This window comes from Tsukamurella pseudospumae (assembly GCF_001575195.1).
GTDB lineage: Bacteria > Actinomycetota > Actinomycetes > Mycobacteriales > Mycobacteriaceae > Tsukamurella > Tsukamurella pseudospumae.
This window is the reverse complement of record NZ_LSRF01000058.1, coordinates 510,163-729,763: the sequence shown is the minus strand read 5'-3', so window position 1 is coordinate 729,763 and position 219,601 is coordinate 510,163. Positions and strand designations below refer to the sequence as shown.

The following is a 219,601-nucleotide window of genomic DNA, read 5'->3' as shown; positions in this document are numbered from 1 at the left end:
GCTCACAGTACTCAACAAGATGAGAGGATTACTCCTCGATTCGATCACTGTGACCAGATGAACACGCCGAGACACAAGCTCGATTACATTGCAAACAACACCTCTCCCGCAAGCACTTCGCGCTCCGCAGGATCCGCGACCGATCCGGGCTTGGAATCCATCACCACGACCGGGCAGATCGCACTAAGGCCTCGATCGCGAATTCCCGACGGGGAGAACGAGATCAGCGGATCACCTGCGGCCACCTTCGACTTCTCCGCAGCCAGCAGCGTGAAGCCCTCACCGCCCAGATTCACGGTGTCGATTCCGACGTGCACGAGAACACCGACACCACCGTCGCCGAGCACGATCGCCGCATGCGGATGCAGCTTGAGCACCGTGCCCGCGACGGGCGAGACCACGACGGCGTCGGCACCGTCGGCGGGGACGGACGGCTCGATCGCGACACCCGAACCGACCATCTGGCCGGCGAAGACCTGATCGGGGACCGCGGAGAGCGGCACCAGTCGCCCGGCGACCGGCGCGAGGACGTCGGTCACAGGAGGTCCTGCACTTCCTCCGCGAGGGCGTCGGCGGTCGGCCCGACGACGACCTGGACCGCCGAGCCGGCCACCATCACGCCGTGCGAGAGCTTCTTGAGCGCGGCCTGGTCGACGAGACCCGCGTCCTTGACCTCGCAGCGCAGCCGGGTGATGCAGCCCTCGACCTCCTCGATGTTGTCGGCCCCGCCGAGTCCGTTCACGATGTCCTGAGCCTTCGACATGTCTGCCGCCCTTTCGGAGAGGTTCGGGGAAACCGGCTCACGCCGCCCCCAACTGGTTATAACCTGTCGTCACCCTAGTGGACTCGTCCCTCGACAGGAGCGAAAAATGAGTTCCTCATCCGGATCCGGTATATCAGCACGACGGCTCGATCTGAGCGGTCTCCAGAAACTCGGCCGCAGCCTCATGCTGCCCATCGCGGTCCTCCCGGCCGCCGGCCTGCTCCTGCGGCTCGGGCAGGACGACCTCCTCGGCCGTTGGTCGTCGATGAAGACGGTGGCCGCGGTCATCGGCGGCGCCGGGAACGCGCTGATCGGCAACCTCGCGATCCTGTTCGCCGTCGGCATCGCGATCGGCTGGGCGAAGAAGGCCGACGGCTCGACCGCACTCGCCGCGCTCGTCGGCTACCTGTCCTTCCAGGCCGTCGAGAAGGCGATGTCCCCCGTGGTGCTCGCCGGCAAGGTCGACAAGGCGGGCGACCCCGCGGTCGTCGACTACGGCGTGCTGGGCGGCATCGTCATCGGCATCATGTCGGCGATGCTGTGGCAGCGGTTCTACAAGACGAAGCTGCCCGATTACATCGGCTTCTTCTCCGGTCGGCGCCTCGTGCCGATCCTCACCGCCTCCGGCGCGATCGTCGTCGGCGTGATCATGGCGTTCATCTACCCCGCGTTCAACTGGGCGCTCACCGGCCTCGGCAACTGGGTCGCCGAGCACTCGGTCGTCGGTGGCGGCGTGTTCGGCACCGTCAACCGCCTGCTCCTCCCGCTCGGCCTGCACCACATCATCAACTCCGTGGTGTGGTTCGTGCTCGGCGACTACCGCACGGCCGGCGGCGACGTGGTGCACGGCGACATCGCCCGCTTCCTGCAGGGCGACCCCACCGCCGGAACGTTCATGACGGGCTTCTTCCCCATCATGATGTTCGGCCTGCCCGCCGCGGCGCTCGCGATCTACCGCTGCGCCAAGCCCGAGAACCGCAAGGTGGTCGGCGGCATCATGCTCTCGGTCGCACTCACCAGCTTCCTCACCGGCATCACCGAGCCGCTCGAGTTCTCCTTCATCTTCGTCGCATGGCCACTGCTGATCGTCCACGCACTGCTCACCGGCAGTTCCCTGCTCATCGCGAACTGGCTCGACATCCATCACGGCTTCACCTTCTCGGCGGGAGCGATCGACTACGTCCTCAACTTCGGCAAGGCGACCAATCCGCTGTGGCTCATCCCGATGGGCCTGGTGTACGCCGTGATCTACTACTTCACGTTCTCGTTCATCATCAAGCGCCGGAACCTCAAGACCCCCGGCCGCGAGGACGAGGACGAGGAAGCAGAGGTGACGGCGTGACCGAGTACCTGCGCGGCACCGTCGTCACGCCCTCCGGGGCGATCGACGACGGCGTCGTCGCGTACGGCGACGGACTCATCACGGAGGTCGGGCCGGCGTCCGCCTTCCCGCCCGCCGGTCTCCCGGCACCGTCGGACCGCGTGTACGTGCCCGGCATGATCGACGTGCACTGCCACGGCGGCGGCGGGTTCGGCTTCCCGGACTCCGACGCCGACGGTGCCCGCGCGGCCGCCGCGCACCACCTCGGCCGCGGTACGACGACGATGCTCGCCTCGCTCGTCTCGGCGTCCGCGGACAAGCTCCTCGAGCGCATCGCGACGCTCTCGCCCCTCGTCGACGACGGCACCGTCGCCGGCCTGCATCTGGAGGGCCCCTTCCTGGCCCAGGAGGTGTGCGGCGCGCAGGACCCGCGGTACATCGTCGACGGTGACCCCGCGCTGCTCGCGACGCTCCTCGACGCCGCGGGCGGACGGATCCGCTCGATGACGGTCGCCGCCGAGACGGCGCACTTCGACGTGTTGGCCCAGCAGTTGTCCGAGGCCGGCGCCGTCGTCTCGGTCGGGCACACCGCCGGCGACTACGACACCGTCGCGGCCGCGCTCGGCACGCCGTCCGGTCCGGTGAGCATCACGCACCTGTTCAACGGCATGCACCCGATGCACCACCGGCACCCCGGCGCGGTCGGCGCGTCGCTCAAGGTCGCGGGCGAGGGGCGCGCGGTCGCCGAGGTCATCGGCGACGGGGTGCACCTGGCCGCAGGCACCGTCGCGATGGTCTTCGCGACCGTCGGACCCGACCACGTCGCGCTCATCTCCGACGCGATGCAGGCCGCCGGCATGCCCGACGGCCAGTACTCGCTGGGGCCGCTGGAGGTCACCGTCGGGGGCGGCACGGCCCGCCTGACCACGTCCGACGGTACGCCGGGCGCGATCGCCGGGGGCACCTCCTCGGTGTTCGACGTGTTCTCTCGCGCCGTCCGGTACTCGGGCGTCGCCCTCGCCGACGCGGCCCGCGCGGGCGCGACGACGCCGGCCCGACTGCTGGGCCTCAAGGACCGGGGTGAGCTGTCCGCCGGCCTGCGCGCCGATGTCCTGGAGCTCTCCGCAGATCTGGACCTGCTGCGGGTGCTCCGCGGCGGAAATCAGGTGTGACGGCATCCCGCCGAGGGGCACACTCATCGTATGACCGCATCCCCTGATCGAGACGCGAACAGCACGGTCGACGACCCCGACGCCGCCGACATCGAACGGCGTCTCGCAGCAGCCCGAAGGCTCGCGGGGAGCGGCACCGGATGGTTCCCCGACGGCTACCTGGAGGCGCTCCGCTCCGAGTGGCCGGACTAGAGCTCAGTACAACTCGCGGCCGTAGCCCGGTCCGTAGTAGCGGTCCAGCTCCTCGAGCGAGTCGTCCGGGCGCTCCAGGGATTTCGCGATGACGGCGCGCCGGGGCACGCCGTGGTCGTCGTCGTTGGTCGGCCAGGTCGACGGCTCCCACGCCTCGGACCGCAGGAAGGCCTTGCTGCAGTGGAAGAAGACCTCGTCGATCGCGACCTCCACGATGAGCTGGGGCAGCTTTTCCCCCACCGCCATCATCGGCGCATAGGGCGCGTCGGCGAGCACGACGGCGGTTCCGTTGATCCGCAGCGTATCGCCGCGCCCGGGGATCACGAACTCGAGCGCGACGTGCGGGTCCTGCAGCAGGTTCCGCAGCCCGTCGACGCGGCGGTTGCCGGGCCGATCGGGCAGCGCGATCGTGCGGTCGTCGAGGATGAGCACGCCGCCCGCGGGGTCGCCCTTCGGGGAGACGTCGAGGTCGCCGGCCGCGCCGGAGGTCGCCACGAAGTACAGCCGCGCCGCGGCCAGGAACAGCCGGTGCACCTCGTGCAGCTCCGGTTTCGCCTTGTCACGGATCCGCGGGATCGGTTCGGGCACGACCGCGCGCAGTTCGGCCTCGGTGGTCACCGGTCTGCGTTCGTGCGCCATGCCATCGACCCTAGAGATCAGCAGGCCGTTCGCGCGACCCGTTTCCCGCTCACAGCGGCCGCAGGATGCGGTCGAGGAACTCGCGGGTGCGGTCCTGCTGCGGCTTCCCGATGACGTCCGCGGGGCGGCCGGCCTCGAGCACCACGCCGCGGTCGACGAACAGCACCTGATCGGCCACGTCCCGCGCGAAGGCCATCTCGTGCGTTACCACGACCATGGTCCGGCCCTCGTCCGCGAGATCGCGCATCACGGTGAGCACGTCGCCCACCAGCTCCGGATCGAGCGCCGAGGTCGGCTCGTCGAACAGCACGACCCGCGGCCGCAGCGCCAGCGCCCGCGCGATCCCGACGCGCTGCTGCTGGCCACCCGAGAGCTGGTGCGGGTACTTGTCCGCGTGCTCGGCCAGGCCGACCCGCGTGAGCAGGTCCCGCGCCTGCGACTCGACCTCCGCCGCGGGCCGTTTCTGCACGACGACGGGCCCCTCGGTCACGTTCCGCAGCGCCGTGAAATGCGGGAACAGGTTGTGCGACTGGAAGACCATCGCGCTCTGCGCACGATAGCGTTTCAGCTCCGCCTTGCCCGGCGGCCCCGCGCCGAAGTCCACCGTCGCCTCACCGACGGTGACCGTTCCACCGTCCGGCAGCTCGAGCGCGTTGAGGGAGCGGAGCACCGTCGTCTTGCCCGACCCGGAGGGTCCGATGACGACGGTGACCGTGCCCTCCGGCACGGCGAAGTCGATGCCGCGCAACACGTCCACGTCACCGAAGGACTTGGTGAGGCCGCGCACCGAGATCAGGTCGGTCATCGCGTCACGTACCTTTCGAATCGCGTCTCGAGCCTCGACTGGAACACGCTGAGGATCTGGCAGACCACCCAGTAGTAGCAGGCCGCGACCACGTACATGGTGAGGAAGTCGAAGGTGGGCGCCGCGGCGATCTGGGCCTGCCGGAACACCTCGGTCACGAGGATCGTGGACGCCAGCGAGGTGTCCTTGACCAAGGAGATCAGGGTGTTCGCGAGCGGCGGGGTGGCGGTGCGCGCGGCCTGCGGCAGGATGATCCGGCGCAGCGAGGTGCCGTAGTCCATGCCGATGGTGGCGGCAGCCTCCCACTGCCCCTGCGGGACCGCGCCGATCGCGGCGCGGATGATCTCCGCCGCGTAGCCGCCCACGTTGAGCGAGAACGCGATCGCCGCCGCGAAGAACGGATCGAAGACGAGCCCGATCGCGGGCAGTCCGTAGAAGATGATGACCAGCTGCACCAGCAGCGGTGTTCCGCGGATCACCGAGATGTACGCGGTCGCCAACGCCCGCAGCGGCCTCCGCGCCGACATCCGCGCGAGCGCGACGGCCAGCGCGATCACCAGACCGATCACGAAGCTGATCGCGGTGAGCGGCAGCGTCATGGTGACCATCGCCTTGAGCAGGGGAACCAGGCTGCGCCGCACCAGGTCCCAGGTGGTCGACTGCTTCGGCGCGGCACTGTCGGCGCCGAAGTACTTCTGCGAGATCCGCTCGGCGGTGCCGTCGGCGCGGATCTCGGCGAGGCCGCGGTTGATCGCGGGCATGAGGCCGGATCCCTTGCGCGCCGCGAACACCGACTCGGACTTGTCGGGGGTCTCCGCGGCGATCTTCACCGGCGCCGAGGGATTCACCGCGAGGTAGTTGCGGATCACGCCCGTGTCGTTGACCACCACGTCCACCCGGCCCTGCGCGAGCAGCGTCGCCGCCTCGGTGAACCCGGCGACCGGCTCGATCCGCGCGCCCGCCTTCTCGGCGACGCCGGACCAGCTGCTCGTCGAGCTCTGCGCGGCGAGCTCGCCGCGGATGTCGGCGAGCGACTTCACGGAATCGTCGCCCTTGCGGACCAGGATCGACCCGCTCGCCGTGCTGTACGGGTCCGACAGGTCGTACTTGGCCGCCCGCGCCGGATTCGCGGCGACCTGGTTCGCCACCAGGTCGAGCCGGTTCGACTCCAGCGCCGCGAACATCGAATCCCACGGCGTCTCCACGAACTCCACTCGCACGCCGATCTTCTCGGCGATCGCGGTGATCATCTCGACGTCGTACCCGGTCAGCTTCCCGGTGTCGTCGTGGTAGCTGTACACCGCGTACACGCCCTCGGTGCCCACCCGCAGCACGCCGCCGGCGGGCGGCACCGGGTCGGCGTTCGCCGGCAGCGGCGCCGCGACCAGCAGCATCACGAGCAGTGCGAGGACCGCCCGCCGCAACGCGGTCACCGCCGCTCGGGGAGGGTCCCGCCGGGCGAGGGCGTCGTCGGTGACCGCTGCTGTTCGCATGCGTCGTTCCTATCACCGACGGGGACGTCCGTCCCGGGGACAAGCGTATTCAACCAACAGGTTGACCACGTCGGGACAGGGGCGTACCGTCGTATTCAATCGATTGGTTGAACACGACGGAGGTGCACCACGGACGACAACGATGACCTGTCCCGCGCGTTCGCCGCACTGGCGGACCCCACGCGCCGCGACATCGTCGCCCGGCTCTCGGACGGCGACGCCACGCTCACGGAGATCGCGGAACACTACGACGTGAGCATCCAGGCCGTCTCGAAGCACCTCACCGTGCTCGAGAGCGCCGGCCTGATCAGCAGGACCCGACGGGCACAGGCTCGGCCGGCCCACCTCGAGGCGGAGGTCTTCGACCTCATGAACGGGTGGATCGAGCGGTACCGCCGCCGCGCCGAGCAGCGCTACCAGCGCCTCGACGCCGTGCTCGCCGACATGAACGCCGAAGAGAACCCCACCGACAGCACCGAGCAAGGAGCAGCATCATGACCATCGTCAACGCCGAGGCCGGCATCGAGGCCTCCACCACCCTCCCCACCGTGACCATCACGCGCGACTTCCGCGCCACCCCCGCCCAGCTCTTCCGCGCGCACACCGACCCGGAGATCTACACCCGCTGGGTGGGTCCGTCCGACATCGACACCGAGATCGTGCACTGGGACGCCCGCACCGGCGGCAGCTGGGCGTACGTGAGCCGCCGCGGCGACGAGCGGTACGCCTTCCACGGCAGCTTCCACGACGTCCGGGAGGACCGGATCGTGCAGACCTTCACCTACGACGACATGCCCGACGGGGTCTCGCTCGAGACCATGACCTTCGAGGACCTCGGCGACGGCCGCACCCGCCTGCGCGCCGTCTCGCTGCTGGACAGCTTCGAGAACCGCGACGGCATGCTGGCCAGTGGGATGGAGTCGGGCATCGTCGACGGATACGCGAAGCTCGACGAGCTCCTCGACGCGGGCGAGGTCTGACCCGAGGTCGGCGCGGGCCCGGTACGTTGTCGGCATGAGGTTGCCGCGGCTCCGCGCCGACTACGGGTCGGTCCTGCTGGGCTCCGCCGACGACAGCCCGCGGACCACCCGGGTGCGGATCCAGCTGGTGCTCACCACCGGCGTGCTCATCGCCAACGCCATCGGCGTGGGGCTCGCCATCGCGCTCGCGACGGTCGGCATCCCCAAACCCGCGATGCGGTGGGACGCCTGGTGGATGCCCTTCCTCGTGATGCCGGTCTACATCGGCATCGCGTTCCTCCTCGGGGTCGTGCTCGGCACGGTCCGGCTGGTCCGGTCCCTGCGCTGGTCGATCCGAGGGGACACCCCCACCGCACGGGAGGCGCGGGCGGCCATGACCGCGCCGTGGCGGCTCACCGTGATCCAGGCGCTGCTGTGGGCGGGCGGCACCGTCGTGGTCACGGTGGGCTACGGCCTCGTCGACCCTGAACTGATGCCGAAGGTCGCCCTGGTCACCGGTCTGAGCGGGGTCGTGGTCTGTGCCATCTCGTACCTGATCACCGAGTTCGCGCTGCGCCCGGCGGCCGCGCGGGCGCTCGAGGCCGGGTACCCGATCGCGCGCCGCAGCCGTCTCAAGGGGCGGGCGTTCACCGCGTGGGCGGTGGGCTCGGGCGTGCCGATCGTCGGGATCTTCCTCGTCGTCGTGTTCGCCACCTTCCGCGACGACACCTCCAAGATGGACATCTTCGTCGCCGTCACCGCGATCGCCGCGATCGCCCTGCTCACCGGCCCGCTGCTCACCCTGCTCAACGCCGACACCATCGTCGGGCCGCTGCGCGTGCTGCGGAACGCACTGCGGCGCGTCCGCGACGGCGAGCACGACGTCTCCATCACGGTGTTCGACGGATCCGACATGGGCGAGCTACAGGCCCGTTTCAACGAGATGACCACGGGCCTGGCCGAACGCGAGCGGCTGCGCGACCTGTTCGGCCGGCACGTCGGCCGCGAGGTCGCCGAGCAGGCCCTGGGCTGGGGCGTGCAACTGGGCGGCTCCGAGCAGGTGGTCGGGGTGCTCTTCGTCGACGTCGTCGGGTCCACGACGCTGGCCCGCGAGCGGCCGGCCACCGAGGTGGTGGAGCTGCTCAACCGGTTCTTCGAGGTGATCGTGACCGCCGTCGAGGAGAACGACGGCCTGGTCAACAAGTTCGAGGGCGACGCGGTGCTCGCCGTCTTCGGCGCCCCGCTCCCCCACCCGGATCCGGCCGGCGGCGCACTCCGCGCGTCCCGCATGATCGCGGACCGCCTGCCCTCCGCCGTGCCCGGCCTCGCCGCCGGGATCGGCGTGTCCTACGGCGTCGTCGTCGCGGGCAACGTGGGCGCGATCGAGCGGTACGAGTTCACCGTGATCGGCGACCCGGTCAACGAGTCCGCGCGCCTGTCCGAGGTGGCCAAGCGCGACACCTCGCTGCCGGTCGCCTCCGAGCCCGCGGTCATGGGCGCCCGCGAGGCGGAGTCGCAGCACTGGCGCTTCACCGATGAACAGGATCTGCGGGGCCGCAACGAGATCACCCGGCTCTACGCGCCGCGCGCCGCGCTCGCCGCCAGCACCAGCACGTCGTCGACGAAGGTCGTCCCGCCCACGGTGAACGTGCGCGTGCCCGCCACCACGAACCCCGATTTGGCGTAGAACCGCTTCGCGCGGGCGTTGTCGGCGTTCACGCCGAGCCACAGCGGCTCGCCGGCCGCACCCAGCACCGCCGCGTCCAGGAGCGTGCGCGCCACCCCGGAGCCGTGGTGGTCCGGGTCCACGTACAGCTTGGACAGGTAGGTCGACGGTGCGCCGCGCAGGCTCTCCGGCCCTTCATCGAAGTCGCCGTGCAGGACCAGCGCGTACCCGACGGGGCGCGCGGCACCGTCGGGTCCCGGCGCACCGTCGACGACGAGGACCCGGTGGCCGGGCTCGGCGATGTGCCCGGCGAATTCGGCCTCGCCGAGGTTCTGCGCGATGAAGGTCTGGACGTGCTCGCGCGGGAGCGAGGGTGGGCAGGCGAGCGGGAAGGTCCGCGCGGCGAGCGCCGCGACGGCGGCGGCGTCCTGCGCCTGCGCGATCCGGGCCGGTGACGGTGTCATGGTTCCACGGTAGATGCCGGACCGCGTCACTCCCGCCCGAGTAGCCGGTCGGTCTCCCGGCGCTCGCGCTTGGTGGGACGGCCCGCGCCGCGATCGCGGTGGGGCATGGACGCGGCGATCTCCCGTGGCGGGGGCGGTGGGCTGTGGTCGATGAAGCAGGTGGCGGCCACGGGCGCACCGACCCGCTTGGCGATCAGCGTGGCCACCTCGACGATCCGCTCGCGGCCGCCGAGCCGCAGCCGCACCTCGTCGCCCACGACGATGTGCTGCGCCGGCTTCGCAGCGGCGCCGTTGACCCGCACGTGCCCGGCACGACACGCGGTGGCGGCGGCGGACCGGGTCCTGGTCAGCCGCACCGACCACAGCCAGGCGTCGACCCGCACGGTTCAGCGCCGGCGCGTCAGCCGCGAGTACCCGACGGCGCCGAGCACGCCGAAGGCCACCAGCAGCAGGAACCCGAGGCCCGTGCTGATGAAGAAGCCCACCGCGACCACGACGACCGCCGGGGCGGCCATCGCGGCGACCATCCCCGGATGCTGCTTCACGACGTCCAGCGCGGCCTGCTTGCGCGCGGGATCGAGCTCTTTTCCAGCCATGTCACCAATGTACGCATTCCCGGCAGGGCAAGATCGAATCATGACGGTGCTGGCACTCATGCGACACGGCGAGGCCGGCATGTCGATCCCCGACGAGGTACGCCCGATCACCGAGAACGGTCGGTACCAGGCCCGACGGTCCGCGGAGTGGCTCGCCGAGCAGGGGCTCGAGCCCGACCACGCGCTCGTCTCGTTCGCGCGGCGCACCGTCGAGACCTTCCACGCGACGGGACTGCGGTGCCCGATGACCGCGACCGAGGAATTGTACGAGTGCCCCGGCCGTCGCGTGCTCGACGAGATCAACGGCGTCCCCGGCGACGTACCGGTCCTACTGGTGGTCGCGCACTTCCCCGGCCTGCCCGAGGCGGCGGCCGAGCTCGATCCGCGCGCCGAACTGCCGGGTTTCTCCCCCGGCACCGTCGTGCTGCTGGACCTCGACGACGGTCCGGCCACGCCCGGATCGGGGCGGCTGCGTGCGTGGTTCACCCCGTAGGATGTCCTTTTATGGACACCCTGATCCTGCTGCGGCACGGCAAGTCCGCGTACCCCGACAAGGTGAAGGATCACGACCGTCCGCTGGCGCAGCGCGGGATCCGGCAGGCGGGGTTGGCGGGCAAGGCGATCCGCCGCTACGGGCACGTCGTCGATCTGGTGCTGTGCTCCACCGCCGAGCGGGCCCGGGCGACGCTCGAACAGGCGGCCGTCGACGCGCCGGTGCGCTTCGTCCCGAAGCTGTACGGCGCCACGGGCGAACAGATCCTGAAGATCGTCGACGCGGAGCGGGGCGACGCGGCCACGGTGCTGGTGGTGGGCCACGATCCGGGGCTCGCCGAGGCGGCCCAGATCCTCGATCCCACCTTCACCTTCGCCAAGTTCCCGACCTCGGCCTTCGCCGTTGTCGAAGACGGGCACGCGGAGCTGCACATTCCTCGCTAACGTGGGGGCGTGACGGTACGCGCGCGTTTCGAGAACTCCGCCGGCTCCCTGTTCACCGACGGTCTGCGGGGCGTCCTCGCGGCCCATCCCGACGCCGCGTGGCACGACGCGGGCTTCGTCGCGCGGCGCACGCCGCGCGCCTCCGGCGTCGCCCTGGTCTCCGGCGGCGGCTCCGGACACGAGCCCATGCACGTGGGGATGATCGGCGCCGGCATGCTCGACGCCGCGTGCCCCGGGCTGATCTTCACCTCCCCCAACGCCGTTCAGATCGCCGCTGCCACCCGCGCGGTGGACACCGGCGCCGGCGTACTGCACATCGTGAAGAACTACACGGGCGATGTCATGAACTTCGCCGTCGCGCGGCGGCTGGTCGCGGTCGCCGACGGCGCGGCGTCCGCCGTACAGACGGAGGTCGTCCTCGTCGACGACGACGTGGCCACCGAGGACACGGCCGGCCCGGGCCGGCGCGGCACCGCCGCCACGGTCGTGGTGGAGAAGATCTGCGGCGCAGCAGCCGATCTCGGGGCGCCGCTGGCCGAGGTCGCCGCGCTGGGGCGGCGTACCGTCGCCCGTGCGCGTTCGATGGCGGTGTCGGTCTCCGCCTGCAACGTGCCCGGCGCGACCGAGCCCTCCTTCGACCTCGCCGACGGCGAGATGGCCTTCGGCGTCGGCATCCACGGCGAGCGCGCCCGGGTCGAGCGGCCGGTGGTCGCCGCCGAGGAGATCGTCACCGACCTGCTCGCGCGGATCCTGCCCGGCACCGGCCTGGAGTCCGGCGACCGCGCCCTGGTCGTGGTCGACAACCTCGGGGCCGTCACCGATCTCGAGCTCGGCGTGCTCTTCGCCGAGACGGTGAAACAGTTGGGCGAGCGCGGGATCGAGGTCGCCCGCTCGCTCGTCGGGCGCGTGATCACGGCCCTCGACATGGCCGGCGCCTCCGTGACCGTCGTCCCGCTCGACGACGAGCTGATCGCGCTCTGGGACGCACCGACCGCGGCACCGGGCTGGCCGAACACGGCCACCGCACCGTCGTACCTGGACCCGCTCGCGCAGGCGCTGCCGGACGACTCCGCGGACCGCGGCGAGCCGAACGTGTGGCTCTCGGACTTCGTGGGCCGGGTGCAGCGCTCGGTCGACGAGCTCACCGAACTCGACCGCAAGGCCGGCGACGGCGACTTCGGCACCAACATGGCCGCCGCGCTCGGCCACTTCCCTCTGCCCCTGCGCGGCCCGGATTCCGATGTCCTGGAGGCGATCGCCACCTCGTACCTGGTGCGCTCGGGCGGCACCTCGGGCGCCGTCTTCGGGACCTTCTTCACGGAGCTCGGGCGGGCCCTGCAGCCCGACGGTGCCGGCTTCGCCGCCGGCGTGCGGGCCGGTCTCGACGCCGTCGTCGAGCTCGGCGGGGCGCGGGTGGGCGACAAGACGGTGGTCGATGCGCTCTCCCCCGCCGCGGACGCCTTGTCCGCCGGCGGATCCATGGCGGACGCCGCCGAGGCGGCCGCCCGGGGCGTGGCGGCCACGGCCGACAGCGCCGCCTCTCGCGGCCGGGCGAGCTACCTCGGCGACGCAGTACGCGGCGTACCGGATCCCGGTGCGCTGGTCATGTCCTGGCTGTTCGAGGCCGCCGCATGAGCGAGGTCGACGCCGAGGATTTCGCCCAGATCCTGCACCAGGTCCGGGAGTGGGTGCGCACCCGCGTGGTCCCCCGCGAGCGGGAGATCGCCGACGCCGATGCGATCCCCGACGACCTGCGCCGGCAGGCGAAGGACATGGGGCTCTTCGGTTTCGCGATCCCGCAGGAATGGGGCGGCCTCGGCCTGGACCTCGCGCAGGACGTCGAACTCGCGATGGAGCTCGGCTACACCTCGCTGGCGGTGCGGTCGATGTTCGGTACCAACAACGGCATCGCCGGCCAGGTCCTGGTGAACTTCGGCACCGCCGAACAGAAGTCGACGTGGCTGGAGCGGATCGCCGCCGGCGAGGTCGTCGCGTCGTTCGCGCTGACCGAGCCCGGCGCGGGGTCGAACCCCGCAGGACTGCGCACCCGCGCCGCCCGGGACGGCGAGGGCGCGGACGCCGACTGGGTGCTCGACGGCGAGAAGTGCTTCATCACCAATGCGCAGTCGGCGGACCTGTTCGTGACCTTCGCCCGCACCCGGCCCGCGGAGGCCGGCACCGGCCCGGGCATCGCGGTGTTCCTGGTCCCCGCGGACACGCCGGGCCTGGAGGTGGCGCCGCACGACGAGAAGATGGGCCAGCAGGGCGCCTGGACCTCGAACGTCGCGTTCACCGGCGTGCGCGTCCCGGCATCCGCGCTGGTCGGCGGCGACGAGGAGGGCGGTTACCGCGCTGCGATGACCTCGCTGGCCCGCGGCCGCGTACACATCGCGGGCCTCGCGGTCGGCACTGCGCAACGGGCACTGGACGAGTCCCTGAGGCACGCGGCGGTCGCGACGCAGGGCGGCACGCCGATCGGCGACTTCCAGCTGGTCCAGGCGCATCTGGCGGACATGCAGACCGGCGTCATGGCGGGCCGGGCCCTCGCTCGGGACGCCGCCGCGAAGTGGGTCTCCGGCGAGGACCGGCGGATCGCACCGTCGGTCGCGAAGCTGTACTGCACCGAGATGGTCGGCGACGTGGCGGACCGCGCCGTGCAGATCCACGGCGGCTCGGGCTACATGCGCGAGACCACCGTGGAGCGGATCTACCGCGACGTCCGGCTGCTGCGCCTGTACGAGGGCACCTCGGAGATCCAGCGGCTCATCATCGGCGGCGGCCTGGTCCGCCGTGCTCAGCAGGAGCTCGGCTGACGCGCGTCATCGTGTTCGGCGCCACCGGGCTCCTCGGCCAGGGCGTGCTGGAGGCGTGCCTGCAGGCCCCGGACGTGACCGAGGTCCTGGTCGTCGCCCGCTCGACCACGGGCCGGGAACACCCGAAGCTGCGCGAGATCGAGCACCGCGACTTCACCGACTACTCCGCGGTCGCCGACCGGCTGGTCGGTTACGACGGCTGCTTCTTCTGCCTCGGCACCACCTCGGCGGGCAAGCAGGAGGCGCAGTACCGGATCGCCAACCGGGACATCCCGATCGCCGCGGCCCGGGCGGTGCTCGCGGCGAACCCCGAAGCGGCCTTCTGCTACGTGTCCGGCGCGGGCACCGACGCCGGGTCGCGGCTGATGTGGGCGCGGGTCAAGGGCGAGACCGAGAACGCCCTCCTCGCCCTCGGTACAGGCACGTACATGTTCCGGCCCGCGATCATCCTTCCGCTGCCCGGGGCGCGGCTCCGGTCGCGGCTGAATACGGCGCTGTACGCGGTCATCGTTCCCGCCGCGCCGCTGCTGCGCCGCATGATCCCCGACCGGATCACTTCCGCGGTGGAGGTCGGCCGGGCGATGATCCGCACCGCAGAGATCCGGCCGCCGGATCGGGTGCTCGAGAACGCCCGGATCGTCGCGCTCAGCGCCAGTTCGGCCCCGTGATCGCGGGGAATCGCCGGCACAGCAGCAGCGCGATCTCCACGTCCAGCCGACCGTCCTCGAGCGGCCGTCCGCGGCGTTCGATGGCCTTGCGCACCCGGTACTTCACCGTGTTGGTGTGCAGGTGCAGCAGCGGCGCGGCGGCGGTGAAGCTGGAGCCGGCCTCGAGGAACACCTGCAGCGAGTGCCGCAGGTGCGCATCCGATTCGGTGGGCTCGGCGAGCGGCCCGAGCACCTCGCGCACCCAGACGTCCGCCGTCGAGAGATCGCCGCCCAGCATCGCGGCGATGACGACGCCGACGTCGCCGCTGGCCACCGAGACCCGGTCCTCCCCCGGTGCGCGTACCGCGACCGCGCGGGCGTGTTCGGCCAGCTCGTGCGAGCGCACGAACCCCACCACCCCGCTGCGGGGCGCGCCGATCGCGAGCGACGGCGCCTGCCGGTCGGACGCTCCGAGGGCGCGCAGGATCTCCACGGCACCGTCGGCCGCCCTGGCGGACAGCGGGATCCAGCCCCAGGCCGTCTGCCGGTCGTGCGCGAGGAACAGCGGCTTGGAGGAGGCGCCGAGGTGCTTCGCCGCGAGGAACAGGAAGCGTTCCATACCGATCAGCTCACCGCGCTCGAGCTCCGGCTGCGGGTACCACATGATCACCGCAAGGCTGTGCTCGCGTAGCGGGTAGCGCAGCGCCGCGCTCATCTCGTCGACGCCGCGGGAATCCGCGGTACCGGAGAGGATCCTGCGGATCTGCTCGCCCTGGATCCGCTCGCGACTCTCCCGCCAACGGTCGAGCTCCTGCCGGTACACCTCGACGACCTGCTCGGAGATCCAGTCGATGTACTGCGAGGTCGCGGTGAACGTGGCCTCGAAGACCTCGAGCGCCGTATCGGCGTCGACACCGCCGGCCCGCACCTCCGCGAACACCAGGCGCAGCAGCTCCTGCTGGCCCAGGCGGTAGGCGCGGACCAGGGCGTTCGGCGTCACGTCGTGCTGCGCGAGCCGGCGCGCGTACTCGACGGCGGCGACCGGCGCGGTCACCCCCGCCACGTCGATGCCGTGCCGGATCGCCGCGAAGATCGTCGAGATGTTGCCCTCGACGCTGGCCCGCAGCAGCTCCACCAGCTGGGTATCACCCCGCAGCTCCGGGATCTGCGCGAGGATCACGTCCCGCACCGCGTCCGTCACCGCGGCGAGGCGGGGCTCCATCCGGGTGATCACCGCCGCTGCCGCCGAGACCGTTCCCTCGGAGGATCCGCTCGCGTCCGTCGCCGACATGAGCCCGAGCGTAGCGATCGCGGCGACGCGCGACGGGTGATCCGTGGATCTCGCGCTGTTGTTCGTCGAGGACAACGCCGGAGGAATCCTTGGCCTGCGCGGACGATGTGACGTCGGTCACGTGGATCTAGATTTCTCAGTGAGCCGGACCACACTCCACCCCTGAGAGGGCCTCCGATGCACTTCGCACTCCTCCCCGCACACCGGGCCGCCGCCGCGCCCTCGGCGCCGGCTGTCGCCGACGACGACCGGACCCTCGACAACGCCGCGTTCCACCAGGTCATCGAGGCCGCGGCCACGACCCTCGCCGAGCTTGGCGTGCGCCGCGGCGACGTGGTCGCGGTGCTCCTGCCCAACACGGCCGACCTCGTCGTGACGCTGTTCGCCGCGTGGCGCCTCGGCGCGGCGGTCACGCCGATCAACCCCGTCCTGACCACCGATGAGATCCGCTACCAGGCGACGGATGCGAGCTCGGTTGTGTTGGTCACCGACAACGCGCGGACCGACGATCTCGGCACGTCGGTGCTGCTCACCGCCGACCTCTACGCCGGAACCGAGGGCGCGCCCGCCGTCGACCCGCACGACGAGGATCGAGCCCTGCTGATCTACACCTCGGGCACCACGGGTCGCCCGAAGGGAGTTCGGCTCGACCACGCGAACCTGACGGCGCAGTGCCTCGCCCTCGTGGACGTCCTCGGGCTGACCGCCGACGATCACAGCCTGCTGATCCTGCCCCTGTTCCACGCGAACGGGATCGTGGCGGGCACGCTGTCGCCGCTGCTCGCCGGCGGCCGCACCACCGTGGCCGGCCGGTTCAAGGCCGCCACCTTCTTCGACCGGGTCGAGCAGGTCCGCCCCACCTACTTCTCCGCCGTCCCCACCATCTATCAGATGCTGGTCGACCTCCCGGCCGACGTCCGCCCCGACACCTCGTCGATCCGGTACGGGATCTGCGGTGCCGCGCCCGCCAGCGTCGAACTGCTCGCGAAAGTGGAGCAGCGCTACGGCTTCCCGCTCGTCGAGGGCTACGGCCTGTCCGAATGCACCTGCGTGGCAACGGTGAACCCGTACGACGGCGTCCGCAAGGCCGGCACCGTCGGACCCGCGATCCCCGGCGTGACCGTGCAGGTCCTGGGCCCCGACGGTGCCGTGCTGCCGGCCGGGGAGGCGGGCGACGTGGTGATCTCCGGCCCGAACGTCATGCGCGGCTACCTCAATCGTCCCGAGGACACGACCGAGACCCTCGTGGACGGCCGGCTTCGCACCGGCGACATCGGATTCCTCGACGAGGACGGCTACCTCACCCTCGTCGATCGCGCGAAGGACCTGATCATCCGCGGCGGGGAGAACATCTACCCCAAGGAGATCGAGTCCGTGATCTACCAACTGCCCCAGGTCGCCGAGGCGGCCGTCGTGGGCCGGCCGGACCCGAAGTTCGGCGAGGTGCCCGTCCTGTTCGTCGCACTCACCGACGGTGCGGTGCTCGATCGCGACGCGATCCTCACGCACGCGGCCGCCAAGCTGGCCGCCTACAAACTGCCCGCGGAGATCACGACTCTCCCGAGCCTCCCCAAGAACGCCGTCGGCAAGCTCGACAAGCCCACCCTGCGGAAGTTCGAAGCGCCCACCAGCGCCTGACAATCCACCCGACCCACCGAAGGAGCGATCATCATGGGTTTCAAGGACCCGACATTCCCCGCGGTCGACCCGCACGAATTCCTCGCACTGCCCCTCCGCGACCGGATCAAGACGTTGAGCACCCAGTGGGCCGGCTCCGGATTCGGCACCCCCTACATGGTGCACACCATCTACATCCTCAAACTGGTCGTGTTCTACGGCTTCCTCGGCGTGGTCATCGCGACCACGACCTCGGGCCTGTCTCCATTCACCGTGGTCGGCGACGGCGGCTGGTGGAACCAGCCCATCGTCTACCAGAAGCTGGTCATGTGGACGCTCCTGGTCGAGACCATCGGCATCGGCGGATCGTGGGGTCCGCTCGCCGGCAAGGCCAAGCCCATGACCGGCGGAATCCTGTTCTGGGCCAAGCGCAACACGATCCGGCTGCGTCCCTTCACCTGGGTGCCCGGCACCGCCGGCGACCGCCGCACGCCCCTCGACATCGGGCTCTACCTGCTGCTGCTCGCCTCCTACGTCCTGGTGATCGCCCTGCCCGGCGTGCAGAACGTCTCGAACTTCAGCACCGCGATGCAGTCCCTCGGGATCGACACCGCCGCGGGCCTGGTCCGTCCGGCACTGTTCTTCGTGCCCATCGTCCTGCTGATCCTGATGGGCCTGCGGGACAAGACGGTCTTCCTCGCCGCTCGCAGTGAGCAGTACATCCCCCCGATGCTCGCCTTCGCGATCCTGCCCCTGCTGTCCGCCGGTCACGGCTTCACGAACATGATCATCGCGCTCAAGCTGATCATCGGCATCGTCTGGATCGGGGCCGGCATCTCCAAGCTCAACGAGCACTTCGTCATGGTGATACCGCCGATGGTGAGCAACGCACCGTCGAACCCGTTCTCCGGGATCCGGAAGGCGATGTACCGCAACTACCCCGAGGATCTGCGCCCCTCCGGGCTCGCGCGGTTCATGGCGCACGGGCCGGGCACCGTCGTCGAGATCGTGGCCCCGCTGATCCTGCTGTTCTCCTCGAACCACACGGTCACACTCATCGCCGGCGTGTTCATGTGCCTCTACCACCTGTTCATCATCTCCACCTTCCCGCTGGCGGTGCCGCTGGAGTGGAACCTGATGTTCTCCCACACCACCCTGATCCTGTTCCTGGGCTTCCCCGCCGACCGCGGCTACGCCCTCTGGGACATGACCCCCGCGTGGCTCGCCCTGATCGTCGCGGCAGCACTGATGTTCTTCCCGATCCTGGGAAACCTTCGCCCCGACAAGATCTCGTTCCTCCCGTCGATGCGGCAGTACGGCGGCAACTGGGCCTCCGCGATCTGGGCCTTCGCGCCCGGCGCCGAGGAGAAGCTCAATCGGGTCACCCGCTCCGCCCCGAACCAGGTCGACCAGTTCATCGCCGCCGGCTACCCGCCCGAGTGGGCCGAGATCACGCTGCAGATGACCGCCGGCTGGCGCTCGCTGCACAGCCAGGGCCGCGGCCTGTTCTCCGTGCTGCACGCCGTGGCACCGGACATCGACCAGCGGTCGGTCCGCGAGGCGGAGTTCCTCTGCAATTCCCTGATCGGCTTCAACTTCGGTGAAGGCCACCTGCACAACGAGGATATGATCAAGGCCGTGCAGGACGAGGCCGGGTTCGAGCCCGGCGAGGTCCTCATCGTCTGGGTCGAGTCGCAGCCGATCCACAAGAACTACCAGTGCTACAAGGTGATCGACCCCGCGCTCGGCGTCGTCGAGGAGGGCACCTGGGTACTCTCCGACCTGGTCGACGAGCAGCCCTGGCTCCCGAACGGCCCCGCCAAGCACACCGTCACCTGGTCGAACCTGGCCTCCCGCAACAACCGCCGCCCCGCGGTCGAGAACAAGGAGAAGACGGCATGACCACCGCCACCGTCGTCGGCGCCGGCCCCAACGGCCTGGCCGCCGCGATCACCCTGGCCCGAGAGGGCGTGGACGTCACGCTCCTCGAGGCGGCCGACACCGTCGGCGGTGGCATCCGCTCCTTCGAGGCCCTGGCTCCCGGCCTGATCCACGACCACTGCGCCGCCATGCATCCGATGGCCGTCGGCTCACCCTTCCTGAACTCGCTCGACCTCGCCCGGCACGGACTGCGCTGGCTCGCGGCCGAGATCGACTGCGTGCAGCCGCTCGACGACGGCACGGCGGGGGTGCTGCGGCGCACCGTCGACGAGACGGCCGCCGGGATGGGACCCGACGGTGCGCTGTGGAAGGCCCTGTTCGACAGCACCGTCCGAAACATCGACAAGGTCGGCCCGGCGATCCTGTCGCCCCTGCTCCGTGTCCCGAAGCACCCGATCCACCTGGCGCGCTTCGGCGCCCCCGCGCCGCTCCCGGCCTCGCTGCTGGCCCGGGCCTTCCGCACGCCGCAGGCGCGGGCGCTGTGGGGCGGCGTCGCCGCACACACCTTCCGGCCCCTGCACCAGCCCATGACCTCCGCGATCGGCCTCGGCCTGCTCTCCGCGGGCCACGCCTACGGCTGGAAGGTCGCCGAGGGCGGGTCCGGCGCCATCGCCGCCGCGCTGACGGCCGAGCTGCTGGCGCTGGGCGGCACCGTCGAGACCGGGGTGCGGGTGACCTCGCTGCGCGAGGTGGAGTCCAGCGATCTCGTGCTCTTCGACCTGGACCCCGCGCAGGTGGCGGGCATCGTCGGCGATGTCCTGCCGGCGCGGGTCCGCCGGGCGTTCGAGGGGTTCCGACGGGGACCCGGCGCCTTCAAGGTCGATTTCGCCGTGCAGGGCGGCGTGCCCTGGACCAACCCCGACGCCCGCCGGTCGAGCACCGTCCACCTGGGCGGGGACTTCGCCGAGACGGCGGCGACCGAGCGCGACATCGCCGCCGGGCGGATGCCCGATCGTCCGTTCGTGCTGGTCGGCCAGCAGTACCTCGCGGACCCGTCGCGCAGCGCGGGCGACATCCATCCGGTCTGGTCGTACGCGCACGTCCCGGGCGGCTACACCGGCGACGCGACCGAAGCGATCATCGCTCAGATCGAGCGCTTCGCCCCGGGGTTCCGGGAACGGATCGTGGGTACCGCGGTCTGCTCGACGACCGAGATGTCGCGCTACAACGCCAACTTCGTCGGCGGCGACATCAACACCGGATCCAAGGACCCGCTCCAGCTGGTCTTCGGACCCCGGATCACCCTGCAGCCCTACGACCTCGGCGTCCCCGGCATGTACATCTGCTCCGCCGCCACCCCACCCGGCCCGGCCGCGCACGGGATGTGCGGGCACCACGCGGCGACCCGGGCGCTGCGGCAGTTGGGGCGTTAGGGGCGCTGGACCGGAGCCGCCGGCCGAGCGCCGGCCGGTCCGGCGAACACCGTCCGGCCCAGGGCCTGCCACACCAGCAGGACCGCGCCGAGGAAGACCGCGACCGCACCCGCAGGCACCGCCAGCGGCCAGTAGAAGACCGCCCCGACGGCGACCATCGCGACGCCGATGCCGACCGAGACCGGCAGGCTCTGCTGCGCCATCGGAATCATCTTCCGGCCGGTGGACCACAGGCTGATCGGGGTGCGGCGGAAGACCTCCGTCATCGCGACGGTGAAGAAGACCGTGACGACGAAGGTGCACACCGTGACGATCGGGGCGTACACGTCGAATCGGAAGCGCTGGATCGTGGGTGCCAGCTCCTGCAGCGCGAACGCGTGCACGAGGAAGATGCCGAACGAACGGTCCGAGGCGGTCTTGAGGAACCTGTCCCAGAACGAGCCGGCCGTGCGGTGATCGGCCCAGTACGTGCCCGCTGCGTAGAGGGCCAGGATGATCATGACGAACATGACGGCCGCATAGGGGTGGAAGACGTTCGCGGCGTCGGTCGGGAACATCCCGTCCATGCTGACCTTGGAGCCGTAGACGATCAGCGTCGCCATCACCACGCCGATCGCCAGCGTGATCACCCGTCCGCGATAGCGCACGACCACATCCCGGACACCCTCGATGTGCATCGCCGCGACGCAGCCCAGCAGCGTGAAGAACTGGTACGGGAAGACCGTGGCGGGGAGGTGATTCCACAGCTTGGCGAGCAGGCCGTAGTTGAACATCTCGGGGCGGGCGTTGGTCATGTAGTGCAGCAGGACCAGATGGAAGACGAAACTCGCGGCCAGGATGTACCGGTGGTAGCCCATGGTCCAGCGGAGGAACTTCAGCAGCAGCGGGAAGATCAGGTACACCTGCATCGTCACGAAGACGAAGTAGAGGTGGTACCACGCGTCGCCGGTGAGCAGGTCGTACCCGAGCACCTTGAGCGCCGCCTTCGTGGATTCCCAGGTCTCGAAGGTGCGCCAGACATTGGAGAACGCCGGCGGCCACATGACGTACATGTGGTACAGCCAGTAGAAGACGGACCAGGTCAGGAAGGGCAGGCCGACGGCCTTGTACCGGCGCCGCCAGAAGTCGACCGCGTCCAGCTTGCGGTCCCGGTACTGGTAGACCAGCACGAATCCGGTGAGCGCGAAGAACGCGTTGCGCGTGTAGTGGAAGATCGTCTGGACCGCGTTGGACGCCACACTGAACGGGAACGTGGTACCCGAGACGCAGTGATCGAAGATGACGCCCGCGAAGGTCACGATGCGCACGATGTCGAGCTCGTAGAGATGCCCGCCCTTGCGCTTCGGCTTCGCGGGGGCCGCGGGCTCCGCCGCCGGGGTGGGCTCAGTACCCGCCGGCTCGGTGCCGCGTTCGCTCATCGTCTGGTCCACACCCACTGATCAACAATCCCTCATACACCACGGCAATACCTGGTCACAGGCCGCTTCGTACGGTAACCGTTGGCACAGCGCCGATCCAACTCCGGCGCACACCTCCCAGGAGACTGCCAGGACGGCGCGCCACGACGTACGGTGCGCCCGATTCGCGGCGCCGCGCGGGCATGTGGTTGCTCCTGAAAGCCATGCGCGCCACGCATGGCTGGGTTCGCGCAGGTCAGGGGATGTTTCTGGCAGGAGGGCTATTCACTGCGCGAATACCCCTCCGTCTTCGGCCCGACGGTGCCCACCGTCCCGCTGCCTCCAACCGGCACGGGCCGATCGCCTGCGAGCGCGAACGCGGCGCGAGGGACGACGGCGCGGCGCGGGGGACGACGGCTCCCCCACCGAGCGCCCGGCGTTTCACCGGGGACCGAACGCCGGCTGGGGGGCACGGCGTCGCGCGGGGGACGACGGAGCGGGGACCTGACACGGCACTTCGGCACAGCACTGCGGCGCGAGGGAGCGCGGCGCAGGCGCACCGTCGAACGATGGGACGGGAGCCATGCGTCAAGTGCATGGCCCCGACCTCCGAAAACCATATTTGAGCTGGGAAAATATCAGCCATGCGCGGGGCGCACGGCTCGCCGGAACACCGTCCGCCTCCAGCCCCGGCTCCGGCCCGGTGACGAGCACCGTCGGGCACGGCTCAGTTCGCGGCCCAGCCGCCGTCCATGGTGTACGACGCCCCGGTGACCATCGCGGCCGCCGGCGAGCAGAGCCAGGAGACGAGACCGGCGACCTCGTCGGGCTCGATGAGGCGCTTGATCGCGGGGCGGGCGAGGAAGACCTCGTCGGTGACCTGCTGCTCGGTGATCCCGTGCGCGGCGGCCTGCTCCGCGATCTGCTTCGCAACCAGCGCCGTGCGCACGTAGCCGGGGTTCACGCAGTTGCTGGTGACGCCGTGCTCGCCGCCCTCGAGCGCCGTGACCTTGGACAGGCCCTCGACGCCGTGCTTGGCGGCGACATAGGCCGCCTTGTACTTCGACGCCCGCAGCCCGTGCACGGACGAGACGTGCACGATCCGGCCGGAGCCGCGCTCGTACATCGCCGGCAGCGCGGCGCGGGTCAGCAGGAAGGGCGCCTCGAGCATGAGCACCATGATGCGGTGGAACCACGCCGGATCGAACTCCTCGATCGGCGCGACGTGCTGCACGCCGGCGTTGTTGACGAGCACGTCCACGTCGAGGCGCAGGTCCGCGAGCGCGGCCGTGTCGGTCAGGTCGAGCTCGAGCGCGGACCCGCCGATCTCGGCGGCCACCCCGGCGGCCGCGGCACCGTCGCGATCGACGACGGTGACGTGGGCACCGTCGGCGGCCAGCCGGCGCGCGACGGCGGCCCCGATCCCCGCGGCCGCGCCGGTGACGAGAGCCTTCACGCCTTGACCTGGAGGTCGGCGGCTGCGCGGTCGAGCATCGCGCGGTCCTGCGCATCGACATCGGAGAGGCTGATGCCGCGGGTCTCCCGCACGAAGAACACGGCGATGAAGGTGATCAGGCACGCGCCGGCGAGGTAGAAGGCGATCGGCAGAGAGCTGTTGTAGGCCTTGAGCAGCTTCGTGGCGATGATCGGGGCGAGCGAGCCCGCCACGACCGCGGTGACCTGCGCGGCCAGGGAGACGCCCGAGTAGCGCATCCGGGTGGGGAAGGCCTCAGCCATGATCGCGGGCTGCGGCGCGTACATCATCGCGTGGAAGACCAGGCCGATGGTGATCGCGGTGACCACCATGGCGTTGTTGCCCGTGTCGAACATGGGGAAGGCGAAGAAGCCCCACGTCGCCGACAGCGCCGCGCCCACCCAGTACACGGGCTTGCGGCCGACGCGGTCGGTGAGCGCGCCGAACATCGGCATCACGACGAAGTGCACCGCGTGCGCGATGAGCAGCCAGGTGAGGATGTGCGTGGTGCTCATCTTCACCACGAGCTTGAGGTACGTGATCGAGAAGGTCACCAGCAGGTAGTAGAAGATGTTCTCGCCGAACCGCAGGCCCATCGCCGAGAGCACGCCGCGCGGGTAGCGCTTGAGCACCTCGAGCACGCCGTAGGACACCGCCTTCTCGGCCTCGATCTCCTTCTGCGCCTCCTGGAAGAGCGGAGACTCGTCGACCTGGGTCCGGATGTAATAGCCGACCAGCACGATCACGGCCGACAGCCAGAAGGCGATGCGCCAGCCCCACGCCAGGAAGTCGGACTCGGACAGCACGCTGGTCAGGATCAGCAGGACGACGGTGGCGACGATGTTGCCGCCCGGAACGCCGGCCTGCGGCCACGACGCCCAGAAACCGCGCGATCGGTTCGGGCTGTGCTCCCCGACGAGCAGCACGGCGCCGCCCCACTCACCGCCGACCGCGAAGCCCTGCAGGAAGCGCAGCAGCACCAGCAGAGTCGGCGCCAGATAGCCGACCTGATCGAAGGTCGGCAGGCAGCCCATGAGGAAGGTGGCGGCGCCGACCAGCACGATCGACACCTGCAGGAGCTTCTTGCGGCCGAACCGGTCGCCCAGATGTCCGAACACGATGCCGCCGACGGGCCGCGCCGCGAAACCCACCGCGTAGGTGATGAAGGCGGCGATGATCTGGTCGTAGGGGCTGCCGCCCTGCGGGAACATGATCTTGTTGAAGACCAGCGTCGCGGCCGTGCCGTAGAGGAAGAACTCGTACCACTCGACGACCGTTCCGGCCATCGATGCTCCGACGATCTTGCGCAGCCCCGTGGGCCGCTCCAGGTCGGACTGCGCCATACCTACTCCTTGTGTGATGAGTCATAGCCGGATCGGGATGTGATCCATGCCATGTTTCACGAAGTATGTATGGATAAAATCGCAGACACAATGCCCACGATCGCCGATCGGATCTGCATCCATGCACACGTCTGACCCCAGCGCCGACGGGCTGCTCACCCTGCTCGCCGTCGCCCGCACCGGCCGCTACACCGCGGCGGCCGATGTCCTGGGCATCAACCACACCACCGCGTCGCGCCGGGTCGCCGCGCTGGAACAGACGCTCGGCGGGCCGCTGCTGGCCCGCGCCGCCTCCGGCTGGGAGCTCACCGACCTCGGCCGGACCGCCGTCGGGGCCGCCGAGCGGATCGAGGCCGTGCTGCACGGACTGGACGCCGACACCGACCACGACCTGCACGGGAAGGTGCGGATCGCCGCCACCGACGGGTTCAGCGCGCGGGTCGTGGCGCCCGCGATCGCGACGCTGGGCCGGGCGCACCCGCGGCTGTCCGTCGACCTGCTGACCGTGACGCGCCGCGCACCGTCGACCCGCTCCGGCGTGGACATCGAGGTGGTGGTGGGGCGGCCCGAGACGTACCGGGTGGAGCCCGAACTCCTCGCGCCCTACCGGCTCGGCCTGTACGGCTCCCGGGGCTACCTCGAGGCCGACGGGACGCCGCAGCGACCCCGGGAGCTCACGGGCCGGCCGCTGGTCTACTTCATCGACTCGATGCTCACGGTCGACGACCTCGACCTCGCGCGCGTGCTCGTCCCCGGCATGGCGGACCGGCTGAGCTCGACGAACGTGCTCGTGCACGTCGAGGCCACCTGCGCCGGGGCCGGACTCGGACTGCTCCCCTGCTTCCTCGCCGACGGCCGCCCCGACCTCGTGCGGGTGCTGCCCGACGAGGTGTCCGTCCAGCTCGAGTACTGGATGGTGGTGCGGCCCGAGGCGGCGCAGCGCCGCGAGGTGGCCGCGGTGGTCACGGCGCTGCGCGCACAGGTCGGGTCGATGCGAGCGGCACTGCTCGGCGAGGGATGATCTTCGGGCTCAGCGCAATTCGTCGAGCCGGACGTGCCCGTCCTGCAGGAGGCGCGCGGCGAGGGCGGTCTTGGTGGTGGCGTGCCGACCCGCGGCGACGTACTTCGCGCGCACCCGCGCGACGTGCTCGGCCACGGTGCACTCGGCGATGTACAGCTCCCGCGCCGCGGACGCCTTGCTCTCCGTGCACAGCCACGCCCGCAGTACTTCGACCTCCCGCTCGGTCAGCCAGACGGGCTCGGGCTCGTCCATCGCTCTCGTCATCATCGCTGCGGTCATGACTCCACCCCTGCCTCGCCGGATCCGGCGGTTTCGCCACCGTCGACGCTAGCGACGGGACGCCGGCCCCGAAAGCGGGTCCGTCCCGCCGGGGAAGACCCCCTCACCGTTACCCAAGGACAACGAAACAGACGATCCGGCACGATCTTTCACTCGTCCCCGACGGCTCCGCGGCGGCGGCGTATGTTTCTCCCATGACCGAATCGGACGCGGTCGTCGAACAGCCGGCGAACCGTGCGACGCACACCGTGGGCATCGTCGAGGATCACGCGCTGATCGTGCTCGGCTTCGAGGCCAGCCTGGCCGCCGTCGACGACCTCGCGTTCGTCGGCCACGCGCCGAGCGTGGACGAGCTCCTCGCCCGCGGCCGACCCGACGTGGTGGTGCTCGACCTGCTCCTCGCCGACGGCACCGCGCCCGAGGCGAACATCGAGAAGCTGCACACCGCCGGGTCCCGGGTCCTGGTGTACACGGGCAGCTTCGACACCGATCCGTACCTCGCGCGCCAGGCCGCCCGGTGCGGCGTCTGGGGCATCGTGCCGAAGACGGTGAGCGGGGCGGAGCTCGTGCAGGCCGTGCGGGACACCGCCGACGAACGCCCCGTCGTGACCACCGAATGGGCCGCGGCGATCGACGGCGACCCGGACTTCTCCGACGTGGGGCTGAGCCCACAGCAGCGGGAGGTCCTCGCGTTGTACGCGTCGGGCGAGACCACCGCCCGCGTCGCCGAGCTGACCGCGCTCTCCCCCAAGACCGTCGAGAGCTACATCGACCGGATCCGCGCCAAGTACGCCGTGCAGGGCCGCCCGGCGGAGACCAAGCTGCACATGTACCAGCGGGCCGTCGAGGACGGCTTCCTGCAGGCGCCGCGCAGGCGGCGATGGTCGCGCTGACAGCGGGGACCCGCGGGGCCGTCCCGCCGACGGTGCCCGAGGGGCCGGCCGGCGCCGACGAGCGACTGACCAGGGTGTTCGCTCGATTCATCGCCGCGGGCTACCTGTTCGACCTCGTCACCACGTTCCCGTCCGTGCTCGACGCGTGGCGCGTCGCGCCGTGGCTCACGGCGGTCACCGCGCCGGCGGTCTTCGGCACCGGCGCCGCCCTGCTACCCGCGAGCTTCGCCCGCGCGCACCGTCGAGTCATCGGGCGGGCCGCGCTGGTGGCAGGCGTCGCGTACCTCGCCGCGGTGCTGCTGTGGCTCATCGCCGACGCGATCAGCCCCCTGCAGCTGCCGGGCGACCACTTCCTCTACTACATCCCCGCGCTCGCCGCGATGGCCGTCGCGATGCCCGTGGGTCCGGCGACGGCCACCGGATACGGCGTCGTCGTCGTGGTCGGCACGGTGCTGCTCAACCACCGGGTGGGCGCCTCCCACGATCCGTACGTCCCGGCGCTGCTGTTCTCGCTGGTCTTCACCGCGGTGTTCCTCTCCGCATCCATCGTCGCGTGGCGTGCCGGGCGCCGGCTCGACCTCGCGCAGGCCGAGGCCCTGGAGGCGACGGCCGCCGAGGCCTCGGCGCAGGCCCGCGGCGACGAGCAGCAGCGGTTCGCCGCCCTCGTCCACGACGACGTGATCGCGACACTGCTCGCCGCGACCCGCATCGACGACGCCCCGGCGATCGCGCAGCACGCCCGGACGGTGCTCACCGCCGTCGACGACTACGAGGGCCCGAGCGATCGGGCGGACGCGACCGCGGGCGCAGCGGCAGCCGCTCTCGGCGCCGCGGTCGGCCGCAGCGCGCCCCACGCGCAGTGGTCGGCGCAGGTCGATCCGGACGCCGGACGCGTACCGTCGGACGCACTGACGGGAGCGATCGCCGCGACCGCGGAAGCGCTGCGCAACGTGCAGCGGCACGCCGGGACGGGCGACCGTGCCTCGGTCGACGCCGTCTTCGAGGAATCGGGCTTCAGTGTGGTCGTCCGCGACGACGGCGTCGGATTCGACCCGCGCACCGTCGCGCCCGACCGGCTCGGCGTGGCGGGCAGCATCCTGGGCCGGATGCGGTCGATCCCCGGCGGTGCGGCCGCCGTCGAATCGGCGCCGGGCGCGGGCACCGTCGTGACGGTCCGGTGGGCGCGATGAGGAACGACCAGGACGTCCGAGACATCATCGGCATGCGGCACCGGGGCGCGACCGCGCTGGCCTGGGCGATCGTCGCGACCTTCGCCGTCCTCTCGTGGTACGCACGCGCCGACCTGGATCCGGCGTGGCCGCAGGTCATCGGCATCGTCGGTCTCCTGCTCGGCGCGATGGTGCTGGTCCGCGCCCCCGGCGATCCGTTGCCGTGGCGATGGACCCTCGTCGTCGCCGCGGGCGGCCCGGTCGCGGCGTTGAGCGTGTTCCCCTTCCTGCCCGCCGACTACGCCTTCGCCCTCACCACCTGGCCCATCGGCGCCGGCGCCGTCCTCACCTCCTACCTCGCGGTGCGCGGACGGGCGATCACGACCTGGGCGTCGGTCGCGCTGACGGGAGCCGTCGTGGTCTGGTGGGCCGTCACCCGCGGCCACGGGGCGCTCGACGGGGTGCTGCGCTGCCTGCCGAGCGCGACGGTGACCCTGACCGCCACGTTCTTCGCGCTGACGCTCCGGCCGGTGGCGCGGTGGACCTTCGTGATGCGGGCGCGGACCAGGGAGCGGCGCGCGGCGGAGGCCGCGGCCGAGACCGCCCGGGAGGTGCGCGGCCGGCAGCGCGACTTCCTCGACCGGGAGGCGCGCCCGATGCTCGAGCGGCTCGCGACCGGCGTCCCGCTGACGGCGGCGGAACGGCTGGAGTGCCGCATCGTCGAGGCGCGGCTGCGGGACTCCGTGCGCGCCCCGGGCCTGCTCTCGCCCCGCATCGCCGACGCGGCGGACCGGGCCCGGCGCCGGGGCGTCGACGTCGTACTCCTCGACGACGGCGGCCTGCGCGACCTGGCGACACCGGTCGCCGACGCCATCCGCGACCGGATCGCCGACGCCGTCGACTCGCTCCCCGTCGGATCGGTGACGGCGCGCGCCGTCCCGCCCGGACGCGCGTTGGCGGCCACCGTCCTCCTGCGGGCGCCCGACGGGGCGACGACGCGGATCGAGCTGCCCGTTTCCGCCTGAACTCTTGCGCCGTCCTGTGTTGAATAGCAAACTGTCATCAATGCGGGTCTCAGTTCGGTGATGCCGCGACGAGCAAGGGGATGCACGGATGACGACTCTCGCGGAGGCGACCGGGACGCGGACGATCGGACTGCTGGGGATCGGCTCGTACCGCCCCGAGCGCGTGGTCACCAACGACGAGATCTGCGAGAAGATCGACTCGTCCGACGAGTGGATCTACACCCGCACCGGGATCAGGTCGCGGCGGTTCGCGCGGCGCGACGAGTCGGTCGTCGAGATGGCCGTCGAAGCCGGGCGGCGCGCCGTGGCCAACGCCCTGCTCACGGGCGCGGACATCGACGCGGTCATCGTCGCCACCAACACCCACTACCTGCAGACGCCGGCCGCCGGCGTGAAGGTCGCCACCGAGCTCGGCGCGAACGGCGTGCCCGCCTTCGACGTCACCGTCGGCTGCGCCGGCTTCGGCTACGGCATGGCGATCGCGGCCGACATGGTGCGCGGCGGCAGCGCGCGCCGGGTGCTGGTGATCGGCGCCGAGCAGCTGTCCGTGAGCATGGACATGACCGACCGCGGCAACTGCTTCATCTTCGGCGACGGGGCGGGCGCGGTGATCGTCGGCCCGACCGAGGAGCAGCAGCTCGGGCCGGTCGTCTGGGGGAGCGACGGCACCCAGTTCAACGCGATCCGGCAGGACATCGACTGGATCACCTTCCTCGACGGTGACGACCACGCGAACCGCCCCTACCTGCGGCTCGAGGGCACCGCGGTGTTCCGCTGGGCAGCGTTCGAGATGGGTGGGGCGGCGCAGCGCGCGATGGACGCGGCGGGGGTCACCGCCGCCGACATCGAGGTCTTCGTCCCGCACCAGGCGAACTCGCGGATCAACGAGCTCCTCGCGCGCAGTCTGCACCTGCCCGAGCACACCGTGATCGCCGACGACATCGAGCGCACCGGCAACACCTCCGCCGCGTCCATCCCGCTGGCGATGGACGACCTGCTCTCCACCGGCCGGGCCAAGCCGGGCCAGACCGCGCTGCTGCTCGGCTACGGCGCCGGCCTGAGTTACGCCGCCCAGGTGGTGAAGCTCCCGCCCGTGCCCTTCGAGTGAGTTCTGCGGGCGTCCACCGCCGCGCGGTAGACTGTCCGCTTGACCATGAGCGCAGCGACTACCGGCGGAGGGCCCTCGTTCACCCCCGAGGACCTGATCGGATTCTTCGGGGGGCCGACCGTCCGGCGGGCGGGCGAGTACGTGGGCACCGGCCTCATCGGCGATCTCGAGTGGGACGACGAGAAGCACCTGGTGACCGGCGTCGTCGCCGGTTCCCGGGAGTACGACACCAAGGTCTGGATCGCGCCCGCCGGCGACCGCTGGCGACCCGTCCGCTCGCACTGCACCTGCCCCGTCGCGATGAACTGCAAGCACGGCGCGGCCCTGCTGCTCGAGCTCACCGCGGAGGACGTCGAGGACGGCGTCGTCGAGCAGCCCGACCCCTGGGAGCGGCAGCTCGAGGCCCTGCTCCCCCACACCCCGCGCACGAGCGCCGCCGTGCTGCCCGTCGCGCTGCAGTTCGACGTGGACGAACGCGGCGTCGTCTCCGGCCAGCGGCTGCAGGTGCGGCTCGCGACGCCCGGCATGCGCGACGGGTCCTGGGTCGCCGGCGACGTGCGGTGGCGCACCATCGCCACCGCGCCGCGGGTCTCCCCCGCCCAGCGCGACGCGCTGGCGCCGCTCGCGCAGCTCATCACGTGGTCGCTGTACGGCGTGGACGCCTGGGCCGACCTGGGGATGGTCGACACGCCGCTGCTCTGGGACCAGCTCCGCGCCGTCCGCGACGCGGGCGTCCCCTTGCTGCTGAAGAAGGCACGGGGCAGCGTGATCCTCGGCCCGCCGACGCGGCTCGGGCTGGTGGCGCGATCCTCGGACGGGAGCGTCGAGCTGGACCGGGAGGTCGACTTCGGCGACGGTCCGCGGCCCTTCACGGGCGGGCTGCTCGGCGCGCACCGCGCCCTCGGGGTGTTCCAGCAGGACGGCGACGTGCTGCGGCTCGCGCCGCTCGAGCCGCCGCTGTCCCCGAACCACACCGGCGCGCTGCGCCGCTTCACGCCCGTGGTCGTCCCGGCCGCGGCCGTCCCGCAGTTGCGCGAGAAGTACCTGCCGTACCTCGCGGCGGTCGCGCCCGTCCGCGACCCGGAGCAACTGGTCGGCGAGGTCGAGGTGCTCGGGCCCGAGTTGCTGTGCACCGCACGGTATTTCCCCGAGGCCGCCGAGCTCGAGGTCGACTGGAAGTGGCGGTACACTGTCGGCGGCGAGGTCCGGGACTACACGCTCGGGCGCGAGCCGGCGGGTCTGGCGGACGCGGTCGGGCAGCAGCGGATCACCCGCGCGATGGCGGTGTCGCTGCGCGAGGCCGCCGTGGGCGTCGACCACTCGCAGGGCTTCTACCGCGGCACCGAGGCCGCGGTCTGGCTGGCCGAGGTCGCGCCGGTGCTGCGGTCGGTGCCGGCGGTGATCGTCGAGGTCGTCGACGATCCCGGGTTCCGCTGGGCGGAGAGCTCGGCCTCGGTGTCCGTGCGGGTACGCGGCGACTCCGACAATCCGTCGACGGACTGGTTCGACCTCGAGGTGGCCGTCGAGGTCGACGGCGAGGAGGTCCCCTTCCGGGACGTCTTCACCGCCGTCGCCGCGGGCCACGACACCCTGGTCACGCCCGGCGGCGTACTCGCGCGGATCGACGGTGAGCGGTTCGATCGGCTCCGCGAGCTCATCGGTGAGGCGCGGGACCTGCCCGCCCGCGGCGCGCGGCGCGCGGGTCGGGCCGCCGGGTCCGGGCCGGGCGCGCCGGATCGGGACGGGCTGCGGATCAGCCGGTTCCAGGCGGGCCTCGTCGACGACCTCGCCGACCTCGCCGACGCCACGGAGTTCGACGGTGACTGGTCGCGCCGGGTCGGCGCCCTGACGGCGGGCGACCTCGCGCGGCAGGAGGCACCGTCGACCTTGAAGGCCGAGCTGCGGCCGTACCAGCGGGACGGCCTGGACTGGCTGGCGTTCCTGTACGACAACGACTTCGGCGGGATCCTGGCCGACGACATGGGTCTCGGTAAGACGGTCCAGACGCTGGCGCTGATCTGCCGGGCGCACGAAACCGCGGGCCCTGCGCGACCCGGGCCGTTCCTGGTGGTCGCGCCGACCTCCGTGGTGAGCAACTGGGCGGCGGAGTGCAAGCGGTTCGCGCCGCACCTGTCGGTGGCGGTGGTGTCCGAGACCTCGAGGAAGTCCGGGTCGTCGATCGCCGCGGTCGTGGCGGGCGCCGATGTCGTGCTGACCTCGTACACGCTGCTCCGGCTGGACGCCGAGGAGTACGCGGGCGTGCGGTGGGCCGGCGTGATCCTCGACGAGGCGCAGTTCGTGAAGAACCCGCGGTCGAAAGCGTTCGCCGCGGTGACGATGCTGGACCGGCCCTTCACCCTCGCCGTGACCGGTACCCCGATGGAGAACCATCTCGAGGAGCTGTGGGCCCTCACCGCACTCACCGTGCCGGGGTTGTTCCCAGGGCGGTCATGGTTCGCCGAGGAGTACCGGCGGCCCATCGAGCGGGGCGGCGACGACGACCGCCTCGCCCGGCTGCGGCGGCGCGTGCGGCCGTTCATGCTCCGCCGCACCAAGGACCTCGTCGCCAAGGACCTGCCGGCGAAGACGGAATCCGTGGTACAGGTGGAACTCTCGGAAGAGCACCGGCACACCTACGACCGGATCCTCGCCGATCAGCGGGCGAAGCTGCTGGGGTTGCTCGACGACTTCGAGGGCAACCGGTTCGAGATCCTGCGGTCGCTGACGATGCTGCGCCGGCTCGCGCTCGACCCGTCGCTGATCGACGAGGAGCTCGCGGTCGAGGACGTGGCCAAGCTCGATTTCCTGGTGGAGAAGCTGGACGAGCTGCTCGAGGAGAAGCACGCGGTGCTGGTGTTCAGCCAGTTCACCGGGTTCCTGCGCAAGGCGGCCGAGCGCCTCGACGAGGAGGGCGTGGAGTACGCGTACCTCGACGGATCGACGACCGACCGGCCCGCGGCGATCGAGAAGTTCACCTCCGGGGAGGTGCAGGTGTTCCTGATCTCCCTGAAGGCCGGCGGATTCGGGCTCAACCTCGTGCAGGCGGACTACTGCTTCCTCCTGGACCCGTGGTGGAACCCCGCCGCCGAGGCGCAGGCCATCGACCGCGCGCACCGCATCGGGCAGACCCGCAGCGTGATGGTCTACCGGCTGGTCTCCGCGGACACCATCGAGGACAAGGTGATGGCGCTCAAGGAGCGCAAGGCGGCACTGTTCGAGTCCGTGGTGGGCGGGGAGGGCGGCTTCGACGCCCGGCTCGCGGAGTCCGACATCCGGGCGCTGTTCGAGGACTGAGGTTCGGGGCCGGGGCCGGGGCCGGGGCCGGGGCCGGGGCGAGCATAGTCGCCGCGAACAGTCATGCACGCCGCGCATACCCCTATTTGCGCAGGTCAGAGGCTATCTTCTCATCAGAGGTTATGCGCGACATGCATAACCAGGTACAGCCGGTGGGGCAGCACTTCCGCGGGTGTTACGCGCAGTGCGTGTGGCGCAATCCCTCGCGTGGTCCATTCCGCCGAATCATCCCCGCGACCCCACCGAGTCCCGCCACCAGGAGCCGGCGGGCAGTCGTCCCCCGCGCGGCGCCGAGAGGCGGGGCTGGCGTTCGCTCCCTCGTCAGACGCCGCGCTTCTCATGGGGGCTCGGCTGGCCCCCGCGCGACGACGCCGTCCCCCAAGCCGCACCGTCGTCCCCCAAGCCACGCCGCCGTCCCCGCGCGTTCCCCGAGTGGCGGCTCAGACGGCGGTGAGGGCTTCGAGGGCGTGGCCGTCGGGCGAGGGGAAGTAGACGCCGCGGCCGCCGAAGCGGTGGTTGATCTCGCCGACGCCGGAACCGTCGGGGTGGGCGTGGAACGCGAGGCCGCGCTCGCGGATGCGGGCGAAGATCTCATCGAACTCAGGCTCCGAGACGAGGAAGGCGTAGTGCTGCGGGTGGATCGGCCCGGGCACCGTCATGACATCGAGGGCGACCTCGTTGGCCAGTCGGACCTGCTGGAAGTGCCCACCCTCGACGTCCACCGGCGCCTCGAGACCGAGTACTTCGGTGAGGAACCGCGCGGTCTCGAAGTTGTCGGAGGCGGCGACGATGGTGTGGTTCAGTGCGATGCTCATACCTGAAACGCTAGGACCTCAACCGGCGTTCATGTCAACGGCTAACGGCCGTCGGCGTCGGCCGCTCCCACGAACCGGAGCACCGCGTCCCAGAAGACCTCGGTGGAGGCACCGTCGAACTCGTCGGGCAGGGACGGATCGGTGAACAGGTGACCCGCCCCGGGGTACTGGATGAACTCGCCGATCGCGCCCGCCTCCCCCACGGAGCGCAGCACGGACTCGACGGAGCCGGGCTGCAGGAACGGATCGTCGACCGCGTAGTGCAGCTGCGCCGGCACGCCCTGCGGCCAGTGCGGCAGGCCGATCATGTCCAGCGGCAGCGCGCCGGAGCAGAGCACGGCGCGGCTCACCGGCCGGTTGCACGCGACGTAGGTGGACATGCCGCCGCCGTTGGAGAAGCCCATGACCACCAGGTCGTCCGGGAGCCCCTCGACAGCCGCCAGCGCCGACGCCATGAGCGCCGGGTAACCGATGCCCTCCGCGAACGCGGCGGCCTCGTCGTACGAGTCGAAGACGCGGCCGTCGTATTGATCGACCACGTGCACGGTGTGTCCCGCGGCGCGGAGGCGGTCCGCGGCGAGCCGCACGCCCTCGCGCACGCCGAGAACCGAGTGGAACAACGCGACAGTGCTCATGCGCCCCAACCTACTGCGCTGCGGCCGTTCCAGTTGGCCAGACGCTCGGTGGGGCCGGCACCGTCGCGCGACTCGACGACGGGGCCGAACGGGAACTCCGGCACCGCACGCAGTTCCGCCGGAATCGCGACCCGCGCCACCTCGAGGGCGGCCGCGGCGACGGCACCGTCGGGGATCTCGGCGGGCTGCCCGGTGGCCACGGCGATGTCCCACCCGTGCACCAGCGCCTCGTTGACGTAGGTCGCCAACGCCTCGGCGCCGGAGGCCGGCCCCCACGGCGCGGTCACCGTCCCGTCGAGCGACGCGCCCGCCCACGCGGTGAGCGACCGCGCCCGGGCGTCGGCGTATGTCGCGGCGTCGTGCTCCGCCACCGTGTTCGGCAGGCCGGCGACGGTGCCCGTCTCCGCGAGCGCGGTCAGCTGCAGGCAATGGGCGGTCAGGTGCCCCGCTAGCGCACGGACATCGAGGTCGCCACCGGACGGCGTGGGCCGGTCCAGCTGGTCGGCGGTGACGCCCTCCAGCAGGGACAGGACCCACGCCGTGGCGGCGGCGTAGTCGGGGCGGGGATCGGAAACGGACTCTGTCATGACATCGATCCAACAGGTCCCAGCGGTCAGTTCCCGACCTCAATGTGCTCCGGCGTCACGCCACCCAGCCGGCGGCGCTGCGGCCGTTCCAATTGGCGAGGCGCTCGGTGGGGCCCGCACCGTCGCGCGGCTCGACGACGGGGCCGAAGGGCACGCCCTCCATCCCGCGGATCTCGGCCGGAAGCGCCGCGTGGACAGCCGCGAGCGCACCCTCGACGACGGCCGGATCGCCGCCGAACTCGGCGGGCTGCCCCGTGGCGACGGCGAGGTCCCAGCCGTGGACGAGCGTCTCGTTGATGTACATGCCGAGCGCCGCGAAGCCGGGGACGACGCCCCACGGGACGGTGACCTCGCGGCCGAGCGGGGCGACGTCCCAGGCCTCGAGGGCGCGTTCCCGAGTGGCGCCGTAGGCCTCGGCGCTGTAGTCGTCGGCGAGGAAGGGCTGTCCCTCGACGGTGGCGACCTCGGCGAGCGCGACGGACCGCAGGCCGACGGCGCCGATGTGCTGGGCGAGTGCGCGGACGTCGAACTCGTCGCACGGCGTGGGCTTGTCGAACTGGTCCGCCGTGATGCCCGCGAGGAGGGACTGCATCCAGGCGGAAACGGCGGCGTAGGCGGGGCGGGGATCTATGGCTGTATTGGTCATGGAACAGATTCAACAGCCCTAACATGACACCTTCTGTCATGTTTTTCTGTCAGTCTTGAAGACATGCGCGCCGACCGCCTCCTCTCCGTCCTCATGCTGCTGCGCCACCGCGGCACCATGACGGCCGCACAGCTCGCCGTCGAGCTCGAGGTGTCCACCCGCACCGTCCTCCGCGACGTCGAGGCCCTCTCCACCGCCGGCGTGCCCGTCTACACGGACCGCGGCCGCGGCGGCGGGATCAGCCTGCTCCCCGGTTACCGCACAGACCTGACGGGACTCACCCTCGACGAGGCCAAGGCGCTACTCGCCGGGGCACCGTCGTCGGCGGCCTTCGCGAGCGCGATGCGGAAGGTGGCGGCGGCGGTGCCGGAGGCGCACCGTCGGGAAGCGGCCGCCGCCGCCCAACGGATCCACGTGCGCCCCGACGGTTTCGCCCGCGCGCCCGAGCCCGACCCGTTCCTCGGCGACCTGCAGCGCGCCGTGATCGACGGGCTGCGCGTGCGGGCCGATTACCGACCGCGCGGGGGCCGGGCGGCGGAACGCGTGCTGGACCCCGTCGGGCTGGTGCACGCGGGGCAGGCCTGGTACCTCATGGCCCTGCGCGACGGCGAGCGGCGCACCTATCGCACGTCGCGGTTCTCCTCCGTCACAGTCCTTTCCGAGCCCGCACAGCGGCCCGACGAGGTGGACCTCCCCGCCGAGTTCGAGGCCTCCCGCGCGTCGTTCCGGTCCGGGCACGCCGGGACGACGGTGACCGTGCGCGCCGACGAGTACGGCTGGGCGAAACTGAGCGCGTTCGGCACGGTCGTCACGCCGCCCGGTCCCGACGGTGCCGGGGCCCTGGAGTTCGGCGACGTCGGTCGGGCGATCTGGACGCTCTGGGGCGCACTGCCCTTCGTCACCGTGCTGGGACCACCCGAGATCCGGGCGGCCCTCGCCACACGGCTTGCGGAGGTGACCGAGGCGCTCAGCGCAGGGTGACCGTGACGGCCGTACCCTTCGGACCGGACGAGGCGACGGCGCGGCCCGATCGGTCACCGTCGGGGAAGTGGAGCGTGAGGTCGGCGCCCTCGCCGGAGAAGTTGCGCCACCACTGCTTCTGGTCCGGCATCGCGACGCCGATGACGACCTCGTCGCCGCGGCGCTGGTACGCGACCGGGAGCGAGAACTGCTTGCCGGACTTGCGGCCGGTGTAGCTGATGGTGACCATCGACTTCCCCAGCGCCGGCCCGACGACGGGAAGGGAGAGCAGGGGCGTGAAGGCGGTGTTGAACAGCTTGGCTCCGCGCTGGAAGAGGTTCATGCCACCACGGTAGCCGCGTCGGCATACTGGGGTGGTGAAGCTGATCCTCAACATCATCTGGCTGGTCCTGTGCGGGTTCTGGATGGCGCTGGGCTACGCGGTGGCCGGCGTCATCTGCTGCGTGCTCATCGTGACGATCCCGTTCGGACTGGCGTCCTTCCGGATCGCGAACTACGCGCTGTGGTCGTTCGGGCGCACCGTCGTCGACCGGCCGACCGCCGGCGCGGCGTCCCTGGTCGGCAACATCATCTGGTTGCTGGTGGCGGGGATCTGGCTGGCGATCGGGCACATCGTGACCGGGATCGCGTTGTGCCTGACCATCATCGGGATCCCGCTGGGCATCGCGAACTTCAAGATGATCCGGCTGTCACTACTGCCGCTCGGTTCGGAGATCGTGCCGACGGCGTAGGTGCGGGGTCAGGCCGCTGCCACGACGATCAGTAGCAACAGCATCAGCACCAACAGCGCGATCGGCACGGCCATGACCGCGACGAGGATGCCGACGCCGTTGTACTTCTGCTCCCCCTCCCCGAGCGAGCCGGCGCTGAAGGTCCACAGCGGCGCCTTGTACTGCAGCTCGGTGGTGCGGCCGGGCGCGACATCGACCACGAGGTCGGCGGGGCCCGTCCGCGACGGGAAGATGTACGGCACGTGCACGTGCACGTGGTGCCGGCCCGGCGCGACCGGGATCGGGTTCGGACCCCAGACGCCGCGGGATTCGTGGCCGTCGACGGCGATCGCCGGCTTGCAGAAGGCGAAGATCCACGACATCGGGAAGTACTTGGTGGTGATCACCAGGCCCGGCGCTCCCTGCTGCCCGTAGGCGGCCGGGGGCTGCTGGGGTCCGCCGTAGGGCGCTCGGCCCGCGGGCGGGTAGCCCGACGGTGCCGCCTGCTGAGGACCACCCGGCTGGTACGGGAATCCCTGTTGCTGGGGCGAGCGCGGCGCCGGCGGGAATCCCTGCTGCTGAGGCGGGCCCTGCTGCTGAGGCGGGCCCTGCTGCGGCGGCGGGCCCTGCTGCCGGCCCTGCTGTGGCGGCGGGCCCTGCTGCCGGCCCTGCTGAGGCGCGGGTCCGCCGGGGCCGCCACCGTAGGGACCGCGGGGCGGGACATCTGGGTTCATGCGGGAAGGATATGCGTCCGCCGACCGCCCCGTGCGCGCGCCCTACCGGCCGAGGATCGCGCGGCGCAGCTCGGGACGACGCAGGATCATGGCGACCCAGATGAGCACTCCCACGTACGCGCCCGACAGCACGAATCCGGCGATCGGTTGCTCGGCACGCAGGTTGATCGCGACGGCCCCGCCGAGGTAGCCGGTGAGGTAGATCGCACCGATCACCGCCGTGCGCGGAATCGTCCACAACACGACGCCGACCAGCAGCACCAGGCCGATCACCAGGATGTGCTTCTCCTGGAATCCGAGGTCCGTGGTCCCGTCGATGACGGCCTGTGGCTTCGTGATCTTGCCGACGACGTCGAACACCAGGAACGCCCAGATCAGGACGGTGAGCACCATCCCCGCGATCCACGATCGCGAGCGGCCCGTCCACGGCTTGGTGGCGGTGGCGTCGGTGGCGGTTGCTGTGGTCATGATCGGCTCCTCAAGTCGGTGTTCACGCCGTGAACATCAGCTAATGTTCACACCGTACACACAACCGATCGGTTGCGTCAATGGCTACGTCGGGCGACATCGCGTCCACGACGTGAGCCGCGGATGGGATTCCCAGCGGTTTCGGCGGGCGAATCGCAGGTCGGCGTCGCCGAAACCGCTGGGAATCGGTCGGCCGGGAACCGCGGACGGAGGTGATGCGTCCAATTGATGTGATCCGCCGAACGCGCGAACTGCTCCAGGCTCGGACCGCGCACGCCGTGCGCATCGAGTCCACATCGGTGGTGCACGGCTTACGGAAGGACGGCGTGGGGTCCACCAACGCCAGAGACGTCCGCGACGCGCTCGCCATCGCCTACCCCGCGGCCGTGTTCACCGGCTGGACGGCCGCCGCGCTCCACGGCGCGCTGTACACCGAGGGTCATCCGGCGGAGATCTGGCTGCCGCAGCAGCGCAGCCGCAAGGACATCATCATCCGCACCGGCCGGCTCGACGAGGCGGACATCGAGAGGGTCCTGCGGCGGCGCGCGACATCGGGGCCGCTCACCGCTGCCGACATCGCGCGCCACAGCACCGATGACGAGGGGATCGCGGGGTTCGACCAGTGTCTGCGCGTCGATGACTACGACAGGTCCGTCACCACGCAGGAGGCGGTCCTCGCCTACCTCGACGCCCATCCCGGCTTCTACGGCGGTAACCGGGTGCGCGCCGTCCTCGCCGAATCGAGCACGGGCGCCGATTCGCACTGGGAGACCTACTCCCGCCTCGCCGTGCACCGCGCGGGCCTGACCTTCTTCACGCCGCAGGCGCCGGTTCCCGGCACCGGGTACCACGTCGACCTGGGCGACGGTGAGCACAAGATCGCCATCGAATACGACGGCGGGTACCACCGCTCAATACGACAGCAGCGCAGAGACATCCGGCGGTGGAACGCCATCACCGGCCGCGAGTGGGCGATCATTCGCGTGACATCCGAGACGCTCACCGGCGACCTCGCGGCCTTCATCACGCGCATCGAATCCGAACTCCGACACCGCGGCTGGACGGGCCCACCGCCGACCGTGCCGCGCCTCATACTGCCGGCGAGCGCCACGGCGAAGCCGCCCACCGACGCCGCCGACCAAACGGTTGCTAGCGGAATCGGCGGGCGAATCGCAGGTCACGATCACCGAAACCACTAGCAACCTTGGGGAAGTCGGCTCACGTCGTGCTCACGACGACTCGATGGGGGCGCCGACCACTCGATCCACCGCAGACTACCGACAGTGCCGGCCAATTCAAGCAGCGCAGGGAGCCAACCGTTGGATGAGAGATGCGCTGAGGCAGCACCGCCACATATCAGCAGCGTCGCGAACCGACTGCCACACGAAGGACGCGCGGAGGCACCACCGCCGACTATCGCCAGCGTCGCAAGCCGACTGCCGGACGAGGGATGTGCGGAGGCATCGCCGACGAGCGCATCGGACGAGCCGAGCCGCTAGGCGAGGTGAGGAGGTCTAAGCGAGCGGCGATGCCTCCGCACAGCCCGGCCACAGCACCGTCGGGCACGGTACCGGCCGGCCAGAAGCACACCGTCGGACATGAGAACGGCCCCCGACCTGCTTGCGCAGGGCGGGGGCCGAATTCAGCTACTCAGCTCACCGGTAACCGTCGGAGAAGCCGTAGTCGTCGAGCGGCACCGCGGCGCCGGACGGGGCGCCGAACGCACCCTCCGGACCGTAGTACTGGTCGTCGAAGGTCGGCACCGAGTACGCGGCCGCGCGGGCCTCCTCGGTCGGCTGCACCTGGATGTTCCGGTACTTGTTGATGCCCGTACCGGCCGGGATGAGCTTACCGATGATGACGTTCTCCTTGAGGCCCACCAGCTTGTCGGAGCGGGTGTTGATCGCGGCGTCCGTGAGCACGCGGGTGGTCTCCTGGAAGGAGGCCGCCGACAGCCACGAGTCGGTCGCGAGCGAGGCCTTCGTGATGCCCATGAGCACCGGACGGCCGGCCGCGGGCTCGCCGCCCTCGGCCACGACGCGACGGTTCGCGGCCTCGAACTCGGCGCGCTCGGTGAGCGAGCCGGGCAGGAACTCCGTCGAACCCGAGTCGATGATCGTCACACGACGCAGCATCTGACGAACGATCGTCTCGATGTGCTTGTCGTGGATCGACACACCCTGCGACCGGTACACCTCCTGGACCTCGTTGACCAGGTGCACCTGCACCTGACGCGGGCCCATGACGCGCAGCACCTCGTGCGGATCGGCAGCGCCCTCGAGGAGCTGCTGGCCCACCTGCACGTGGTCACCGTCGGCCAGCAGACGCTCGCTGCCGTCCTCGTGCTTGAACACGCGGAGACGCTGACGCTTGCTGATCTTGTCGTACACGACCTCTTCGCCGCCGTCATCCGGCGTGATGGTGATCGTGTAGAACCGGTCGTCGTCCTCCAGGCGGATGCGGCCGGAGACCTCGGCGATCGGGGCCTTGCCCTTGGGGACACGGGCCTCGAACAGCTCGGTGACTCGCGGCAGACCGCCGGTGATGTCGTCACCGACGCCACCCTGGTGGAAGGTACGCATGGTCAGCTGCGTGCCGGGCTCACCGATCGACTGCGCGGCGACGATACCGACGGCCTCACCGATGTCGACGAGCTGGCCCGTCGCCATCGAGCGGCCGTAGCAGGTGGCGCAGACGCCGGTGCCGGTGGTGCAGGTGAGCACGGAGCGCACCTTCACCTCGGCGACGCCGGCGGCGAGCAGCGCCTCGATCTGCGGGTCGCCCAGGTCGTGGCCGCGCTCGACGACGACGTTGCCGCCGGCGTCCTTCGCGTCCTCGGCCAGGGTGCGGGCGTACGCCGAGGTCTCGACGTGCGCATCGCGGATGAGCGAACCGTCGGCCTGCACCTCCGCCAGCGGCACGACGATGCCACGGGTGGTGTTGCAGTCGGTCTCGCGGACGATGACGTCCTGCGAGACGTCCACCAGACGACGGGTCAGGTAACCCGAGTCGGCGGTACGGAGCGCGGTATCGGCCAGACCCTTACGAGCGCCGTGGGTGTTGATGAAGTACTCCAACACCGTCAGGCCCTCACGGAAGGACGACTTGATCGGGCGCGGGATGAACTCACCCTTCGGGTTCGTCACCAGGCCCTTCATGCCGGCCAGGTTCCGCACCTGGGTCATGTTGCCGGTGGCACCCGACTTCGGGATCATCGTGATCGGGTTGTCTTCGGGGTAGAAGTCGTCGATCGCCTTACCGACCTCGTCCGTCGCCTGCTTCCAGATCTCGACCAGCGCGTCGCGACGCTCACCCGAGGTGAGGGCACCGCGGGCGTACTTGCGCTCGATGCCGTCGGCACGCTCCTCGTAACGGTCGAGGATGTCCTTCTTGCTCGGCGGAACGAGCACGTCGGACATCGAGACCGTGACGCCCGAACGCGTGGCCCAGTAGAAGCCGGCGTCCTTGAGCTTGTCGACGGTCTGCGCGACCACGATCATCGGGTACCGCTCGGCCAGGTCGTTGATGATCACGGCCTGACGCTTCTTCGGCATCTGCTCGTCGATGAACGGGTAGTCCGCCGGGAGCAGCTCGTTGAACAGCACGCGGCCCAGGGTGGTCTCGGCCGTCCAGGCCTGACCGCGGGTCCACGCACCGTCGAACAGCTCCGCCTCGACCTCGGCCGCCGGGCGCTGCTGCGTGAGCCGCACCTTGATCGGCGCCTGGATCGACAGCTCGCCCAGGTCGACGGCCATGATGGCCTCGGCCGGGGACGAGTACACGCCGGTCTCCGGCTGGTCCTTGGCGGCGGCCACGAAGTGACCGATCGCCTCGGGCTTGAGCGTGGTCAGGTGGTACAGACCGGTCACCATGTCCAGACGGGGCATGGCGAGCGGGCGGCCCGACGCCGGCGACAGGATGTTGTTGCTCGAGAGCATCAGGATCCGGGCCTCGGCCTGCGCCTCCGCGGACAGCGGGAGGTGCACGGCCATCTGGTCACCGTCGAAGTCGGCGTTGAAGGCCTCACAGACGAGCGGGTGCAGCTGGATGGCCTTGCCCTCCACGAGCTGCGGCTCGAACGCCTGGATGCCCAGACGGTGCAGCGTGGGAGCACGGTTGAGCAGCACGGGGTGCTCGGCGATGACCTCTTCGAGGACGTCCCACACCTGCGGACGCTGCCGCTCGACCATGCGCTTGGCCGACTTGATGTTCTGCGCGTGGTTGAGATCCACCAGGCGCTTCATCACGAAGGGCTTGAACAGCTCGAGCGCCATCAGCTTCGGCAGACCGCACTGGTGCAGCTTGAGCTGCGGGCCCACGACGATCACCGAACGGCCCGAGTAGTCCACGCGCTTGCCGAGCAGGTTCTGGCGGAACCGGCCCTGCTTGCCCTTGAGCAGATCGGACAGCGACTTGAGCGGGCGGTTGCCCGGTCCGGTGACCGGACGGCCGCGGCGGCCGTTGTCGAACAGCGCGTCGACGGACTCCTGCAGCATCCGCTTCTCGTTGTTGACGATGATCTCGGGCGCGCCGAGGTCGATCAGTCGCTTGAGGCGGTTGTTGCGGTTGATCACGCGACGGTACAGGTCGTTCAGGTCGGACGTGGCGAAGCGGCCACCGTCGAGCTGGACCATCGGGCGCAGCTCCGGCGGGATGACCGGCACCGCGTCGAGGACCATGCCCAGCGGCGAGTTGCCCGACATCTGGAACGCCGCGACGACCTTGAGCCGCTTGAGGGCGCGGAGCTTCTTCTGCCCCTTGCCCGAGCGGATCGTCTCGCGCAGGATCTCGGCCTCGGCGTCGATGTCGAAGTTCTCGATGAGCTTCTTGATCGCCTCGGCACCCATGGCGCCCTTGAAGTACTCGCCGTACCGATCCTGCAGCTCACGGTAGAGCTTCTCGTCGACGATCATGTCCTTCGGAGCGAGCTTGACGAAGGTCGTCCAGATCTCGTCCAGCTCGTCGATGGCGCGGCCGGCGCGGTCGCGGATCTGCCGCATCTCGCGCTCGCCGCCGTCCTTGACCTTGCGGCGCTGGTCGGCCTTGGCGCCCTCGGCCTCGAGCACGGCGAGGTCGTCCTCGAGCTTCTTGGCGCGGTTCTCCAGATCCACGTCGCGCTGGTCGGCGAGGACCTTCTTCTCGGAGGTGATCTCGGCCTCGAGCGTGGACTGCTCGTTGTGGCGCTGCTCCTCGTCGACCTCCGTGATCACGTAGGCCGCGAAGTAGATGATCTTCTCGAGATCCTTGGGCGCCAGGTCCAGCAGGTAGCCCAAGCGCGACGGGACGCCCTTGAAGTACCAGATGTGGGTGACGGGCGCGGCGAGCTCGATGTGGCCCATCCGCTCACGACGCACCTTGGCGCGAGTGACCTCGACGCCGCATCGCTCGCAGATGATGCCCTTGAAGCGGACGCGCTTGTACTTGCCGCAGTAGCACTCCCAGTCGCGAGTCGGGCCGAAGATCTTCTCGCAGAAGAGTCCGTCCTTCTCGGGCTTGAGCGTGCGGTAGTTGATGGTCTCGGGCTTCTTGACCTCGCCGTAGCTCCAGTTACGGATGTCATCGGCGGTCGCCAGACCGATCTTCAGTTCGTCGAAGAAGTTAACGTCGAGCACTTCTCTCCTAATTCGTCCGGTTGGCGGGTACTAGTTGGCGAGGTCTTCGGCCGAGGCGTTCTCGTTGCGCGAGAGGTTGATGCCGAGGTTGGCAGCAGCGCGCTCGAGGTCCTCGTCGTCACCGTCGGCCATCTCGATGGCGGCACCGTCGGACGACAGGACCTCCACGTTCAGGCAGAGCGACTGGAGCTCCTTGAGGAGCACCTTGAACGACTCGGGGATGCCCGGCTCGGGGATGTTCTCGCCCTTGACGATCGCCTCGTACACCTTCACGCGGCCGACCACGTCGTCCGACTTGATGGTGAGCAGCTCCTGCAGGGTGTAGGCGGCGCCGTACGCCTGCATCGCCCAGCACTCCATCTCGCCGAAGCGCTGGCCACCGAACTGCGCCTTACCACCCAGCGGCTGCTGCGTGATCATCGAGTACGGGCCGGTGGAACGAGCGTGGATCTTCTCGTCGACCAGGTGGTGCAGCTTGAGGATGTACATGTAGCCGATGGCCACCGGGTACGGGAAGGGCTCACCCGAGCGGCCGTCGAACAGCGTCGCCTTGCCGTCGGCACCGACCATGACGTCACCGTCGCGGTTGGCCAGCGTCGAGCCCAGCAGGCCCGCGAGCTCCTCGTCCCGCGCACCGTCGAAGACGGGGGTCGCGGTGTTGGTGTCCTTGGGCTGGCTGTACATCTCCTCGGGCAGCGCCGACGCCCAGTCCGGGATGTTCCCGTTCTCGTCGCGCACGTCCCAGCCGGTCTTGGCGACCCACCCGAGGTGGGTCTCCAGGATCTGGCCGATGTTCATACGACGGGGCACGCCGTGCGTGTTGAGGATGATGTCGACCGGGGTGCCGTCGGGCAGGAAGGGCATGTCCTCGGCGGGCAGGATCTTGCCGATGACGCCCTTGTTGCCGTGGCGGCCGGCGAGCTTGTCGCCGTCCTGGACCTTGCGCTTCTGGGCCACGTACACGCGGACCAGCTCGTTCACGCCGGGGGCCAGCTCGTCGTCGTCGTCGCGCGAGAACACGCGGACGCCGATGACCTTGCCGGTCTCGCCGTGGGGCACCTTGAGCGAGGTGTCGCGGACCTCGCGCGCCTTCTCGCCGAAGATCGCGCGGAGCAGCCGCTCCTCCGGGGTCAGCTCGGTCTCGCCCTTCGGCGTGACCTTGCCGACCAGGATGTCGCCGTCGCGGACCTCGGCGCCGATGCGGATGATGCCGCGCTCGTCGAGATCGGCCAGCACCTCGTCGGAGACGTTCGGGATGTCCCGGGTGATCTCCTCGGCGCCCAGCTTCGTGTCGCGCGCATCGATCTCGTGCTCCTCGATGTGGATGGACGTCAGGACGTCCTCCTCCACCAGGCGCTGCGAGAGGATGATCGCGTCCTCGTAGTTGTGGCCCTCCCACGGCATGATCGCCACGAGCAGGTTCTTGCCGAGCGCCATCTCACCGTTGTCGGTGCAGGGGCCGTCGGCCAGGACCTGGCCACCCTCGACGCGCTGGCCGGCGTTCACGATCGGACGCTGGTTGGCGCAGGTGCCCTGGTTGCTGCGCGCGAACTTGCGCAGGCGGTGCGTCTTGCGCGAGCCGTCGTCGGCCATGATCGTGATGAAGTCGGCCGAGACCTCCTCCACGACGCCCGGCTTCTCCGTGATCACCACGTCGCCCGCGTCGACCGCGGCGCGCAGCTCCATACCGGTACCGACCAGCGGCGACTCGGAACGGACCAGCGGCACGGCCTGGCGCTGCATGTTCGCGCCCATGAGGGCACGGTTGGCGTCGTCGTGCTCGAGGAACGGGATCATCGCCGTCGCGACCGACACCATCTGGCGCGGCGAGATGTCCATGTACTCCACGGCCGAGACCGGGACGAACTCCACCTCGGAGCCGCGCTTACGCACGAGCACCTTGTCGTCGGTCAGGCGACCGGCGTCGTCGGTGGCCGCGTTGGCCTGCGCGATGTAGTACCGGTCCTCCTCGTCGGCCGTCATGTAGACGACCTCGTCGGTGGTGGCACCGTCGACGACCTTGCGGTACGGCGTCTCGATGAACCCGAACGGATTGACCCGCGCGTACACCGACAGCGAGCCGATCAGGCCGATGTTCGGGCCCTCAGGGGTCTCGATCGGGCACATGCGGCCGTAGTGCGACGGGTGGACGTCGCGGACCTCGAGGCCGGCGCGCTCACGCGACAGACCACCGGGGCCGAGCGCCGACAGGCGGCGCTTGTGGGTCAGGCCCGACAGCGGGTTGTTCTGATCCATGAACTGCGAGAGCTGCGAGGTGCCGAAGAACTCCTTGATCGCCGCCGAGACCGGACGGATGTTGATCAGGGTCTGCGGGGTGATCGCCTCGACGTCCTGCGTGGTCATGCGCTCGCGGACAACGCGCTCCATGCGGGACAGGCCCACGCGGAGCTGGTTCTGGATCAGCTCGCCGACGGTGCGCAGGCGACGGTTGCCGAAGTGGTCGATGTCGTCGACCTCGACGGGAACCTCGACGCCACCGTCCGGCACGGTCATGTACGTCAGCTGCTCCGACGGTGCCTCGTGCAGGCGCACGAGGTACTCGATCGTCGCGACGATGTCCTCCTCGGTGAGCACCAGCGGCTGCGTGCCGTCGGAGTTCGCCGGGAGACCGAGCTTCTTGTTCAGCTTGTACCGGCCGACGCGGGCCAGGTCGTAGCGCTTCTCCTTGAAGAACAGGTTCTCCAGCAGGGTCTGCGCCGACTCCTTCGTGGGCGGCTCGCCCGGGCGCAGCTTGCGGTAGATGTCGAGCAGCGCCTCGTCGGTGCCGGCCGTGTTGTCCTTCTCCAGGGTGGAGCGCATGATCTCCGAGAAGCCGAAGCGCTCGAGGATCTGCTCGGCGGACCAGCCGAGAGCCTTGAGCAGCACCGTCACCGGCTGGCGACGCTTGCGGTCGATGCGGACGCCGACGGTGTCGCGCTTGTCCACGTCGAACTCCAGCCACGCACCGCGGGCCGGGATGACCTTGACGCTGTGCAGCGGCTTCTCGGTCGACTTGTCGATGTTCTCGTCGAAGTAGACGCCGGGCGAACGGACCAGCTGCGAGACGACCACGCGCTCGGTGCCGTTGATGATGAACGTGCCCTTGTCCGTCATCATCGGGAAATCACCCATGAAGACGGTCTGCGACTTGATCTCGCCGGTGTTGTTGTTGATGAACTCGGCGGTGACGAACAGCGGAGCCGCGTACGTCATGTCCTTGTCCTTGCACTCCTCGATCGAGGCCTTGACCTCGTCGAAGCGCGGATCGGAGAAGGAGAGCGACATGGAGCCCGAGAAGTCCTCGATGGGCGAGAGCTCCGCGAGGATGTCCTCCAGACCACCGGTGGGCTGAGCCTCACCGCGCGCTGCGGCCTTCTCCCGCCATGCGGGGGTGCCGACGAGCCACTCGAACGAGTCGATCTGCAGGTCGAGCAGTCCCGGAACCGGGAGGGGCTCCTTGATCTTTGCGAACGAGACGCGCTTGGGGGCCCCAGGGACCACCGCGCTGTTCTGATCGTTCTGAGTCTGGCTGGAGACGGAGACTGCCAAGATGCGTCCTCTGCTGTGACTAGTAACGTTGCCTAATTGTGCTGACGGCAACCCGCAGAGATAACGACCTCAATCGCTGAGGCAATATTCAGATGGGCAGGAGGCAGCCAGCGCAACGTCCAACATTAACAGAGGAATGACCACCCCGCAAGAGGCAGTCCAGACTAAGCCCCGAGAGACTCCCGCGCAAGCACGACGCGCGCCGTTCTCTCGAACACCCGCACCACCGGTCGGACTCGCCGCCGCACCGGCCCCGGGCTGGCTACCTCTGCGGGCCGCGTGCACTCGATGATGCTCTCACGTGGACACGAGCACGTCGCGTCCTGCCGATAACTGTGACCCGTATCCGCACGCACGTCAAGCGAAACCGCCGATTTCCTTCGAATATCGCCCGCGCCCACGAGCTGAACGCGCGCTGCAGGAGGCCTGAACGACTCCTGAGACGACGGGACCGGCCCGGGGAGCTTCCCCGGGCCGGTCCGATGTCCGTGTTCGACGGTGCGCCGTGGTCGACCTAGCGGCCGTCGACCTTGGGCAGGTGGTCGGTCGGATTCTCGTCGATCTGGGTGGTCGGGTACGCGCCCGTGGGCGACTCGTCGCCCGAGTAGTCCTTCTGGATGGACACGGGAGCAGTCTCCGGGGCCTGCGCGGCGACCTGCGCCGGCACCGTGGTCGCGAACTCGGCGGGATCGTCGCCCAGGTCGCGGCGGATCGCGATCTGCGCCTTGTGCGGCAGCGTCGGCAGGATCTGCCGGACACGCGCCTTACGACGCAGCTCACCCTGCCGCTGCGGCATACCCGGCGTCGGCTGCATCTGCGGCGCGATCTCATCCGGAACGTCCACACCACCGTCGGAGTGACCGGCCGCCACGCGAGCGGCCTCCGCCTCCATCTGCGACGAGTCCTTCTCCTCCGACATACCGATCGGGCCGATCATCGAACCGGAGAGGAACTGCTTGACCACCGGCTCCTCCGAGGTGAGCAGCACCTCGCGGGGACCGAACATCACCAGGTGCTTGAGGAACAGCATGCCCATGTTGTCCGGCACCGTGCGGGCGATGTTGATGTTGTGCGAGACGATCAGCGTCGTGCAGTCGATCTGCGCGTTGATGTCCATCAGCAGCTGGCTGGTGTAGGTGGTACGCACCGGGTCCAGACCCGAGTCCGGCTCGTCGACGAGCATGATCTTCGGATCCATCACCAGCGCGCGAGCCAGGCCGGCACGCTTACGCATACCACCCGAGATCTCACCGGGAAGCTTGTCCTCCGCGCCGATCAGACCCACCATCTCGAGCTTCTCCATCGTGATCTGACGGATCTCGCTCTCCTTCTTCTTCGTGTGCTCACGAAGCGGGAAGGCCGTGTTGTCGTACAGGTTCATCGAGCCGAACAGCGCGCCGTCCTGGAACAGCACACCGAACATCTTCCGGATCTCGTACAGCTCCGAACTCGAACACGTCAGGATGTCCGTGCCGTCGATGATGATCTCGCCCTCCTCCGGGCGCAGCAGACCGATCAACGACTTCAGGAACACCGACTTACCGGTACCCGACGGGCCGAGCAGAACCGAGACCTCGCCCGCAGGCAGAGTCAACGAGACGTCGGACCAGATGTTCTGGGACCCGAACGACTTCGTCAGGTTCTTGGTAGTTACTTCGACACCCACTGTCGAGACCTTTCGTCGCTTCCAGGTGTGGCTCGCGCCACAGACCGCTGGGAGCACAGTACCCCAGTCACCGCTGGTCGCGGTACCGGACCTGTTCCAATCGGGCGCACCTCGCACCCGGAAACGAGAACCGCCCCGTCGCACTGGGCGACGGGGCGGTCAAAAGCACTGACGTGCGGCTCGGTTATTACTTCACCGAAACCGAAGCGCCGGCCTCCTCGAGCTTGGCCTTGGCGGCCTCGGCGGCCTCCTTGTCGACCTTCTCCAGGATCGCCTTGGGGGCGCTCTCGACGAGGTCCTTGGCCTCCTTCAGGCCGAGGCCCGAAACCAGCTCGCGGACGACCTTGATGACCTGGATCTTCTTGTCGCCGGCGGCCTCGATGACGACATCGAACTCGTCCTGCTCGGCGGCGGCGTCAGCGCCGCCGGCCGCGGGGGCGGCACCGGCAGCCGCGACGGCGACCGGAGCAGCAGCGGTGACCTCGAAGGTCTCCTCGAAAGCCTTCACGAACTCGCTGAGCTCGAGCAGGGTCAGCTCCTTGAAAGCATCAAGCAGCTCGTCGGTGGTGAGCTTCGCCATGGTGGCGTCCTTCCGTTCAGTCTTGCTCGCTGATCCGCGAGGCAAGGTGGTGATGGTTCCCACGAGCGGTGCCCGCGGGGGTTCGCTGGATCAGCGGTCTTACGCGGCGGCCTCGTCGGCTGCCTTCTTCTCCTGCAGCGCGGCGGCCAGGCGGGCCACCTGCGAAGCGGGAGCGTTGAACAGGCCAGCGGCCTTCGCCAAGTTGCCCTTCATGGCACCGGCGAGCTTGGCCAGGAGCACCTCGCGCGACTCGAGATCGGCGATACGCTCGACCTCGGCCACGGACAGCGCTTTGCCGTCCATGTAGCCGCCCTTGATGACCAGGGCCTTGTTGTCCTTGGCGAACTTCTTGATCGCCTTGGCGGCCTCGACCGGCTCACCCTCGATGAAGGCGATCGCGGTCGGACCCTCGAACAGCTCGTCCAGGCCCTCGACGCCGGCATCCTTCGCGGCGATCTTGACCAGGGTGTTCTTGGCGACGGAGTAGGTGGCACCAGCCCCGAGCGAACGACGCAGCTCGGTGATGGAACCGACCGACAGCCCGCGGTACTCGGTGACCACGGTGGCCGTGGACTTCGAGAACTTCTCGGCGATCTCAGCGACTGCTGTGACCTTCTCGGCGTTTGCCATACTTCGCCTCCTCTCTACGTGTCGTACCGACGGCCGAAGGTTCGGGCCAGAAACGACGAGAACCCCGGCGCAGGGCGCACGGGGTTCATGAAGAATCCTCGTCCTCCTGCGTGGGTCGCCGGCTCGGGGCCGGACCTTCGATCGGGCTGACGCCCGACGACCGACGGTCTTCGGTGGAACGATCCGGTTGACACCGGATTCCAAGGGTTCAGAGTACCGACGGTGCGCCGGTTCGCCAAATCGTCGCCCCGACGGTGCCCTGGTCCGGGCCGGTCGGGACGCCGGCCCCGCTTCGCCCCGTCGTCCCCCGCGCCGCGCCGAATCCCCCACTTCGCGGTCCGTCCCCTACCGGACGCCGTGCGTCTCGTGGGGGCTCAGCTGTCCCCCGCGCGGCGCCGAATCCCCCACCAAACGCCGGGTCTCCCCTGTGCAACGCCCGCTCAGCCGACCGCGACGCCGGACTCCGTGTAGACGATGCGCAACGCCAGTCCGGCCTCCGGACCCATGACCCGCGCCGCGAGCTCGATGAACGCCGCGGTGAACGACGGGCCGTGGGCGGCACCGTCGACGCCGGGACCGGCGGCCGCGAGGGCGACGTGGTGCGCGAGCTCGTGCAGGACGACGAGCTCCCGCAGGGCCCAGGCACCGTCGCGCCCGGCCGGGACCGCGACGACCGGCGTCCGGCCGTTCCCGCTCTCGTAGTGCGCGCCCGCGCTGCCTGCGCGGGCCCGGACACGGACCTCGCCGAGCCCGAGTACCCGGTCGGCGTAGCTCTGGACCGACTCCACGGACGCGAACCGGGCCTCCGGCGGCAGCGTCAGCGGCACGCCGAGCACGTCGACGGTCCGCCCCGCCCCGGCATGGGCGAACAGGCTGCGGACCATCTCCTCCGCCCGGTAGACCGCGGCGCGCTGTGCGTCCCTAGACGTCCTTGGCCACCTTCAGCGAATCGAGGATCGCCTTGCCCGTCGCCGCCATGTCGTCCCGCCCGATCGGGATCACGATCATGGCGTAGGTCTGCGGCGCGGACGCGATCACGACGACGGTGACGTCGTCACCGGGGACGGTGACGTTCGGCGCCGTGACCAGGATCTTGCCGGTGACCTTGGCCGCGGACACGCCGTCGACCGTGATCGTCTCGGGCGCGTTCTGTTCGACCCGACGGGACGTGGCGCTGTTGTACCCGGCGCCGTCGGCGATGCACTGGATCATCCGCGCCGCAGCGTCCTTCGGGTCCAGCTTGGATCCGAAGTTGGTCTGCCCGACCTCCGCGCCGGCCTGCCACGACTGGCCGTCGCCCGTGGACTTCTGCAGGCCCGCCGCGGCGATGCTCTGCGCGTACACGGTGTAACTCTCCTTCTCCCAGCCCGGAGCGGCCGAGACGGGGAAGGACAGCGGGCCGGAGGCGACCCGGTCGGTGATGTCGGAGGCCAGGCCCGTGCCCGGCATTCCGCAGCTCGCTCCGGTGGCGCCGCCGCTGGTGGTGGCGGCCGCGCTGGTGGTGGGCGCGGCGGTACCGCCGCCCTCCGAGCCGGAGTTCATCACCATGACGACAGCGGCGATGGCGACCGCGATCACCAGGACGACGGCCACGCCGATCGCGACGAACAGGCCGGTGCGCTTCGGCTTCTGCGGCGGCTGCCCCTGGGGCGCCTGGCCGGGGTACTGGTAGCCCTGCTGCTGATACCCCTGCTGATAGGGCTGCTGTGCGTACGGGTTCTGCTGCTGGCCGTAGCCGTACGGGTAGCCGCCCTGCGCATACGGGTCGGGCTGTGCGTACGGGTCGGGTTGCTGCCCGTACGGGTTGGGCTGCTGCCCGTACGGATCCTGCGGGTTGCTCATACGTCCCTCGCCACCTTGAGCTGCTCGAAGACCTGCTGGGCCACCGCCGCGAGGGCGGTATCCCCGATCGGGGTGTCCGACTCGAAGTATGCCTGGGGCGCCGAGTCGATCACCACAACAGTAACCACGTCTCCCGCCAGACTCAGCCCGGACTTGGAGACGAGTATCCGTGCCGTGACGCGGTGAGCGGGCACACCGTCGACGCGCACCGCCTCCGGTTCGGTGAGCGCCTCCAGGCGCGGCGAGTACCTGGCGTAGCCCGTACCCGCCGCCATGCACCCGATCACCCGACGCGATGCCTCCGCCGAGGAGAGTTTCGTCCCGAAGTGGGTGAGGCCGATCTCCACGTGCGCCTGCCACCCCTGCCCGGCGATCGACTGCTTGAGGCCCACGCCCAGCGCGCTCTCGGCGAAGATCACGTACCCGTTCTGCGTCCACCCGGGCGCCGCGGACCTCGGGAACGACAGGGGCCCGGCGACGACGCGCTCGGTGACGGGCGTGGTCGAGCTCTCCCCGGGGCTGCCGCAGTCCGCGGCCGCCCCGGACCGGGCGCTCGCGCCCGCGGAGGTCGACGGTGCCGCCCGCGTACCGTGCGACGCCGGGTTGCGCACCACGACCACGGCGGCGGTGACCATCACGGCCAGGACCAGGACCACCGCGACACCCACGGCCCACCACAGGGCGCGGTTCGGCGGCTTCGGCGCGGGCTCGCCGAAACCGGGACCGGGGCCTCCGTAGCCGCCCGGGCGGCCACCGGGCACGGGCGGATACGGTCCGGGACCCGACGGCCGGCTCATACGTCCCTCGCGACCTTGAGGTGGTCGAAGATGTTCTGCACCACGGCCGCGAGCGCCGCGTCTCCGATCGGGCTGTCGGACTGGAAGTAGGTCTGCGGGGCCGACGCGATCACCACGACCGTCAGCACGTCACCGGCGATGTCCAGGCCCGCGCGACTGACCAGGATCCGGCCGGTGACGCGCGCCGCGGGCACACCGTCGACCGTGATCGCCTCGGGCTCCGTGAGGCCCTCGAGCCGCGGACGGTACGAGTCGTACCGGCTGCTCGCGACGATGCACGGGATGATCCGGCGCGCGGCGTCCTGGGCCGACGCCTTGGGGGCGAAGGTGGTCTGCCCGATCTCGGCGTGCGCGTCCCATTGGTGGCCGGGCACCTTCTGCCGCAGGCCCGCGGTCTGCGCTCCCGGCGCGAACAGCTGGTACCGCTGCGCCGTCCACCCCGGCGCCGCCGAGACGGGGAAGGACAGCGGCCCGGAGACCACCCGCTCCGTGATCGGCACCGTCGAGCCCGGCCCGGGCATGCCGCATCCGCCGCTCCCCGTCCGCGAGGTCGACGGTGCCGCCACCGTCGACGGGGACGGACCGCGGCCCGACGACCGGACCAGGAGCACCGTGGCGACCACCCCGACCACGACGACGAGCGCGACCGCGCCCCCGATCACCCACCACAGCGCCAGCCCGCGCCGCGGTGGCGGCACGGGCGGGGGTGAGTACGGCGAGTAGGGCGCGCTCACGGGGCGCCCCGTTCCAGCGCGCGCCCACCGCCCAGCTCGGAATGGTCGCCGAGACGGGCCGACCGGCCGGCCTTGTCGCCCGCGCGGCGGGCACCGTCGGAGTAGCCGGCCGACGCCCTGGAGCCACGCCATTGGCCGCGCGCCGTGGACTCGCCGCGATAGAACGACGCGAGCTCGACCTCCTTGTCACGCAGCGCGACGGCGGTGCCGGGCTCGCCCCGCTCCACGACCTGCGCCGTCTCCGCAGCCCGCGCCTCCGCGAGCCGGGCGCCGATGCGCGCCGCGAACGCGGACTGGAAGTTGATCCGCGCCGTGACCCCCGAGACCGGTTTCGTCTCGACCCACCGCCGCCGCGTGCGGCGATCCTCGTAGAGCTGCTGCACCGTCTCGGACTTGTGCGCGCCCGAGCGCAGGTACGCGTCCGATGCGCGGACCATCTGGATGACCAGCGACGCGTACAGCGCCTCACACGCGTCGACATCCTCCGCGAAGCCGTAGGCGAAGACGAAGGTGGAATTGGACGCGACATCGCACCGCACGTCGTTGGACTGGGCGATCGCCACGAACAGCTCGACGAAGGTGCGCAGGCCCCGCCGGCCCGCCTCCCCGATCCGGACGGTGCGCTGCTCCGGCACTGCTCGCGCGCGCTCGGTGCCGCGCTGGTGTGCGCGGGCCACGGCCAGGTCGATCGACGCCGCGGTGGCGAGCCGCTGCGCCGCCTCGGTGAAGGTGGCCGCCTCGTGCTCGTTGTCGGTCCCCTCGGCCTGCCGCAGCAGCGCGCCGATCCGCGTCAACAGCCTGTCGTCGTCCATGGCGCGAGGATACCGACGTCGGGTGACAGGTTTTCGTGGTCGCACATCGACGGGGTCGCGACGTTCCAAGGCTCCTCCAAGTGATCCGCCAGCGGCTTTCGGTTACGCTTATCCGGACCTAAGCTTCGCATTACCAAGGGGAGAATTCACTATGTCGACGCCCAACGACCCGTACGGCCAGCAGCCGGACCCGAACCAGTACCCCGGCCAGCAGCAGCCGTACGGCCAGCAGCAGCCCTTCGCCGGTCAGCCGTACCCGGGCCAGCCGGCGCCCATCGGCCCGAACGGCGAGCAGCTCAACGATCCCGACAACACCCTGGGCATCGTCGGCCTCGTGCTGGTGTTCGTCTGCGGCGGCATCGTCGGCCTCATCGTCAGCTGGATCGCGCTGAACAAGTCCAAGCAGCGCGGCTACAAGAACACGCCGGCTCTCATCGGCGTGATCCTCGGCGCGATCTTCTCCGTGCTGTTCGTGCTGTGGCTGATCTTCGCCGTGGTCATCGGTATCGGCTCGGCGTCGAGCTCGTCCTACTTCCTCGTCTGACGCATGGGCTACCCCGAGAACCCGCAGGACCCGTTCACCAAGGATCCGTACGGTACGAACGACCCGAACGCGCAGTACGGCGCGGGCCAGTACGGCGCCGGGCAGTACGACCCGTACGGCCAGGCACCGTCGTACCCCGGCCAGGGCTACCCGGCGGCCCAGCCGTACCCGGGCGGCTACCCCGGCTACCCCGTGCCGAACGGCGAGATGCAGGACCCCGACAACGCCATGGGCATCGTCGGACTGGTCCTCAACTTCGTCTGCTGCGGCCCGATCGGCCTGATCGTCAGCTGGATCGCGCTGAACAAGTCGAAGGAGCGCGGCTACAAGAACACCGTCGCGCTGGTCGGCGCGATCCTCGGCGGGATCAGCAGCGCGATGCTGCTGGTCGTGGTCGTGATCTACGCGATCATCATCATCGCGGCCGTCGGCTCGAGCTCCAGCTCGTACGTGCTGTCCCTGCTCTGACCGCAGCGTCCCCGGACACGACGAAGCCCCCGACCTCCTCGCGGAGATCGGGGGCTTCGTGGATCAGGCCCTGATGAGGGGAAGGCTTACGCCTCCTCCTCCGCGAGGTTGCTCACTCGCGACGGGTCCACCTGGATGCCCGGTCCGGTGGTCGTCGAGACGGTGACCTTCTTCAGGTACCGGCCCTTGGCCGCCGACGGCTTCGCGCGCAGGACCTCGTCCAGCGCGGCGCCGTAGTTCTCCACCAGCTGCTTGGCGTCGAAGGACGCCTTGCCGATCACGAAGTGCAGGTTCGACGCCTTGTCGACGCGGAACGTGATCTTGCCGCCCTTGATGTCGCCCACGGCCTTGGTCACGTCGGGGGTGACGGTGCCGGTCTTCGGGTTCGGCATGAGGCCACGGGGGCCGAGCACGCGAGCGATGCGACCGACCTTGGCCATCTGGTCCGGGGTGGCGATCGCGGCGTCGAACTCGAGCCAGCCGCCCTGGATCTTCTCGATCAGGTCCTCGGCGCCGACCTCGTCCGCACCGGCGGCCTTGGCCTCCTCGGCCTTGTCGCCGACGGCGAACACGATCACGCGCGCCGTCTTACCCGTGCCGTTCGGCAGGTTGACGGTGCCGCGCACCATCTGGTCGGCCTTGCGGGGGTCGACACCGAGGCGCATGGCGACCTCGACGGTGGCGTCCTGCTTGGTGGAGGAGGTCTCCTTGGCGAGCGTGACGGCCTCGAGCGGGCTGTACAGCTTGTCCTTGTCGACCTTCTCGGCAGCGGCCTTGTAGGCCTTGCTGTTCTTGCTCATGTGGAACTCTTTCTTATCTTGCCCAGCGTGCGGGCAGTGAGTGGTTCTGCGGGCCGAGCCGGCCCTCCCACGGGAGGCACAGGCCTCCCGGCGACAACTCGACGGTGCGAGTTACTCGACGGTGATGCCCATCGAGCGAGCAGTGCCGGCGATGATCTTCGCGGCCTGATCGATGTCGTTCGCGTTCAGGTCTTCCTTCTTGGTCTCGGCGATCTCGCGCACCTGATCCCAGGTCACCTTGGCGACCTTGGTCTTGTGCGGCTCGCCCGAGCCCTTCTGCACGCCTGCGGCCTTGAGCAGCAGCTTCGCAGCAGGAGGAGTCTTCAGCTTGAAGTCGAACGAACGGTCCTCGTAGACCGTGATCTCGACCGGGATGACGTTGCCACGCTGCGACTCGGTCGCGGCGTTGTACGCCTTGCAGAACTCCATGATGTTGACGCCGTGCTGACCAAGCGCGGGACCCACGGGCGGAGCAGGGTTGGCCTGCCCGGCCTGGATCTGCAGCTTGATGAGCCCGGCGACCTTCTTCTTCTTCGGGGGCATCCTCAGTATCCTTTTTCATCACCCCGCGCCCGTGTACCGGCGCGGGAAGCATTGGTGTCTCGCTAGGAGATCTTCTCGACCTGGTTGAACGCGAGCTCGACGGGCGTCTCGCGACCGAAGATCGAGACGAGCACCTTGACCTTGCGCTGCTCGGCGTTGATCTCGCTGATCGACGCGGGCAGGGTGGCGAACGGGCCGTCCATGACGGTGACCGACTCGCCGACCTCGAAGTCCACCTCGACCGCGGGACCCTGCGACACGGCGCCACCGGACGTGGCCGCTCCGGATCCATCGGCACCGACTGCGCTCTTGTCCTTGGCGGGCTTGGTCCGGGCGCTCTCGGGGAGCAGGAACTTCACGACCTCGTTCATCGTGAGCGGCGAGGGCTTGCTGGTCAGGCCGACGAAGCCGGTGACGCCGGGGGTGTTGCGCACCGCGCCCCAGGACTCGTCGTTGAGGTCCATGCGCACCAGGATGTAGCCCGGCAGCACCTTGCGGTTGACCCGCTTCTGCTGGCCGTTCTTGATCTCGGTGACCTCCTCGGTGGGGACCTCCACCTGGAAGATGTAGTCGCCGACGTCGAGGTTCTGGACACGGGTCTCGAGGTTGGCCTTGACCTTGTTCTCGTAGCCCGCATAGGTGTGGATGACGTACCAGTCGCCGGGGGCGGTGCGCAGCTGCGCCTTCAGCTCCTCGACGGGGTCGATCTCGACCTCTTCCTCGGCCTCCTCCTCGACGAGCTCGGCGCCGTCACCGGCGGCCGCGTCCTCCTCGGGGGTGCCGAACACGTTCTCCTCGGCCTCGATCAGGGCCTCGTCCTCGGCCGACTCGACCTCGGTCGCCTCGGCGTCATCGACCAGCACGCCCTCAGGGGAGTCCTGCTCAGCCTCGTTGTGCTCCGGGGTGCTCACAGCGCCGAAGTTCCTTCCGTCTCGTCTTCTCGGGCGGTCCGGCTACTTGCCGAACGCCCACAACATCAGCTTCGCGAAGCCGAGGTCGAGGAGGCTGATCATCGCGGTGAGGATCACCACGAAGAGCAGCACGATGATCGTGTAGTTGACCATCTGGCTGCGGGTGGGCCAGATGACCTTGCGCAGCTCGGCGACGACCTGGCGGATGTACAGCCAGATGGCGGCGAACGGATTGCGCGAGGGCTTCGCGGCCGCGGTCTTCTTCGCAGTGCCGGACGCCGTCGTCGACTCACCGGGCTCGGGTGCCTCGGCCAGCGCCGTGCGGCCACGCCGGCCGCTGGAGCGCTTACCGGAGGGGCGGGCCTGCTGGGCGTCTTCGGCGGCGCTGTCCCCGGCGGTCTCGCCGGTGGTCGCGTCGTCCTGCTCGTCGCTCACGCACTTCCCTCCGCTGTTCCTCCGGCGACCCGCGGGCCGACCGATGTCAGAGCCGGGCGCCGGGGCCCGCCTGTGCAGGGGCGACAGGACTCGAACCTGCGACCTGCGGTTTTGGAGACCGCTGCTCTACCAACTGAGCTACACCCCTTTGCGGGACCTCGCGGTCCCGCACCCGCACCCTTCGATGGGCGCGCTTTCGCACGCCCGCCGTGTGGTGCGGACAGTTCAGTGTACGGCACATCGGTGCCGCACCTCAAAACGCCCCGTCAGAGGCCCGGCAGTCCACCACGGTCGGGCCCGCCCGACGGTGACCGTCGTCCGGCCCGGCGGGACCGCGCACCGTCGTGACTAGCCGAACTGGACGGTGGCGACCGGCTTGCCGAAGATCTTGCGGTCGCCCTGCTTGACGGTGAGGAAGACGACGCCCGTCTTGCTCTCCTCGTCGAGCGACTTGATCTTGCCCGAGTACAGCAGCTCCGCCTTCTGGTCGGCGGGAACGAACACCGGCGCGGTGAAGCGGACGCTGTACTCCTTCAGCGCACCCGGATCGCCCAGCCACTCGGTGATGTAGTTCGAGCCCAGGCTCATGGTGAGCATGCCCTGCGCGACGACGTCCTCCATGCCGGCCAGCTTCACGATGTGATCCGACCAGTGGATGGGGTTCGGGTCACCGGTGACGCCGGCGTAGTTGACGAGGTCGCCGCGGGTCAGCTCGAAGATCCGCTCGGGGAGCTCCTCGCCCACCGACACGTCCGCGAAGTTACGAAGTGCCATACATCATCACCTTTTCTGCGGCGCCCATGAAGTCGGGAGCGTCGGGGTCATCGGTCGAGCGACCTGCCAGCGTGGTCCAGGACGTGACGAGCGGGTTGCCGTCCTGATCGGAGATCTCGTTGCGCGTCACGATCAGATCGACGCCAGCGACCTGCCGGAACGCGTCGAAGTGCACGTGGGTGGTCAGCGTCATGCCGGCCAGGATCGGCGCATGGAACTGCACCTTCTGCTCCGTCTGCATCACCGGGCGACGCCCGTAGCCGACGATGGCCTCCTCGAACAACGGGCGATGCGCCACGATGCCGATCAGCGAGAACATGATGGGCGGCGCAACGATGTCGTCGTATCCGGCGGCACGCGCGGCCTCGGGATCGTGGTGGACGGGGTCGGTCAGCTGGCTGGCGTTGGCGAACTCCCGCACCTTCTCACGGCTGACGTAGTACTTGTCCTTGTACTCGTAGTTGTAACCGACCGCGGCGCGGGTACGCTCCGCGACCTCTTCCGGGCTGAGCTGCTCGGTGACCGGGCCACCCGGTACATCGATGTCGTTGCTCACGTGGGGAACCTACCTAACGTGAAATGGGCTGAAGAGCAGTATGCCAAAGGGGAGGGCATCCTTGGCGGATGCCCTCCCCTTCGTTCGAACGTTTCGCCTAGCGCGACTCGCGATGCGCCTGGTGCGAGCCACAGTTCGGGCAGAACTTCTTCAGCTCGAGGCGATCGGGGTCGTTGCGACGGTTCTTCTTGGTGATGTAGTTGCGGTGCTTGCACACCTCGCACGCCAAGGTGATCTTGGGGCGAACATCTGTCGATGAAGCCACGACGTTCCCTCTTTCGCAAATCTCTTGTCAGTTGTAGCGGTGGGGAGGCTCGATCTCCCGACCTCACGATTATGAGTCGTGCGCTCTAACCAGCTGAGCTACACCGCCCTGAGCTATCAGCACATTGCACTGGTCTAGCGAGCCCCCTAACGGAATCGAACCGTTGACCTTTTCCTTACCATGGAAACGCTCTACCGACTGAGCTAAGGGGGCGTGGTCCTGGGGGCGCCGTCTCCGGCACTCCAAGAGCCTCAACGAGATTACACACTGCGGCGGAGATCATCCAAATCCGCAGGTCAATCCGTTTTCGCAGCGACCCCCGGCGATCGAGATCACCGGGGGTCGAGGCGGGTGGCACGTGTAGGATTCGAACCTACGTAGGCTAAGCCGACGGATTTACAGTCCGCTCCCATTGGCCGCTCGGGCAACGTGCCGTTCACTGCCCGTGAAGGCAGCGGAGAGTAGACTACATCGCCCCCACCGGGGCCGCGCAAACCCGCAGGTCAACTGATTAGGAGTCCAGCCGAGATGGCCGATTCGTCGTTCGATGTCGTGAGCAAGATCGACCGCCAGGAGGTCGCCAACGCCCTCAATCAGGCGGCGAAGGAGCTCAGCCAGCGGTACGACTTCCGCGGCACCAACACCACGGTCGAGTTCTCCGGCGAGGACAAGGTGGTCCTCACCTCCGACGCCGAGGAGCGCGTCAAGGCCGGCCTCGAGGTGTTCCAGGAGAAGCTGATCAAGCGCGGGCTGTCCTTGAAGGCCTTCGACGCCGGTGACCCGGTCGCCTCCGGCAAGACCTACAAGATCACGGGCACTCTGGTCGAGGGCATCACCAGCGAGAACGCCAAGAAGATCAGCAAGCTCATCCGCGACGAGGGCCCCAAGTCCGTCAAGGCCCAGATCCAGGGTGAGGAGCTCCGCGTGACCAGCAAGTCCCGCGACGACCTCCAGTCCGTCCAGTCCCTGCTCAAGGGCGCGGACCTGGACATCGCGGTGCAGTTCGTCAACTACCGCTGAGGCCTTTCTGCCCGACGGTGTGCGGTTGTCCGGGCCGGTTGGGGTGACCGCACCCGTCCCTCGTTTCGTCGTCGAGTGCGGGGGTCAGCTGTGGGTTTTCTCACAGGAGAGGTTGGGCCGCGGGTTTCGGCGCGGCGGGAAGGTCGCCGCCCCCGGTGAGGCACTGTCGTCCCCCGCGCCGCGCCGCCAGGAGCACCAGGCGTTCCGTCCCCCACCGAACGCCCGGCGTTTCACGAGGGACGCGTTGTCCCCCGCGCCACGCCGCCGACCCCCACGCCGCGATGGCGTCCCCACGCCGCGATGGCGACTACGCGGCCAGCAGACCGTGACGGACCAAAGTCGGAGTGAGTTTGCGGCGTAAGCGCGCGTCGTCGACCAGATCCTTCCAGCCCCACCGCACGATCTCGAAGCCGTGCGCGGCGAACACCGCGTGCCGCTGCTTCTCCGCGGCGAGCGCAGCGGAGCGCTCGGAGTCGGTCGTGCCGTACTTGCCCTCACCGTCGAATTCACCGATCAGCGTTCCCCACCGGAAGTCGGCGAAGAGCAGGTGTCCATCGAGGTGGAACTCCGCCTGAAGCTGTGGAGTCGGCACACCCCACGCCAGCATCAACATCCGCGACCAGGACTCCCCCGCGGATTCACTGCAGTCCACTGACAGGTGCAAGGCGCGCCTGGCCACGGCTGATCCCCGCCGTCGACCGAGCCTGTCCAGAGTGGACTGCAGGCTCTCCAGTGGAACCGGCGCCGGAGTCGACGCGGTCGGGAATCGGGGGATGAAGCGCACCGCGTCGATCGCCGCGACGGCCCGCACGAGGTCGCCGGACATCGCCACGTCGATGGGAGTACGCACTCGCGAGGTGACACGCACCCCGTCGACCTCCACGACCTCGTCGTCCTCCAGCGGCCGGGGATGAACGTGGATCCCGGGGCGCCGTCCTCCACCATGCTCCCGATCGACGGTGAAGTGCACCGACTGCCGGTCCGGCTGCAGGAACGGAATGTCGTGCAGCACCGCGGCACTTTCGTGGCTCACCACGCCACCGCACGACATCGACGCCGCGAGGATCTTCATTCGGTACAGCGCCCGCGCGTCGTAGCCGCCGGCGTGCGCGTAGACCCCCATGGCCAGTCGGATCAGCTCGCCGCTGTCCACAGCCCTGCTGATGTCGCCGCTCGTCCACCCCGTCGCGAGCAGATACTCCCGAGTCAGAATCTCCCCCATGCGTTGAGTGAACCGCACCGCGACACCGCGAATCGCCGCCCAGCCGCGTTCATCCCCAGGCTACTGGAGGGTATCCACAACAAATTCGGCGCTGATCGTTCCCCCTACGACGGGCCCCGGCCCCAGCCCACCGTTCCCCCTGCGCCGCGCCGTCGTCCCCCGCGCCGCGCCGCCAGGAGCACCAGGCGTTCCGTCCCCCACCGAACGCCCGGCGTTTCGCGAGGGACGCGTTGTCCCCCACGCCACGCCGCCGACCCCCACGCCGCGCCCCAACCCCGCGCCAACCGCCGCGCACCTGCCGCACCGGCGGCACCGTCGAGCCGGGCTACGCGGTCAGCGCCTCCAGCCGCTCCACGCGCCTCTCCAGCGGCGGCTGGGTGCGGAAGACGCGGCCGAGGCGGTCGCTGTCGCGGAAGGGGTACACGAGCATCGTGTCGGCGTGCACGGCGAGGTCGGGTTCGGGGGGCAGGGGAGCGCGGGCGGCACCGTCGGACACGGTGCGCAAGGCGCGGACCAGAGCCGACGGGGCACCCGTGAGCAGTGCCGCGGAATGGTCGGCGCGGTAGTCGACGGTCCGCGAGACACCGAGCCGGATCAGCGCGCCGGCGATCGGCGCGAGCACCGACAGCATCGCGTCGACGACCCGGCTGCGGCGCGATCCGCCGTCCCCGAAACCCAACAGGTACCCGAACCCGGCGAACCCGCAGATCACGGCGCCGAGCGCGCCGGCCACGGACGCGGTCAGAGTGTCCCGCGCCCCGATCCGCGCGAGCTGGTGCGCGAGCACCGCGCGCAGCTCGTCCTCCGGCAGCAGCTCGAGCAGCCCGACGGTGACGCACACCGCCGCGTGCGACGGCCCGTGTCCGGCGGCGAGGACGTTGGGCGCCGCGGTCGGTGAGACGTACACCGCGGGCATCGGCAGCCGCGCAGAGGTCGACAGCTCGCGCACCAGCCGGAACAGCGCGGGTTGTTGCAGCTCGGACACGCGCCGGGCGTGCATCGCGCGCAGCGGCAACGACGGTCCGCTGACGTACAGGTAGGCGCAGACACCGGCGGCGAGGACGATGGACAGCAGGAAGGTGGTGCGTCCGAAGATCGCGCCGCTGGCCATCACGAAACCCGCGACCAGCGCCAGCAGCAGCGCGGTGCGGATCAGATTCCCGGTCCGGCTCCGGGGGCCCAGCACGCGCAGACCTCAGCCCAGGCGGGCGACCGTGAAGGTGACGAGGGATTCGAGCGAGGCGCGCGGCTCGGACTCGGGCAGCGCGGCGAGCTCGGCGCGGGCCTCGTCGGCGTACCGCGCGAGCACCGCCTCGGCCTCCTTCATGCCGGCGGAGCGACCGAGGAGCTCGATGGCCTCGTCGACCAGTGCATCGTCGGTGACGGGGCCGACGAGGATCTCCCGGAGCCGGTCGGCCTCCGGCCCGGAGTCGCGCAGGGCGTAGTGCACCGGCAGGGTGAACACGCCCTCGCGGAGGTCCGTGCCGGGCGTCTTGCCGGACTCCGTGGCGATCGAGCTGATGTCGATGATGTCGTCGCTGATCTGGAAGGCCATGCCGATCGCGGCGCCGATGCGGTACATCCGCTGCGCCGTCTCCTCGTCGGCGCCGCCATGCAGCGCGCCGAGCAGGCCGCAGGTGGCGATGAGGCTGCCGGTCTTGCCCCAGATGGTGTCGAGGTAGTGCTGCACGGGATCGCCGTCGCCGGCCCCCTTGAGCTCGAGCATCTGCCCGGTGACCAGTTCCCCGAAGCATTGCGCGATCACGCCGACGGCGCGGGGGCCGAGGTCGGCGCCGTACTTCGAGGCGCGCGCGAACAGGTAGTCGCCCGCGAGGATCGCGATCGAGTTGCCCCACTTCGCGTTGGCCGACGGTGCGCCGCGGCGCGTGTCGGCCTCGTCCATCACGTCGTCGTGGTACAGCGTCGCGAGGTGGGTGAGCTCCATCGCGGCCGCGGCGGTGATCACCTCCTCCGACGGCGAACCACCGATCCGGCCGGAGAGGACCGTGAACATGGGCCGGAACCGCTTGCCGCCGGCCTGGAACAGGTGCAGCGCCTCCTCGATCACGCACCCGTCGGCCTCGGCGATGCCGTCGGCGATGACCTGCTCCACGCGGGCCAGATCCGCGCGGACCCCGGCCGCGAACTCGTCGGACCCCAGCGAGACCCCGGCTACCGTCTTCTCCACGGGTTCAGCCTAGCGGGCGGGTCGCGGTGTGCAGTGCGACGATGCCGCCGGTCAGGTTCGTCCAGCTCACGCCACCCCAACCGGCCTCGCGCACGAGCTCCGCGAGGTCGGCCTGCGCGGGCCAGTTCCGGATCGACTCGGCGAGGTAGGTGTAGGCCTCCGGATTCGACGATCCCTTCGCCACCACCTGGATGGCCTCCAGCGCGACCTTCTCGTACAGCGTGCGGAAGGCGCCGTTGGTCGGGGTGGAGAACTCGCACACCACGAGCCGCCCGCCGGGCCGCACCACGCGGGCCATCTCGCGCAGGCCGGCGACGGTGTCCTGCACGTTGCGGAGCCCGAAGGAGATGGTCGCCGCGTCGAAGGAGTCGTCCGCCAACGGCAGCGCCATCGCGTCACCCGCGACCATCGGCACGCGCCGGAAGGCACCCGCCTGGAGCATCCCCGTCGAGAAGTCGCAGGCGGCGACCCACGCGCCGGACCGGGCGAGGTCCACCGTCGAGACGCCCGTCCCGGCGGCGAGGTCGAGGACGCGGTCCCCCGGCTTGAGGTCGAGCGCGCGCCGGGTGCGGGCGCGCCAGTACCGATCCAGCCCGCCCGTCATGAGCGTGTTGGTCCGGTCGTAGCGGCGCGCGACACCGTCGAACATCGACGCGACGTCGCCGGGTTTCTTGTCCAGGGAGGCCCTTGCCATGACCCGAAAGTTACACGACCGCGCGCACGCCACGATTCGTCGCAGGTCCGGCGATCACGCTCTCGTAGTGCGCGAACAGCTGGTCGCACAGCGCGGGCCAGGTGCGAGCGAGGACCGACTTGCGGGCGGCCTCGCCGAACCGGGCGCGCAGCGCCGGGTCGGCCAGGGTGTCGATGACGCCGGGAAGCAGGTCGGCGAACTCGGCGACGGGCAGCAGGTAGCCGTTGCGGCAGTGCGCGACCAGGTCGCGCGGCCCGCCCTGGTCCGGCGCGATCGACGGTACGCCCGACGCGAGCGCCTCCTGGACGGCCTGGCAGAAGGTCTCGTGCTCGCCGGCGTGCACGAAGACGTCGAGGGAGGCGTAGGCCGCGCCGAGCTCCGCGCCGCCCAGCTGCCCGGTGAACACCGCTCCGGGCAGCAGTGATTCGAGCCGCGCGCGCTCCGGCCCGTCGCCCACGATGACCAGCTGCACGTCATCGCGCCCCGCGAGCCCGACGAGCCGCTCGACGTGCTTCTCCGCCGCGAGCCGCCCGACGAACCCGACGACCATCCGGTCCGGCCGGTCCCCCAACCAGGCGGCGCGCAGCGAGGCGCTGCGGTGCGACGGCGCGAACCGCTCGCCGTCGACGCCGCGGGCCCAGGTCTTCACGCGGGGGATGCGGTGCGCCTCGAGATCGGCCACGGACGCACTCGAGGGTGCCAGGGTCAGGTCGCACTGCTTGTGCATCTGCCGGGTCCACCACCACGCTGCGCGCTCGAGCGGCCCGAGCCCGTAGGAGCCCGCGAAGCCGGCGACATCGGTCTGGAAGATCGCGACCGTCGGGATGCCCAGGCGCTTGGCCGCGGCCAGGCCACCCGCGCCCAGGAAGTAGGGCGAAGCGAGGTGCACCACGTCGGGCTCGAACTCGCGGAGCACGTCGAGGATCCGCATGTTCGGCTGCCCGATGGGCAGCGACGAGATCCGCGGCAGCATCCGCGCCGGCACCCGGTACACGGGGAACCCGAGGTGCTCCAGCGGGGCGGGCTCCTCACCCGCGACCGAATCGGGCGCGATCACGATCGCGTCCGCACCGGTACGGCGACAGTGCTCCAGTACCCGGAGCACCGAGTTGGTGACCCCGTTGACGTTCGGCAGGAAGGACTCGGCCACGATCGCGATACGCACGTGCCGAGTGTGTCGTGCGGGAGGGCCGTGCGGGAGCCTAAGGGTCGACGGTGTGCGGAACGTCAGGTGAACTCTCGGGCCGGGACCCGTCGCCCCGGTGGTAGCCGACGGCGAGGAGCACCATGATCGCCCCGATCACCAGCCACGTCCCGGCGGCGACGGACGCCGCCGGCACCACCGCGACCACGGCGGACCGTCCGGCCACCCGGACCAGCTCCGGGTCCGACCGGCTGTACTCCACCTGGATCCGGTCGCCCACCGACAGCTCACTGGGGTACAGGACGCCGAGCGGAGGATTGTGGTTGACGCCGTCGGTCGTGTAGAAGCTGATCGTCGAGCGGCGGGGCCCCGCGGAGAGCACTTCCGCGGTCGCCGTGCCGCGGTCGGCGTCGATGGTCACGTCGTCGCGCCAGGCCGCCGCGACGAGGACCGCGCACAGCCCGGTGATGAGGATCGCCGCCGACAGCAGCACCAACTGCACCCGGCGCAGCGCCGTGCGGCTCACGCGTGCCCGCCCGAGATCCGTGCGCGCATGCCCGCGTGCAGGGCCCGGAGCCCGGCCCGCTCGGTCCGGACCTCGACGACCCGCAGCCCGTCCGGCTCCCATCCCAGGTCGTCCAGGCCGGCACGCGCGTACTCGACGCCGTACGCGGCGCAGAGCGCGCTGATGTCCGTCCCGTGCGGCGTGCCGAACACCCGGGCGGCGGCACCGTCGTACTCCGCGCCGGAGTAGCGCTCCTCGCCCTGTTCGAGCAGGTTGAAGATGCCTCCCCCGTTGTCGTTGGCGACCACGATCGTGAGGTTGTCGGGCCGGGGTTCCTCGGGGCCGATGAGCAGCCCGGACGCGTCGTGGACGAAGGTCAGGTCGCCCATGAGCGCGACGGTGCGCCGGTCCGGATGTGCGAGTGCGGCACCGATCGCGGTGCTGACGGTGCCGTCGATCCCGGCGACGCCCCGGTTGGACAGCACGCGCACCCCGTCGGGCACGTGCCCGGCGAGCGCGACATCGCGGACGGGGTTCGACGCGCCGACCACCAGCTGGTCGCCGGGCCGCAGTGCCGCGCACACGGCCCGCGCGACGTGCAGGCCCGTCACCGGGCCGTCCTCCAGGCCCAGCGCGACGGCCTCGCGGGCGGCGGCGTCCGCCCCGGCACAGGTCGCGAGCCAGTCCGGCGAGGGCTCCCCGACGGGCACGACGCGCGTGCCCGTCGCCGCGACATTGCCCGACACGTCAGGCCAGCGCGGCCCGGTGGTCACGGCGTACACGGTGACCTCCGGGTCGGCGAGCAGGGCGCTGACCTCGCGGTGCAGGGTCGGGCGGCCGCAGATGATGGCCTGCTTGGGCTGCAGCGCCGACAGCGCCCAGGGATGCAACGCGTTCGTCGCCTGCGGCGCGGTCGGCTCGGCGACGGTCGGCAGGCCCGCGAGGGCCGGGTTCTCCCCCGCCCCGTGCCCGGAGATGACGACGGTGTCCGGGCTCAGGTCGATCGGGAGCGGGACGTCGAGGGTGGCGACGGGCGCGACGGTCCACGGCCCACCGTCGGGCCTGCCCTGCGCGAGCGCGGGCGACGGGTCGTCGGGCACGAGGGGTTCGCGGAGCGGGATGTCGAACTGGACGGGGCCCGCGTTGCCGGTGCGGGCGCCGCGGGCGGCGGCGAGCGCGCGGCAGACGGCGCTGCGCCACTGCGAGTTGCGGTCGAGGCCCGGCTCGGAGAGGCCCAGGCTGAGAGCGGCGCGGACCTGGGTGCCGAAGATGCCGAACTGCTCGACGGTCTGGTTGGCACCGGATCCGAGCAGCTCGTAGGGGCGGTTCGCGCTGATCACGAGCAGCGGGACCCGGGCGTAGTTGGCCTCGAACACCGCCGGCGACAGGTTCGCGACGGCGGTGCCGGAGGTCATGATGATCGGCACCGGGCGCCGGCTCGCGGCGGCCAGGCCGACGGCGAGGAAGCCCGCGGTCCGCTCGTCGATCCGCACGTGCAGCCGCAGCTCTCCGCGCTTGTCGGCGGCGTGGACCGCGAAGGCGAGCGGCGCGTTGCGCGAGCCGGGACACAGCACCACGTCGGTCACGCCCCCGCGCACCAGCTCGTCCACGATCACCCGCGCCTGCAGCGTGGACGGGTTCGGCGGCTTCTGCATGCGCACCACCTTACGACCGCATTCGCGCTCGCCCGGCTCCCGGCACCTGACGTACGGTCGTTGCGGGATGCCGCGAGGAGGGAGCAGAAGATGACCGCGATCACCGTCGCCGACCTTGCGGGCGTCGTGTACTCCTCCGGCAAGGTCTTCGACGGGCTGTCGACCGGACGGCTCGACACGGAGAACTTCCTCCGTTCCGGCAGCGTCGAGGGGATCACCTCGCGCGCGGACCTGGCACTCCTCGAGGACCTGCGCGATGCCGCGGGATTCATCCTCGACGGTGCCGCGCGCCCGACCGACGCCGCGCTCGTCCGAGACATCAACGCGCGGATCACTCGCAGCGGCGCACTGCATCCCGGCGAGCTGCGCACCGCGGAGCAGCGGATCGGCGTGCGCACCCGGTACGGCCGGCATTCTCCGGAGGCCCTCACCAACGAGGGCCTGCAGGACCTCGTCGAGACCCTCACGGCCGGAACGGATCCGATTGAGGCCGCGCTGTCGTTGTTCGTGGGCGTCGCGCGGGCCCAGCCCTTCGAGGACGGCAACAAGCGCACGGCGCTGTTCGCCGCGAATCACCTCCTGCTGAGCGCCGCAGCCGGAAAGCTCCTGACCGTCCCCGTCTCCGACACCGACCCCGCAGTCGCGGACACCTTCAACGACCTGCTCGCCCGCGCCTACCTGCTCGGCGAGGACGACGGCGTGAAGAACCTGCTGCGCCGGGACGGGATCGTGCCGATCGGCGCGTAGCCCACTAACCGCCGGCCAGCTTCGCCAGCACGGGACCGGCGAGCAGGAGCACGTCGCGTTCGAGCGGGGTGAGCCGCTCGGCCATGGCGGCCTCGAGCCACGCGTTGCGGGTCGCGCGGTCCTCCTCGATGACGGTGCGCCCCTCGGCGGTGAGCTCGACGTACTGCCGCCGACGGTCCGCCTCGTCCCGGCGCCGCCCCACGAGGCCCGCGTCCGTGAGGGCGTTCAGCGCGGGGGTGAGGGTCTGCGAGCGGACGTGCAGGGCCTCTCCGAGGTCGGCCGGTGTCGCCGGGCCGCCGCGGTCGAGACTGCCGAGGATGAGGTACTGGGTCTCGGTGAACGGGCCCGGCCGACGGTGCGCGCGGATCTCCCGGCTCAGGGAGTGCACGCCGTACCGGAGCTCGCTGACATCAGACATAGCAAGATTTTACTTCATACTTTTGCGTCTTTTGCGAGTTGATTCGCGTGTTTATCACGTAGATACTTGTTGTCATGCGCAGCGAACTGACGAGGTGGGCCGGTCTGATCGTCGCCTCCTGCGCGCTCTCCGCGGCGCTCCTCGCCGCCGGCGTGCCCAGTGCCCCGCTGTTCGCAGCGCTGGTGTGCGCGGTGGCCGCGGCGCTGTTCGGACGGGCTCCGGGGCCGATACCGCGGCCGGCGCAGCTCGCGGCGCAGGGCGTGCTCGGCGCCTACATCGGCACGCTCATGCAGGCGCACACGGTCGCGGCGCTCGGATCGCGGTGGCCGGCGGCGCTGCTGGTCGGATTCGCCACCCTTCTCCTCTCCGTGGGCGCCGGGGCACTGCTCGGCCGACACCGGGACACGGACTCGATCACGGGCTCGCTCGCGCTGGTCGCGGGCGGCGCGTCGGGGCTGGTCGCGATCGCCCGGGAACTGGGCGGCGACGAGAAGACGGTCGCCGTGGTCCAGTACCTGCGCGTGGGCCTGGTCACCGTCTCGCTGCCGCTCGTGGCGGCGCTGTACCCGCACGTCCCCGGTACGTCGGTCGCGGAGTCCGGCCCGAACCGACCGTGGTGGTTCGATCTCGGTTTCACCGCGATCTGCGTGGGCGGCGGACTCGCCATCGGGTTGGCGACCCGCCTCCCCGCGGGCGGGCTCCTCGGCCCGCTCGTCGCCTCCGCCGCGCTGTCATTGTCGGGCGTCGCCGCGGGGGCGACGGTGCCGTGGCTCCTCGTCGCGGCCGGGTACCTGGTGATCGGCTGGCAGGCCGGCGTCGGCTTCACCCGGGAGTCGCTGAAGTCGATGGCGCGCCTGTTGCCCTGGGCGATCCTGCTCATCGTCGGGGTCGGGATCGGCTGCGCCGGCCTCGGTTTCGCCCTGTCCGCGATGACCGGCGTCTCCACCCTCGACGGCTACCTCGCGACCACGCCGGGCGGCATCTACGCCGTGCTCGCGGTCGCCGCGTCGTCGAACGTCGACATCACCTTCGTCGTCGCCGCGCAGCTGATCCGCGTGCTGCTGATGCTCTTCCTCGCGCCTGCGGCGGCGCGGGGCTTCCAGCGTCGGCGTGCCCACCGCCGCGAGGAACCCCCTGTCACCACCGGCGTGTGACCCGTCACACGCGCGCCGCCGCGAACACTGCTAACATCGAGCCCATGACTGCGGGCACCAGGGAATTCGACATCATCGTCTTCGGCGCGACGGGCTTCGTCGGCGAGCTGACGGCGCGCCACCTCGTGGGCCACGCGCCGGACGGCGTGCGCATCGGCCTCGCGGGCCGCACGCAGGCCAAGCTGGAGAAGCTGCGCGCGGGCCTGGGCGGGAAGGCGAAGGACTGGGGCATCGTCGTCGCTGACGTCGACAAGCCCTCCACCCTCGACGAAATGGTCGCGCGCACCACGGTCCTGTGCAGCACCGTCGGCCCCTACGCCCTGTACGGGGAGACGGTGGTGGGCGCGTGCGTCAACGCCGGCACGCACTACACGGACCTCACGGGCGAGGTGCTGTTCGCGCGCCGCTCGATCGACAAGTTCCATGAGCAGGCCGTCGCGAACGGCACGAAGATCGTGCACTCGTGCGGATTCGACTCGATCCCTTCGGATCTGGGCACCTTCCTCGTCTACGAGCGCGCGAAGGCCGACGGTGCCGGCACGCTCGGTTCCACGACGCTCGTCATGCGCGACCTGCGCGGCGGCGCGAGCGGCGGCACCATCGCCTCCGCGATCGGCCTCGCCGACGAGGTGAGCGTCGACCGCGAGGCCCGGCGCATCGCCGGCCGAGCGCATTCGCTGACGGTCGACGACACCCGCGAGACGCCGAAGCAGCCGGGCGACCTCTCCGTGGTGGACGCGAGGTCGGTGGATCCGTCCCTGTCCGGCACGCTCGCGCCGTTCTTCATGGGTAGCTACAACACCCGTGTCGTGCGTCGCAGCAACGGCCTGCTCGACTTCGGCTACGGCCCCGACTTCACCTACCGGGAGACGATGGCCGTCGGCTCCAACCCCATCGTTTCGACGGTGGCCTCCCGCGCCGTGCAGGGCGCCCTCGCCGTGGGCATGGCGGCCCTGGCGATCAAGCCGCTCCGCCCCGTCCTCGACCGGATCCTCCCGGCGCCCGGCGAGGGGCCGAGCGAGGCCTCGCAGGCCAAGGGCCGCTTCCGCGGCGAGGTGTACACCCGCACCACCAGCGGCCGGCGCTACCGCTCGACCATCGGCGCACAGCTCGACCCGGGCTACAGCGGTACCGCCGTCATGCTCGGCGAGTCCAGCCTGGCCCTGGCCCTCGACGGCGACACCGCCCGCGGCGGCGCTCCCCTGCCCACGTACGCCGGCGTCCTCACCCCCGCCGTCGCGATCGGCGACGTACTGGCCGATCGCCTGCGCTCCCAGGCCTTCACCGTCACCGTCGACGAACTGACGTAACTCCGCACACCGCCCCGCAGGAGGGCCGGAACCTCACGCCGACCTGGTGCGTCCAATTGATGAGCGCATCGGGTCGGATCGTGAGCGGAGGCCACCATGAATGTTATCGGTTCTGATAACATTGCTTCGGACTTGCCGGACATTCCACTCACGTGGGTGGGATCAACCCGGTCTGACATGCAAGCGCAGCCGAAGGAAGCGCAACGGTTGATGGGACAGCAGCTACGACGCGCGCAGAGGCGACTCGAGCCCGACGACTGGAAGCCGATGCCCACAGTCGGGCGCGGCGTCCGTGAGATCCGCGTCCGCGACTCGGACGGGACCTATCGCACGATGTACGTGACGTCAGGACGACCGCCAAGGATCTACGTGCTGGCCGTCTTCACGAAGAAGACGGCGAAGACGCCGCAACGAACCATCGACCTTGCGCGGAAGCGGTACAAGGCAGTCACTGAACTGATCCGGACGGGAGAATGATCGTGAAGCAGGATCCGATCGACGACGACTTCACGATGGTCACGACGGCCGACCCGTGGGAGGTGATCGCGGATACTCCAGAAGAGGCCGAGAACCTCCGGCTCCGAAGTGACCTGATGATCGCCATCGAGCAAGCGATCCGATCCCACGGATGGTCTCAGAAACAAGCGGCCAAGCACTTGAGCATCACCGCGCCCCGGATGAACGATCTCCTGCGCGGCAAGATCGACAAGTTCTCGCTGGACGCCCTCGTGAATCTCGGCGCGAAACTCGACCTTCACCTGCGGATCACGCACGTCGCCTGACAGGCCGTCACGCCAACGACAGGAACAGCTTCTCCAGCTTCTTCTGGTCCACGTTCTCGGGGCCCTCGGTCGCGATGCAGTGCTGCAGGCCGGTGGCCACGAGGGCGTAGCCGCTGCGCCCGAGCGCCTTGTTGACCGCGGCGAGCTGGGTGAGCACGTCCTCACACTCCTCCCCCTCCTCGAGCATGCGGATCACCGTGGCCAGGTGGCCGTGCGCACGCTTGAGGCGCGTCACGATCGGCTTGGCGTCCTCGTCCGGGATCTTCATGCCGCCAGCCCTTCCAGCATGCGGCCGAGCCGCTCACGCGCGTCCGCCGCGACACCGGACAGCGCTGCGGTGCCGGTGAATTCGGGCATGACGTTCGGGTCCATGACCTCCACCAGCGACTGCGCGTCACCCGCTGCCGACACCACCACGTTGCACGGCAGCAGCGCGGCCACGCGCGGGTCGATCCCGAGGGCCTCGTGCGCCAGTTGCGGACGGCACGCGCCCAGGATCACCTTCGGCGGCACGTCCACATCCAGCTTCGCCTTGAGCGTCGCCTTCAGGTCGATCTCCGTGAGCACGCCGAACCCGACCTCCGCCAGCGCCGCGCGAACCCGCGCCACCGCATCGCCGTAGGGCGCGTCGATCGTCGCGCTCATCGTGAACTCCGCCATGTCCCGTCCTTCCGTCGTCGACGGCACCGTCGACCCGTCGTGACGACCATTCTGGCACATCCCCCCGGGGGGATGCTAGGTTCAGGACGAACATCCCCCTAGGGGGTTAACGGAAGGACCGATCATGAGCACCCACGACACCGACGGCGCCGCGACCCTGCGCGCCCTGCAGCCGCAGCACCGCGACCTGCGCAAGGCCATCCCCGAGGTCTACGCCGGCTTCGGAGCCCTGAGCGCAGCCGCCTTCGCCGACGGCGCACTCGACCGGAAGACCAAGGAGCTCATCGCCTTCGCGATCGGTGTCGTCGAGGGATGCGACGGCTGCATCGCCTCGCACGGACAGGCCGCTGCCCGGGCCGGCGCCACCGAACAGGAGGCCGCGGAGGCGATCGGCGTCACCTTCCTCATGCACGGCGGGCCCGCCACGATCCACGGCGCGCGGGCCTTCGAGACCTTCCGCGGCTTCGCCACCGCCGAGAGCGCGTAAGGTCCGGCCCATGTGCAGTGCGATCACCTGCCGCGTGTGCGGCAAGACCACCTGGACCGGCTGCGGCTCCCACGTCGACGCGGTCCGCGCCACCGTCGCCCCCGAGGACTGGTGCCCGGGGCACCCGGCCCAGCCGCCGGCCGCGGAGCAGCCCGCCAAGCGGGGCTGGTTCCGACGTTGACCTCGACCGGCTATCGGTCGATCCGCGCGAACGGGCGCAGTTCCTCCACCTCGTAGGCGAGCTCGAGCAGCGCGGACTCCATGCCCGCCGGTCCGGCGAACTGGGCACCCAACGGCATTCCGGCACCGTCGAACCCGCACGGCACGGAGATCGCGGGCCCGCCCGAGACGTTGTTGAGCGGCGTGATCCCGACCATCGAGATGGTCCGGTCCATGAACTCGCCGAAGGGCAGCGACGGGTCGAGGAAGCCGATCCGCGGGGTGGTCCGCGTCATCGTGGGCGAGAGCATCGCGTCCACGCCCTGCTCGACGAACATCCGCTCGTAGTTCCCGGTCACCGCGCGCAGGCGCCGGATCGCCCCGGGCATCGACGGTGCGCTGCGCCGCGCGCCGCGCAACAGGCTGCGGGTGACGGGGTCGAGCTCGGCGGGGGTGAACCCGCGGCCCGATGCCGCCGCCGCGGCCCCGACCTCGGCGGCCGTCAGAAAACCCCAGTAGTGCAAGAAGTCCCGCACGAAGCCACCGTCCAGCCGCAGGTCAGCCATGGACAGCTCGACGATCTCGTGCCCGCTCGCGGCGAGCTCCTCGGCGAGAGTGCGGACCGGCGCGAGGCACTCCTCGGCGATGCCGAAGTCGGTGACCGACTCGGTGATCAGGCCGATCCGGCGGCGCCGCCCCGGCCCGCGCACGTGCCCGACGGGTGGAAGCGCAAGGTTGCGGACCGCCCGCTCGGCCTCCGCGACGTAGTGCGCGCTGTCGCGGACGGTGCGCGTGAGCACGCCCTCGCACACCACGTTGATCGGCAGCAGGCGCAGCTCCGGCATCCCCGCCATCCGCCCGCGCGTACTCTTCAGTCCCACAAGGCCGTTCAGGGCGGCGGGGATGCGAATCGAGCCGCCACCGTCGTTACCGTGGGCGATCGGCAGGGCGCCCGACGCGACCAGCGCCGCGGCCCCCGACGACGAGCCGCCCACCGAGTAGTCCGTGTTCCAGGGGTTGCGCGCGGGCTCGCGCGCGGCGAACTCGGCGCTCGCAGTGAGGCCGAACTCGGGCATCACCGTCGACGCGAGAACGTTCACCCCGGTCGCCGCGAACTGCTCCGCGACCGGCCCCGACTTCCCGGCGACCTTGTCCGACAGGGCGATCGAGCCCATCGTGGTGGGCAGCCCCGCGAACGAGGTGTTCTCCTTGATCGCCGACGGTACGCCGTACAACGCCACATCCCGATCCGCCTGCGGCCCGGCGCCGCCCGGGCTCGCCCACCAGCGCACCGCCCGCGTCGCGGGGTCGACGGTGCGCATCCGCGCCGTCGCGGCGCCCGCGGCCTCCGCGACACCGATCTCGCCCGAGCGGATCGCCGCGGCGACGCCGGTGGCGTCGAGCGTGCCGAGCGCATCGTCTGTGAAGGCACTGACGCGCGTGGACTCGTGCGTGAACTCGATGGTCATGACCTGGCCCCTCCCGGCGCTGCGCCGAGTCTGTACAAACTTACAGAGTCCGACCCTAGCGCTAGTCTGTAACTTTGTACAGACTTCTGATTCGTCCTAGACTGCGGGGCGTGGAGGAGCGCAAACACCGTCGGAGCACCCTCGAGCGCAGGCGTGCGCTCCTGGAGGCGACCGTCGAGATGGTGGGCGAGTCCGGGTACGCGTCGGTGACCCATCGCGCCGTGACCGCCCGTGCCGGGCTGCCCACCACGTCGATCGGCTACTTCTTCGCCTCGATCGACGATCTGACACACGAGGCCATGCGCGTCTTCGTCGCGGAGGAGTTCGAGCGGCTGGACCAGCTGGCGGGCTTCCTCGGCGACACCGCCGCCCCACCGGAGCAGGTGATCACCGCGTTCGGCGAGGTCACCGATGCTCGAGGAGCCGAGTCGCTCGCCCTCATCGAGGCCTACCTGCGCGCGGCGCGCGACCCGGCCGCCCGCGTGGTGATCGAGGAGTATCTGCGCGCTGCGGACTCCTTGGCGCAGGGCGCTGCCGCGCTCGCGGGCGTGGAGATCACCCCGGTGACCGCACGCGGCGTGATCGCGCTGATCAACGGCTTCACCGTGATCGACTCCGCGCTCCCCGACCAGGCCGACATCGAGGTCAAGAAGGCGGCGCTGCGCACCATGCTCATCGGCGCGCTGTTCGAGCAGGGCCAGGACGACGCCGCCCGCGCCCTGCGCGATCGGCGGCCCGGCTGACCGGACGATGGGCCCGAGCCTCCGGAACGGCGAGGACGCCGCACACCGGTCCACCGCGGGATCCTCGCGCCGCAGCTGTCAGGCCACCTGCACGCGCTGGTCACCGAACACGAACTCGATCGCGAGGCCGCCGCCGACCGCTTCGAGGTAGTTCCGAATCGTGCCGATCTTCGCGTTGTCGAGATCCCCGCGCTCGATCTTCGACACCTGACGCTGCCCCACGCCGATCCGCGCAGCGAGCTGTGCCTGTGTCAGCCCTGCCTGCTCGCGCAGTTCACGGAGACGGAACGCACGAACCTCGCCCGCCATCCGGGCCTTGTGCGCCTCCACACGGTCTCGATCGACGGGGTTGTCAGCGAGAAACTCCTCCAGCGACATCGCCATGCCCATCACGCTCCTTCAGCGACTCCAGATGATCGTCGAACATTCGGTCCGCAAGCGGAATATTCTTGCGGTACCAGCTCTTCCATTGCCCTGATTTATCCCCCGCGACGAGCATGATCGCCCACCGCTGCGGGTCGAACGCGAACAGGATCCGCAGCTCCGAGCGACCTGACGATCCGGGCCTCAGTTCCTTCATGTTCTTATGCCGCGAACCAGTGACCGTATCCACAAGCGGCCGCCCCAGAGATGGTCCGTGCTCGGCCAGCAACTGATCGCAGCAACGACCTGCTCTCTCGACGACCGGTCCAGTGCGACCAGCCAATCGGAGATCAGCTCGACATCGACGTTCCACATCAACTCCCCCTCACTCTAGACCCCCCAAGGTCTACTCACAACGACGAGTCCAACACCGCCCGCCCGCGCGCTGTGCAACCGTCGCGCTCAGGAGCCACCGGACGGGCTCAGCTGCCCCGTTCGATCCCCCGCGGCGATCCGGGTAGCCAGCCGATCCTGCGCCTCCCGGATACCGGAGGCGTACGACGGGTCGAGCGCGCTGTCCAGCGCGAAATCGAATTCCCGGCTGGTCTGCAGCCTGTCGGACGCCTCGGCGAACCGGCCCTGGCGGCGGTAGCCCTCGGCCAGGTTGAGGTGCAGCGAGGGCATGAAGCCGGCGACGGACAACGACGCGTGGACCGCCTGGAGGTCGGCGTCCGAGACGTGGGCGGACTCGGCGAGCGCAACCTCGTCCCACTCGACCTCAGCGTCCAATTCGCCCTGGACATCGGCGATGTAGTGCGCGGCTATGCACCGGGACGCGTGAGCCGAGGACTCGATCCGCACCCACAGCGCCTCGAGCTTCTGCTTGCGCTCCGACCGGTCACCGGTCATCGCGGCGCCGAGCTCCGTCATCAGGTTCTCCATGCCACGCACCCTAGACCGACCCACCGACAGGAAACTCCCAGCGGATTCCGACCTCGAACTGCAGGCGGCACCGCATCAGTAGGACTACAAAGGAATGATGAGACGATCACTGACGACCCTCCCGACCGTGATCGCGATCGCAGCGGTGGGGGCCCCGGCCGCCAACGCCGCGAGGCCCGAGGCCGCCATCGCGCGCGGCATGACGCTCGTGGGCACCGACGCCTACGGCGAGTACGGCTGCGAGGACTTCGTCGACTTCGCGTACGGCCGCACCGTCAGCAACGGCATTCCGCACGACTCCGCGCGATCGTTCTACGAGAACCTCGCCGCCAAGGGACTCGGCCACTCCGCACTGCCCGCGCCGCGCGGCGCGCTCGTGTTCTCCCAGAGCGACTACGGCTATCACGTGGACATCTCACTCGGGAACGGCACGTACCTCAGCGGCGGCGTCCAGGGGCTCGATCGCGGATTCGGCGACGGCTCGCAGATCCAGATCATCCCGAAACCCGACATCGCGCCGAACTCGACGCTACTGGGTTGGGCCTACGCGCCCTGGAAGTAGCGCCCGCGAGGTCCCGATTGCGGCTTCAAATCCGCTCAAGCCCCGCCGAATGCGCGCGTCCCGTCATACGGCTGTCGGGTTCACGAACGCCACAGGAGGGCCCATGAACCGACGCTTCTTCCTCACCGGCGCAACGGCGCTCGGGCTCGCTGCCGCAACGACGGCCGCGTGCACCACGACCGAGGATCGCGCCGGCGCCCCGACGTCCGCCACACCCGCGGCGGGCTCGACCTCGTTCGACAGGATCGTCCTGCAGAGCGCCGACGGCACCGCGTTCGCGCTGCACAGCACCGGCTCGGGCGACCTCGTCGTGATCCATCCGAGTCTCGCTCGCGGCGCGGCGGACTTCGACGTCGTGGCCGGCCTCATCGCCCAGCAGGGGTTCCGCGTCATCTCCTTCGACCCGCGGGGCTGCGGCGCCACCCGCAACGGCCGCCCGGACGCGAAGCTCACCCTCGACGACCTCGCCGCGGACGTCCGGCTCATCATCGACACGTTCGGCGGCGGTCGCGCACACCTGATCGGACACGACTTCGGCAACCGGGTGATGCGGCGCCTCGCCGTCCTCACTCCGGGCGCAGCACGCTCGATCACCCTGTGGGGTGCGGGATCCGGCGAGCCCAGCAAGGACGCCGTCGCCGTGCTGACCTCCGTGATCGGTGCACGCACCCCGGTGCCCGCCTTCGAGGAGGCCGTCACGCGCGGATTCTTCGCTCCCGGAAACGATCCGAGCGTCTGGTACACCGGCTGGTACGAGGCCGGGGGGTGCTCGAGAGCGCGGCCTCGCGGGCGACCCCGGCGGAGACCTACGCGGGCGGCGGCACCGCGCCGCTGCTCATCGTGCAAGGCGGACAGGACTTCATCGCGCCGCCCGAGAAGTCCGAGACTCTTGCGCGGGAGTTGGGCGACCGCGCCACCCGGGTCGTGATCGATCGTGCGGGCCACGCGCTGATCCCGGAGCAGCCCGCGGCGGTGGCCACGGCGACGGTCGCCTTCCTCCGCAAGCACTGACGCGCAGGCGGGTCAGAGCAGAGCGGCGCACCGTCGCAGGCGGGCGAGCCACCAGTCCCGTTGCTCCCCCACCACTTCCAGGGCCGCGACCTGCTGCGCCGCAGGTTCGACGGTGCGCACCCGTAGCGCGCCGTCGACCAGCGGGTGCTCACCCAGGTCCGCGGTGAAGAAGCCCCCGGTCCCCAGGCCCGCGGCGTTGCCGTCGGGGATGCACGCCGCCGCGACGATCCCGGCAGACATCCCGACCGCCGTGTCCAGTGCGGAGGACACCGTGACCCGCACGCCCGCAGCTGCTTTCAGCGCCTGTGCCACCTCCAGCACGGCGCGCACCCCGCCGAGCGGGGCCACTTTGACCACCGCGACGTCGGCGGCGCCCAGCTCCGCGACGCGCATCGGATCGCCCGCGCGGCGGATGGATTCGTCCGCGGCGATGTCGCAGGCACCGTCGAGCCTGCGGCGCAGCTCGGCGAGCTCCTCCACGGTGGCGCAGGGCTGTTCGGCGTAGTCGAGCGGACCTCCCTCGAGGAGCCTGGTGATCGCTCGCTCCGCCTGGTCGAGCGTCCATCCGCCGTTGGCGTCGACGCGCACGGCACCGTCGGGCCCGAGGGCGTCGCGGACGGCCGCCACGCGCGCCAGGTCCTGGGCCAGGGTCTGACCCGGCTCCGCCACCTTGACCTTGGCGACCCGGCAGCCCGGGAACCGCGCGAGCACCTCCGCGACCCTGCTCGGCGCGACGGCGGGCACCGTCGCGTTCACGGGCACGACGGTGCGCAGCGGCTCCGGCCAGCCCTCGTACGCGGCCTCGATCCCCGCGCGCAACCACTGCGCGGCCTCGGCGTCGTCGTACTCGGGGAACGCCCCGAACTCGCCCCACCCCGCCGGCCCCTGGAACACCACGGCCTCGCGCGCGGTGATCCCGCGGAACCGCACCCGCATCGGCAGCCGCACCACGCGGGCCGCGGCCACCAGTTCGTCGACGTCCACCACGCCCCCAACAGTAGAGTCGATCCCGTGACTTTCAACCCCGAGCTGTGGCAGCCGGTCCCCGGATTCGAGGACCTCACCGACATCACGTACCACCGGCACATCACGCAGGGCACCGTCCGCGTGGCCTTCGACCGCCCGGAGGTGCGCAACGCCTTCCGGCCGCACACCGTCGACGAGCTGTACCGCGCGCTGGACCACGCCCGACGGTCCGCCGACGTCGGCGCGGTGCTGCTCACCGGCAACGGGCCGGCACCGAAGGACGGCGTGTGGTCGTTCTGCTCGGGCGGCGACCAGCGCATCCGTGGGCGCAGCGGCTACCAGTACGCCACGAGCCACGACTCGGACGTCGAGGCCGCGACCGCGGACGGCGTCGACGAGATCCGCACCAAGGCCGAGGGCGGCCGGCTGCACATCCTCGAGGTGCAGCGGCTCATCCGGTTCATGCCGAAGGTCGTGATCGCGCTGGTCAACGGCTGGGCCGCGGGCGGTGGGCACTCGCTGCACGTGACGTGCGACCTCACGCTCGCGAGCCGTCAGCACGCCAAGTTCAAGCAGACCGACGCCGACGTGGGCAGCTTCGACGCCGGCTACGGCAGCGCCTATCTCGCGAAGCAGGTGGGCAACAAGTTCGCGCGCGAGATCTTCTTCCTGGGTGAGACCTACAGCGCCGAGGAGATGCACCACATGGGTGCGGTGAACCGCGTCGTCGACCACGACGAGCTCGAGAACGTCGCGCTGGAGTGGACGGCGAAGATCCTCGGCAAGAGCCCGCAGGCGCAGCGAATGCTGAAGTACGCCTTCAACCTTCCCGACGACGGGCTCGTCGGGCAGCAGCTCTTCGCCGGCGAGGCCACCCGCCTGGCGTACATGACCGACGAGGCCGTCGAGGGGCGCGACTCCTTCCTGCAGAAGCGCGATCCCGACTGGTCGCCCTACCCGTACTACTACTAGGGGCACAGGTCAGGCGGGGTAAATCAGCCCCCAGTCCGCAGCTGGTCCGCAGTAGTCTTCAGAGCTGCCCGCGCAAGCTCGCCAGCAGCGGCGCGGGTCCGATCCTCTGCGGTCGGCCATAAGTGCGAGTACGTGCTCAGCGTCGTCGCCGAGGAATGCCCGAGCGCCCGCTGAACCGTCACCACGTCGCAGCCCTGTGCGACCAAGCCGCTCGCGTAGTAGTGCCGCAGGCTGTGCAGCTTCGTGGTGAGACCGGCGGCCTTGCGGGTCTGCCGCCACCGGTACGTCACCTTGTTGTCAGTCCAGGCCGTGCCGTCGAGGTGGAACATCCAGCCATCATCCGCCGGCGGGTACGCGGCTACGTGTTGCGAGAGGATCGTTACCAGCTCGTCCCGCAGGTAGACGGTGCGCTCGGATCCCCACTTCGGTGGCGCCTCACGGGCATTCACTCCGTCGCGCCGGCGAAGGTCCTCGCGCACCGACGCGAGCAGCTCGCCCATGCCGACGTCGGACCTGGGTCCCATCGATCCTCAGATCTTCGCCGGCGAGCGAGGGTTCGTCAGCGCGAAGGACCTGATCGCCGCCATCGATGACGCCGAACAGAAGGTTGCTCGTACACCGGATGTTTCCCGATCCTCGCCGCAATGTTGGGAGGGATCGACGCCACGATGGTGCAGTTCGCGCGGTCGGCGCTCGATCGGACTGGGGACATCGCTCGACAGGCGATTGCGAGCAATCCGGACCGGTCCGGCGAGGAGATCGACGCCCTCTGCGAGTCCATCCACGGCCCCCTCATCGATACGCCCAAGATGCACGGCGCCCTGGTCGGCGCCACCGAAGCCGACGCCGCCGGCCTGAACGTCACGCAGCCCCCCGAATACCCCACACTGGGCCGCCATTTGGACACTGTGGACCCAGTACTTCGCTTTGGGCACAGTGGAGCCGGATGCGTGTCTACGAAGGCAGGATCGCCTCACAGGTCCAGAACCTCTGTCTGCCTGTCTGCCTGTCTGCCTGGGGAGCTTCGCATGAGCATGCTCGACGCATCGAGCACTGGGCGGTGGGCGTGCCCGAGCACACTCCCAGCGGCATCGCCGGCGCGATGTATGCCCGCATCGATTAGGCCGAAGACGAATCCGGGAGTCGCTGCACCCTCTGTAGCGCACCCTCATTAACCCCCGGGGGTCTCACTGCACTCGACACCCTGCGGGCGAGCTGTAGGTACGTCGCTCACGTGCGGTCCGGTTCTGCAGCCCTGTGGAGATCGAGGTTTGACCATGCTCCGGCCCGTGTAGCGCTACCGTGCTCGATGCGGCACCGGCCGCGTGTCGTCCGAGATAGATGGGGTCTTGTCGTGGTGTCCGAGATCGATCCGTCAGGATCCGAGCAGCTCGCGGTCGCGGGAGAGTTCTGGATGCAGGAGCACCCGGATCGTTTGTCCGCCGGTGTGCTCACCATCGAGCGAGGTGTGCGGCCGTCGATCACTCTCGACGCGCGGATCGATCCGGCTACTCCAAACCTGGTCCGCGACGAGGTTAGCGAACACGGCGGATTCAGGCGGCTAGTCCGATATCCGACTGTGGACGAATCAGTGGCTTCGTTCAGGCCCGTAACCCTGCACGGACGCATGAGTGACGGCACCGCCATCACCGGCTTGGAGTCGCAGAATCACGGTGGTACCGGCCCGTTTCCGCCGCAGTACCAGCCAAGGTTCGTTGTCCTCGGCGCCCACGTCAGCACCGACACCGACTATCAGCGGATGCGCTTCGCGATCGACGCGCAGTATCTCTTACCGCAGGTCTGGGCCCATACGGAGCGCGAGGCCTCGGTCAGCCGACCGGATGTAGCGGGCACGATCCGCCCGCTGTATGCCGAGGACCAGTGGTGGCTCGAGTACGAGGCCGCCGATCCACGTCCGCTGCGCGCGATGATCGACAGCATCGCGCACGCCACGACCGTCCTCATCAAGTTGGCGTTCAACTGGGCTGTAACCCTCACCGACGTCCGATTGCAGTTGCCCGACGACGAGGAGTGGCTCCAAGTGGTCAGTGCGCGGTCGTGGGAGTCGTCCCGCGATGGCCTACCAGGCGATACACCGATGGCTCTCGAATCCCTCACCCTCGGACGCCTGGGGACGTTCATCGACCTCCACGACAGGCTCGATGCCCTGTCCGATCCCGTCGCCAACGACGTGAACGGCCCGATCCAGGCAACGATGCTGACCAACGCATCTGTCGCCGAAGGGATCCATCGGAGGCTGTGGGATCACCGCAAGCGGTTCGAGCTGACGGAGGGTGTTTCGCTACGTCCGGTGCGCAGAGCTGCGATCGCGGCGGGAACGGCGAAGTTCGTCGAGCTTTCGATCACCGACGAGAAGACCGCCGGCCAGGCGTTGCAGGACGGGCTGCAGTTTCTCAATGAGATCTCCTTCAAGCACCGCGTACAGGACCTTGCCGCCGAAGCGGCATCGATCTGTCCCGAGATATTCGAGGCGGTCCCAGACTTCCCCGATAAGCTGACGAAGGCCCGCAACGAGCTCGCCCACCAGCTCCTCGACCCCGACGATCAGCCCGAGACGTTGAGCACGAAGGTCGACCGGTGGATCGTGCTCGAGCGCGTGACTCGGTGGATGCTCAAGATCGTGCTGCTCCACCGCACAGGGATCTCGAAGCTGGAGATCGCCCATGCTCTCAACGCTCACGCAGGTGCTCCGAATGGCTCGGGCTACCCTGAGTACTTGATGACCCGGGCGAACAATCGGGCCATCGCCACCGAACTCGGATGGTTCGGCGCCATCGAGGGTGGATCTGACGCGACGACACCAGTGTCGTGACGTGCCCTCGGGGTTCGAGATAGCGCAGCACCGTCGCGCCGCAGCCCGGCTTCACAGACCCACACAGGTTCAGATAACGATGAGCTGACGCTGCCATCGATACGCGCGTCGTTCCTGGTCAACGACCGTCTACAGGTGTGAGACCTACAGATAACCGATCCGGGCGCGCTGTCGCCGGGCCGGTACGACGTCGAGACCGACCCGGCCACCCAGGAGATACACGCGTCCGCGTCGTCCGCACCGTCTGACGGGCACAAACAGCATCGTCCGAAGAAGTCCGTAGCGCGAGGCGCCCGACAGGGCCAGGATGTGCACCGTGGGGAAGTACGAGAAGAGCCTGTTCGTCGCCGGCGTCACCGAGGCACAGCTGACCGCGGTCCTCGACGAACTGAACGAGGTGCCCGAGTTCGACGGCGACGACGTGTGGGCGCAGGGCGAGGCCTATGGCTCGACGGTCTTCGCGGAGTACCCCGTGAAGGTGCTGTCGTGGGGAGACGAGCAGCTCGTGAAGGCGTACCTCGACCGCACGACCACGATTCTGCGCGAGCAGTTCGCCGATGCCCGGTTGATGACGGACGACGAATTCAATTGGTACGCAATGGCTGACGAGTTCTCCCGCCAAGTACGCGAGCAGCGTGCGGGCGCGGTGACCGAGATGGCCACCAAGGACGACGTTGAGGTCACCCTGCTGGCACGTCTACCGGCATCCGAGGAGCAGCACGTCCAGACGGTCCTCGACCAGGTGGCCGCCGCCTCGCCGTGGTCCTGGGACACCGAGTACACCGTCGACGGCGACACGAACCACGGTTACGGCAAGGGCTTCGAGATCCACATGCTGCTCGACCTCGTCGACCCGCACCCGGCGACCGTCGGAGAGCTGAAAGGCATCATCCTCGCGCTATGCGGTGTGCTCACGAAGGAACTCGGCGCGCCGGTGATCGACTTCTACGACCTCGACGAGTTCCGGTAGATCGGGCTCGGGCGTTCGCTACAGAGGTGTACCACCCTCGGCGAATTCCCGCATCGGCAGGAACATGCGCTTGGTGCCCTCAAGCTCGACGAATCCGAACTGCAAGTAGAAGCCGCGGACCTCGTCGCGTGGATCAGTGACAAGATGGACGCCACCGATCAGCTGCACAGCCTCGTAGGCAGTGACGAACGCCTCGGCGAGGAGATCGTTTCCACGCCCCTGCCGACGCAGCGACTGGTCGAGCGCAAGCTTGCCGAGTAGCACTCCGCAGAGGTCACTGGTTCTCGGAAACCGCGCGGGTCGCAGTATCGACATGATTCCCGGGTCGGATTCGACGATCGTCGTAGGAAGGAGCGTGAAGTAGGCGACCACGCAGCCGCCAGCGTCGGCCCAGACGTGTGTGCAGCTGCGACCCTGGTCCTGCTCGTCCAAGGCGTGTGAGGCAAGCCAATCGTCCAGCGACTTGACTCCGCAGTCGAAGTAGCTGGTGTGGTGTTCCTCGGTGAGCCGCTCCAGCCTGAACTGGGCGGGCTCCGTCACCGGCTGCGGCGCTTATCGCTGGCGCGCGCGACGGCGGCCCTGGCCGACGACGACGGGGTCGGCCGGATCTGTGCGAGCTGCTGAATCTGCCCACGCCGAACGACGGTCACGTCCCGCCGTGCCTGCTGCCCGGAATCCTTCGCCGCGAACATCTCACCCTGTCCAAACGCTGATGCGGACACTCGCTCAGCCCGCCTGTACAGCCACAGTACCCGCGCGGGTGTCGCTGGTGACACCAATTCGAGCGTGCGCGGCCCAACTGTGACCAACGTCGTCAGCGAATACCAACGCAAGCGTCCAGTATGGGTACACCCTCACTGGACACCGGACGGTCCCGGTCACCACGTACAAATGAAATGTCGATCCGAATTGTTTGACAGATGTCCAGCGACTCCATAGAGTCCAACTCGACACCGCCAAGCGCCGCCCCCTCGGAGGACAGCATGACCGCGACCGCCACCGGCCAGCGCATCGCCTACGTCCGCGTCAGCACCGTCGACCAGAACACCGACCGGCAGCTCGACGGCATCGCGGTGGACCGCACCTTCGCCGACAAGGCCTCAGGCAAGACTGCCGACCGGCCCGCGCTCGCCGAGGCCCTGCGGTTCGTCCGTGACGGCGACACACTCGTCGTCCACTCCATGGATCGGCTCGCCCGCAACGTCGAGGACCTCCGCCGCATCGTCCGCGAGCTCACCGCGGCCGGCGTGCGCGTCGAGTTCGTCAAGGAATCGCTGACGTTCACCGGGGACGACTCCCCCATGAACAACCTGCTGCTCACCATGCTCGGGGCCGTCGCCGAGTTCGAGCGATCGCTGATCCTTGAGCGCCAGCGGGAGGGCATCGCGATCGCCAAGGCGGCCGGCCGGTACCGCGGCCGCAAGGCCAAGCTGACCGACGACCAGGCCACCGATCTGCGCACCCGCCTCACAGCCGGCGAATCCCCGACAGCCCTCGCCGCCGAGTACGGCATCAGCCGCGCCAGCGTCTACAACTACAAGATGACCGCGTAACGCACCCCCATTGCGATGCCACGCGCCGTCGTGTGGCTACGTTCACGAATCTGGGAGTCACTTTGGGCGGGGAGGGACTCGGAGTGAACACGAATGTGGATGTCACTCCGCAGGGACGCTGGCTCCGTCGGTGAGGCGGTTGCGGGTGTGAGCGAGGCGGCAGGAGTCGGTGTCCTCGACCGCAGTGACGAGTCGACCGTCGGGAAGATCAAGGTCCAGGCACTGCTCGGAGCGCTGCCGAAGGACGGGAAGGTCCGCGCCACCGAGATCATCGCCGAGCTGGAGATCGTGGAGAATCGGCGGGTGGCCAGCCTCGGTGAGCGGCAACGCACCGGCCTGCTGGAGTGGTTCGCGGCGTAGGCCAGCTGAGACTGCGACGGAGCAGGTCACCTTCGCGGCGAAGGTGACGGGCTCCGTCGCTGTTCGAGGACTGCCGCTCCGTGACTACGTCGCCGGCCACACCTGGACCTCCGCTGACTTCGCCTCGCTGGACCGTCACCACTGCGCCCAACGCGCAAGGATGATCGTTCAACCTTCGCGACAACGCCTAGCTTTTGCAATTACAGTCATTGTAAGCAGGATTGTTCCAGCGGCGAGTAATGCAACAACCCATGGCCAGTATGGAGCGACGGAGTCTTGCCGAACAGATGGGCACGCCCCACTCATCCACAGAGCGAACGGAACGACCGTTACCGCAGTCGTGACTATTGAACTCCATGTGTACGCGACAACTGCGAGAACAGTGCCAACCCGCCGTCTGAGAGACGCCGTAGCCAAGATTAGAATAGGCTCGAAAAGGGCAGACAGCAGTAGGGCTACGAATATTCTGACCAAGTACGCAAACCCGTATCCCGGGGTAGTTTCATCGCAGACATTCGGGTATCGAAACATGATCGCACAGAATGCGGTGGATACGATCAGAAACATGTAATGTCGCCCCTCATGCGGGCCTCACCTGGAAGATGTCACTGCCGCCAGCCTCCTGCGCGATCAGTGCGCGCGACACCTCGCCGGCCATTCGCAGTGTGTCATCAACCGATAGCATTGAGGGGTCGATATTTCCCCACTTGTATCCGATTCGAACCGCGAGGTCGTCGTTGGGGTCAGGATTGCCGGCCAGGTGTGATGCTGCGACAAGAACGTCTTCGGGGTACCCGATTTGGCGACCGATGTAACCGAAATGAATGTTCGTCCAAATATCGGCGGCGATCCGCCATTTAGGGTCCGCGGGATAGACGAGAAATGCGGTTACGGTGCGCGATCCTCCGAACATCGGGTTAAGCGCGTCCTTGTAGTCCCACTGCGCATGTGAGAGATTTAGTCGCGCAAAGCGCAGCGCCGAGGCGGCCATGGCGGCTGGGCTCGTGGAGTACATGGCAAGCTTCTGCAGGCGGACGTCGTTGCCCAGGGCGTTCTCCTTCATCTTCTGGGTGATGAACTCCGCCGCGCGGATCCAGTCCTTGTGCGGTGTATCGATAGGTATGCCACCTGCCGACGGTACAACTAGCGCGGCAGGGTCCGGCTGAGGGTCGGGGATACGTCCACCGCCGCCTGGTCCCGGCAGTTGCACTGGCTTGCTGACAACCGTGGTGCCCGAGTAGAGCGTCCGCGTCGCGTTCTCCGAGACGGCCTGCCCGTCGCGGACGGCGGTCTCGGTGTACTTCTTGCGTCGGTACGTTCCCGCAACGCTAGACAACCACGCGGCCTGGTAGGGGATGCCGGAGTTCTTGTCGCGGTCTTTCTCGTCGCGCTGGTCTTGCTGGTCGCGGTCGCGGGCCTTGCTGGAGGACGACGTAGTTGTGGTCTCCGGCGTCGGGGTCCGCAGCTTCGGTGTGGCGGTCGGTGCCTGCGGTGTGGTTGCGACGGTGTTCGGTGCGGTGGTGACCGGGTTCTGCTGCTGTCCGGTCTGCGGCGCTGTCGGCTGCCCGGTCTGCGGTGCTTGCTGGGGGGCTTGGGTGGGGCCGCAGTTGGCGATGCAGGCGTTGGGGTCGGTCTGGTCGGGGGTGGGCATCGGCATCGCGGTGCCTTGGAAGCCGCCGCCGTTGCCTTGTGTCGGTGCTGGGGTGTCCGGCGGGGTGTAGCCGGGAACGGTGGTGTTCGGCGCTTGCGGGGCGGTGGTGTTACCCCCGTTGCCTTGGGTGGGGCCGGGGTCCTGGGTGGGTGTCGTAGGCCCGCAGGTATTAGAACCGTCTGGACACGGCAACGCATTCGCCGGCGCCGTGTTCAGGCTTGTGGGGAGCAGGATCAGGGCGGACGCGACACCGACGGCGCCGACCGCGGCGGCGACCCGGGCGCCGGGCGAGGCGGGTCCGTCACCGGAGTGCAGGGTCGGGTTCGAGTCGCGGAGCTCACGGACGCCCTTCCAGAACACCAGCCCGATCAGCCCGGAGATGAGGAAGTAGCCGAGGAACACCACCGGCACCGGCGTCCAGTACCGGGCCGGCCCGAACGTGAGCAGCAGCCCGACGATCAGTAGCGCGGCCGCGGCGAGGGTGATCGCCCACCACCCGGCCCGGGAGGTGCCGGGCTCGTCGGTGTCTGCGGTGACGGCGTGCGCCGGCTTCCCGCTGGGTGGCTGGCTGTCGTCACGCGCGAGCGGAAATTGCGCGGTGTCGGGAGCCGGGACGGGCTGCCCGGTCTCGTCGGTTGGGGAGGGCATGGGTCCTCGATTCTGAAGAAGGGAACGGGGTGGAGTCGACCCGGTTTCGACAGCCGCACACAGCTGGATTTGGGATCGGCCGGGGACGCATTCACCAGAGCACGTCCTGGTCGTCCGGTTCAACGGTCCGGACGGGTCCGGACAACTCCGGACACCCATCTCTGCTGGCAGCGACGATTGCCGTTACCGAACTGTGATGTTTGTGGGCGGCATTCGGTGGTGTCCGGAGTGTCCAGTCCGGACGGTCCGGACGGCGTGTCGTCGGTTTCGTCGTCGGCGTGTCGCGGCCCTGCGGTGTCACATCGTGGCCCAGCTGAGCAGGTACGCCATCACCGCGAGGGCGGCGACGAGGACGACGATGACGCTCACCACGGCGATGGCGATGGGCTTGCGGTCAACCTCACGTACGGGTTCCGCAGCGTCGACGTCAGCCGCACCGTTCGCGTCGGCATGGGCGTCGGCGGAGAGGTCGACCGATTGCCGCCACACCTCGCGCCACCGCTCGGGTGTCCAGTCGCTCGTGCCGCTCGCCGTGTCATCTGCCTCCGCTGTGGTGAGGCCGCTCGCTGCGATGCGCAGGTAGGCGATGACGGGTTCGAGGTCCTCGAACCGGGCCGGTACGTGCCGGCCGGCGCGCCAGTCCGAGAGCCGCTGCTTCGACACACCCGGTGCCGCGTGCGCGACTGCGGCGAGGCTCGGGTTCCCCGCCTCGTCGAACGCGTGCCGCAGCGCGGAGGCGAGATCGCCCCCATCACCGCCGGGGATCGGCTCTGTCACTTCTGCACCAACGCGTAGAACTTCTGGAGATTGGACCAGAACAACCACCCGGCAACCACGGTGATGATCGCGAAGCCGCCCCACACCGGCCACGACCCGATCGCCTCAACCGCCCTCGGCAACCGAGGCAACGTGAACGCGCAGCACACCACGATCACCGCCCCCAGGATCAGCCCCACGGCGGCCTTCACGGCCTCGCCGCGCTCAGGCTCAGCCACGAGGACCCGCCGCGGCGGCCGCCGGCTTCGCCGGAGCGGACGACGCAGGTGCCGGAGACGGCTTCGGCGCAGTCACCTTCGTAGCGGGTGCCGGCTTCGCTGGCGCAGGCTTCGCGGGTACGGGCTTCGCGGCCGGTGCGGGTTTGACCTGCTCACTGACCCGTGCGGCGACAGCCGTGTTCGGGGTCGCGGCGAGTGCGGGTGGGTTCGGGTCCTGGCGGACCTTCGGCGGGTTCACCGGCGGATCGTTCGCGTCCCGCCGCAGGTACAGCGGAGTGGAGTACGCGGTGGTGGAAATGTCGCCGTGATCGGTGGAGAGGGTCGCAACCGCCCACATCACGATCTGCGCGGCCCAGCAGGCGTCCATCCGGACCATCGTCTCCCGCACGACGACGTAACCGGAGGTGCCGGTCAGGGACTTCTTCGCCAAGGCTTGTTCCTTCGAGCCACCTGCGGCGATGGTCCCCTGCACAGTGCCCGAAATCGTGGTCGTGCCGCCACCGGTAGCTGAGATCCCCTCCGTGATCGAGGCGTTCACCGATCCGCTGCCCTGACCACCGTTCGACCCACCCTGGCCGCCGCCGGTCACGCCCTGCTGCGACGACAGCGACGGCGTCAGCGAGTAGTTCCCCGCCTGCGACAGAGTCCCGCCGAGCTGGATCTGCTGCGGGGAAGCCCCACACGCGAGAGTCGTGCCGACGGTGATCGTCGCACTTCGCACCTTCACCTTCGGCGGCTTCTTCGGATCCTTGAGCTCGATCACCGCCCGACCGGCCATCGACAACGCCGCCTGATACGACTGCGGCGACCCACCCAACGGCACCAAGCTTCTGGCGTTCATCCCGAACAACTCCGCGCGCAGGATGAACCCGTCCGCGTCCTCCTGCGCCCGCGCCTTATCCGCGAAGATCCCCGACCGAACCGCACCCATCCGGGGCATCGGATCCGGCGCAACCGGCACCGCAGCCACCACACCACCCGCGACAGTGACACCAACGACGACCATCACCGCGCCGACCTTCCGCAGATCACCACGCCGCAACCGATCCCGCTGCCGCACCTCCAGGAATCCACGCCGCCGCGGCAGACGGTTCACACTGCCAGAGAACATGCCCGGCTCCTTCATCTCAGCTTCACATTAGCCACATCAGTAACTTGCGTAACACTAAAGCAGAGATCCAGACTCCTTGAACAGCGCCGTTATAGAACTGCAACCTAACTAGGCTGGGTCATTACCCGAGCTTCAAGGAGTGCGAGAAGGGACCAGACCTGGACGAGGTCGGTGCGCGTGGTCGGAAGCCCGTACCAGGAAGCCGGTACGGCCCGGTTCGCTGAACACCTCGGCACCAGCTAAGGCGCCGGCGCCACCGAGCAGCACCGGGCCCGCCGAGACATCCTCGTAGTGCTGGTCGACGCGCTCGACCATCACCGCGACGTCTACGAGATCCTGTTCGCGGCCGACGACATCGACACCGCAAGGACAACACTCATGGCCAAGTACGGCTGGTCCGAGCACGGCACGAACGCAGTTCTCGACATGCAACAGCGGCGCCTACCGAAGGCCGAGCGGGAGCGGATCACGGTCGCGCTCCGCGACCTAACCGCCGAGATCGCGCGCGTCGAGGCCGAGCAGCACAACCGCCGGGAGCTGTGACGATGCGCCCCACCGACGCAGGCGGCACGCTCGACGAGACGATCCGCCACCTGTACCATCGGATCCTCGCCGCGACCGGCGTCGTCGACCTGGTCACGGACGAGACGCTCATCGACGTCGGCGACCCCGCCGACGCGCTGTTCTGGCTCCTCGCCTCCGTCGACAAGGAGAGCCGCCGAGTCCCCGCCGATCTCGCGGACGAGGTCGTCGCGGTCGCCGAGGCGTTGATCGAGCGCGGCGGTCACCTCGACGCGAAGGACGGAGCTACCTTGCGCGACGCCGTCAACGGTCTCCGCGCCATGACCGACGAGGACCGCCTCGACGAGAACCGAGCGAAGATCGCCCCGCGCACCTGAGCCCGGCCGTACGGTCGATGTATGACGTTGCTCATTTCCATGCTGGCGCGAGACGAGATCGCCGTCGTGATGGACACGTTCGGGATGGGCGGCGAACCGGGCCGGCACTACACCAAGTGCTGGGCGCCCGACTCCGGACGCTTCATCGTCGCCGGCACAGGTCTCGCAGACGTCGTCAGCCCGTGGCTCGACCAGGTCGCCGCGATGCCCGCCGCATCCGAGCCCCACGACGTCGCCGAGATGACCCTCGACTTCCTCGCGATGCGATCTGCGGACCTACCCGCCGAGGCCGAGGGCCACCACTCGACGGCGTACATCTACTCGTTCTCGACGGATCGCCACTCCCCACTGCGACAATCGTTCTCCTCCCGCGACTCGTTCGAGCGCAGGGAGAAGGTCACCGAGGGATTCTGGATCGCTCCGCAGGTGCCCATCCCGCTACAGCTCGTCCACGACGGACTTGAGGGCACAGACCAGCACTTGCTCGCGCTCGCTCAGTACGTTGCGCTCGAGTGCGACCGGGGCGAGTCGGAGGTCCACATTGCGGGTGAGGCGAGGGTCATCCGTATCAACCCACGCGGACTGATGCAGCTGGGCACAATCGGGCGGATCCGCTAGCCAGCCCGCGCTCGCGCGCACCCGCAGATTTCCCAGAAGCAGCTGCCCAGCGCGGGCCGCTGAGGTGGAATTGCGCGCATGGACCTACCAGTCAACGAGCAAGATCGTCAGGCCCTCGACGCTACCGCTCAAACGATCGGCCACCAGGTGACGATCGAAGGAGATCTCTACTGGGCGCGACCGCGGGGCGCCATCGCGGGACACAGGTGCAGGTTTGCCACGTCCAGCCATGACGACATGCTTGTCTACCTGCAGAGTCGAGCTCGACGTGACAGCTGGAACCTGGACTTGCAGGATCCAGCCGTCGAGGTGGAGGCCGTCGGGCTAACAGCGATCGCAATCACCGAGCGCGCCACCGGCGATCGGGTGGAAGTGTCCGGCGGCCTGACAAGAGTGATCCCCGGCGAGCCTGTGGCGGACTTCTACACCAAGGAGCCCGCTCGGATCGGCCGCTGGTTCCGCTAGTCCGCAGCCAGTCCGCAGAAGAACGACCGCGCGCCGTTCAGCACCAACTACTACAACGCTCTAACCTGGCCATATGCCTCGTCGCCAACGACACCGATCCGCGCAAACGCCCAGTTCGCTGTCCCCGTACTACTACTGAAAATCCATGCCGGAGTGCGTGTTCTGCGCGATCGTCGCGGGTGACTCCCCCGCGGCGATCGTCGCCGAGACCGACGACCTGCTCGCCCTGCTCGACGTCCGCCCCGTCAGCACAGGCCACACCCTCGTGGTTCCGAAGGTGCACGCCGCGCGGCTCTCCGAGCTCGACGATGCCCTCGGCGCGCGCATGTTCGCGCTCGGGCACCGGCTGGCCCGGGCCGCGCAGGCCGGCCCGCTCCACGCAGACGGGACGAATCTCGTCGTCAACGACGGGCGCGCCGCATTTCAGACCGTCGATCACGTTCATCTGCACGTGATCCCGCGGTTCGCCGGTGACAAGCGGGCGTTGCTCGGCCGGCTCCTCCGCCGCCGGCCCCGCACGTCCGACGGTGCCGCCGCCCTCCTCCGGGAGGGCCTGGCGGACTGACTCCGGACCGCGTCGAGCGCCCGAGGTCCACTCACAGTTTTTCAGTGCGTGCGGTAACGAATAACACGCCCACCTCGATGCTCTTGGTGTCAGAGACGACGCACCTTCGACACCGAGGAGCACTGATCACATGACCAGCCGCACCGCCCGTATCGCCCTCGCCGCCGGCGCCTGCACCACGCTCGCACTGGGAGCCCTGCCCGCCACCGCCTCCGCCGACACCGTCGTCCGGTTCGACGGCTGGGTCACGACGCCCGGCTTCGCCGACCCCATGCCCTTCCCCTCCGTGCATTACACGGGTACCGTCGACGCCAAGGGCTGGATCACCGTCCGGCCCGACTGCATCAAGGGCGGGCTCGGCGGACCGTCGGCGCCGTGCGTCGACAACCCCGCGCTCCGCGCGACGATCGCGAATCGCACGCTGAGCTGGTGGAACGATGGCAAGCGGTACGGCGGCGAGGTCAAGGCACAGCCCGACGGATCCTTCACCACGCTGATCGGCGAGAAGCGGGTGACCTTCACTGTCGGCGGGCCCGGCACCGTCGGGAAGGCGATCGGCCACTACTCCGCCTGAATCGCACCCCTCCCGCAGCGGCCGCGACACGGGTAACTTCGGACATATGGCAACCATTTCCATTAACACTGAGCTTCCGCTGCCCGCCGCCCGCGCCCGGGCGATGGCCGCCGTCCCCGACGTGATGCTGTTCGTGCTGGCACCGGTGCTGGCCTTCGACATGGACGAGGCCCCGCCCGTGGGGGTCCCCGTCGAGCCGGGATTCTCCGCCCGCGGCCGCGTGCGCTGGTTCGGCGTCCTACCCGGCTGGGTTCACGAGATCACGGTCCGGCGCCTCGACGAGTTCGAGATCTCCACCAACGAGCACGGCGGCCCGGTGAAGGTCTGGAATCACCGTCTCACCTTCGAGCCACTGGGCCCCGACCGGTGTCGATACACCGACGCCATCGAGATCGAGGACGGTGCGCGAGGCCTGCTCACGGGCGTGTTCGTGCGCGCGATGTTCCGGCACCGGCACCGACGGTGGCGGATCCTTGCGGCCGCCGTCGCCGCGGCCGACGCCGCGTAGCACCGGCCCCGTCAGCCGTGAGCGCGCTGGTGCCGGGGCTGGTACAGCCCGATCACTCCGCCGCCCGGCAGCGTCAGCGAGGTCAGTAGGCCCCAGCCCTGATCGGTGATCGGCGTGGTCTCGACGCCCTTCGCCTCGAGCGCGGCGACCTCGGCGGCGACGTCGTCGCACATCAGGTAGAGCTCCTGTTTCGGCGGGCCGTCGGTCGGATGCACCGCGATCTCCGACGCCGGCAGCGGCAGGATCAGCCAGCCCTGCCCGGCGTCCACCCCCTCGACACCGAGGACGTCGCGCAGGAACGCGCGGTCGGCCTCCGCGTCGGCCGAGTAGTGGATGACGTGCGCCCCGTTGATCATCGCCTCACCGTAACCCCGACATCCTCGGTTCGTGTCGGCGACGACACGCCGAATCCCCACCGCAGAGGTGCACCCATGTCCGATTCGGCTGCCACGGTCACGATGACATGGCCCGCAGGACGAGCAGGCCACCTCCGCAGGCCACGTCAGCCCGACAACGAGTCTCGACCGCTGCCGTCGGTCGGCCAGGCATCGTCGATCGCCGACCTCCGCGCAATATCGACGGCCTCGAACCGAACGCCCAGCGCATCGGCGACGGAGTACGTGAATCTCCGTCCATCATCACGGCCGTCGTAGTCGATCCTGAGTCCGTCGCACGTCGCCCAGCGAGCGACGGTGTCGTCCAGGGATTCGGTCCAGAACCCGAGATGGTCGAAACGCGGCCCTGACTCGGACACGTCCCACGGACTTCCGACGGGCCCTTCGACCAATTCGATACGCGGCTCAGACGTGCTGAACACGATCCGGTACGTCCACTCCCGCAACGACGCCGTCTGCGGTTCGTGCCACTGCACCCCCACCGCCTCGGTGAACGTCGCCATCGCCGCGTCGAGGTCCGGGACCGCGAACGCCACGTGGTAGAACCCGACCGATTGCAAACCGCTACTCCTCGAGCACCCGGAACCGGAAGGTGGTGCGACCCAACGTGAGTTCGTCACCGTCCGACAGGGGCAGCTGGCCGGAGACGCGACGCTCCCCGACATAGGTCCCGTTGGAGGACTGCAGGTCGCGGACGGCGAAGCCGCTGACCGAGCCGGTGATCACGGCGTGCTCACGGGAGACCTTGGTGTCGTCGATGCTGATGTCGTTGTCGGGCAGGCGGCCGAGACGGACCTCACCGTGCACGAGGTACTCCGTGCCGTCGACGCCGGTGAGAGTGCCGCGCGGGCCGGCCGCGGCCACCGACACGTCGGTCTCCGTCTTTTCGAAGGCCCGTGGGTCACCGGGCACTGCCGCTGGACGAGCGGCGGCGAAGGCGAGCGGCTCCTGGCGCAGCACCTTGCCCTCGAGCTCGACCAGTGCGGGTGTCGGGTCCGCGCCCAGCTCATCGGCGAGGGTGCGGCGCAGATCGCGGGCCGCCTCGAGCGCATCGGCCTGCCGCCCGGTGACGTACAGCGCCGTGATGAGCTGCCCCCACAGCGGCTCCTGCAGCGGATGCTCGGAGACCAGCCGGCGCAGCTCGCCGATGACGGACGCCGCCCGGCCGGCCGCGATCTCCGCGTCGTACATCGCGGACTGCACGGCGGCCCGCTCCTCCGCCATGCCCACCGCGAAGTTGTCCGCGAACTGCAGGCCGCGCAGATCCGCCACCGCATCCCCGCGGAACTCGGACAGCGCGGAGGCGAACATCAACGACGCGTGGTCGTAGCGCCCCGCTGCGGCGAGTTCGGCGCCCCGTCTGCGCGCCGCGTCGAACCGGCCCACATCGGACTGCTCCGGCGCCAGATCCAGACGGTAGGTCGACCCGGAGGTGACCAGTTGCGCGTCGAGCCCGGACCCTGCGCCCGGGCCGCGCAACGCCTTGCGGAGGCCGCTGACGAACACCTGAAGGCTCGCGCGTGCCGACGCGGGCGGGTTGCCGTCCCACACCTGCTCGCTCAGGGAATCGACGGTGACCGCCCGCCCGCGGTTCATCACCAGCAGCGCGAGCACCGACCGGGGCTTCACACCGGAGACCTCGTTCGGCGCACCGTCGACGGACAGCGAGACCTGACCCAGCACCCGGATATCCAAAGACGCCATACGGCAAGAGTAGTCGCGGCGAGTCAACCGGCCGTCGAGGTACCTGCAAACCGCAGAAATCCGGCCGACCTAGGGGCATTCTGAGAGCGTGCTGAATGAACATCTGGTGAACGGTGATAGGCGGAACGAAAACCTGCAGGTCGGAAGGGTGTCAAGCGCGTCTCACCCGTTTGGTGGAATGCCCCCTTCGGCCGCACTATTTTCATCATGAACAGCGAACTCATCATCCTGCTGTTGGTGATCGTGACGGCGCTCGCCTTCGACTTCACCAACGGCTTCCACGACACGGGCAACGCGATGGCGACCTCCATCGCGACGGGCGCCCTGAAGCCGAAGACCGCGGTGAGCCTCTCGGCGATCCTGAACCTCGTCGGTGCCTTCCTGTCCGTCGAGGTCGCTCTTACCGTGACCAACGCGGTGATCAAGATCCAGAACAACAACAAGGCCGACGAGGCCAACTACGGCAAGCCCCTGGAGGCGCTCACCGCCGACCACGGCCGCGCGCTGCTCATCATCGTGCTCGCCGGCCTCATCGGCGGCATCGTCTGGAACCTGCTGACCTGGCTACTGGGCCTGCCCAGCTCCAGCTCGCACGCGCTGTTCGGCGGCCTCATCGGCGCCGCCCTCGCCTCCGGCGTCGGCGTCGTCTGGACGGGCCACGGCAAGCTCGACGGTGTCGTGGGCAAGGTGATCATGCCCGCGCTGTTCGCACCGATCGTCGCCGGTCTCGTCGCCGCCGTTGGCACCTTCCTGATCTTCAAGATCGTCGCCGGTGTCGCCGAGCGCTTCACCGAGGAGGGCTTTCGCTGGGGCCAGATCGGTACCGCCTCGCTGGTCTCGCTCGCGCACGGCACCAACGACGCGCAGAAGACGATGGGCGTCATCACTCTCGCGCTGATCGCCTACAGTGCCGGCACCCCGGACTCGACCGGCGTGTTCGCCTGGCACGACAACCACGGCGTCCCGTTCTGGGTCAAGGTGGCGTGCGCCGTCGCGATCGCGCTCGGCACCTTCCTCGGCGGCTGGCGCATCATCCGCACCCTCGGCAAGGGCCTGATCGAGATCAGCTCGCCGCAGGGCATGGCCGCTGAGGCATCGTCGGCCACCATCATCCTGGCCTCGAGCCACCTGGGCTTCGCCCTCTCCACCACCCACGTCGCCACCGGCTCGATCCTCGGATCGGGTGTCGGCAAGCCGGGTGCCAAGGTCCGCTGGAACGTCGCTGTTCGCATGGTCTCGGCCTGGTTCATCACCCTCCCCGCCGCGGCCGTCGTAGGCGCCGTCATGTGGTTCGTCGCCGCCAAGATCCCCACGCTCGCCGGCCCGCTGGTCGCCTTTGTCATCCTCGTCGCGCTGTCGGGCTACATGTACTGGCGCGCGCAGCAGCAGAAGGTCGACTCCAACAACGTCAACGCCGAGTGGGACGACGAGGCCAACACCGTCGCGCCCGCCGCCGAGAAGATTGCGAAGGTCTAAGACATGGAAACCCTCTCCCTCGCCCTTAGTGCGGTCTGGAAGGTCCTCCTGGTGGGCCTCATCCTCGGCGCCGGCCTGCCCGCCCTGTTCGCCGTCGGCGTCCGCGGCCTGGCCGTCGGCAACGGCCACGAGCGGGAGGACGGCACCGTCCACCAGCCGAATCCGCTCGGCAACGTGCTCGCCGCCATCGCCTTCGTCATCGTCATCGCCGCGGTCCTCCTCGGCATCGCGATGATCGTCGCGTCCGGCTTCAAGTACGAGCTCACCTTCGAGCACATCTACCCGTGGTTCGAGAAGAAGGCCTAGGAGAAGCCGAAATGACCACCGAGAACACCCAGGACGGCGTACTCACCCAGGTCCTCGCCTGGCTCCGCGCAGGTTACCCCGAGGGCGTCCCGCCGAAGGACTACTTCCCCCTCCTCGCCCTGCTCAAGAAGCAGCTCACCGAGGACGAGGTGAACTCTGTCATCGGCCGCATCCTCGCGAACCGCCCCGACGAGGTGCACCGCGAGGAGATCGAGGCCGCGATCACGAAGGTCACGCAGACCGAACCGAGCGACGCCGACCTCCGTCAGGTCGCGAGCAAGCTCGCCGCGGGCGGCTGGCCGCTCACCGGTTTCGCCCACTGAGAGAAGTTCGCTCAGCTGTCGACCACGACACCACGCGGACGGCCCCCTATGCTGGTCACAGGCATAGGGGGCCGTCCACGACAGTCCCCCCTGTGATATTGCAACACCCGGCGCCCGCGCGGCGCACTGCACCGGAGGTGAACCGCTCATGAGTTCGAGTTCGGGCTTTCTCGCCAAGATCGTGGACTGGCTGCGCGCCGGCTACCCCGACGGCGTGCCCAGCACGGATTACCAGCCGCTCCTCGCTCTGCTGGACCGCCAGCTGACCAAGGAGGAGGTCAAGCAGGTCGCGCGCGAGCTGATCGACGAGGCGCACCTGACCGAGGCCGGTCTCGACCCCATCACCCGCGTCGACGCCGGCGTCGCGATCAGCGGTCACACCCACGAGCTGCCGCTCGAGAAGGACATCGCCCGGGTCCGCGAGCGGCTCGAGCGCAAGGGCTGGCCCTTCGACAACTCCCCCCTCGACCCCGATTACCACCGCCGCGACTCGCAGTAGCCTGATCGGGTGATCCTCGAGCCCCTGCCGATCGACACCGTCGAATCCGCCCTGCCGCAGCTGGAGGCGCTCCTCACCGGCACGGCACCCGCGTGGCTGCCCGTTCCCGCGCAGGATCCGCGCGAGGCCGCCCGGCTCACCGGGGCGCTCGCTGCGGGCGAGTCCATCGACCAGCGGGTGGCCCTCGTGGTCGCAACGTCCGGCACCACCGGCACACCCAAGGGCGCGATGCTCACCCGCGCGAACCTCACCGCCAGCGCCGCGGGCACGCACGAACGCCTGGGCGGGCCCGGGCAGTGGCTGCTCGCGATGCCGCCGCACCACGTCGCGGGGGTGCAGGTGATGCTGCGCTCCCTGGCCGCCGGGCACGCGCCCGCTCAACTCGACGTCCGCGGCGGCTTCGCCCCCGCGTCCCTCGCCCTCGCGCACGCCGCGATGACGGCGGACCGTCGGTACGTCGCCCTGGTGCCCACCCAGCTCGTCAAGGTCCTCGCCGACCCCGCCGCCGCCGACGCCCTGGCCCGCTTCGACGGCGTCCTCATCGGCGGCGCCGCCTGCCCGGCCCCGGTCCGCGAGGCGGCGCTCGCAGCCGGCATCCGGATCGTCCGCACGTACGGCATGAGCGAGACGGCCGGGGGGTGCGTGTACGACGGTGCGCCCCTCCCGGGCGTCGAGATCCGCCTGGACGGCCCGGAATCCCGGGTCGTCCTGGGCGGCCCGACGGTGGCCCTCGGCTACCGGAACCTGCCCGATCATCCCGCGTTCGCGGAGCCGGGGTACTTCCGCACGGACGATGCGGGAACCCTGTCCGACGGTGTCCTCTCCGTCACGGGCCGGCTCGACGAGGCCATCTCGACCGGAGGCCTGACGGTGCTCCCCCAGGTCGTCGAGGCCGTCCTCGCGCGGGTGCCCGGCGTGGCCGAGGTCGCCGTCTTCGCCCAGCCCGATCCGCGGCTCGGCCAGCGCGTCGCCGCCGCCGTCGTCCGGACCCCCGGCACACCGGAGGGCGCGGTCACCGTCGAGGCCCTGCGGCGTGCGGTGGAGGCCGAACTGGACCGGACAGCGGCACCGCGCGCGGTGTATCTCGTCGACGAGCTGCCGCGGCGCGGGCCGGGAAAGATCGATCGACGGGCATTGGCGGCGCAGATCACAAATATTCACGGTTGAAGGAATCTGGTCTAAGCTTACTGCCGAGTAAGATCGCTCGGCAGTAGTCAGCCCCGGATCGGAGAACCGTGAAGCAGAACATCGCAGCGCAGACGCCGCTGCTCAACCCCCGCGACGTCGACTTCCTGCTCTACGAGTGGCTGAACGCCGAGGAGCTGACCAAACGCGAGCAGTTCGCCGACCACTCCAAGGAGACCTTCGACGCCGCGCTCGACCTGGCCGCCGACATCGCGGTGCAGAAGCTGTCGAACCACTACAAGGAGGCCGACGCCGCGGAGCCGACGATCCAGCCCGACGGCACCGCGAAGACGCTCCCCGAGACCAAGGCCGGCCTGGACGCGATCAACGAGGCCGGCTTCACCTTCGCCGAACTGCCGGCCGAGGAGGGCGGCATCGGCCTGCCGTCGCTGATCAGCAAGGCCGCGTTCGCGTGGATGCAGGCGGCGAACGTCTCGACCACGGTCTACTCGGGCCTGACGCTCGGCAACGGCAACGTCATCCGCTCCTTCGGCACCGACGAGCAGAAGCGCCTGTACCTCGAGCCGATGATCGAGGGCCGGTTCACCGGCACCATGTGCCTCTCGGAGCCCGACGCCGGCTCGGCGCTCGCCGACATCAGCGCGAAGGCCGAGCCCCGCGGCGACGGCAGCTACGCCATCACCGGCACCAAGATGTGGATCACCGGCGGCGACCACGAGATGACCGAGAACATCGTGCACCTCGTGCTGGCCAAGGTTCCGGGCGCGCCGGACGGGGTCAAGGGCATCTCGCTGTTCATCGTCCCGAAGTACCTGGTGAACGACGATCAGTCCGTCGGCGAGCGCAACGCCGTCAACCTGGTGAGCCTCAACCACAAGATGGGCAACAAGGGCACCACGAACTGCCTGCTCTCGCTCGACGGTGCCACCGGCTACCTCGTCGGCGCCGAGAACCGCGGCCTCGTGCAGATGTTCCAGATGATGAACGAGGCGCGCGTCGCGGTGGGCCTCGCATCGTCGGCGATCGGCTACACCGGCTACCTGCAGTCGCTGGAGTACGCGAAGACCCGCGTGCAGGGCCGTCCCGTCACCGCCCCGACGGGGCCGCAGGTCCCGATCATCGAGCACCCGGACGTGCGGCGGATGCTGCTGGCGCAGAAGAGTTATGTCGAGGGCGGGCTCGCGCTCTCGCTCTTCTCCGCGCGGCTGATCGACGACGCGCACACGGCACCGTCGGAAGAGGAGCGCGCGGCCGCCGGCCAGCTGCTCGACCTGCTGACCCCGATCATCAAGAGCTGGCCCAGCGAGTGGGCGACGCGCGCCAACGACCACGCCATCCAGATCCACGGCGGCTACGGCTACACCCGCGACTACAACGTCGAGCAGCTCTACCGGGACAACCGGCTCAACGCGATCCACGAGGGCGCCAAGGCGATTCACGGCCTGGACCTGCTGGGTCGCAAGGTGCCGCAGCAGGGCGGCGCCGCGTTCGGCGCGCTGCTCGGCCGGATCGAGGCGACCGCGGCCCGCGCCGCCGCCGTCGACGAGTTCGCCCCGTTCGCCGAGGCGCTGCGCGCCGCGAGCGCCCGCGCCGTCGAGGTGACGATGACGCTGGGCGGCTCCGGCGATCCGTCGCTCTCGCTCGCCAACGCCACGTCGTACCTGGACGGTCTCGGTCACGTCGTGGTGGCGTGGCTGTGGCTGGATCAGGCCCTGGCCACCTACGCCGAGGATGGGACGGCACGCGACGAGACCTTCTACCGCGGCAAGCGGGCGGCAACGCGGTACTTCTTCGTCTACGAGCTGCCCAAGGCGCACACCGAGTTCGACCTGCTCGCGAAGCTCGATCGGACCACGCTCGACCTGGACACGGCGGTCCTCTAGCGACTGCATAGGGTGGGTCGCATGGCAACCCCCGCGCAGTGGCTCGAAGGAGCCCGGCCCCGCACGCTCCCGAACGCGATCGCCCCGGTGATCGCGGGCACGGGGGCGGCGGGGTTCCTCGGCGGGGCCGTGTGGTGGAAGGCCCTGCTGGCGCTCGTGGTGTCGCTGGCGTTGATCATCGGCGTCAACTTCGCCAACGACTACTCCGACGGTGTCCGCGGTACCGACGACGACCGCGTCGGCCCGTTGCGGCTCGTCGGGTCGGGGCTCGCGTCCCCCGCCGCAGTCAAGCGCGCGGCGTTCCTCTGCTTCGGCGTGGGCGCGGTGGCCGGGATCGCCCTGTCGCTGGCGTCCGCGTGGTGGCTGATCCTCGTGGGCGCGGTGTGCGTCGCGGGCGCGTGGTTCTACACGGGTGGGTCGAGGCCCTACGGCTACCTCGGCTTCGGCGAGATCGCGGTGTTCGTGTTCTTCGGCCTGGTCGCGGTGCTCGGCACGCAGTTCGTGCAGGCCGGCAGGGTCGACGGTGCCGGCTGGCTCGCCGCCTGTGCTGTGGGCGCGTACAGCTCGGCGGTCCTCGTCGCCAACAACCTGCGCGACATCCCGACGGACCGCGAGTCGGGCAAGATCACTCTCGCGGTCCGACTCGGCGACTCCCGCACGCGCGTCCTGTTCGCCGTCCTGGTGGGCGCCCCGACGGTGCTGGGCCTGGTCCTGGCCCTCGTCTGCACGCCGTGGGCGCTACTGACCCTGCTGTCCGCGCCCCTCGCGGTGCGCGCCGCGCTCCCGGTGGTCCGCGGTGGCCAGGGCCGCGATCTGATCCCGGGCATCGCCCAGACCGGCCTGGCCATGCTGGTGTGGTCCGTGGCCGCCGCGGTCGGGCTGTTCCTGGGCGCGTGACGTAGGCGTCGTCCGCCGCACCGCACGTCCCGACTAGGACCGCTGGTACGCGCGACACCGGTAGGCACGATCCCCGTTCGGCGGCGGGTCCCGTGTCGTTCTGAAAACCCATGCGTGACACGCATGGCCGCATCGTCGCAGGTCACAGTACGTTCTTCCGAATCGAGCAATGCGCCCCGCGCATGGCTCACGCTGTCGACGACTAGACGCGCAGCAGGAATTCGGCCAGCTCCGCGGGCGGATCGGGCAGATTCACCAGCTCGACCCGGGAGGTGCGCATCGCCTTGACCACGTGGGTCTCCAGATCCTCGATGCCCGGACCACTGCGGAGCACCATCGCGATCTCGACCTCGCCGGCGAGCAGAGCCGCGATCGGATCATCGAGGATCACCTCCTCGGCGTGGGGCGTGTGCTCCCGGTTCCACCGGATCATCGTGCTCTCGAGGTGCGCGGGCAGTTGCACATCAGCGCGATGGGCCAGGCGGAACGCCGCCGGTCGCTCGCCACCGAGGGTGCGGAGCTCGTCGAAGCCGCCCACGATCCGCTCGATGAGCGTGATCGCCGAGCGCGCCCCCGTGGCCAGCTGCGCTCCCTCGACCCCGCGCCGGAAGAGAGGGAACCCCACCAGCTTCTCGGCGGCCGCGACCGACCGCGTGACGGTGGACTGGGCGACGCCGTGTACCCGCGCCGCCTCACTGATGCTGTGCGTGTGCGCGACTGTGGCCACCACCCGTAATCGTTCTATGTCCGACATGTCGGGACGGTACCGCCGGTCACTGACGAGTTTTCGCTTCCGCCCGGGCGGGTTCGGCGCTGCGGTCGGTCGCGGCGCCCAAGCCATGCGCCCGGCGCATGGTTCGCGTCACGGAAACATAGCGTGACCAGTAATTTCACCCGCCATGCGTCCCACGCATGGCTTTCCGAACGAGACACGCACCTCGGCCTGCAGGCCGGCCGCAGAACCCCGTCGGACCTACTCCCGCCAGGAACCGTCCGTCAGGAACCGTTCGACGGTGAGCGTCGGCGGGATCAGGTCGAAGCCCTTGGACGCGACCCAGGCGTCGTCGAAGTAGGTGTCGAGGTAGCGGTCGCCGTCGTCGGCGAGGAGCGTGACGACACTCCCGGACCGGCCCGCGTCCACCATCTCGGCGATCACGCCGAACGCGCCCCACAGGTTCGTGCCCGTGGATCCGCCGACGCGGCGTCCGAGCATCGCGGACGCGATGCGCGCCGCGGCGATCGAGCCCGCGTCGGGCACGCCGACCATCCGGTCCACGATCTCGGGGATGAAGGAGGGCTCCACGCGCGGCCGGCCGATGCCCTCGATCCGCGAGGACTGCCCCGTCTCCACCGAGCAGTCCCCCGCCTCGAAGCCGGGCAGGAAGCTGGAGTTCTCCGGGTCGACGACGCACAGGCGCGTGGCGTGCCGGCGGTAGCGGATGTACCGGCCGATCGTCGCGGACGTGCCGCCGGTGCCCGCGCCGACCACGATCCACGCCGGCTCCGGATGCTCCTCGAGCGAGAGCTGCGAGAAGATAGACTCGGCGATGTTGTTGTTCCCGCGCCAGTCGGTCGCCCGCTCGGCGTGCGTGAACTGATCCATGTAGTGCCCGCCCAGGTCCCGGGCGAGGCGCGCGGCCTCGGTGTACACCTCGTCGGCGCGATCGACGAAGTGGCACGTGCCGCCCTCCCGCTCGATGAGCGCGACCTTCGCGGGCGACGTGGTCCGCGTCATCACTGCCACGAAGGGCAGGCCGAGCAGCTTGGCGAAGTACGCCTCGGACACCGCGGTGGAGCCCGACGACGCCTCGATCACCGTGGTCCCCTCCCGCACCCACCCGTTGCAGAGGGAGTAGAGGAACAGGGACCGGGCCAGGCGGTGCTTGAGGCTGCCCGTGATGTGGGTGGTCTCGTCCTTGAGGTACAGCTGGACGCCACCGCCGTCCCCCTGCGCCCAGGACCCCAGCGGGAAGCGCAACAGGTGCGTGTCGGCACTGCGGCGCGCATCGGCCTCGATGAGCCGCACTGCGTTGTCCACCCAGGCGCGGTCCCCGGACCGATCGCAGACGACCGTCATTCGTCCACGCCCTGCAGCCGCCGACGGAAGTCGTCGCGCTTCTCCTTGCGGGCGGCGTCGATCACCGAGGCGCTGCGGTTGACGCGATCCCGCAATCCCTTGCCGACGACCATCGACAACGGAAGGGCGACGACGAGAGCAAACAGGAAGACGATCACGAGTGGGACGTCGTCCGTGAACAGCCGACCGATTCCGTAGAACACCGCCGCGATCACGGCGACAAGCGCCAGGCGGAACAGCGTATACAAAACAATGTCGCGCGCCAGCGTCCGCTTGGCGGCTCCCGTATCGGTCATGCCGATCAGCCTACTCCCCGTCCGAAATCCGACTTTACCAATACTTGACAGTCCGATAGAGGTTCGAGTACTCGGGCAAATCGCTGCATACTGGGCATCATGACCACGGCACACCCGAACCTCGCCCAGCGCACCGTCGACCCGCGCGCCGCGGCGCCCCGTCAGCCCGAGCGCCTCATGACCCCAGGCCAGGTGGCTGCTCTGTTCAACGTGAACCCGAAAACGGTCACCCGGTGGGCGGGTGCGGGCCTGCTCGGCTCGGTCCGGACCCCGGGCGGGCACCGTCGCTTCCGCGCATCGGAGGTCTTCGCTCTACTGAACCAGAACACCACGGCGTAGCCGGTCCGCAGGCCGGAAAAGGGGCGCCGCTCCGTCGTTGATGACGGAGCGGCGCCCCTTTTCCGTACGCGGATTTCCGGCGCGGATATCAGCCCGCGTAGGAATGCAGACCGGTCACCACGTAATTGATGAAGAACAGATTGAACACCATCGCGGCGAATCCCAGGATGTTCAGATAGGGCGCTGCCTTGCGCCACACGGAGGTCGCCCGCGCATGCAGGTACGCCGCGTAGATCACCCACGCGATGAACGACACCGTCTCCTTCGGGTCCCAGCCCCACGGCCGGCCCCACGCCGCCTCGGCCCAGATCGCACCGCAGATCACGCCGGCGCTGAACAGCGGGAACGCCACGATCACGGTGCCGTAGGCCACGCGATCGAGCACCTGCGCGGAGGGCAGGGCCTCGACCAGCCGGCCCGGGAAGCCCGACGATGCCTCCACAGTCCCGTCCGGCCGCTCGTAGCGGCGCCGGAACAGGTACAGCAGGCTGGCCACACCGGAGACGAGGAAGATGCCCGAGCCGATCGACACGATCGACACGTGGATCGCGAGCCAGTAGGACTTCAGCGCGGGCACCACGGGGCCCGCGGTGGTGTACAGCACGCCCTCGGCGACGAACATCAGCGCCAGCACCGGGAGCAGCACGAACACGAGGATCGGCCGGGTCTCGGACTTGCGGAGCATGATCAGTGCGGCGAGCACCGCACCCGCGCAGGTGATGGTCACGAACTCGTACATGTTGCCCCAGGGCATGCGACCGGTGGCGATACCGCGGGAGACGATCGACGCGACGTGCAGTAGCAGGCCCGCCACGACCACCGCGTAGCCCATCCGGCCGATCCGCTCCGACCGGGAGCGACGCGGACCGTCGTCCACGACGACGCCGGGCGTGCCGGCCGTGGCGATGGGCGCCCCGCCCGCGGCGACGAGCTCCCGGCTGCGGTCGCGGGCCGCGGTCGCGGTGACCCGGGTGGTCGCGAGTTCGATCACCAGCAGCACCAGGGCGACCGCGTAGATCGCGGTGGCGCTGAGGAACATCGTCTCGGCGTACCCCGCGAGGGTCGTGTTGGTCGTCGGTCCCATGGTCAAGCCACCTTCTCACCGTTGCGGCCGACGAGGCGGTCGGCCAGTGCATCGAAGTCTTCGTTCCATCCGGCCTGGTCGGTGCGGGCCAGTCCGGCGATCTCCATCACGGTACCGCCGCCCTCGCGCGGGGTCAGCCGCACGAACACCCGTCGCCGTTTCACCGTCAGCGAGACGATCAGCCCGCCGAGCATCCCGATCGCGAAGAGCAGCGTCCAGTTCTGCGCGGGATTGTGGCTGACCTGCAGCGCGGCGAAGTTGGTCACGCCGTCGAAGCGCACCTGCGTGCCGTCCTCGAGCGTCGTCGACTGGCCGACGTCCAGGTTCACGCGGGCCTTCTTCTCGAGCCGTCCGGAGTCGATCTGGTCCCGGCTGAGCGAGAAGATGTTCTGCGGCTTGCCCGAGTCGAGACCGGTATCACCCTCGTAGACGTCGATCGCGACGGCCGGGTCGTTCGGCGCCGGGAACCGCGAGGTCAGGAGGGACCCGTTGAGCTGCTTCGTGGGGGCGAGCAGGCCCTCGATCCCGATCTGCTTGGTGCGGCGCTCGTCCTCGGTCTTGTACAGCTCGGCCGGCGGGTCGAAGCGCAGCGCGCCGGAGCTGAGGAAGTAGACCTTGTCCTGCGGCGCGAACTGCATGGTCTGGGTACGGGTCTGCCCGCCCGGGTAGGTCACGGTGAACGTGCCGGCGTAGCCGTGGCCGAGCATGTAGACGCGCACGCCCTCCATGCGCAGGGGCTTGTTCACCTCGATCGTGAACTTCTTCCACGTGCCGTCGCGCAGGCCGTCGCGGTCCTGGTAGGAGGCGTTCGTGGAGAACATGTCGGGCTGCGCGTTCGGCAGGAAGGTGGCGTTGACGGCGTCCGCCTTGATGCAGAAGGGGGCGAGCCCGGTGCCGTCGACGAGGTTGCCCGCGCGGAAGTTGTCGTAGTTCGACGAGGTGTTGCAGAAGCCCTCGTCGCCGGCGATCACGATGCGCGAGCCCTCGTAGCCGAACTGCTGTCCGACGCCGATCGCCACGAGGATGCCCAGCAACGACGCGTGGAAGAGCAGGTTGCCCGCCTCGCGGAGGTAGCCCTTCTCGGCGGAGACGGTGACGGTGGCGCCGCCATTGGTGCCGGCCTCGGCCGCCGTTTCCACCCGGGAGATCTTGCGCCAGCCGCGAAGTCCGGCGAGCACCGTCCGCGCCGCGGTCTCCGGGTCCTCGTCGCTCTCGCGGATGGTGTGCCGAGGCAGGCGGGACAGGTTGCGGGGAGTGTTGACGGGGGCCGTGCGCAGCGCGCGGACGTGCTCGAACAGCCGCGGCAGGATGCAGCCGACGAGTGAGACGAACAGCAGCGCGTACACGGCGGTGAACCACACCGACTTGAACACGTCGAAGAGCTGCAGCTTGTCCATGATCTCGCCGACCGTGCCGTGGTCGGCGATGTACTTGGCGGTCGCGGCGCCGTCGATGTCGCGCTGCGGCAGCAGCGCGCCGGGCATGGCCGCCACGGCGAGCAGGAACAGTAGGACCAGCGCCGTCTTCATCGAGGTCAGTGAGCGCCAGGTGTTGCGGACCGTGGCGATCGCGCGGCGCAGCGGCGACTGCCGCTGCGGGCTCGACGGCGGGACCGGCGGGTTCGGGTGTTTCGTCAAGGTACTCATATGGGCATCACCGTGTCGGAGACGAAGAGGCGGCGCACCAGGTCGATGAACTCGGCCCAATAGCCGGTGACCAGCGCGACGCCCACCGCGATCATCAGCACGCCGCCGAGGATCTGGATGCGGCGCGAGTTGCGGCGCAACCACCCGACCGCGCGGACCGCCACCGTCGACCCGAGGGCCAGGATGATGAAGGGCAGACCGAGCCCCGCGCAGTAGGCGACGATGAGGACCGCACCGCGGGCGGGTTCGGCGTCCGTGCCGACGACGATCGACAGGATCCCCGCCAGCGTCGGGCCGATGCACGGGGTCCAACCGAGCGCGAACACTCCGCCCAGCAGGGGCGCGCCCGCGAGGGTCGTCCACTGCCGCGGCGCGAACCGGACGTCGCGCTCGAGCATCGGGACGAGGCCGATGAACGCCAGGCCCATGACGATGGTGATCACGCCCCCGATGCGCATGAGCGTGTCGGCGTTGAGGGCGATCGACGTGGCCAGCCCGAAGACGGACATGGTCATGAGCAGGAAGACCGCGGTGAACCCGGCGACGAACAGCACCGCCGCGCCCATGACGCGCCACCGTCCGGCACGCACGCCCGCGCGGGCCTCGTCGACGGTGGCGGCCGGCGCCTCCGCCCCGACGAGCCCGGCCAGGTACGATAGGTAGCCCGGCACGAGCGGGACGATGCACGGCGAGGCGAAGGAGACGAGCCCCGCGAGCAGGCACGCGCCGAGCGCGAGCAACAGCGGGCCCGAGACGGCCGCGGTGGCGAAGGCCTCTCCCATCAGCCCTCCCCCAGTACCTTCTCGACGGTGCCGAGCAGTTCCTTCTCGCCGACCGTCGTGAGGTACGACGCCGCCACCCGGTGCTTGCGGTCGAGGACGAAGGTCATCGGCACGACGGTCGTCGGGTACTGCTCGCCGATGGCCAGCAGCGCGCGGCCGGGCGGGTCGTAGATCGACGGGTAGGTCAGGCCCTGGGAGCCGATGAAGTCGCGGGCGGCGTCGTCACCGGCGGTCTCGCGGACGTTGATGCCGAGGAACTGCACTCCGCGGTCCTTGGTGGCGAGGTAGGTCCGTTCCAGCTCGGACGACTCGAGGCGGCACGGCGCACACCAGCTGCCCCACACGTTGATGACGACGACCTTGCCGTCGTAGTCGGAGAGCTTGAGTGTGGTCTTCTCGTCCATCACGCTGCGCCCGGACAGGTTCTCGACGGTGCTGCGCTTGTCGGGCTCGTAGAACTGCCGGACCTTGCCGCCGGGTGCGATGACGCCGCCCTTGGCCGCCTGGTCGGAGTACTGGACGCAGCCGGACGCGCCGAGGGCGACAGCGCCGAGGACCACGAGGGCGGCGGCGCGGCGGGCGAGCCTCACGCGCCCGTGATCCGCGGGTCGGACGCTCCCGCGGGTTCGGAGTACACGAGGTCGACGAGGGCGTCGCCGTCGTAGACGAGGCTGGTCAACGACGCCAGGGAGCACTGCCGCTTGCGCGGATCGTGCCAGAGCCGCTTGCCCTCGAGGTAGCGCCGCAGGGTCACGACCGGCAGCTGGTGGCTGACCAGCACCGCCTCGTGGCCGCGGGCCCGCTCGCGGGCGATGTCGACGACGCCGAGCATGCGGTGCGCGATCTGGAGGTAGGGCTCGCCCCACGACGGGGTGAACGGATCGCGCAGCTTGGCCCAGTGCTTGGGCTCGCGCAGCGCACCGTCGCCGACGGACACCTTGAGCCCCTCGAACTGGTTCCCCGCCTCGATGAGCTCCTCATCGGTGATGATCGCCAGGCCGTGGGCGGCGGCGATCGGCGTCGCGGTCTCCTGTGCGCGCTGCAACGGCGACGCGAACACGGCGGTGATGTCGTGGTCGGCCAGCGCGTCCGCAACCTTGCGCGCCTGGGCGCGGCCGGTGTCGGACAGGCGGAAACCGGGGAGGCGGCCGTAGAGGATGCCGTCGGGGTTGTGCACCTCGCCGTGCCGCATCACGTGCACGATCGTCTGCGTCATCTTGTGTTCTCTCCTACCGGGGCTCACTGCTTCGCCGCGGCGGCGGCGCGGGCGGCGGCGGGCAGGGCCGCCTCGATGGACTCGAAATCGGTGTCGGTGAGCGCCGCGGAGACGAACCACGCCTCGAAGGCGCTCGGCGGCGGGTAGACGCCCTGCTCGAGCAGCGCGTGGAAGAAGGGCGCGAACCGGAAGGTCTCGGCGGCCTTCGCCTGGCCGTAGTTCACGACCGGGCCGTCCGTGAAGAACACGGAGACCAGGTTGCCCGCGTACTGGACGTGGTGCCGCACGCCCTCGGCGGTGAGCGCGTCGCCGATCAGTCCGCCGAGCCGGATCGAGTTGGCGTTGAGCTTGGCGTACACCTCGTCGGTGGCGTTCCGGAGCGTCGCGAGACCCGCGGCCACGGCGACGGGGTTCCCGGAGAGCGTTCCGGCCTGGTAGACGGGGCCGAGCGGGGCGAGCCGGTTCATCACCTCGGCGCGGCCGCCGAAGGCCGCCGCGGGAAGGCCGCCGGACATGACCTTGCCGAAGGTGAACAGGTCGGCGTCGACGGGCTCGAGCCCGTACCAACCGGCCTTGCTGACGCGGAAGCCGGTCATGACCTCGTCGAGGATGAGCAGCGCACCGTCGGCCTCGGTGATGTCGCGCAGGCCCTGGTTGAACCCGGCCTGCGGGGGCACGGCGCCCATGTTGCCGGCGGCGGCCTCGGTGATCACGGCGGCGATCTGGCCCGGGTACCGCGCGAAGGCCTCGCGCACCGCGTCCAGGTCGTTGTAGGGCAGGACGACGGTGTCCTGCGCCTGCGCTCCCGTCACGCCGGGGCTGGTGGGCAGGCCGAGGGTGGCGACGCCGGAGCCCGCGTCGGCCAGCAACGCGTCGACGTGGCCGTGATAGCAGCCCGAGAACTTGATGATCTTGGCGCGGCCGGTGACGCCGCGGGCCAGGCGCACGGCGCTCATGGTGGCCTCGGTGCCGGAGTTGACCAGGCGGATCCGCTCGACGGGGGCGACCCGCGCGATGAGCTCCTCGGCGAGCTCGACCTCGGCCTCGGTGGGGGCGCCGAAGCTCAGCCCGGTCGTGGCGGCGCGCTGCACGGCCTCGACGACGGCGGGGTGCGCGTGGCCGAGGATCATGGGGCCCCAGCTGGAGACGAGGTCGACGTAGGTGTTGCCGTCGGCGTCCGTGAGCTGCGAGCCCGTCGCGCTGGTGATGAACCGCGGGGTGCCGCCGACGGCGGAGAACGCGCGAACCGGCGAGTTCACACCGCCGGGAATCGAGCGGGCCGCGCGGTCGAACAGTGCGGCGCTGGCCTGGGTCTGGGGAGAACTCACGACCTCCAGTGTCCCAGGCCGAAGCAAATCGTCAACTACAGGGTGTAGGAGAAGTCGCCGAGTGCGGGCATTTCGGGTGCGGGAAACCATCCGCACCCGGAAAGCGCGAGCGCACCCGGCGTGCCGGGTGCGACCGGGTGATCTGGGTGCGGGAGGCCATCCGCACCCGAAATGCGCGGCCGCCATCGACAAGATCTCTCTCGCGACGGCGCATCGCGATCGGTAGTATCGACCGTATGAGCAGCGAGATCACCAACCGCAGGTCGGCGTCGGGACAGCCGCGCCGAGCCGCAGCGGCCGGGGATCCGAGCCGGTCCGAGGAGTACTCCGAGGCGGCGTACCGCTCCGCCGTGCTCGAGGCTGCCGAGTTCGTGGCCGACCGATCGCGCGAGCTCAACCGCCGACTGGCATGACCTCGGTCTTCCTGACCCCGGAAGCCGTGCTTCTGGTGGGCGGCGTCGCCACGGGATTCCCACTCAACATCCGTGACCAGGGCAATTTCGATTCCGCTGTACTGCGGCCCCGCACGACGATCTTCGGCGCTGACGCCTACCCGACGCTGTACGCCAAGGCTGCCGCGCTGATGCAGTCGATCGCCCGGAACCACCCGTTCGTAGACGGAAACAAACGCACCGCGTGGGCGTCCGCGTGGGCCTTCCTCCGACTCAACGGCGTGAACCTCGCCGCGGACTACGACGTGGACGACGCAGAGCGATTCGTCCTCGACGTGGCCGTCGGCGCGATCGAGGACATCGAGGCGATCGCAGGACGGTTCGCGGAGTTCGCAGAATCAGCTTCCACCTGATCCCAGCCACCGACCACCTATAGTGGAACAGGTTCCACATACCGGGGCCGCACATCATCGCCGATGCACTGGGGGCACGACCAATGGAACGACTCAGCGGACTGGACGCGTCCTTCCTGTACCTGGAATCGCGCTCCCAACTGATGCACGTGTCCGGGCTGCTCGAACTCGACCCTGGCACCGTCGAGGGCGGCTACCGCTTCGAGGACCTGCGGTCCGAGCTGGCGCGGCGCATCACGGGCATGCCCGCGTTCCGCCGCAAGCTGCACGACTCGGTGGTCAACCTCGACCACCCCGTGTGGGTCGAGGACGAGTCCTTCGACATCGAGGCGCACGTGCACCGCATCGCGGTCCCGGCGCCGGGCGGGCAGCAGGAGCTCGCCGATCTGTGCGCGCACATCGCCGGCCAGGCCCTCGACCGCAGCAAGCCGCTGTGGGAGATGTGGGTCATCGAGGGGCTCGCGGATGGGAAGATCGCCGTGATGCTGCGCATGCATCACGCGGGCGTCGACGGGGTGACGGGCGCCGGCCTGATGGCCCAGCTCTGCTCGCTGACCCCGGAGCCGCCCGCCCTCGACCCCGATCAGGTGGCGCGCACCACCGGCGGCGCGCCCCTGCTCGCCCTCGCCGCCGACGGCGCGAAGAACGTGCTGCTGCGCCCGCTGTCGCTGGTCTCGCTGCTCCCCCGCACGCTGCCGGTCCCGGTCAAGTGGTGGACCCGCGCGCGCCGCGGCGCCGCGATGCCCGCCCCGTTCAGCGCGCCCCGCACGTCGCTGAACAGCGCGATCACGGGCCACCGCTCGATCGCCTTCGCCTCCGTGCCGCTCAGCGACGTGAAGCGGGTCAAGGACCACTTCGGCGTGAAGATCAACGACGTGGTCCTCGCCGCCTGCTCGGGCGCGATGCGCGAGTTCCTGCACGACCGCGGCGAGCTGCCCGAGCAGCCGCTGGTCGCGATGATCCCGGTGTCGGTGCACGAGGCGGAGATCGGCGCGACGCTGGTCGAGGGCTCGAACAAGGTGACCGGCATGTTCACCCGCATGACCACCGACGTGGACACCCCCGTCGAACGCCTCGAGGCGATCCGCGAGCGCGTGGCGACGAGCAAGGAGCACCACGGCGAGCTCGACGACAACCTGCTGCGCTCCTGGGCGCAGTTCGCGCCGGCGTCGATCATGTCGCTGGGCGCGAAGCTGTACGGCGAGAACAACCTGCCCGAGCTGCACCCGGTGATCTACAACCTGGTGATCTCCAACGTGCCGGGCCCGGACTTCCCGCTGTACTTCCTCGGCGCGCGGATCCACTCGATGTACCCGCTCGGCCCGGTGTTCCACGGCGCGGGCCTCAACGTGACGGTGTTCTCGCAGGAGGGCACACTGAACATCGGCGTGATCGCCTGCAAGAAGCAGGTACCCGACCCGTGGCCCATCGTCCGTGCCTTCGAGCGCGACATCGCGGCCCTGGTCGCCGCAGTCGACGAGGGGACGGAACCATGACCGACGGTCCGCGCGTACGGATCGATGCCGGCGAGCTCTCGGGGCTCGACCAGGGCACGGTGCACGCCTTCCGCGGCATCCCCTACGCGCGGCCGCCCGTCGGTGCGCTGCGCTACCGGGCACCGCAGCCGGTCGAGCCGTGGGACGGGGCCCGCGATGCCACCGCGTTCAGCGCGGCCGCGCCGCAGAACAAGAGGTACACACTCGTCGGCTTCCGCGAGTACCAGCCCACCAGCGAGGACTGCCTCACGCTGAACGTGGTCACGCCCGCGCGGCCGGCCACCGCGCCGCGCCCGGTGATGGTGTTCCTGCACGGCGGCGCCTATCTCATGGGCAGCTCCGCGACGCCGCTCTACTACGGCAACTCGCTCGTCGAGCGCGGCGACGTGGTGTTCGTCTCGATCAACTACCGCCTCGGCGCGCTCGGCTACCTGGACCTCACGGAGTTCTCGACGGACGAACGCCCGATCGACGGCAACCTGGGCCTGCGCGATCAGGTCGCCGCACTGCAGTGGGTCCAGCGCAACATCGCGGCCTTCGGCGGAGACCCCGGCAATGTCACGATCTTCGGCGAGAGTGCCGGCGGCAACGCCGTCACCACGATGCTCGCGGTGCCCGCCGCCCGCGGCCTGTTCCACCGCGCGATCGCGCAGAGCTCCGCGCCCGAGCTCACGGTCGACGCCGTCACCGCCCGCGGCTGGGGCAAGCGCTTCGTCGAGCTGATCGGCGGTCCGGAGAAGATCGACACCTGCAGCTCCGAGGAGCTGGGTCGGGCCGGGAACCACCTGATGGGCGAGCTCAACCGGGAACAGCTCGGGGTCATCCCGTACGGCCCCACGGTCGACGGTGACGTCCTCCCGGAGGATCCGGAGCTCGCGATCGCGGCCGGGCGGGCCGCCGACGTGCCGCTGATCATCGGCACCAACCGCTCCGAGGCCACGCTGTTCACCAAGATGCCCGGCATGGGCAAGCCGACGGCGGAGCGCGCCGCGCACACCCTCGGCGCCGAGCCGCACCGGTTCGACCCGCTGGCCGCGGCGTACCCGGGTTTCCCGGGCATCCCCACGATCAACCGGATCATCGGCGACTACATGTTCTGGGCACCGTCGTTGCGCATCGCGCAGGCGCACGCGCGGCACGCGCCCACGTACTTCTACCGTTACGACTTCTCCCCGAAGACGCTCGATCTGTTGGGCTACGGCGCCACGCACGCGACGGAGCTGATGGCGGTGTTCGGCGTGTACCACGGCACGACGGGCTGGGTCCTCGGCGCGCTCGGCGACCGGCGCATCGCCATGCGCGTGTCCGACGGAATGCAGCGCGACTGGATCACCTTCGCCCGCACCGGCCGGCCCGCGAGCGAGTGGCCCACCTACAACGGCACCTCCCGCGCGACTCTGGTGATCGACGACCGGAACCGGATCGTCTACGACCCGTCCCCCGAGATCCGGCGGGCCTGGGAGAGCTTCACGGGGTAGCTGGCCCGCCCCACGGGGCGACGGCGCGGGCATACTCGGGATGTGAACGTTGTCGTGGAGACCGAGTCGGGAGCCGTGCGCGGCGTGGCACGGGGCGCGGTGTTGACGTGGCGCGGCATCCCCTTCGCGGCGCCGCCCGTGGGCGAGCTGCGCTGGCGGGCGCCGCAGCCGGCACCGTCGTGGTCCGGGGTCCGGGACGCGGACGACTTCCGCAACGCCGCGGTGCAGCACCCGGAGAGCACCCCCGTGGGGTTCCGGAAGTACCAGCCGGTCGACGAGGACGCCCTGACGCTCAACGTGGTCACCCCGGCGGACCCTCCCGCCGCGCCCCGTCCGGTGATGGTGTTCATCCACGGCGGCGCCTATCTCATGGGCAGCTCGGGAACGCCTCTCTACTACGGACATTCGCTCGTCGAGCGCGGCGACGTGGTGTTCGTGTCGGTCAACTACCGGCTCGGCGCGCTCGGCTACCTCGATGTCACGGAGTTCTCCACCGAGCGCCGCCCGATCGACGGGAACCTGGGCCTGCGCGATCAGGTCGCGGCACTGGAATGGGTGCGGCGCAACATCGCGGCCTTCGGCGGCGACCCCGGCAACGTCACGGTGTTCGGCGAGAGCGCCGGCGGCAACGCGGTCACCACCTTGCTGGCGACCCCGGCGGCGCACGGGCTGTTCCACCGCGCCATCGCGGAGAGCTCCGCCCCCGCACTGACCACCGACCTCGCGACCGCCCGGTCCCGCGGCCGCCTCTTCGTCGAACTACTCGGCGGTGCAGCGCAACTGGGGACCGATGCGATGCTCGTCTCCCGCGCCGGCCACCGCACGATGCGCAGGCTGGAGAACGAGCAGCCGGGCATGGTCCCGTACGGCCCCGTCGTCGACGGTGACTTCCTCCCGGAGGACCCGACGCTCGCCATCGCCGCCGGACGGGGTGCCCGGGTGCCGTTGATCATCGGCACCAATCGCGACGAGGGCACGATGTTCACGCGCTCCGGGAAACTCGCCGAGCCCTCGGTGGACGTGATGGCCCGCGCGCTGAACGCCGCGCCCGACCAGGTCGCGGCGATCGGTACGGCCTACCCGGGGTTCCCCGGCAAAGCCGCGTGGCAGCGACTGTTCGGCGATCACGAGTTCTGGGCACCGTCGGTCCCCATCGCCGAGGGGCACAGCGCCCACGCCCCCACGTACATGTACCGCTACGACTACACCCCGACCGCCTTCCGCGCCGCGGGCCTGGGCGCCACCCACGCGAGCGAGTTGCTCGCGGTGTTCGGCGTCCTCACGGGCAAGGGCAGGGTCCTCGCGCTCGGCGATCGCCGCACCGCCGCACGCGTGACCACCGAGGTGCAGCGGGACTGGATCGCGTTCGCCCGCACCGGACGGCCCTTCTCCGACTGGCCGCAGTACGACGGTGCCGCTCGCCGCACGCGCATCATCGCCGCGCAGTCCCGGGTGGAGGAGGATCCGGACGCGACGCAGCGTCGTGCCTGGGCCGCGTCCGGCCTGCCCGGGACCGCGCTCCCGATCGGCGACCGCACCGACCCGGCCGCTTGAGACCTCGCCAGCACCGTTACCGGCCGGTAGGGTCGGAATCATGACGAATCCGGCACCGTCGACCGAACTGACCGCAGCGCTGCGCGCCATCTTGGACGGCAGGTGGGCCGCGACGAGGGACACCGTGCGCGCCCAGATCCAGGACGGGAACGTGGTTCCCAAGACCGGCCTGAGCCTGGACGAGTACCGCGAGCTGATGCTCGGGCAGATGAAGGACATGGTGCCGCTGGGGTTCCCGGCGGACGGCTTCCGCGTCGAACACGGCGGCACCGGCGACGTGGGCGCGGCCGTCACGGCGATCGAGACGCTCGGCTACGGCGATCTCTCGCTGATGGTCAAGGCGGGCGTGCAGTGGGGCCTGTTCGGCGGCGCCGTCGAGAATCTCGGCACCCGGTACCACCACGACACGTACGTCAAGGGGCTGATCGACCTCGACGTACTCGGCTGCTTCGCCATGACGGAGACGGGCCACGGCTCCAACGTCCAGGAGCTGGAGACCACCGCCACCTACCTGCCGGAGACCGACGAGTTCGAGATCCACTCCCCCACCTCCAGCGCGCGCAAGGACTACATCGGCGGCGCCGGCGAGCACGCCCGGTGGGCCGCGGTGTTCGCGCAACTCATCACCGGCGGGCCCGGCGAGGAGCCGAAGGGCCGCGGCGTGCACTGCTTCGTGGTGCCGATCCGCGACGAGAACGGCGACGACCTGCCGGGCGTCACCACCTCGGACTGCGGCTACAAGGGCGGCCTGCCCGGTGTGGACAACGGCCGCATCGTCTTCGACCGCGTGCGCATCCCTCGGCGCGAGCTGCTGAACCGCTACGCGGACGTCGCCGAGGACGGGACGTATTCCAGCCCCATCGAATCCGATAGCAAGCGCTTCTTCACGATGCTCGGCACGCTGATCCGCGGCCGCGTCACCGTCGGCGCCGCGGCGGGCGCCGCGGGGCGCCTGGGCATCACGCTGGCCACCAAGTACGCGCTGGTGCGCCGCCAGTTCGACGCGCCGGGCGGCGACAACGAGTTGCTGCTCCTCGACTACCGCACGCACCAGCGTCGTCTGCTCCCGCTCGTGGCCCGTGCCTACGCCTTCGCCATCGCCCAGAACGAACTCACCGCGGAACTGCACGAGCTGCAGTCCGGCGATCCGGAGGCGGTGGACCCGGCGTACGCCCGCGAGATCGAGGGCAAGGCGGCGGGGATCAAGGCCGGCCACACGCGCCTGGCGTCCGACGCGATCAGCGCCGCGCGCGAGGCCTGCGGCGGCGCCGGCTACCTGTCGGAGAACCGGCTTCCCCTGCTGCGCGGCGACATCGACGTGTTCACCACCTTCGAGGGCGACAACCTGGTGCTCACGCAGCTGGTGGCGAAGGAGCAGCTCACCGCCTACGCCTCCGACGTCCAGGGCCTCGACGCCGTGGGCTGGGTGCGGTTCGTGGCGAACATGGCCAAGGACGTGGTGCTGGAGAAGACCGCCGCCCGCCAGGTCGTGCAGACCCTGCTCGACGATTCGGACGAGGACACCGAGGAGAGCGAGCTCACCCACCCGGGCACGCAGCTGCGCCTGCTCCGCAACCGCGAGAACCACCTCCTGCGCACCGCCGCCGACCGCATGCGCCGCGCCAAGGACCCCGACGAGGACCCGCTCGAGGTGTTCACCGAGACGCAGGACCACCTGATCAAGGTGGGCGAGGCACACATCGAACGGATCGTGCTCGAGTCCTTCGTCGACGCGATCACCGACGTCGAGGACCGGCAGACCCGCGACGCGCTCAAGCTGATGCGCAACCTGTACGTCTACTCGCTGCTGGAGCGCGACCTCGGCTGGTACCTCATGCACCGCCACGTGTCGGTGGAGCGCGCCAAGGCGATCCGCCGCGGCGTCAACGAGCTGTGCGGCAAGGCCCGTCCGATCGCCGAGTCCCTCGTGGACGCGTTCGGCGTTCCGGCTGCGGCCCTGGACGTCCCGATGCTCGATCCCGCCAACAGCGTCTCCGTGCGTTAGCGGGGTCCGACGGTGCCGCCCACGCCCGAGTGGCGCGACGCGCACGCCCGCCTCGGGCGCGAACTGCGCCGCGCCACGCGGGATCCGTGGTGGCGGCGGACCCGGCCGCCGATCGCGTCGGTGTCCGATCTGCCCAGGACCGACGCGGACTATCCCGAAGCCGTTCCGGTGCTGCTCGATTGGCTGGAGCGCACGGCTGAGCACACCGGCATCGACGACGTCCGCGAGGTCCAGATCTTCCGTACCGGCCTCTGCCACGCGCTGACGATGCGCTGCGCCGTCGGCACCCGGGCTGTGCCGCTGATGATCTCGGCGCTGTACACCGACACCTCACTGCATCCGTCGATTCTCGCGAGCTACACCCAGGCGGCTCAACAGATCGCGGAACCGTCGGACTACACGAGGTTCCGCGAGATCGCCCTCGACCGGTCAATCGGCTACGGCCGCGCCCCGATCCTGGAGTGGCTCTTCGAGATCGATGTCGACGACGCCCTCGTCGTGAACATCGGCGAGCTCGACGACCCGACGGTCCGCGCTTACATCCTCCGGTCCTTCCGGCACGGCAAGAACTCCCGTCGCCCGGCCCGGCTCCACGCCGTCGTCGCGCCGTACGTCACCGATCCCGAGCCCGAGGTCCGCACGCAGGCCAAGGCCCTCCTCAAGCGCTTCTGACCTCACACCACCCGCACGATCGGACCCGCGACCGCCCCGGTGTAGATCCCCGATCCGACTGACGTCACCTGCACACCGCTACCGAGCTCGCGACTGGACCAGCCGTCGTGACCCTCTGCCTGAATCTGCGGGCCGTAGTCCGACAGCACGAGGAGCCGCTTCCCGTCCGTACCGAAGAGCGTGAGTTTGATGTTCTCGTACTTCGCGGTGAGCACCGACTCCGCGGTGAACAGATCGAGCGCCTGGAAGGGCCCGTTCTCCGGACCGACCACGATCTGCCGGCCCAGCGCGGTGTATCGGGTCGGCTGGTTCGTTCGTACGACGGAACCGTCCAGATCTCTGGTCCAGAGCACGGTTCCGGTGTCGGGATTCACCACAGCGACCCGGCCGCTGTTCGCAACATTGAACGCGGGCAGTGAGGGCGGCGCGTTCCCCGGCTTGATCGGCCAGATGCCGTTGGCATTCTCGAACGTTCCGCGGCGCCTGCCGTCGAGATCGTAGAACTCCGCCGACCACTTCTGTGAGCCGCCCGCACCCCTGGACGTCGTGACCAGGGAGAAGCCGCCTTGGAACGGCCCCCACGCCGTGTCGCCCGGCGCCTCCGCGAGAACCTTCCCATCGGTCAGTCGCAGGATGCGGAGCGTCGAAGTGTCCTTGACGAGCGGATCGGTCGACTTCGCCGTCGTGGTCACCGCCACCACTCCCGCGCTGGCACCTCCTTCAACCGACGTCGCATCCGCGGGCACCGTCCACGCGACCGATCCATCCGCCCGGAGCACTCGATCTCCCACCTTGGGGGGCCGCGGCCGAGCACCGTCGTGGCCGCCCCATCCGCCGACGAAGACTCCGTTCGCCGCGACGGGCGACTCGATCGACCTCGCGATCGGGATGGCCTTGCGAGCGACCAGATCGACCGCCAGGAGACCCGAGTCACTTCCACTCCCCGTGGCACACAGCGCAGCCCGCCCCGTCACTGCGCACTGTTGGGCGGGCTCACCGTTCCCCGGCATCGGAACCGTGAACAGCGACTTCCCCGAGGCCGCATCGAGTACGTCGATCACTGTGCCCGGATAGTAGGTCACGAGAGCGCGCTCATCGTCCGCTCCCAGCAGTCGACTCCATCCGCCTGCAGGGCCCTGGAAGGTCCATCGTGACGTCGTGGGTGCGCCGTTCAGCGAGGGCATCAGCGGTGTCGCGAGAATCGGCGTGAGCTTCGCAGCCTCACTCGACACGGCGTCGTCACCGCTGCCCTTCCCGCGGTTCCCGATCACGACCGCCACACCCACGATCAGGGCGATCACTGCGACGATCGCGACCCCGGCGATGACCGGGCCGCGCCGACGCGACCGAGCGGGCTCCGCTGTCCGCCCGTGCGCGCGTGGCACCACCGTCGGCGCACCGGCCGGGTACTCCCCGCGCGCCACCGTGCGGTCGGTGTCCGCACTCACGGGTCCGACCGCCGGCGCGGATTCGCCGGCATGTGACAGCGCTTCGGCGAGGTCGGCCGCGAACGCACCGGACGACGGATACCGGTCCGCCGGCGACTTCGCGGTGGCCCGTGCCAGAGCCGCGTCGACCGCCGCCGGGAGGCCCGGTCGCAGCGTCCGCACCGACGGCAACGGTTCGCCCAGGTGGCCCGCCATCACGGTGGCGGCATTGGTACTCGCGTACGGCGCACTCCCGGTCAGAAGCTGAAATGCTGTGCAGCCGAGCGAGTACTGGTCCGATCGGCCGTCGAGCGGAAGCCCCCTGAGTTGTTCCGGGGACGCGTAGTTCAGAGTTCCGACGGTGACGCCCGTCCCGGTCAGGTCGGACGACTCGGCGCCCATCCGGGCGATCCCGAAGTCGCTGAGGAGCACCCGCCCCGTGGTGCTCATCAGAATGTTGGCGGGCTTCACGTCGCGGTGGACGAGCCCGGTCGAGTTCGCCGCGTCCAGCGCTGCGGCGGCCTCCGTCACCACCCGCGCGGTCCGCGCCGCGTCCAATGGGCCGTGGGACCGCACCAGGTGTGCGAGGTCCTCGCCGTCCACGAGTTCCATCGCGATCCACAGGTGGCCGTCGAACTCGCCCCGGTCGTACACGCGGACGATCGCCGGGTGCACGAGCCCAGCAGCGAGATCGGCCTCCCGCTCGAACCGTGCCCGGAACGCCGGATCCGCCGCGAACTGCGGCAACAGCACCTTCAACGCATCCGACCGCGGTAGTCGCGGATGACGAGCGACGTAGACCTCGCCCATCCCACCTGCACCGAGCAAACGCTCGATCACGTATCCCGCGAACTCCGCCCCCGGCTCCAGCGCCACCGCAGCTCCTCCTGTGCACAGCAACGACCACGGTTGGCCATCGCGAAGACCATATCGTTCACCGCTTGACGTCGTCTTGGATCTGAGTTGCGTACGCGGCGAACGTTCCGTCCACCGCGACCTGAGGATGAGGCCCCGAGAATCGATCATGAATTCGTCGGTCTGGGACCGTGGCGTCGTACTGTGACGCCATGGCATCGCAGTCCTACGTCGACCTGCGGCGAGCGCTCGACGACCCGCGCACCGACCCGCAGCTGCTCTTCCATCAGGCCTGCGAGTTGTCGGGGGCGTTCGTTCGCAACGAGCACCTGATCGGCCTGCTCCCGCCGGACGCGCCGCACGTGATGATCGCGGGCTTCGAGCGGGCGGGTGGAGCGGGTGTCGCCGACGCCTACGTCGAGCTCGCGGCGCTGTACGTGACGGGCGGGACGTGGCAGTCGCCGCTGCTGCCCCTCGACGACGCCCGCGCGATCGATCTGTATCGCAGGGCGATCGCCGCCGGCTCCGACGAGGCCCCGTACCTGCTCTCGCGCGCGATCTACCGCGCGGACCGCACCGATGTCGCGCACGAGGCCTGGCGGAAGGCCAAGGCGTTCCAGGTCACCCACCCCGACCGCCTCGATGCCCTGGTCCACGCGGGCTACCTCCTGCAGGCCGGGTTCGGCGTCCCCGAGAATCAGGAGGCTGCCGGGGACTTCTTCACCGAGGCCGCCGGTCGGGGCAGCGCCGACGGTGCCTTCGAGGTCTCGGTCCGCTCGCTGAACGGTGTGGGTGCGGCTCAGGACGACCAGGAAGCGCTGCGCTGGTCGCGGCGCGCGGCCGAGCTGGGCAGCTCCCGCGCCGCCTACAACCTCGGCGCCGCCTACGCCACCGGGCGGTACGGCCTCGTCCGCGACCCCGAGGAATCGCTGCGCTGGTACCTGCGCGCGGCGGAACAGAATCACGGGATGGCGGCCTTCACCGCGGGGGTCATGCTGCTCACCGGCGACGGTGCCCTCCGGCCCGATCCGCCGCGCGCAGCGCGCCTGCTCAGTGACGCCGACTACCTGCTCGGGGAGGGCACCGTCGACCTGCGTCTTGGCGCGATGGGCCTCGAGCGTCCGCTCGGGTGATCCTTCGGGATCGTCGCGGACGGCCCCGGCCCACCGGGCGCGCGACGGCTACCATCGGCCTATGACCGAGTTCAGGACCGCGGGCGGTTGGCTCCTCCTGACGGACGGCGCCGTCGAGATCCACCGCGGCGGCAGGACGGTGACGGTGCCGCTCGGGGACGTCGAGGACATCCGCATCACGGCGGGGTTCGTGCACGTCCAGCGCGTAGGAGCTCCCGCGACCTCCGCTGCGGACCTGTCCGGCGATCCCACCATGATCTCGATCGCACCCGAGCAGTGGCCAGCGGCCGTCGCATTCCGGGACGCGGCCTTCAAGGCCCGTCGCGCCCCGCAGGGGGACCCGTCGCCCGTGCTCCGGCCACCGTCGACCGCCGTGGACGACACGCTGACCAGGCCCGCCGCAGCGCGCCCGAACTACGGTGCCGCGAGCCGCGAACGCCCGGACATCAAGGCCGCCATGTACTGGTTCCGACAACTCGATCCGCTACCGTCCGCGGATCAGTGGTTGGTCGATGCAGTCGGCGACGACGAACTGGTGCTCGGCGCCTTCGAGGTGTGGCGGGTGAAGGACGAGGGGTGGCAGCCGCTGCTCGTCACGGATCGACGGTTGCTCTACGCGACAGCCACACCGACCCCGACGATCCTCGAACTTCCCCTTTCCGTGCTCATCCGGATCACGCAGGGGGAGTCGAACGACGCGGGGCACGTTCAGGTGAACCTCGTCGATCGCACGGGGCAGTACAAGGTGTGGCTGCGGTCGAACTCCGCGTACCACCGCTTCTACCTGACCACGAACAATGCGCGCAGCTTCTCCATCTACGCCGTCGCGCCCGCACCGGAACCGTTGCGCGGCAACGAGGTCGCCGAATAGTACCGGGCCTACTCGGCGTTGATGACCCAGATCGACGCCGGCACGGTGCCCGAAGCGGAGGTCGGGGCGCGGGTCGCGGCGATCTTCGGCGTCGCACCTCCCGAGCAGTCCCCGCGGCGCGACTGGGAATGAATTGCGACGGAGAGCACCATCAGGGCTGCAGCGAGACCCGCCGCCACGGGCTGGTGTCGGCCTCGAGCAGGTAGTGGAGTTCAGCCGCGACGCGGGTGTCCTCGGCCTCGACCTCGGTGACATCGCTCATGGCCAGCCAGAACGCGCGACCGGTGAGCAGGCCGTCGGCGAAGGTCTCCCAGTCCGGGTACTCGGCCTGCGCGCTCCGCAGCGCCGCTCCCATCAGCTGCCACGCCTCGCCCTCGTCGATGAGGCCGGCGGTGAATCCCATGCGCGCCACCACCGGGACCCGCGCGAGATCCCACGCGCGCACGTGCGGGGGCAACGACACCGCACCCAGCCGTCCGAGCAGCTTCATCGCGATGAGCCGATAGATCGCCTCGTGCGCCTCGATCGCCCGCCCGGGATCCTCGCCCACGAGCCGGGCACGCACCGCGATGAACCGACGGTGCTCCTCGAGCGTCAGCGGCGAATCCATGGCCTTGCCATCGCGTTTGGCGATACCCAGTGGCTCCGCGAGCGGGAAGACCACCTCGTAGAGCGGGGAGTGCATCCCGTCGAGCAGCCGACCCACCGTCCGCCGCAGCTCCACCGCGTCCTCGACGCTCCACGACTTCCGCAGGTCCGCCGCGGCCTGCTGCGCGGTGGTGCCCTCACCCCCGTGGCGGGTGCACTCCCGCCACACCGTGTCCACGGCGTGGCTGCAGGTGCGTCCGACGTACGCGCCGAGCGAGAGCGCGCGCAGCTGATTGTCGGTGATCGACGCCCCGGTCCAGTGGAAATCGGACTTGCGGTCACCATTGGGCCACAGCGTGACCTCGGGTCGAGCGGTCATGTCCATAGGTTAGTCACTCGATCGGGGGCCGGAGCGGTACGTCACGCCCGCCCACCGATCCGACCGCGCAGGAACTCCACGGCGCCCGGCGGCACCAGCTCGGAGAAGGTGCTGACGCGCCCGGCGGTGCGCATCGTGATCGTGACGAACGGGCCACGAGCGCGGACGTCGGTCATGTCGGAGTAGTTGAGCGTCGAAATCCCGGCCGGCGAGACGATGGTCATCGTCGCCGGCCCGAAGGTCGAGGTCCAGGGCGCGCCGGACGCGAAGCTGCGCCGCAGCGACCGCCGCGTGACCACGTAGGTGAGGGCCGGTAGCAGCAGGGGAAGCACGAGGATCACGATGTACGGAGTCGCACCGTCGCCGAGCGCGATCAGCGCGGCGCCCAGGGCCAGGCACAGCACCGTCGTCACGATCCACGTCGCCCGGCGCACGACCAGGAGGGCCGACGCACGCGCGATCCGCTCCGCGTCGTGCACTCCCGGCTCCCACACGTGGTGGGGCGCACCGTCGACCTGCATGCCTACTCCTTCGCCGTGCCGTCCGTTCCAGTGTGGACCTCCGGGCTTGGGATGCGCTTGCACCGCGGTTCAATCCCCGCGCAGATCGCGCACCAACTGGAGGGCCTCGGCACCGTCGGGCGGCTCGGTCATCCCGGCGGTGAGGGCCAGCCCCAGGCAGGCACCGCTGATCACGGCGTCGGCGTACTCGAACTCGTCCCCGAAGGGCAGGAAGGGTTTCGCCACCATCAGGGACGCCACGCCGTGCACGATCGTCAGCATGCGCAGCGCGATCGGGCGCGGGTCGCCCGGCGGGTAGAAGCCCACGTCCTGGAGGCGGCGCACCGTCTCCTCCAGGTGGCTGAACGCGGCGTTGTTCAGCACGACGTCCACGTCGGAGGCGGAGTCCGACGGGTCCATCATCGCCAGCCGGTACTGCTCGGGGTTCTCCACCGCGAAGCGCACGAACTCGAGTCCCTGCGCGCGCGCCGCTTCGAGCGGCGTGACGGCGCCTGCGTCGGCCGCGCGGAGGGCATCGTCGAGCTGCTCCAAGTACCGCCCGACGACGGCGTCCAGGAGCGCGCCCTTGTCCGCGTAGTGCAGGTAGATCGACGGTGGCGTGACCCCGACCCGTTGCGCCACCGCGCGAATGGAGACCGCCTCGGCGCTGCCGGTCTCGACGAGCAGTTCCGTGGCGGCGTCGAGGATGTCGGCACCGAGACGGTCACCGTCCCCGCGTTTGCTGCGCCGCCGTCGCTCCTCTGCCATGGCCTACGATTCTCGCAGACCGACGCGGTCGTACAGGCGCTTCAGCGGGGCGGCCGCCCACCAGTTCCACGTACCCGCCACCCGCATGAACGCGGGCACCAGCAGCATGCGGATCAGGGTGGCGTCCAACAGGACCGCGATCATCATGCCCACGCCGAACATCTTCATGAACGACACACCCGCGAATCCGATGGCCGCGAACACGATCGCCATCAGCAGCGCCGCAGCAGTGATCACGCGGCCGGTGCGGGCGATGCCCATCGCGACGGCCTCGTCGTTGGCGGCGCGGTCGTGCGTCGGCGAGTGGTCCCAGAACTCCTTGATCCGGGACAGCAGGAACACCTCGTAGTCCATCGACAGTCCGAACGCGATGCAGAACATCAGCACCGGCATGTTGGCGATGATCGCGCCGGTCACCGTGGTGTCGAGCCCGCCGAGCCAGCCCCACTGGAAGATCGCGACCAGGGCGCCGAACACCGCGGACAGTGAGATCACGTTCATCACCAGTGCCTTCAGCGGCAGTACGAGGCTGCCGGTGAGCAGGAACAGCAGGATGAAGGTGGTCACCGCGATCACGATCAGCACGGTGGGCAGGGTGTCGAGGATCGACTGGACCGAGTCGCGGTTGAGCTGCGCGGACCCGCCGAACGACGCCGGAGCGGGCGCGCGCACCTCGCGCAGCCGATCGAGCTGGTCCGACGCGGCATTGGTCAGCGGGTCGAGCTTCGACGAGACCGTCACCAGGACGGTGCCGTTCGACGCCCGGGAGGTCGGGTCACCGTCGGCGATCCGATGCCCGCCGAGGTACGTGCCGGTCGAGGAGACGACGGTGCCCGTCGACTCGACGGTCGAGAGGCGCGTCGCGTAGTCGGCCACGGCACCGTCGTCGACCTTCTCCGTGAGGACCACGCTGACCTGGCCCGAGGCGTCCTCCGCGAAGTCCGTGCGGATGGTGTCGCCCACCTGGTGCGAGGACGCCGAGGCCGGGAGCACGCGGTCGTCGGGGAAACCGAAATGGATGCTGAGGAAGGGGCTTCCGAGCACCAGCAGGAGCGCGATGAGGGCCAGGCCGACCGGAACGGCGCGCCGCAGCACGCCGCGGGTGAAGCGGTAGAAGAGGCTGTCGTGCGGGTCGGGTTCGGGCCCGCGCCGGCCGATCTTCAGGGCGTCCACCCGGTCGCCGAGGACGGTGAGGATCGCGGGCGTGAGGACGAGCGTGGCGAGCGCCGCGAAGACCACCACCGCCACACCCGCGTACGCGAACGAGCGCAGGAAGTACATCGGGAAGATCGCCATCGCGGCCAGTGAGAGACCGACGATCACGGCGGAGAAGATCACCGTGCGGCCGGCGGTGTTCATGGTGCGGCGCAGCGCTTCCGGCCTGTCACCGCCTGCGGCCACCTCCTCGCGGTAGCGACTGAGGACGAGCAGCGTGTAGTCGATCGCGAGCGCCAGGCCCATCGCGGTGGTGAGGTTGAGCGCGAAGATCGAGACATCGGTGATGGCCGTGAAGGCACGCAGGATGCCGGTGGTCGCGATGATCGCGGCGATGCCGATGAGGACCGGGATGGCCGCCGCCACAAGCCCGCCGAACACCCACACCAGCACGAGGAAGGTGATCGGGATGGCGACCGCCTCGGCGACGAGCAGGTCCTTCGACGACTGGTCGTTGATCTGCGCGTAGCTGTAGGCCTGGCCGCCGGGCGTCATCGTGACGGGCGACGGCGCCCCGGGGAGGTTCTCGACGATGGCCTTCGCGTTGAGCGGCGCCTGCGACTCGCCACCGGCGATGGAGGCGACGATGAGCACGGTGCGCTTGTTCTCGCTGAGCAGCATCGGGGTCGGCGCGGAGAAGCCGTCGACCACGCTCTCGACCCGCCCGTCGCCCTTGAGCCGGTCGACCAGGTCACGGCCGTAGGCGGACGCCGGGCCCTCCTGCCCCTCGGGCACGGACACCGCGAGCACGAGCGGGAGGCCGCCGCGGTGGAAGTCGTCGGCCATGTGGTTGTAGGTCTGCATGGCCTCGGCCTGCGGGTCGACGTAGCCGCCGGCCTGCAACTTGTCGGCGACACCCGCGCCTGCGAGGCCGAGCCCCGCCAGCAGGATCACCGCGAGCAGCAGCACCGCCTTGGCGCGCCGCGCGACCAGTCGCGTGAGTGCGTCGATCATCGTCCGACCTCCGGGAGAGTTGTGATAACGCCGTTAAGTTAACAGCGTTATTACAGGCCCCGTCAACCGCCCGAGGTAGGAAATGGAGCGTGACGTCGGCTACACCCGCGTCAGATGACCCGTCCGTTTCCGACGTACGCGCCGCCGCCGGCGGCACGAGCCGTCCCATCCAGACTCAACGACCAGAAGTCCGGTGGCTTGTTTGCCACGGCGGGGAAGAGGCGCCTGCTTCGATCCGTAATGAGCACCCGCTGACCGTCGGTGCCGATGACGTCACCGAATGCCAACAGGGCTCCTCCGTCCGCTGTGAACGCATCCCACAACTCGGTCGGGTTTGCTCCCGACGAGTCCGACGACAACTGGTAGTACGTAGCGAGCACCTTGGTCCCCACACCCGTGACCCGGACATACCAGTTGCCTGGACGTCCCTTCGCCCGATCGGCAAACATACTGCGAGCCCACAGCAGGTTCCCTGTCGCGGGATTGACCGTGCCGACGACGATCTGGCCACCGACCTCCTGGTACACGACTGGAAGGGGCGATACCGGTGCGTCGCAGTTGCAGTCGTCGCTCGCAGCCTTCCAACCCGCCGCCACGTCCTTCACCGCACCGTTGCGATCCACCACCTGCAGTGCTCCCGACGCGGTCGTCAGAAGCACCCCGGTGGCGGATCCGCTGATCGTGGGGTTCTCGTTCTTGGCGAGATCGCGCTGAAAGATCACCCGTCCGTCCGCGGCGAGGACACGGAGCTGTCCCTTCGCGAACGGGTCCGAGCCAGCCGGACTGGTGACTGTGACAGCCAATCCTGCGGTCGGGTAGACCTTCACCGAGGTGCCGGCGAGCCGCGACATCACGGTTCCGTCCGGGCGGTAAAGGGTGGCTTCCTTGCCGGCAGCGCCGACTACCACGACACCGTCGCCCAAGAATGCAATCCCGGGCCCTGGGACTTCACCGAGTCGAGTCAGCGCGCCGGTTTCGACGTCGAGGACCGTGCCCCGCCAGGCGGACGATCCCATCGGAGAATCCGCGCAGGCGAGCTTAGAAGCGCGGAGCGCGCACTTGTAGTCCGCACCGTCGTACGGGATCGGCTCACGCCGGATCTTGCCGGTCGCCGGGTCGACGACAATGATCAGTGGTTGGTCGTAGGTTCCGCCCTTGAAGACCGCGGTCTTCTCGTCGGCGGCCAAAAACGTCGGCGTCGTTGGCCCCGTAGTGACTCTCCAACGCCAGCCCTCGGGCTTGTTCTCTAATGACGGCAGCAACGGAGAGACCGAGGTCCGCGGCATAGCGGCCGCCTCGGCCGTCGGGGCCTGCGTAAGCCCACTCGTCGGGTCGTCCGACTGAACCCATCGATATCCGGCGTATCCACCGGCAACCACCACCAGCAGCACCACGACCGCGGCCGCCGCGAGAGCGTTCCGCTTTCGTCGGCCACGGGGTCGCGAATCCGCTGGAGCGGCGAGAGGCTGTTGCTCGCCCCGAAGGAGCGTGCGATCAGGGTCATCGTCGGCCGGACGCGGCTGCGCGACAGGCGGAACGGCGGGCGATACCGTCGGCGGAGCCGCTATCGCGGTCTCGCGGAGCCCCGCATCAAGCGCGGCGGCGAAGTCCGCCGACGAATCGAAGCGATCAGCCGGAGACTTCGACAGTGCCCTCCGCAGTGCGTCGTCGACATCCGGCGACAGCTCGGGCCGCAGCGCAACCGCGGACGGCGGCGGGGAGGTCAGGTGCGAGCCGATCACGATGGCGGCGTTGCTGTTCTGGAATGGAGCCTCCCCTACCAGGAGCTGGTACGCGGTACACGCCAGCGAGTACTGGTCGGACCGACCGTCCAACTGCTCGCCCCGGAGCTGTTCGGGTGACGCGTAACTCAGCGTTCCGACGGTGACGCCGGTCCCCGTCAGCTCTGAAGTCTCCGACCCCATCCGCGCGATGCCGAAGTCCGTGAGCATGACGTGCCCGTCGGTACTCAGCAGGATGTTGGCGGGCTTCACATCCCGGTGCACGAGACCACGGTCGGCGGCGTAATCCAGGGCGCCCGCCACGGCACCGATGCTGTCAGCGACCTCTTTCGGCGCGAGTCGACCCTGCTCGCGCAGCCGCCGCGACAGGTCCAGCCCGTCGACGAGCTCCATCGCGATCCACAGCCGCCCCTCGAACTCGCCCCGGTCGAAGACCTTGACGATCGCGGGATGCGACAGCGACGAGGCGAGATCCGCCTCCCGCTCGAACCGCGCGCGGAACTGCGGATCGGAGGCGAACTGCGGCGGCAGCACCTTGAGCGCGTCGGACCGCGGCAATCGCGGGTGCCGCGCGACGTAGACCTCTCCCATGCCTCCCGCACCGAGCAGTCGCTCGATCCGGTATCCGGCGAAGTCATCACCCGTTTGCAACATCACCCCTCCTCACGGAGGTCATGCTGCCACGGACCGGTTGGCGACGGCTTGGCAATCCCTGACTCGCGCGTCAGACCCCGCCGAGGCGGTTCTCACCGAGGGAGTGCACGAACCGCGGCCCGAGCAGCGCGAGCTCGCGGGTGTAGGCGTCGGCCCAGCCGCCGAAGGGCACGTGGGCGAGGTACTCGTTGCGGAATCGATCGTCCTCGGACACCTCGGTGGCACAGAAATCCGGGATCGCGAGATCGACGACGGGGCCGCCGCGCTCCACCTCCGCCATGACGAGCGGCGCGTTGGCACCGAGGAAGTCATCGATGATCCAGCCGTCCTCGCCGAGCCACATCGAGTAGCGCACCTTGGCCACGACGTGCTCTGCGCGGCGGACGATCTGGCCCGCCACCAGCGCATCGAGCTCGCGCTCGGCCTCGTAGCGGGTGCCGCTCACGGCCGGCCCCTTGGCCGCCATCGTGCCGGTGGTCGCGTCCGCCAGGGCGTCGATGAGCGCACCGGGATCGTCGGTCGGTTCCGACGGTGCCGGCCCTTGCACGCGCACCCGGACCGCGTACCCGTCGGCGGCGAACAGGTACGCCTGCACGATGAGCGTGGGCGCCGGGTCGAGCGCAGCGGCTTCGGGGACCTCGCGCACGAAGAACTTGCGCTCGAACTCGAAATCCCCGAAACCCTGCTCAGACATGTCTCAACCGTAACCGGTCGAGGTCACACCAGCGTGTAACCGGCTTCCTTCACGGCGGCCTCGACGGCGTCGCGGGTCAGCTCGGCGTCGCTGGCGACGGTAACCGCGCCGGTCTCGACGTTCACGTCCACGTTCGTGACGCCGCCGATCTCCGAGATCTCCTCCCGGACCGACGCCGCGCAGTGCCCGCAGGTCATCCCGGTCACGGTGTAGGTGCTCTCCACTGCCATCTTCCACTCCTCATCTCGGACGGGCCTGTGACCTCTCATGATCCGGCGCACCGTCGACCCCACCATACCCCCTAGGGGTATTTGCGCGCCAGCGGGTCCCACCCGGCCGCGGCCGTCAGGAAGCGCCCGATGGCACCGAACTCGGACGGCCCGGTCAGCTGCAGCTGCCCGAGCCACACCGCCACCCGCCCCATGTCGGGGTAGAAGTACAGGGCCGTCCCCGATCCGCCGACCCAGCCGTACCGGCCGGGGACGCTCCACGGATGAGCCCGGTCCACGTCGACCGACCCGCCGTAGCCCCACGCCGCGCCGTCGAGGAAGACATCGCCCGGCTGCGGTGGGACCTGCACGGCCGTCATCGCCGCCACGGACTCGGCGCGGAGCACACGAGCACCGTCGGATTCGCCCCCGCCGCGGAGCATCCGGCCGAACCGGAGCAGATCGTCGAGCGTCGACAGCAGGCCGCCGGCGCCCGATTCGAAGACCGACGGCGGGACGAAGGCACCGTCGGCCGGGTCGACGACCTCGAGCCCGTCGGGACCGTTCCTCACGGCATCGCCGAGCCTCGGGCGCATCGCATCGGTGGCCCGGAAGGCGGTGTCGGACATACCGAGCGGCGCGAGCACGGCATCGTCGAGCACCTCGCCGAGCGTGCCGCCGGCGGCGCGCGCGAGCAGGACGCCCAGAAGGTCCGCGCCGGTGTTGTAGGTCCAGCCCTCCCCAGGCTGGTGCGCGAGCGGGATCCGCGCGGCGCGGACGAGCCACTCGTCGGGCGGCGGGGTGCCGAGCGGGTCCGCCGGCCCCTGGTGCAGGTCGCCGAACAGGGCCGCCATCAGCGGCGCGCCGAAGTCGGAGATCATGCCCAGCCCGCCGGTGAACGACAGCAGGTGCCGCATCGTGATCGGCCGGACGGCGGGCACGGTCTCGTCCAGCGGGCCGCTCGGGTCGCGCAGGACGCGGGGCTCGGCCAGCTCCGGGAGCCACCGGGACACCGGGTCGTCGAGGCCGACGGTGCCCCGCTCGACGTGCACGAGCGCGGTAGCGGCGAGGATCGGCTTGCCGATCGAGGCGATGCGGAAGACGGTGTCCCGGGTCATCGCGACGCCCGGCGCCCGCTCACCCGCCACGACCACCTCGAGTCCCGCCTGATCGTCCAACGCGGCCACGGCGCCCGGAAGCGGCCCCAGCGCCACCTCGCGCTCAAGAAGCTCCTGCAGCACGGCACCCCTCCCGATCGGATCGTTACGTACGCTGACAAGCATGCCCATTCCCGAGTACGTCCGCAGCATCCGCGAGAAGATCGGCACCGATCTGCTGTGGTTGCCGGGCGTCGCGGCGGTGGTCGTCAACGAGGCCGGCGAGGTCCTGCTCGGTCGGCGTGCCGACACCGGCGAGTGGGCGTCGATCGCCGGCATCCTCGAGCCGGGAGAGCAACCCGCGGAGGCGATCGTCCGGGAGATCCGGGAAGAGGCGGGCGTCGAGGCGGAGGTGCTCGACCTGCTCGCGCTGCGCACCGACGAGCCGGTACGCTACCCGAACGGCGATGCGGCGCAGTACCTCACGATCCTGTTCCTGTGCCGGTACGTCTCCGGCGAGGCGCACGTCGCCGACGACGAATCAGTGGAGATCGCCTGGTTCTCGCCGACCACGCTCCCGCCGATGTCCGTCCGGCAGACCGAGCGCGTGCACCGCGGCCTCGCCGCGCTCCGCGGCGACACCCACCCCGCCTGGCTGCCGTAGCCGCTAACCGATGACCTGCTCACCCCGCCGGATCTCGACGATCGGCAGGCGCAGGGCACCGGGCGCGTTCGCGGGCACGACGGGCCGCCGCGGCTCGACGGGCGCGATACGGCGGTAGGGCTCGCCCTGCGGCGCACGGGTGTCCACCTCACCCTTGTTGGGCCACAGCGCCGCCGCCCGCTCGGCCTGCGCGGTGATGGTCAGCGACGGGTTCACTCCGAGGTTCGCGGACACGGCGGAGCCGTCGACCACGCTGAGCGTCGGGTAGCCGTACACGCGGTGGTAGGGATCGATCACGCCGCGCGACGCGTCCTCACCGATCGCGCATCCGCCGAGGAAGTGCGCGGTCATGGGGATGTTGAAGACCTCGCCCCAGGTGCCGGCGGCGGCACCGTCGATCTTGTCGGCGATCCGGCGGGTCGCCTCGTTGCCCAACGGGATCCACGTGGGATTCGGCTCCCCGTGCCCCTGGCGCGAGGACATCTTCCGGCCGAACAGCCCGCGCTTGGTGAAGGTCGTGATCGAGTTGTCGAGGTTCTGCATGACGAGCGCGATGATCGTCCGCTCGCTCCACCCGTTCACGAGCAGCACGCGCAGGAACGCGAGCGGGTGCCGCACGACGGTGCCGAGGAACTTCAGCCAGCGCGGCACGCGGCCGCCGCCGTCGGTCATCAGCGTCTGCAGCATGCCCATCGCGTTCGAGCCCTTGCCGTAGCGCACCGGCTCGACGTGGGTGTCGCTGCTCGGATGGAAGGAGCTGGTGATCGCCACGCCGCGCGTGAGGTCCAGCTCCTTGTCCACCGTCATGCGGACCGCGGAGAGGATGGACTCGGAGTTCGTGCGCGTGAGCACGCCGACCTGATCCGAGAGCTCGGGCAGCGCGCCGGTGTCGCGCAGCCGGTGCAGCAGCTGCTGCGTGCCCCAGGTGCCGGCCGCGAAGACGACGTGCTGCGCCGTGTAGGTGCGCCGACGCTTGCGGACCTTCGCGCCGGAGCGCACCGTCGACACCGCCCAGGTGCCGTCGACGAGCTGCGTCACGTCGGTCACCGTCGTGAGTGGGTGCACCTGCGCGCCCGCCCGCTCGGCGAGCCCGAGGTAGTTCTTGACCAGCGTGTTCTTGGCGCCCCACCGGCAGCCGGTCATGCACTCGCCGCACTCGATGCAGCCGGTGCGATCGGGGCCGGCGCCGCCGAAGAAGGGATCCGGAACGGTCTTTCCGGGCTCTCCGAAGTACACACCCACGGGGGTCTGGATGAAGGTGTCGCCCGCACCCATGTCGTCGGCGACCTGCTTGACGATCTCGTCGGCGGGCGTCATGTGCGGATTCTGGACGACGCCGAGCATCCGGCGGCCCTGGTCGTAGAAGGGCGAGAGCTCGTCGAACCAGTTCGTGATCCCGGCCCATTGATCGTCCTCGAAGAACGAGGCCGGGGGCTTGTACAGCGTGTTGGCGTAGTTCAGCGATCCGCCGCCCACGCCGGCCCCGGCCAGGATCAGGCAGTCGCGCAGCATGTGGATCCGCTGGATGCCGTACAGGCCCAGCGCCGGCATCCAGACGAACTTGCGCAGGTCCCAGCTGGTCTTGGCGAAGTCCTCGTCCGCGAACCGCCTGCCCGCCTCGAGCACGCCGACGCGATAGCCCTTCTCCGTGAGACGCAGGGCGGTGACGGACCCGCCGAAGCCGGATCCGATGACGAGCACGTCGTAGTCGGTCGTTTCGGCGGGGGCGGGGGCGGCTGAGCTGGACATGGTGGTCTCCTTCGGTCCTCCACGGCGGGGCGGTCGCCGGGTGACATGAATCACTGTCGTGTTCCATTTGATTACACATCAGGCTGATCTGTCAACCATGCGCACAGACTTCGACTAGATGTACGCTGGCGACATGAGTGCCCCCGCGAGCTTCCAGACCGAGGTCAAGCAGCTGCTACGCGACCGCGCGCTGGACGCCACCCGCGATCTGGTCCACGACGAGGGCTGGGGCGCGGTGAACATGTCGCTCATCGCCAAGCGGGTGGGGGTCAGCCGCACGGCGCTCTACAAGGCCGTCGGCGCCCGCGACGAGGTGGCCCGCGCGCTCATCGCCCGGGAGACGGACGGCTACCTCGCCGGCGTCGTCGCGCGGCTCGGTGAGCACCCCCGCGACCTCCCCGCCGGATTCGCGGCCGCCGCGACCTTCGCACTCGAGTACGGTGCGGACAACGCGCTGCTCAAGTCCATCCTGGCCGGCGACCGCGGCGACGCCGACCTGCTCCCCCTGCTCACCACGGACCCGTCGGCCGTGCTCGACCGGGCCATCGCCGCGGTCGCGCAGGCACTCCCCGCCCGGGTGCCCGACGGTGCCGTCGAGGTCTTCGTCCGCCTGACCGTCAGCCACCTACTGGGGCCGCGCGGCCCCGTCGACCGGGCGGCCGATCAGATCAGCCGGGCCGCCGGCGGGCTCATCCCGCCTTCGTGAGCAGGGGCTCGAGGGACGCACGCAGCGCGTAGTCGTTGCGGGCCCAGGCCTGCACCGTCGAACCGTCCGTGAGCTGCAGCCCCACGCCGTACCTGCGGCGCGGAATCTGACTGAGGCGGCCCATCGGCCGGGCCGAGGTCCACGCGGGAAAATCCTCCGGCGCGGCCCTCTTCGGGTGGTCCGGAGCCTTCCCGGGGAGGATCCGCCCGATCTCGGTGACGGGGACGCTCTCCTCGCCGCACCGCAGCTCGTGTTCCGTCAGCTCGACGGACACGTGGGTGCGGCCGGCGGTGACCTGCATCCAGACGAACCCCTGCGTGGCCAGGCCCAACAGCAGCCAGATCCACCACTCCGAGGTGCGACCGGCGAGCAGCCACTGGGTCACGATCATCGCGACCGTCGCCAGCGGGACCAGGAGCAGCCAGACACGGGAGAGGCCGCGCTCGGCGTACCGGGGGACGGAGTCGCTCACCGGCGTGCCCCCGCGATCGTGCCCGGATTGAAGTACTCCAGCGCGTCCCGGCTGTTCGCCGTGATCATCGCGCCGACCACCGCGATCGCCGCCAGGATCGCCGGCACCGCGATCTCCGCCTCGCCGGAGAAGAACCCCAGCACGCCCTGCACCAGTACGAACGCCGCGACGAACTGCAGTACCACGCGGGACCACCCCTGGCCCCGCCACAGGAAGAACACCAGCAGCCCGACCACGATCACGCCGAAGGCCACTGCCACGAGCGCGAACAGGAACACGCTGTTGTCGAACTGCTCGAAGGTCTTGTACTGCTCGCGGTTGATCTTCGCGAAGGTGCCGTCGCCCTTCTGCATCGCCGCGAACTCCTCGCGCACCGCGTCGGAGCCGCGGCCGATGACCGCCTTCGCCACCTGGGACACCACCGACGCGAGGACCACGAAGATCCACAGCTGCACGGACAGCTTCACGTCGTCGGGCCGGGGACCGCGCGGCGGCGCGGGTGCGGGCGGCGGCGCGGGCCACGTGGGCGGCTGCGGCCCGGGACCGGGCCAGACGGGACCCTGGTGCTGCATGTTCACCACTGCGCTCCCTCTGCCCGACCAGGTGCCGGAGCGCCGTGCAGGCGGCTCACGGTCACCACGTTCCCCTCGCGATCCACCCCGCGGCCTCGGTGGCCCAGTAGGTCAGGACGATGTCCGCGCCCGCGCGGCGGATCGACAGCAGCGACTCGCGGATCGCGGCGTCACGGTCGATCCAGCCGTTCTGCGCGGCCGCCGTGATCATCGAGTACTCCCCCGAGATCTGGTACGCCGCAACGGGAACCGGGGAAGCGGCGGCGACGTCGGCCAGCACGTCCAGGTAGCTCATCGCGGGCTTGACCATGACCAGGTCGGCACCCTCGGCGAGGTCGAGTTCCAACTCGCGCAACGACTCCCGCCGGTTCGCCGCGTCCTGCTGGTACGTCCGACGGTCCCCCACCAGCGACGAGCCGACCGCCTCGCGGAACGGACCGTAGAACGGGGAGGCGTACTTCGCGGTGTACGCGAGGATCGAGACGTCCTGGTGGCCCACGGAATCCAGCGCGGACCGGATCACGCCGATCTGGCCGTCCATCATCCCCGACGGCCCCAGCATGTGCGCCCCGGCGTCGGCCTGCGCCACCGCCATCAGCGCGTAGCGCTCCAGGGTGGCGTCGTTGTCCACCCGCCCGGCACCGTCGAGCACCCCGCAGTGACCGTGCGCGGTGAACTCGTCCAGGCACGTGTCGGCCATGATCACCGTCGCGTCGCCGAGATCCTCGCGCAGGGCGCGCAGGCCCCGGTTCAGCACCCCGTCGGGCTGCCACGCGACGCTGCCCTCGGCGTCCTTGTCGGCATCGTCGGGGACCCCGAACAGCATGATCCCGCCGACCCCGGCCCGGACCGCCTCCTCGGCCGCGGCACGCAGCGAGTCGACGGTGTGCTGGACGACGCCCGGCATCGACGAGATCGGCGCCGGAGCGTCGATCCCGTCGCGCACGAACATCGGCAGCACGAGCTGCCGGGGCTCCACCGAGACCTCGGCGACGAGCCGCCGGACGGCGGGCGTGGTGCGCAGCCGGCGCGGCCGCACGTGGGGGAACGTCATGTCTCCCAGCCTACTTGACGGTCAGGAGCGCGAGCGGCGCGGCTTCTTCCGCGGCGGGGGCAGGGCACCCTCGGCGCGGAGCCGGGACGCGTGTGCGGCCAGCGCCTCGACCAGGTCCTCGACCGACGCGGTCTCGGGCTGCACGTCCACCCGCAGACCGAACTCGATCGCGGTCTCGGCCGTCTTCGGGCCGATGCACGCGACGATGGTGCGGGCGTGCGGCTTGCCGGCGATGCCGACCAGGTTCCGCACCGTCGAGCTCGAGGTGAAGCAGACCGCGTCGAAGTCGCCGGTCTTGATCATCTCGCGGGTCGAGGCCGGGGGCGGCGCGGCCCGCACCGTGCGGTACGCGGTCACGTCGTCGATCTCCCAGCCGCGGTCGCGCAGGCCCTCGGCGAGGGTCTCGGTGGCGATGTCGGCGCGGGGCAGCAGGACCCGGTTGACCGGGTCGAAGACGTCGTCGAAGGGCGGGAAGACCTCGAGCATGCCCAGGCTGGACTGCTCACCGGTGGGGATCAGCTCGGGCTCGATGCCGAAGGCGCGGACCTTCGCGGCGGTCTGCTCGCCGACACAGGCGATCTTCACGCCGGAGAAGGCACGGGCGTCCAGACCGAACTCGATGAACTTCTCCCACACGGCGCGCACGGCGTTCGTGGAGGTGAAGACCACCCACTGGTAGCGACCGTCGACGAGGCCCTTGACCGCGCGCTCCATCTGGGCGGGGCTGCGGGGCGGCTCGACCGCGATGGTCGGGACCTCCATCGGGATCGACCCGTGGCTGCGCAGCCGGTTCGACATCTCGGCGGCCTGGTCCTTGGTGCGGGGCACGAGCACGGTCCAGCCGTACAGCGCGCGCGACTCCCACCAGGAGAGCTTGCTCCGCTGGCCCACGACCTTGCCGACGGTGACCACGAGCGGGCCCGGTAGTCCGGCGCCGGCCTCGTTGAGCGTCGCGAGAGTCGCCTCGACGGTCTTCTGCTTGCAGGTCGAGCCGTGCGCCGTCACGGCCACCGGGGTCTGCGGCGCGAGGCCGTTCTCGACCAGCGCGGAGGCGGTGTCGGCCAGGTGCTCGGCGGTCGCGCTCAGGACCAGGGGCGACGGTGCCGCGGCCAGCGCCGCCCAGTCGACCTCGCCGCGCACGTCGGCCTCGGTGTGCGCCGAGCCCAGCGCCATTCCGGCGTAGGTGGGGACGGCGGTCGCGGGTGCGAGGCCCGGGACGATCTCGAAGGCGATCTGCGTCCGGGCGACGGCGTTGACCTCGGCCAGCACCGCGTCCGAGGACAGCGGGTCGCCCGCGACCAGACGCACGACGTCGTGCCCGTGACGGGCCTGCGCGAGCAGCGTCTTGGCCACCTCGGCCGGCTCGCCGAGCGCGGGCGCGACGGAGGCGGGGTTGCGGAACGCGGGCTCGCTCTTGCGGCCCTTCGCCGCGGAGGCGGAGGCCGTGTCGGCGCCGTCCTCCTCGGTGTCGATCGGCTCGACGGGCAGGGCGGACCCCACGATGTCGAGGACGGTCTGCGGAACGTCGGGGTCGGTGAAGACCGTCCGGGCGCCCGCGATAGTCTGCTCTGCACGCAGGGTGAGCAGACCCGGATCGCCCGGGCCGGAACCCACGAAGGTGATGCGCCCCGGCACCGTCGCGCGGCCCCGGGCCGGCTTGTTCGCCTTCGCGGCGGCGCGGGTGGACACCGCGTCGGTGTCGGCTGCCGTGTCGGCCTTCGCGGTCTGTGCAATGCGGCTCATGTATCGGCTCCCAGTAGTTGCGGGTGCTACGCGAGCAGGTCGCGTGCGCCCAGGTCGAGCAGCTCCCGTGCCAACGCGATGCCCAACGCGTCGGCGTCGCCCACCGGACCGACCACGGAGGCCCGGACCGAGTCGGAGCCGTCCGCCGCGAGGGCGACGCCCCGCAATGACAGCTCCTCGAAGATCCGACCGTCGTCGTCGAGGGACTCGACGACCTCCGCGATCGCACCGACAGGCGCGGTACACCCGGCTTCCAGCTCGGCGAGGAGGGCACGCTCGGCGGAGACCGCCGCGCGCGTGACCGGATCGTCCAGGCCGGAGAGCACGGAATGCAGTTCCGCATCGTCGCGTCGGCACTCCACTGCGAGTGCGCCCTGAGCGGGCGCGGGCAGCATCTGCACCGGGTCGAGCGCTTCCGTCACCTCGTTGTGGCGACCGATCCGCTTGAGTCCGGCGAGGGCGACCACGATCGCGTCGAGTTCACCGTCCGCTACTTTGCGTAACCGAGAGTCAAGGTTGCCTCGTAGGGGGCGGATTTCCAAACCCAGACCCAGTGCAGTAAGCTGTGTGGCTCGCCGCGGGCTCGAGGTGCCCACCACGGAGCCCGCCGGCAGCTCCCCCAGGACGAGTCCGTCGCGCGCCACGAGGGCGTCCCGGGAGTCCTCCCGAGTCGGCACGGCGGCCAGCGAGAGCCGATCGTCGGGCGCGGTGGGCAGGTCCTTGTACGAGTGCACGGCCACGTCCACCTCGCCGGCGGCCAGGGCGTCACGCAGCGCGGAGGTGAACACGCCGACGCCGATCTTCTCGACCGGATCGGAGCTCAGATCGCCGGGCGTGGCCACGATGACCAGCTCGGCGGGGTGCCCCTGCGCGATCAGGGCGTCGCGCACCGTGCCGGCCTGCGTGGTCGCGAGCAGCGAGCCTCGGGTGCCGATGCGGATAGGGCCGGGCGGGGTGGCGGGAGTGGAATCAGGGACGGATTGCGTGGCCGGTTCAGACACTTCGGTCTTCGGATCCTTCGGTTGCTGAGACGACGCCCGTGGCGCCCGGCTTGAGTTCGAAGAGCTCGCGCAGCGCCTGCGCGTAGGAGTCGCCGCCCGGCGTCGCCGCGAGCTGTTTGACGCGCACCGTCGGGGCGTGCAGGAGCTTGTCGACGACGCGGCGCACCGTCTGCGCCACCTCGTCCCGATCCGTGCCCTCCAGGCCCGGCAGCCGTGAGTCGAGGCGCAGCAGCTCGGCCTCCACGACCTCGGCGGCGCGGCGACGCAGCGCCGTGACGGTCGGAGTGACCTCGGCGGACCGCTGGGCCGAGAGGTACTCGGCCAGCTCGTCGGAGACGATCCCACGCGCCTTCTCGGCGTCCTCGGCGGCCGCCTGCGTGCCGGGCTCGCGGGAGAGCGCGTCGATGTCGATGACGGTGACGCCCGGCAGCCCGACGACGGCGGGGTCCACGTCGCGCGGCAGGCCGAGATCACAGACCACCAGATCACTGTCGACGGTGCGCTGCGCGAGGGCGGAGTGCACGTCCGCGAGACTGACCACGCTGCCGACCGCGCCGGTGCAGGCGATGAGGACGTCGGCGTCGGCGAGCGCCTCGACGATGCCCTCCATCGGGACGGACCGCGCACCGTCGACCCCGGCGTCGAGAGCGGCCTGCGCGAGGCGGCCCGCCTTCTCCTCCGTGCGGTTGGCGACGGTGACATCGGCGACGCCCGCCCGCGCCAGATGCGCGACGGCGAGGCCGCCCATTGCGCCGGCGCCGACCACGACGGCGCGCCGCAGCGAGCCGCCCTGTGCGCCGAGGACCGACTGCGCACGGTCGAGCGCGACGGAGACGACGGAGGCGCCGGCCTTGTCGATACCGGTATCGGTGTGCACGCGCTTGCCGACGTGCAGCGCGCGCTGTGCGAGGTCGTGCACGACCCGGCCCGCGACCTGGTTCTCGTCGGACGCGGCGTACGCGCCACGGATCTGGCCGAGGATCTGCTGCTCGCCCACGACCATCGAGTCGAGGCCACTGGCCACCGAGAACAGGTGCTGGACCGCGGCCTCGGAGTAGCGGACGAAGGCGTGCTTGCTGAGCTCGTTGATGGAGAGGCCGGAGCGGGCGGAGAGCACGTCCGACACCGCTTCGAGCGCGGGGTGGAAGGCCTCGACGACGGCGTAGATCTCGATCCGGTTGCAGGTGGTGACCACCATGACCTCGTCGATGTGGGGCGACTCCATGAGCTGCGCCAACACCTTGGGACGATCGGTCTCGGTGATGGCCAGTTTCTCCAGCACCGACACCGGCGCGCTGCGGTGCGACGCGCCGAACAGCAGAACCGACACCCTCGCTGCTCCTTCGAAGATCATCTGCGGGCAACTACAGTCGGTAGTTTCCCGTACAGGCACGGTACCCCGCATCCCCTGAAATGGGAAAACGCGCCCAGCCCGACCTCACCCGTGCAGGTGACGAGGGGTCGCCCGCGAGGGTCGTTCAGCCCAGGATATCGGCTCTCAGGTGCGCGACGTCCACTTCGAACAGCCGCGGACCACTCAGGTGGCCAGATCCGCGCGCAGCCTGCGGACGTCCACCTCCCAATAGCTGTGCGTGGAACCATCGAGCAGTACCACCGGCAGCATGTCGCCGTACTCACCGCGCAGCTCCGTGTTGCCCGGCGCGTCGACGTCCACCTGCTCGTAGTCGAAGGGCACCTCGGCGCGGAGCGCGGTGAGCTCGTCGTGCGCGCGGGCGCACATGCCGCAGCCCTCACGGGTGAGGAGTGTGATGACAGCCATGTGCTCAGTGTGCCGGGTGCGGAGCGCGGTGGCACCGATGCGGGCCGCCTTCCCGGGCCTGCCCGCACCCCAGGCCCGCGGGATATAAGGTTGGACGAGACCACGCAACGCGGGAGGTGCCCTTGTCCGACCAGGCCAGCGCTGACGAACGTCGGCAGAGTGCGGCGGGCGAAGCGAGCGCCGATGCCGCACACTCGCTGCTGCTCGAGAAGGAGGGCCGCGAGGACGGTACGGTGCCGCCGGATCTGACGGCCGCCGCCTTCTTCGACGTCGACAACACGATGGTTCAGGGCGCGTCGATCGTGCACTTCGCCCGTGGCCTGGCCGCGCGCAACTACTTCAGCTACTCCGACCTCGCGTCGGCCGTGTGGGCGCAGGCCAAGTTCCGGCTCACCGGCAAGGAGAACAGCGAGGACGTGGCCGCGGGGCGCGAGAAGGCGCTGTCCTTCATCGCCGGCCGGTCCACGGAGGAGCTCAAGGCCGTCGGCGAGGAGATCTACGACGAGATCATCGCCGACAAGATCTGGCCCGGTACCCGCGCGCTGGCGCAGATGCACCTCGACGCCGGCCAGCAGGTCTGGCTCGTCACCGCCACCCCGGTCGAGCTGGCGCAGACGATCGCGGACCGGCTCGGCCTCACCGGCGCGCTCGGTACCGTGGCGGAGTCGCAGGACGGGATCTTCACCGGCAAGCTCGTGGGCGACATCCTGCACGGCCTCGGCAAGGCCCACGCAGTCCGCTCGCTGGCGATCCGCGAGGGCCTGAACCTCAAGCGCTGCACCGCCTACAGCGATTCCCACAACGACGTGCCGATGCTCTCCCTGGTCGGCACCGCCGTCGCCATCAATCCGGATTCCGACCTGCGCGATGTCGCGCGGGTGCGGGGCTGGGAGATCCGCGACTACCGCACCGGCCGCAAGGCCGCCAAGATCGGCGTCCCGACCGCCATCGGCGTCGGCGTCGCCATCGGCGGCGCAGCCGCGCTGATCAAGCACTTCAGCGACGACTAGCGACGTCCGGGTCGACGGTGCCGCCCGGCCTGGGCGGCCGTCTTGCGGGGCGGACCGCGGTCCACCGATCAGTTCTGATTCTTCATAACGCTGCAGCGTTATGCAGAATCAAGACCGATAGCGGGAAGATCCGTCGAGGAGCAGGTCGAAGGGCTCGAGAGCGTCGCGCAGCTTGTTCCGGAGGCGGTCGGGTTCCTCGCAGTCGTCCCAGTCCCAGTGCGTCGGGTACAGCTTCCGCCCCATGAGCAGGCTGTCGCGTTGGATCCGCTGCTCCGAGGTGAACCCCTTCCCCTGCTTCCCCTTGCCGTCGAACTCGCCGACCACGCGCTCGGCCCACAGGAAGTCGACCCGCGCCTCGAGCGCACCCGCTTCGTTGAAGAACTCCCGCTGCAACTCCGGGCGCGGGATCTCGGGCCATTTGAGCATCAGCGCCCGGCTGCGGGACTCGCCGACGGACTCCGACAGCGGCGACGCCTCGGCCAGTGCGGCAAGCAGATTGGCGATCCCCCGCCGCCGACCGAGCCTGCCGATCGCCGCCTCCAGCTCCTCCCGCGAGACGCCCAACCGCAACGCCGCATCCAGCGCACAGACGGCCGCGACGAAATCACCGGCCAGCGCGAGGTCGAGCGCCGTTCGCGCGATCGACGTGACCGTCACCCCGTCGACCACGACGACGTCCTCCGCGTCCAGTCGTCGGACGTGCAGCCTGCGGCGCCCCCGCTTCGTTCCACCGCGGACGCCGTCCGCCGTGAAATCGACGGTGCGCCAATCGGAGTTCAGTGTCCCCATCCCGTGCACCGCGGCCGCCGCCTCATGGCTGAGCACCGTCGCGTCGCTCGATCTCTGCGCGGCGGCGATCGCGCTGAGCCGCAATTCCTCCCACGGCAGCAGCCTCCCACCGAGGTGGTAGACACCGCGCCACACCCGCGTCATCTTCTGCTCGCGTTGCCATACCCGGATCTGGCGATCCGTCGCACCGACTGCCAACAGTTCCTTCCGATGGCGGTGTTGTGCGGACGTGTCCTCCGACATGCTCATCCCCCTGACCGACGCCCCCACGCCGTCCGCTGCATTGTCGCGTACGCGCGCGAATCCGGGTGCGGTTCCCCTGTTCCCGGATCTGCCGCTATCGGTCTTGACTCTTCATAGCGTTGCAGCGTTATGCAGAGTCAAGACCGATCGGTGGACCGCGGTCCGCCGCGGAAGTCGGGCGCCGGAGCGGAGAAGGCACCGTCGGGGCCGCGCAGCGGCGGCCTCCCGGCACCCCTAGAAGTCCTGGAAGATGTTCTTCCGGCGCGCGAGGATGCGGTACAGCGACTGCTGGATGGTCTCGCGCACGTTGTCGGTGAGCTCGAAGACCACCATGGGGTCGTCCGCGTCGGCTTCGGTGAAGCGGTCCGTCGCGATCGGCTCACCGAACTCGATGTGCCACTTCGACGGTAGCGGGACCATGCCGAGCGGACCGAGCCACGGGAACAGCGGCGTGATCGGCGCGTAGGGCAGGCCAAGCAGACGCGCGACGGGCTTCACGTCCGCCAGCATCGGGTAGATCTCCTCGGCGCCCACGATCGACACGGGGATGATCGGGACCTGCGCGCGGATCGCGGCCGTCACGAAGCCGCCGCGCCCGAAGCGCTGCAGTTTGTACCGGTCGCGGTAGAGCTTGCCGATGCCCTTGAACCCTTCGGGCCACACCGCCACGAGCTCGCCCCGGGTGAGCAGTGCCTCCGCGTCGGCGTTGCAGGCGACGGTGGCGCCCATCTTGCGCGCGACCTCGCCGATGAACGGGTACTCGAAGGCCAGGTCCGCCGCCAACAGGCGTAGGTGACGCTGGTCCGGATGGTTGTCGTGCACCGCGACGGCCGACATCAGCCCGTCCAGCGGGATCACGCCGGAATGGTTCGCCACCAGCAGCGCGCCGCCCTCACGGGGCAGGTTCTCGGCACCCGTGGTGTCCACGCGGAACCACTTGTCGTACATCGGACGCAGCGCCGGCAGGAACACCGCGTCGGTGAGGTGCGGATCGAAACCGAAAGGATCGATGTCGTAGTCGCCGGTGAGACGCTCGCGGACGAAGGCGGCACCGTCGACCACCGATTCCACGGCGCGCTCGCGCCAGCCCGGACCGGGCTCGGCGGGCTGTGCCGCGGCCAGGTAGTCGGGGTTGAGGGCGTGCACCGTGGCCTCGCGGCGCGGGGCCGACGGTGCCGGGGTGCCGGTGAGCGCGGACGGGTGCCGCTGCTGCGCCCGCTCGCGCCCTTCGGAGCGAGCGGCGGTGTCGATGGACACGGGCAACTGCAGCACCTTCGCGTGCTGTGAGCCTGATGGGTTGGTCATAGATCTACCGTCCAGCCGTGCCGTCCTGAAGAGCCGATTCCCGCGAACCGTCGAGCGAGGGCCGCGACCCGTTGCTCGACACCCACGATCGACTCCACACCGATTGTAGGTTCTGCCGGGCCGTGGCGGGCGACGTCCTCCATGACCTGGCGCGTGGTGAACCGCGGCGCGAAGCCGAGGTCCTGCCGCATGCGCGTGGTGTCGAAGGCGTTGCCGAAGCTGAGGTAGGCGAGCTGCACCTTGTCCGTGGGGGTGCGGCCCCTGCCGCGGATCACGGCGACAGCGGGCCCGAAGGCGGGTTTGATCACCGGCAGCGGCATCCGGCCCGACAGGCGGATGGCCTGCGACATGGAGATGGCACCGTCGCCGGCGATGTTGAACGTGCCCGCCCTACCCGCGACCACGGCGTGCTCCAGCGCGCCCAGCGCGTCGTCCTGGTGCAGCAGCTGCAGCCTGGCGTCGCGGCCGATGATCGAGGGCACCACGGGCCGCTCGAACAGTGAGCCGAGCAGGGTCTCGATGTTGGGGCCGAGGATGGGGGCGAGCCGCAGCACCGTCAGGTCGATGTCGGTACGACGGCGGGCCATGCTGCGGGCGTAGGTCTCCGCGTCGAGCAGGTCACGCGGGTGACCGCTCGCCGCGGCCCCGCCGACCAGATCCTCGGTGACCAGCGCCGGGTTGCGCGACCGGGAGCCGTACACCTGGGTCGAGGAACGCATGACGACCCGCTTGACCGTCTCCGACTTCTGGCAGGCCGCGAACACCCGCATCGAGCCGAACACGATCGCGTCCTTCGTGGACGCCGACGGGAAGTGGTTGTCGGTGACCGAGGTGGAGCAGTGGACCACCGTGTCCACCTCGTTGGTCGCCATGATCTTGCCGAAGATGTGGCTGCGGTAGTCGACGCGGATGAACTCCGCGGGCTCCATCCGCCGGTGCAGCGCCTTGGTCGGCGGCACCGCGTCGACCCCGATCACGCGCTCGATGTCCGGCCGCTGGGCGAGCCGGCGCACGAGATAGCCGCCCACGAACGTGGACGCGCCCGTCACCATGACGACGCGCGGCGCATTGACGGCCGACTCACTCATTACTGAAGGGTAACCGGAAACACGAAAGCCCGCCCAGATCCTGGGCGAGCTCTCATGAAAGTGTGACCAGAAGGCCTACTTGCCGAGTTTCCTACGCTGCACCCGGGTGCGGCGGAGCAGCTTGCGGTGCTTCTTCTTCGACATGCGCTTGCGGCGCTTCTTGATCACTGAACCCATGGGTTCCTCACGTCTCTCTATCGAATTGCCATGATCGTGCGCGGCGGCCGGGTACGGAAAGAGCCCCCGCGTCCACGCAGCAGGCTTCTACTTTACCCGGCGCAGTGGCCCACGCGAAATCCACCCGGGCCACGTTCACCGCTGACGCCCTTCGGCGGAGCCTAGCCCGCGTCGAAGAACGAGGTCTGCAGGTAGTCGTGCACGGCCTTCTCGTGCACACGGAAGGACCTACCCACGCGCACCGCGGGGAGCTCCCCGTTGTGCACCAGGCGGTAGACCGTCATCTTCGACACCCGCATGAGGGTGGCGACCTCCGCCACCGTCAGGAACGACGAGCCGGCTGCCTGGGGAGCCTGAGCTCCGGCACCGATCTCGGCGGGCTTGCTGTTCTTGTTTGCAGACGCCATGAATTCCCTAACCTCCGGCACGTGTCGCGCCGCCGGCTTCCCCTCCGGCGGACCTGACACGCACGTGCTTCGAGCAGCTTAGCGGTACCAATGGGAATAATGCGACGGGAGTGAGCTAACCAAAGCTTCTACCCGAGGCGCCCGAGCTCGGCCGATCGCTCGGCACAGGCCCGAGTCGCCGCGTAAAACGCAGGTCGAAGGCCATTTTTCTCCAGCTCGCGGATCGCCGCCGCCGTCGTACCGCCCGGGGAAGTCACCGCCGCCCGGAGCTCGGTGGGTGACGGAGAAGTCTCAACCATTAGTGCACCTGCGCCCGCGATGGTGTGCGTGGCGAGGGTCGTGGCCTGGTCCCGGGTCAGCCCCAGATCCACTCCCGCGTCGATCATCGCCTCGGCGACGAGGAAGGCGTACGCGGGTCCGGAGCCCGACAGAGCGGTGAGCGCGTCCAGCTTCGATTCCGGCACCACCAGCACCTCGCCGACGGCCTCCATCACCGACCGGACCAGCGACACGTGCGTCTCCGTCGCATCCCGCCCGCCGGAGACACCGCTCATCGACTTGCCGACGAGCATCGCCGTGTTCGGCATGATCCGCACGACGGGGGTCCCCGCCGGCAGGACCGCTTCATAGGCCGCGGTGGGCACGCCGGCGGCCACGGAGGCCACGACGGCGCCGTCCCGCAACCCGGCCGCGACGTCGGGCAGGATCGCCGACACCACATCGGGCTTGACGGCGATCACAACGAGCCCGGCACCGTCGACCGCCTCCCCGATGGTGCCGACTGCACGGACCCCGTACCGCTCGGACAGCTCGCCGGCGCGGCCCGCGTGGGGCTCGGCCACCGTCAGCGATCCGGGCTCGTGCCCCGCGGCGACGAGGCCGCCCAGCAGCGCCTCCCCGATCCGCCCGCCGCCGATCAGCGCGATGTTCTCATTCATGTCGTTCCTCCAGGAGTCGTAGTGGTCGGTCAGCGGTTCGAGACCGGCATCATCGCCAGCTGCCGGGAGGTCGCGACGACCTGCCCGGACTCGTCGACCAGCAGGTGGTCCTCCTCGAACCAGCGCTGCCCGACGACGGGCGCGGACGCCCGGAAGCGCAGCCAGCCCTGGGCCGGCTCGCGACGCACCGACGCCGTCAGCGTGAGCGTGGGCGCCCACCCGACGCCGCCGAGGTTCGCCACGACGGGCAGCGAGATGTCGGTGGCGAGCAGGGCGAACAGGCCCGACAGCGGCTCCTCGCGCAGGCGCACCCAGCCGCGGGTCTCAGCGGGGCCGGTGCGGCCCTCGATCACCGGCAGCGTCGACGCGACGTAGCGGACCTCCGCGACCCGTCCGACCTTGAAGACCTTGGCCGCGGGGTGCTCGGGATCCCAGTCGAGGGCGTCGTCGGACGGAGTCGCGGGCATGTCGTCGAGGGGGTTCGGCTCGCGGTAGCGCTCCTCGCCCTCGTCGCGCTGCGCCAGCGTGACCGCGGCCTGGACGTACACGCGGTCGCCCTGCACGGCCTCGACGTTCACGACGGAGGTGGTGCGGCCCCGCTTGCTCACCCGGGTGCGCAGTTCGACGGTGCCCGGGTCGGGCGCGCCGAGGTACTCGGCCGAGATGACCACGGGCGCGACAGCGGGGTCGGCATCGTCGTCGCCGTCGCGGTAGGCGGCCTGCGCCGCCGACGCGAGCACCGCGAGCAGCGCGCCCCCGTGCACCTTCTTGCCCACCGACCAGGTGGGGTCGATCTCGGCGGTGTAACCGCCCGGGGCCGCCGTGACCGACACGAGGTCCGCGAACAAAGCCATCCTGCGCTCCTTACCGGGACGCCCCGGAGGATCCGGGGAGTCAGGCGGCCGGGGCGACGCGCAGATGCTCCCGCGCGAATTCCAGCGCCTCCGTGAGCATCGCACGTCGCTCCCCGGGCGTCTTCGCCGAGCCGGTCGCGATCTCGAGGATCACGTGGCCGTCGAAGCCGGACGCGGCGAGCCGGCGGCACACCTCGGCGGCCGGCTGGGTGCCGTGACCGGGCACGAGGTGCTCGTCGACGGCGGCGCCGAGCCCGTCGGTGAGATGCAGGTGACGCAGGCCGTCGCCCATGCGGTCCATGAGCGCGAGCGCATCGACGCCCGCGGTCGCGGTGTGCGAGAGGTCCAGGGTGTAGTTCGTGTAGCCCACGTCGGTCGGGTCGATCGACGGCGCGAAGGCCGAGACCGCCGTGCCCGGGTTACCGCGCCGCTTGAGCCGCTCGACGGACTCGCCGCGACGGAGGACGTCGAACCGGAGCGGGAACATGTTCTCCACGGCGACGGCCACGTCGCTGCCGTCCTCGAGCTCGCTCACCAGGTCGACGAAGTTCTCCGCGTAGCGCCGCTGCCACCGGAACGGCGGGTGCACGACGACGGTGTCCGCCCCGAGGTCCTCCGCGGCCGTGACGGCCCTGCCGAGCTTGGCCAGGGGATCCGATCCCCACACCCGCTGGCTGATGAGCAGACAGGGGGCGTGGACGGACAGCACCGGCACGTCGTAGCGCATGGACAGCCCCGCCACGTTCGCGATGTCCTGGCTGGCCGTCTCGTGCCAGATCATGAGCTCGACGCCGTCGTAGCCGACCTCGGCGGCGTACCGGAACGCGTCCTCGAGCTTCTCGGGGTAGACCGAGGCGGTCGACAGGCCGACCGCGATACCGCTCACGTGGCCGAGGGTACTCAGTTCGCGCCGAGCGCCATCAGCAGCGGGCCGAACGTGATCACCAGGCCCACGAGGAGGGCCAGACCCAGCGTCAGGTAGTCGGTGGTCTTCCGCAGGAAGTGCGTGAAGGTCACGATGCCGATGATCACGATGAAGGCCAGCACGACCGTCAGCGCGATGGTCGGCATGCCGCCGCCCCAGTTCCACAGCTTGAAGAAGCCGAAGAACAGGCCGGCGCCGGCGGCGATGCCGAGCACGACCTCCGCCGCGAGTACGAGCCAACCGCGACCCGCCCCGGTCGATGTCGCCTTCTCGGCGTCGTCCTCGTGGTCCGTGGACTTCGCGAGGAAGTCCGAGGTCCCCTCGGCGCCGAGCGCGGCGCGGGCCTCATCGATCTGCTCGACGCTCATCCGTCCGGTGTCCGGGACCGACGGTGCCGCACCCTCGCCGTCCGCGGACTCCGGGACGTCCGTCACGGGGGCCACGTCGACGGTGTCGTCCGTCTCGATCTCCGCGAACCGGGCCTGCCGCTCACGGACCTGGGCGGTGTTGAAATCGGCGGTCGCCATGATCGGGGCCTCGGCCTGATCCCAGCGCGACCACGCGAAGTTCTCCTCGGCATGCCCCTCGTCGGTGTGGTGCACGACGTCGACGCCCTCGACCCCGTCCGCGAGGTCCTGCGCCGCGGGCTCCGCCGGCGCCTCCTCGGCACGGGCCTCGCCGACGGCGGCCGCCAGGAACGACGACGTGATCGGCTCGTCCTCGCTCTGCGCGGCCTCAGCCGCGGGCTCGGGCTCGGGCTCGGCGGGCTCCTCGACGACCTGCGCCGGGGCGGCGTGGACCTCCTCGACGACCTGCGCATCGACGGCGTGCGACTCGGCGTCCTGCGGCGCACCGTCGGACTGCACAGCCTGTGGGGTCTCAGCGGCCTGCGGGGCGGGCTCGTCGTCGCGGACGACGGGGATCTCCCCCGTCAGCTCGGCGACGGTGACGGAGTTCTCCCCGCCGCGGTGGCGCCGACGGCGACCACCCGACGCCGCCGGGGCGCCGCCTTCCCTGGCGAGCAGCTCCGCCAGCGAAATCCTTCGCTCCTCGCTCATGCACGTCACCGTCCTGTGGTTCGTCGGCCCCGTGGGCCGCGCGTACGCCGGTGTTGTCACAACCGCCACACACGCCAATCTGGTCTGTCGCAGATCCTACTTCTTCACCGCACCGCGACCACGACGGCGCGCGCGGCGATCTACCATCTTACTCACAGCATTTACTGGACTTTACCGCCGTGTTCCGGTGTGAAACCCGCCTGCGTATCCAGATAACGGAGGATCACGCCCTCGCGCAACGCCCACGGGCAGATGTCGAGCGCCTCGACGTTCAGCGAGCGCATCGCCGCCTCGGCCACCAGTGCCCCGGCCACGATCTGCCCCGCGCGATCGGAGCTGAGCCCTTCGAGCTCCTTCCGGTCGGCGGCCGTCATCCGGCTGATGAACCCGATGAGCTGGCGCAGGCTGCTCGCGGTGAGCGTGCGCTTGACCCGAGGTCCGGCGGACGAGGGTGCGGCCCCCGTCAGGCGCGCGAGCGTCCGCATCGTCTTCGACGTGCCCGCGACCATGTCCGGGGTGCCGGCCGCGAGCAGGCGCTCCGCACCGGGGGCGATCTCGGCGTCGAGCCAGTCGCGCAGCATGCTCACGCGGCGACGGCCGGGCGGGTCCTCCGGCAGCCACTCGCGGGTGACGCGCCCCGCGCCCAGGGGCAGCGACAGCGCGACATCGGGCTCCTCGTCGACACCGTTGCTCATCTCCAGCGAGCCGCCGCCGATGTCGATGTTGAGCACGCGGCCGACGCTCCAGCCGTACCAGCGGCGCACCGCGAGGGCGGTGAGGCGGGACTCGTCGGCGCCCGAGAGCACCTCGACGTCGACGCCGCTCTCGGCCTTGACGTGGGCGAGGACGCTGTCGGTGTTGCTGGCGTCGCGCACCGCGGAGGTGGCGAAGGCCATCACCTGCGCGCAGCCCGAGCTCGTGGCGATGTTGGTGAACTCGGAGACGGACGAGACCAGCGCGTCCTCGCCCGCCTGGCTGAGGCGGCCGCTCGGCTCGATCTTCTCGGCCAGCCGCAGCGTGGCCTTGGTCGAGCTCATCGGAGTCGGATGTGCACCCCAGTGGGCGTCGACCACCAACAGGTGCACCGTATTGGACCCGATGTCGAGTACTCCCAATCTCACGATGCCAATCTAGACCCGACTACCGTGGGCACCGTGACCGACCTTCCCATGCCCGGCCTGCGGCGGCCCGTTCCGGAAGTACCGCTGGACTTCCCGCGCGAGTGGCTCGAGTTCCCCGATCCCGCCGATCCGAACCACCTCATCGCGGCGGACCTCACGTGGCTGCTCTCGCACTGGACGTGCATGTTCGGCACCGACTCGTGCCACGGCATCGAGCCGGGCCGGGAGACCGACGGCTGCTGCAGCCACGGCGCGTTCCTGTCCGACTCCGGCGACCGGAAGCGGCTCAAGAAGGCCGTCGCGAAGCTCACGGACGCCGACTGGCAGTTCCGGTCGAAGGGCCTGGGCAAGAAGGGATACCTCGAGGAGGACGACCTCGACGACGAGCCCGCGATCCGGACGCGCAGGTACGACGGCGCCTGCATCTTCCTCAACCGCCCCGGGTTCGCGGGCGGGCAGGGCTGCGCCTTGCACGCGATGGCGCTGCGCACCGGGGTGGAACCGCTCACCGTCAAACCCGATGTCTGCTGGCAGCTTCCGGTCCGGCGCACGCAGGAGTGGGTCGAGCGGCCGGACGGCGAGCAGATCCTGCGCACCACGATCGGCGAGTACGACCGGCGGGGTTGGGGCGCAGGCGGACTCGACCTGCAGTGGTACTGCACCGGCTCGCCCGAAGCGCACGTCGGGGCGCAGCAGGTGTGGCAGAGCTACGCACCGGAGCTGACCGAGCTGCTCGGCGAGCAGGCCTATGCGGCGCTGGCGCGGGAGTGCGCGGCGCGCAAGGACTCCCTCGTCGCCGTGCACCCGGCCACCGCGGCCGCGACGGAGCGGCAGAGCTACGACATGAAGTACGTGGAGCTCTAAGCGAGCCCGTCCAGGCCGTGCAGGTTCTTGGCCGTCGGACTCGTCTCGACGGTGGCGGGGTCCGGGTAGGTCCCCAGCACCCGGTCGGACGTGCCCGACGTGGTGACGGAGAACCAGTAGTGCTCGTTCTTGAAGTGGTGCAGGCGATGGCTGCGCCAGACGGCCTTGTAGGCGCGGCTCCGCGGCTTGTAGTCGGTGTGGACGAGGTAGTGCGTCCACTCGTAGCCGAGCAGGAAGACAGCCTCGACCAGCATGAAGGTGAGGGTCGCGTGCAGCGGCGCGCCGATCAGCGCGCCCACGCCCAGCGGCGCGGCGAGGCCGAGGCCCGCTATCACCCAGGGCAGCGCCCGAGTGGGGATGAACACCAGATCGACATCGCGGGGAGCGGCGTGGTGCCGGCGGTGATCGCGCGCGAGCAGGGTGTCGATCGTGAGCGGCCCGACGGTGCGCGGCCGCCAGTGCAGCACGAAGACGTGGATCACCCACTCCAGGAACGGGAACAGCGCGGCGAAGACCAGCGGGGCCCACAGGTCCGACAGCCCTCCCTCGCCGACGAGCACCCGGGCTGCGAGGGTTCCGGCGAGGAACACCAGGATCATCCAGGGCGTCGGATGGCGCAGGAATTCGCGGGCGGCGGAGCCGAGGGTGACGCCGCGGCGGGCCGCGCGATCGGTGGTGGTCATGACTGCTCCATCTCATCGAGGAATCCGCCGAGGACGTCCGTCGCGCCGCCGAGAACGGCCCGCGCGGCCGCGCGGGCGGCGGTGGCGTCGCCGTCGAGCACGGCGGCGCTGAGCGCGCGGTACCGGTCCGCGGGTTCGGCCGCGGCGACGGCGTCGGCGACGACGCCGAGCATCGGCTCGTAGACGCGTCGCATGCCGTTGAAGATGAGCGACATCGCGATCGAATCGGCGCCGCGGACGAGGTGGTCCCAGTAGACGAGGGCCGCGGCCTGCTGCGCCGGTCCGTTCGGGGCGGCCTCGATCGCCGCCAGCGCTGTCGTGAGCGGCTCCGCCAGGGCGTCCGCGGCGCGGGCCGCCGCCTTCTCCGCGATCCACGGCCCGAGGTACTCGCGCACCTCGAGCACGCTGCGCACCACGGACGGATCGACGACGGCACCGTCGGGCGCGGCGACGAGCAGGTGCGGCAGCAGGTCGAGCCCGCCCGTGCGGGTCACGTCATTGACGATCGCCCCGTCGCCCTGCCGGACCTCGACGTGCCCGGACGTCGCGAGGCGCGCGATCGCCTCCCGAACGACGGGCCGCGAGACGCCGAGCGCCTCCGCCAGCTTGCGCTCGCTGGGCAGCCGCGAGCCGACGGGCGCCGACCCGCTGACCAGCTGGTTCAGCAGCTGATCGTGCACCTCGTCGGCGGCCGACCGCCGGGTTACCGCACTCAGTTCCATGCCGGAACAGTAACGTCAACACGGTCCGGTGGTCAAGTGGTCAGACCAATATACTTCAGGCCCGACGCCGAAACGCCGGGCTGTGAAGCTCAGGGCTCGAGCTTGTAGCCCAGCCCGCGGACGGTGACCAGGTGCTTGGGGTTGGCCGGATCCGCCTCGATCTTGCTGCGCAGGCGCTTGACGTGCACGTCGAGGGTCTTGGTGTCGCCCACGTAGTCGGCGCCCCAGACCCGGTCGATGAGCTGCCCGCGGGTGAGCACGCGGCCGCTGTTGCGCAGCAGGTACTCGAGCAGGTCGAACTCCTTGAGCGGCAGGGTCACCGCCTCTCCCCCGACGGTGACCACGTGCCGCTCGACATCCATCCGGACGGGGCCGCCCTCGAGGACGCCGTCGTCCAGGCCGTCGGCGGCCGCGGTGTCGGCGCCGCGGCGCAGCACGGCGCGGATGCGGGCGATGAGCTCGCGGGCGGAGTAGGGCTTGGTGACGTAGTCGTCGGCGCCCAGCTCGAGCCCCACGACCTTGTCGATCTCGCTGTCCCGTGCGGTCACCATGATGACGGGCACGGACGAGCGGGCGCGCAACTGCTTGCACACGTCGGTGCCGCTCATGCCGGGCAGCATGAGGTCGAGCAGCACGATGTCCGCGCCGGTGGCGTCGAAGTGCCGCAGGGCCTCGGCCCCGTCGCCCACGACGGTGGTCTCGAACCCCTCCTTGCGGAGCAGGAACGCGAGCGGGTCGGCCAGCGACTCCTCGTCCTCGACGATCAGTACGTGTGTCACCGCAGTACATCCTCACTGTGGTCATCGCGCTCCGCAGGTTCCGGGTCCGGGTCGCCCAGCGCCGGCAGTACCAGCGTGAAGGTCGAGCCCATGCCCGGTTTGCTCCAGAGCCTAATGGTGCCGCCGTGGTTCGCGGCGACGTGTTTGACGATGGCGAGACCGAGCCCGGTCCCGCCCGTCATCCGGGACCGCGCCTTGTCGACGCGGAAGAAGCGCTCGAAGACGCGCTCCTGGTCTTCGGGGGCGATGCCGATGCCCCTGTCGGTGACGGCGATCTCCACCGCGGCGGCACCGCCGGGACCGGCGGCGGGGCGCAGGCGCCGGCTGATCGAGACCTGGGTGTTCTGCGGCGAGTAGGCGATCGCGTTGGAGATGAGGTTCGACAGCGCGGTGAGCAGCAGCGTGTCGTCGCCGCGGATCTCCAGGCCGGAGGGTTCGTCGACGATGAGCGAGATGTTGCTGGCCTCCGCGGTCACCTGGGCGCGGGCGACGGCCTCGCCGACCACGTCGTCGACCTCGACGCCGCCGAGGTCGGGCAGCTTCTCGGCGCCCTGCAGCCGCGAGAGCGCGATCAGTTCGTTGACCATGTTGCCCATGCGGGTCGACTCGACGAGGACGCGGGAGCCGAAGTGCTGCACCGCCTCCGGATCGTCGACGGACTCCAGCAGCGCCTCCGCCAGCAGGCCGATCGCACCGACCGGCGTCTTGAGCTCGTGCGAGACGTTCGCCACGAAGTCGCGGCGGGTGGCCTCCATGCGCTGGTTCTCGGTGTCGTCGTCGGCGTAGAGCACCGCGTACTGCTCGTCGGGCTGCCCGCCGTGGATCAGATCCACGCGGCAGCGCAGGGCGATGCTCGCGCGATCGGATCGGCGCGAGATCGTCAGTTCGACGGTGCGCGGCGCCCCGGTCTCGAGGACCTGGGACGCGGCCGCCCACACGCGGTCGTCGAGGAGCTGCTCCCGGACGAGGGAGAACTCCTCGGCGCGGGCGTTGCACAGGATCACGTCGCGGAACCCGTCCACGACCACCAGCGCGGTGGGCGAGTCCCGGATCACGGCGCGGTGCAACTCGGCCACCGTCATCCGGGTGGGGCCCGTCTCCGCGGGGGCTGCGACGCGCTGCCGGACCCGGCGCGCGAGCCATCCGATGAGTGCGCCCGCCAGGGCGGACACCACGCACAGGACCACAGTCACGCGGTCAGTGTACCCAGGTTCTCGACCGATCTTTCACATCGGGAACGACTGGTGAACAACCGGTTACCGGTCGGCGGCCACCTCGACAACATCGGCGTACTCGGGGTGCTTCTCGGCGTACTTCGCCACGTACGAGCACACGGCGCGCGCCCTCTTCCCCGAGTCCCGGACGTCGTCGAGCGCCGCCTTGGTGAGGACAGCCGCGTAGCCGTTCCCGGCGTGCGTCTCGTGCACCACGGTGTGGGTGAGCAGCCGGACGTCGACCTCGTCCACGTAGTCGAGGTAGCCCGCCTGCTCGCCGTCCACGGTGAGTACGTAGCGCTCCCGCTCCGGGGAGTGAGTCACAGTCACGTCAGCCATGTGAGCCACGTTATCCCGTCGTCCGTAGACCCGCCTGAGGAGAACTTAAGGGGCGGTACCGAAAATCCGGCTACTTGCCACCCTGGTTGGCGACCGCGGCCGCGCCCGCGGCCGCGGCCTCGGGATCGAGGTAGGTGCCGCCCGGATTGGCGACCGAGCCGTCCTCGTTGAACGAGTAGGTCAGCGGGATGCCGGTGGGGATGTTCAACGCGGCGATGTCGGCGTCGGAGATGCCGTCGAGGTGCTTGACCAGCGCGCGCAGCGAGTTGCCGTGCGCGGCGACGAGCACCGTCTCGCCCTGGGCGACGCGCGGCTCGATGACGGCCTGGTAGTACGGGATGAAGCGCTTGACCACGTCGAGCAGGCACTCGGTGAGCGGCACCTGCGGCAGGAGCGCGTACCGGGGGTCCTCGGTCTGGCTGTATTCGTTCGCCGGGTCGATCGCGGGGGGCGGGGTGTCGTAGCTGCGGCGCCAGAGCATGAACTGCTCGTTGCCGTACTTGTCCTTGGTCTCGGCCTTGTTCAGCCCCTGCAGTGCGCCGTAATGACGCTCGTTGAGGCGCCAGTCGCGGACCACGGGGATCCAGTGCCGGTCCGCGGCGTCCAGTGCGAGGTTCGCGGTCGTGATCGCGCGGCGCAGCAGCGAGGTGTAGACGACGTCGGGCAGCAGGCCGTTCTCCTTGAGCAGCTCGCCGCCGCGGGCGGCCTCGCCGCGCCCCTTCTCCGTGAGGGCCACGTCGACCCAGCCGGTGAACTGGTTGGACGCGTTCCACTCGCTCTCGCCGTGACGGAGCAGGATCAGGGTGCCGTAAGTCATGGGGCGCAGTCTATCGCCCGGCGGATCGGTCCACGCAGGTCCGCGAGGCTCTCCTCGTCCGATCTCGGCGCCGCGAGCGATCGGGCGCCGTACAGCCGATCGAACAGCAGTCCCTCGAGCAGGCTGATCAGGTCCCGCGCAGCGGATACGGGGTCCGTCGCGCCGCGTCCGCGGAACAGTTCCGTCGCGAGCGGGACGGAGAACAGACAGGTCGCCAGGGGTTCCGCGAGCCCCTCGGCCGCGGCGTCGGGCGCAAGGGCGTACCGCGCGAGCGCGTCGCGCCGGCGAACCGTGAGCAGGAGGTGCAGTTGGTGCGTCATCACGTCCGTCGCGTCATCGGGTTCGACGGTGCGCGGCACCACCTTCTCGAACTCGGCGCGCGACCGCTCCCGGAGGTGCTCGATCGCGGCCGTGAGGAGCGCGGCGCGGGTGCGGTAGTAGTACGACGCCGACCCCTTCGGCAGCTCGAGCCGCCGGTCGACGGCGCCGTGCGAGATCGCCCGGTTACCGCCGGCGGCCGCGAGGTCGAGCACCGCCTCGCAGATCGCCGCGCGTCGCTCATCCACGACGTACTCCTTTCGATTCCCGGCGGTTTCGGCGGCGAACCCCCAGGTCGCGGTCGCCGAAACCACGACCAATTGCGGCACACGCCCCGATCCTCTACAACTATAGAGACTCTACGTTCATAGAGGATCAGGAGCACGCCATGGATGATGACGTACGGACCGTCGACGACACTGCGCGCTGGGTCGCGCACCACCGGGCGGTCGAATCGGCCCGGACGGACGCGCTGTTCCGCGACCCGTTCGCGGCCCGCCTCGCCGGAGCATCGGGTGCGGCGATCGCCGCGTCCGCATCGGCCGCACCGGCCTCCGTCGGCGGAGACGGCTGGTACCTCACCGCCCGGACCGTGCTCATCGACCGCGCGGTGACCACCGCGATCGCCGAGGGCTGCGGCACCGTCGTCAACCTGGGCGCAGGTCTCGACGCCCGGCCGTACCGGCTCGACCTGCCCGCGGATCTCGAGTGGATCGAGGTCGACCTACCCGCGATCCTCGACCACAAGGCCTCGATCCTCGCGGACGAGTCGCCGCGGTGCCGCCTGCGGCGAGTGCCACTCGACCTGACGGACGTCGACGCCCTCTCGGCGTTGCTCGCCTCTGTGAATCCGCGACGCAGCGAGCACACGAGGCCGGATCAGGCCTCGTACGGCCGCAGATCCGTGGATTCACAGCGCCGGACCGCCGTCCTCTCGGAGGGGCTGATCATGTACCTCTCCCCCGACGAGGCCGACGCCCTCGCGGACACGCTGCTCGCCGCGCGCATCGATCGGTGGTGCCTCGACCTCAGCGCCGCGGGCGTGGGAAAACTGATGGCACAGCGGAATCAGGGGATCCTCCGGCGCGCGCCGTGGCGGTTCCTGCCTGCCGACGGCGTGGCCCACTTCGAGCGGCGCGGCTGGGTCGCCGACACCGTCGAACCGCTGTTCCCGGCCGCGGTGGCGATGGGCCGATTCGACGGGGCCGAGGCGCACCGTCTGGCTGCTGCACCGCAGCCCGACCCGCGCAATCCGGGCGGCGCCCCGTAGAGCGGGGTCGTGACCTACAGGGCGCGGACGTGATCGAGTAGCCGCGCGGGCGGGCGGCCGTCCTCGACGACGGACCATCCCTCGGCATCCGGGTAGGCGCCGAACGCCACGACGACGGCACCGTCGCGCTCCGGGCCGGGAACCACGGCGCCCCTCGAGACCTGCTGCCCACCGGCCGATCCCGGCATCAGCGCCGCGGACGGGGCAGTGATCACCGTGCTCCCCGCCGCTCGCAGTTCTCCGGCGGCCGCCCGACACTGCGCGTAACTCTCGACGCCACCGACGAGGACCGACTCGGGGAGGTCGACCCGCACCGGCTCGCCGAGATCGATGTCGATGCACCACAGCGCACGACTGACACCGGCGAGATCCTCGACCTCGGTGATCTCCTCGTGGCGGAGGAATTCGGCCCAGGCGCCGTCGGGCGTGTCCGCGAGGTACTGCACAGGACCCTCACCGGTGCCGTGCCACCGGCCCGGCGGTTGTTCGCCGCTCTCCCCGAGGAACGGGTAGCGCCGATCGGCGTTGCGGAACAGCCTCATACGCCCATCCCGGCGATGAGGGCCTCGGCGAGGTCCCGCACGGCGCGGACGTCCGGGCCGTCCGCGTTCCACTCTCCGGCCAGGATGTCCGACGGTGCGCGACCGCCGAGCGCCGTGCGGGTGCGCCGGAACCATCGACGGATCCCGTAGTCGTTGTACGAGCCCGCGAGGTCGGCGACGATCTGCGTCAGCACGTGCAGGCGCTCCGCGACGACATCGGGCGTGGCCCGTGAACCGTTGCGGTAGCGCGCCATCGACGACGGCGACACCCCGACGAGCAGCGCGAGCTCGTCGCCGAGGATGGCCGCCATCGGTTCCCACTCCGCCTCGGGGATCGGGCTCTCCACGATCGCGTCCAGCATCCGCTGTGCGGACTGCACCGCGAGGCGGCCCACGCCGAGGCCCTGCAGGACGGTGACCGCACCATCGTACGACTCGACGTCACCGGTGGCGCGATGCAACAGCCCCGCGAAACTCACGACCCGCCGCGGCGCATCAGCGAAGGCGAGATCGATCGGTGGACGAATTTCGGAGGTATTCACATCTCCGAATCTACGCCGTTCACGGTCCGGCCGCTACTGCGAATCCCGCCAGCGCAGCAGGGCCTCGATCACGGTGTAGTCGAAGGCCGGCGCGGAGAGCTCGGCGGTAAACTCCGTCGCACCCTCGGCCACGAGCTGGTCGGCGAAGGCGATCGCCTCGTCGACGCCGACGCCGCGCGGGATGGCGACGTTGTGCGCGATGGACCGCGGGTCGCGGCCGATCTTCTCGCACGCCTGCGCGAGCACCGCCGACTTGTGCCGGTAGGTCTCGAGGTCAAGGAAGTAGTGCCACACCGAGGCGTACTGCGCGACCAGCGGCAGGGTCTTCTTCTCGCCGCCACCGCCGATGAGGATCGGGATGTCGCGCGTGGGAGCGGGATTGAGCTTGGCCCACCGCTCCGTGATGCGCGGCAGCGCGGTCCCGAGATCGTCGAGGCGGCTGCCCGCGGTGCCGAAGTCGTAGCCGTACTCGTCGTAGTCGCGCTGGAACCAGCCCGAGCCGATGCCGAGGATCAGCCGGCCCTTGGAGATGTGGTCGACGGTGCGCGCCATGTCGGCGAGCAGGTCCGGGTTGCGGTAGCTGTTGCAGGTCACCAGCGCGCCGATCTCGATACGCGAGGTCTGCTCCGCCCACGCGGCGAGCATGGTCCAGCACTCGAGATGGGTGCCGTCCGGATCGCCCGACAGCGGGAAGAAGTGGTCCCAGTTGTAGACGATGTCGACGCCGAGGTCCTCGAGCTTGGCGACGGCGTCGCGGAGCTGCTGGTAGTCGGTGAAGTGCTGGGGCTGAAGTTGAACTCCGATGCGCATGGCGTCGACGCTACTCAGCGCTCCGCGGACGCGCCCGCCGAACCGGGAAGCACCGTCGCCGCCAGCGCGAACGCCGCGAGCACGGCGACCCCGACGGCCGCCGCAATACCGGTCCAGCCGGCGGCGGCGAAGGCGATGCCCGCTGCGGCGCCCACCACGGACGAACCGGCGTAGTAGCAGAACAGGTAGCCCGACGAGGCCTCGGCGCGGTGCTCCGTCGCGAGGACGCCCACCCACCCGCTCGCGACGCTGTGCGCCGCGAAGAAGCCGGCGGTGAAGACGACCATCCCGGCGAGGACGGCGGGCGTCGCATCGGGGAGGGTGAGCAGCAGTCCGGAGCCCATGGTCGCGATCGCGGCGAGGAGGACGCGCCGTCGGCCGATCCTGTCCGCGAGCCGGCCCGCCGCGCCGGACGAGAAGGTCCCCGCGAGGTAGATCAGGAAGACCAGCCCGACGATCCCCGGCGCGAACCGGAAAGGTGCAGCCAGCAACCGGAATCCGAGGAAGTTGTAGACACTGACGAAGCCGCCCATGAGCAGGAAGGCGAGCACGAACAGTACGGCGAGTGCCGGACGACGCAGATGCGCCGCCATCGCGCGCACGGTGGTCGACACCGAGACCGGTTTCGGCACATGAAACTTCGATGCGGGCAGGGCCCGGATCATCACCACGGTGAGCGCCGCGGCGGCCACGGCGAACACCTCCATGGCACCGCGCCACGGCATCAGGTCCAGCCCGGCCGCGGTCACCACCCGGCCGAGCAGCCCGCCGATCGTGGTCCCCGCGACGTAGCGCCCCATCGCGCCGCCGAGGTCGCGCCCGTCGACCTCCTCGGCGAGGTAGGCCATCGCGACCGCGGGCACGCCCGCGAGCGCGATCCCCTGCAGCGCGCGGAGGATCAGCAGCACGGGCAGCGTGGGGGCCAGCGGGATCACCAGGCCCAGTCCGACCGCGGCGACGGCGGACGCCGTCATCACGCGGGTCCGGCCGAAGCGTTCGGACAGCGCGCTGACGGGGATGATCGCCAGCGCGAGCAGGCCGGTGGTGACGGACACCGCGAGCGCGGAGACCGCCGGCGCGGCTCCGAAGACCCGAGTCAGCTCGGGGAGCACGGCCTGCGTCGAGTACATGGATCCGAAGGTGGTCAGTCCTGCCACGAACAGCGCGAGGGTGGTCCGACGGTACGCGGGCGTCCCGGCGCGCAGTGGCGCGGTCCTCGAGGGTTCGACGGTGGCGGTCACACTCACGACGATGCTCCGAAAACACCGATGTGTGAAATGCATGAATCAACAAAACTTGATAGAAACAGCGTATGACCGCAGTTGGTAGGCCGGGTCCAAGCACCTCGGACGACCTCGTCCGGTTCATCACACTGGCCGAGACCGAGCACATGACCGATGCCGCGGCGGCCTTGCGGATCACTCAGCCGACCCTGTCACGCACGCTCGCCCGGCTGGAGTCGGACCTCGGGGCACCACTCTTCGACCGGCGGCACGGACGGCTCCTGCTCAACGCCAGCGGCGAGATCTACCTCGACCACGCCCGCCGCGCGCACGCCGAACTGGAAGCCGCGCGGGCACAGATCGCGGACCTCCGCAGTCCGTCACAGGGCACGATCCGGCTGTCCTTCCTGCATTCCTTCGGCGTCGCGATGGTGCCGCGGCTCGTCTCCGGGTTCCGCGCGCGGGAGCCGCGCGTGGGGTTCGAGCTGTCCCAATTCGCCGCCGGCACCGTCACCGAGCGGGTCCTCGCCGACGAGGCGGACCTCGCCATCGTCTCGCCGCGCCCCGCCACGGGCGCGGTGGCATTCGGTCTGCTCGCGGTCCAGCGGCTCGCGCTCGCCGTACCCGCCGAGCATCCCCTCGCCGGACGCGCCTCCGTGCATCTGTCGGAAGCGGCCGACGCGGACTTCATCACGATGCATCCCGAGTTCGGCCTGCGTCGGATACTCGAGGAGCGGTGTGCGGCAGCGGGCTTCCGGCCGCGGATCGCGTTCGAGTCGTCGGAATCGTTCACCGTCGCGGGTCTCGTCGCAGCCGGGCTGGGGGTGGCGCTGCTCCCGGTCGACCAGGATCCGCTGTGGCCGCCGGGGCTCGTCCTGGTTCCCATGTCCGGCCCCGCACCGACCCGCGAGGTGGGGCTCATCTGGCGTCCCGATGTCGCGCTCCCCCGCGCCGTCCGAGCCTTCCGGGACTACGCCCTCGATCAGGCGGCGTGAACGGTCACCGTCGGACGGCGACGGCGAAGATCCGGCGGAACGGGAGCACCGTCCCGAAATCCCGTGGCGGGTAGGCGATGTTGAGTTCCGCCTTGTAGCGCGAGACGAAGGCGTCGCGCTCGGCACCGTCGAGTCCGGCCAGTACGGGCCGCGCTCCGGTGCCGGAGATCCACTCGAAGACGGCGTCGGGCCCCTGGAGTACGTGGAGGTAGGTGGTCTCCCAGACGTCCACGTCCCAGCCCGGGCGCTGCAGCGCAGCAAGGTATTCGGCAGGGTCACGGACATCGACCCGGCGGAAGTCGGTCACTCCGAACTCCGCGGCCACGGCCGCGAGGAGCACGTGCGAGGGTGCGTCCTGGTTGCCCGGGACCTGGAAGGCGAAGGCGCGCGCAGCACCGTCCGCGGCGATGGGCAGGAGATCGATGTGACGGTCGATCCACTGGTACATGGCGTTCGAGACGATCACGTCGGGCTGCTCGCCCGACGGACGCCAGGTCGCGGCGTCGCCGGACGCGAACATGGCGTTCGGGTCGGTGACATCGGCGCGGGCCCGCGCGATCATCTCCTCGCTCGAGTCGACACCGTGTATCGCGGCCTCCGGCCAGCGCGCGCGGAGGGGCGGGACGTCGTTGCCAGGGCCGCAGCCCAGATCGACGACGGTGCGCGCGTCCCCGGGGACCCGGGCGAGCAGGTCGAGGAAGGGGCGGGTGCGTTCGTCGCCGTAGCGGAGGTACTGGGATGGATCCCACCGATGCAAAGTCATACAATCATCCAATCAATTGATTGAGTGGAGAGGTGGACCGTGACCGCAACAACCGACGACCCGCACGTGCTGAGCATCGCCCACGTCGATCTGGTCCGCAACGGCCGAGCCCTCCTCGACGATGTGTCCCTCACGGTACGCCGGGGCGAGCACTGGGTCCTGCTCGGCGCGAACGGCGCCGGCAAGTCGACGCTGCTCGGGCTGTGCGGCGCGGTCACCCACCCCACGCGCGGCACCGTCGACGTGCTCGGCAAGCGGCTCGGGCGGGTCGACATGCGCGAGCTGCGAACGCACATCGGACACGTGAATCCCCGCCACCGACTGGATGTTCCGCTGTCGGTGCGAGATGTCGTGCTCACCGGCCTGACGAACACGCCGGAGTTCCCTCCCCGCTGGGTCCCGACCGACGCGCAGCGGGGACGCGCCGATGAGCTCGTCGACTCCCTCGGCATGACCCGGCACGCGGAGTCCGTGTGGCCGACGCTGTCCCAGGGCGAGCGCGGCCGGGCGCTGATCGCGCGCGCACTCATGGGCTCGCCGGCACTCCTGTTGCTCGACGAGCCGGCGACGGGCCTCGACCTCGCCGCGCGCGAGATCCTCCTGACCGCCGTCGACGGTGCGCGGCGCGCCCACCCCGAGCTCGCCTCGATACTGGTGACGCATCACCTCGAAGAGATCCCCGTGACCACCACCCACGCCGTGCTCATCCGGGACGGACGCATCACCGCCGCCGGCGTGGTCAACGAGGTGCTGACCACCGAGGCCATCAGCCACGCCTTCGACCACCCGATCAACATCTCCCGGCAATACGGGCGGTGGACGGCGCAGTCCCGCTGATCGCCCGAGAATGTGTGGTCGTTCGTACTCATGATCGTTGAGACGGATGACCGCACATTTCTGTCGGTGGGACGGTGTTGACTGAGCAGTCCCCGACGCAAGGAGCCCGACATGCCCTTCCTCGCACCTCCCGCCGATACCGAACGCGCGGGCCTGCGCGGCTTCCTCCGCCAGCAGCTCGATGCGCTCCGCCACACCACCTTCGGACTGACGGAGGCGCAGATCCGAGCGTCGCCCGCCCGGAGCACACTCACGCTGGGTGGGCTGATCAGCCATGTCGCCTTCGTGGTCGACGCGTGGGCGCTTCGCGCCGAGTGCGCGCCCGACCGTCCGGCGGTCGATCCCGAATTCGACGGCGACATGACCGACAAGGGCTTCGACCTCGACACCGAGGACACACTCGAGTCGCTGCTCGCCGCGCTCGACGAGGCCTCCGCACGCATTCTCGCGGTGGCGGAGGCGGCTGACCTCGACACCGTGGCACCCGTTCCCGACGCGCCGTACTTCCCCGACGACCTGCACGGTTGGACCGTCCGGTGGATCCTCCTGCACGTGATCGAGGAGGTCGCCCGACATACCGGCCACGCGGACATCCTCCGCGAGCAGGTCGACGGGGCCACGGCGTACGAACTCGTCGCCGCCGCGGAGGACATGGGCGACCTGGGCTTCGTCCGACCGTGGAGCCCGTCGTCAGCGCAGTAGGTCGCGCCCGATCACGCCCGGCGAGACGGCGCCGCACCACCCGGCACGAGCGATCTCCGGCGCCCGCGATGTATTCCTGTTGACTTAGAGCGCACTCGAAGGCTTAGCGTTGCTCACGTGGTCGCATACACGGAGGAACTCGCCGCCATCGTCGGTTCGCGCGGGCCGCTGCCCAACACCGCGGCGATCCTCGCCGGGCCGGCGCAGGAGGGGCCGCTCACCGTCGCCGAACTGGCGGAACTGGTGGGCGTCTCGGCACACACGCTGCGGTACTACGAGCGGATCGGGCTGGTCACCGTCGACAGGGACGGCGCCGGGCACCGCCGGTACGGCCCGGAGGCCATCGCGCGGGTGATCTTCCTGACGCGACTGCGCCTGTCCGGGATGCCGATCGCGGACATCACCGAATACGTGCACCTCGTCGACGGCGGCGACGCGACCGTGCCCGCCCGCCTGGCCCTGCTCACGGCGCACCGCGCTCGCACCGTCGCGCAGATCGAGGAGCTGCAGTACTCGCTCGCGGTCATCGACTACAAGATCGCCACGTACGGCGGCGGCCTCGGAACCTGCGTCGCCGAGGCCGCCGATGCCTTCGAACCCCAAGACTCCCAGGAGGATTGACATGCTCCCCACTCGCACCCTCGGCACCCTGCAGGTCTCGGCCCTCGGCCTCGGCTGCATGGGCATGAGTCACGCCTACGGCTCGGCCGACCCGGCCGAGTCCCTCGCCACCCTGCACGCGGCCGCCGACGCCGGGGTCGCGCTCTTCGACACGGCCGACATGTACGGCAACGGCGCCAACGAGGAGTTCCTCGCCCCGTTCCTCGCGGAGCGCCGCGACGAGGTCGTGCTCGCCACCAAGTTCGGCTTCGTCAATGACGAGAACGCCAGGCCGATCGGCCTCGACGGCCGCCCGGAGCGCGTCGCGGGATGCGTGGACGATTCGCTGCGCCGCCTCGGCATCGACGTCATCGACCTCTACTACCTGCACCGCGTCGACCCGCAGGTACCGGTGGAGGAGACCGTGGGCGCGATGGCCGAGCAGGTCGCGGCCGGGAAGGTCCGCGCGCTGGGCCTGTCGGAGGCCTCCGCCGAGGACATCCGCAAGGCCGCCGCGGTGCACCCGATCGCCGCGCTCCAGTCCGAGTACTCGATCTTCACCCGGGACGTGGAGGACGGTCCGCTGCAAGCCGCCCGCGAGGTGGGCGCCGGACTGGTGCCCTTCAGCCCACTCGGCCGCGGACTCCTCACCGCCGACCGCGCCGCGGTCGCGAAGGCGCTGAGCGGGAACGACTTCCGACACTCCATCCCGCGCTGGCAGGGTGAGAACCTCGAGGCGAATCTCCGGCTCGTCGACCGGATCGACGCCATCGCCGCGGAGCTCGGGTCCGACGGGGCGCCGGTGACCGCCGCGCAGGTCGCGCTCGCCTGGGTGCTGGCGCAGGGCGACGACATCGTGCCGATCCCCGGCACGACCCGCCGCAAGCACCTCGGGGACAACCTCGGCGCCGCCGCGGTGGCGCTGACCGACCCCCAGGTCGCGGAGCTCACCGCGCTCTCCGCGGTGGGCGAGCGCTACCCGCAGCGCACGCTCTTCCGACGCTGACTGGTTGACCCGGTTGACCGATCCTCCGAGCCGTCGTATGGCGACCGCAGCCGCCGGGCAAGGGGATCCCAAGGAGTCGCTCCGATCATGGACTCATGCATCCACATGCAATGCCGACGCAGCGCGCGACAGGACAGATCCAGCTCCACTGCCGGCGCGGGCGCCGCGGGTTCTGGGTCAAGCTGAGCCTCTTCGAGTGGATCACGAACCTGCTCTGGACCCGGGATCCACTCGACCTCGTCCCCGATCCGACATGGACGAGCGTGAGCTACGCCGTCGGCGGTGTCATCAGCAGGCACCCGATGCTCCCCACATGGGGGACGAACATCATCACCGTGGAGGCCGGCGATCACATGCTCAACGTCTGGTGCGAGACCGGCCTCAACCCGGAACCTCTGCATCTGCCCATCCGAGTGGTTCCCGGTCAGACGGTGAACGTCTACTACAACGCACCACAGGCGAAGAGCCGCCCCGCCACTCTCGGGTTCACGCCGTCCTGACGGGCTCGGGACTCGCCCACCGTGCAACCGCGGCCAGGACCGCCGCGGCCACGAGCACGCCACCCGCGGTGAGGAAGGCCGCGTCGTAGCCGTCGCCGAGCATCGGCGCGACCACCAGCGGCCCCACGATCTGGCCGATCCCGTACCCGGCGGTGAGGACGGCGGCGGAGCGTGGGATGCCGATCCGGGCTCCCGCCTCCATCGACAGCATCACGGCGCCGATGAACGTGCCGCCGAACAGCACCGCCGAGACCGCGGCCGCGGCGGGCCCGCGGACCAGGGCGGGCAGCACAGCGGAGACCACCTGCAGCAGGAGCGCGATCACCAGCAGCGTCTCCGCCGAACGGTAGCGCCGCAGCCGCGCCCAGATCAGCGGCGACACCGCGGCCGCGAGGCCGACGATCACCCACGCGGCCGGGCCCTCCCACCGCTCTCCACCGACCGCGACCGCGGCCACGAGGAAGGTGCCCAGCACGATGTACCCGAGGCCCTCGAGGAAGTAGCTGATCCCGAGCGCCCAGCCGGCGAGGCCGGGCCGGGGCGGGGAGGCACCGTCGGGCCGCCCGACGGTGCCCCGCCCTCCAGGCGGAAGCCGCCACGCGAACAGTCCGAACAGGGCCGTGGCCACTGCGGACACCCACCACAGCGCCTGCCAGCCGACCACCTCGCCCAGCCCGACGACGAGCAACCCGGATACCGCGATCCCCACGCCCACACCGCAGAACGCGGCGGCGGTCCCGGCGACGGCACCCGCGCAGTAGACGAAGACGACCGCGCTGGCGAGCCCGGCGATGAGCCGTACGGCGGACCAGAGCGGCACGTTCACGGCGAGCACCATCGCGACCTCGCTCGCGACGAGGGCGACCAGCGAGACGCGCAGCAGCATCGGACTCCGGGCCGACCGCGGCCAGATGGCCAGCGCCAGCGCCCCGAGGAAGTAGCCGAGGTAGTTGAACGTGGCGACCACCGCCGTGGAGCTGGGCGACATGCCGGTCTGCTCCTGCATGAGCGGGAGGATCGGCGTGTAGACGAATCGTCCCAGCCCCATCGCCGCCGCGAGTCCGGCGAGTGCCCCGAAACCGAGTTGCCGTGTATTCACTACGCCATTCTAACGAGCGGCGTTCTTCTGCTCGCCGGGGAGGAGCAGCGCGAGGACGAGGGCGGCAGCGACGAGGCCCGCGCTGACCAGCAGGGCACCGCGGTACCCCGGGAGGACGGAGGCACCGTCGTTCAGCGCGGCCGCGACCGTCACGAGGATCGCGAGGCCGAGCGCACCACCGACCTGCCGGAAGGTGTTGAGCGCGCCGGACACCATGCCCGCGGCCGACGGGGCGACGGCCGCGGTCGCGACGTTCGGCAGGGGAAGGAAGACCATGCCGATTCCCACCGAGGTCACCAGCGACGGGACGAGCACCGCGCGGACGAAACCGCCGTCGGCGGGGAGCGGTGCGAACAGCAGGAAGCCGACCGTCGCGAGCGCCGCGCCGATCAGCACGACGCGACGGGCGCCGATCTTCGGCATGAGCCGGGTCGCGACCTGCACTGCCACCACGATGCCGAAACAGAAGGGCAGGAACATCAGTCCGGTCCTGGTCGCCGAATAGCCCAGTCCCATCTGGAGATACAGCGAGACGAAGTAGAAGGCTCCGAACTGTCCGGCGACGACGAACGCGAGCACCAGACACGGGACCAGGACCTCGCGTCGCCCGAGGACGCGGAAGTCGACCAGCGGCACCGTCGTTCGACGCTCGACCGCGACGAAGGCGCTGAGGAGGACCAGCGCGACGGCGAACCAGCCCACCGTGCGAACGCTTGCCCATCCGTTGTCGGTAGCCGCGACGATCCCGTACGCCAGCACCGTCAGGCCCGCGGTCGCGAGCACTCCTCCGGCCCAGTCCGTTCGACGGTCGGCCCCCTCCACCGGCCCCGGCGCGGCGTAGGTGAACACGAAACCGACCGCGGCGACCCCTGCACCGCAGGCGATGACGGTGCGCCATCCGAAGGCGTCGGTGAGCACGCCGGAGAGGACCACACCGACCGCACCGCCGACGGCGGCACCGATCGCGATCGCGGCGAATCCCCTGGCGCGCTGCGCCGGTTCGCGGAAGGTCAGCGCCACCGACGTGATCGCGGCGGGCGCGATCGCGGCGGCGCCCACGCCCTGGAACACGCGCACCGCGATCACCTGCCACGGCTCGTGGCACAGATACGTGCCCAGGGAGGCGATGGTGAACAGCGCGAAGCCGAAGCGCAGCAGCGTTCGCGGGCCGAACCGGTCGGACAGCCGTCCGGCCAGGAGGAGCAGGCCGCCGAAGACGACGGCGTAGGCGTTGACGACCCACGAGAGCCCCTGGGGGCTGAAGTGCACGTCATCGCGGATGGCCCGCAACGCGACATTGGTGACAGAGGCATCGAAGGCGACGAGGAACTGCGACAACCCGGCGAGGAGCAGCGCCGCCCGCACGGAGACTTTTTGTGTATCGAGTAACATAATTAGCAAGGGTAGCCTCATACAGGATCGACCACAAGACCGCTCCGTCAGAATGGGCTGCATGCGTCAGATCACTCCACGCCGCGGCCGACCCCCCAGCATCACGCGCGACCAGATCGTCGAGCGGGCACTCGTGCTGCTCGACGACGTCGGCGCGGACGGGCTGACCATGAAGTCCCTCGCGGCCGACCTGGGTGTGACCACCATGGCGCTCTACCGGCACGTGGACGACAAGGAGAACCTCCTCGTCCTCTCGCTCGACGCGGTCGCCGAGCCCCTCGGAGCGATCGACTTCCCCGACGACCCGCGCGATCGCATCACGACGGCCATGACCGAGCTCTACCGCACGCTCACCGCGCATCCATGGGTCCCCGAGGCACTGATCCGGCCGCAGCGCGCCGGCCGCGGCGCGCTCCTGCTCGTCGACGCGGTGCTCGGCGCCGCCCACGACCTGACGGGCGACCACCGGACCGCCCTCGCGGCGTACCGGGCGCTGTGGAGCCTGACGCTCGGCAGCGTGCTCTCGCACCTGCGCCAACGCGCCGAGGGAACACCGCTGACCACCGAGCGCATGGACGACCTCGTGGCCACCCTGCCCCCCGGAGCCGTGCCGAACCTGCGCGCGTGCGCCGAACTGGACGGGACACCGTCGACCGTCGACGATTTCGCCGCCGGCCTGGCGGCGATGATGACGGGCCTCTTCGGGCCCGCGGAATCGTAGGTCAGAAGGGCTGGTCGGCCGGCTTGTTGGCGAGGACGTGCACGTAGTAGTCCTTGAGTCGCAGCTTCGACGCGGCGGCCTCGTCGATGACGACGGTGACGTGCGGGTGGAACTGCAGGACCGAGGCCGGATTGATCGCGGCGACGGGCCCCTCGACGGTGGCGGCGATCGCCTCGGCCTTGCCCTCGCCCGTGGCGAGGAGCAGCAGGTGCTCGGCCTCCGAGATGGTGCCCAAGCCCTGCGTGAGCACGTGGATCGGCACCTCGTCGATCGAGGAGAAGAACCGGGCGTTGTCCTCGCGGGTCTGCGTGGTCAGCGTCTTGATGCGGGTGCGGGACGCGAGTGAGGAGACGGGCTCGTTGAAGCCGATGTGCCCGTCGGTGCCGATGCCCAGCAGCTGCACGTCGACGCCGCCGGCGGCCTTGATCGCATCCTCGTAGCGCTTCGCCTCGGCCGCGATGTCCGCAGCGGTGCCGTCCGGCCCCTCGACCTTGGCGTCCGGGATGTCGACGTGCGAGGTGAACTCCTTGCGGATCACCTCGCGGTAGCTCTCCGGGTGCCCCTTCGGCAGGCCGACGTACTCGTCGAGGTTGAAGGACACGCAGCCGGAGAAGCTGAGCCCCCCGGCCTGGTGGCGACGGATGAGCTCCTGGTACGTGGCGAGCGGCGTGGAACCGGTGGCCAGCCCCAGCACGGCCGGACCACGCTGCACGTGATCGGCCACGATGTCGGCGGCGGTGACGGCAACGTCGGCAGGGGTCGGGCGGATCACGATTTCCATGCGCCCATCCTAGAGCCCGATCACGCTCCGTACCCGCAGTTCAGCCAAACTGGTCATAACCAAAATCACGGAACCCGACGGCGCCCCGCGAGGCCGGTGACGAGCAGCACCACAGCGGGCACGCCGGCCAGCAGCGCGAAGCCGAAGGCGCCGAAGATCCCGCCGAGCAGACGCGGCATGTCCGGCCGCTCGCCGAGCACCACCTCGGTGTAGCCGGGTGCGGGCGCGCACGTCGCGGTGATGCGACCGCCGCCGGTGTCGAAGGTGCGCAGCACCATCCGGTTCTCGACGGTCACGGCGCCGGACACCTCCCGCAGGGGGACCGGAGCACCGTCGGGCCCGGTCAACAGGCACGACGGCGCACCCTCCTTCACCCGCGTCACGGCGAGGACCGCGTACTCGGCGCCGGACGGGAGCTCGACGGTGTGCGGCGCACCGTCGAGCGGGACCACGTGCGCGTCGAGGCGGAACTGCGGCAGCGTGAGCGTGAGGATCAGGACGATCGGCACCACGATCGCCGCGAGGAGCAGACCGAGGCCGAGCCGGATCCGCGTGGCCGGCCTCACCGGCGCGAGCGGCGCACGACGGTGACGATGATCAGCACGATCCCCGCGACGCCGAGCACACCCGCCGCCCCGATCGCGCCGAAGATGCCGCCGACGGCCTTCCCGATCTCGGGGTACTTCCCGACCCGCAGGGTGGTGTCGGACGACCGCGCTGTGCACGTCACGTCGACCTTGCCCGATCCCGTGTCGAAAGTCCCGAACACCCGCCAGCCGTTCAGCGACACCTCCCCCGACGGTCGCCGGACCGTGATCGGTCGACCGCCCGTCGCGGCGACGACGCACGAGGGCACGTCGTGCAGGAATCCGTCGCCGGAGCTCGGCACGAACAGGGCGTACTTCTCGCCGGCAGGGAGGCTCAGCGAGTGCCGCGCACCGTCCGCGGAGAACTCGTCGCGATCACCACCGAACGCGGGGACGATCAAGGTCACGACGAGGACGATCGGCACCACCACGGCCGCGATGAGCAGGCCGATCCCCACCCAGACGCCCGTCCGGCCCGGCCGCGGCTTCGACGGCACGGCTGCCTGCGGCACGACATAGGGCTGGTACGGCTGGGGCGATTCGCCCGGATCCGGATAGTTCACGATTCCACGTTAGTGCAGATCACACCCACCCGGGTGGACGTGACGCTCGCCGCATCCGGTTGCTCGAGTTGTATTCTGCAACTACCGTCGTGCGGCATGACAGACATGCTCCGCAGGACCCGTACCGGGGCCCCGTCGGACGGCATCCTCATCGCCGTCCTGTGCCTCGGCGGCCTCCTCGCCTCCCTCATGCAGTCGCTGGTGGTGCCGCTCGTCGGCCGGCTGCCGCACCTGCTGAACACGACCTCGGACAACGCGTCGTGGGTGATCACGTCCACGCTGCTCGCCTCCTCGGTGGCGATGCCGATCGCCGGTCGTCTCGGCGACATGTACGGCAAGCGCCTGATCCTGCTCACCAGCCTGTTCAGCCTGATCGCCGGCTCGCTGATCTGCGCGCTCTCGCACACCCTGCTGCTCACCGTCGTGGGTCGCTCGTTCCAGGGCTTCGCCATGGGCCTGGTCCCCGTGGGCATCTCCCTCATGCGCGACGAGCTGCACGCCCGCAAGATCCCCGGCGCGGTCGCCCTCATGTCGGCGATGCTCGGAGTGGGCGGCGCGATCGGAATCCCGTTCGGCGCCTACATCTCCGAGCACTTCGACTACCACACGCTGTTCTGGTTCTCGCTCGCGCTCGGCGTGATCACCCTGGGCCTCGTCTACGTCGTGGTCCCGGAATCGCCGAACCTGCACCCCGGGAAGTTCGACGTCGTGGGCTCGCTCGGCCTCAGCGCGGGCCTGGTCTCGGTGCTGCTGTCGATCACCAAGGGGCAGAGCTGGGGCTGGACCTCGGCGGCGACGATCGGCTGCGCGGTCTTCGGCGTCCTCGTGCTGCTGGCGTGGGGATGGTGGGAGCTGCGCACCCGCGAATCCCTGGTGGACCTGCGGATCTCGGCGCGGCGCCCGATCCTGCTGACCAACCTCGCCTCGATCATGGTGGGTTTCGCGATGTTCTCCCTCATGCTCACCATGCCGCAGCTGCTCCAGATCCCCGGCGCCGCCGGTTACGGTCTGGGCCTGACGATGCTCAACGCGGGTCTGTGGATGGTGCCCGGCGGCCTGGTGATGATGGCACTCTCCCCCGTGTCCGCACTGCTCACGCAGCGGATCGGCGCGCGACTGACGCTCGCGCTCGGCGCCGCGATGTCGGCGGCCGGGTACTTCGCACTCCTCGGGCTGACCGACGCGACGTGGAAACTCTCACTCGGCTCGATGATCGTGTTCGGCGGTGTGGGCGTGGCCTATTCGGCGATGCCTGCGCTGATCATGGGCAACGTCCCCGAGACCGAGTCCGCCGCCGCGAACGGCCTGAACTCGCTGATGCGCTCGATGGGCACCGCTGTGGCGTCCGCCGTGATGGCGACCGTGCTCACGCGCGAGGTGATCGTGCTGGGCGCGGGCACCCCGCACGCCGTCGAGTTGCCCGCCGAGTCGGCGTTCACCAGCACGTTCGTCATCGCCGGCGTCGTGGCCGCCGTCGCCGCGGTGGTCGCAATGGCGATCCCGCGGACCGCTACGCCCGCTTCTTCCGAGGCTTCCGCTCCGGCAACGGATTCGGCTCGAACTCAGGAAAACCTGGAAGCATGTGCTCGAAGGGCTTGAGGTTCCACAGCGGTTCGCCGCGCGACATCCGCCAGTCGAACTCGCGGCGGATCGCTGTGGAGAAGCCCAGCTCGAGCAGGGTGTTGAAGTCGCCGTCGGCGGCCTCGAGGACCTGACCGAGGACACGGTCGAGCTCGTCCTCGGTGACCTCGGCGAACCGGCCGGTCAGGTAGATGTCGCCCGCGTTGTCGAGCGTGTACGAGACGCCGTACAGCCGCCGGTTCCGTTGCAGCAGATAGCGGTACACGCCCTCGAAGTTCTCATCGACGTGCCGGCACACGAAGGCCTCCACCCGCGCGCCGTGCTTCCCGAGCGTGAGCAGCGTCGTGGTCTTGAGCTTCTTGACACCGGGCAGCTCGATCACGAAATGCGCCAGATCGCTGCCGGACGCCTCGCGGCGGGCGAAGTCGAGTTCGCGGTCGTCGAGCGCCGTCTCGACCTGCTCCGGCGTCATCGTCATACCCGCACTCCTGCCCTGCGCCGCCTGCGGCGCACCGTCTGCGTCGCAGCGCGCCGCGCATCGATCGCCTTGGCGTAACTCTCCAGCAGTCCGTCGGCCGTGCGGGCCCACGAGAACTGCCGGGCGTGGGCGGCAGCACCGTCGGAAAGCCTGTGCCGCAGTGCGGGATCCGCGGTGAGCTCGTCAAGGACGGCCGTCCAGGACCCGGGCTCGTGTCCGTCCACGAGGCGACCCGAGACACCGTCGGCGACGGCGACCGGGAGCCCGCCCACCCGCGCGGCCACGACGGGCGTTCCGCACGCCTGCGCCTCGACGGCGACGAGCCCGAAGGACTCGGAGTAGCTGGGGACGACGACCACGTCGGACGCGCGGTAGACCTCGGCCAGCCCGGCGGGCGGGCGCGGCGGGCCGAAGGTCACGGAGTCCTCGATCCCGAGCTCCCGGGCGAGGGCGATCAGCGCGTCGGGCCGCTCGAGCCCCGTGCCCGACGGTCCGCCGACCACCAGGACACGGATCCGGCGCTCCGGATGCGCGTGGATCAGCGGGGCGGCGGCACGGAGCAGCAGGTCGGGGGCCTTGTGCGGCTGGATGCGGCCGACGAAGGTGAGCACGATCTCGTCGTCGGCGATGCCGAGCTCGCGGCGGGCCGCGGTGCCGTCGCCTGGCGTGTAGGTGTTCAGGTCGGCGCCGGGGTAGACCACGTCGATGCGGCTCTGCGGGACGTCGTGGATCGCGGCGAGCTGGCCCGCCTCGACCTCGGTGTTGACGATCAGCCGGTCGGCCTCGTCGGAGACCTGCTGCTCACCGATGATGCGGGCCTGCGGCTCGGCGGTATCCCCGATCGCGAGGGCGTTGTTCTTCACCGCCGCCAGGGTGTGGGCGGTGTGCACCAGCGGCACGCCCCAGCGGTCGCGGGCCAACCAGCCAACCTGGCCGGAGAGCCAGTAGTGCGAGTGGATGAGGTCGAAGTAGCCGGGCTCCTCGCGGGCCTCGGCGCGCTGCACGCCCGCGGCGAAGGCGCACAGCTGCGCGGGCAGGTCCGTCTTGTCCAGGCCCTCGAAGGGCCCGGCGACGATGTTGCGCACTCGGATGCCGGGCGCGGCCTCGACGATCGGCTGGTCCGCCGACGCCGTGGCACGCGTGAAGATCTCCACCTCGATGCCGCGTTTCGCGAGCTCCAGGGAGGTCTGCCAGATGTAGACGTTCATCCCGCCGGCGTCACCCGTGCCGGGCTGGGCCAGCGGCGACGTGTGCACCGACAACACCGCGATCCGGCGCGGCGTGACGGCGGCCGCGGACTTACCAGTAGGCACGCCGTCCAGCTTAACCCCGCCCGATCAGCGCGCCAGTCCGAGGAGCTCGCGGGCACTGCGGGCCGGGTCCACCACGAACGGGGCGTGTCCGCCGCCGTCCCACCAGGACAGGGTCGCGTTCGGCAGGACCTTCGCGTGGTGCTCCGCGGTCGACGGTGCCACCACCTCGTCATCCTTTCCGTGCTGGATCAGGACGGGGAAGGTCCAGGACGCCAGGTCCGCATCGTGGTCGACGGTGCGCCGGAACAGCCCGCCGCGCACGGCCGGGGGCGTGGCCAGGGCGATGCCGAACTGCTGCTGGGCGACGGGGCCGAGGACGTCCTGGTCGAAGCCGTGCGGCAGCATCCTCAGCTTCGCGAGCGCGGTGATGGCCTTGCCCGCGTGCGCGGACAGGGCGGCCGGGAGTGCGGCGTTCATGGAGTCGCCGGTGACGCCGCCCGGGAACGGCCCGGTCTCCTTCGCGCCGCCGATGGAAGTGATGGCGCCGATCAGACCGACGGCCTTCACTCCGTCGGTGCCGTGGGTCGCGAGATGGTCCGCGATGATCAGGCCGCCGTAGGACCAGCCGACGGGGATGACCTGCTCCAGGCCGAGGTCGCGGCGGACCACGGCGAGGTCGTCGGCGAAGCGTTCGGTGGAGTAAGGATGATCGGAATCGGGCACCGAGCTGCGGCCGTGGCCGCGGTTGTCCACCGCGACCACGCGATGTCCGGCGGCGGTCAGCTCGCCGATGAATGCCGCGCCCCACGAGTCCGAGCTGGCCGACCAGCCGTGGACCAGCAGGAACGCCGGCTTCGCCGGTTCCGCACCCTCCGCGTAGTCGGTGTAGTAGATCTCCGTGCCGTCGTACGAGACGGCCAATCCCACAGAACGAGTCACGGGATCGAGGCTATCGCCGCGGCTCCGATCGGGCCCGCAGGGCCCGGAACATCGCATCGACGGGGTGCCACTTCTCGCGGACACTCGGATTCTGTCCAAACCGGACGCGCTGTCCATGTCGGCCATAATCCGAGTGCGCGCGGATCAGACATGTCAGCGGTCGGCGTCCGGGCGCAGACGCTTCACCCATCGCACCCAGAGCCAAATCTCTGCCGCCAGCAGTCCCACCGTGGCCACGACCCAAACAGCAACAAGCACCACGTCAGGGGCGCCCATTGCCATGAACGGCAGCGGGATGATCCTTCCGACAATGAAGGTCAGCGCCAGCATGAGCGCACAGAAGAGCGGATAGGCGAGGACCAGTGCGATCACGGCGAAGGCGTCGCCACCTTCTTCTCGCTCGCGGATCTGCTTGCGTGCGACATGTGCCATCGGCACCGTGACGAACGGCAGAATCGGCAGCACCAAGGAGAGGACGAAGGCGACGACTGCCAGAACGTTCGTCGTGCGGGGCGGAGCGACGGGGACCCACTGGTACTGACCGGGAGGGCCCGGCTGCGTGGGCGGGAAAGGCTGAGGCGGCCGGTTGTCCCCGTGCGGCGATACGGATTCGGTCACACCACGCAGTGTCAATCGTCGCGCACGGATTGTCTGTCCCCCGATCGGACTACAGCGCCCATCTGACGCGGATCAGGCTAATCCCCGAACCGCTACGCGGGTTCCTGCTCCAACACGATGCTCTCGCCATCGCCGAGTTCGACGGAGACCCGTAGCTCCCCGCCGAGGGCGGCGACGTACGCCTGCAGGGTGCCGAGTTCGGTGCGGCCTAGGTCACCGCGCTCGATCTTCGAGACGCGGGCCTGCGACACGCCCATGACCTCGGCGATCTCGACCTGCCTGAGCATGCCGAGTTCCTTGCGCAGCTCGGCGAGTTTGTGGACCGCCTGGGCCCGCTCGACGTGGCGGCGCGCCGCTGCCACGCGAACCTCGTCGACCTTGCCCGACTGCACGGCCTCCGCGCGAATGTCCTGCCAACTACGAGCCATCACGCACCTCTCGTCGCGCCGTTCCAGCATCGCGGAATCAATCGGACCACGGTCCGGTTAATGGTAGTGTCAGCTTCACCAGCCAGTCCCGAGGAGGACGTCATGCCCGCCGTCACCGCAGACACCCTGACCCTGCCGCGCATCGCCGCGGCGGCACCGTCGGACACCGAACGCCCCGTCCGGAAGATCACGACCGGGCCCCGCGGCCACGAGGGCGAGGGATTCCCCGTGGTCCGCGCCTTCGCGGGAGTCCACCCGCGCGATCTCGACCCGTTCATCCACATGGATCAGATGGGTGAGGTCGAGTACGAGCCCGGCGAGCCCAAGGGCACCAATTGGCACCCGCACCGCGGCTTCGAGACCGTCACCTACATGATCGACGGCCTGTTCCAGCACCAGGACAGCCACGGCGGCGGCGGACTGATCCAGGACGGCGCCACCCAGTGGATGACCGCCGGCTCCGGCATCCTGCACATCGAGACCCCGCCCGCCGAGCTCGTCGAATCCGGCGGCACCTTCCACGGCATCCAGCTGTGGGTGAACCTGCCCGCCGAGGAGAAGTTCACGACGCCCGCCTACCAGAACCTCGAGGGCGGCCAGACCACGCTCGTGACCACCCCGGACGGCGGCGCGCTGATCCGCATCGTCGCGGGCGAGGTCGACGGGAACGCCGGCCCCGGCTCCACCCGCACCCCGATCAACTTCGTGCACGCGACCATCGCGCCCGGCGCGGAGGCCTCGCTGCCGTGGAACCGCGACTACAACGCGCTGGTCTACGTACTGAGCGGGCGCGGCACCGTCGGGCCCGTGGGGCACCCGATCCACCAGGGTCAGCTCGCGCAGCTCGGCCCCGGCGACCGGATCACCGTGGCGGCGGACGAGTCGCAGGACTCGAACCGTCCGGCGATGGAGGTGTTGATCCTCGGCGGTCGGCCGATCCGCGAGCCCGTCGCGCAGTACGGCCCGTTCGTGATGAACACCAAGGCCGAGCTGATGCAGGCGCTCGAGGACTACAACGCCGGCAAGTTCGGCATCATCCCGCCCGACGCACTGATGCCGCACGTCGTGCGGTAGTAGCCTCGCGCCATGCAGGAGTTCCGCGACGCGGTCGAGGCCAAGGACGACGAGGCCGTCGAACGCACACTGGCCGAGAACGTGGTGTTCCACAGCCCCATCGCGATCACGCCGTACGAGGGCAAGCCGACGGTGGCCGCGATCCTGCGCGCCGCGCGTCGCGTGATGGGCCCGGACTTCCGCTACGAGCGCGTCATCAGCAGCGCGGACGGACGCGACCACACTCTCGTCTTCACCACCACGATGAAGGGGAAGGCGGTGCAGGGCTGCGACATCCTGCACCTCGACGACGACGGCCGGATCGACGACTTCACCGTCATGGTCCGGCCGCTGTCCGGCGTGCAGGCGCTCAACGAGGCGATGGGCGCGCAGTTCGGGCGGATCGTCAAGGAGGCCGAGGAGGCCGGCCGCTAGCCTCGCGCCTCCAGCACCGGCAGCGCCAGCTCGGCCCAATCGATGTTCTCCCGCTCGAAGCTCAGCCCCCTCAACAGCGTGAGGTACGGCCCGCCGAGATGCCGGTCGGCGAGCAACTCCTCGCGACGGCGTTCGCCCAGCCAGGTGCGCTCGAGCCGCTCGTAGTACGCGAGCTTCGCGGACGCGGCGTCCCGGAAGGCGCGCACGGCATCGCACACCGCAGCCGGATCCCCGACCTCGACCGCCTGCACCATGACCATCAGCTCGTCCCGGATCGCCACCGCACGCGGGGCGGTCCGGGTGAACGCCGAGAGCTCCGCGCACCCGTCGTCGGTGAGCCGGAAGACCCGCTTGTTCGGCCGCTTCTCCTGCTCGACGGTCCGCGCGACGATCACCCCGTCGGCCTCCATCCGATCGAGCTCGCGGTAGAGCTGCTGCGGCGTGGCCACCCAGAAGGTGGCGCGGGCACCGTCGAACTCCTTGGACAGGTCGTACCCCGAGGCCTCGCCCATCACGAGGAGCGTGGATTCGATCGCATGCCGCAGCGCCATGTCTTCCATTCTAGTCAACTAGTTGACTATGCTGGCGATACCTACTCAACTAGTTCACTAAGGAGTCAGCATGCGAGAGTTCCGCGCCGCCGTCGAGGCCCGCAACGGCGAGGCCTTCGACGGCCTGCTCGCCGACGACGTGACCTTCACCAGCCCCGTCGCCTTCAAGCCCTACAAGGGCCGGCACATCACCGCCGCGATCCTGCGCGGCGTGCTCCGTGTCTTCGAGGACTTCCACTACCTGCGCGAGATCAACGACGGTGACGATCACGCCCTGATCTTCGAGGCGATGGTCGACGGCAAGAAGATCACGGGCTGCGACTTCATCCACGTCAACGACGCGGGCAAGATCGACGACTTCATGGTGATGGTCCGGCCGCTGTCCGCCGCCCAGGCCCTCTCCGCCGCGATGGGCGCGCAGTTCGGCACCATCTCCGAGGAGGCCGTCGCCGCCGCGCAGGCCGAGGCCGTCGCAGCCGGCTCCGAGGCCTGACGGTGCGTCCGCTCACCCTGGTCCGGCAGGCGCTACGGGTCAAGCGGGACACGCCCCGCCTCCCCGAGGCCGCGGGGCGCACGGGCACGGTCACGGGGTCGGGCACCGTCGGGCGGCCCGACGGTGCGCGGATCGTCGCGCTCGGCGACAGCGTGCTCGCCGGGGTGGGCGTCGAGGACCACCGGGACACCCTGTCCGGGCGGCTCGCCGCGGTTCTCGCCGGCGACGGCGGTGCCGAGTGGGACGTGCGTGCGCGGTCCGGCGCGACCGCGGGCGACGTGCCGACACAGGTCGCCGACCTGGGCGATCCCGACGTGGTGCTCATCTCGCTCGGCGTGAACGACGTGAAGAACCTGCACCGCCGGGCGCGCTGGCGACGAGAGCTCGCGGCCGCCCTCGACGCTGCGCTCGCCGCCGCGCCGCGCGCGCAGGTCCTCCTGCTGGGAATGCCGCCGCTCACCGAGTTCCCCGCACTGCCACCGGAACTGGCCGCCGCCCTCGCCGGCCGCGCCCACGGCTTCGACGCCGACGCCCAGCAGCTCGCCGCCGAACGGCCGCGCGTCGCCCACGTCCCCTGCGCGATCCCCGACGCGGCGGGGATGTTCGGGGCCGACGGCTTCCACCCGTCCGCCCTCGCCCACGCGGCGTTCGCCGAGCAGTGCGCGGCCGTGCTGATCAGCCGCTCGGGGAGCCTGCCGACGGCCCAGCCGGGCTGATCCATGCGGGTTCGACTATTCGACAGCGCAACAGGCCCGCGGCTAATCTAACGACAACGATTCCCATTGTTGTCGTCAGGAGTTCCCCCGTGCGCATCCGCCATCGTCTCGCCCAGGTCGTCGGCGCCACCGCCGTCGCCGCGCTGGCGCTCACCGCGTGCGGAACCGCAGCGTCGGAGTCCGGCGACGGCAAGCCGGCGATCGTCGCGTCCACGGACGTCTACGGAGCCGTCGCCAAGGCCGTCGCGGGCGACGACGCGTCGGTGACGTCGCTGTTCACCAACCCGACCGGGGACCCGCACGAGTTCGAGCCCTCCGCGCAGGACACGCTCAAGGTCAAGAAGGCGGCGGTACTCGTCTACAACGGCGGCCACTACGACGCGTACATGGAGAAGGCCGCCGAGGGTGCGTCCGCGGCGAAGGTCGACGCCGTCGCGCTCCACGCCCCCAAGGGCGATAACGAGCACGTCTTCTACGACCTGCCGACCATGCAGAAGGTCGCCGGCGCCGTCGCGAAAGCGCTGTCCGACAAGGACTCCGCGCACCGCGAGGGCTACGAGAGCCGCGCCAAGGCCTTCTCGACCAAGCTGGACGCCGTGATCGCGCAGGCCCGCGCGATCGGCCACGCCAACCCGGGCGCGAAGATCGCCGCGACCGAGCCCGTGGCCGGCTATCTGCTCACGCTCTCCGGCCTCACCGACGTGGCCCCCGCCCGCTACACAGCGGCCATCGAGTCCGGCACCGACCCCGCGCCCGCCGACATCGCCGCCGCGAACGCGCTGGTCACCGGCAAGCAGGTGCGCGCCGTGGTCCTCAACGCGCAGACCGAGAGCCCCGTCACCACCGCCCTGGCGAAGGCCGCCGAGACCGCGGGCGTGCCCGTCGTCAAGGTCACCGAGTCGCTGCCGGTAGGCGTCGACGACTACGTCGCATGGCAGGCGGCCAACGTCAAGAGCCTGTCCGACGCGCTCGCGCCGCGCCCGTGAGCGCACCGTCGGGCACCCGGTCCGAGGGCGGCGCACCGTCGGGCAAGGGCCCCGTCATCAGCCTGCGCGACGCAGCCCTGCGCTACCCGGACCGCGTCCTGTGGGACGGACTGGACCTCGACATCGAGCCCGGCGAGTTCATCGCCGTACTCGGCCCGAACGGCGCCGGGAAGACCTCGCTGCTGCGCATCCTGCTCGGGCAGACCCACCTGTCGTCCGGGACAGTGCAGGTCAACGGGCGGATCGGGTACATCCCCCAGCAACGCGCCCTCGACGCGTCCGTGCCCCTGCGCGGGCGCGACCTGGTCGGCCTCGGCTTCGACGGTGCCGCCTGGGGCCTCGGCCTGCGGAACCGTAAGGCCCGACGGTCCGCCGTCGACGCCGCCCTCGAGCAGGTCGACGCGGCGGCCTTCGCCGAGGCCCCGCTGGGCTCGCTGTCCGGCGGCGAGCAGCAGCGACTGCGGGTCGCGCAGGCACTGGCCTCGGATCCGACGATCCTGCTCTGCGACGAGCCGCTGCTCTCGCTGGACCCGGGCAACCAGCAGCTCGCCGTCTCGCTCATCGAGCGCCGCCGGCGCGAGCACGACACCGCGGTGCTGTTCGTGACCCACGAGATCAATCCCGTGCTCCCCTACTGCGACCGCGTGCTCTACCTGGTGGACGGCCGGTTCGAGGTGGGGCCGACCGCCGAGGTGATGACCTCCGAGCGGCTCTCGCGGCTCTACCGCACGCCCGTCGACGTGCTGCACGTGCGTGACCGGCTGGTCGTGGTGGGAGGGGAACACTGATGGACCACCTCCGCGAATTCGGGAACCTGTCCCTGACCTGGGAACTGCTGCAGCAGCCCTTCGTGCTGTGGGCGCTGCTCGCGGCAGCGCTGCTGGGCGTGTTGGCCGGCGTGCTCGGTCCGCTCATCGTGTCGCGGCAGATGGCCTTCAGCGTGCACGGCACGTCCGAGCTGTCGCTGACCGGCGCGGCGTTCGCCCTGCTCATGGGGTGGAGCGTGGGCGCGGGCGCGCTGCTCGGCTCGCTGGTGGCGGGGCTGCTGTTCGGGCTGCTCGGGGTGTACGCGCGCGAGCGCGACTCGGTGATCGGCGTGATCATGGCCTTCGGGCTGGGCCTGTCCGTACTGTTCCTGGCCCTGCACGACGGTCGGCAGGGCACGGCGTTCGCGCTGCTCACCGGCCAGGTCGTGGCGGTCGGGCTCTCCGGGGTCACGCTCATGGCGATCACCACGGTCGTGGTGCTCGTGATCCTCGCGGTGATCTACCGGCCGCTGCTGTTCATGTCGACCGACCCCGACGTGGCCGCCGCGCACGGCGTTCCGGTGAAGACGCTGTCGGTGGTGTTCGCGATGCTCGTGGGCGCAGCGGCCGCGCAGGGCGTGCAGATCGTGGGCGCGCTGCTCGTGATGAGCCTCCTCATCACGCCCGCCGCGGCCGCCGCGCGGGTCACCAGCTCGCCCGGCAAGGCGACGGTGCTCTCGCTGATCTTCGCGCTGGTCTCCGCCGTGGGCGGCATCATCCTCTCCCTCGCCCCCGCGCTGCCGGTGTCGGTGTTCGTCACCACCATCTCGTTCCTCATCTACATGGTCTGCCGGCTGCTCGGGCAGCGCGGGCGACGCGGCACCGTCGCGCCGGTCGAGGAGTCGCACGACTGCCGGCACGCGCTACCGTCGAAGGTGTGAAGATCGACCTCAACGCCGACTGCGGCGAGTCCTACGGCGCGTGGACGCTCGGCGACGACTCCGCCCTGCTGGAGGTCGCGACCTCGGCCAACGTCGCCTGCGGGTTTCACGCCGGCGACCCGACGATCCTCCGTGAGACCTGCTCGCTCGCCGTCGAGCACGGCGTCGCGATCGGCGCGCAGGTCGGGTACGCGGACCTGCGCGGCTTCGGCCGCCGGTCCGTCGATGTTCCCGGCGCGGACCTCACCGCCGACGTGATCTACCAGATCGGCGCCCTGCAGGCGATCGCGCGGAGCGTGGGCGGCACCGTCCGATACGTGAAACCGCATGGTGCGCTGTACAACCGGATCGTCACGGACGAGGCGCAGGCCGCGGCCGTCGTCGAGGGCGTGCTCGCGGCCGCCCCCGACCTCCCGGTGCTCGGCCTCCCCGGCTCGGCGTTCCTCCGCCGCGCGGAGGCGGCCGGGCTACGCACGGTGCGCGAGGCCTTCGCCGACCGCGCCTACCTGCCCGACGGTGCGCTCGTCCCCCGCTCCCGCGAGGGCTCCGTCCTGCACGACCCCGACGAGATCGCCGCGCGCGTACTGCGGATGGTCGCCGACGGCACCGTCGAAGCGATCGACGGCACCGAGGTCGAGGTCGCACCCGACTCCGTGTGCGTGCACGGCGACAACCCGTCCGCGGTCGCCGTCGCGCGCCGCCTGCGGACCGTGCTCGACGGTGCCGGCGTGGCGGTCGCGCCGTTCACGCGCTGACGCTCAGCCGATGAACCGCGTCGGGGCGGTGGCGACGAGGCGGACGCAGTGCGCGACCAATTGCTCGCGCGTGACGTCGAGCCGCCCGGACAGGTACTCGGTGAACAACGAGGTCAGCGCGCCGACGAGCCCGATCGACACGAGTCGCCGGGTGGTCTCGTCGACGTGACTCGGCATCGCGCCGGCCACCACCGCGAAGAAGTCCGGCATGCGACCGAGCCCCCGCTCGGACAACGCGGCCTCGCGGTAGGGCGCGAGCAGGAGCACCCGGCCCGCGTCTGGGTTGTCGATGACCAGCTCGACGAACGCGGCGACGGCCGCCGTCGACATCTCAGCAGGGTTCGCCGCGCCGCGCACCGCGCCCACCAGCGCCTCCTGCGCGCGGTCGCTGACATCGTCGAACACCGCCTGCGCGAAGCCGTCCCGGGTGCCGAAGGCCTCGTAGAAGTAGCGCTCCGTGATGCCCGTCGCCCGACACACGGCACGCACCCCCAGCGCTCCCGCCCCCGCACCGCCGAGCAGCGCGATGCCCTCGTCCAGCATCGCCCGGCGACGGTTCTCCTGCCGTTCCTCGAGCGACGTCATCCGTGCAGACTAGCGCAGACGACCGTGCGTCATAGCAAAACTGTCAGGTCAACGCAGCGAACAACGGATCACTGATTGCGGCGCTGCCGCGCGAACTCCGCGAGCACCACACCGGCGGCGACGGACGCGTTCAGCGACTCCACCGACGAGGCGATGGGGATCGACAGGATCGAGTCGCAGTTCTCGCGCACCAGCCGCGACAGGCCCTTGCCCTCGGATCCGACCACCACGACCACGCCGGTGTCGGCCCGGTAGTCGTCGAGGTCCACGTCGCCACCCGCGTCCAGGCCGACGACCTGCAGGCCGGCCGCCGCGTAATCCGCCAGCGTGCGATTGAGATTCGGAGCCTGCGCCACCGGCAGCCGCGCCGCGGCGCCCGCGGACGTGCGCCAGGTGACGGCGGTGACCGCGGCGGACCGTCGGCCCGGGATGACCACGCCGTGCCCACCGAACGCGGCCGCCGACCGGATCACGGCGCCCAGGTTGCGGGGGTCGGTGATGTTGTCCAGGGCGACGATGAGCGGCGCCTCGCCGCGGTCCTGCGCACGGGCCAGCAGGTCGTCCGGGTGCGCGTAGACGTACGGCGGCACCTGGAGGGCGATGCCCTGGTGCAGGCCGTTCTCACTCATCCGGTCGAGCTCGCCGCGCTGCACCTCGAGGATCGCGATGCCCTTGTCGGCCGCGATCTGCACCGACTCGGTGAGCCGCTCGTCGTTCTGCGCACCGATCGCCACGTACAGCGCCGTCGCGGGGACGTCCGCGCGCAGGCACTCGACGACGGGGTTGCGGCCGAGGACGTACTCGGGCCCGTCGTCGGCGGCGCGACCCGCGACCTTGGGCCGTCGCTGCGGCGTGGTCGCGGCCTTCGCCGCGGCCCGCGCCTTCTTGTGCGCGGGATGGTACGGACGGTCCTTCGCGGCGGGGGTCGCCCCACGCCCCTCGAGCCCGCGGCGCCGAACGCCGCCCGACCCCTGGACCTGCCCCTTCTTGGTGCCCGCCTTGCGGACCGCGCCGCGGCGCTGCGAGTTGCCTGCCATCAGTTGCCCGCCTTCTTCGTGAGTGTCCATGCCGAGCCGTCGGCACCGTCGGTGACCTCGATGCCCGCGGCGTGCAGCCGATCGCGCGACGCGTCGGCCTCGGCCCAGTTCTTGTCCGCCCGGGCGGTCGCGCGCCGCTCGAGCTCGGCCTGGACGAGCACGCCGAGGGCGTCCATCGCCTGACCGTCGCCGCCGTTCTCCGTGACCCAGTGCGGATCCAGCGGGTCGACGCCGAGGATCGAGGTCATCGCCCGCACCGAACCGGCGATCCGCCGCGCCTCGTCGAGGTCCCCCGACTCGAGCGCCGCGTTCCCGGCACGCACGGCGCCGTGCACCTCCGCCAGCGCCGACGGTACGCCGAGATCGTCGTCCAGCGCGGCCGCGAAACCGGCGGTCCACACCCCGAGCCCGACCTCCCCAGCCCGCTCGACGGTGCGCTGCACGAACGACTCGATCCGCCCGTACGCCGTGACGGCCTCCTGCAACGCGCCGGCGGAGTACTCCTGCATCGAGCGGTAGTGCGCCTGACCGAGGTAGTAGCGCAGCTCGACCGCCCGGACCTGCGTGAGCAGGTTCGGGATCGACACCACGTTGCCGAGACTCTTGCTCATCTTCTCGCCGGACATGGTGACCCAGCCGTTGTGCAGCCAGTAGTTCGCGAACGGATCCCCAGCGCCGTGGGCCTGCGCGATCTCGTTCTCGTGGTGCGGGAAGATCAGGTCGATACCGCCGCAGTGGATGTCGAACTGCGCGCCCAGGTAGCTCGTGGCCATCGCCGAGCACTCCAGGTGCCAGCCCGGGCGGCCGTCGCCCCACGGGGACGGCCAGCTCGGCTCTCCCGGCTTCGCGGCCTTCCACAGCGTGAAGTCCAGGGGATCGCGCTTGCCGGTGGCCGCGGACTCGCCCTGGTGCACGTCGTCGACCTTCTGGCGGCTGAGCTCGCCGTAGGTCGTCAGGCTGCGCACGCTGAAGTACACGTCGCCCTCGGACGCGTACGCGTGGCCGCGCTCGATCATCCGCTCCATGTAGGTGACCATCTGGGTGATGAAGCCCGTGGCCCGCGGCTCCGCGGACGGGGGCAGCACCCCCAGCGCGTCGTAGGCGTTCGTGAACTCGCGCTCGTGCGTCGCGGCCCACTCCCACCAGGGGCGACCCGCCTCGGCGGCCTTGCGCAGGATCTTGTCATCGATGTCGGTCACGTTGCGCACGAAGGAGACGTCCGTGCCGTTGGCGAGCAGCCAGCGACGCAGCACGTCGAAGGCCACGCCGCTGCGGATGTGGCCGATGTGCGGGACGCCCTGCACCGTCGCGCCGCAGAGATAGATGCCCGCCTTGCCCTCGATGAGGGGCACGAAGTCACGGACCTCGCGGGTCAGGGAGTCGTAAAGGCGCAGCGTCACGACCGTTGATTCTACGGGTCGGTCCCGAACACCCTCCGCAGGTCAGTCACTTCGTCGTTGCGCCACCTAATAGGTAGGATGTCTCGGTGCCCGATCGTCGTTCGTCCGAGGTCAGCCGCGGAACCGCCATGGGCATCGCGGCCTACCTGCTGTGGGGCCTGTTCCCGCTCTACTTCGACGCGCTGCGGCCCACCGGCGCGTGGGAGATCCTCGCCCATCGCATCCTGTGGAGCCTGCTGCTCTGCGTGATCGTCCTCGCCGTGATCCGGGACTTCGGCTGGATCCGCGGACTCCGCGGGCAGTACCGGCTGATCGCCGGTGTGGGGATCGCGGCGCTGCTCATCGCGACCAACTGGGTCGTCTACATCGCCGCGGTCACCTCGGGTCACACGTCCGACGCCGCTCTCGGCTACTTCCTGAACCCGCTGGTCACCGTCGCACTCGGCGTCGTCGTGCTCGGCGAACGGCTGCGGCCGCTGCAGTGGGCCGCGGTCGGAATCGGGGTGCTCGCGGGCGTCTTCCTGGCGGTCGCGGGCGGGCGCTTCCCGTGGACCTCGCTGGCGCTGGCCTTCTCGTTCGGGATGTACGGGCTGCTCAAGAACAAGGTCGGCGCACACCTGAGTGCGCTGCACGGGCTCACGCTCGAAACCGCGATCCTGGCGCCGCTCGCCGCGATCGCGCTGGCTGTCATCGCGACCTGGGGCGGCGGGCTCGACTTCGGTAGACATGGCGGCGTGCACACCACGCTGCTGGTCCTGTCGGGCGTGGCGACCGCGGTCCCGCTCCTCCTGTTCGCGGCGGCCGCGCGCCGGATTCCGCTGGTGACCGTCGGCCTGATCCAGTTCGCGACGCCCGTCATGCAGTTGCTGTGCGCGGTGCTGTTCCTCGGCGAGCACGTCTCGACCGCGCGGTGGATCGGATTCGGCATCGTCTGGATCGCCCTGATCCTGCTCACGGCCGACACCGTGGTGACGCTGCGTCGCGCTCGGGCCGGCCGGCTCTCGGAGTAGCTTCCGGGGTCAGCCCGCGGCGTAGACCAGGGCCGTCGCCATCGCGGCGACTCCCTCGCCGCGGCCGGTGAGGCCGAGGCCGTCGGTCGTGGTGGCGGACACGGAGACCGGCGCGCCGAGCAGGCCGCTCAGGACCTCCTGCGCCTCCGCCCGCCGCGGACCGACCTTGGGCCGGTTCCCGATCAGCTGCACCGCGGCGTTCCCGACCGTGAAGCCCGCATCGGTGAGCAGCGAACGCACGTGTGTGAGCATCGACGCACCCGTGATCCCGACGTTGTCCGACCGCCCCACCCCGAAGACGGTGCCCAGGTCACCGAGGCCGCCCGCCGAGAGCAGCGCATCGCACAGCGCGTGCACCGCGACGTCGCCGTCGGAGTGACCCGAGCAACCGTCACCGTCGAACCGCAGCCCGAGCATCCAGCACGGACGGCCCGCCTCGAACGGATGGACGTCGGTCCCGATCCCGACCCGCGGCACGATCATGCGAACTCCTCGATGGCCAGGGCCTGCGCGATCCGCAGGTCGAAGGCGGTGGTGATCTTCATCGCCAGGGGATCCCCGGCGACGGTGACGACGCTGCCGCCCGCCCGCTCGACGAGACCCGCGTCGTCGGTGGCCAGTGCACCGGGCGCGGCTTCGTAGGCCGCGAGCAGCGCGGCGGCGGCGAAACCCTGGGGCGTCTGCACGGCGCGCAGGTCCGCCCGGTCGACGGTGCCGAGCACGGCCCCGTCGGCATCGACCCGTTTGACGGTGTCCACGACCGGCAGCACGGGAATGACGGCGGAGGCGCCGGCGCGCACCGCGTCGACCACCCGCACGATCATCGCGGGCGGCGTCAGCGGCCGGGCCGCGTCGTGCACCAGGACCGTGTCGGCCGCGCCCGCGACGGCCAGGCCGGCCCGCACCGAATCGGTGCGCTCCGCGCCGCCCACGACGACCCGCGCCCGCGGGACGAGGGACCGCGCACCGTCGACCATGTCCTGCGGGACCATGACGACGACCTCGTCGACCGTCCCGGACGCGAAAAGGCCGTCCACCGCCCAGGTGAGCAGTGAACGGCCTTGAAGCTCCACGAACGCCTTGGGGATGTTCAGCCCCAGGCGCGTCCCCTGCCCAGCGGCGGGGACCAGTGCAACGACGGTCAGGACGCGGCCGCCAGCACCTCGTCCAGCAGCAGGGCTGCCTTCTCGTCGTTGGTGGACTCCGCGAGCGCGAGCTCGCCCACCAGGATCTGGCGGGCCTTGGTCAGCATGCGCTTCTCGCCGGCCGACAGCCCGCGATCCTGCTCACGACGCCACAGGTCGCGGACGACCTCGGCCACCTTGTTCACATCGCCCGATGCCAGCTTCTCGAGGTTCGCCTTGTACCGGCGCGACCAGTTCGTGGGCTCCTCGGTGTGGGGCGCGCGCAGGACCTGGAAGACCTTGTCCAGACCCTCCTGACCGACCACGTCACGAACACCGACGACCTCGGCGTTCTCCGCGGGAACCTTGACCGTCAGATCACCCTGTGCGACCTTGAGCACGAGGTACTCGCGCTCACGTCCACCGACAGTCTTGATCTCGATAGCTTCGATCAGTGCGGCACCGTGATGGGGGTAGACAACGGTGTCTCCGACCTTGAAAATCATCTGATCCTTGCCCCTTTCGATATGACCAGGATAACACGGGGCCGAATGGGGCTGCTCGGCAACGTCGCAGGTCAGGACTCATACCGGGCTTGACAAGGGAACCCTGGGCTGATCAACGGGGTGATCGCCAACCCTGGACCACGCCCGCCGACGCGGCCGGATGCGCCTTCTACTACGCTGCGTGGTGACATACTCAGCATCGTCCGCACGCGGGTGTCGCCGCGCACGGGGATGGAAACTGGAGGAACCGTGTCCGCACGCACCGTCTCGACCCGCCGCACCGCCACCGCCGTCGCCGGCGCCCTGCTCGCCACCGGCGCCCTGCTCTCGGTGTCCGCGTGCGGTGCCGGCCAGATCTCGCAGACCGCCAACCAGGTCGCCGCGATCAACGGCGCCAACCAGACCTTCGTGGACCAGAAGATCACGCTCACCGACGTGCACGTGCTGTACCCGGTGTCGGGCAGCCAGGGCAAGCTCGCCTTCGTCCTGACGAACCTGAACCCGCAGCAGGGCGACAAGCTCAAGAGCATCACCGACGAGAAGGGCCGCGCCGCGACCATCAGTGGTGACACCACCCTCACCGCCGGCGGCTCGCTCTACGGCACCGCGCCCGCGGGCAGCAACAGCAAGGCCGCGGGCATCACGCGCCTCACCGTCACCGTCCCGGTCGACAGCACCTGGCGCCCCGGCCTGACCAGCAAGCTCTGGTTCCACCTCGAGAAGGCCGGCTCCCTGCCGATCGACGTCCCGATCGACGCGGGCGCCGCGTCGGCCAGCGCCGCGGGCATCACCGTCACCGGCGGAGAGCACGGCGGCGAGCACGGCTCGGGCGAGGGCTCCGGCCACTAGGCCGTCCATGGCAAAAGCCAAGGTGCAGTACACCTGCACCGAGTGCGGCCACACTGTGGCCAAATGGGTCGGTCGCTGCCCGTCGTGCGGCGCCTGGTCCACGATGGAGGAGGGCGCGGTCACCCGCGCCGCCGGCTCCGGACCCGCGGCCAACATCGGGCTGACGCTCCCCACGACGCGCGCGGTCCCGATCACGAAGATCGACCCTCATTCGACCCGTGCGCTGCCGGTGGGCATCGGCGAGCTCGACCGCGTGCTCGGCGGCGGCATCGTCCCCGGTTCGGTGATCCTGTTGGCCGGCGAGCCCGGCGTCGGCAAGTCCACCCTGCTGCTCGAGGTCGTGCACCGCTGGGCCACGACGGGCCGCGGGAAGTCTCTGTACGTCACGGGCGAGGAGTCCGCGGGACAGGTCCGGCTGCGCGCGGAACGCACTGGGGCGCTGGACGATCGGCTGTACCTCGCGGCGGAGTCCGATCTCGGGACGGTGCTCGGCCACGTCGAGCAGATCTCCCCCACCCTCATGGTGGTCGACTCCGTGCAGACCCTCTCCGCCTCGGGCGTCGACGGCGTCCACGGCGGCGTCACGCAGGTCCGCGCGATCACGGCCACGCTGACCTCGCTCGCCAAGGCCTCCGGGATCGCGGTGATCCTCGTCGGCCACGTCACCAAGGACGGCGCCGTCGCCGGCCCGCGCTCGCTGGAGCACCTCGTGGACGTCGTGCTCAGCTTCGAGGGCGACAAACACTCCACGCTGCGCATGGTCCGCGGTATCAAGAACCGGTTCGGCGCCTCCGACGAGGTGGGCTGCTTCGAGCAGCGCGAGTCGGGCATCGTCGAGGTCACGGACCCGTCGGGCCTGTTCCTGCACCACCGCGACCAGGCCGCCGCCGGCACCGCGGTCACCGTCGGGCTCGACGGCAAGCGGCCCATGCTCGGCGAGCTCCAGGCGCTCGTGACGCCCACCCCCCTGCCCGCGCCGCGGCGCGCGGTCTCCGGGCTCGACGGTGCCCGCGTCGCCATGATCCTCGCCGTCCTGGCCCGGCACGGCGGCATCGAGAACCTGCCGCAGAAGGACGTCTACGCGGCGACCGTCGGCGGGATGAAGATCACCGAGCCGGGCGCCGACCTGGCGCTGGCCCTCGCCGTGGCGTCCGCCGCCGTGGAGAAGGCCCTGCGCCCGAACACCGTCGTCCTCGGCGAGGTGGGCCTCGCGGGCGAGGTGCGCCGGGTCACCGGCCTCGAGCGCCGGCTCGCGGAGGCGGCCCGCCTGGGCTTCACCCACGCCATCGTCCCGCCCTCGCCCGACGGACAGAAGCTGAAGGTCGACGGGATCCACATCGGCGAGGCGGCCACCGTCGGCGACGCCCTGCGGCTGGGCTCGCTGACCGAGGGCAAGCGCGGGCGTTAGCCTTACGGCATGGACCACACCAATCTCGGCGGCGACGCGTTCGCCGGGAACGCGCCGCTGCGCGACACCGTGATCCGGATGGCGCCCGGAACCCCGCTCCGCGACGGCCTCGAGCGGATCCTCCGAGGCCGCACGGGCGCCCTCATCGTGCTGGGCCACGACGACGCCGTGGAGAAGATCTGCGACGGCGGCTTCCACCTCGACGTCGAGTTCGCGCCGACCCGCCTCCGCGAGCTCGCGAAGATGGACGGCGCCGTGGTGCTGTCCACCGACGGCGCCCGCATCGTCCGCGCCAATGTCCAGCTCATGCCTGATCCGGCGATCCCCACCCAGGAGTCCGGCACGCGGCACCGCTCGGCCGAGCGCGCCGCTATCCAGACGGGCTACCCCGTGATCTCGGTGAGCGCGTCGATGTCGATCGTGCACGCCTACGTGGGCGGCGTCCGGCACCTCGTCGACGACGCCGCGCCCATCCTCTCCCGCGCCAACCTCGCGATCGCGACCCTCGAGCGGTACGCGCACCGCCTCGACGAGGTCCTGGCGCAGCTCTCGCGCGCCGAGATCGAGGACGTCGTGACGGTGCGCGAGGTCTCGCACGTGGTGCAGCGCCTGGAGCTGGTGCGGCGCTTGGCGATCGAGATCGAGCAGCACGTGCTGGAGCTGGGCACCTCGGGCCGGCAGATCGTGCTGCAGCTGGAGGACCTGCTCGGCGACGCGCTGTCCTTGCGCGAGCCCGTGCTGCGCGACTACCTGCCCGGCGGCGACGCGGCCGTCGACGACGCCGTTGCACGCGTGGACGGCCTCACCGATGCCGACCTGCTGGACCTGCCGACGATCGCTGCGGCCCTGGGCTTCTCGGGCACGGTCGAGGCCCAGGACGCACCCGTGTCACCGCGCGGCTTCCGCCTGCTCGGCTCGGTGCCGCGGCTGCGCGCCGCGCAGGTCGAGTCGCTGGTCGGCACCTTCGGCTCCCTGCAGACGCTGCTCGCCGCCTCCGCTGCGGACCTGCAGGCCGTCCCCGGCATCGGGTCCGACGGTGCGCGGCAGGCCCGCGAGGGCCTCTCCCGCCTCGCCGAGGCCTCGGTCGAGCGGTTCTAGGGGCCGTCAGTTCCCGCCGGTACCCGTCGCAGGCGCCGGGGCGGCACGGACGACGTTGAAGGTCACCGGGGCGCTGCGCTTGGCGCCGAGCTGAGCGACCACCTGGTAGGCACCCGGGGCCACCGGGACGCGCTGCGCCTGGCAACCCGGCGCCGACGTGGTGCCCGCCCACTGCAGCTTGTAACGCAGCTGCTGGCCGGGCTGCAGGACCTCGTTCTTGATCTCCGGCTGGAAGGTGCAGTCGAAGTTCGACCACAGCTGCTTGCTGCCGTCGAGGGTGAGCACGATCAGCTGCTGCTGGCCGGTGCCGATGTCGCGCGAGCACGGCACCGAGCCCGCGTTGGTCACCGTCGCCTCGAAGGTCGGCTGCTCGCCGAGCGTGTACGTCGCCTTGTCCGCGCCCACGACGACGGAGATGTTGGCGTCGGGGCACGGCGCTCCGGCCACGACCGCACCCGGCGTCGGTACGCCCCCACCCGACGGGTTCGCGGCGGACGACGCCGATCCGGACGCGCTCGCGCCGCCCGACGCGCCACCGGCCGCACCGCCGCCGCCTCCGCCGTTGTTCGCGGCGGACGGGTCGGCACCGTCGGGCGCCTGGGACGGGGGCAGACCGCCGGTGGTGACCGGCGCGGACGACGAGGCGGACGCTGCGTTCTGCGACGAATCCTTGCCGCCGCCGACGAACACGATCAGCAGCACCACCACGACCACGGCGAACAGCGCCAGGACGGCGGCCAGCACGCGACGACGCCAGTAGATCTCGGGCGGCAGGGGTCCGTTGGGTTCAAGCACGGTTCAACGGTAGCGTTTCCCCGGCCTCATGCCGCTGACCTGCGGCGGCGTGTCACGAATCGGACGCGGATCAGGCCGGACGGACCGCCTGGAAGGGCGACGTCGCAGCCTCGCCGATGTCGCCGACGGAGCCGCGCAGGTGCACCTTGCCCTCGGCGAGCTCATAGGTGAGGCCGACGATGGCCACGCGGCCCTCCTCGACGCCCTTCGCGATGATCCGCGAGCGCTCCATGAGCAGCCACCCCGTCTCCATGACGTGCTGCGCGGTGATGTCGTTGACGTCCGACAGACCCTCGCGACGGCCCGCCAGCACCGACGGCGTCAGCCGCTCGACGATGTCGCGGATGTAACCGGGCGGCATGGTGCCGGTGTCGATCGAATTCACGGTCGCCGCGACGGCGCCGCAGCTGTCGTGGCCGAGAATCGCGATGAGCGGCACCTTGAGGATCTCGATGGCGTACTCGATGGACCCGATCACCGCGGCGTCGAGGATGTGGCCCGCCGTGCGCACCACGAACATGTCGCCGAGGCCCTGATCGAAGATCACCTCGGCCGCGACGCGCGAGTCGCCGCAGCCGAACAGCACCGCCGTCGGCTGCTGGCCGTGCGCCAGCTCCGCCACGCGACTCGCCCCCTGGTTCGGGTGCTCGGACACACCCTCCACGAACCGTCGATTACCGTCACGAAGTGCGCGCCACGCGCCGGGGGGAGTCGAAGTGGGCATGGGTCCATAATGCACCTCGTGACTCCCCTTCGAGACAGCGGGCGAGATTCTGTCCCGTATTTCACACGGGTACTCGCGTGGTTCGACACCGCCGAACGCGATCTGCCGTGGCGCCGGGCCGGGACGAGCCCGTGGGCGATCCTCGTCAGCGAGATGATGCTGCAGCAAACGCCCGTGGTGCGGGTCGAGCCGGTGTGGCACGCGTGGATGCGACGCTGGCCCACGCCCGCCGACCTGGCCGCCGCCACCGGTGCCGACGCGGTCCGCGCGTGGGGCAAGCTCGGCTACCCGCGCCGGGCCATGCGGTTGCACGCCTGCGCGCAGGCCCTCGTCGAGCGGTTCGACGGCGCCGTGCCGCGCACCGTCGACGAGCTGCTGTCGTTGCCCGGCGTGGGCGACTACACCGCGCGAGCCGTGGCCTGCTTCGCCTTCGGCCAGGACGTCCCGGTCGTCGACATCAACGTCCGACGGGTCCTCGCCCGGGCGGTCGACGGGGAGTCCGACGCCGCGGCGCCGTCGGCCAAGCGCGATCTTCCGGCCGCGGAGGCCGTCCTCGCGACCGTCCCGCCCGGGCGGCGGCCGCGACTGTCCGCCGCACTGATGGAACTCGGCGCGCTCGTCTGCACCGCGCGGTCGCCGCGCTGCGCCGACTGCCCGATCAGCGCGGATTGCGCCTGGCTGGGGGCGGGCGCACCGTCGGGCACCGTGGCTCCGCGGAAGGTCCAGAAGTACGAGGGCACGGACCGGCAGGCCCGCGGACGGCTGCTCGACGTCCTTCGGGGCGCCGACGGTGCCGTCCCCCGCGCGCGGCTCGACCTGGCGTGGGAGCGCGACCCCGCGCAGCGCGACCGGGCGCTGGACTCGCTGCTGGTCGACGGCCTGATCGAGCAGACCACGGACGGTCGGTTCGCGCTGGCGGGTGAGGCGTGAGTTTTTATTCACATGTGTAGGAATTGGTGATAGATTGCGGACATGAAACTCTCAGACGGCCCGCTGCGCGTCACCGACCAGGGGTTCTTCGGCCCGGACTCGCCCACGTGGAAGATCTGGGCGGCACCCACCGCCCTCATCGGTTTCCAGCGCTCGGTGGTGCTCGAGCACTTCGACCCGAACCTGACCGCCGCGGTCGCGGACTCGGCGGGCATCTACGCCGATCCCTTCGGCCGCCTCGACCGGACGCTCGCCTACTTCCTGCTGGTGGCGACCGCGGACTCGAAGACCGCGATCGAGGCGTCCGAGCACCTCATGGACGTGCACCGCAAGGCCACCGGCATCGAGCCGATCACCGGTAAGCGGTACAGCGCCAACAACCCGGCGTCGCAGCTGTGGATCCACGTGACCGGGTGGCATTCCGTGCTCAAGTGCTACGAGATGTTCGGGCCCGGCCCGCTCTCGGCCGCCGAGGAGGCGCAGTACTGGCGCGACTGCGTCGTCGCCGCCGAGCTGCAGACCTGCGATCCGGCGGACGTCCCCACCTCGCGGGACGAGGTGCGCGAGTACTTCGCGCGCGTCCGGCCGACGCTCGCCCTCACCGAGCGTGCCCGCACCGGCATGCACTACCTGCTGCGCACCCGTGATCGGGGCGCGAAGCTCCGGGTCGGGAGCTCGCTCATCGCGCCCGCCACCGTCGCCACCCTGCCGGCGTGGATGCGCACGATGGGCGGCTTCGACCAGCCCGGACTGCTGGACGCGGCGTATCCCGTGGCCGTCCGGCTCGCGGTGCGCGCGGCGTCGGCGCAGCACGCGGCCGGCACGGTACGGCTCGGTCGGCTCGTCGCGCCGATGACCGGCGACATCCTGCGCCGTCACTTCGCGCAGCTCGCCGCCCCGGAGACCGCGCCCGAGGGCACCGTCGATCCCGGCGAGGCGCGGCGACGGTACGGCCGGGCGGCGCACGCCGCCCCGGCCTCGTAGGCTGGCCCGCATGACCACCTACATCGTCACCGGGGCCAACGGCGGGCTCGGCGAGGTCGTGACCCGCCGCCTCGCGGCGGACGGCCGCGTCGTGATGGCCTGCCGCGACGTCGAGGGCGCCCGCAAGATCGCCGACCGGATCGACGGCGACGTCACCGTCGAGGCCCTGGACCTGGCCGACCTGGACTCCGTACGCGCGTTCGCGGACCGCACCGGCGAGTTCGACGTGCTCGTCAACAACGCCGGCCTGATGAACATCCCGCTGCGCCGCACGAAACAGGGCTTCGAGATGCAGTTCGGCGTGAACCACCTCGGCCACTTCGCCCTGACCGGCCTGCTCCTGGACCGGATGCGGGACCGCGTGGTCGCGGTCTCGTCGGTGGCGCACCGGCAGAACTACCGCTGGCGCATGGACGACCCGAACTACGAGAACCGCAAGTACCTGCGCACCGAGGCGTACGGGCAGAGCAAGCTCGCGAACATGATGTTCGCGCGCGAGCTGCAGCGCCGGTTCGAGGTCGCCGGTTCGGACAAGCGGGCGTACTACGTGCACCCGGGTGTGTCGCCCACCGGCCTGTTCGCGCGCACCGATACACTGCTGGACCTGGTGATGAAACCGGCCGTGGCGCTGCTCAACAACCCGCCGGAGCGGGCCGCGCAGTCGCTGATCCTCGCCGCGACCGACCGCGACCTCGACCCACACCCGTGGTGGGGTCCGACGGAGCTGTTCCAGTCGCGCGGCAAGGTGGGCAAGTGCTCCACCACCGCCGTGTCCAAGGACAAGGCCAAGTGGGCCGAGCTGTGGGACGTCTCGGAGAAGCTCACGGGCGTGACCTACTCCGTCTGAGCCCTCGACGGGCGACGGAATAGCACAGAGCCGGTGCATGTTGCAACTGCCATGCGCGTAGACATCTGGACCGACATCAACTGCCCCTTCTGCTACATCGGTAAGGCCCGCTTCGAGCAGGCCCTGGAGGGCTTCCCGCACGCCTCCGACGTGGAGATCGTGCACCGCTCCTTCGAGCTGGACCCCACCTCGAAGCCTGGCTCCTCGGCGCCCGTCGTCCCGATGCTGGCGAAGAAGTACGGCATCTCCGAGGCGCAGGCCGCGGCCAACGAGCGCGGCCTCGGCGCTCAGGCGCAGGAGCTGGGTCTGGCCTACCAGGTCGAGGGCCGCGACGCCGGCAACAGCTTCGACATGCACCGCCTGCTCCACTGGGCCCTCGACCTCGGCCGCCAGGAGGCGTTGCTGGACGCGCTGTACAGGGCCAATTTCGCCGAGTCCGAGCCCGCGTTCGGCAGCCGCGACCGGCTGGTCGAGATCGCCGAGTCCGCCGGGTTCGACGGTGCCGCGGCCCGCGCCGTGCTCGAGGACGAGACCGCCTACGCCGACGCGGTGCGCGCCGACGAAGAGGCCGCATCGCGGATCGGCATCGGCGGCGTTCCGTTCTTCGTCTTCGACGGCAAGTACGCCGTGTCCGGCGCGCAGCCGCCGGCCGTGTTCACCGACGCCCTCGACAAGGTGTGGGGCGACCGCCCCGAGCCGCTCACAGTGATCGGGGGCGACGATGACGCGGCCTGCGGCCCCGACGGCTGCGAGCTCCCGCAGCGCGGCTGATCCGAAGCCTACGGCGCGGTGAGTTTCGCCACCGCGGCGGCGAGGGCATCGTCGTCGACCGCCTCAGCGACGGCGCTCCCGCCGGTGAGCAGGTCGCCGTGGATCAGCGACAGGACCTCGATGAGCAGCACCGTCGCGGGCGTCGCGGCGGTCACCTTCCCCGCGTTCTGCGCGGCCTGCAGCGCGGCGATCTTCGTGGCGTTCGAGCCGGACGTGAACTCCAGTTCCAGCAGCTCGCCCGGGCATTCGAGGGTGTGCCACAGCACGAGCCGCAGCAGCTCGGGGTGAGCACGATTGAACGCGCGCAGGCGCACCGCGTACCCCGGCAGGTCCTCCGCGGTGAACGGCACCGTCTCCAGCAGATCCGCGACCCGGAACTCGATGACGGCGTCGAAGAGACTGCGCTTGTTACCGAAGTAGGCGTAGATCAGCTGCTTGTTCGCCTCGGCGCCCGCCGCGATGCGGTCGACGCGGGCGCCCGCGAGGCCGTGCTCCGCGAACTCGACGGTGGCCGCGTCGAGCAGGCGGGCCCTCGTCGCATCCGCGTCGCGGGCCCTAGGCGCCGGGGCGGGCATCGAGCGGGAGATCGGTTCCGGTCACCTCCGCAGCGTACTTCCAGAGCCTGGCGGCGACGGCGGCGTCCCGCATGCGCGCGTTCTTCTTCGTCACGCCCGGCGCCCCGACGAGGCCGAACCGGCCCTGTGGGCCGTAGTACTCGCCGTTGCGGGCGCCGGGATCGCTCGCCGCGAACAGCAGCGGCTCGGCGCCCTGTTCCGATTCCTGCGAGGGCAGCACACGCCCCGCGAACCGGGTGATGATCGATTCACGAACCCCGTCCGAGCCCAGGCTCGCGCCGGCGGTCTGCAGGTTGGTCTGCGTGTAGCCCGGGTGGGCCGCGTCGCTGAGCAGGTCCCACCCACGCCGCGCGCTCTCGGCCGCGAGGTGATTCGCCAGCAACAGGTCGGCCAGCTTGGACTGGCCGTACGCGCGGGCCGGCGAGTAGCGGCGCACGGACTGCGGATCGTCGAAGTCGATCCGGCCGAAGTTCGCGACGCCCGAGCTCATCGTGGTCACGCGGGGGCGGTCACCGTCGAGCAGCAGCGGCAGTAGCAGATTGGTGAGCGCGAACGGCCCGAGGAAGTTCGAGCCCCACTGCAGCTCGAAGCCGTCAGCGGTCTCGTTGCGCTGGGGCGGGGTCATCACGCCCGCGTTGTTGACCAGCACATCGATCCGCCGGCCGTCGGCGCTGAGAGCCTCGGCGAACGCGTGTACCGAGGACAGGTCGGCGAGGTCGAGCCGCCGCACCTCCAACTTCGCGCCGGGCAGCTGCGCGAGGATCTCCGCCCGCGCCGCCTCACCCTTCTCCGGCGTGCGGACGGCCATGATCACGTCCGCACCCGCCGCCGCGAGTCGCTTCGCTGCCTCCTTGCCCGTCCCACTGTTCGATCCCGTGACCACGAAGATCCGTCCGGTCTGATCCGCCACCTGGTACATGCCCGCTCCCTCGATTCAACTAACTGGTTAGTTGAAACTCTAGAGTCGCGTCGAGCGGCTGTCAACCAACCAGTTAGTTAGACGTGTGCGACACGGCCCGCACCGTCCCCCGACGCATCGCGCCGTCGACGGTGATTCCGGGACAGGCCATGCACGCGACGCATGGCCTGTGTCCTGAAAACCTCCCCCGACCTGCAGAGTCACGGCCATGCGCGGCACGCATGACACGCAGAAACGGCACGCGTCCCGTCGACGCCTCCGCCGCCGCCCGAGAACATGACCGCTACCGCGCCAACCTCCCGAGCAACGCGGACGCCACCGCGATCGCGACCCCCGCGGCCCCGGCGAGCACGCCGAGGTCGAGCCAGAGATTCGTCGGCGTCCCCAGCAGCAGGCCCCGGAGCGCGGAGACCTCGTAGCTCAGCGGATTGACCACGGCGATGGCGCGCACCCATCCGGGCATGACGTCCACGGGGTACAGCGCGTTCGAACCGAAGAACAACGGCATCGTGATCGCCTGGCCGATGCCCATCAGCCGGTCCCGCTTGAGCACGAGCCCCGCGATGATCACCGACAGGCACGCGAAGAAGGCCGCGGCCAGCACGACCACCACGATCACGCCCAGCCAGCGCAGCGGATTCGGGATGATCGAGACACCCATCAGCACCGCGACCACCGTCACCACGACGGCCTGCACCGAGGCCCGCACCCCCGCGGCGAAGGCCTTACCCGTGACCAACGCGGCGCGCGGCGTCGGCGTGACCAGCAGCTTCGCCAGCACGCCGGCGTCGCGCTCCCAGATGATCTGGATGCCGTAGAAGATCGCGACGAACAGGGCCGACTGCGCGATGATCCCGGGTGCGAGGAAGTCGAGGTAGGGCACGCCGCCCGACGGGATCGCGCGGATCCGGCTGAACGTGGTGCCGAAGATCAGCAGCCACAGCACCGGCTGGATCGACCGCGTGAGCAACTCGGACCGGTCGTGCCGCAGCTTCTCCAGCTCGACCAGGCACAACGTCCCCACCCGCGAGAGCAGGGTCATCGGGCGCGAGCGGCGCGGCTCAGCCCAGACGTCGAGCGGTGCGACGGATGTTGGCGACATTGCGCAGCCCTCCCTTCGATTCGTCCTCCAACTGCGCGCCGGTGACGGCGCGGAACACGTCCTCGAGCGACGCGCCCTCCCCCTGCGCAGCCCGGAGCTCCGCCGGCGTGCCGGTCGCGGCGAGCTCCCCGTGGTGCATCAGGGCGACGGTGTCGCACAGCGCGTCCGCCTCCTCCATGTAGTGCGTGGTGAGCAGCACCGTCATCCCGTACTGCTCCTGCATCCGCACCACTCGCTCCCACACCGAGTCGCGCGCGACGGGGTCCAGCCCGACGGTCGGCTCGTCGAGGATGAGCAGCGCGGGCCGGTTGACCAGCGCCTGCGCGAGCTCGAGCCGCCGGACCATGCCGCCGGAGAAGGTCGACGCCAGCCTGTCCGCCGCGTCCTCCAGATCGACCAGGGCCAGCGCCTCCTCCACGCGGCCGCGACGCTCGCGACGCGGTACGTCGTAGAGCCGCGCGAACCAGTCGACGTTCTCGCGCGCGGTCAGCGCGCCCTCGACGGACAGCTGCTGCGGCACGTACCCGAGCGCGCGGCGCACCGTCATCGCGTGTGTGCGCACGTCGAGCCCGAAGATCTCGACGGTGCCCTCGTCGGGCGGGATGAGGGTGGTGAGCATGCGCAGCGTGGTGGTCTTGCCGGCGCCGTTGGGCCCGAGCAGGCCGAAGCACGCGCCGCGCGGGACCTGCAGGCTGAGCGCGTCGACGGCGACGTGGTCGCCGAAGCGCTTGGTGACCGACCACAGTTCGACGGCGTTCACGCGTCCCCCTCCAGCGCCGCGGCCACGGCCTCCAGGAGGTCGACGGTGCCATCGACCTGCGCTCGCAGGGCCGGGTCCATCGCGGCGAGCGCGCCCACGACCGCCGCGTGCCGACGATCGCGCCAGTCGCGCAGCGCCGCATCGGTGTCGTCCGTGAGCCGCAGGCGTGCGGTGCGCGCATCGTCCGGGTCGGGCTCGCGGACCACGTGCCCCTGGTCGACGAGCTGCCGGACCAGCGTCGACACGGTGTTGCCGGCAAGCGCGAGGCGACGCGCCGCCTCCCCCACGCTGATCCCGGGCTCGCGGCGCAGCAACCGTACGAGTTCCGCCTGGGCGCCGGTGAGGCCCTGCCGCAGCGGTCCACCGCCGACCGCTCTGGTGCCGCGGCGCACGGCGCGGACCGCCGCGAGGAGCCGTTCGGCGTCGTCGTCATCGTTCATACCGACGACTATATCTCTGTTTCAGAGATATTATTCCTGTGTGTTTCCTGCCGGCTGCGGCTGACACCGCGGACACCACTGGATCGACCGCTCGGGATCTCCTGCGCCACCGAGGCTCCCAACGCGGATCGCCGACCCGCAGCGGAGGCAGGGCCGCCGCGCGCGGTCGTAGACGAAGTGCCGCATCCCGTTCCGATCGACACCCGTGGTCACCCGCCGCGACCGCCCGAGGTTCGCCCGCAGCAGTCGTGCGGCCTCCTCGACCCACGCCGTCATGTCGCCGCACTCCCCCACCGGAATCGCCGGATGCACGCCGCGTAGAAAACACAGCTCGTTGCGATAGACGTTGCCCACACCGGCCAGGTTCCGTTGGTCCAGCAGCGCCAGTCCGACGGGGCGCCCCGGTTCCGCCGCGAGGTTCGTCGCGGCGACGGCCGGGTCCCAGTCCGGGCCGAGCGGATCGGGCCCGAGGTGGGCCAGGGCACCGTCGGCCTCGGCGGGCGTGAGGATCTCGAGGATGCCGAGCGAGAACCCGACGACCTGCGCGCCGTCGACGGCGAGGACCGCCCGCGCAGTGTGCGCGGGGCGGCGCCACCGCTCGCCGGTCCGGTGCACCTGCCAGTCGCCCTCCATCTTCAGGTGGCTGTGGATCACAGCACCGCCGACGGCGAACAGAAGATGCTTCCCGCGCGCGGTCACGGTGTCGACGGTGCGGCCCGTCAGGTCGACGGCGGCGAACCGTGGCACCCGGATGTCGCACGCGGTGAGGACGCGGCCCACCAGCACCGGCCGCAGGTGCGCGGCCAGGTTGTGAACGGTGTCGCCCTCGGGCACGGCTAGCCGTGCTCCGGGCGGTCGTCCAGGCCGGAGAGGAACGCCTCGACGGCGCCCCGGTACACGATCGGCGCGTCGTCGTGGACGAGGTGGCCGGCACCGTCGACCTTGAAATACCGCAGGTCGGGGCCGGTGTACTCGCCCACCATGCGCGTGCCGATGCCCGGCGGGACGACGGTGAACTCGGCCTCGAGGAGCAGCGTGGGGGCCTGCACGGCGCGCCACTGCGCCCAGTGATCGCGCGGGCCCCAGTGGTCGGCGATGCGGCGGAAGGTGTCGAGGTCGCCGTGCAGGGCACCGTCGTCGAAGGCCTCGTAGAAGTAGCGCCCGGCGACCGGCCCGAACAGTTCCTCGCACGCGGCCTGCGAGCCGAATCGCGCCGGCCAGCTCGCGAACCACGGCGACCAGGTATCGGTGGACTGGCCGGTGAACTCCGGCGACATGTCCTCCACCACGATCGCCCGGACGAGTTCGGGGTACTCGGCGGCGGTGCACCAGGCGTGGAGGCCGCCCATGGAGTGGCCGATGAGCGTCGCGGGCCCCTGGTCCAGGTGGACGAGGATCTCGGCGACATCGGCGACGAACCGCTCGGTGGCGATGTCCTCCTCCGGGACCGGCACGGGAAAGCCTGGGCCGCGGTGGAATTCGGCGTCGAAGGTGAAGACCCGTCCGTAGCGGCGCAGCCACGGGATCTGCCGGCGCCACGTCCGACCGCGACCCATCAGCCCGTGCAGCAGAACGATCGGCCCGGCCTCCTCGCGGCCGCCCCAATCCCGCAGTCCCACACACCCGTCCACGCGGCCCAACCTACCCTGAGCGGCACCGGTATCGTCGGGTCATGTCGGTAGTGAAGATCAACGCCATCCACATCCCCGAGGGCGCGGGCCCGGAGCTCGAGAAGCGCTTCGCGCACCGCGCGCACGCGGTCGAGAACTCCCCCGGTTTCCTGGGCTTCCAGCTGCTCCGCCCGGTCAAGGGCGACGACCGCTACTTCGTGGTCACGCAGTGGGAGTCCGAGGAGGCGTTCGCGGCCTGGCGCGACGGTCCCGCCCGGGAGGCCCACGCCGGCGAGCGCAGCCCCGGCGGCGGCGAGGGCCGTCAGCCCGTCGCCACGGGCGCCGACCTGCTGGAGTTCGAGGTCGTCCTCGACGTCACCGGGAAGGCCGCGCAGTAACTCTCAGAGCCAGGCGCCCGCGTCCCACGTGAGGAACGAGTCCAGGCTCGGGGCCGGGTGCTGCTGCGGATGGTTCGTGGACAGGTAGGCGCCGCGGTAGAACAGCAGCGGCTTCGCGTCGTCCACATCGCCGAGGTGATGGACCCGCCCGATCGCGATGTGATGGTCGCCGCCGTCCAGAACGTTCTCGAGCGTGCAGTCCATCCACGTCAGGGATCCGTCGATCGTCGGGTTGCCGAGCGGCGAGGGCGTCCACCGCAGGCCTTCGAACTTGTCGTCCACCGACCGTCCGAACGCCGCGCTCACCGACTCCTGCTCCTGCCCCAGCACCGACACGGCGAACCGCCCGGAGGCCTCGATGTGCTTCCACGTGCGCGAGGTCTTCATCGGGCAGAACAGTACGAGCGGCGGGTCCAGCGACAGCGCCGCGAAGGACTGGCAGGCGAAGCCGACGGGACGCTCCTCCACGTCCGATGTCGCGACGATCGTGACGCCGGTACAGAACTGCCCCATCACATGTCGGAACGTGCGCTGGTCGAATCCCGCCTCGGTCATGCTGCCAACCTACTCCGGCGGGTTCGACGGTCCGCGCCCCACCAGCCGGGCGCACGGCGCACCGTCGGACATGCCGAGGTACGCGTGCGGACCGGGCCCCGCGAGGATCCGATCGTCGTGATCGTTACCCCCGGCAGCCGAGGGCGATGGCCCGGGCGACCGGCGTCAGCTCGTCGTCCGGGCGGTCCAGGTCCACCGGCGGACCCGGCAGCGCGGGCTGCGCGAGGAACCGCGCGCCCCGTCCGGGCCCCGGCAACAGTGGTTGCGCCGCGTGCACGAGGAACGAGTGACAGAGGTACACATCCCCGGCCGACCCGGTGGCGGCGGTCTCGGGCAGGCCCGCCGTGGACTCGAACTCCGGGATCAACGCACCCATCGCGGCACCGTCGTCCCCGTAGGGCCGTAGCAGCGCGGCCATCCGGCGATGCGACCCGACCCGCAGGCGGGTCGGCGCGTCCCCGTCGCCGATGTCCGAGAAGAGGAACAGCATGAGCAGGGCGCGCCCCTTGCTCCGAAGGTTCACGCGCCAGTGCATGAACGCGTCCGGGATGTCGCCGGGGAAGCTCGCGTCGATGTGCCAGCCGTCGTCGCCGGGTCCGTCCTCGCTGGGGAAGCGCACGGGGAAGGTGTCCAGGGAGACGCGCGGGGCCCACCGTCCGCGCCCGGCCAGACGGTCCGCCGCCTCCGAGACGAGCGGCGACGTCGCGGCCTCGCGAAAGGGCTCCTCGCCGTGCTCGCCGAGGCGGACCACCGGGCGGTCCCAGGTCGACGGGGCGTCCCGGTCGATTCCCATGGTCGCGAGCTCCGCCCACAGCACGTCCCGGCACGCCGCGGCCGTCGCGCTGCTGAACGCCCCGCGGATCGCGACGTACCCGTCGCGGACGAAGTCCTCCACCTGCTCGTCGGTCAGCACGCCCCGACCCTGCCACCCGTCCGGCGCCGGCACCAGCGATTTTCCGGCGCGAGTCGCGACGCGCGGCGTAGATTGCGCCGGTGACGCGCAGGCAGCTCTGGGAACGCCGGACGAATCCACTGATGATCGCACTGGCGCTGGCCTTCCTCGCCGTCTACGCGGTGCAGGTGCTCGACGTGGCGCCCACGCCGCTCGTGCACCGGCTGGTGGACGGTGGCGACATCCTGATCTGGGCGTGTTTCGTCCTCGACTACGCGGTCCGGCTGGGACTGTCGACCGACCGCTGGCGGTTCGTGCGGACCCACCCGATCGACCTCATCGCGATCCTGCTGCCACCGTTCCGTCCGCTCCGGGCACTGCGCGCCGCGCCGCTGCTCATCGGCGGGCTGCACCGGTCCCGGCTCACCCGTGCCCGCCTGGCGGTCTTCGTGGGCACCACGTCCGTGCTGGTGATGTTCCTGTGCAGCCTCGCCTTCCTCGACGCGGAGCGGGGCGCCCCCGGCACGAAGATCAGCGGCTACGGCGACGCGCTGTGGTGGGCGGCGGTCACCGTCACCACCGTGGGCTACGGCGACATCTATCCGGTCACCGGCGAGGGGCGCGCCGTCGCCCTGCTCCTCATGGTCTTCGGCATCGGCCTGATCAGCTTCGCGATCGGCACCGCGACCAGCTGGGTCGTCGATCAGCTCAAGTCCGTCGACGCGAGCGCCCGCCGTACCGACCGGGAGGTCGACGAGCTCACCACCGAGGTCCGCGCCCTGCGCGAGGAGATCGCCAGACTCGGACGGGAGGGCCCGGCGGACTGACGCCCCGGGACCGACACCCGGAAACGCGAAGAGCCGCCACCCGCAGGGTGACGGCTCTTCGAGCGGATCGGTGGAGCGTCAGGCGCTCTCGCCCGGGGTCGTCGCGGACGAGGCGTCGGCCACCAGGGCCGGCACGCCGTCGTCGGACTTCTCCAGGTCGATCGCGGGCTTGGGCTTGCCGGCGAAGGTGAACTTCGCGTCTTCGCCCTTGCCCTCGCCGTCCCAGCCCTCGACGTCGACCTCGACGATCTGGCCCGCGGCGATCTCACCGAACAGGATCTTCTCGGACAGTGCGTCCTCGATCTCCCGCTGGATGGTGCGGCGCAGGGGCCGGGCACCGAGGACCGGGTCGAAACCGCGCTTGGCCAGCAGGCTCTTGGCGCGATCGCTGACCTCGAGCTCCATGTCCTTGTTCTTCAGCGCGACGCCCACGCGGCCGAGCATCAGGTCGACCATCTGGATGATCTGGTCCTGGGTCAGCTGGTGGAACACGACGATGTCGTCGATGCGGTTGAGGAACTCGGGCCGGAAGTGCTTCTTGAGCTCGTCGTTGACCTTGAGCTTCATGCGCTCGTAGTTCGACCCGTCGGAGTCGCCCTGGGTGAAGCCCAGGCCGACGGCCTTCGAGATGTCCGAGGTACCGAGGTTCGACGTGAAGATCAGCACGGTGTTCTTGAAGTCGACCGTGCGACCCTGACCGTCGGTCAGGCGGCCGTCCTCGAGCACCTGCAGCAGCGTGTTGTAGATCTCGCTGTGCGCCTTCTCGATCTCGTCGAAGAGGACCACGGAGAAGGGCTTGCGGCGCACCTTCTCGGTGAGCTGGCCGCCCTCCTCGTAGCCCACGTACCCGGGAGGGGCACCGAACAGGCGCGAGGCGGTGAAACGGTCGTGGAACTCGCCCATGTCGATCTGGATGAGCGCGTCGTCCTCGCCGAACAGGAAGTTCGCCAGCGCCTTCGACAGCTCCGTCTTACCCACACCGGACGGGCCGGCGAAGATGAAAGAGCCCGACGGGCGCTTGGGGTCCTTCAGGCCGGCGCGCGTGCGGCGGATCGCCTTCGAGACCGCCTTGACGGCGTCCTCCTGGCCGATGATCCGCTTGTGCAGCTCGTCCTCCATGCGGAGCAGACGGGTGGTCTCCTCCTCGGTGAGCTTGAAGACGGGAATGCCGGTCCAGTTACCGAGGACCTCGGCGATCTGCTCCTCGTCGACCTCGGCGACGACATCGAGATCACCCGCGCGCCACTGCTTCTCACGCTCGGCGCGCTCGCCGATGAGCTGCTTCTCCTTGTCGCGCAGCGACGCGGCCTTCTCGAAGTCCTGCTCGTCGATCGCCGATTCCTTCTCCCGGCGGGCGTCGGCGATCTTGTCGTCGAAGGCGCGCAGGTCCGGCGGCGCGGTCATCCGGCGGATGCGCATGCGCGCGCCCGCCTCGTCGATGAGGTCGATCGCCTTGTCCGGCAGGAAGCGGTCGTTGATGTACCGGTCCGCCAGGGTGGCGGCGGCGACCAGCGCACTGTCCGTGATGGAGATGCGGTGGTGCGCCTCGTACCGGTCGCGCAGGCCCTTGAGGATCTCGATGGCGTGCTCGACGCTCGGCTCGCCCACCTGGACGGGCTGGAAGCGACGCTCCAGGGCGGCGTCCTTCTCGATGTACTTGCGGTACTCGTCGAGGGTGGTCGCGCCGATGGTCTGCAGCTCGCCACGGGCCAGCTTCGGCTTGAGGATCGACGCGGCGTCGATCGCGCCCTCGGCGGCACCCGCGCCGACGAGCGTGTGCAGCTCGTCGATGAACAGGATGATGTCGCCGCGGGTGTCGATCTCCTTGAGCACCTTGCGCAGGCGCTCCTCGAAGTCACCGCGGTAGCGGCTGCCGGCGACCAGGGAGCCCAGGTCCAGCGTGTAGAGCTGCTTGTCCTTGAGCGTCTCTGGCACGTTGCCGTTGACGATGGCCTGCGCCAGGCCCTCGACCACGGCGGTCTTGCCGACGCCGGGCTCGCCGATCAGCACCGGGTTGTTCTTGGTGCGCCGCGAGAGCACCTGCATGATGCGCTCGATCTCCTTGGACCGGCCGATGACCGGGTCCAGCTTGCCCTGCGCCGCGGCAGCGGTCAGGTTTCTGCCGAACTGGTCCAGGACCAGGGAGGTCGACGGGGTGCCCGCCTCGCCACCCGAGGTCCGGGCACCGGCGCCGGCGGGCTCGCCGCCACCGCCCTCCTTGCCCTGGTAACCGGAGAGCAGCTGGATGACCTGCTGGCGCACCCGGTTGAGATCGGCGCCCAGCTTCACCAGGACCTGGGCTGCGACGCCCTCGCCCTCGCGGATCAGGCCGAGCAGGATGTGCTCGGTGCCGATGTAGTTGTGGCCGAGCTGCAGCGCCTCGCGCAGCGACAGCTCGAGGACCTTCTTGGCACGCGGCGTGAAGGGGATGTGACCCGACGGGGCCTGCTGGCCCTGCCCGATGATCTCCTCGACCTGGCTGCGCACACCCTCCAGGGAGATGCCCAGCGACTCGAGGGCCTTGGCGGCCACACCCTCACCCTCGTGGATCAGGCCCAGGAGGATGTGCTCGGTGCCGATGTAGTTGTGATTGAGCATCCTGGCTTCTTCTTGCGCCAGGACGACGACGCGACGAGCGCGGTCGGTGAACCTCTCGAACATGGCCATTTTCCTCACATCCCGGTTACTTCGGGGACCGGACGGGGCCGGACCCGCAGATAGCCGTCTGCAATCAACGTCTTCTCACTGTAGTTCGGACCGGTCAGCGGTGGTGTCGGCAGTGCCCCGCCCGCGGTGCCCGCAGGCCCATCGGGCCGCCTCTCCGGTCCTGATACACCAGGTCAAACGCACTGTCGCCGGGTTTTGATTCCCGTTCCGCCGTGAGCGAAACGGTCCTGGATACGACTCACCCCGGTGCGCGCCGCGCACCGGGGTGAGAAGAGTCGTGGATCAGTTCGCCTCGTTGTAGGCGTCGATGACGTCCTGGCTGATGCGACCGCGGTCGTTGACCTTCAGGCCGGACTTGCGCGCCCAATCGCGGATCGCGGCACTCTGCGAGCGATCGATCGGCGTGCGCCCCCGGGGCGCGGCGATGGCGCGCGCACCGCGCTTGCGGCCGCCCGCACGACGGGCGTTCGCGACCCATTCCTCGAGGGAATCACGCAGCTTCGCGGCGTTCTTCGACGACAGATCGATCTCGTAGGTGACACCGTCCAGGCCGAATTCCACGGTCTCGTCAGCGGTCTGCGTATCGTCCACGTCGTCGACCAGCGTAACGGTGACCTTGCGCGCCATAGTACGGCCCCTTCTCGATGTTTTCGCGTTCCGTTGATGTCGTTCAATGCGAGTCTATACACACGAATACGCGATTCACGATTCAAACGCCACGAATAGGGTCGCGATCAGGTAACGATTCGGATCGCACACACGTCGACAACGGACGAATGACGCGAATGACGCCCAATTCGTCGAATTGCGACTACTACGGATGCAGCAGGGAACGCACTCGGTCGGAGCCGATGGCCAGCAGCAACGTGGGCAGACGAGGGCCTGTGTCACTGGTCACGAGGAGCCGATAGAGCAACACGAAGAATGCGCGCTGCGCCGCGGCGAGTTCCTTATCGCCCTTGACGATCTGATCCGCACCGAGACCGCGCTGCACCTTGGCGACGCCGTACACCTGGTGCGTGATCCCGGCGAGCGACCAGTCGTCCTCGAGCCGTCCCAGGCCCGCCGGTGCCGGCGTTCCCGAGCCCTCCAGCAGCAGGCGCAGGCCCGCGCGCTGCTCGTCGGTCAGTGACTCGAGCAGCGCGGTGTCGGGCTCGGTCCGGACGACGGTGCGCTCCTGTTGCGGCATCTGCTCGGCCACCCAGGCGCTCGCCCGGTCCAGCCGCGGGCGCAACGGATCGAGGCTCGTCAGCGTGGTGTCCGGTTCGAGCGCAGCCAGGATGCGCAGGGTCTGCTCGTCGTCACCGGTGGTGATGTCGACGATGGAGGCCAGCGTCTTGTACGCCATCGGCCGCGGGGTGAGCGGCAGCTCGCGCACCGCTCCCGACGCCGGGTCCAGCACGGACGCCGCGCGGGCGTACGCCGCGATGTCGCCGGGCTGAGCCTTCTCCCCCGCCGTCTTGCGGACCAGGGCGTCCCATTCGTCGTACGTGCGCGGCAGCTCACCGTCGAGCGCGACGTCGAAGGACTGGTTCGGCTTCTTCCGGCCGTACAGCCACCGCAGCAGCGGCGGCTCCAGGTAGCGCAGGGCGATCGCGGCCGTGGGCACGCCGCCCTTGGACGAGGACATCTTCGCCATTCCGCGAATACCGACGAACGCGTACATCGGGCCGAGCGGACGCTTCCACCCGAAGATCGGAGCCACGTCCTTGCCGACCGCGAACGACGATCCCGGCGATTGATGGTCCACACCGGAGGGCTCGAAGGTCACCTTCTCGTACGCCCAGCGCATCGGCCAATCGACCTTCCACACCAGCTTTCCATCGGTGTGTTCCCGCAGTGCCACGGTCTCGGTATGGCCGCATCGGCACTCATAGGTGAGTGCGGTCGATTCGTCGTCGTACGCCGTTACCGTGGTGAAATCAGTGCCGCAGACGGAGCAGTAGGGCTTGTACGGGTAGTAGCCGGAATCGCCCGATCCATCCGCGTCCTCCGCCGCTCCCGACATGGCATCCGCGTCCGTTTCCTCCGCATTCTCCGTCGCCGGCGAGGAATCGCCGCGATCGAGCGTGCGATAACGCTCGAGGATGGAATCAATACGACCGCGCTGCGCCATGGCGTGCAGAACCTGGTCGATATACGCACCAGAGGTGTACATCTGCGATTGGCTGATTCCGCGGTACTCGACCCCGAGATCTTCGAGCGCACTCTGCAATTCACGACGGAAATGCTCAGCCCAGTTCGCCGCGTCGGAGCCGTGCGGGGCCGGAACGCGCGTCAGTGGTTTACCGATGTGCTGCTCCCAGGACGAATCCACACCGGGAACGTTCGGCACCTTCCGGAAACGGTCGAAATCGTCCCAGGAGATGATGTGCTCGACGGTCCGGCCGCGGCGGCGCAATTCATCGGCCACCAGGTGCGGCACCATCACCTCGCGCAGATTGCCGAGGTGGATCGGTCCCGACGGGGAGATGCCCGACGCCACCTTCACCGGGGTCTCGTTCCGCTCGGCGAAGGCCACGGCCTCATCGGCGAGTCGCGAGACCCAGTCGTCCAGGGGAGCGTTCAGTTCGGTCACGGACCGTCATCTTACCGACGGGGCCGCGCGCGCCTCACGCCTCGTGCGCCGCGAACTGGGCCAGGGCCCGACGGTACGCATCCGACTCGCCGGCGCGGCCCGCTCCGGGCGTGATGCCCAGTGCCAACGCGCGGAAGCCACCGTCGACCGAGGAGGCCTTCACGCCGCGGTCCCGCAGGCGCGTGGCGATCGCGGCGGCGGTGGCGCCGTTGCCGCTGACCAGCAGCCATTCGGCGTCGGAGCCGGCGGCCGCGAGGCTGGTGGACAGGCCCGGGACGAGCCGCGCCGCGACGGCGGCCGCGTCGAGAGCGACGGCGCCGGGAAGAATGCCGTCGCGGTTGCGCTCGGACTGGTCGCGGACGTCCACGACGATCTGGCCTGCGGCGGGGGTGAAGTGCACGGGGTGCATCGAGATCTCCAGGAGGGAGGCGGAGCGCGCTCGCGAGTGCGGCGGCGTCCGGGCAGCGGAAGGGGGCCGGGTTCCTAACGGACCCGACAACACTCCATGCAGCTGCGCACCTGGCTCATGACAGCGAAGTTAGCACCCCGCCCGGGCGAGCGGCAAGGGTTCGAATCATCCGTGACGCGAATCCCGCGCGCGCTTCTCGCGCTGCGCCCGGTTGGCGCTCTCGCGCAGGTGGACGGCCCGCAGGCCCTGCAGGGTGAGGTCGGCGCGGTGATCGGTCACGGTCGAGCACTCGGCGGCGACCGCGGAAACCTGCCCACCCGGCCCGCCCGCGTCGAAGCCGCCCGTCGCCACCACACGGGCGCCGGGGACGACCTCGAGGGCCCGGCCCACGAGCGCGTCGACCATGCCCGCGAAGCCGTAGATGATCCCGGACTGCAGCGCCTCGACGGTGTTCTTCCCGACCACCGACCGCGGCGGCACCAGCTCGACCCGGCGCAGCGCGACGGTGCGCTCGGCGAGCGCGTCCAGCGCGCTCCCGACGCCCGCGGCGATCGCTCCGCCCAGGAACTCGCCGCGAGCGCTCACCACGTCGACCCGCGTCGACGTGCCGAAGTCCACGACGACGCACGGCGTACCGTCGGGCCTGCCGATCAGCTCGAAGGCACCGGCGGCGTTGGCGACACGGTCGGTGCCCACCTCGCGAGGATTGTCGACGAGCAGCGGCACGCCGGTCTTCACGCCGGGCTCGAGGATCACGTGCTGCGCGTCCGGGTAGTAGCGGGGCATCACGGCGCGCAGCGAGCGCAGCAGCTCGGGCACCGTCGAGAGCACGCTGACGCCGGTGACGGCCGCGGGGTCGAAGCCCCCGCCCGTGAGGAAGCCGTTCAGGATGAGCGCCAGCTCGTCCGAGGTCATCCGCGGGTCGCTGCGCAACCGCCAGGTGCCGAGCAGTTCCTCGCCCGCGGCGGACGCGAACAGGCCGACGGTGACCGAGGTGTTGCCGGCGTCGATCGCCAGCAGCACTAGATGCGCCCCGTCACCAGGCCGTAGCCGTCCGGCACGTGCGCGGCGTCGGCGGTGAGCTCGACGGGCCTGTTGTCGCCGTCGACGAAGACGACGCTCGGCGCGTAGGTCGTCAGCTCGGCCTCGTTCAGCTGGCCGTAGGCGATGAGGATGACGATGTCGCCCGGGTTCACGAGATGCGCTGCCGCGCCGTTGATCCCGATCACGCCGCTGCCCCGCTCACCGGCGATGGTGTAGGTCTCGAGGCGGGCGCCGTTGGTCACGTCGACGATGGCCACCTGCTCGCCCTCGAGCAGGTTCGCGGCGTCCAGCAGGTCCTGGTCGACGGTGACCGACCCCACGTAGTGCAGGTTCGCCTCGGTCACGGTGGCGCGGTGGATCTTGCTGGTCATCATGGTGCGCAGCACTATTCGGCCTCCTCGAGGAATCCGGTGCCGATGGCGACGCCCACGTTGTCGAGCAGGCGGGTGGTGCCGAGCTTCGCGGCGACCAGCAGCCGGCCGTCGCCCTTGTCCGGCGCGACCCCCAGGTCGGGTGCGCGCAGTTCCAGGTACTGCACCGCGATCTCGGGGCGCGAGGCGAGGACCTCGTTCGCGGCGGCGAGGATGGCGGACTCGCCGCCCTGCGCGGCGTAGGCGCCGGCGAGCAGCGCCGCGGAGAGGGCCGTCGCGGCCTCGCGCTCGTCCTCGGAGAGGTAGACGTTGCGCGAGCTCATCGCTAGGCCGTCGGCCTCGCGGACCGTCGGGACGCCGACGATCTTGACGTCCATGTTGAGGTCGGTGACCATCTGCCGCACCAGCACCAGCTGCTGGTAGTCCTTCTCACCGAAGTACGCGGTGTGCGGCCGCACGATGTTGAGCAGCTTGTTCACCACGGTCAGCATCCCCGCGAAATGCGTGGGGCGGCTGGCCGCCTCGAGGCCCTCGCCGGCGGCGCCGGGGTGGATCGTGGTGCGCGGGCCGTTCGGGTACATGTCGGCGGCCGACGGCGCGAACACCAGCTCGACGCCCGCCGCGCGCAGCTTCGCCACATCCTCGTCGAGGGTGCGCGGGTACGCGTCCAGGTCCTCGCCCGCGCCGAACTGCAACGGGTTGACGAAGATCGACACCACGACGACGGCGCCGTTCAGCTTCGCGGCGTGCACCAGCTCCAAGTGGCCCGCGTGCAGCGCGCCCATGGTCGGGACGAAGGCGATCTGCCGCCCCGTCGACTTCAACGCGTTCGTGACCTTGGTGAGCTGCGCCGGGTCGTGGTGCACGGTCAGCTGGCCGGGGGTGTACGGGCGGGTGGGTGCACTCATGAGAGCTCCTGAGGTGTCGCGAGGACGGGATCGATCGTGGCTGAGTTTCCGGATTGTGCTGCCGCGCGCCGGGATTGGGCGCGGTACGCATCGGCGATGCGCGGGCCGTCGGTCGGGTCGACGGTCGCCAGAGCGGTCAGGTGCCGGGCGACGGTGCGGGCGTCGCCGCGAGCCGCGGGCCCCGTCAACGCCGCCGGACCACGGGCCAGGGCGTTGTCGAGGGCCGCCCGGGCCAGCGGCGCGAGGACGCGCTCGGCGAGTCCCTCCGCCGGTCCCCCGACCGTGTCGGCGCCGATCCCGCCGGCGAGCGCGGCGCGCAGGGCGAGCACGGCATCGTCGACCAGGGCCACCAGGTGGTTCGCACCGTGGGCGAGCGCAGCGTGATAGAGCGGGCGTGCCGCCTCGGGCACGCGGACCGGCTCGGCGCCGAGCTCGAGCGCGAGCGCCTGCCCGACGGCGTGCCCGATCTCGTCCGCGGCGGTGATGCCGATGCAGCAGTCGGCCAGCCGGACGGTGTCCTCGGGATCGTCGACGAAGGTCATCGCGGGGTGGAAGGCGACGGTCGTGCAGCCCAGACGGGCAAGCGGCGCGAGGACGCCCACGCCGAGGGCACCCGAGGTGTGCAGCACGATCGCCGACGGATTGACGCGCGGAGCCAGCTCGTCGACGAGACCGGGGAGCTCGGTGTCCGGCACGGCCAGGATGAGGAGCTCGGCCTTCTCCGCGATGTCCGACGGTGCGCCGACCGTCGCTTCGGGCAGCCGGCGCGCGGCGCGCTCACGGGAAGGGCCCGACGGTGCCGCGACCGCGGTGACGACGTGCCCGGCCCGCTCGAGCGCGGAGCCGAGGGCGGTGCCGACACGGCCGGCGGAGATCACGCCGACGGACAGCCGCGCGGGGGTGGGGGGATTGGGTATCCCGGCGAAGAGCTCGGGCATGGGCGTACGCCTCCAAGGGGGTCGTTCCAGTCCCGCGGCGCGGGTACCGGACGGTCATCAGAAGGCTATGCCCGCGCCGACGCGCGGGCAACGCGGTGTGAGCTAGATCATCAGTCCTGCCTGCGGCGACGGCCGCCGCTGGAACGCTCCGTGTCGGCGTTCATCCGGGCGATCAGGTCCGCGACGGTGTTGCCGGAGGAGTGCTGGCCCGCGACGTGCTCGTGCGGGTTCTGGGAGGCCTGTTGCTCCGGCGCCGGCTGAGGGGCCTGCTCGGCCGGCACGCTCGGCGGCACCGGCGGCGCCTGCGGGGCCGCCCACTGCTGCTGCGGCGCCTGCGGCGGGTACGCCTGGAACGGCGAGTAGGGCGGCGCGGCCCGCCCCGGTGCCTGCTGCGGCGGAACGTCGGGGGTGTACGGGCGCGGCGGTAGGGGCGAGCGGTAGCCGGACTGCGGGGCGAGCGGAACGAAGGGCTCGTTCGTCGTGGGGTCGACGTGCTCGACGTGCTCGACGTCGACCGGCGGCACCTCGGGCTCGGCCGGCGCGGCAGACGGCGCCTCCTCCTCGGCGACCACGTGGAACACCGTCGTCGGCGACTCCTCCTGCGGACGGCCGGCGGCCGGTACGTCGGCGACGGCGGCCTCGGCGACGTCCTCCTCGAACCCGATCGCTCCCCCGGCCGAACCCGCGCCGTAGTAGTCGTCCACCTCGGGAGAGGGCTCCGGGACGCCCGCGAAATCCTGCTGGGCGCGGAACCGGTCGTCGTCCTCGAACACGGACTTGGCGCGCTGGGCGGCCAGCGCGCGTTGCTCGGCGGCGGCGTACAGCTCGCTGTAGGACGGGCCTAGATCGCGCCCCAGCAGCTCCTCGAGGTTCGCACGCAGCGCGAGCACCTCGGCCTTGAGCGCGGTCAGCTCCTCGTTCGATTCGTCCTTCACCTCGGCGCGGATGTCGCGCTCCACCTGGAGCTCGTACTCGCGGCGGGCGCTGATCTCCCGCTCGAGCTGCAGGCCGTACACGGTCTTGAGACCGCTCTCCTTCGACTCCGCGGCGCGCAGGTCGCGTGAGTACCGCGCGATGAGGAAGGCCGCGATCACGAGCCCCCAGATGAGCAGGATCAGCGCCACCAGGCCCCAGCGGGGGTTCTCGGAGAACACCCACATCCCGGTACCGACCACCGCCAGCGCGATCACGACGCCGAGCATCCACTGACCGGCGCCTCCCGATCGGCGGGCGACACGCTTCCGTGAACTCGGGATCGGTGGTTGCGTCATGATCGCGACCTTACCGTTTACTTTGGGTCCGGCCTCTCAGGCTGGCGATGTGTCGGCGGGCTGGTCATCGGGATCGTCCGGCGTGCGGCAGCACCGTTCCAGCCACAGCGCCGCGGCGAGGAGCAGCAGCGCGCCGGCCGCACCGATCCACGCGCCGGGCCGGTCCGCGTGCGTGGCGCCGAGCTCGGCGCCGGAGGTGTACAGGTACACCAGCACTCCGCCGAAGAAGCCGAGAGCCACGGCCCCGAGGTACGCCGACGCCTTCGCGAGCGCCACCGACCGCGCGACCGCGATGGGATGGATCCGACCCGGCCCCATGCCGATCCGCCCGTCTGCGAGGCGCGAGCGCACGAGTTGGGCGATGTACAGATCGGCCGCGGCGACGCCGTACAGCAGCGCACCGGCCCACAGGGGGATCACCGGCACGAAGGCCTTCGCCAGCAGGTAGACGCCGATCGCCACGCCGATCACGATCACCGCGAGCTCGAGCCGGCCGGTGGATCGCACGCTGGGCCCGCTCGGCTCCCCCGGTCCCCGCCCGGTCGGGTTCGACGGTGCGCTCACAGCCGCGTCACCTCCGCGGTCTCGTCGGCGGGCAGGCCCCGCACGAGGGCGTCGACGGTGCCGTGCCCCGGCAGCACCGCGGCCGGGTCGGCGTCCAGCCACGGCACCAGCACGAACGCCCGCAGGTGCGCGCGCGGGTGCGGCAGCGTGAGCTCGGGGTCCTCGGAGAACACGGCGTCGTCGGCATCACGCGCCCCGCTCGCCCC

At 70.3% G+C, this 219,601-nt stretch carries 244 protein-coding genes, 4 tRNA genes and 3 pseudogenes (1 of these 251 cut by a window edge); 98 read left to right on the top strand and 153 right to left on the bottom strand.

Going from position 1 to position 219,601, the window contains the following annotated elements; translation table 11 throughout:
- Positions 1-83 precede the first annotated feature (83 nt).
- Positions 84-539 carry a PTS sugar transporter subunit IIA gene (locus tag AXK60_RS22005; protein WP_068574508.1) on the bottom strand — a complete coding sequence of 152 codons (456 nt, stop codon included), beginning with the start codon at positions 537-539 and terminating at the stop codon, positions 84-86.
- Entirely contained in the window at positions 536-763 is a 228-nt protein-coding gene (locus AXK60_RS22000; RefSeq protein WP_068574506.1) for a PTS sugar transporter subunit IIB, read from the bottom strand. The genes AXK60_RS22005 and AXK60_RS22000 overlap by 4 nt, the downstream gene beginning before the upstream one ends.
- A gap of 106 nt (positions 764-869) precedes the next feature.
- On the opposite strand from AXK60_RS22000, the gene AXK60_RS21995 reads away from it, so the two are divergent.
- Genes AXK60_RS21995 through AXK60_RS27220 form a run of 3 tightly spaced genes read left to right on the top strand, consistent with a single transcriptional unit; the run spans position 870 to position 3,448 of the window.
- Entirely contained in the window at positions 870-2,105 is a 1,236-nt protein-coding gene (locus AXK60_RS21995; protein ID WP_068574504.1) for a PTS transporter subunit EIIC, read from the top strand.
- The gene (locus AXK60_RS21990) at positions 2,102-3,256 is read left to right on the top strand and encodes an N-acetylglucosamine-6-phosphate deacetylase (RefSeq protein ID WP_068574502.1); all 1,155 of its coding nucleotides are present in this window, start codon (positions 2,102-2,104) and stop codon (positions 3,254-3,256) included. Before AXK60_RS21995 ends, AXK60_RS21990 begins: the two co-directional genes overlap by 4 nt.
- 30 nt (positions 3,257-3,286) lie before the next feature.
- Positions 3,287-3,448, top strand: coding sequence for a hypothetical protein (locus AXK60_RS27220; protein WP_175400090.1), 162 nt, complete (start codon positions 3,287-3,289; stop codon positions 3,446-3,448).
- 3 nt (positions 3,449-3,451) lie between these two features.
- On the opposite strand, the gene AXK60_RS21985 is transcribed toward AXK60_RS27220, so the two are convergent.
- From AXK60_RS21985 to AXK60_RS25990, 3 genes are read right to left on the bottom strand one after another with little or no spacing between them, the layout of a single operon-like run.
- The gene (locus AXK60_RS21985; RefSeq protein ID WP_068574500.1) at positions 3,452-4,087 is read right to left on the bottom strand and encodes an MSMEG_1061 family FMN-dependent PPOX-type flavoprotein; all 636 of its coding nucleotides are present in this window, start codon (positions 4,085-4,087) and stop codon (positions 3,452-3,454) included.
- Between the two features lie 49 nt (positions 4,088-4,136).
- Positions 4,137-4,892 (bottom strand): amino acid ABC transporter ATP-binding protein, encoded by a 756-nt coding sequence (locus tag AXK60_RS21980; RefSeq protein WP_068574498.1) that lies wholly within the window; start codon positions 4,890-4,892, stop codon positions 4,137-4,139.
- The gene (locus tag AXK60_RS25990; RefSeq protein ID WP_156485812.1) at positions 4,889-6,286 is read right to left on the bottom strand and encodes an ABC transporter substrate-binding protein/permease; all 1,398 of its coding nucleotides are present in this window, start codon (positions 6,284-6,286) and stop codon (positions 4,889-4,891) included. The genes AXK60_RS21980 and AXK60_RS25990 overlap by 4 nt, the downstream gene beginning before the upstream one ends.
- 246 nt (positions 6,287-6,532) lie before the next feature.
- Between AXK60_RS25990 and AXK60_RS21970 the strand changes: the two genes are divergently transcribed.
- The 3 genes from AXK60_RS21970 to AXK60_RS21960 are packed head-to-tail and all read left to right on the top strand — an operon-like array spanning position 6,533 to position 9,031.
- Positions 6,533-6,883, top strand: a complete 351-nt coding sequence (locus AXK60_RS21970) for an ArsR/SmtB family transcription factor (RefSeq protein WP_068574496.1) — start codon at positions 6,533-6,535, stop codon at positions 6,881-6,883.
- On the top strand, positions 6,880-7,365 hold the full coding sequence (locus AXK60_RS21965; protein WP_068574495.1) for an SRPBCC family protein: 486 nt from the start codon (positions 6,880-6,882) through the stop codon (positions 7,363-7,365). Before AXK60_RS21970 ends, AXK60_RS21965 begins: the two co-directional genes overlap by 4 nt.
- A gap of 34 nt (positions 7,366-7,399) precedes the next feature.
- Entirely contained in the window at positions 7,400-9,031 is a 1,632-nt protein-coding gene (locus AXK60_RS21960) for an adenylate/guanylate cyclase domain-containing protein (protein WP_068574493.1), read from the top strand.
- Here the strand turns inward: AXK60_RS21960 and AXK60_RS21955 are convergent.
- From AXK60_RS21955 to AXK60_RS21945, 3 genes are read right to left on the bottom strand one after another with little or no spacing between them, the layout of a single operon-like run.
- Positions 8,920-9,474 (bottom strand): GNAT family N-acetyltransferase, encoded by a 555-nt coding sequence (locus AXK60_RS21955; RefSeq protein WP_068982592.1) that lies wholly within the window; start codon positions 9,472-9,474, stop codon positions 8,920-8,922. The two genes, AXK60_RS21960 and AXK60_RS21955, sit on opposite strands and share 112 nt — an antisense overlap.
- A gap of 26 nt (positions 9,475-9,500) precedes the next feature.
- Positions 9,501-9,857 (bottom strand): RNA-binding S4 domain-containing protein, encoded by a 357-nt coding sequence (locus AXK60_RS21950; protein WP_068574489.1) that lies wholly within the window; start codon positions 9,855-9,857, stop codon positions 9,501-9,503.
- A 3-nt stretch (positions 9,858-9,860) separates the two neighbouring features.
- A complete protein-coding gene (locus tag AXK60_RS21945; protein WP_068574487.1) occupies positions 9,861-10,070 on the bottom strand; it encodes a hypothetical protein in 210 nt (69 codons plus the stop codon).
- 40 nt (positions 10,071-10,110) lie between these two features.
- Between AXK60_RS21945 and AXK60_RS21940 the strand changes: the two genes are divergently transcribed.
- The 5 genes from AXK60_RS21940 to AXK60_RS21920 are packed head-to-tail and all read left to right on the top strand — an operon-like array spanning position 10,111 to position 14,487.
- Entirely contained in the window at positions 10,111-10,563 is a 453-nt protein-coding gene (locus AXK60_RS21940) for a SixA phosphatase family protein (RefSeq protein WP_068574485.1), read from the top strand.
- 11 nt (positions 10,564-10,574) lie between these two features.
- On the top strand, positions 10,575-11,006 hold the full coding sequence (locus AXK60_RS21935; RefSeq protein ID WP_068574483.1) for a SixA phosphatase family protein: 432 nt from the start codon (positions 10,575-10,577) through the stop codon (positions 11,004-11,006).
- A gap of 9 nt (positions 11,007-11,015) precedes the next feature.
- Positions 11,016-12,641 (top strand): dihydroxyacetone kinase family protein, encoded by a 1,626-nt coding sequence (locus tag AXK60_RS21930; protein ID WP_068574481.1) that lies wholly within the window; start codon positions 11,016-11,018, stop codon positions 12,639-12,641.
- Positions 12,638-13,819, top strand: coding sequence for an acyl-CoA dehydrogenase family protein (locus AXK60_RS21925; RefSeq protein WP_068574479.1), 1,182 nt, complete (start codon positions 12,638-12,640; stop codon positions 13,817-13,819). The genes AXK60_RS21930 and AXK60_RS21925 overlap by 4 nt, the downstream gene beginning before the upstream one ends.
- Positions 13,820-13,830: 11 nt before the next feature.
- Positions 13,831-14,487, top strand: a complete 657-nt coding sequence (locus AXK60_RS21920) for a Rossmann-fold NAD(P)-binding domain-containing protein (RefSeq protein WP_068747155.1) — start codon at positions 13,831-13,833, stop codon at positions 14,485-14,487.
- On the opposite strand, the gene AXK60_RS27855 is transcribed toward AXK60_RS21920, so the two are convergent.
- Entirely contained in the window at positions 14,465-15,757 is a 1,293-nt protein-coding gene (locus AXK60_RS27855; RefSeq protein WP_068575290.1) for a PucR family transcriptional regulator, read from the bottom strand. The genes AXK60_RS21920 and AXK60_RS27855 overlap by 23 nt on opposite strands.
- 177 nt (positions 15,758-15,934) lie before the next feature.
- Between AXK60_RS27855 and AXK60_RS21910 the strand changes: the two genes are divergently transcribed.
- From AXK60_RS21910 to AXK60_RS21900, 3 genes are read left to right on the top strand one after another with little or no spacing between them, the layout of a single operon-like run.
- On the top strand, positions 15,935-17,395 hold the full coding sequence (locus tag AXK60_RS21910) for a class I adenylate-forming enzyme family protein (protein WP_068574477.1): 1,461 nt from the start codon (positions 15,935-15,937) through the stop codon (positions 17,393-17,395).
- Positions 17,396-17,428: 33 nt separating this feature from the next.
- On the top strand, positions 17,429-19,276 hold the full coding sequence (locus AXK60_RS21905) for a DUF3556 domain-containing protein (RefSeq protein ID WP_068574475.1): 1,848 nt from the start codon (positions 17,429-17,431) through the stop codon (positions 19,274-19,276).
- Positions 19,273-20,688: a phytoene desaturase family protein gene (locus AXK60_RS21900; protein WP_068574473.1), complete on the top strand. Its 1,416-nt coding sequence runs from the start codon at positions 19,273-19,275 to the stop codon at positions 20,686-20,688. The genes AXK60_RS21905 and AXK60_RS21900 overlap by 4 nt, the downstream gene beginning before the upstream one ends.
- On the opposite strand, the gene AXK60_RS21895 is transcribed toward AXK60_RS21900, so the two are convergent.
- The 3 genes from AXK60_RS21895 to AXK60_RS21885 all read right to left on the bottom strand — a co-directional run bounded on the left by AXK60_RS21895 (position 20,685) and on the right by AXK60_RS21885 (position 24,902).
- The gene (locus AXK60_RS21895) at positions 20,685-22,106 is read right to left on the bottom strand and encodes an acyltransferase (RefSeq protein ID WP_139058076.1); all 1,422 of its coding nucleotides are present in this window, start codon (positions 22,104-22,106) and stop codon (positions 20,685-20,687) included. The two genes, AXK60_RS21900 and AXK60_RS21895, sit on opposite strands and share 4 nt — an antisense overlap.
- A 706-nt stretch (positions 22,107-22,812) precedes the next feature.
- Entirely contained in the window at positions 22,813-23,541 is a 729-nt protein-coding gene (locus AXK60_RS21890; RefSeq protein ID WP_068574468.1) for a 3-hydroxybutyrate dehydrogenase, read from the bottom strand.
- Positions 23,538-24,902 carry an MFS transporter gene (locus tag AXK60_RS21885; protein ID WP_068574466.1) on the bottom strand — a complete coding sequence of 455 codons (1,365 nt, stop codon included), beginning with the start codon at positions 24,900-24,902 and terminating at the stop codon, positions 23,538-23,540. The genes AXK60_RS21890 and AXK60_RS21885 overlap by 4 nt, the downstream gene beginning before the upstream one ends.
- Positions 24,903-25,023: 121 nt before the next feature.
- Here AXK60_RS21885 and AXK60_RS21880 point away from each other — a divergent pair, with 121 nt between their 5' ends.
- The gene (locus tag AXK60_RS21880; protein ID WP_068574464.1) at positions 25,024-25,923 is read left to right on the top strand and encodes a LysR family transcriptional regulator; all 900 of its coding nucleotides are present in this window, start codon (positions 25,024-25,026) and stop codon (positions 25,921-25,923) included.
- A 9-nt stretch (positions 25,924-25,932) separates the two neighbouring features.
- On the opposite strand, the gene AXK60_RS21875 is transcribed toward AXK60_RS21880, so the two are convergent.
- Positions 25,933-26,202 (bottom strand): LuxR C-terminal-related transcriptional regulator, encoded by a 270-nt coding sequence (locus tag AXK60_RS21875; protein WP_068574463.1) that lies wholly within the window; start codon positions 26,200-26,202, stop codon positions 25,933-25,935.
- Positions 26,203-26,396: 194 nt separating this feature from the next.
- On the opposite strand from AXK60_RS21875, the gene AXK60_RS21870 reads away from it, so the two are divergent.
- From AXK60_RS21870 to AXK60_RS21850, 5 genes are all read left to right on the top strand, one after another.
- Positions 26,397-27,095, top strand: coding sequence for a response regulator transcription factor (locus AXK60_RS21870; RefSeq protein WP_068574461.1), 699 nt, complete (start codon positions 26,397-26,399; stop codon positions 27,093-27,095).
- Positions 27,083-28,285 carry a sensor histidine kinase gene (locus tag AXK60_RS21865; protein WP_068574459.1) on the top strand — a complete coding sequence of 401 codons (1,203 nt, stop codon included), beginning with the start codon at positions 27,083-27,085 and terminating at the stop codon, positions 28,283-28,285. Before AXK60_RS21870 ends, AXK60_RS21865 begins: the two co-directional genes overlap by 13 nt.
- Positions 28,282-29,289, top strand: coding sequence for a hypothetical protein (locus tag AXK60_RS21860; protein ID WP_068747209.1), 1,008 nt, complete (start codon positions 28,282-28,284; stop codon positions 29,287-29,289). Before AXK60_RS21865 ends, AXK60_RS21860 begins: the two co-directional genes overlap by 4 nt.
- An 88-nt stretch (positions 29,290-29,377) precedes the next feature.
- Entirely contained in the window at positions 29,378-30,397 is a 1,020-nt protein-coding gene (locus AXK60_RS21855) for a beta-ketoacyl-ACP synthase III (protein ID WP_068574455.1), read from the top strand.
- A 45-nt stretch (positions 30,398-30,442) separates the two neighbouring features.
- Positions 30,443-33,691, top strand: a complete 3,249-nt coding sequence (locus AXK60_RS21850; RefSeq protein WP_068574453.1) for a DEAD/DEAH box helicase — start codon at positions 30,443-30,445, stop codon at positions 33,689-33,691.
- Between the two features lie 440 nt (positions 33,692-34,131).
- Here the strand turns inward: AXK60_RS21850 and AXK60_RS21845 are convergent, their stop codons facing one another.
- Genes AXK60_RS21845 through AXK60_RS21830 form a run of 4 tightly spaced genes read right to left on the bottom strand, consistent with a single transcriptional unit; the run spans position 34,132 to position 36,374 of the window.
- Complete coding sequence (locus tag AXK60_RS21845) at positions 34,132-34,506, bottom strand: VOC family protein (protein ID WP_068574451.1); 375 nt, start codon at positions 34,504-34,506, stop codon at positions 34,132-34,134.
- Positions 34,507-34,547: 41 nt separating this feature from the next.
- Positions 34,548-35,141 carry a dienelactone hydrolase family protein gene (locus AXK60_RS21840; RefSeq protein ID WP_068574449.1) on the bottom strand — a complete coding sequence of 198 codons (594 nt, stop codon included), beginning with the start codon at positions 35,139-35,141 and terminating at the stop codon, positions 34,548-34,550.
- Positions 35,138-35,728 carry a TIGR03086 family metal-binding protein gene (locus AXK60_RS21835; protein WP_068574447.1) on the bottom strand — a complete coding sequence of 197 codons (591 nt, stop codon included), beginning with the start codon at positions 35,726-35,728 and terminating at the stop codon, positions 35,138-35,140. The genes AXK60_RS21840 and AXK60_RS21835 overlap by 4 nt, the downstream gene beginning before the upstream one ends.
- Positions 35,729-35,783: 55 nt before the next feature.
- Positions 35,784-36,374, bottom strand: a complete 591-nt coding sequence (locus tag AXK60_RS21830; protein ID WP_068574445.1) for a TIGR03086 family metal-binding protein — start codon at positions 36,372-36,374, stop codon at positions 35,784-35,786.
- 63 nt (positions 36,375-36,437) lie between these two features.
- Here AXK60_RS21830 and AXK60_RS21825 point away from each other — a divergent pair, with 63 nt between their 5' ends.
- Positions 36,438-37,355 (top strand): helix-turn-helix transcriptional regulator, encoded by a 918-nt coding sequence (locus tag AXK60_RS21825; protein ID WP_068574443.1) that lies wholly within the window; start codon positions 36,438-36,440, stop codon positions 37,353-37,355.
- On the opposite strand, the gene AXK60_RS21820 is transcribed toward AXK60_RS21825, so the two are convergent.
- Positions 37,342-37,677 carry a hypothetical protein gene (locus AXK60_RS21820; protein ID WP_068574441.1) on the bottom strand — a complete coding sequence of 112 codons (336 nt, stop codon included), beginning with the start codon at positions 37,675-37,677 and terminating at the stop codon, positions 37,342-37,344. The genes AXK60_RS21825 and AXK60_RS21820 overlap by 14 nt on opposite strands.
- A 34-nt stretch (positions 37,678-37,711) precedes the next feature.
- Between AXK60_RS21820 and AXK60_RS21815 the strand changes: the two genes are divergently transcribed.
- Positions 37,712-38,086 (top strand): YccF domain-containing protein, encoded by a 375-nt coding sequence (locus AXK60_RS21815; protein WP_068575288.1) that lies wholly within the window; start codon positions 37,712-37,714, stop codon positions 38,084-38,086.
- An 8-nt stretch (positions 38,087-38,094) separates the two neighbouring features.
- Here the strand turns inward: AXK60_RS21815 and AXK60_RS27725 are convergent, their stop codons facing one another.
- Positions 38,095-38,799: a hypothetical protein gene (locus tag AXK60_RS27725; RefSeq protein ID WP_231855647.1), complete on the bottom strand. Its 705-nt coding sequence runs from the start codon at positions 38,797-38,799 to the stop codon at positions 38,095-38,097.
- Positions 38,800-38,841: 42 nt separating this feature from the next.
- Entirely contained in the window at positions 38,842-39,267 is a 426-nt protein-coding gene (locus AXK60_RS21805) for a DoxX family protein (protein ID WP_068574439.1), read from the bottom strand.
- A 326-nt stretch (positions 39,268-39,593) separates the two neighbouring features.
- Here AXK60_RS21805 and AXK60_RS21800 point away from each other — a divergent pair, with 326 nt between their 5' ends.
- Positions 39,594-40,466 carry a DUF559 domain-containing protein gene (locus tag AXK60_RS21800; RefSeq protein ID WP_175400089.1) on the top strand — a complete coding sequence of 291 codons (873 nt, stop codon included), beginning with the start codon at positions 39,594-39,596 and terminating at the stop codon, positions 40,464-40,466.
- 456 nt (positions 40,467-40,922) lie between these two features.
- Here the strand turns inward: AXK60_RS21800 and AXK60_RS21795 are convergent, their stop codons facing one another.
- From AXK60_RS21795 to AXK60_RS21745, 10 genes and pseudogenes are all read right to left on the bottom strand, one after another.
- Positions 40,923-44,879 carry a DNA-directed RNA polymerase subunit beta' gene (locus tag AXK60_RS21795; protein WP_068574435.1) on the bottom strand — a complete coding sequence of 1,319 codons (3,957 nt, stop codon included), beginning with the start codon at positions 44,877-44,879 and terminating at the stop codon, positions 40,923-40,925.
- Positions 44,880-44,909: 30 nt separating this feature from the next.
- Positions 44,910-48,428: a DNA-directed RNA polymerase subunit beta gene (gene rpoB / locus AXK60_RS21790; RefSeq protein WP_068574433.1), complete on the bottom strand. Its 3,519-nt coding sequence runs from the start codon at positions 48,426-48,428 to the stop codon at positions 44,910-44,912.
- Between the two features lie 514 nt (positions 48,429-48,942).
- A complete protein-coding gene (locus tag AXK60_RS21785; RefSeq protein WP_068574431.1) occupies positions 48,943-50,094 on the bottom strand; it encodes an ABC transporter ATP-binding protein in 1,152 nt (383 codons plus the stop codon).
- A gap of 187 nt (positions 50,095-50,281) precedes the next feature.
- Positions 50,282-50,674, bottom strand: coding sequence for a 50S ribosomal protein L7/L12 (gene rplL / locus AXK60_RS21780; protein ID WP_068574429.1), 393 nt, complete (start codon positions 50,672-50,674; stop codon positions 50,282-50,284).
- A gap of 99 nt (positions 50,675-50,773) precedes the next feature.
- On the bottom strand, positions 50,774-51,304 hold the full coding sequence (gene rplJ, locus AXK60_RS21775) for a 50S ribosomal protein L10 (protein ID WP_068574427.1): 531 nt from the start codon (positions 51,302-51,304) through the stop codon (positions 50,774-50,776).
- 440 nt (positions 51,305-51,744) lie between these two features.
- A pseudogene (locus AXK60_RS21770) lies at positions 51,745-52,230 on the bottom strand (TIGR04338 family metallohydrolase); the annotation flags it as partial.
- Entirely contained in the window at positions 52,226-53,146 is a 921-nt protein-coding gene (locus tag AXK60_RS21765; RefSeq protein WP_068574424.1) for a hypothetical protein, read from the bottom strand. The pseudogene AXK60_RS21770 and the gene AXK60_RS21765, both read right to left, overlap by 5 nt.
- Entirely contained in the window at positions 53,143-53,907 is a 765-nt protein-coding gene (locus AXK60_RS21760; RefSeq protein WP_068574421.1) for a hypothetical protein, read from the bottom strand. The genes AXK60_RS21765 and AXK60_RS21760 overlap by 4 nt, the downstream gene beginning before the upstream one ends.
- Before the next feature lie 32 nt (positions 53,908-53,939).
- Positions 53,940-54,677: a hypothetical protein gene (locus AXK60_RS21755; RefSeq protein WP_139058074.1), complete on the bottom strand. Its 738-nt coding sequence runs from the start codon at positions 54,675-54,677 to the stop codon at positions 53,940-53,942.
- Positions 54,674-55,489: a DUF2786 domain-containing protein gene (locus AXK60_RS21745; protein WP_068574415.1), complete on the bottom strand. Its 816-nt coding sequence runs from the start codon at positions 55,487-55,489 to the stop codon at positions 54,674-54,676. The genes AXK60_RS21755 and AXK60_RS21745 overlap by 4 nt, the downstream gene beginning before the upstream one ends.
- Positions 55,490-55,640: 151 nt before the next feature.
- Between AXK60_RS21745 and AXK60_RS21740 the strand changes: the two genes are divergently transcribed.
- A complete protein-coding gene (locus tag AXK60_RS21740) occupies positions 55,641-56,033 on the top strand; it encodes a DUF4190 domain-containing protein (protein ID WP_068574413.1) in 393 nt (130 codons plus the stop codon).
- A 3-nt stretch (positions 56,034-56,036) separates the two neighbouring features.
- Entirely contained in the window at positions 56,037-56,501 is a 465-nt protein-coding gene (locus AXK60_RS21735) for a DUF4190 domain-containing protein (RefSeq protein ID WP_068574411.1), read from the top strand.
- A gap of 86 nt (positions 56,502-56,587) precedes the next feature.
- On the opposite strand, the gene rplA is transcribed toward AXK60_RS21735, so the two are convergent.
- From rplA to AXK60_RS21680, 11 genes are all read right to left on the bottom strand, one after another.
- On the bottom strand, positions 56,588-57,301 hold the full coding sequence (rplA, locus tag AXK60_RS21730) for a 50S ribosomal protein L1 (RefSeq protein WP_068574409.1): 714 nt from the start codon (positions 57,299-57,301) through the stop codon (positions 56,588-56,590).
- A 111-nt stretch (positions 57,302-57,412) separates the two neighbouring features.
- Positions 57,413-57,844, bottom strand: coding sequence for a 50S ribosomal protein L11 (gene rplK, locus AXK60_RS21725; RefSeq protein WP_068523954.1), 432 nt, complete (start codon positions 57,842-57,844; stop codon positions 57,413-57,415).
- A gap of 62 nt (positions 57,845-57,906) precedes the next feature.
- Positions 57,907-58,755, bottom strand: coding sequence for a transcription termination/antitermination protein NusG (nusG, locus tag AXK60_RS21720; protein WP_068574407.1), 849 nt, complete (start codon positions 58,753-58,755; stop codon positions 57,907-57,909).
- Positions 58,756-58,797: 42 nt separating this feature from the next.
- Entirely contained in the window at positions 58,798-59,190 is a 393-nt protein-coding gene (gene secE / locus AXK60_RS21715) for a preprotein translocase subunit SecE (protein ID WP_068574405.1), read from the bottom strand.
- Positions 59,191-59,265: 75 nt separating this feature from the next.
- Positions 59,266-59,338: transfer RNA gene (locus tag AXK60_RS21710), tRNA-Trp, on the bottom strand.
- 200 nt (positions 59,339-59,538) lie between these two features.
- Positions 59,539-59,964, bottom strand: coding sequence for a (3R)-hydroxyacyl-ACP dehydratase subunit HadB (gene hadB, locus AXK60_RS21705; RefSeq protein WP_068574403.1), 426 nt, complete (start codon positions 59,962-59,964; stop codon positions 59,539-59,541).
- Positions 59,951-60,520, bottom strand: a complete 570-nt coding sequence (gene hadA / locus AXK60_RS21700; RefSeq protein WP_068574401.1) for a (3R)-hydroxyacyl-ACP dehydratase subunit HadA — start codon at positions 60,518-60,520, stop codon at positions 59,951-59,953. The genes hadB and hadA overlap by 14 nt, the downstream gene beginning before the upstream one ends.
- 97 nt (positions 60,521-60,617) lie before the next feature.
- Entirely contained in the window at positions 60,618-60,785 is a 168-nt protein-coding gene (rpmG, locus tag AXK60_RS21695; RefSeq protein WP_013125415.1) for a 50S ribosomal protein L33, read from the bottom strand.
- A gap of 34 nt (positions 60,786-60,819) precedes the next feature.
- Positions 60,820-60,893 (bottom strand) — tRNA-Met (locus tag AXK60_RS21690).
- Between the two features lie 32 nt (positions 60,894-60,925).
- Positions 60,926-60,998 (bottom strand) — tRNA-Thr (locus AXK60_RS21685).
- A 139-nt stretch (positions 60,999-61,137) separates the two neighbouring features.
- Positions 61,138-61,219 (bottom strand) — tRNA-Tyr (locus AXK60_RS21680).
- 94 nt (positions 61,220-61,313) lie between these two features.
- On the opposite strand from AXK60_RS21680, the gene AXK60_RS21675 reads away from it, so the two are divergent.
- A complete protein-coding gene (locus tag AXK60_RS21675) occupies positions 61,314-61,805 on the top strand; it encodes a YajQ family cyclic di-GMP-binding protein (protein ID WP_068574399.1) in 492 nt (163 codons plus the stop codon).
- 307 nt (positions 61,806-62,112) lie between these two features.
- Here AXK60_RS21675 and AXK60_RS21670 read toward each other — a convergent pair whose 3' ends face one another.
- The 7 genes from AXK60_RS21670 to menD form a co-directional block, all read right to left on the bottom strand.
- Positions 62,113-63,027: a type IV toxin-antitoxin system AbiEi family antitoxin domain-containing protein gene (locus tag AXK60_RS21670; protein ID WP_082778179.1), complete on the bottom strand. Its 915-nt coding sequence runs from the start codon at positions 63,025-63,027 to the stop codon at positions 62,113-62,115.
- A 325-nt stretch (positions 63,028-63,352) separates the two neighbouring features.
- On the bottom strand, positions 63,353-64,213 hold the full coding sequence (locus AXK60_RS21665) for a M48 family metalloprotease (protein WP_231855648.1): 861 nt from the start codon (positions 64,211-64,213) through the stop codon (positions 63,353-63,355).
- A 9-nt stretch (positions 64,214-64,222) separates the two neighbouring features.
- Positions 64,223-65,215 carry a polyprenyl synthetase family protein gene (locus AXK60_RS21660; protein ID WP_068574395.1) on the bottom strand — a complete coding sequence of 331 codons (993 nt, stop codon included), beginning with the start codon at positions 65,213-65,215 and terminating at the stop codon, positions 64,223-64,225.
- 4 nt (positions 65,216-65,219) lie between these two features.
- The gene (locus AXK60_RS21655; protein ID WP_068574393.1) at positions 65,220-65,909 is read right to left on the bottom strand and encodes a demethylmenaquinone methyltransferase; all 690 of its coding nucleotides are present in this window, start codon (positions 65,907-65,909) and stop codon (positions 65,220-65,222) included.
- Positions 65,910-65,919: 10 nt separating this feature from the next.
- Positions 65,920-67,074, bottom strand: a complete 1,155-nt coding sequence (locus tag AXK60_RS21650; RefSeq protein WP_068574390.1) for a glycosyltransferase family 4 protein — start codon at positions 67,072-67,074, stop codon at positions 65,920-65,922.
- Between the two features lie 37 nt (positions 67,075-67,111).
- The gene (locus AXK60_RS21645; RefSeq protein WP_068574388.1) at positions 67,112-67,579 is read right to left on the bottom strand and encodes a DUF3592 domain-containing protein; all 468 of its coding nucleotides are present in this window, start codon (positions 67,577-67,579) and stop codon (positions 67,112-67,114) included.
- Positions 67,576-69,213, bottom strand: a complete 1,638-nt coding sequence (menD, locus tag AXK60_RS21640) for a 2-succinyl-5-enolpyruvyl-6-hydroxy-3-cyclohexene-1-carboxylic-acid synthase (RefSeq protein WP_068574386.1) — start codon at positions 69,211-69,213, stop codon at positions 67,576-67,578. The genes AXK60_RS21645 and menD overlap by 4 nt, the downstream gene beginning before the upstream one ends.
- Positions 69,214-69,303: 90 nt before the next feature.
- On the opposite strand from menD, the gene AXK60_RS21635 reads away from it, so the two are divergent.
- Positions 69,304-69,960 carry a Fic family protein gene (locus tag AXK60_RS21635; RefSeq protein ID WP_068574384.1) on the top strand — a complete coding sequence of 219 codons (657 nt, stop codon included), beginning with the start codon at positions 69,304-69,306 and terminating at the stop codon, positions 69,958-69,960.
- Between the two features lie 4 nt (positions 69,961-69,964).
- Here the strand turns inward: AXK60_RS21635 and AXK60_RS21630 are convergent, their stop codons facing one another.
- Entirely contained in the window at positions 69,965-70,378 is a 414-nt protein-coding gene (locus tag AXK60_RS21630; RefSeq protein WP_068574382.1) for a MarR family winged helix-turn-helix transcriptional regulator, read from the bottom strand.
- A gap of 74 nt (positions 70,379-70,452) precedes the next feature.
- Here AXK60_RS21630 and AXK60_RS21625 point away from each other — a divergent pair, with 74 nt between their 5' ends.
- The 4 genes from AXK60_RS21625 to AXK60_RS21610 all read left to right on the top strand — a co-directional run bounded on the left by AXK60_RS21625 (position 70,453) and on the right by AXK60_RS21610 (position 73,624).
- The gene (locus AXK60_RS21625) at positions 70,453-71,532 is read left to right on the top strand and encodes an AbrB family transcriptional regulator (protein ID WP_068574380.1); all 1,080 of its coding nucleotides are present in this window, start codon (positions 70,453-70,455) and stop codon (positions 71,530-71,532) included.
- 44 nt (positions 71,533-71,576) lie between these two features.
- Positions 71,577-72,842: a saccharopine dehydrogenase family protein gene (locus tag AXK60_RS21620; protein WP_068574378.1), complete on the top strand. Its 1,266-nt coding sequence runs from the start codon at positions 71,577-71,579 to the stop codon at positions 72,840-72,842.
- A gap of 96 nt (positions 72,843-72,938) precedes the next feature.
- Positions 72,939-73,319, top strand: a complete 381-nt coding sequence (locus tag AXK60_RS21615) for a type II toxin-antitoxin system RelE/ParE family toxin (protein WP_068574376.1) — start codon at positions 72,939-72,941, stop codon at positions 73,317-73,319.
- A 35-nt stretch (positions 73,320-73,354) separates the two neighbouring features.
- Positions 73,355-73,624: a helix-turn-helix domain-containing protein gene (locus AXK60_RS21610; protein ID WP_068575286.1), complete on the top strand. Its 270-nt coding sequence runs from the start codon at positions 73,355-73,357 to the stop codon at positions 73,622-73,624.
- 7 nt (positions 73,625-73,631) lie between these two features.
- Here AXK60_RS21610 and AXK60_RS21605 read toward each other — a convergent pair whose 3' ends face one another.
- Together AXK60_RS21605 and AXK60_RS21600 are read right to left on the bottom strand one after the other, a co-directional pair.
- Complete coding sequence (locus tag AXK60_RS21605) at positions 73,632-73,892, bottom strand: metal-sensitive transcriptional regulator (RefSeq protein ID WP_068574374.1); 261 nt, start codon at positions 73,890-73,892, stop codon at positions 73,632-73,634.
- Positions 73,889-74,284, bottom strand: a complete 396-nt coding sequence (locus AXK60_RS21600) for a DUF302 domain-containing protein (RefSeq protein ID WP_068574372.1) — start codon at positions 74,282-74,284, stop codon at positions 73,889-73,891. Before AXK60_RS21600 ends, AXK60_RS21605 begins: the two co-directional genes overlap by 4 nt.
- 124 nt (positions 74,285-74,408) lie before the next feature.
- Between AXK60_RS21600 and AXK60_RS21595 the strand changes: the two genes are divergently transcribed.
- Positions 74,409-74,771, top strand: a complete 363-nt coding sequence (locus AXK60_RS21595) for a carboxymuconolactone decarboxylase family protein (protein WP_068574370.1) — start codon at positions 74,409-74,411, stop codon at positions 74,769-74,771.
- Positions 74,772-74,781: 10 nt separating this feature from the next.
- Complete coding sequence (locus AXK60_RS27215) at positions 74,782-74,952, top strand: hypothetical protein (protein WP_175400088.1); 171 nt, start codon at positions 74,782-74,784, stop codon at positions 74,950-74,952.
- 10 nt (positions 74,953-74,962) lie between these two features.
- On the opposite strand, the gene AXK60_RS21590 is transcribed toward AXK60_RS27215, so the two are convergent.
- Positions 74,963-76,399: an amidase gene (locus tag AXK60_RS21590; protein ID WP_068574368.1), complete on the bottom strand. Its 1,437-nt coding sequence runs from the start codon at positions 76,397-76,399 to the stop codon at positions 74,963-74,965.
- A gap of 110 nt (positions 76,400-76,509) precedes the next feature.
- Here AXK60_RS21590 and AXK60_RS27450 point away from each other — a divergent pair, with 110 nt between their 5' ends.
- Complete coding sequence (locus AXK60_RS27450; RefSeq protein ID WP_068574366.1) at positions 76,510-77,142, top strand: TetR/AcrR family transcriptional regulator; 633 nt, start codon at positions 76,510-76,512, stop codon at positions 77,140-77,142.
- A 78-nt stretch (positions 77,143-77,220) separates the two neighbouring features.
- Here the strand turns inward: AXK60_RS27450 and AXK60_RS21580 are convergent, their stop codons facing one another.
- The 3 genes from AXK60_RS21580 to AXK60_RS21575 form a co-directional block, all read right to left on the bottom strand.
- Positions 77,221-77,532, bottom strand: coding sequence for a helix-turn-helix domain-containing protein (locus AXK60_RS21580; protein WP_425315229.1), 312 nt, complete (start codon positions 77,530-77,532; stop codon positions 77,221-77,223).
- A complete protein-coding gene (locus AXK60_RS25985) occupies positions 77,495-77,755 on the bottom strand; it encodes a type II toxin-antitoxin system RelE/ParE family toxin (RefSeq protein WP_425315228.1) in 261 nt (86 codons plus the stop codon). The genes AXK60_RS21580 and AXK60_RS25985 overlap by 38 nt, the downstream gene beginning before the upstream one ends.
- Before the next feature lie 212 nt (positions 77,756-77,967).
- Positions 77,968-78,447, bottom strand: a complete 480-nt coding sequence (locus AXK60_RS21575) for a hypothetical protein (RefSeq protein WP_068574364.1) — start codon at positions 78,445-78,447, stop codon at positions 77,968-77,970.
- Between the two features lie 127 nt (positions 78,448-78,574).
- Here AXK60_RS21575 and AXK60_RS21570 point away from each other — a divergent pair, with 127 nt between their 5' ends.
- The 3 genes and pseudogenes from AXK60_RS21570 (at position 78,575) to AXK60_RS28010 (ending at position 80,020) form a co-directional block, all read left to right on the top strand.
- Entirely contained in the window at positions 78,575-79,009 is a 435-nt protein-coding gene (locus AXK60_RS21570; RefSeq protein ID WP_231855649.1) for a hypothetical protein, read from the top strand.
- Between the two features lie 49 nt (positions 79,010-79,058).
- A pseudogene (locus tag AXK60_RS27995) lies at positions 79,059-79,796 on the top strand (alpha/beta fold hydrolase); the annotation flags it as partial.
- On the top strand, positions 79,775-80,020 hold the full coding sequence (locus tag AXK60_RS28010) for an alpha/beta hydrolase (RefSeq protein WP_483368397.1): 246 nt from the start codon (positions 79,775-79,777) through the stop codon (positions 80,018-80,020). The pseudogene AXK60_RS27995 and the gene AXK60_RS28010, both read left to right, overlap by 22 nt.
- 12 nt (positions 80,021-80,032) lie before the next feature.
- Here AXK60_RS28010 and AXK60_RS21560 read toward each other — a convergent pair whose 3' ends face one another.
- Entirely contained in the window at positions 80,033-81,007 is a 975-nt protein-coding gene (locus tag AXK60_RS21560) for an o-succinylbenzoate synthase (RefSeq protein WP_068574358.1), read from the bottom strand.
- A 24-nt stretch (positions 81,008-81,031) separates the two neighbouring features.
- On the opposite strand from AXK60_RS21560, the gene AXK60_RS21555 reads away from it, so the two are divergent.
- Positions 81,032-81,958, top strand: a complete 927-nt coding sequence (locus AXK60_RS21555) for a 1,4-dihydroxy-2-naphthoyl-CoA synthase (protein WP_068574356.1) — start codon at positions 81,032-81,034, stop codon at positions 81,956-81,958.
- A gap of 23 nt (positions 81,959-81,981) precedes the next feature.
- Here the strand turns inward: AXK60_RS21555 and AXK60_RS21550 are convergent, their stop codons facing one another.
- Positions 81,982-82,482 (bottom strand): tyrosine-type recombinase/integrase, encoded by a 501-nt coding sequence (locus tag AXK60_RS21550; protein WP_068747173.1) that lies wholly within the window; start codon positions 82,480-82,482, stop codon positions 81,982-81,984.
- Positions 82,483-82,488: 6 nt separating this feature from the next.
- The gene (locus tag AXK60_RS26620; protein WP_139058072.1) at positions 82,489-82,857 is read right to left on the bottom strand and encodes a hypothetical protein; all 369 of its coding nucleotides are present in this window, start codon (positions 82,855-82,857) and stop codon (positions 82,489-82,491) included.
- A 47-nt stretch (positions 82,858-82,904) separates the two neighbouring features.
- On the opposite strand from AXK60_RS26620, the gene AXK60_RS27205 reads away from it, so the two are divergent.
- From AXK60_RS27205 to AXK60_RS21540, 3 genes are all read left to right on the top strand, one after another.
- Positions 82,905-83,081, top strand: a complete 177-nt coding sequence (locus AXK60_RS27205; protein WP_175400086.1) for a hypothetical protein — start codon at positions 82,905-82,907, stop codon at positions 83,079-83,081.
- 231 nt (positions 83,082-83,312) lie between these two features.
- Positions 83,313-84,791 (top strand): HEPN domain-containing protein, encoded by a 1,479-nt coding sequence (locus tag AXK60_RS21545; protein WP_068747175.1) that lies wholly within the window; start codon positions 83,313-83,315, stop codon positions 84,789-84,791.
- 316 nt (positions 84,792-85,107) lie between these two features.
- Positions 85,108-85,761, top strand: coding sequence for a hypothetical protein (locus AXK60_RS21540; RefSeq protein ID WP_139058071.1), 654 nt, complete (start codon positions 85,108-85,110; stop codon positions 85,759-85,761).
- Positions 85,762-85,779: 18 nt separating this feature from the next.
- On the opposite strand, the gene AXK60_RS21535 is transcribed toward AXK60_RS21540, so the two are convergent.
- Entirely contained in the window at positions 85,780-86,301 is a 522-nt protein-coding gene (locus AXK60_RS21535; RefSeq protein ID WP_068574348.1) for a GNAT family N-acetyltransferase, read from the bottom strand.
- 443 nt (positions 86,302-86,744) lie between these two features.
- Between AXK60_RS21535 and AXK60_RS21530 the strand changes: the two genes are divergently transcribed.
- Both AXK60_RS21530 and AXK60_RS21525 read left to right on the top strand, forming a co-directional pair.
- Positions 86,745-87,314, top strand: coding sequence for a recombinase family protein (locus AXK60_RS21530; protein WP_068574346.1), 570 nt, complete (start codon positions 86,745-86,747; stop codon positions 87,312-87,314).
- A gap of 183 nt (positions 87,315-87,497) precedes the next feature.
- A pseudogene (locus AXK60_RS21525) lies at positions 87,498-87,674 on the top strand (integration host factor, actinobacterial type); the annotation flags it as partial.
- A gap of 580 nt (positions 87,675-88,254) precedes the next feature.
- On the opposite strand, the gene AXK60_RS21520 reads toward AXK60_RS21525, so the two are convergent.
- The 4 genes from AXK60_RS21520 to AXK60_RS21505 all read right to left on the bottom strand — a co-directional run bounded on the left by AXK60_RS21520 (position 88,255) and on the right by AXK60_RS21505 (position 92,079).
- Complete coding sequence (locus tag AXK60_RS21520; RefSeq protein ID WP_068574342.1) at positions 88,255-89,973, bottom strand: polymorphic toxin type 44 domain-containing protein; 1,719 nt, start codon at positions 89,971-89,973, stop codon at positions 88,255-88,257.
- 297 nt (positions 89,974-90,270) lie between these two features.
- Entirely contained in the window at positions 90,271-90,750 is a 480-nt protein-coding gene (locus AXK60_RS21515) for a hypothetical protein (protein WP_068574339.1), read from the bottom strand.
- Entirely contained in the window at positions 90,747-90,968 is a 222-nt protein-coding gene (locus AXK60_RS21510; protein ID WP_068574337.1) for a hypothetical protein, read from the bottom strand. Before AXK60_RS21510 ends, AXK60_RS21515 begins: the two co-directional genes overlap by 4 nt.
- Positions 90,961-92,079: an MspA family porin gene (locus AXK60_RS21505; protein WP_175400085.1), complete on the bottom strand. Its 1,119-nt coding sequence runs from the start codon at positions 92,077-92,079 to the stop codon at positions 90,961-90,963. The genes AXK60_RS21510 and AXK60_RS21505 overlap by 8 nt, the downstream gene beginning before the upstream one ends.
- A 291-nt stretch (positions 92,080-92,370) precedes the next feature.
- Here AXK60_RS21505 and AXK60_RS21500 point away from each other — a divergent pair, with 291 nt between their 5' ends.
- From AXK60_RS21500 to AXK60_RS21470, 7 genes are all read left to right on the top strand, one after another.
- Complete coding sequence (locus AXK60_RS21500) at positions 92,371-92,622, top strand: hypothetical protein (protein WP_068574333.1); 252 nt, start codon at positions 92,371-92,373, stop codon at positions 92,620-92,622.
- A 2-nt stretch (positions 92,623-92,624) separates the two neighbouring features.
- Entirely contained in the window at positions 92,625-92,978 is a 354-nt protein-coding gene (locus tag AXK60_RS21495; protein ID WP_068574331.1) for a hypothetical protein, read from the top strand.
- Positions 92,979-92,999: 21 nt separating this feature from the next.
- Complete coding sequence (locus AXK60_RS21490; protein ID WP_068574329.1) at positions 93,000-93,596, top strand: hypothetical protein; 597 nt, start codon at positions 93,000-93,002, stop codon at positions 93,594-93,596.
- A 78-nt stretch (positions 93,597-93,674) separates the two neighbouring features.
- Positions 93,675-94,061 carry a hypothetical protein gene (locus AXK60_RS21485; protein ID WP_068574327.1) on the top strand — a complete coding sequence of 129 codons (387 nt, stop codon included), beginning with the start codon at positions 93,675-93,677 and terminating at the stop codon, positions 94,059-94,061.
- Positions 94,062-94,206: 145 nt separating this feature from the next.
- Positions 94,207-94,626 (top strand): HIT family protein, encoded by a 420-nt coding sequence (locus AXK60_RS21480; RefSeq protein WP_068574325.1) that lies wholly within the window; start codon positions 94,207-94,209, stop codon positions 94,624-94,626.
- 130 nt (positions 94,627-94,756) lie between these two features.
- The gene (locus tag AXK60_RS21475; RefSeq protein WP_068574323.1) at positions 94,757-95,200 is read left to right on the top strand and encodes a hypothetical protein; all 444 of its coding nucleotides are present in this window, start codon (positions 94,757-94,759) and stop codon (positions 95,198-95,200) included.
- Between the two features lie 46 nt (positions 95,201-95,246).
- Positions 95,247-95,708: an SRPBCC family protein gene (locus AXK60_RS21470; protein WP_068574321.1), complete on the top strand. Its 462-nt coding sequence runs from the start codon at positions 95,247-95,249 to the stop codon at positions 95,706-95,708.
- A gap of 11 nt (positions 95,709-95,719) precedes the next feature.
- Here AXK60_RS21470 and AXK60_RS21465 read toward each other — a convergent pair whose 3' ends face one another.
- From AXK60_RS21465 to AXK60_RS21455, 3 genes are all read right to left on the bottom strand, one after another.
- Positions 95,720-96,064: a VOC family protein gene (locus tag AXK60_RS21465; protein ID WP_068574318.1), complete on the bottom strand. Its 345-nt coding sequence runs from the start codon at positions 96,062-96,064 to the stop codon at positions 95,720-95,722.
- A gap of 146 nt (positions 96,065-96,210) precedes the next feature.
- Positions 96,211-96,663 carry a VOC family protein gene (locus AXK60_RS21460; RefSeq protein WP_068574316.1) on the bottom strand — a complete coding sequence of 151 codons (453 nt, stop codon included), beginning with the start codon at positions 96,661-96,663 and terminating at the stop codon, positions 96,211-96,213.
- Positions 96,664-96,667: 4 nt separating this feature from the next.
- Complete coding sequence (locus tag AXK60_RS21455; RefSeq protein WP_068574315.1) at positions 96,668-97,807, bottom strand: BTAD domain-containing putative transcriptional regulator; 1,140 nt, start codon at positions 97,805-97,807, stop codon at positions 96,668-96,670.
- Positions 97,808-98,014: 207 nt separating this feature from the next.
- Here AXK60_RS21455 and AXK60_RS21450 point away from each other — a divergent pair, with 207 nt between their 5' ends.
- From AXK60_RS21450 to AXK60_RS21420, 7 genes are all read left to right on the top strand, one after another.
- The gene (locus AXK60_RS21450; RefSeq protein WP_068574313.1) at positions 98,015-99,283 is read left to right on the top strand and encodes an inorganic phosphate transporter; all 1,269 of its coding nucleotides are present in this window, start codon (positions 98,015-98,017) and stop codon (positions 99,281-99,283) included.
- Positions 99,284-99,286: 3 nt separating this feature from the next.
- Positions 99,287-99,589 (top strand): hypothetical protein, encoded by a 303-nt coding sequence (locus tag AXK60_RS21445; protein ID WP_068574311.1) that lies wholly within the window; start codon positions 99,287-99,289, stop codon positions 99,587-99,589.
- Between the two features lie 11 nt (positions 99,590-99,600).
- Entirely contained in the window at positions 99,601-99,912 is a 312-nt protein-coding gene (locus AXK60_RS21440; protein WP_068574310.1) for a DUF3349 domain-containing protein, read from the top strand.
- Positions 99,913-100,060: 148 nt separating this feature from the next.
- Positions 100,061-100,411, top strand: coding sequence for a DUF3349 domain-containing protein (locus AXK60_RS21435; protein ID WP_068574308.1), 351 nt, complete (start codon positions 100,061-100,063; stop codon positions 100,409-100,411).
- A gap of 9 nt (positions 100,412-100,420) precedes the next feature.
- Positions 100,421-101,578 (top strand): o-succinylbenzoate--CoA ligase, encoded by a 1,158-nt coding sequence (menE, locus tag AXK60_RS21430; protein ID WP_068574306.1) that lies wholly within the window; start codon positions 100,421-100,423, stop codon positions 101,576-101,578.
- Positions 101,579-101,646: 68 nt separating this feature from the next.
- The gene (locus tag AXK60_RS21425; protein WP_082778176.1) at positions 101,647-103,440 is read left to right on the top strand and encodes an acyl-CoA dehydrogenase; all 1,794 of its coding nucleotides are present in this window, start codon (positions 101,647-101,649) and stop codon (positions 103,438-103,440) included.
- 21 nt (positions 103,441-103,461) lie between these two features.
- Positions 103,462-104,337, top strand: coding sequence for a 1,4-dihydroxy-2-naphthoate polyprenyltransferase (locus AXK60_RS21420; protein ID WP_068574304.1), 876 nt, complete (start codon positions 103,462-103,464; stop codon positions 104,335-104,337).
- Between the two features lie 202 nt (positions 104,338-104,539).
- Here the strand turns inward: AXK60_RS21420 and AXK60_RS21415 are convergent, their stop codons facing one another.
- From AXK60_RS21415 to AXK60_RS21405, 3 genes are all read right to left on the bottom strand, one after another.
- Positions 104,540-105,067, bottom strand: coding sequence for a LysR family transcriptional regulator (locus tag AXK60_RS21415; RefSeq protein WP_068574302.1), 528 nt, complete (start codon positions 105,065-105,067; stop codon positions 104,540-104,542).
- Between the two features lie 243 nt (positions 105,068-105,310).
- Positions 105,311-106,414: an L-cysteine desulfhydrase Cds1 gene (gene cds1, locus AXK60_RS21410; RefSeq protein WP_068574300.1), complete on the bottom strand. Its 1,104-nt coding sequence runs from the start codon at positions 106,412-106,414 to the stop codon at positions 105,311-105,313.
- Positions 106,411-106,710, bottom strand: coding sequence for a DUF4229 domain-containing protein (locus AXK60_RS21405; protein ID WP_068574298.1), 300 nt, complete (start codon positions 106,708-106,710; stop codon positions 106,411-106,413). Before AXK60_RS21405 ends, cds1 begins: the two co-directional genes overlap by 4 nt.
- Before the next feature lie 177 nt (positions 106,711-106,887).
- On the opposite strand from AXK60_RS21405, the gene AXK60_RS21400 reads away from it, so the two are divergent.
- Positions 106,888-107,049, top strand: a complete 162-nt coding sequence (locus AXK60_RS21400) for a BldC family transcriptional regulator (protein WP_074850913.1) — start codon at positions 106,888-106,890, stop codon at positions 107,047-107,049.
- Between the two features lie 88 nt (positions 107,050-107,137).
- Here the strand turns inward: AXK60_RS21400 and ccsB are convergent, their stop codons facing one another.
- Genes ccsB through hemL form a run of 6 tightly spaced genes read right to left on the bottom strand, consistent with a single transcriptional unit; the run spans position 107,138 to position 113,105 of the window.
- Positions 107,138-108,133 (bottom strand): c-type cytochrome biogenesis protein CcsB, encoded by a 996-nt coding sequence (gene ccsB, locus AXK60_RS21395; RefSeq protein ID WP_068574294.1) that lies wholly within the window; start codon positions 108,131-108,133, stop codon positions 107,138-107,140.
- 2 nt (positions 108,134-108,135) lie between these two features.
- Entirely contained in the window at positions 108,136-109,779 is a 1,644-nt protein-coding gene (resB, locus tag AXK60_RS21390; RefSeq protein WP_068574292.1) for a cytochrome c biogenesis protein ResB, read from the bottom strand.
- Entirely contained in the window at positions 109,776-110,561 is a 786-nt protein-coding gene (locus tag AXK60_RS21385) for a cytochrome c biogenesis CcdA family protein (protein WP_068574290.1), read from the bottom strand. The genes resB and AXK60_RS21385 overlap by 4 nt, the downstream gene beginning before the upstream one ends.
- Positions 110,561-111,151, bottom strand: a complete 591-nt coding sequence (locus AXK60_RS21380; RefSeq protein WP_068574289.1) for a TlpA disulfide reductase family protein — start codon at positions 111,149-111,151, stop codon at positions 110,561-110,563. Before AXK60_RS21380 ends, AXK60_RS21385 begins: the two co-directional genes overlap by 1 nt.
- The gene (locus tag AXK60_RS21375; RefSeq protein ID WP_068574287.1) at positions 111,148-111,777 is read right to left on the bottom strand and encodes a histidine phosphatase family protein; all 630 of its coding nucleotides are present in this window, start codon (positions 111,775-111,777) and stop codon (positions 111,148-111,150) included. Before AXK60_RS21375 ends, AXK60_RS21380 begins: the two co-directional genes overlap by 4 nt.
- A 23-nt stretch (positions 111,778-111,800) precedes the next feature.
- On the bottom strand, positions 111,801-113,105 hold the full coding sequence (gene hemL, locus AXK60_RS21370) for a glutamate-1-semialdehyde 2,1-aminomutase (RefSeq protein WP_244881151.1): 1,305 nt from the start codon (positions 113,103-113,105) through the stop codon (positions 111,801-111,803).
- Between the two features lie 236 nt (positions 113,106-113,341).
- Between hemL and AXK60_RS27200 the strand changes: the two genes are divergently transcribed.
- The 7 genes from AXK60_RS27200 to AXK60_RS27720 all read left to right on the top strand — a co-directional run bounded on the left by AXK60_RS27200 (position 113,342) and on the right by AXK60_RS27720 (position 121,115).
- Positions 113,342-113,518: a hypothetical protein gene (locus tag AXK60_RS27200; RefSeq protein ID WP_156485648.1), complete on the top strand. Its 177-nt coding sequence runs from the start codon at positions 113,342-113,344 to the stop codon at positions 113,516-113,518.
- Positions 113,515-113,910, top strand: a complete 396-nt coding sequence (locus AXK60_RS21365) for a type II toxin-antitoxin system death-on-curing family toxin (RefSeq protein WP_068574285.1) — start codon at positions 113,515-113,517, stop codon at positions 113,908-113,910. Before AXK60_RS27200 ends, AXK60_RS21365 begins: the two co-directional genes overlap by 4 nt.
- Before the next feature lie 83 nt (positions 113,911-113,993).
- The gene (locus AXK60_RS21360) at positions 113,994-115,406 is read left to right on the top strand and encodes a WS/DGAT/MGAT family O-acyltransferase (protein ID WP_068574282.1); all 1,413 of its coding nucleotides are present in this window, start codon (positions 113,994-113,996) and stop codon (positions 115,404-115,406) included.
- A complete protein-coding gene (locus tag AXK60_RS21355) occupies positions 115,403-116,884 on the top strand; it encodes a carboxylesterase/lipase family protein (RefSeq protein ID WP_068574280.1) in 1,482 nt (493 codons plus the stop codon). The genes AXK60_RS21360 and AXK60_RS21355 overlap by 4 nt, the downstream gene beginning before the upstream one ends.
- A 42-nt stretch (positions 116,885-116,926) precedes the next feature.
- The gene (locus AXK60_RS21350) at positions 116,927-118,438 is read left to right on the top strand and encodes a carboxylesterase/lipase family protein (RefSeq protein ID WP_068574278.1); all 1,512 of its coding nucleotides are present in this window, start codon (positions 116,927-116,929) and stop codon (positions 118,436-118,438) included.
- 40 nt (positions 118,439-118,478) lie between these two features.
- Positions 118,479-120,443 carry an acyl-CoA dehydrogenase family protein gene (locus AXK60_RS21345; protein WP_068574276.1) on the top strand — a complete coding sequence of 655 codons (1,965 nt, stop codon included), beginning with the start codon at positions 118,479-118,481 and terminating at the stop codon, positions 120,441-120,443.
- Positions 120,444-120,455: 12 nt separating this feature from the next.
- Complete coding sequence (locus AXK60_RS27720) at positions 120,456-121,115, top strand: hypothetical protein (protein ID WP_244881150.1); 660 nt, start codon at positions 120,456-120,458, stop codon at positions 121,113-121,115.
- A 2-nt stretch (positions 121,116-121,117) separates the two neighbouring features.
- On the opposite strand, the gene AXK60_RS21335 is transcribed toward AXK60_RS27720, so the two are convergent.
- Positions 121,118-123,418, bottom strand: coding sequence for a serine/threonine-protein kinase (locus AXK60_RS21335; protein ID WP_068574274.1), 2,301 nt, complete (start codon positions 123,416-123,418; stop codon positions 121,118-121,120).
- 191 nt (positions 123,419-123,609) lie between these two features.
- On the opposite strand from AXK60_RS21335, the gene AXK60_RS21330 reads away from it, so the two are divergent.
- Positions 123,610-124,530 (top strand): tetratricopeptide repeat protein, encoded by a 921-nt coding sequence (locus AXK60_RS21330; RefSeq protein WP_082778171.1) that lies wholly within the window; start codon positions 123,610-123,612, stop codon positions 124,528-124,530.
- 61 nt (positions 124,531-124,591) lie between these two features.
- Positions 124,592-125,401, top strand: coding sequence for a PH domain-containing protein (locus tag AXK60_RS21325; protein ID WP_068574270.1), 810 nt, complete (start codon positions 124,592-124,594; stop codon positions 125,399-125,401).
- A 151-nt stretch (positions 125,402-125,552) separates the two neighbouring features.
- Here the strand turns inward: AXK60_RS21325 and AXK60_RS21320 are convergent, their stop codons facing one another.
- The 8 genes from AXK60_RS21320 to AXK60_RS21285 all read right to left on the bottom strand — a co-directional run bounded on the left by AXK60_RS21320 (position 125,553) and on the right by AXK60_RS21285 (position 134,345).
- A complete protein-coding gene (locus AXK60_RS21320; RefSeq protein ID WP_175400083.1) occupies positions 125,553-126,368 on the bottom strand; it encodes a DUF1266 domain-containing protein in 816 nt (271 codons plus the stop codon).
- Positions 126,369-126,409: 41 nt separating this feature from the next.
- A complete protein-coding gene (locus AXK60_RS21315) occupies positions 126,410-126,889 on the bottom strand; it encodes a hypothetical protein (protein ID WP_068574267.1) in 480 nt (159 codons plus the stop codon).
- Between the two features lie 69 nt (positions 126,890-126,958).
- Positions 126,959-127,636, bottom strand: a complete 678-nt coding sequence (locus AXK60_RS21310; protein WP_068574265.1) for a TetR/AcrR family transcriptional regulator — start codon at positions 127,634-127,636, stop codon at positions 126,959-126,961.
- 3 nt (positions 127,637-127,639) lie between these two features.
- Positions 127,640-129,805 (bottom strand): MMPL family transporter, encoded by a 2,166-nt coding sequence (locus AXK60_RS21305; protein WP_068574263.1) that lies wholly within the window; start codon positions 129,803-129,805, stop codon positions 127,640-127,642.
- A 110-nt stretch (positions 129,806-129,915) separates the two neighbouring features.
- Positions 129,916-132,201 (bottom strand): serine/threonine-protein kinase, encoded by a 2,286-nt coding sequence (locus tag AXK60_RS26615; RefSeq protein ID WP_068574261.1) that lies wholly within the window; start codon positions 132,199-132,201, stop codon positions 129,916-129,918.
- A 70-nt stretch (positions 132,202-132,271) separates the two neighbouring features.
- Positions 132,272-132,895 carry a CYTH domain-containing protein gene (locus AXK60_RS21295; protein ID WP_068574259.1) on the bottom strand — a complete coding sequence of 208 codons (624 nt, stop codon included), beginning with the start codon at positions 132,893-132,895 and terminating at the stop codon, positions 132,272-132,274.
- Between the two features lie 23 nt (positions 132,896-132,918).
- Positions 132,919-133,125, bottom strand: a complete 207-nt coding sequence (locus tag AXK60_RS21290; protein WP_068574257.1) for a heavy-metal-associated domain-containing protein — start codon at positions 133,123-133,125, stop codon at positions 132,919-132,921.
- 71 nt (positions 133,126-133,196) lie between these two features.
- The gene (locus AXK60_RS21285) at positions 133,197-134,345 is read right to left on the bottom strand and encodes a serine hydrolase domain-containing protein (protein WP_068574255.1); all 1,149 of its coding nucleotides are present in this window, start codon (positions 134,343-134,345) and stop codon (positions 133,197-133,199) included.
- A 40-nt stretch (positions 134,346-134,385) separates the two neighbouring features.
- On the opposite strand from AXK60_RS21285, the gene AXK60_RS21280 reads away from it, so the two are divergent.
- On the top strand, positions 134,386-134,865 hold the full coding sequence (locus AXK60_RS21280) for an NUDIX hydrolase (RefSeq protein ID WP_068574253.1): 480 nt from the start codon (positions 134,386-134,388) through the stop codon (positions 134,863-134,865).
- 3 nt (positions 134,866-134,868) lie between these two features.
- Here AXK60_RS21280 and AXK60_RS21275 read toward each other — a convergent pair whose 3' ends face one another.
- Positions 134,869-136,614 (bottom strand): GMC oxidoreductase, encoded by a 1,746-nt coding sequence (locus tag AXK60_RS21275; RefSeq protein ID WP_068574251.1) that lies wholly within the window; start codon positions 136,612-136,614, stop codon positions 134,869-134,871.
- 133 nt (positions 136,615-136,747) lie between these two features.
- On the opposite strand from AXK60_RS21275, the gene AXK60_RS21270 reads away from it, so the two are divergent.
- Positions 136,748-137,320 (top strand): TetR/AcrR family transcriptional regulator, encoded by a 573-nt coding sequence (locus tag AXK60_RS21270; RefSeq protein ID WP_068982591.1) that lies wholly within the window; start codon positions 136,748-136,750, stop codon positions 137,318-137,320.
- On the opposite strand, the gene AXK60_RS27195 is transcribed toward AXK60_RS21270, so the two are convergent.
- From AXK60_RS27195 to AXK60_RS21235, 7 genes are all read right to left on the bottom strand, one after another.
- Positions 137,304-137,792: a DUF3093 family protein gene (locus AXK60_RS27195; RefSeq protein ID WP_068574247.1), complete on the bottom strand. Its 489-nt coding sequence runs from the start codon at positions 137,790-137,792 to the stop codon at positions 137,304-137,306. The genes AXK60_RS21270 and AXK60_RS27195 overlap by 17 nt on opposite strands.
- A complete protein-coding gene (locus AXK60_RS27190; RefSeq protein ID WP_168544326.1) occupies positions 137,789-138,370 on the bottom strand; it encodes a hypothetical protein in 582 nt (193 codons plus the stop codon). The genes AXK60_RS27195 and AXK60_RS27190 overlap by 4 nt, the downstream gene beginning before the upstream one ends.
- 55 nt (positions 138,371-138,425) lie before the next feature.
- On the bottom strand, positions 138,426-139,418 hold the full coding sequence (gene hemB, locus AXK60_RS21255; protein WP_068574243.1) for a porphobilinogen synthase: 993 nt from the start codon (positions 139,416-139,418) through the stop codon (positions 138,426-138,428).
- Positions 139,419-139,439: 21 nt separating this feature from the next.
- Complete coding sequence (locus AXK60_RS21250) at positions 139,440-141,161, bottom strand: bifunctional uroporphyrinogen-III C-methyltransferase/uroporphyrinogen-III synthase (protein ID WP_210733372.1); 1,722 nt, start codon at positions 141,159-141,161, stop codon at positions 139,440-139,442.
- Positions 141,162-141,187: 26 nt separating this feature from the next.
- Positions 141,188-142,162, bottom strand: a complete 975-nt coding sequence (gene hemC, locus AXK60_RS21245; protein ID WP_068574241.1) for a hydroxymethylbilane synthase — start codon at positions 142,160-142,162, stop codon at positions 141,188-141,190.
- Complete coding sequence (locus tag AXK60_RS21240; protein ID WP_068574239.1) at positions 142,155-143,492, bottom strand: glutamyl-tRNA reductase; 1,338 nt, start codon at positions 143,490-143,492, stop codon at positions 142,155-142,157. Before AXK60_RS21240 ends, hemC begins: the two co-directional genes overlap by 8 nt.
- Before the next feature lie 207 nt (positions 143,493-143,699).
- Positions 143,700-143,942 carry a glutaredoxin family protein gene (locus tag AXK60_RS21235; protein WP_068574237.1) on the bottom strand — a complete coding sequence of 81 codons (243 nt, stop codon included), beginning with the start codon at positions 143,940-143,942 and terminating at the stop codon, positions 143,700-143,702.
- Positions 143,943-144,064: 122 nt separating this feature from the next.
- Between AXK60_RS21235 and AXK60_RS21230 the strand changes: the two genes are divergently transcribed.
- A complete protein-coding gene (locus AXK60_RS21230; RefSeq protein ID WP_068575280.1) occupies positions 144,065-144,952 on the top strand; it encodes an HAD family hydrolase in 888 nt (295 codons plus the stop codon).
- A gap of 108 nt (positions 144,953-145,060) precedes the next feature.
- Here the strand turns inward: AXK60_RS21230 and AXK60_RS27185 are convergent, their stop codons facing one another.
- From AXK60_RS27185 to AXK60_RS21185, 10 genes are all read right to left on the bottom strand, one after another.
- On the bottom strand, positions 145,061-145,984 hold the full coding sequence (locus tag AXK60_RS27185) for a hypothetical protein (protein WP_156485646.1): 924 nt from the start codon (positions 145,982-145,984) through the stop codon (positions 145,061-145,063).
- Positions 145,985-146,218: 234 nt separating this feature from the next.
- Positions 146,219-147,289: a lysophospholipid acyltransferase family protein gene (locus AXK60_RS21220; RefSeq protein WP_068574232.1), complete on the bottom strand. Its 1,071-nt coding sequence runs from the start codon at positions 147,287-147,289 to the stop codon at positions 146,219-146,221.
- On the bottom strand, positions 147,286-148,377 hold the full coding sequence (locus AXK60_RS21215; protein WP_068574230.1) for an NAD-dependent epimerase/dehydratase family protein: 1,092 nt from the start codon (positions 148,375-148,377) through the stop codon (positions 147,286-147,288). The genes AXK60_RS21220 and AXK60_RS21215 overlap by 4 nt, the downstream gene beginning before the upstream one ends.
- 75 nt (positions 148,378-148,452) lie before the next feature.
- Positions 148,453-148,554 (bottom strand): 30S ribosomal protein bS22, encoded by a 102-nt coding sequence (locus AXK60_RS25970; protein ID WP_003402602.1) that lies wholly within the window; start codon positions 148,552-148,554, stop codon positions 148,453-148,455.
- Between the two features lie 161 nt (positions 148,555-148,715).
- On the bottom strand, positions 148,716-148,961 hold the full coding sequence (locus AXK60_RS21210) for a helix-turn-helix domain-containing protein (protein WP_068574228.1): 246 nt from the start codon (positions 148,959-148,961) through the stop codon (positions 148,716-148,718).
- A 128-nt stretch (positions 148,962-149,089) separates the two neighbouring features.
- Positions 149,090-149,899: a pyrroline-5-carboxylate reductase gene (gene proC, locus AXK60_RS21205; RefSeq protein WP_068574226.1), complete on the bottom strand. Its 810-nt coding sequence runs from the start codon at positions 149,897-149,899 to the stop codon at positions 149,090-149,092.
- A gap of 29 nt (positions 149,900-149,928) precedes the next feature.
- On the bottom strand, positions 149,929-150,753 hold the full coding sequence (locus AXK60_RS21200) for a thioesterase family protein (protein WP_068982559.1): 825 nt from the start codon (positions 150,751-150,753) through the stop codon (positions 149,929-149,931).
- Between the two features lie 40 nt (positions 150,754-150,793).
- Positions 150,794-151,639 carry a sugar phosphate isomerase/epimerase family protein gene (locus tag AXK60_RS21195; RefSeq protein ID WP_068574223.1) on the bottom strand — a complete coding sequence of 282 codons (846 nt, stop codon included), beginning with the start codon at positions 151,637-151,639 and terminating at the stop codon, positions 150,794-150,796.
- 14 nt (positions 151,640-151,653) lie between these two features.
- On the bottom strand, positions 151,654-152,736 hold the full coding sequence (locus AXK60_RS21190) for a hypothetical protein (RefSeq protein WP_068574221.1): 1,083 nt from the start codon (positions 152,734-152,736) through the stop codon (positions 151,654-151,656).
- Between the two features lie 161 nt (positions 152,737-152,897).
- On the bottom strand, positions 152,898-153,857 hold the full coding sequence (locus AXK60_RS21185) for a Ppx/GppA family phosphatase (RefSeq protein WP_068574219.1): 960 nt from the start codon (positions 153,855-153,857) through the stop codon (positions 152,898-152,900).
- A 48-nt stretch (positions 153,858-153,905) separates the two neighbouring features.
- Between AXK60_RS21185 and AXK60_RS21180 the strand changes: the two genes are divergently transcribed.
- Positions 153,906-154,721 carry a DUF3109 family protein gene (locus tag AXK60_RS21180; protein WP_068575279.1) on the top strand — a complete coding sequence of 272 codons (816 nt, stop codon included), beginning with the start codon at positions 153,906-153,908 and terminating at the stop codon, positions 154,719-154,721.
- Here the strand turns inward: AXK60_RS21180 and AXK60_RS21175 are convergent.
- The 7 genes from AXK60_RS21175 to AXK60_RS21145 form a co-directional block, all read right to left on the bottom strand.
- On the bottom strand, positions 154,718-155,404 hold the full coding sequence (locus tag AXK60_RS21175) for a sterol desaturase family protein (RefSeq protein WP_068574218.1): 687 nt from the start codon (positions 155,402-155,404) through the stop codon (positions 154,718-154,720). The two genes, AXK60_RS21180 and AXK60_RS21175, sit on opposite strands and share 4 nt — an antisense overlap.
- Positions 155,401-156,126 (bottom strand): FadR/GntR family transcriptional regulator, encoded by a 726-nt coding sequence (locus AXK60_RS21170; protein WP_068574216.1) that lies wholly within the window; start codon positions 156,124-156,126, stop codon positions 155,401-155,403. Before AXK60_RS21170 ends, AXK60_RS21175 begins: the two co-directional genes overlap by 4 nt.
- Before the next feature lie 89 nt (positions 156,127-156,215).
- Positions 156,216-156,905: a response regulator transcription factor gene (locus AXK60_RS21165; protein ID WP_068574213.1), complete on the bottom strand. Its 690-nt coding sequence runs from the start codon at positions 156,903-156,905 to the stop codon at positions 156,216-156,218.
- Positions 156,902-158,098 carry a sensor histidine kinase gene (locus AXK60_RS21160; protein WP_082778170.1) on the bottom strand — a complete coding sequence of 399 codons (1,197 nt, stop codon included), beginning with the start codon at positions 158,096-158,098 and terminating at the stop codon, positions 156,902-156,904. The genes AXK60_RS21165 and AXK60_RS21160 overlap by 4 nt, the downstream gene beginning before the upstream one ends.
- Positions 158,099-158,161: 63 nt before the next feature.
- On the bottom strand, positions 158,162-158,458 hold the full coding sequence (locus AXK60_RS21155) for a GNAT family N-acetyltransferase (protein ID WP_068574209.1): 297 nt from the start codon (positions 158,456-158,458) through the stop codon (positions 158,162-158,164).
- A gap of 70 nt (positions 158,459-158,528) precedes the next feature.
- Entirely contained in the window at positions 158,529-159,275 is a 747-nt protein-coding gene (locus AXK60_RS21150; protein WP_068574207.1) for a phosphoglyceromutase, read from the bottom strand.
- On the bottom strand, positions 159,272-159,841 hold the full coding sequence (locus AXK60_RS21145; RefSeq protein WP_068575278.1) for a TetR/AcrR family transcriptional regulator: 570 nt from the start codon (positions 159,839-159,841) through the stop codon (positions 159,272-159,274). Before AXK60_RS21145 ends, AXK60_RS21150 begins: the two co-directional genes overlap by 4 nt.
- A 140-nt stretch (positions 159,842-159,981) precedes the next feature.
- On the opposite strand from AXK60_RS21145, the gene AXK60_RS21140 reads away from it, so the two are divergent.
- Positions 159,982-160,863, top strand: coding sequence for a class I SAM-dependent methyltransferase (locus tag AXK60_RS21140; RefSeq protein ID WP_068574205.1), 882 nt, complete (start codon positions 159,982-159,984; stop codon positions 160,861-160,863).
- 14 nt (positions 160,864-160,877) lie between these two features.
- On the opposite strand, the gene AXK60_RS21135 is transcribed toward AXK60_RS21140, so the two are convergent.
- Genes AXK60_RS21135 through AXK60_RS21120 form a run of 4 tightly spaced genes read right to left on the bottom strand, consistent with a single transcriptional unit; the run spans position 160,878 to position 164,040 of the window.
- On the bottom strand, positions 160,878-161,405 hold the full coding sequence (locus tag AXK60_RS21135; protein ID WP_068574203.1) for an RES family NAD+ phosphorylase: 528 nt from the start codon (positions 161,403-161,405) through the stop codon (positions 160,878-160,880).
- Complete coding sequence (locus tag AXK60_RS27180) at positions 161,402-161,947, bottom strand: hypothetical protein (RefSeq protein ID WP_175400082.1); 546 nt, start codon at positions 161,945-161,947, stop codon at positions 161,402-161,404. The genes AXK60_RS21135 and AXK60_RS27180 overlap by 4 nt, the downstream gene beginning before the upstream one ends.
- Positions 161,948-161,980: 33 nt before the next feature.
- Entirely contained in the window at positions 161,981-162,757 is a 777-nt protein-coding gene (locus AXK60_RS21125) for an LLM class F420-dependent oxidoreductase (protein WP_068574199.1), read from the bottom strand.
- Positions 162,758-162,771: 14 nt separating this feature from the next.
- The gene (locus tag AXK60_RS21120) at positions 162,772-164,040 is read right to left on the bottom strand and encodes an MFS transporter (RefSeq protein ID WP_082778168.1); all 1,269 of its coding nucleotides are present in this window, start codon (positions 164,038-164,040) and stop codon (positions 162,772-162,774) included.
- A gap of 29 nt (positions 164,041-164,069) precedes the next feature.
- Between AXK60_RS21120 and AXK60_RS21115 the strand changes: the two genes are divergently transcribed.
- Complete coding sequence (locus AXK60_RS21115) at positions 164,070-164,975, top strand: LysR family transcriptional regulator (protein ID WP_068574195.1); 906 nt, start codon at positions 164,070-164,072, stop codon at positions 164,973-164,975.
- A gap of 4 nt (positions 164,976-164,979) precedes the next feature.
- On the opposite strand, the gene AXK60_RS21110 is transcribed toward AXK60_RS21115, so the two are convergent.
- Complete coding sequence (locus AXK60_RS21110; RefSeq protein ID WP_068574193.1) at positions 164,980-165,738, bottom strand: methyltransferase domain-containing protein; 759 nt, start codon at positions 165,736-165,738, stop codon at positions 164,980-164,982.
- 39 nt (positions 165,739-165,777) lie between these two features.
- Between AXK60_RS21110 and AXK60_RS21105 the strand changes: the two genes are divergently transcribed.
- From AXK60_RS21105 to AXK60_RS21085, 5 genes are all read left to right on the top strand, one after another.
- Positions 165,778-166,575, top strand: a complete 798-nt coding sequence (locus AXK60_RS21105) for an ABC transporter ATP-binding protein (RefSeq protein WP_068575277.1) — start codon at positions 165,778-165,780, stop codon at positions 166,573-166,575.
- Between the two features lie 111 nt (positions 166,576-166,686).
- Positions 166,687-167,277 (top strand): DinB family protein, encoded by a 591-nt coding sequence (locus AXK60_RS21100; protein WP_068574191.1) that lies wholly within the window; start codon positions 166,687-166,689, stop codon positions 167,275-167,277.
- Between the two features lie 117 nt (positions 167,278-167,394).
- Positions 167,395-167,898 (top strand): MerR family transcriptional regulator, encoded by a 504-nt coding sequence (locus tag AXK60_RS21095; RefSeq protein ID WP_068574189.1) that lies wholly within the window; start codon positions 167,395-167,397, stop codon positions 167,896-167,898.
- A gap of 1 nt (position 167,899) precedes the next feature.
- Positions 167,900-168,883, top strand: coding sequence for an aldo/keto reductase (locus AXK60_RS21090; protein WP_082778167.1), 984 nt, complete (start codon positions 167,900-167,902; stop codon positions 168,881-168,883).
- A 95-nt stretch (positions 168,884-168,978) separates the two neighbouring features.
- Entirely contained in the window at positions 168,979-169,383 is a 405-nt protein-coding gene (locus tag AXK60_RS21085; protein ID WP_139058067.1) for a hypothetical protein, read from the top strand.
- Here the strand turns inward: AXK60_RS21085 and AXK60_RS21080 are convergent.
- Together AXK60_RS21080 and AXK60_RS21075 are read right to left on the bottom strand one after the other, a co-directional pair.
- A complete protein-coding gene (locus AXK60_RS21080) occupies positions 169,370-170,482 on the bottom strand; it encodes a YbfB/YjiJ family MFS transporter (protein WP_068574184.1) in 1,113 nt (370 codons plus the stop codon). The two genes, AXK60_RS21085 and AXK60_RS21080, sit on opposite strands and share 14 nt — an antisense overlap.
- Positions 170,483-170,491: 9 nt before the next feature.
- Positions 170,492-171,847, bottom strand: coding sequence for an MFS transporter (locus AXK60_RS21075; protein WP_231855526.1), 1,356 nt, complete (start codon positions 171,845-171,847; stop codon positions 170,492-170,494).
- 88 nt (positions 171,848-171,935) lie between these two features.
- Here AXK60_RS21075 and AXK60_RS21070 point away from each other — a divergent pair, with 88 nt between their 5' ends.
- Positions 171,936-172,595, top strand: a complete 660-nt coding sequence (locus tag AXK60_RS21070) for a TetR/AcrR family transcriptional regulator (RefSeq protein ID WP_244881149.1) — start codon at positions 171,936-171,938, stop codon at positions 172,593-172,595.
- A gap of 1 nt (position 172,596) precedes the next feature.
- Here the strand turns inward: AXK60_RS21070 and nagB are convergent, their stop codons facing one another.
- From nagB to AXK60_RS21055, 3 genes are all read right to left on the bottom strand, one after another.
- Positions 172,597-173,376 (bottom strand): glucosamine-6-phosphate deaminase, encoded by a 780-nt coding sequence (nagB, locus tag AXK60_RS21065; RefSeq protein WP_068574181.1) that lies wholly within the window; start codon positions 173,374-173,376, stop codon positions 172,597-172,599.
- A gap of 65 nt (positions 173,377-173,441) precedes the next feature.
- Positions 173,442-173,942 carry a hypothetical protein gene (locus AXK60_RS21060; protein ID WP_068574179.1) on the bottom strand — a complete coding sequence of 167 codons (501 nt, stop codon included), beginning with the start codon at positions 173,940-173,942 and terminating at the stop codon, positions 173,442-173,444.
- On the bottom strand, positions 173,939-174,526 hold the full coding sequence (locus AXK60_RS21055; protein WP_068574177.1) for a hypothetical protein: 588 nt from the start codon (positions 174,524-174,526) through the stop codon (positions 173,939-173,941). Before AXK60_RS21055 ends, AXK60_RS21060 begins: the two co-directional genes overlap by 4 nt.
- 96 nt (positions 174,527-174,622) lie before the next feature.
- On the opposite strand from AXK60_RS21055, the gene AXK60_RS21050 reads away from it, so the two are divergent.
- Positions 174,623-176,125, top strand: a complete 1,503-nt coding sequence (locus AXK60_RS21050; protein ID WP_068574175.1) for an MFS transporter — start codon at positions 174,623-174,625, stop codon at positions 176,123-176,125.
- Here the strand turns inward: AXK60_RS21050 and AXK60_RS21045 are convergent.
- The 5 genes from AXK60_RS21045 to AXK60_RS21025 form a co-directional block, all read right to left on the bottom strand.
- The gene (locus tag AXK60_RS21045; RefSeq protein WP_068745542.1) at positions 176,037-176,579 is read right to left on the bottom strand and encodes a type III secretion system chaperone family protein; all 543 of its coding nucleotides are present in this window, start codon (positions 176,577-176,579) and stop codon (positions 176,037-176,039) included. The two genes, AXK60_RS21050 and AXK60_RS21045, sit on opposite strands and share 89 nt — an antisense overlap.
- A 2-nt stretch (positions 176,580-176,581) precedes the next feature.
- On the bottom strand, positions 176,582-177,898 hold the full coding sequence (mshA, locus tag AXK60_RS21040; protein WP_068574170.1) for a D-inositol-3-phosphate glycosyltransferase: 1,317 nt from the start codon (positions 177,896-177,898) through the stop codon (positions 176,582-176,584).
- Between the two features lie 24 nt (positions 177,899-177,922).
- Positions 177,923-178,777: an alpha/beta fold hydrolase gene (locus AXK60_RS21035; RefSeq protein ID WP_068574168.1), complete on the bottom strand. Its 855-nt coding sequence runs from the start codon at positions 178,775-178,777 to the stop codon at positions 177,923-177,925.
- Between the two features lie 153 nt (positions 178,778-178,930).
- On the bottom strand, positions 178,931-179,395 hold the full coding sequence (locus tag AXK60_RS21030; protein WP_068574166.1) for a DUF4190 domain-containing protein: 465 nt from the start codon (positions 179,393-179,395) through the stop codon (positions 178,931-178,933).
- A gap of 92 nt (positions 179,396-179,487) precedes the next feature.
- Positions 179,488-179,823 (bottom strand): helix-turn-helix domain-containing protein, encoded by a 336-nt coding sequence (locus AXK60_RS21025; RefSeq protein WP_068575275.1) that lies wholly within the window; start codon positions 179,821-179,823, stop codon positions 179,488-179,490.
- Between the two features lie 102 nt (positions 179,824-179,925).
- On the opposite strand from AXK60_RS21025, the gene AXK60_RS21020 reads away from it, so the two are divergent.
- Positions 179,926-180,897, top strand: a complete 972-nt coding sequence (locus AXK60_RS21020; RefSeq protein ID WP_068574164.1) for a pirin family protein — start codon at positions 179,926-179,928, stop codon at positions 180,895-180,897.
- A gap of 12 nt (positions 180,898-180,909) precedes the next feature.
- Positions 180,910-181,311 carry a nuclear transport factor 2 family protein gene (locus tag AXK60_RS21015; RefSeq protein ID WP_068574162.1) on the top strand — a complete coding sequence of 134 codons (402 nt, stop codon included), beginning with the start codon at positions 180,910-180,912 and terminating at the stop codon, positions 181,309-181,311.
- On the opposite strand, the gene AXK60_RS21010 is transcribed toward AXK60_RS21015, so the two are convergent.
- On the bottom strand, positions 181,308-181,862 hold the full coding sequence (locus AXK60_RS21010) for a PadR family transcriptional regulator (protein ID WP_068574160.1): 555 nt from the start codon (positions 181,860-181,862) through the stop codon (positions 181,308-181,310). The two genes, AXK60_RS21015 and AXK60_RS21010, sit on opposite strands and share 4 nt — an antisense overlap.
- 70 nt (positions 181,863-181,932) lie before the next feature.
- On the opposite strand from AXK60_RS21010, the gene AXK60_RS21005 reads away from it, so the two are divergent.
- The 6 genes from AXK60_RS21005 (at position 181,933) to AXK60_RS20980 (ending at position 186,499) form a co-directional block, all read left to right on the top strand.
- Positions 181,933-182,355, top strand: coding sequence for a nuclear transport factor 2 family protein (locus AXK60_RS21005; RefSeq protein WP_068574158.1), 423 nt, complete (start codon positions 181,933-181,935; stop codon positions 182,353-182,355).
- A 2-nt stretch (positions 182,356-182,357) separates the two neighbouring features.
- Positions 182,358-183,071 (top strand): SGNH/GDSL hydrolase family protein, encoded by a 714-nt coding sequence (locus tag AXK60_RS21000; protein WP_068574156.1) that lies wholly within the window; start codon positions 182,358-182,360, stop codon positions 183,069-183,071.
- A gap of 89 nt (positions 183,072-183,160) precedes the next feature.
- Positions 183,161-184,057, top strand: a complete 897-nt coding sequence (locus tag AXK60_RS20995; protein WP_068574154.1) for a metal ABC transporter solute-binding protein, Zn/Mn family — start codon at positions 183,161-183,163, stop codon at positions 184,055-184,057.
- Positions 184,003-184,845 (top strand): metal ABC transporter ATP-binding protein, encoded by an 843-nt coding sequence (locus AXK60_RS20990; protein ID WP_082778163.1) that lies wholly within the window; start codon positions 184,003-184,005, stop codon positions 184,843-184,845. The genes AXK60_RS20995 and AXK60_RS20990 overlap by 55 nt, the downstream gene beginning before the upstream one ends.
- Entirely contained in the window at positions 184,845-185,744 is a 900-nt protein-coding gene (locus AXK60_RS20985) for a metal ABC transporter permease (protein ID WP_068574149.1), read from the top strand. The genes AXK60_RS20990 and AXK60_RS20985 overlap by 1 nt, the downstream gene beginning before the upstream one ends.
- Positions 185,741-186,499 (top strand): LamB/YcsF family protein, encoded by a 759-nt coding sequence (locus AXK60_RS20980; RefSeq protein ID WP_068574147.1) that lies wholly within the window; start codon positions 185,741-185,743, stop codon positions 186,497-186,499. Before AXK60_RS20985 ends, AXK60_RS20980 begins: the two co-directional genes overlap by 4 nt.
- Positions 186,500-186,502: 3 nt before the next feature.
- Here AXK60_RS20980 and AXK60_RS20975 read toward each other — a convergent pair whose 3' ends face one another.
- From AXK60_RS20975 to cysS, 3 genes are all read right to left on the bottom strand, one after another.
- Positions 186,503-187,084, bottom strand: a complete 582-nt coding sequence (locus AXK60_RS20975) for a TetR/AcrR family transcriptional regulator (RefSeq protein WP_068574145.1) — start codon at positions 187,082-187,084, stop codon at positions 186,503-186,505.
- Between the two features lie 68 nt (positions 187,085-187,152).
- Positions 187,153-188,121: a 23S rRNA (guanosine(2251)-2'-O)-methyltransferase RlmB gene (gene rlmB / locus AXK60_RS20970; protein WP_068574143.1), complete on the bottom strand. Its 969-nt coding sequence runs from the start codon at positions 188,119-188,121 to the stop codon at positions 187,153-187,155.
- Entirely contained in the window at positions 188,121-189,521 is a 1,401-nt protein-coding gene (cysS, locus tag AXK60_RS20965; RefSeq protein ID WP_068574141.1) for a cysteine--tRNA ligase, read from the bottom strand. The genes rlmB and cysS overlap by 1 nt, the downstream gene beginning before the upstream one ends.
- An 86-nt stretch (positions 189,522-189,607) precedes the next feature.
- Here cysS and rarD point away from each other — a divergent pair, with 86 nt between their 5' ends.
- Positions 189,608-190,531, top strand: a complete 924-nt coding sequence (rarD, locus tag AXK60_RS20960) for an EamA family transporter RarD (RefSeq protein WP_231855523.1) — start codon at positions 189,608-189,610, stop codon at positions 190,529-190,531.
- A 9-nt stretch (positions 190,532-190,540) separates the two neighbouring features.
- Here the strand turns inward: rarD and ispF are convergent, their stop codons facing one another.
- Genes ispF through AXK60_RS20945 form a run of 3 tightly spaced genes read right to left on the bottom strand, consistent with a single transcriptional unit; the run spans position 190,541 to position 192,161 of the window.
- Entirely contained in the window at positions 190,541-191,008 is a 468-nt protein-coding gene (ispF, locus tag AXK60_RS20955; protein WP_175400104.1) for a 2-C-methyl-D-erythritol 2,4-cyclodiphosphate synthase, read from the bottom strand.
- A gap of 2 nt (positions 191,009-191,010) precedes the next feature.
- Positions 191,011-191,676, bottom strand: a complete 666-nt coding sequence (gene ispD, locus AXK60_RS20950; protein ID WP_068574135.1) for a 2-C-methyl-D-erythritol 4-phosphate cytidylyltransferase — start codon at positions 191,674-191,676, stop codon at positions 191,011-191,013.
- A complete protein-coding gene (locus AXK60_RS20945; protein WP_068574133.1) occupies positions 191,673-192,161 on the bottom strand; it encodes a CarD family transcriptional regulator in 489 nt (162 codons plus the stop codon). The genes ispD and AXK60_RS20945 overlap by 4 nt, the downstream gene beginning before the upstream one ends.
- Positions 192,162-192,410: 249 nt before the next feature.
- Here AXK60_RS20945 and AXK60_RS20940 point away from each other — a divergent pair, with 249 nt between their 5' ends.
- From AXK60_RS20940 to disA, 3 genes are read left to right on the top strand one after another with little or no spacing between them, the layout of a single operon-like run.
- A complete protein-coding gene (locus AXK60_RS20940) occupies positions 192,411-193,010 on the top strand; it encodes a copper chaperone PCu(A)C domain-containing protein (protein WP_068574132.1) in 600 nt (199 codons plus the stop codon).
- A gap of 7 nt (positions 193,011-193,017) precedes the next feature.
- Entirely contained in the window at positions 193,018-194,418 is a 1,401-nt protein-coding gene (radA, locus tag AXK60_RS20935; protein WP_068574130.1) for a DNA repair protein RadA, read from the top strand.
- Positions 194,419-194,427: 9 nt separating this feature from the next.
- Entirely contained in the window at positions 194,428-195,516 is a 1,089-nt protein-coding gene (disA, locus tag AXK60_RS20930; protein WP_068574128.1) for a DNA integrity scanning diadenylate cyclase DisA, read from the top strand.
- Positions 195,517-195,522: 6 nt separating this feature from the next.
- Here disA and AXK60_RS20925 read toward each other — a convergent pair whose 3' ends face one another.
- The gene (locus AXK60_RS20925) at positions 195,523-196,311 is read right to left on the bottom strand and encodes a BsuPI-related putative proteinase inhibitor (protein WP_068745526.1); all 789 of its coding nucleotides are present in this window, start codon (positions 196,309-196,311) and stop codon (positions 195,523-195,525) included.
- 70 nt (positions 196,312-196,381) lie between these two features.
- The gene (locus AXK60_RS20920; RefSeq protein WP_068574124.1) at positions 196,382-197,035 is read right to left on the bottom strand and encodes a carbonic anhydrase; all 654 of its coding nucleotides are present in this window, start codon (positions 197,033-197,035) and stop codon (positions 196,382-196,384) included.
- 18 nt (positions 197,036-197,053) lie between these two features.
- Between AXK60_RS20920 and AXK60_RS20915 the strand changes: the two genes are divergently transcribed.
- The 4 genes from AXK60_RS20915 to AXK60_RS20900 are packed head-to-tail and all read left to right on the top strand — an operon-like array spanning position 197,054 to position 200,567.
- Positions 197,054-197,965 carry an HhH-GPD family protein gene (locus tag AXK60_RS20915; protein ID WP_244881148.1) on the top strand — a complete coding sequence of 304 codons (912 nt, stop codon included), beginning with the start codon at positions 197,054-197,056 and terminating at the stop codon, positions 197,963-197,965.
- A 42-nt stretch (positions 197,966-198,007) separates the two neighbouring features.
- Positions 198,008-198,949, top strand: a complete 942-nt coding sequence (locus AXK60_RS20910) for an oxygenase MpaB family protein (RefSeq protein WP_068574120.1) — start codon at positions 198,008-198,010, stop codon at positions 198,947-198,949.
- Positions 198,950-198,959: 10 nt separating this feature from the next.
- Positions 198,960-199,796, top strand: coding sequence for an SDR family NAD(P)-dependent oxidoreductase (locus AXK60_RS20905; RefSeq protein ID WP_068574118.1), 837 nt, complete (start codon positions 198,960-198,962; stop codon positions 199,794-199,796).
- Positions 199,797-199,847: 51 nt separating this feature from the next.
- Positions 199,848-200,567: a DsbA family oxidoreductase gene (locus AXK60_RS20900; protein ID WP_068574116.1), complete on the top strand. Its 720-nt coding sequence runs from the start codon at positions 199,848-199,850 to the stop codon at positions 200,565-200,567.
- Positions 200,568-200,575: 8 nt separating this feature from the next.
- Here the strand turns inward: AXK60_RS20900 and AXK60_RS20895 are convergent, their stop codons facing one another.
- From AXK60_RS20895 to AXK60_RS20865, 7 genes are all read right to left on the bottom strand, one after another.
- Positions 200,576-201,142 (bottom strand): TetR/AcrR family transcriptional regulator, encoded by a 567-nt coding sequence (locus AXK60_RS20895; protein WP_068574114.1) that lies wholly within the window; start codon positions 201,140-201,142, stop codon positions 200,576-200,578.
- Entirely contained in the window at positions 201,123-202,061 is a 939-nt protein-coding gene (locus AXK60_RS20890; protein ID WP_068574112.1) for an SDR family oxidoreductase, read from the bottom strand. The genes AXK60_RS20895 and AXK60_RS20890 overlap by 20 nt, the downstream gene beginning before the upstream one ends.
- 283 nt (positions 202,062-202,344) lie before the next feature.
- On the bottom strand, positions 202,345-203,163 hold the full coding sequence (locus tag AXK60_RS20885; RefSeq protein WP_068574110.1) for an ABC transporter permease: 819 nt from the start codon (positions 203,161-203,163) through the stop codon (positions 202,345-202,347).
- Entirely contained in the window at positions 203,123-203,923 is an 801-nt protein-coding gene (locus AXK60_RS20880) for an ABC transporter ATP-binding protein (protein WP_068574108.1), read from the bottom strand. The genes AXK60_RS20885 and AXK60_RS20880 overlap by 41 nt, the downstream gene beginning before the upstream one ends.
- On the bottom strand, positions 203,920-204,363 hold the full coding sequence (locus tag AXK60_RS20875; protein WP_068574106.1) for a MarR family winged helix-turn-helix transcriptional regulator: 444 nt from the start codon (positions 204,361-204,363) through the stop codon (positions 203,920-203,922). The genes AXK60_RS20880 and AXK60_RS20875 overlap by 4 nt, the downstream gene beginning before the upstream one ends.
- Positions 204,364-204,393: 30 nt before the next feature.
- The gene (locus AXK60_RS20870; protein ID WP_068574104.1) at positions 204,394-205,197 is read right to left on the bottom strand and encodes an Fpg/Nei family DNA glycosylase; all 804 of its coding nucleotides are present in this window, start codon (positions 205,195-205,197) and stop codon (positions 204,394-204,396) included.
- Between the two features lie 2 nt (positions 205,198-205,199).
- Positions 205,200-205,982, bottom strand: a complete 783-nt coding sequence (locus AXK60_RS20865; protein WP_244881147.1) for an alpha/beta fold hydrolase — start codon at positions 205,980-205,982, stop codon at positions 205,200-205,202.
- Between the two features lie 53 nt (positions 205,983-206,035).
- Here AXK60_RS20865 and AXK60_RS20860 point away from each other — a divergent pair, with 53 nt between their 5' ends.
- Positions 206,036-206,371 (top strand): antibiotic biosynthesis monooxygenase family protein, encoded by a 336-nt coding sequence (locus AXK60_RS20860; RefSeq protein WP_068574100.1) that lies wholly within the window; start codon positions 206,036-206,038, stop codon positions 206,369-206,371.
- Positions 206,372-206,374: 3 nt separating this feature from the next.
- Here the strand turns inward: AXK60_RS20860 and hsaB are convergent, their stop codons facing one another.
- A complete protein-coding gene (gene hsaB, locus AXK60_RS20855; protein ID WP_068574098.1) occupies positions 206,375-206,926 on the bottom strand; it encodes a 3-hydroxy-9,10-secoandrosta-1,3,5(10)-triene-9,17-dione monooxygenase reductase subunit in 552 nt (183 codons plus the stop codon).
- A gap of 124 nt (positions 206,927-207,050) precedes the next feature.
- Positions 207,051-207,839: a phytanoyl-CoA dioxygenase family protein gene (locus AXK60_RS20850; protein WP_068575274.1), complete on the bottom strand. Its 789-nt coding sequence runs from the start codon at positions 207,837-207,839 to the stop codon at positions 207,051-207,053.
- Between the two features lie 80 nt (positions 207,840-207,919).
- Here AXK60_RS20850 and AXK60_RS20845 point away from each other — a divergent pair, with 80 nt between their 5' ends.
- The gene (locus tag AXK60_RS20845; RefSeq protein WP_244881146.1) at positions 207,920-208,645 is read left to right on the top strand and encodes a potassium channel family protein; all 726 of its coding nucleotides are present in this window, start codon (positions 207,920-207,922) and stop codon (positions 208,643-208,645) included.
- A gap of 78 nt (positions 208,646-208,723) precedes the next feature.
- Here the strand turns inward: AXK60_RS20845 and AXK60_RS20840 are convergent, their stop codons facing one another.
- The 11 genes from AXK60_RS20840 to folK all read right to left on the bottom strand — a co-directional run.
- Positions 208,724-211,306, bottom strand: coding sequence for an ATP-dependent Clp protease ATP-binding subunit (locus AXK60_RS20840; RefSeq protein WP_068574094.1), 2,583 nt, complete (start codon positions 211,304-211,306; stop codon positions 208,724-208,726).
- A gap of 288 nt (positions 211,307-211,594) precedes the next feature.
- The gene (locus AXK60_RS20835) at positions 211,595-211,939 is read right to left on the bottom strand and encodes a histone-like nucleoid-structuring protein Lsr2 (RefSeq protein ID WP_068574092.1); all 345 of its coding nucleotides are present in this window, start codon (positions 211,937-211,939) and stop codon (positions 211,595-211,597) included.
- A 187-nt stretch (positions 211,940-212,126) separates the two neighbouring features.
- Complete coding sequence (gene lysS, locus AXK60_RS20830) at positions 212,127-213,890, bottom strand: lysine--tRNA ligase (RefSeq protein WP_082778160.1); 1,764 nt, start codon at positions 213,888-213,890, stop codon at positions 212,127-212,129.
- Positions 213,891-213,924: 34 nt separating this feature from the next.
- On the bottom strand, positions 213,925-214,299 hold the full coding sequence (locus tag AXK60_RS20825; RefSeq protein ID WP_068744486.1) for a rhodanese-like domain-containing protein: 375 nt from the start codon (positions 214,297-214,299) through the stop codon (positions 213,925-213,927).
- Between the two features lie 165 nt (positions 214,300-214,464).
- Positions 214,465-215,322: a type III pantothenate kinase gene (locus tag AXK60_RS20820; RefSeq protein ID WP_068574088.1), complete on the bottom strand. Its 858-nt coding sequence runs from the start codon at positions 215,320-215,322 to the stop codon at positions 214,465-214,467.
- Positions 215,322-215,729: an aspartate 1-decarboxylase gene (gene panD / locus AXK60_RS20815; protein ID WP_068574087.1), complete on the bottom strand. Its 408-nt coding sequence runs from the start codon at positions 215,727-215,729 to the stop codon at positions 215,322-215,324. Before panD ends, AXK60_RS20820 begins: the two co-directional genes overlap by 1 nt.
- Entirely contained in the window at positions 215,729-216,622 is an 894-nt protein-coding gene (panC, locus tag AXK60_RS20810) for a pantoate--beta-alanine ligase (protein ID WP_068574086.1), read from the bottom strand. The genes panD and panC overlap by 1 nt, the downstream gene beginning before the upstream one ends.
- The gene (locus AXK60_RS20805) at positions 216,619-217,560 is read right to left on the bottom strand and encodes a Rossmann-like and DUF2520 domain-containing protein (protein WP_068574084.1); all 942 of its coding nucleotides are present in this window, start codon (positions 217,558-217,560) and stop codon (positions 216,619-216,621) included. The genes panC and AXK60_RS20805 overlap by 4 nt, the downstream gene beginning before the upstream one ends.
- Positions 217,561-217,670: 110 nt before the next feature.
- A complete protein-coding gene (locus tag AXK60_RS20800) occupies positions 217,671-218,831 on the bottom strand; it encodes a DUF6779 domain-containing protein (RefSeq protein ID WP_139058066.1) in 1,161 nt (386 codons plus the stop codon).
- Between the two features lie 36 nt (positions 218,832-218,867).
- On the bottom strand, positions 218,868-219,395 hold the full coding sequence (locus AXK60_RS20795) for a DUF3180 domain-containing protein (protein ID WP_068744484.1): 528 nt from the start codon (positions 219,393-219,395) through the stop codon (positions 218,868-218,870).
- On the bottom strand, positions 219,392-219,601 hold the 3' end of the coding sequence (gene folK / locus AXK60_RS20790; protein ID WP_068574078.1) for a 2-amino-4-hydroxy-6-hydroxymethyldihydropteridine diphosphokinase. The gene runs 312 nt beyond the window's last position; the window shows 210 of its 522 coding nt (coding positions 313-522); its start codon lies off the right edge, out of view; the stop codon is at positions 219,392-219,394. Before folK ends, AXK60_RS20795 begins: the two co-directional genes overlap by 4 nt.

What these genes read in the sequence shown, in the direction of transcription:
- AXK60_RS21945 (WP_068574487.1), bottom strand. Translation starts at nt 10,070, where the DNA reads ATGGCTGGAAAAGAGCTCGATCCCGCGCGCAAGCAGGCCGCGCTGGAC.
- AXK60_RS20840 (WP_068574094.1), bottom strand. Translation starts at nt 211,306, where the DNA reads ATGTTCGAGAGGTTCACCGACCGCGCTCGTCGCGTCGTCGTCCTGGCG.
- AXK60_RS21825 (WP_068574443.1), top strand. Translation starts at nt 36,438, where the DNA reads ATGCGCGCCGACCGCCTCCTCTCCGTCCTCATGCTGCTGCGCCACCGC.
- AXK60_RS21620 (WP_068574378.1), top strand. Translation starts at nt 71,577, where the DNA reads ATGACTGCGGGCACCAGGGAATTCGACATCATCGTCTTCGGCGCGACG.
- rplJ (WP_068574427.1), bottom strand. Translation starts at nt 51,304, where the DNA reads ATGGCAAACGCCGAGAAGGTCACAGCAGTCGCTGAGATCGCCGAGAAG.
- AXK60_RS26615 (WP_068574261.1), bottom strand. Translation starts at nt 132,201, where the DNA reads ATGTTGCAAACGGGTGATGACTTCGCCGGATACCGGATCGAGCGACTG.
- AXK60_RS21115 (WP_068574195.1), top strand. Translation starts at nt 164,070, where the DNA reads ATGACCGCAGTTGGTAGGCCGGGTCCAAGCACCTCGGACGACCTCGTC.
- AXK60_RS27215 (WP_175400088.1), top strand. Translation starts at nt 74,782, where the DNA reads ATGTGCAGTGCGATCACCTGCCGCGTGTGCGGCAAGACCACCTGGACC.
- AXK60_RS21595 (WP_068574370.1), top strand. Translation starts at nt 74,409, where the DNA reads ATGAGCACCCACGACACCGACGGCGCCGCGACCCTGCGCGCCCTGCAG.
- AXK60_RS21765 (WP_068574424.1), bottom strand. Translation starts at nt 53,146, where the DNA reads ATGAGCAACCCGCAGGATCCGTACGGGCAGCAGCCCAACCCGTACGGG.
- AXK60_RS21450 (WP_068574313.1), top strand. Translation starts at nt 98,015, where the DNA reads ATGAACAGCGAACTCATCATCCTGCTGTTGGTGATCGTGACGGCGCTC.
- AXK60_RS21275 (WP_068574251.1), bottom strand. Translation starts at nt 136,614, where the DNA reads ATGTCCAGCTCAGCCGCCCCCGCCCCCGCCGAAACGACCGACTACGAC.
- AXK60_RS20985 (WP_068574149.1), top strand. Translation starts at nt 184,845, where the DNA reads ATGGACCACCTCCGCGAATTCGGGAACCTGTCCCTGACCTGGGAACTG.
- radA (WP_068574130.1), top strand. Translation starts at nt 193,018, where the DNA reads ATGGCAAAAGCCAAGGTGCAGTACACCTGCACCGAGTGCGGCCACACT.
- AXK60_RS21220 (WP_068574232.1), bottom strand. Translation starts at nt 147,289, where the DNA reads ATGACCAACCCATCAGGCTCACAGCACGCGAAGGTGCTGCAGTTGCCC.
- hemB (WP_068574243.1), bottom strand. Translation starts at nt 139,418, where the DNA reads ATGACGTTCCCCCACGTGCGGCCGCGCCGGCTGCGCACCACGCCCGCC.
- AXK60_RS21610 (WP_068575286.1), top strand. Translation starts at nt 73,355, where the DNA reads ATGGTCACGACGGCCGACCCGTGGGAGGTGATCGCGGATACTCCAGAA.
- AXK60_RS20805 (WP_068574084.1), bottom strand. Translation starts at nt 217,560, where the DNA reads ATGCCCGAGCTCTTCGCCGGGATACCCAATCCCCCCACCCCCGCGCGG.
- AXK60_RS21070 (WP_244881149.1), top strand. Translation starts at nt 171,936, where the DNA reads ATGCGTCAGATCACTCCACGCCGCGGCCGACCCCCCAGCATCACGCGC.
- AXK60_RS21805 (WP_068574439.1), bottom strand. Translation starts at nt 39,267, where the DNA reads ATGACCACAGCAACCGCCACCGACGCCACCGCCACCAAGCCGTGGACG.
- hsaB (WP_068574098.1), bottom strand. Translation starts at nt 206,926, where the DNA reads ATGACCGAGGCGGGATTCGACCAGCGCACGTTCCGACATGTGATGGGG.
- AXK60_RS21905 (WP_068574475.1), top strand. Translation starts at nt 17,429, where the DNA reads ATGGGTTTCAAGGACCCGACATTCCCCGCGGTCGACCCGCACGAATTC.
- AXK60_RS21375 (WP_068574287.1), bottom strand. Translation starts at nt 111,777, where the DNA reads ATGACGCAGACGATCGTGCACGTGATGCGGCACGGCGAGGTGCACAAC.
- hadB (WP_068574403.1), bottom strand. Translation starts at nt 59,964, where the DNA reads ATGGCACTTCGTAACTTCGCGGACGTGTCGGTGGGCGAGGAGCTCCCC.
- AXK60_RS21315 (WP_068574267.1), bottom strand. Translation starts at nt 126,889, where the DNA reads ATGCAGGTCGACGGTGCGCCCCACCACGTGTGGGAGCCGGGAGTGCAC.
- AXK60_RS20895 (WP_068574114.1), bottom strand. Translation starts at nt 201,142, where the DNA reads ATGCCCGCCCCGGCGCCTAGGGCCCGCGACGCGGATGCGACGAGGGCC.
- AXK60_RS21125 (WP_068574199.1), bottom strand. Translation starts at nt 162,757, where the DNA reads ATGCGCATCGGAGTTCAACTTCAGCCCCAGCACTTCACCGACTACCAG.
- AXK60_RS21865 (WP_068574459.1), top strand. Translation starts at nt 27,083, where the DNA reads ATGGTCGCGCTGACAGCGGGGACCCGCGGGGCCGTCCCGCCGACGGTG.
- AXK60_RS21200 (WP_068982559.1), bottom strand. Translation starts at nt 150,753, where the DNA reads ATGGCTTTGTTCGCGGACCTCGTGTCGGTCACGGCGGCCCCGGGCGGT.
- AXK60_RS27220 (WP_175400090.1), top strand. Translation starts at nt 3,287, where the DNA reads ATGACCGCATCCCCTGATCGAGACGCGAACAGCACGGTCGACGACCCC.
- AXK60_RS20890 (WP_068574112.1), bottom strand. Translation starts at nt 202,061, where the DNA reads ATGTACCAGGTGGCGGATCAGACCGGACGGATCTTCGTGGTCACGGGA.
- AXK60_RS21735 (WP_068574411.1), top strand. Translation starts at nt 56,037, where the DNA reads ATGGGCTACCCCGAGAACCCGCAGGACCCGTTCACCAAGGATCCGTAC.
- AXK60_RS21295 (WP_068574259.1), bottom strand. Translation starts at nt 132,895, where the DNA reads ATGTCTGAGCAGGGTTTCGGGGATTTCGAGTTCGAGCGCAAGTTCTTC.
- AXK60_RS21420 (WP_068574304.1), top strand. Translation starts at nt 103,462, where the DNA reads ATGGCAACCCCCGCGCAGTGGCTCGAAGGAGCCCGGCCCCGCACGCTC.
- AXK60_RS21440 (WP_068574310.1), top strand. Translation starts at nt 99,601, where the DNA reads ATGACCACCGAGAACACCCAGGACGGCGTACTCACCCAGGTCCTCGCC.
- AXK60_RS21910 (WP_068574477.1), top strand. Translation starts at nt 15,935, where the DNA reads ATGCACTTCGCACTCCTCCCCGCACACCGGGCCGCCGCCGCGCCCTCG.
- AXK60_RS21470 (WP_068574321.1), top strand. Translation starts at nt 95,247, where the DNA reads ATGGCAACCATTTCCATTAACACTGAGCTTCCGCTGCCCGCCGCCCGC.
- resB (WP_068574292.1), bottom strand. Translation starts at nt 109,779, where the DNA reads ATGAGTACCTTGACGAAACACCCGAACCCGCCGGTCCCGCCGTCGAGC.
- AXK60_RS27205 (WP_175400086.1), top strand. Translation starts at nt 82,905, where the DNA reads ATGCGTGTCTACGAAGGCAGGATCGCCTCACAGGTCCAGAACCTCTGT.
- AXK60_RS27855 (WP_068575290.1), bottom strand. Translation starts at nt 15,757, where the DNA reads ATGTCGGCGACGGACGCGAGCGGATCCTCCGAGGGAACGGTCTCGGCG.
- AXK60_RS21575 (WP_068574364.1), bottom strand. Translation starts at nt 78,447, where the DNA reads ATGGAGAACCTGATGACGGAGCTCGGCGCCGCGATGACCGGTGACCGG.
- AXK60_RS21085 (WP_139058067.1), top strand. Translation starts at nt 168,979, where the DNA reads ATGCATCCACATGCAATGCCGACGCAGCGCGCGACAGGACAGATCCAG.
- AXK60_RS21485 (WP_068574327.1), top strand. Translation starts at nt 93,675, where the DNA reads ATGGACCTACCAGTCAACGAGCAAGATCGTCAGGCCCTCGACGCTACC.
- AXK60_RS21215 (WP_068574230.1), bottom strand. Translation starts at nt 148,377, where the DNA reads ATGAGTGAGTCGGCCGTCAATGCGCCGCGCGTCGTCATGGTGACGGGC.
- AXK60_RS21985 (WP_068574500.1), bottom strand. Translation starts at nt 4,087, where the DNA reads ATGGCGCACGAACGCAGACCGGTGACCACCGAGGCCGAACTGCGCGCG.
- AXK60_RS25970 (WP_003402602.1), bottom strand. Translation starts at nt 148,554, where the DNA reads ATGGGTTCAGTGATCAAGAAGCGCCGCAAGCGCATGTCGAAGAAGAAG.
- proC (WP_068574226.1), bottom strand. Translation starts at nt 149,899, where the DNA reads ATGAATGAGAACATCGCGCTGATCGGCGGCGGGCGGATCGGGGAGGCG.
- AXK60_RS21455 (WP_068574315.1), bottom strand. Translation starts at nt 97,807, where the DNA reads ATGGCGTCTTTGGATATCCGGGTGCTGGGTCAGGTCTCGCTGTCCGTC.
- AXK60_RS20910 (WP_068574120.1), top strand. Translation starts at nt 198,008, where the DNA reads ATGAAACTCTCAGACGGCCCGCTGCGCGTCACCGACCAGGGGTTCTTC.
- AXK60_RS21360 (WP_068574282.1), top strand. Translation starts at nt 113,994, where the DNA reads ATGGAACGACTCAGCGGACTGGACGCGTCCTTCCTGTACCTGGAATCG.
- AXK60_RS21615 (WP_068574376.1), top strand. Translation starts at nt 72,939, where the DNA reads ATGAATGTTATCGGTTCTGATAACATTGCTTCGGACTTGCCGGACATT.
- AXK60_RS21820 (WP_068574441.1), bottom strand. Translation starts at nt 37,677, where the DNA reads ATGAACCTCTTCCAGCGCGGAGCCAAGCTGTTCAACACCGCCTTCACG.
- AXK60_RS21385 (WP_068574290.1), bottom strand. Translation starts at nt 110,561, where the DNA reads ATGGGAGAGGCCTTCGCCACCGCGGCCGTCTCGGGCCCGCTGTTGCTC.
- rplK (WP_068523954.1), bottom strand. Translation starts at nt 57,844, where the DNA reads ATGCCCCCGAAGAAGAAGAAGGTCGCCGGGCTCATCAAGCTGCAGATC.
- AXK60_RS21600 (WP_068574372.1), bottom strand. Translation starts at nt 74,284, where the DNA reads ATGGCGGAGTTCACGATGAGCGCGACGATCGACGCGCCCTACGGCGAT.
- AXK60_RS21495 (WP_068574331.1), top strand. Translation starts at nt 92,625, where the DNA reads ATGCGCCCCACCGACGCAGGCGGCACGCTCGACGAGACGATCCGCCAC.
- AXK60_RS21965 (WP_068574495.1), top strand. Translation starts at nt 6,880, where the DNA reads ATGACCATCGTCAACGCCGAGGCCGGCATCGAGGCCTCCACCACCCTC.
- AXK60_RS21940 (WP_068574485.1), top strand. Translation starts at nt 10,111, where the DNA reads ATGACGGTGCTGGCACTCATGCGACACGGCGAGGCCGGCATGTCGATC.
- AXK60_RS27725 (WP_231855647.1), bottom strand. Translation starts at nt 38,799, where the DNA reads ATGAACCCAGATGTCCCGCCCCGCGGTCCCTACGGTGGCGGCCCCGGC.
- AXK60_RS21290 (WP_068574257.1), bottom strand. Translation starts at nt 133,125, where the DNA reads ATGGCAGTGGAGAGCACCTACACCGTGACCGGGATGACCTGCGGGCAC.
- AXK60_RS21860 (WP_068747209.1), top strand. Translation starts at nt 28,282, where the DNA reads ATGAGGAACGACCAGGACGTCCGAGACATCATCGGCATGCGGCACCGG.
- AXK60_RS21900 (WP_068574473.1), top strand. Translation starts at nt 19,273, where the DNA reads ATGACCACCGCCACCGTCGTCGGCGCCGGCCCCAACGGCCTGGCCGCC.
- AXK60_RS21590 (WP_068574368.1), bottom strand. Translation starts at nt 76,399, where the DNA reads ATGACCATCGAGTTCACGCACGAGTCCACGCGCGTCAGTGCCTTCACA.
- AXK60_RS21150 (WP_068574207.1), bottom strand. Translation starts at nt 159,275, where the DNA reads ATGACTTACGGCACCCTGATCCTGCTCCGTCACGGCGAGAGCGAGTGG.
- AXK60_RS21210 (WP_068574228.1), bottom strand. Translation starts at nt 148,961, where the DNA reads ATGGCGTCTGCAAACAAGAACAGCAAGCCCGCCGAGATCGGTGCCGGA.
- AXK60_RS22000 (WP_068574506.1), bottom strand. Translation starts at nt 763, where the DNA reads ATGTCGAAGGCTCAGGACATCGTGAACGGACTCGGCGGGGCCGACAAC.
- AXK60_RS21520 (WP_068574342.1), bottom strand. Translation starts at nt 89,973, where the DNA reads ATGCCCTCCCCAACCGACGAGACCGGGCAGCCCGTCCCGGCTCCCGAC.
- AXK60_RS21670 (WP_082778179.1), bottom strand. Translation starts at nt 63,027, where the DNA reads ATGGGGGAGATTCTGACTCGGGAGTATCTGCTCGCGACGGGGTGGACG.
- AXK60_RS21845 (WP_068574451.1), bottom strand. Translation starts at nt 34,506, where the DNA reads ATGAGCATCGCACTGAACCACACCATCGTCGCCGCCTCCGACAACTTC.
- AXK60_RS21270 (WP_068982591.1), top strand. Translation starts at nt 136,748, where the DNA reads ATGAGTGCCCCCGCGAGCTTCCAGACCGAGGTCAAGCAGCTGCTACGC.
- AXK60_RS20835 (WP_068574092.1), bottom strand. Translation starts at nt 211,939, where the DNA reads ATGGCGCGCAAGGTCACCGTTACGCTGGTCGACGACGTGGACGATACG.
- AXK60_RS21925 (WP_068574479.1), top strand. Translation starts at nt 12,638, where the DNA reads ATGAGCGAGGTCGACGCCGAGGATTTCGCCCAGATCCTGCACCAGGTC.
- AXK60_RS21170 (WP_068574216.1), bottom strand. Translation starts at nt 156,126, where the DNA reads ATGGAACTGAGTGCGGTAACCCGGCGGTCGGCCGCCGACGAGGTGCAC.
- AXK60_RS26620 (WP_139058072.1), bottom strand. Translation starts at nt 82,857, where the DNA reads ATGGCGGCCCAGTGTGGGGTATTCGGGGGGCTGCGTGACGTTCAGGCC.
- AXK60_RS21635 (WP_068574384.1), top strand. Translation starts at nt 69,304, where the DNA reads ATGACCGCGATCACCGTCGCCGACCTTGCGGGCGTCGTGTACTCCTCC.
- AXK60_RS21140 (WP_068574205.1), top strand. Translation starts at nt 159,982, where the DNA reads ATGGATGATGACGTACGGACCGTCGACGACACTGCGCGCTGGGTCGCG.
- rplA (WP_068574409.1), bottom strand. Translation starts at nt 57,301, where the DNA reads ATGAGCAAGAACAGCAAGGCCTACAAGGCCGCTGCCGAGAAGGTCGAC.
- AXK60_RS21010 (WP_068574160.1), bottom strand. Translation starts at nt 181,862, where the DNA reads ATGGCGCTGCGGCATGCGATCGAATCCACGCTCCTCGTGATGGGCGAG.
- AXK60_RS21005 (WP_068574158.1), top strand. Translation starts at nt 181,933, where the DNA reads ATGCGAGAGTTCCGCGCCGCCGTCGAGGCCCGCAACGGCGAGGCCTTC.
- AXK60_RS21740 (WP_068574413.1), top strand. Translation starts at nt 55,641, where the DNA reads ATGTCGACGCCCAACGACCCGTACGGCCAGCAGCCGGACCCGAACCAG.
- AXK60_RS21830 (WP_068574445.1), bottom strand. Translation starts at nt 36,374, where the DNA reads ATGACCAATACAGCCATAGATCCCCGCCCCGCCTACGCCGCCGTTTCC.
- AXK60_RS21840 (WP_068574449.1), bottom strand. Translation starts at nt 35,141, where the DNA reads ATGAGCACTGTCGCGTTGTTCCACTCGGTTCTCGGCGTGCGCGAGGGC.
- AXK60_RS20990 (WP_082778163.1), top strand. Translation starts at nt 184,003, where the DNA reads ATGGCAGGCGGCCAACGTCAAGAGCCTGTCCGACGCGCTCGCGCCGCG.
- AXK60_RS21655 (WP_068574393.1), bottom strand. Translation starts at nt 65,909, where the DNA reads ATGGCAAGGGCCTCCCTGGACAAGAAACCCGGCGACGTCGCGTCGATG.
- AXK60_RS21465 (WP_068574318.1), bottom strand. Translation starts at nt 96,064, where the DNA reads ATGATCAACGGGGCGCACGTCATCCACTACTCGGCCGACGCGGAGGCC.
- AXK60_RS21155 (WP_068574209.1), bottom strand. Translation starts at nt 158,458, where the DNA reads ATGGCTGACGTGACTGTGACTCACTCCCCGGAGCGGGAGCGCTACGTA.
- AXK60_RS21490 (WP_068574329.1), top strand. Translation starts at nt 93,000, where the DNA reads ATGACGTTGCTCATTTCCATGCTGGCGCGAGACGAGATCGCCGTCGTG.
- AXK60_RS21090 (WP_082778167.1), top strand. Translation starts at nt 167,900, where the DNA reads ATGCTCCCCACTCGCACCCTCGGCACCCTGCAGGTCTCGGCCCTCGGC.
- AXK60_RS21935 (WP_068574483.1), top strand. Translation starts at nt 10,575, where the DNA reads ATGGACACCCTGATCCTGCTGCGGCACGGCAAGTCCGCGTACCCCGAC.
- AXK60_RS21280 (WP_068574253.1), top strand. Translation starts at nt 134,386, where the DNA reads ATGCCCATTCCCGAGTACGTCCGCAGCATCCGCGAGAAGATCGGCACC.
- AXK60_RS21480 (WP_068574325.1), top strand. Translation starts at nt 94,207, where the DNA reads ATGCCGGAGTGCGTGTTCTGCGCGATCGTCGCGGGTGACTCCCCCGCG.
- AXK60_RS21400 (WP_074850913.1), top strand. Translation starts at nt 106,888, where the DNA reads ATGACCCCAGGCCAGGTGGCTGCTCTGTTCAACGTGAACCCGAAAACG.
- AXK60_RS21530 (WP_068574346.1), top strand. Translation starts at nt 86,745, where the DNA reads ATGACCGCGACCGCCACCGGCCAGCGCATCGCCTACGTCCGCGTCAGC.
- AXK60_RS21325 (WP_068574270.1), top strand. Translation starts at nt 124,592, where the DNA reads ATGACCGAGTTCAGGACCGCGGGCGGTTGGCTCCTCCTGACGGACGGC.
- AXK60_RS27200 (WP_156485648.1), top strand. Translation starts at nt 113,342, where the DNA reads ATGAGCAGCGAGATCACCAACCGCAGGTCGGCGTCGGGACAGCCGCGC.
- AXK60_RS21880 (WP_068574464.1), top strand. Translation starts at nt 25,024, where the DNA reads ATGCACACGTCTGACCCCAGCGCCGACGGGCTGCTCACCCTGCTCGCC.
- rplL (WP_068574429.1), bottom strand. Translation starts at nt 50,674, where the DNA reads ATGGCGAAGCTCACCACCGACGAGCTGCTTGATGCTTTCAAGGAGCTG.
- AXK60_RS21625 (WP_068574380.1), top strand. Translation starts at nt 70,453, where the DNA reads ATGCGCAGCGAACTGACGAGGTGGGCCGGTCTGATCGTCGCCTCCTGC.
- AXK60_RS21605 (WP_068574374.1), bottom strand. Translation starts at nt 73,892, where the DNA reads ATGAAGATCCCGGACGAGGACGCCAAGCCGATCGTGACGCGCCTCAAG.
- AXK60_RS21045 (WP_068745542.1), bottom strand. Translation starts at nt 176,579, where the DNA reads ATGACGCCGGAGCAGGTCGAGACGGCGCTCGACGACCGCGAACTCGAC.
- AXK60_RS21875 (WP_068574463.1), bottom strand. Translation starts at nt 26,202, where the DNA reads ATGACCGCAGCGATGATGACGAGAGCGATGGACGAGCCCGAGCCCGTC.
- AXK60_RS21310 (WP_068574265.1), bottom strand. Translation starts at nt 127,636, where the DNA reads ATGGCAGAGGAGCGACGGCGGCGCAGCAAACGCGGGGACGGTGACCGT.
- AXK60_RS21100 (WP_068574191.1), top strand. Translation starts at nt 166,687, where the DNA reads ATGCCCTTCCTCGCACCTCCCGCCGATACCGAACGCGCGGGCCTGCGC.
- AXK60_RS21050 (WP_068574175.1), top strand. Translation starts at nt 174,623, where the DNA reads ATGACAGACATGCTCCGCAGGACCCGTACCGGGGCCCCGTCGGACGGC.
- AXK60_RS20800 (WP_139058066.1), bottom strand. Translation starts at nt 218,831, where the DNA reads ATGACGCAACCACCGATCCCGAGTTCACGGAAGCGTGTCGCCCGCCGA.
- AXK60_RS21445 (WP_068574311.1), top strand. Translation starts at nt 99,287, where the DNA reads ATGGAAACCCTCTCCCTCGCCCTTAGTGCGGTCTGGAAGGTCCTCCTG.
- rlmB (WP_068574143.1), bottom strand. Translation starts at nt 188,121, where the DNA reads ATGGCAGGCAACTCGCAGCGCCGCGGCGCGGTCCGCAAGGCGGGCACC.
- AXK60_RS21475 (WP_068574323.1), top strand. Translation starts at nt 94,757, where the DNA reads ATGACCAGCCGCACCGCCCGTATCGCCCTCGCCGCCGGCGCCTGCACC.
- AXK60_RS21895 (WP_139058076.1), bottom strand. Translation starts at nt 22,106, where the DNA reads ATGAGCGAACGCGGCACCGAGCCGGCGGGTACTGAGCCCACCCCGGCG.
- AXK60_RS21580 (WP_425315229.1), bottom strand. Translation starts at nt 77,532, where the DNA reads ATGGGCATGGCGATGTCGCTGGAGGAGTTTCTCGCTGACAACCCCGTC.
- AXK60_RS21550 (WP_068747173.1), bottom strand. Translation starts at nt 82,482, where the DNA reads ATGGGACCCAGGTCCGACGTCGGCATGGGCGAGCTGCTCGCGTCGGTG.
- AXK60_RS21250 (WP_210733372.1), bottom strand. Translation starts at nt 141,161, where the DNA reads ATGAGCCGCATTGCACAGACCGCGAAGGCCGACACGGCAGCCGACACC.
- AXK60_RS21330 (WP_082778171.1), top strand. Translation starts at nt 123,610, where the DNA reads ATGGCATCGCAGTCCTACGTCGACCTGCGGCGAGCGCTCGACGACCCG.
- AXK60_RS21025 (WP_068575275.1), bottom strand. Translation starts at nt 179,823, where the DNA reads ATGGCTCGTAGTTGGCAGGACATTCGCGCGGAGGCCGTGCAGTCGGGC.
- AXK60_RS20860 (WP_068574100.1), top strand. Translation starts at nt 206,036, where the DNA reads ATGTCGGTAGTGAAGATCAACGCCATCCACATCCCCGAGGGCGCGGGC.
- AXK60_RS21020 (WP_068574164.1), top strand. Translation starts at nt 179,926, where the DNA reads ATGCCCGCCGTCACCGCAGACACCCTGACCCTGCCGCGCATCGCCGCG.
- AXK60_RS21015 (WP_068574162.1), top strand. Translation starts at nt 180,910, where the DNA reads ATGCAGGAGTTCCGCGACGCGGTCGAGGCCAAGGACGACGAGGCCGTC.
- AXK60_RS20920 (WP_068574124.1), bottom strand. Translation starts at nt 197,035, where the DNA reads ATGCCCACTTCGACTCCCCCCGGCGCGTGGCGCGCACTTCGTGACGGT.
- AXK60_RS20975 (WP_068574145.1), bottom strand. Translation starts at nt 187,084, where the DNA reads ATGACGTCGCTCGAGGAACGGCAGGAGAACCGTCGCCGGGCGATGCTG.
- AXK60_RS21180 (WP_068575279.1), top strand. Translation starts at nt 153,906, where the DNA reads ATGCCCGGCCTGCGGCGGCCCGTTCCGGAAGTACCGCTGGACTTCCCG.
- AXK60_RS21435 (WP_068574308.1), top strand. Translation starts at nt 100,061, where the DNA reads ATGAGTTCGAGTTCGGGCTTTCTCGCCAAGATCGTGGACTGGCTGCGC.
- AXK60_RS21355 (WP_068574280.1), top strand. Translation starts at nt 115,403, where the DNA reads ATGACCGACGGTCCGCGCGTACGGATCGATGCCGGCGAGCTCTCGGGG.
- AXK60_RS21745 (WP_068574415.1), bottom strand. Translation starts at nt 55,489, where the DNA reads ATGGACGACGACAGGCTGTTGACGCGGATCGGCGCGCTGCTGCGGCAG.
- AXK60_RS21120 (WP_082778168.1), bottom strand. Translation starts at nt 164,040, where the DNA reads ATGCATTTCACACATCGGTGTTTTCGGAGCATCGTCGTGAGTGTGACC.
- AXK60_RS21885 (WP_068574466.1), bottom strand. Translation starts at nt 24,902, where the DNA reads ATGGCGCAGTCCGACCTGGAGCGGCCCACGGGGCTGCGCAAGATCGTC.
- AXK60_RS21850 (WP_068574453.1), top strand. Translation starts at nt 30,443, where the DNA reads ATGAGCGCAGCGACTACCGGCGGAGGGCCCTCGTTCACCCCCGAGGAC.
- cds1 (WP_068574300.1), bottom strand. Translation starts at nt 106,414, where the DNA reads ATGACGGTCGTCTGCGATCGGTCCGGGGACCGCGCCTGGGTGGACAAC.
- AXK60_RS21110 (WP_068574193.1), bottom strand. Translation starts at nt 165,738, where the DNA reads ATGACTTTGCATCGGTGGGATCCATCCCAGTACCTCCGCTACGGCGAC.
- AXK60_RS20945 (WP_068574133.1), bottom strand. Translation starts at nt 192,161, where the DNA reads ATGATTTTCAAGGTCGGAGACACCGTTGTCTACCCCCATCACGGTGCC.
- menD (WP_068574386.1), bottom strand. Translation starts at nt 69,213, where the DNA reads ATGCAGAAGCCGCCGAACCCGTCCACGCTGCAGGCGCGGGTGATCGTG.
- AXK60_RS21855 (WP_068574455.1), top strand. Translation starts at nt 29,378, where the DNA reads ATGACGACTCTCGCGGAGGCGACCGGGACGCGGACGATCGGACTGCTG.
- AXK60_RS21835 (WP_068574447.1), bottom strand. Translation starts at nt 35,728, where the DNA reads ATGACAGAGTCCGTTTCCGATCCCCGCCCCGACTACGCCGCCGCCACG.
- AXK60_RS21320 (WP_175400083.1), bottom strand. Translation starts at nt 126,368, where the DNA reads ATGACCGCTCGACCCGAGGTCACGCTGTGGCCCAATGGTGACCGCAAG.
- disA (WP_068574128.1), top strand. Translation starts at nt 194,428, where the DNA reads ATGGACCACACCAATCTCGGCGGCGACGCGTTCGCCGGGAACGCGCCG.
- AXK60_RS21345 (WP_068574276.1), top strand. Translation starts at nt 118,479, where the DNA reads ATGACGAATCCGGCACCGTCGACCGAACTGACCGCAGCGCTGCGCGCC.
- AXK60_RS20900 (WP_068574116.1), top strand. Translation starts at nt 199,848, where the DNA reads ATGCGCGTAGACATCTGGACCGACATCAACTGCCCCTTCTGCTACATC.
- AXK60_RS21630 (WP_068574382.1), bottom strand. Translation starts at nt 70,378, where the DNA reads ATGTCTGATGTCAGCGAGCTCCGGTACGGCGTGCACTCCCTGAGCCGG.
- AXK60_RS21675 (WP_068574399.1), top strand. Translation starts at nt 61,314, where the DNA reads ATGGCCGATTCGTCGTTCGATGTCGTGAGCAAGATCGACCGCCAGGAG.
- AXK60_RS21365 (WP_068574285.1), top strand. Translation starts at nt 113,515, where the DNA reads ATGACCTCGGTCTTCCTGACCCCGGAAGCCGTGCTTCTGGTGGGCGGC.
- AXK60_RS21955 (WP_068982592.1), bottom strand. Translation starts at nt 9,474, where the DNA reads ATGACACCGTCACCGGCCCGGATCGCGCAGGCGCAGGACGCCGCCGCC.
- AXK60_RS21190 (WP_068574221.1), bottom strand. Translation starts at nt 152,736, where the DNA reads ATGAGCGAGGAGCGAAGGATTTCGCTGGCGGAGCTGCTCGCCAGGGAA.
- AXK60_RS25990 (WP_156485812.1), bottom strand. Translation starts at nt 6,286, where the DNA reads ATGCTGCTGGTCGCGGCGCCGCTGCCGGCGAACGCCGACCCGGTGCCG.
- nagB (WP_068574181.1), bottom strand. Translation starts at nt 173,376, where the DNA reads ATGGAAATCGTGATCCGCCCGACCCCTGCCGACGTTGCCGTCACCGCC.
- AXK60_RS21305 (WP_068574263.1), bottom strand. Translation starts at nt 129,805, where the DNA reads ATGATCGACGCACTCACGCGACTGGTCGCGCGGCGCGCCAAGGCGGTG.
- AXK60_RS21505 (WP_175400085.1), bottom strand. Translation starts at nt 92,079, where the DNA reads ATGTTCTCTGGCAGTGTGAACCGTCTGCCGCGGCGGCGTGGATTCCTG.
- AXK60_RS21405 (WP_068574298.1), bottom strand. Translation starts at nt 106,710, where the DNA reads ATGACCGATACGGGAGCCGCCAAGCGGACGCTGGCGCGCGACATTGTT.
- AXK60_RS21980 (WP_068574498.1), bottom strand. Translation starts at nt 4,892, where the DNA reads ATGACCGACCTGATCTCGGTGCGCGGCCTCACCAAGTCCTTCGGTGAC.
- ccsB (WP_068574294.1), bottom strand. Translation starts at nt 108,133, where the DNA reads ATGGGACCGACGACCAACACGACCCTCGCGGGGTACGCCGAGACGATG.
- AXK60_RS21960 (WP_068574493.1), top strand. Translation starts at nt 7,400, where the DNA reads ATGAGGTTGCCGCGGCTCCGCGCCGACTACGGGTCGGTCCTGCTGGGC.
- AXK60_RS21235 (WP_068574237.1), bottom strand. Translation starts at nt 143,942, where the DNA reads ATGGCTGTCATCACACTCCTCACCCGTGAGGGCTGCGGCATGTGCGCC.
- AXK60_RS21135 (WP_068574203.1), bottom strand. Translation starts at nt 161,405, where the DNA reads ATGAGGCTGTTCCGCAACGCCGATCGGCGCTACCCGTTCCTCGGGGAG.
- AXK60_RS21870 (WP_068574461.1), top strand. Translation starts at nt 26,397, where the DNA reads ATGACCGAATCGGACGCGGTCGTCGAACAGCCGGCGAACCGTGCGACG.
- AXK60_RS20905 (WP_068574118.1), top strand. Translation starts at nt 198,960, where the DNA reads ATGACCACCTACATCGTCACCGGGGCCAACGGCGGGCTCGGCGAGGTC.
- AXK60_RS20875 (WP_068574106.1), bottom strand. Translation starts at nt 204,363, where the DNA reads ATGAACGATGACGACGACGCCGAACGGCTCCTCGCGGCGGTCCGCGCC.
- AXK60_RS20825 (WP_068744486.1), bottom strand. Translation starts at nt 214,299, where the DNA reads ATGCACCCCGTGCACTTCACCCCCGCCGCAGGCCAGATCGTCGTGGAC.
- AXK60_RS20885 (WP_068574110.1), bottom strand. Translation starts at nt 203,163, where the DNA reads ATGTCGCCAACATCCGTCGCACCGCTCGACGTCTGGGCTGAGCCGCGC.
- AXK60_RS21175 (WP_068574218.1), bottom strand. Translation starts at nt 155,404, where the DNA reads ATGACCACCACCGATCGCGCGGCCCGCCGCGGCGTCACCCTCGGCTCC.
- AXK60_RS21995 (WP_068574504.1), top strand. Translation starts at nt 870, where the DNA reads ATGAGTTCCTCATCCGGATCCGGTATATCAGCACGACGGCTCGATCTG.
- panC (WP_068574086.1), bottom strand. Translation starts at nt 216,622, where the DNA reads ATGAGTGCACCCACCCGCCCGTACACCCCCGGCCAGCTGACCGTGCAC.
- AXK60_RS27185 (WP_156485646.1), bottom strand. Translation starts at nt 145,984, where the DNA reads ATGTCGGAGGACACGTCCGCACAACACCGCCATCGGAAGGAACTGTTG.